The organism is Acinetobacter sp. WU_MDCI_Abxc222 (assembly GCF_025514755.1).
GTDB classification, from domain to species: Bacteria; Pseudomonadota; Gammaproteobacteria; order Pseudomonadales; family Moraxellaceae; genus Acinetobacter; species Acinetobacter geminorum.
Genome location: NZ_JAHPVG010000001.1, coordinates 461,373 through 692,058 on the forward strand (window position 1 = coordinate 461,373; position 230,686 = coordinate 692,058).

A 230,686-nucleotide genomic window follows, 5' to 3' on the forward strand; every position below is an offset into this window, starting at 1 on the left:
ATTAAAATCGCTTTTTTTGAAAGTGCTTCGGCAGGTTATTTAGCTTACCGCTTTTCTTTGAGTCCCTATTCAGGTGATATTCTTATTGGGAGCTTAGTCAGTTACGACTTACGTGTTAAAGAAAATACACTTCATATTTCACCTGAACTCATTGAAAAATATACACCTGAGTCGATGCAAGTCACTGTAGAAATGATCAAAAAAGGTAAAGAACTCCTGAATGCCGATCTTTATATTGCGTGTACAGGATTATTAAAAAAAGGAGGTTCTGAAAATAAAGAAAAACCTGTAGGCACCTTTTTTTATTGTATTTATTATAAAAATAATTTTTATAATTTTAGACGTATATTTAAAGGATTACCCTATCTTAAACTTAGACAACTGCTCTATTACATTACTCAAGATATAGAATATATAATATTAGATAATAAAAAATAGCTTTCCTTCATAAAAGATAACAAATACATATTTAGAAATGATCATAGCTTTTATTTAACCTCTGTGTACCCAAATGTAATTTTAACTATATTCATATTAATTATGTTTAATCATTAAAATTACATTTTATAGAAATCAAGGTTTTATTTAATTTTTAAATTTACATTTAAATATAGGGTAACACCCCAAAGCTACACATTAAAAAAATTCATGTTTAAATAAACCTATCTGAAGCTCTCAGATAAAACACACATCATAAATGATATGAGGTAACTAAAGATGAGCACTACTAATAATCAAAGCAATCAACGCGATAATCAACAGCAACAACAACAGCAAAACGACAACCGCAACAACCAACAGCAGCAAGGCAATCAACAGCAACAGAACAATCAGCAACAACAGCAAAATGACAACCGCCGCCAACAACAAGGCTCTAATCAAAAAGATTCAGGCCAACAAAACTCAAATAACAATAATCAGCAACGTTAATCCGTTGCTGACTTAAATGTCATTTGATGCGGTCATTCATTTTATTTAGGAAGGTGCTCTCACCTTCCTAAATTTAACACAAGCATAAAATTAAATAAGAGAAGAGGAAAAACTGATGACAGATCAAAATACAGACCATACTCGACTAGTAGCTGGCGACCATAATTATTCTGACTCTCGCTGGCGAGAAAGTTATCTTACTCGACCTTATTATCAAGAAGCTCAATTAACTACGCCAGATCTGGATTATGATCGTGACTTTTCTGCAGCTTATGAACTAGGTCACCGTGCCCGTTCAGAATCTAAAGAAGGAACTCAGTTTGAAGATATGGAAGGTAGCTTGCAACAAAAGTGGGAAGAACTCAAAGCTGAATCCCGATTAAAATGGGAACATGCAAAACAAGCCATTAAAGATGCATGGGATGACATGTGACATCCTTAATTGCTCCAAAGCATATAGCTTATTTCCTATTGGCCCTGGGAAATAAGCTTTTTTTTATGGATGTGTGTATTAAACAATACTAACCAATTGATTAATTTTATATTTTAATTTTTTATTATGTTACATACTTTATAGAAAAAAGTTAAGGAAACCCAAATAACTATGAGTTTCCTTAAATAAAAAATTATGAATTTTTATCTATTTGTTGAGAAGTGGTTGGATCATTAGAGCCATGTGTTCCATCATCATCTGTTGAATTTCGATCTTGGCAAGCGCTCATACCCATGGCGATTGCAACAACCATACTCACTGCACAAAAAATTCTTAACATTGAGGCCACCCTTATAAATCTTAAGATGTAGGCTTATGAATAACATTATCTTATGTTGGCCTACTGCTGTGGTTCTCTTAAGTTTTGTAGATTGTGCAAGCTTTTGTAAAAACTTGAATAAAATAAATGATAAAAAATTACTCTTCTTGCAATTGATATTTTATTTAAAATTTGGCAATAGCTATTTATTTAATTACGCCATATTCATAAAATTAAATTTGGTTACTCTTTTTTGCTTTATGTTTAGTCAAGTCATTGAACACGAACACTATATAAATAAACAATTAATAAATATTTGATATATAAACATTAAAAATTATTTTTATAATCATATTGAACCATTATTCAATAATTCCAATTGTAAATAACTCATTATTTTATTAATGAAAATTTAAAAATATTAATATTTGTTTATATAAACCAATCTTTTATTTTTGCAATTGACCCGCTTTAAGGCTCAGCTTATGATGCTCCGGCTGACCTATTTTGTCAGTCGGTTTTAGCAGACCGTCTACCTAAGCGCACTAAAAACGAGTTTTTTGGTGTGTAGCCCCTCGTGCCTTTGACGGAGGAACGGGAGTGGGACACCTTCGGGTGTGCTGGTTTCTTAGGTATCAGTCTGCTAACCCTCTTTCGTTTCACCACCATAATTAATAGCAGTGATTGGGCGCAACTTCTTTTATCAAGGAGTCTCTAATGACTATTATTTTATATCGTGTTATTTCATCTACTCTTCATTACGTTATCGATTTAGCTGAAACTATTTTCAAGAAAAAGCTCTATTTTTTTATGTTTCTGCTTTCTTCTTTGTTCAGAGTAAATATTTCCATATTTAAAGCTGGATAAAGACTAGAAAATTTCTATAAACAAGACTTAACGATAACAACAACCAATGAAGAGCAATAATGATGTTTTTTTTATATCGTATTGTTTTAGTGTGCACCCTATTAATAAGTTCTATAAATTTATTAGGTTGCAGATCTATTAGTAAAAATGAATTTAATACACATTGTGTTTGGGCTGGTCGTGCACTTTCACAATGCAACTGTATTTATAACTCTTTAGAAAAACATTATTCGCCACAATTTGTTGAGAACTTACCTAAAGTAAGCTTACAAAATATTGATGCGGATATGCACTTTGTGGAAACAATGAATGAAACAATGCACCAATGTCAGTTAAGTGCCAGAAAAAGTTTAATTAACTAATATTCGCATGCTCTACTAAGAAATCCAGAAAGGCCCTTACACGCTTAGGGACATATTTATCATGTCCTATCCAAACAGCATGGAATTCTTCCGAAGCATTGATATTCCAATCTTCAAGGATTCTAACCAACTGTTTTTGTTCTAAAGCTTTTTGGACTTGGAATTCATTAAGCTGTGCAATACCAACTCCTGCAAGCGCTAATTGTAAGATTGCCTCTCCATGATTTACTTTTAAAACTCTGGTGGGTGTAAGTGTGATTTCTTGAACATCTTTTTTAAAGAGCCACGTTTTGTTTTGGCGTTGATAACTCACATCTAAAAGCTGATGTTCGTATAACTCTTCTGGATGCTGCGGACAACCATTCTTTTCAATATATGTAGGTGAACATAAATAATGTTTCTGAGTGCTTCCGAGTGAACGAGCAACCAAATTTGAGCTTTTCAAAGGCCCTGTTCGAATTGCGACATCAATTCTTTGCTCAACTAAATTAATGACTTCATCACTCAAATGAGCCTCTAATTCAATTTGTGGATAGCACTCGTTAAATAGAGAAATACAAGGCAATAAAAAGTGCGTCCAATATGAAAAACTGGTATGGATTCTAATTCGCCCTTTTGGCATGTGATTTGCCGTAACTGATTGTTCTAGTTCATCTAAATTGTTGAGTATTTGAATGCCTTGCTCATAAAACTGACAACCTTCACTGGTAAGTTGAAATTGGCGTGTTGAACGGTTCAGTAGCCTAACTCCAAGCCTTTTTTCTAAACGAGAAACTAACTTACTCACAGCAGACGGCGTCATGTCACAAGCTCTTGCGACTGCTGAAAAGCTTCCTAATTCGACTACTCGAATAAAAATTGCCAACTCACCAGAGCGATTAACATCAAAATATGACATAACGAAATCTATTTATGAATTTATTTCACAAATCTTATTCCGCTTATCTCGCTATAACAAGCCAGCAATTTGTTTCAAGATAACTTTAATTCGTTTTTAAAGAGTTCAAGAGATGAAACTTTATCAATCTGCCCTATTCTCTCTCGTTTTATTTACGAGCTTTGCACAAGCAGAAGTACAAAAGAGCGAATGGATTACCACTTGGGCAGCTAGTCCACAAAAAGTCTGGAATAAAGATTTCGTTTTTCCAACCCTAATCCCAGAGCAAATATCTAATCAGACTATCAAACAAATCAGTCAAATTAGTTTAGGTGGTGAAGCGGTTAGGCTTGTTTTTACAAATCAATATGGGGATCAACCGCTTTATATTGATAAAACTACTGTGGGGTTAGTCAAAGGACAAAGTCTTAAATCAAAAAGTGCTTATCCAGTTTATTTCTCTGGAAAGCTTAAAGCACAAATTTTACCAGGCAAACAACTGATAAGTGATCCAATCCAGCTCCCTGTTCCCGATCATGCGCAGTTAATGGTAAATACCTTTATTCAAAGGCCAACTACATTTAAAACTTTTCATTGGGATGCGAAACAAACCAGTTGGCTCATTACAGGCAACCAGACTGCGAACTTAAATACGCCTAGTAGTGCCAAAACTACAACTGCGCGATTATTATTGTCGGCTGTAGAAGTAAAACCAAAGCGTAAAGCCCATGTTGTTGCTGTCATTGGAGACTCAATTACCGATGGAGCAACTGCAACTTTAGATGCAAATACTCGATGGACCGACTTTTTAGCTAAGCGCTTATCGCCACATCAAGTCGCGGTCATTAATAGTGGAATTTCAGGAAATCGACTACTCACAGACGGTATGGGTGACAGTGCTTTAGATCGTTTGAAAAAAGAAGTATTTCAATATTCAGGTGTGAAAACATTAATTGTTCTGGTTGGTATTAATGATATTTCATGGCCTGGTACTGCTTTTGCACCTAAACAACAAATACCGACTTTTGAAGCACTCACTCAAGGTTATAAACGTGTTGTAGATGAAGCACATCGCCAAGGTATTCAAGTGATTGGGGCAACTTTACTTCCATTTTCAGGTGCCTTACCCAATACACCGTTAGATAATTATTACCAACCGAATAAAGACCAATTACGTCAGCGCATTAATCACTGGATCAGAACCAGTCATACATTTGATGGGGTTCTTGATCTTGAGCAAGGCTTAAAAGACCCTAAACATCCCGATCGATTAAATCCAATTTATGATTCGGGTGATCATTTACATCCGAATGACCGTGGTAATCAACAAATGGCAAATCTGGTTGATGTAAACCAGTTACTCCATAATTAATGTCTAGATACAGGTAGGAATTTGCTTCCTACCTGTATCAATATGAATTAATTCCCCTCTAACTCGACATTAAGTTTTGGTGTAATAGGCTGTTTTTCAGCTGTATATCGTCTTAAAACCATGACGGCGAAAAGCGCTAAAATTGCAGGAATTGCGATCATCACAAAATTCATCTTATGTGGTAATTCCAACCCCAATAACAGGCCTGTTAAGATAGGTCCAACAATAGCCCCAATTCGACCTACACCAGAGGCACAGCCAATCCCAGTAGAACGCACACTTAGTGGATAATATTGTGCAACGTAACTATAAAGAAGAATTGAAGTACCAATCGTTGCTGCTCCTGCAACAGTCACTAAACCATATAAAACATAGGCTGGTGAGTTAAAGCCTAAACCGACTAAAGCGACAACACCTGCCAGTAGCATTCCCATAATTACAGGTTTTAAATGGAATTTATCAGACAAAATACCCCCACCGATTGAACCGATCATTGCGCCAACATTTAGGGCAAGCAAAAATAAAATACTTTTGCCCAATGAATACCCTGCTGCCAGCATGAGTTTTGGTAACCAGCTACTTAAGGCATACACCATGAGTAAGCACATAAAGAATACGAGCCAAAACATGAGTGTATTGAAAGCACGGCCTTGCTGAAATAATCCCTTTACAGAACTACCTGTTGGAACATTATCTTCATTAAGCACTAAGTGCGTAGTGATCGTTAGGTTTTGTTCAGGTGAAATCTTTTGAATAATGCGCTGGGCTTGCTCAGTCTTACCCGTCTTAACTAAAAAGGTTAAAGACTCAGGTAAAAACTTCCAAATGACAGGTAATAAAAATAGTGGGATACCGGCAATTAAAAACATAATTTGCCATCCTTGACTTTCAACCAGATAACTACCGATTAATGCTGAAAGAATCCCGCCAATTGCATAACCACTAAACATACTCCCCACCAGCGTACTTCTTATACGTTTAGGTGCATATTCTGATGTAAGTGCAACTAAATTTGGCATGACCCCACCAATACCTAATCCCGCCAAGAACCGAAGTACCCCAAACTCAAATGGGCTTGATGCAAAAGCACCTAAAAAGGTAAAACCACTAAAAAAAGTCACACAGATTAAAATTACCTTTTTACGGCCTATTTTGTCTGCCAGTGTTCCAAAGAACATCGCCCCAAACATCATTCCGCATAGTGCCGTACTTGCTAACATCCCCGCCTGTACAGCTGTTAACGACCACTCTTGCATTAGCAAAGGCAATACAACGCCATAAATCACCAGATCGTAACCATCAAAAATAATAATTAATAAACACCAAAGTAAAATACTCCAGTGAAAAGGGGTAAATCTGGCCTGATCAATAACTTCATTTACATTTAATTTAGATGTTGTCATTTACTCACCTCCTTTGTGAGATAAATTCATATTCAATTTTTTAAAACGACATACTGCACCCTAAAGAAAAAACAAATTATTCAAGGTTTTATTGAATAAATTAAAAGTCATAACTCGCCATCATATTGAAGCGGTTATCAATCCCGTTACGTCCATCAAAAGTTTCTCGTTCGCCATACACATATTCGACGCCCAAGGTAATTGGTTTGTATGGGTTATACAGTGCATTCACCCAGCTTTGCCAAAGCTCTTTGTTTGGAGTGGTGTTATTACGTTGCAATTCAGCAAAACGGTTATCATCTTTGGCTTTCATATAGCCGTAGCCTAAAGTCGAGCGAATTTGTGGTGTAAATTGATGAGTAATACCTAAAGAAACGGTATCAAATTCATTGCTATGAATATTGTTTTGATCATCTATTGCATAGCCGCTGTTACTCCATAGCAAGAAACGCCCATCTCCTTTGACATGGTAATAATCGGCTTTGAGTAATGTATCGGGCGTAATTTGGTATTTACCGCCCAAGCCTACGCCCCAAGCGACTTCCTCATCATGATTAGTTCTTTTTTCAGCAACAAAGCTACGTCCCGATAACATCGATCCATTAGTAAATTTATGATTTAAGCGCCCTACCAAGGCTGGTAAACGCATTTTATTATCTGGATCTGAGGTCGCAGTATATTTCGGATCTTCAACCGATATTGCAAAGCTTGTATTTGCCGTTAAGTTATCGCTATAGCGAACTAGCGGTGATCTTAATAATGCACTGCCTACAAATGTGCCCGCGTCAATCGTTTCCGGATAATATTCAGGTGCAATAAATGTTGACCACGTTTGGCCGATAAGCCATTTATCAAACGTTAAATAAGCATGGCGTATTCGAAACTGATCACGAGTGGCTGCCCCAAAGAAGTCCATTTCTAACTTTCCGCCCACCTCACCCGCGGCCGTCGGGGTTTTAAAATTCAGCCCGAAACGTGTCACATTAACGGTGCTGTGCAACTGGTCTTTTTGAGCAGATTCTTCTGGCGTATTTTCGAGTGGAACACCGCTAATATTGTTATACATCGTAGATGCCCCTTTCATTTGATAAGAAGCATCTGCCCGTATATAACCATATAAGTTAAATTCTGCACCAGACTTGGTTAAACCTTGCTGTATTGGTGGTACGGGTACGGCTTGAGGAGTCGCTGAATTTGCTAGTTCCACTCGTCCTTGCGATAAAGATTTTTGCGCCTGCATATTGGCTTGTAACATAGCCCGAAGCTCTTTCACTTCTTGGCGAAGTTGTGCTATTTCAGGATCTGTTTGACCTGCAAAAGCAGAAGACACGAACAGGGTCACAGAAACAGCCAACAGGCTTTTTTGAACCGTTGTATTTAAAGCATTTATCATAAAACTTTCCTTTTTTGATCTTTAATTCGACTTAAAGATCTCGACATCCTTTTTGTTATATACCTATCTAAAACAGGCTCTTAAACATCAGACTTTCTTCCTCTAGAAAGTCTTCCTCATATTTTTTAGACAAAACCTCCCTTAAGCAGCATTGAGGCCACTTTTTAATGTGTTATAGGTAAAGCTAGTTCTTCTAATTTTTTTCGTTTTTTATATTCTCATCCTCATTGAGAATATTTAGGTGTTAAGACAACATTCCTTTGTCTCTACTGACATTATTTTTTTGCAATAAAACCCTGATAAGTCAAAATCTGCGTATATGGCTGTACGCTCTCGAAACCAGTCTTTTGCAAAAGTTTGATATATCCTTCAGTGGTTAAGCTAAAAAAGTCTTGTGCCATACGCTCTAACATTTTCTGACATTGGTCTTCCGTTAAACATTGATCCAAGCATAAATAACGTAGTGCTTGAAGCTGCTGTGGGTTTACACACGTCATTAAATCGTAAGTAAGTAAAACCGCTTTTTCCTTTAAGCGATCATAAATATCTTTAAAAAAAACGGGTTTTATGTCATCTGCAATAAAATGAGCCACGAGAATAGAAAGTGCAGCATCAAAGCAATTTTCCAGAGGCAAAGCCGAAGTTTCACCGTGAACAAAGGTTACTTGTGAAGATTTATCTAAAAGTTCAACCTGTTCCTGAGCTTTTTGCAGCATGGTCAAAGATGGATCAACTGCTGTAAATTTCCAGTTCGGATGTCGTTTAAGTAAATATTCGAGTTCATACCCCGTGCCACAACCCACAATTAAAATATGAGCATTTGGTGATAACACTGATTGCAAAATGGCATCCACCTGTTGATGGATCACCTCATAACCCGGAATTAATTTACGAATATGTTCGTCATATCCTTCGACTACCTTTGGGCTATTAAAGTCTTTTGCCATTTTGCTTATCCTCTATTTAAGCTGCCTTTCAACTTATAGTTTGCTGCACTTTGACCAAACTTTTAACCTCTTTAGTCAAAGACATTTCCAGTTAAGTTAAGTTCAGCTCGCATAATTTCCTGCAATTTAAACTTCTGCGCTTTGCCTGAAGCTGTCATTGGAAACTCATTAAAGAATCGGACATAGCGCGGCACTTTATTATGAGAAATATGCTCTTTGCAGAATTGGCGAATGCTGTCTTCATCAATTTGATGATGCTCATGCAAAATAATACAAGCACAGAGTTCTTCGCCATATCTGGCATCTGGCAAGCCAATGACTTGGACATCGCTTACATCTGGATGAGTGTATAAGAAATCTTCAATTTCTTTTGGAAAGAGATTTTCCCCACCACGAATCACCACATCTTTAATACGGCCTTTAATTTTAATAAAACCGTCTTGATCCATTTCGGCAATATCACCTGTATGCATCCAGCCAGCTGAATCAATGACTTCTTTGGTCTTTTCTTCTTCGCCCCAATAGCCAGCCATCACTGAATAACCGCGAACGCATAGCTCACCCAAAGTTCCTTGCGGAACAATCTGCCCTTCTAAATCGACAATTTTAATTTCAACATGCGGATGGACATGCCCAACTGTGCTTACTCGTTTATCAATCGAATCATTTACCGAACTTTGTACACTCACTGGCGAGGTTTCAGTCATACCATAACAAATGGTGATTTCAGACATGTGCATGCGGTCTATAACCCGCTGCATAATTTCTCTTGGACAAGGACTACCTGCCATAATGCCCGTTCTTAAACTCGACAGGTCAAACTCATTAAACTGTTCATGTTCTAAGGTTGCAATGAACATGGTGGGCACGCCATAAGCTGCCGTACAACGCTCTTGATGAATCGCTTTTAAAGTTTCTAAAGGATTAAATACCGCCGATGGATAGACCATGGTTGAACCATGCGTAACGCAGGCTAAATTCCCCATCACCATGCCAAAACAATGAAACAATGGCACAGAAATACACACTTTATCTTGAGGGGTTAAACGAATGCCTTCACCGACAAAATAGCCATTATTTAAAATATTATGGTGGGTCAACATGGTCCCTTTAGGATTACCCGTTGTACCTGAAGTAAATTGAATATTAATGGTTTCATCAAACTGAAGTTGCTTGGTTAATAGTTTTAACTCTTCTAGCTGTTCAGAGGTTGGCGCAGTGACTAAATCACTAAAGCGATGAATACCCGTATGATGCTGATCATCAATTTTAATGACAAATTTTAAATGTGGTAGTCGCGCTGAACTCAGCACTTTATCTGGACTGATGGTTAACTCAGGGGCAATTTTTGTGAGTAGTTCTTGGTAATCCGTTGTTTTGAATTGAGAAGCAATAATCAATCCTTTACATGAGACTTTATTCAACACATATTCAAGTTCATGGCTTTTATAAGCTGTATTTAGATTGACTAAAATAATCCCTGCTTTAAAGGCTGCAAATTGGGTTACTGTCCATTCCACACAATTAGGCGACCAGATGGCTAATCGATCACCTTTTTTTAATCCCAATTTTAAAAGGCTACAAGCAAAAGCATTTACTTCATCCTGTAAAGCTTTATAGGTTAGTCGTCTGTTTTGATGAAAACTAACGATTGCTTCCTTTTCAGCATATTGCCGACAGGCTTGATCAAATTGTTCACCAATGGTCATACCCAATAAGGGCTGTGTGCTTGGTCCCGAGGCGTAGCTTAACCGTTCTTGTTGCATTGAATCATTCTCCTTGATTCTTCTAATTCTCTTCTTACCTGATCTAATTGTTGTTACTGCAACTATTTTTCTAAACTGCCTTCTTTGTGTTGTTTTATCCTTTATATGCCCTATTTCCTCTGCACAGCATCTACACAAAAGTCAGCAATCTGTTTTGAAAAATAGTCTTTATGCGCATGATCAAACTTTGTATTTTGAGCTGGGTCTAGGGGTTCAACCACCACATAGGTCATGGCACCGACAACACAAAGTGCTGCTGTATTTAAATCATCCAAGACAAACTCACCACTTGCATTTCCATCCGCAAGTATTTTTTTAATACTTTGTTTAATCAATTGCTTCACACGAAAACGCTCATGTTCAACCGTTGAATCGACAGGTTCAAACATGAGTGAATATGCAAGCTGAGGACTATTGAGTGCCCGTTTTACAAAGGTTGCCACAGCCTTATGTAATTTCTGCTTTGCCGATAACTCACTTTCGGTAATCGAATCAATCACCAATAGTTCCGTATTAATGGCTTCGGACAAAACCTCAATCAGCACTTGGCTTTTATTATCAAAGTAGCGATAAACCAGACCACTTGATACGCCCGCTTGCTCTGCAATTGTTTGTATTTGTGCGTCTTTAAACCCTCCCTCTGAAATTAACTTTCTGGCTGAACTCAAAATCGACTTACGATTTTGCTCCATCCGCTCTTGCATTAAAGATGATCGTTTATAGCTCATAATTTATTCTCTAACAAATAAAATGAATTGTAAATCATTTTATGAATCAGTATTCACTTTTTTAAAAAATCATTGTATGGTAATTATCAAATACCCACAAAATATTTTATGGACAACAAATATAACCAATAGGATGAAGATATCATGAACCTACGCAGCTTGAATTTCGGTCTAGATGAAACTTTAATTGCGCTTCAAGATTCAGTGGCAGCATTTTGTGCAAAGGAAATTGCACCAATTGCCCAACAAGTTGATCAAGACAACAAATTCCCTGCACATCTCTGGAAAAAATTCGGAGATATGGGCCTTTTAGGCATGACGGTTTCTGAAGAATATGGCGGTGCCAATATGGGTTATTTAGCTCATATTATTGCTATGCAAGAAATTTCTCGTGCTTCGGCAGCCATTGGTCTTTCTTATGGTGCTCATTCTAATTTATGTGTAAACCAGATTAACCGTAACGGTAACGAGCAGCAAAAACAAAAGTATTTACCAAAATTGATTTCTGGTGAATATGTGGGTGCCCTTGCGATGTCTGAACCGAATGCGGGTTCTGATGTCGTCAGCATGAAATTACGTGCTGAACAAAAAGGTGATCACTTCGTTTTAAATGGTTCAAAAATGTGGATCACTAACGGCGGTGATGCAGATGTACTCGTGGTTTACGCTAAAACTGATCCACAAGCTGGCGCGAAAGGTATGACCGCTTTCTTAATTGAAAAAGGCATGAAAGGCTTTAGTCATGGCAACCACTTAGACAAACTCGGTATGCGTGGCTCTAACACTTACCCCCTGTTTTTTGACAATGTAGAAGTACCTGCTGAAAACGTACTCGGCGGTGTTGGTAACGGTACAAAAGTACTCATGAGTGGTTTGGATTATGAACGTGCAGTTTTAAGTGCCGGACCTTTAGGCATTATGGATGCTTGTCTAGATGTGGTAATTCCTTATTTACATCAACGTGAACAGTTTGGTCAGGCATTAGGTGAGTTCCAGCTTATGCAAGGCAAACTTGCCGATATGTATTCGACTTGGTTGGCATGTAAAGCCCTCGTCTACGCTGTTGGTGCTGCCTGTGACAAAGCTGACCATGACCGCAGTCTACGTAAAGATGCTGCAAGTGCCATTTTATATTCTGCCGAAAAAGCAACATGGATGGCTGGAGAAGCAATTCAAAGCTTAGGCGGCAACGGTTATATCAATGAATTCCCTGCTGGCCGTTTATGGCGCGATGCAAAACTTTATGAAATTGGTGCCGGAACTTCTGAAATTCGCCGCATGCTGATTGGTCGCGAACTCTTCAATGAAACCAAATAATAATTATAAATAAGGACGCATCTTATGAACCAATTACAAAGCAAGATTAATGTTCGAAGTGAAGACTTCAAAACAAACCAGCAAGCCATGCAAACATTGGTCACAGATCTCAAACAAGTTGCCCAGCGTATTGCGTTAGGTGGTGGTGAAAATGCCCGTCAAAAACATTTGGCTCGAGGTAAGCTTTTACCCCGCGAACGTATTGATCAACTGATTGATGTCGGCACGGCATTTTTAGAAATTGGTCAATTGGCAGCGTACAACGTTTATGAAGATGATGTACCTGCCGCGGGTGTAATTGCGGGTATTGGTCAAGTCAACGGCATCACTTGCATGATCGTTGCCAACGATGCAACGGTTAAAGGGGGAACGTATTATCCCCTTACGGTTAAAAAGCATTTACGCGCACAAGAAATTGCTGAACAAAACCACTTGCCTTGTATTTACTTGGTGGATTCAGGCGGTGCCTATTTACCAATGCAAGATGAAGTTTTCCCAGACCGTGATCACTTCGGGCGTATTTTCTATAATCAGGCACGCATGTCGAGCCTAGGGATTGCCCAAATTGCTGTGGTGATGGGTAGCTGTACCGCAGGTGGTGCATATGTACCTGCCATGTCTGATGAAACTATTATTGTCCGTAATCAAGGTACGATTTTCTTAGGCGGCCCTCCTCTGGTAAAAGCTGCAACGGGCGAAGTCGTGAGCAGCGAAGATTTAGGCGGTGGTGATGTGCATACACGTCTTTCAGGCGTGGCTGACCATTTAGCTGAAAATGATGAACATGCAATTGCCATTGCACGTAACATTGTTGCGAACTTAAATAAAAAGCCAAATGACTTAAATAAACAAGTTGATGAACCATTGTTTGATGCATCGGAACTCTATGGCGTAGTGCCAAGTGATGCGCGTAAACCTTTCGATGTACGTGAAGTGATTGCCCGTATTGTAGACGGCTCTCGTTTTGATGAATTTAAAGCACGATTTGGTTCAACACTGATTACCGGTTTTGCTTCTCTCTACGGCATGCCAGTCGGGATTATTGCCAATAACGGAATTTTATTTTCCGAGTCTGCACAAAAAGGTGCGCACTTCATTGAGCTATGCACACAGCGCAATATTCCATTGTTATTCCTACAAAACATTACGGGCTTCATGGTCGGTCGCCAGTATGAAAATGAAGGAATTGCAAAAAACGGTGCCAAATTGGTTATGGCAGTTGCCACAGCAAATGTACCAAAACTCACTCTAATTATTGGCGGCTCGTTTGGTGCGGGTAACTACGGTATGTGCGGACGTGCTTATTCACCACGCTTTTTATGGACATGGCCAAACTCTCGTATTTCAGTGATGGGCGGCGAACAAGCAGCAAGCGTACTCTCAACTTTAAAACGTGATCAAATTGAGCAAAAAGGTGCCGAGTGGTCAGCACAAGAAGAAGACGAATTTAAACAACCCATTCGTGAACAATACGAGCGTCAAGGTCATCCATATTATGCTTCTGCCCGACTTTGGGATGATGGTGTCATTGACCCAGCGCAAACTCGCCAAGTACTCGGTTTAAGTCTTGCTGCTGCTATGAATGCCCCAATCCAGCCAACCAAATTTGGCGTGTTCCGCATGTAAGAGGTGTATATGAGCTTTCAATTTTTACAACTCGAACAACAAGGTCAGGTTGCCTATGTTTGGCTGAATCGCCCTGAATTGCACAATGCCTTTAATACTACAGTCATTGAAGAATTGCATGCTTGCTTTAAACAAATCAATACACGTGATGATATACGTGTTGTGGTTCTAGCGGGTCGCGGCAAAAGCTTTTCGGCAGGTGCCGACCTCAACTGGATGAAACAGGCTGGTCAGGCATCTTCAGCAGAAAATGAAGCAGATGCATTAAAACTTGCGCAAATGCTTGATGCACTTGCAACACTTAAACAACCGACTATTGCCCGCGTGCATGGGATTGCCTTTGGCGGCGGTATGGGTTTAGCGTCGGCATGTGATATTTGTATTGCCAGCACGGATGCCAAGTTTGCAACCTCTGAGGTTCGTTTAGGGCTTGCCCCATCTACCATTAGTCCCTATGTGATCCGTGCGATTGGTGCAAGACAAGCTTCCCGTTACTTCTTAACTGCCGAGCGGATTTCAGCACGTGAAGCCAAACAAATTGGCTTGGCCCATGAAGTTGCAGATGCCGAAGACTTAGATAAAAAAGTTCAAGAAATTGTTGATGCTCTATTACTTGGTGGCCCGCATGCTCAAGCGGCCTCAAAACAACTCATTCAAATGGTCAGCAACCAGACCATGAGCAATGACTTGCTGCAACAGACAGCACATCATATTGCTCAAGTTCGTCAAGGCAGCGAGGCAAAAGAAGGTCTGAGTGCCTTTTTAAATAAACAGCAGCCTGCTTGGGTTTCTAACTCGAATAACAACAATTAAGGACGATCATCATGTTTGAAAAGATTTTAATTGCGAACCGTGGCGAGATTGCCTGCCGCGTAATTCGCACAGCTAAAAAATTAGGTATTAGAACGGTTGCCGTTTACTCAGATGCAGACGCAAATTCACAACACGTCAAACTTGCAGATGAAGCAGTTTATATTGGTCAGTCCCCTGCAACTCAAAGTTATTTACAAGCTGACCGCATTATTCAAGCTGCCATTGATACAGGTAGCCAAGCGGTTCATCCAGGTTACGGCTTCCTTTCGGAAAATGACCAGTTTGCACTCGCTTGCCAACAACACAACATTTGCTTTATTGGGCCACCAGTGGATGCCATTTTAGCGATGGGTTTAAAAGCCACCTCGAAAGCTTTAATGGAAAAAGCTGGTGTCCCTTTAACACCGGGTTATCACGGAACCAACCAAGATGCCGACTTTTTAAAACAACAGGCAGACCGAATTGGCTATCCTGTTTTAATTAAAGCCAGTGCTGGCGGTGGTGGTAAAGGCATGAGTCTGGTTGAACGCAGTGAAGATTTTCTGCATGCTTTAGCCTCTTGTAAACGTGAAGCCAAATCGAGCTTTGGTAATGATGATGTCTTGATTGAGCGTTATGTGATTCAGCCTCGCCATATTGAAGTGCAAGTGTTTGGTGATACACATGGCAACTATGTACATTTGTTTGAACGTGATTGTTCGGTACAACGCCGTCACCAAAAAGTGCTAGAAGAAGCTCCTGCTCCACAAATGCCAAGCGAAAAGCTAGATGCAATGCGCCAAGCGGCAATTGATGCTGCGCGTGCGGTAAATTATGTCGGTGCCGGTACAGTTGAGTTTATTGTGGAACAAGACGGTACAGCCTATTTCATGGAAATGAATACGCGCTTACAAGTCGAACACCCTGTCACCGAAATGATTACAGGTGAAGACTTAGTTGAATGGCAACTTCGTGTGGCTTATGGTGAACCTTTACCTAAACTACAAAACGAATTGCAGATTCATGGACATGCGCTTGAAGCGCGGATCTACGCTGAAGAACCAGAAAAAGGCTTTTTACCAGCAATTGGTAGAATTGACTATCTGCACTACCCAACGCAAAATCAATATGTGCGTGTAGACAGCGGTATTGTTGAAGGCGATGAAATCACGACCTATTACGATCCAATGATTGCCAAACTCATCGTATGGGGTAAAAACCGTGAAGCTGCGCTTATTCAAATGCAACATGCCTTAAGCCAATTCCATGTCGACGGCTTAGGTAACAACATTGCTTTTCTTGAGAAAATTGTTCGTAGCGAATCGTTTAAACAAGCCAAACTTGATACCAACCTGATCCAACGTGAACAAAACTTCTTGTTTAGCCCTGAAGAGATTAAACCAGAACTTGTTGTGGCCACAGCATTTATTGAGTTTTTAAGCCAACTTAATAATAACAGCTCAAGCCAAAAACAGCTTTGGCAAGCTCAGCCGCTTTGGCGTTTAAATATTGCCTATCAGTACAGTATTAAACTGAATTATTTAAACCAAAATATTCAAATCAAATTTGCCTCAAATGAACATGGCTTCACCGCAGAATATAATGGTCAAAGCTACCCGATTTCAGGTCAATTGCTTGATGCGCATATGGCATCTGTTCAAATTGGTGGGACTCAGAAAAAGCTATCTTTTAACCAAAGTCAGCAAGGCATTACCTTGTTCCAAAATGGACAAAGCTATAAATTTGCTTATATTCGCCAAGACTTTAATCAAGCAGATAGCCAAGCCGATGAAGGCCACCTAAAAGCACCAATGCCGGGTGTAGTCACTCAAGTTTTGGTAAGCGCAAATCATAGCGTTAAAAAAGATGATATTTTAATGACGCTTGAAGCCATGAAAATGGAATATACCATCCGCGCCCCTAAAGACGGCGTGATTGTAGACTCTTATTTCCAAGTCGGTGATCAGGTCAAAGCTGGCGATGAACTTGTGGAATTTCAGCCTGCTCAGGAGGAAGTTGCATGAGCGAGTTTGTCAAAATTGTGGAGGTCGGTCCCAGAGATGGCCTCCAAAATGAAAAGCAGGCTTTAACCGTTGAACAACGCTTAAACTTTATTAATGACCTAATCAGTGCAGGCCTAAAATCAATTGAAGTCGGTTCATGCGTTTCGGCAAAATGGGTGCCGCAAATGGCTCAAAGTAACGAGCTATTTAAGCAATTACCACAAACAAGCGATGTGCAATTTAGCCTGCTCACCCCCAATATCAAAGGTTTTGAAACTGCTCAAGCAGTAGGATGCAAAGAAGTTGCGGTATTTACCGCAGCTTCTGAAAGCTTTACACGTAAAAATATCAACTGCTCAATTGACGAAAGCTTTGAAAAATTTAGCGATGTTATGAGCGCGGCAAAAGCCCATAACATCCGTGTACGCGGTTATGTCTCTTGTATAGTCGATTGTCCCTATGAAGGCGCAATTGCACCTGAACAAGTGGTGAAAGTTGTGAAACGGCTCTATGACATGGGTTGTTATGAAGTGTCTTTAGGTGAAACTATTGGTACAGCAACACCAGATCGCGTTCAAAAGGTTTGGCAAGCCTGCCTTGCTGAACTCGACAGTAAAGTTTTAGCGGGGCATTTCCACAACACCTATGGCATGGCGATTGCCAATATTTATCAGTCTTTACAGCAAGGTATTCGTGTTTTTGACTCATCTCTTGCAGGACTCGGTGGTTGCCCTTATGCCAAAGGAGCTTCAGGTAATGTATCGACCGAAGATCTGTTTTATTTGCTGTCACACATGGGCTTTGAAACTGGCATTGACTTAAAAAAATTGATGCAAGCCAGCCAAAATATTAGCAACGTATTGAACCGAAAAAGCTTGTCGAATTATGCAAATGCGTATTGGCAAACCAAGTGTGCCTAATCATAAATTAAAATAGCTCAACATCTGGTATAAAGCTTAATATTAGGCGAAGTACCAGATCATCCTATCTAAGCTTTATCTCATTTCATTCAGGAATTGGGACTAATTCCCTCATACTATTTTTTTAAAATTTATCATTTATCTATGTATTAAATGCCTCTTTCACCAGAAGCATTCTCTACCCTATTTTTATTCTAATCCGTATTATTCTTCATCCTTTTTCCATTGTAGTTCTTAAAAAATTTATCTCATTATTTATAAAAATAAGATGCATCCATTTCAATTCTTGGGGAAATATATTCTTCCACCCAATCTAACCATGCACGTGTTTTGGCATCAATAAAATGTCGTGAAGGCAACAAGGTATAAACTCCGATATCGGGCGAACGCCACTCTGGCAAGATATGACATAATCTTCCATTTTGAACCGCATCTAAAGCCGAAAACATCGGCAATAACGCCACACCCATATCTTGTTGCACCACATCTAACAATAACTCAGGGTTATCTGCAATGAGTTGCCCGCCAGTATCAATTTGGTAAGACTCACCCTTTGCATTTAACAAGTGCCAATCTGGTGTAATAGATGGGTTTACTAAGCGTAAACAGGCGTGGTTTTTTAAGTCTTCAGGGGACTCAGGCACACCATGTTTTTCTAGATATGCTGGTGAAGCACATAAAACAGAAAAAATAGTGCCAATTCTGCGTGCAACAAACCGAGAATCTGTTAATGATTCAGTGAGATAAAGACTGACATCGACCCCTTTTGCCAATAGATCTGGAACGTACTGTGAGGTCGTATATTCCACAGTTAATTCAGGGTAATGCTTACAAAATTCGGCCATCACTGGAAAAACATAATGATGCCCAAAGCTTCCCATGCTTAATACACGTAAACGGCCTTTGGGTTTAGATGCTGTTCCTGTTACTTCCGACTCCGCTTCATCCACCATTGAAATGACTTGCCGACACCGCTCAGCATAAGTCGCACCAATATCGGTCAGTGCCTGCTGGCGCGTTGAGCGTTGTATTAATTTTGTACCTAAGCGTGTTTCTAGCTCGCTGATAAGACGTGAAACCTGTGCTGTGGTCAGATCCATCTGCTCAGCTGCTGCTGTGAAACTCCCGCTATCAATCACTTTCAGGAATGCATGCATTGCATGCAATAGTCCACCATCGAGATTTTTGCGCATAACGTAAATATGTTTTCCTAAATTACGGATTGTTGCACCAGTTTAGATCAACCACAATGACTAAATGTACATACATTGGCACTAATTCTTTTTAAGAAGAGGAACCGATCTTTTTTTATTTCGTATGTCACTTGCTCCAAATATTCAACTGGATGTTGAAAAAAGAAAGTAGTCCGAGCTACTAAAAATTCTAAGGAGATATAAATGAATATAGCTACAAAAGTCACTCCAAATATTATTGCAACAAAGGATGTGTCACTTGAAGATAAATATGTAAGTGATAACGGTACAGCATATATGACCGGCATTCAGGCACTTGTTCGGTTGCCTCTTGCCCAAACTCGCCGTGACGCGATGAATGGTTATCATACTGCTGGTTTTATTTCTGGTTATCGCGGTTCTCCTGTTGGTAACTATGATAGTTTCCTTTGGCAAGTTCAAGGATTACTTAAATCCCATAATGTTGTATTTCAACCTGGTGTAAATGAAGACTTGGCTGCTACCGCAATTTGGGGTACCCAACAAGTTAATCTTTCAGGCCAAGGCAAATATGATGGAGTGTCTTCATGGTGGTATGGTAAAGGCCCGGGTGTTGACCGTTCAGGCGATGTACTCCGCCATGCTAACTTAGCTGGTACCTCTGAACGTGGTGGTGTCGTTGCTTTATTTGGTGATGACCACTCATGTAAATCTTCTACAATCCCTCACCAGTCCGAACATGTCATGATTGGTTGTGGTATTCCAATTTTCTACCCAACATCCGTTCAACAAATTTTAGACTTTGGTGTTCACGCCATTGCTGTTTCACGTTTTTCTGGCCTTTGGTCTTCAATGAAGCTGGTGAGTGAAATTGTAGAGACTTCTGCTTCTGTTCATGTCGACCTAGACCGTGTTACTCCGGTTATACCAGAAGATGTTAATTTCCCAGAGGGCGGCGTCAATATTCGCTGGCCAGATCATGGCATTCAGCAAGAAGAACGTCTTTATAAATATCGCTTACCTGCTGTTTTGGCTTATGCCCGTGCCAACAAAATAAACACCGTTACATGGCCTTGTGAAAATGCCCGTATTGGTATTGCCGCAAGTGGTAAAGGTTATTTAGATACCATTGAAGCTTTACGCTTTTTGGGTATTGAAGATGAAAAAGCCCAACAGCTTGGGCTACGTGTTTATCAGGTTGGGATGATTTGGCCTTTAGAACCACAAGGTGTTCGTGAATTTGCCGAAGGTTTAGAAGAGCTAATCGTCATTGAAGAAAAACGTCCAATTATCGAAACACAAATTAAGGATGAGCTGTATTCACTGCCTGATGGCAAACGTCCTCGTGTCATTGGTAAAGCAACTGACGGCAAAGGTGAATGGAGTACCTCTATTGAAGAAGCACCGCTCATTGGTCACTATGAGTATCAGCCTGAACCTATTGCAAAAATGCTGGCTGCTCGCTTCTTAAAACTTGATATTCCAGAAAGCCTAAAAGTACAAATCCAAAGCAGAATCGACTTATTACTAAAAGCAGAGCAAGAATCAAAACGTGTTATTGATCTTGCTGAACGTAAACCATATTTCTGTAGTGGTTGCCCACATAACTCTTCAACCGTAGTTCCTGAAGGTAGTCGCGCGTTAGGCGGTATTGGTTGTCACTATATTGCAGTTTCACTTGACCGCGGTACCGAAACGTTCTCTCAAATGGGTGGTGAAGGTGTAAGTTGGGTGGGTGCATCACCATTTACCAATGAAAAACACATTTTTGCCAACCTTGGTGATGGAACTTACTTCCACTCAGGTTACTTGGCAATTCGTCAGTCTATCGCTGCAAAAACTAATATTACCTACAAAATTCTCTACAACGATGCGGTCGCTATGACAGGCGGTCAGCATGTAGATGGTCATTTGAGCGTTGCGCAGTTAACTCGTCAGCTTGCTGCCGAAGGTATTAAAAAACAAGTCATCGTAACTGATGAAGTTAAACTATTAAACGAAGAAGACGGCATTGCACCGGGTGTAGAAATTCGCCACCGTAATGAACTCGATGCAGTTCAACGTGAGCTTCGTGAAATTACAGGTGTCACCGCTTTAATCTATGTACAAACCTGTGCCAGCGAAAAACGCCGTCGTCGTAAACGTGATGCCTACCCTGATCCGGCTGAGCGTTTATACATTAATAGTGACATTTGCGAAGGTTGTGGCGACTGTTCGAAAAAATCAAACTGCTTATCTATTGAACCTGTAGAAACAGCTTTAGGGACTAAACGACAAATTAACCAAAGTAGCTGTAACAAAGACTTCACTTGTGCCGAAGGGTTCTGCCCTAGTTTCGTGACTGTTCATACACGTGATATGAAACGTCCAGCTAAATTTGAAGGTATTGGTGCAGGCTGGCCAACATCACCTGTTATTCCTCAGTTATATGACGTTCCAAGTCGTATTATGGTTGGCGGTATCGGTGGTACAGGTGTTGTAACTATTGGTGCACTTCTCGGTATGGCAGCTCACCTAGAAGGTAAAGCAACCCGTGTTATGGACATGGCAGGTCTTGCCCAAAAAGGTGGTACGGTTTATTCATATGTACAACTTGCAGCAAGTGATGAGCAAATTTCTTCTACAAAAATTCCCGCGGGCCAATGTGAATTATTGATTGGTGCAGATGCCGTAGTGGCTGGTGGTAGCGCTGCTCTATCTCGCTTAAAAGATGATGCTTTGGTTATTGTGAATGAAGACAGTACCCCTACTTCTGAATTTATCAAATCTCGTGACTGGTATGCACCTATTACTGATTTAATTGATCGTCTTCGTGGTCGTGTTCGTCAAGGTCAACTGGTTTCTCTGCCAGCGGCTCGAATTGCAACTCAGCTCTTAGGTGATTCAATCTATACCAACCAGTTATTACTCGGTATGGCATGGCAATCTGGTCGTATTCCATTACTGCGTGAAAGTATTGAAAAAGCAATTCGTTTAAATGGTACGGCTGTTGAAAAGAACCTCGAAGCTTTCCGTGTGGGTTGTCATCTTGCAAGTGACCCAACTTTAGCTGCTCGTTTACTTGCAGCAATGCCAAAAACCAAAACTCCGCAAACTTTGGCTGAACTTGTTGAAGACCGTTCTGCTCGTCTAACAGACTACTGGAATGAAGCTTATGCAGCTAAATACCGTACACTTGTAGAGCTAGCAGCTAAAAAGTTACCAGAAGAATTAACAGGTACGATTGCAACTCAGCTTTATAGAGTTATGGCGTATAAAGATGAATATGAAGTTGCACGTCTTTTAACAGGTAAAAGCTTCAAAGAATCAATTGAAACCCAGTTCGGTAAAGGCTTACGTTTAACGTATCACCTTGCCCCACCAGCGTTACTTGGTGGCCTGAAAAATGTCCGTAAACGTGCGTTTGGTTACTGGATGCGCTTCCCAATGATGATGCTTGCTCGCTTACAATGGCTTCGTGAAACTTTCCTTGATCCATTTGCACGTCAAGAAGAACGTCAACACGAACAAGCATGGCGTGATCGTTACATCGCATTTGTTGAAGCACTTGTTGAAGCACCAGACAATCATAACTTGGCAGTTGCTGAGCAAATTGCAAAATTACCAGCAGAAGTCCGCGGTTATGGTCATATCAAAATGAAAGCAATGGACGCTGCAAAACAACGTTGGGATGAACTTACTCCAACACTCATTAAAGTACGTAGCTAAGAAACTGCTTAAAATTTAAATCTGAAAATAAAAAAGTCATCCTTAGGGATGACTTTTTTATTGGCTCAAAAATTTATTTAGCCATTTTACGTAAAGTCAAAATCTGCTCGCTTCGTCCAAATGGACCATACACATCATGTAAAACTGCACTGGTTAAACCAATACCATCCGAACCATATTGCTGAACGGTTTCCAAACCTAGCCATTTCCCTTGCGGATAACGGTGCATGTGGATTTGCAAATCAAGATTTGGAAAGCCCCAAGTAAATTCTCCTTCTTGTCTTGGGACAATGCCGTTTGCCGCATCTACCATGCCAATTAAATGCGCAAAATCTGTGGTCGGCTGCCCTTCCACGATTTCTTTATCATTATTCAGCCAAACAATCCCTTTGCCCGCACGATGCTGATCATCCGTTTTAGTGACTAATGTCTGGATAAAACCACCTGGCCATCTTTTCATACCTGTCCACTCTGTAAAGGTATCTGCATGATGAACTGGCTGATCTTCAAGCCCCGCAATCTCGGAACTATCTTGAGTGCACATGCGCCATGCTCTAGCCACAATACAAGTTTTACCTTGTGCTTGCATTTCGGCTTCAATCAATTCAATGGTTTTACCGGCACGAATCACATGCGTCTTAATCGTAAACTCACCAAATGCAATCAATCCAAAAATATCAAAACTAATTCGACCAATTCGCATATCTTGTCGTGGTGAAAATTGCTCTAACTCAGCTGCGATTACGCCACTTGCAGGGGCCATATGCTGTTCATGAGGGTTCCAAGCCCCTTGTGCATGAACAGTTGAGCAATAATGAGCAATAACTTCACCTTGAGGACCAATTGTTCTATTCAGTAATTGATAATAAGCATTCATGATTTTCTTTCCGTAGTCCTTATCCAACATCTATATTTGATGAAAATTCACGTTTTAATGCTTATGTTAACCCTCTATTTATTTGGCTCAACTGGTTTTTCCTACCAAAAACTCATGAGTCTAAAATTACAAATTTAATCACTAGGTAAAATTTTGCATGTCAATTTCACCCAGTGATCTTAAAAATGCCTATTCACTAAAATGCAAAAGCATCTTGATCAAGTTCCATTACAGATTCAGCTCCAGACTCAATAGAAGCAGCGTGGCTCTGTGTACGATGCAAAAGCTTTTGATAGAAAAACTTAGCTGTCGTTAACTTTGCTTTATAAAAAGCTTCTTCTTGTGTACCCGATTCTAATTTTTCATGGGCAACTTGTGCCATTCGAGCCCATAAATAAGCGAACACGACGTAACTGGAAAAATAAAGATAATCCACCGAAGCTGCCCCTATTTCTTCAGGGTTGTGCTTCGCTTTGTCGGCAATAGTTTTGGTCAGTGACAGCCATTGCTGTTTAAGCTCAGCTAATTTTTCTAGATAAGGTTTCAGGGTTTCACTAGATTGCTGTTGACCAATAAATTGATCAATTAAATCAGTCATGTTCTTTAAAAGTTTGCCTTCCGACTTGAGGACTTTACGTGCAAGCAGATCTAAAGACTGAATTTCGGTCGTTCCTTCATACAATGTTGAGATACGCGCATCACGTACAATTTGCTCCATACCATGCTCAACAATAAAGCCATGACCGCCAAATACTTGAACGCCATGCTTGGCAGACTCATTACCTGACTCGGTTAAAAAAGCCTTAGCAATTGGCGTTAAAAAAGCCAGTAATTCATCGGAGTGTTTTTGCTGTTGCTGATCATTTGAGCTTTCCACAATATCGACATGCTGAGCCAAAAAATAAGCCAACGCACGGCCACCTTCAGAAAAAGCTTTTTGTGTCATTAACATCGAACGTACAGCAGGATGCACAATAATTGGATCGGCATTTTTCTCAGGATATTGAGGACCAGATAGCGATCGCATAGCAAGACGCTCTTTGGCATAACTTAATGCGCCTTGAAATGAAATTTCAGAAGCAGCAAGCCCTTGTACTGCCGTTCCAATGCGTGCAGTATTCATGAAGGTAAACATACAATTGAGCCCGCGATTTTCAGGACCAATCAAATAACCTTTAGCTCCATCAAAATTTAGTACACAGGTCGCATTGCCGTGAATCCCCATTTTATGTTCAATCGCACTACAAACAACTTTATTACGGTCCAACACCTGACCGTCATCACTCACATTAAATTTAGGCACAATAAATAAAGAAATACCTTTAGTCCCCGCGGGTGCCTGAGGTAAACGGGCTAAAACAATATGAATAATATTTTCTGAAAGATCGTGTTCACCCGCTGAAATAAAAATCTTTTCGCCTGTAATTGAGTAGCTACCGTCAGGATTTGGTTCTGCTTTAGTTCTAATTAACCCAAGGTCCGAGCCCGCATGTGATTCGGTTAAACACATCGTTCCGGTCCAAACACCACTAATGAGTTTAGTCAAAAACTTTTGTTTTTGTTGCTCGGTACCATGATGCTCAATGGTTCTCATTGCGCCATGAGACAAGCCGGGATACATCGCCCAAGCCCAATTAGAGCCACATAACATTTCAGAAATAGCGATCCGCAGCAATGTCGGCAAGCCTTGTCCACCATATTCCGGATCGGCGGTTAATGAAGTAAAACCTAGCTCGGCATATTTTTGGTAGGCTTCTTTAAAACCTTTCGGCGTTGTGACTACACCTTGATTTAAATGGCACCCTTCCTGATCACCATTTTGGTTAATCGGTGCCAACTCATTTTCACAAAAATCTGCGGCCGCCTCTAAATATTGATCAATTAATTCTCGATTTACGCTTTCCTGATAGTTGCTTAAACCTTGATAGTTCTGTTCTGTTTGAAGCATTTCATGCAGTACAAATTGCATATCGCGTAATGGAGCTTTGTATAAAGGCATAGTTTTTTCCTTTCACTTCACTGCCTGTGTCATGGGGCAGATATCGTTTTTTCCTTGATAGACTTTTATTGTTTCAATCACACCAAAATATCAAAAAATTTCTTATAGCAAAATACATTTTCACTAATTTAATAAAATTATCGTAACTCACAAATAGAGATAAAACACAAATACATGTTTTAAAATAAAAATATATAATAAAAAGTAATTAATATTGCTTAATCAGAATAAATTCATATTTTGTATTGCAAAATATTATTCCGTAAAAATTCAATTTATAGTATCGTGATTAGACTGCTTAATCATCCAAGGACGATTTATGGAAAGCCCGAAATACACAGGTCTTGAGTTTTTAACCGCTTTAAAAAATGGTGAAGTTTCTCCATCCCCTATGGCTCACACCATACCAATGGAACTCGTTGAAGTTTCCGAAGGTAAAGCAACTTATAAAGTTACCCCTCGCAAAGAACATAGAAATATACAAGGCGGTGTACACGGCGGCTTTTGCGCCACAGCTTTAGATACTGCGACAGGCAGCGCAGCTCATACCCTACTTGAACATGGCGTTGGTTATGGAACCATTGATTTAAATGTAAAAATGATTCGCCCTATGCAGGTTGATACGTCTTACTATGCGACAGCCGAGTTAATTAATGCGGGTCGCAATATTATTAGTACCGAAGGTAAAATCGTAGATGAAAACGGCAAAGTGTATGCTTTTGCCTCGGCAACCTTAATGATTATTCGCAAATAATAAAATTTTAAAGCTCCTGTTTATGGAGCTTTTTCTGGCTTTGCAATCTTATTCATTTCATAAAAATCTAAACGATCAATCGTAAAACTCACCAATGCCATCACTAAACCTAAGGCAGCACATGCTTCCCATCCCCAGTGTTTCCAAGCATACACCGCAATAAAAGAACCTAAGGCGGCTCCACCAAAATATAAAGTCATATAAATTGAATTAATACGGGAACGCGCCTCAGCCGAAATTCGATAGACCAAATTTTGGTTGAGTACATGAAATGCCGACAAACCAAAGTACGCCATAATTACACCAACAGCATAGGCAAGCAGAGACTGCTGGGCAAAAAATAGTGGTATCCATGCACTTATTAATAACCCCATGCAAATCACTGCAATTTTATTTTCAAGACCCGCTGCAATTTTCTTACCTGCCCAAGGAGTCGCAAATACACCTGCCAATCCAACAATCCCAAATAAACCAATCTGGAAATCGTTAAAGTGATAAGGCTCATTCGCCAAAATAAAAGTCATAGTGGTAAAAATCAGAGCTAAAATTCCAAAGCCAATTCCACCAGCAAAACCACGGCGTAATAAATGCGGCTGGTGAACAGCTAATGAAAATAGTGAACCATAAATCTGTAAGATATTGAGTTGGTGAGACTTACGCGCAACTGGCAATTTCACCCACATCACCCAAGCAAATACCAAAATGACAATTCCACTAATTAAATAAACCGCATGCCAAGACCAAACTGTAGAAAGTAAGCCTGCAATAGAGCGCGCCAATAATATTCCTAAGAACAAACCACTCATGAGAGTGCCTACAACTTGAGGGCTTTTTTTCGGGCTGGCTAAACCTGCGGCGAAAGGAACCAAAACTTGAGTTGCAATCGAAAAGAATGTAGCTAAAAAGGTAAAGCCATATAAAGCTGGCAAGGTTTGACTTAAAGATAGCCCTACTTGGGCAAGCCCCGTACAACACATGAGCAAGCAAATATAACTGCGCTTTTCAAAAAAGTCGCCTAAGGGAACCAATATAAAAAGGCCAACTGCATAGGACAGTTGGCTAATCACAATAGTTAAGGCGACTTGATCGGCATTGACTTTTAATGCTTCTGCAATGGAATAGATTAAGGGCTGGTTATAATAGTTTGAACCCGCACAAATGCCACATGTCATTGCCATGATAAAAATAAAGCTTTTTGACAGTATATTTTCTGCATTGGGCTCAACTATTTTTTCCATTTTTAACTACGTCCCATTTTAGAATTTATACATCGATACAAAGTTTAAGCGTGACACATCAGCGGTTCTGCCATCAAATACTTCTCGTTTGCCTTGATGATATTCCATACCAATATCCATTTGCTCAATTGGTGAATAGAAAACGTTAGCTGCGTAGTCCGTTAAGCGTTTATTAGCATCTGGGTTAAGTTTGGCATAAGCCGTGTCATCATCATAATCAAACATTGAAGCCGATAAGTTTGCACGCCATTGCTCATTAAATTTATATGAATAACCAATATTGATGCTATTCAACTTATTCATAACCAAATCTGTTTTGTCTTCGTTTAAAGAAAAATCACCCGCGGCATTTAAACTTGCTGAATTTGCCAACCCACTTTGGGTGGTGTATGGCATAAATTTTTGATCACCGACAATATATTGATAATTTGCTTGTACCGATTGTTGTGGCGTGAGTTGATATTTTAAGCCGCCTCCTGCCCCCCAGCTTACTTTCTTCACCGTGGCAGTTGCCACATCTGTAGACTTTTCATTAATAAAGCCTTGAGCAAGTGCCGTTAAAGGACCTTGTTTATAAGTATAGCGACCCGTTAAAGTCGGAAATGCCGAGACTCTCGAACCTGTATATTCCAAGGCTACTTTTAAATCATTATTGGCATCGATTTTCCAGTCATACCGGATTTGAGGAGTACGCGTATAGGAAGTTCCTACAAATTGCGTGTAATCCACAGCTTCTGTACGAGTTTCCATATTAGACATGAGTGACCATGTTTGACCAAAAGTCCAATCCTTATAAGTGAAAAATGCATGACGAATACGGAATTTACCATCTCCTGTGCCCATGTTAGAGCTATCAAAGAAATCAGCTTCAATATTTCCCGTCACAGCTTTATTTGGGCTATTAAAATAAACGCCCAATCGGCTTGCATTAATCATGGCATCGGAACGTGCATGGTTTGAACGTTTTTCACTTTCAAAAGGTGTTCGGTACAGACTGCTAGTTGTTCTACCGCCCGAGTCTGGTGATGATTTAAAATCAACCGCTGCATCAATACGAGCGATACCGTAAACCTTAACATTATCCGTCCAAGTGACCCACGAAGGAGCAACAGGCTTTTCTGTTACCGTTGCTTTAGTTTTTTCGATGTTCTCTTCAATCTTTACCTGTTTGACCTGTAAATTATTTTGAGTTTGTTTCTGAGCAGCAAGTTCTGCTTTTAATTTTTGCAGCTCGGTTTCTAGCAAATTAATTCTTTGTTCTGTGGTATCTGAAGAATTTGCAAAAATAGTCCCTGAGGCCGCAGCGCAAGCTGCAGCTAAAATTAATTTTTTCATCTTTTAATCCTTAAAGAAGCGTTTTTTCCGTGTGTAATTTAGGCTACACGTGCATCTATCAATTCACAGTCTGTGACAGCCTGTAATTCATCAAAAGTTAAGCCTTCGACTATTTCCGTGACATAAGCTTTTTGGTCTTTGAGTTCAATAATGCATAAATCTGTATAAATACGATCTACACACTGCTCACCCGTCATTGGATATGTAATTTCCTTTACAATTTTGGGCTCACCTTTTTTAGTGACATGCTCCATATAGACATAAATCGTTTTTGCGCCGACTGCCAAATCCATAGCACCGCCAACTGCGGGTACATCATCTGCTTTACCGGTATGCCAGTTTGCTAAGTCTCCATTTACCGCAACTTGGAATGCCCCAATTACGCAAATGTCCAGATGGCCGCCACGCATTATGTCAAACGAGTCACCATGATGCATAAAACATCCACCATCTAATAAAGTGACAAGTTCTTTTCCGGCATTTACTAAGTCTTCATCTTCCTCACCCGGTTGTGGTGGTGGCCCAAAAGCCAAAACCCCATTTTCCGAATGTAAAAAGATTTCTTTGTCTTTTGGCAAAAATTTAGCAACGTTGGTCGGTAAGCCAATTCCTAAATTGACATAAGAACCTTCCGGAATGTCATTGGCAATGAGCTTGGCAATATCTTCACGAGAACGCTTTTGAACTGACATTAGATATCTCCTACTTTTACAACGTGCTGAACAAAAATTCCCGGTGTAATAATGCACTCTGGGTCAAGCATTCCTAGTTCTACGGTGTCATTCACTTGAACAATCGTGGTCTTGGCGGCTTTTGCCATGATCGGCCCAAAATTGCGGGCTGCTTTGCGGTAAGTTAAATTGCCCCAGCGGTCGGCTTTATCGGCATAAATCAGTGCAAAATCAGCTTCAAGTGGATATTCAAGCACATAATTTTTACCGTTAATGGTTCGGGTCTCTTTACCCTCGGCAACTTTGGTGCCATAACCAGTCGGCGTAAAAATAGCCCCTAAACCAGCCCCTGCGGCCTGAATCCGACAAGCCAAATTACCTTGTGGAACTAGTTCTAACTCAATTTTTCCCGCTCTATATAAGTCTTGAAAAACGGTTGACCCAGCAGATTTCGGAAATGAACAAATCATTTTCTTTACACAGCCAGCAATAATGAGCTTGGTTAGGCCACGATCACCAGAAGCCGCATTGTTATTTACAACGGTGAGTTCTTTTTTTCCTAAATCTATTAAGGCTTCAATTAATTCAGCAGGTTGCCCCGTCACACCAAACCCGCCTGTCATGATGGTTGCACCATCAGGAATAGCTTTTAAAATCGGTTCAATGTCACTGGTGATTTTATTTATCATCTCACTTGTCCCTTTTCATCCTTAATTTAAGGTGACAGATTGATCTGTCACTCTGCCTTTTGCGGGTTAAATAGTCGGTCTTTAATAAATAACAATGGAATTACACCGCAGATAAAATAAGCCGCAGCCATCACCAAGAGTCCTAAACCAATAGAACCGTTTTGCGATAGAAAACCAATTGTTAATGGAGAGAAAATAGAAAGTACTTTACCAATGTTATAAGCACCGCCCACTGCCGAGCCTCGAATAGAAGTCGGGAAGCTTTCTGTCATATAGGTAGCATTAATTGCGTATGGAATACCGTAAAGGAAACCGAAGAACAGCATCATCCACAAAATATTGGTTGGTGTATTTAAATAGACAATCACTGGAATAAATAAGGCTGTGCCAATGGTTCCGAAAGCAAATACAGCGCGGCGTCCTAGTTTATCGGCAACGATCCCTGCAATCACTTTGGCAAACATCATAATCAGGAAAGTACCGACCATATACATCGCCATTTCTTTAAACTTGATGCCTAGATCAGACTCTAAATAAGCCGGTAACCAGTTACTTACGCCGTAATAACCAAACTGCAATGCACCCGTACTAATAATCCAAAGCACAAACATGGTGCCATGTTTTTTATCTCTTAAAATCTCAAGATATGGATTTTGACGTTTTTTAGGTTGGTTACTTTGAGCGACTTCTAGCGCTTTTAATTGACGGGCTTTTTTCCAAGACTCAGGTTCAGGTACACAAAAGTGCATTAAAACTGACAATACCACAGGCGCAATTGCAATCCAGTAAAGGAAACGCCAGCCATGTTCAGGAATAATATGTCCAGCTAATAATGTCGCGAGCAAAGAACCCAGTGTATAACCAGTCATGAGAGTAGCCAAAACAGTCGAGCGATGTTTGGTTGGCACCATTTCAGACATTAAAATATTACAAGCAATATAGAGCGCACCTAAACCCATCGCTCCAAAAGTTCTTAAAACTGCAAATTGCATATAAGAATCAGTAAAACCCAGTGCGCTGGTTAAAACTGAAGAATAAGCAATAAAAAACACAATAATGCGTACTCGCCCAAAACGGTCACAAGCCCATCCGCCAATCAGACCACCCACAGCCGATCCGAAAAGCGTTAAGCTGCCTAATGTTCCGGCTTGTACACCCGTTAAATGAAATTCTGTTTTAAGACTGGTCAGGCTCAATGCCAAAAAACCTAAGTCTGCCCCATCACACAACAATGTTAAAAAAGCGAATATAAATGCGGTAATCCAAATCTTTTTTGGTGTCTGGATAGCTTCACTGCTAGCCGTATTTTGGGTAACTGTTTCTGTTGTCATGTCCATATCCTCAGAAGGAACATGAGGCATCCAATGCCTCATGGCATTTGATTTTTTATTAGGCTGTAGCTTCCCTAATCATGTTTTTGGCAATAATAATTTGTTGAACTTGCGTGGTTCCTTCATATAAACGGAACAAACGCACATCGCGATAAAAACGCTCGATGGCATATTCACTGATATAGCCTGCACCACCGTGAATCTGTACACAGCGGTCAGCAACGCGTCCGCACATTTCAGTCGCAAACATTTTGGCGCATGATGCTTCTGTGCTAATGTTTTCGCCATTGTCACGACGGCGAGCTGCATCTAAAACCATACATTTAGCTGCATAAATCTCGGCTTTTGAGTCGGCAAGCATGGCTTGAATCAACTGGAAGTTCGCAATAGGTTGACCAAACTGTTTACGCTCAATCGCATAGTGCAATGCGTCGTTTAACATGCGTTCGGCAACACCCACGCTATAGGCACCAATGTGCAAACGACCTTTATCAAGCACTTTCATGGCCGTTTTAAAACCAACACCTTCTATCCCACCAATCAGTGCAGAAGCAGGTACACGGCAATTTTCAAAAATCACATCACAGGTGTGTGAGCCCTTTTGCCCCATTTTTTGGTCAATTTTGCCCAACGTAATGCCCGGCGTATTCGCCTCAACTAAAAAAGCTGAAATGCCACCAGATCCTTTAATTTCAGGATTGGTTCGCGCCATTACGGTAAAAGTTGCAGCATGGGGTGCATTGGTAATAAAGCGTTTAGTGCCGTTTAACACATAAAAGTCACCATCTTTAACTGCGCTGGTTTTTAAAGAGGCAGCATCAGAACCAGATTCAGGCTCGGTTAAACAAAATGAACCAATAATTTCGCCACTTGCGTAACGTGGTAAATATTTCTGCTTCTGCTCTTCTGTACCATCAATCAAAATTGCACTTGAGCCAATCCCGTTATTGGTACCAATTAAAGAACGAAAAGCCGGTGAAGTTTGTCCAAGTTCAAATGCAACTCTGACTTCTTCTTCCATGGTGATGCCTAAGCCACCATATTCTTCGGGAATTGTAAGACCGAACAAACCAAGCTCACGCATTTGCTGCACAATGTCATCTGGAATTTTGTCTTTCTCTACCACTTCGTTTTCACGAGGGATCAATTCATTTTTTACAAAATCTCGAATTGTTGAAAGTAACTGCTCCAACATCCCTTCATCACGGATCATCTGTGATCTCCCTTTTTATGTATTTCCATCGTACCCATCAGCCATCTCTAGCTAGTCTGGATACCATGTTTTAAATCTTGTTTACTGCGGATGTGTTTCATAGTACGAGAACGAAAATATAAATTTCAAGCTTTTTTGAAAATTAATTTCGTTTAACGAAATTTAAAAAATCACCATTATGCAATATCAATAACTTAGCTTATTTAATAAATCATAATTGCTCTAATGGACTAAATAAGACTTGAAATAAATTCCAAAATAAGCATCATAAAAGGAATATAGTTTTGATGTGCGAAACAAGGAATTCAAAAATGAGTGTATCAATAGGGAATAATTTCGTAGAAGTCGACTTTTCTATTCAAAAAATAGCGATTGTAAAAATAAACCGACCTGAAGCAAAAAATGCACTGAATACAGAGGTTCGCAAACAACTAGCACAAGCTTTTACCGAATTAAGTTTTAACGATGAGATCAATGCGGTTGTGCTCACAGGTGGTGAAGAAGTCTTTGCCGCAGGCGCAGATCTAAAAGAAATGGCAACCGCAACTTCAACTGAAATGTTATTGCGTCATACGGAACGTTACTGGAATGCGATTGCCCAGTGCCCTAAACCTGTGATTGCTGCTGTAAATGGCTATGCATTAGGTGGTGGCTGTGAACTTGCAATGCATGCTGACATTATTATTGCAGGTAAAGGCGCGACTTTTGGTCAACCAGAAATTAAAGTCGGTTTAATGCCGGGTGCTGGTGGTACACAACGTTTATTTCGTGCTGTCGGTAAATTCCATGCCATGCGCATGATTATGACGGGTGCCATGATCAAAGCCGAAGAAGCTTATACCATCGGTCTTGTTTCGCAAGTCACCGAAGATGACCAAACTATTCCAACTGCGATTCAAATGGCGCAAAGCCTCGCAAAAATGCCTCCTATTGCCCTGCAACAAATTAAAGAAGTTGCCTTAATGAGCGAAGATGTTCCATTAAATGTAGGCTTAACGCTAGAACGAAAAGCATTCCAGTTGTTGTTTTCTACCGAAGATAAAAATGAAGGCGTTCAAGCTTTTATCGAAAAGCGTAAACCATCTTATCAAGGTAAATAACTTAAAATCATAATAACAAAGGAATGAAAATGGCCAGAAAAGTATTGATTAGTGCAGGTGGCTCAGGGATTGGACGATGCATTGCTGAAGTCTTTTTAAACAATCAGGATGAGGTTTTCGTTTGTGATATTAATGCTAAAAGCCTAGAACAATTTCAAAAAGATTATCCAAAGCTGCACATATATACCTGTGATTTAGCTAATCATGAGCAAATTAAACTCATGTTTGGTCATGCAGTTCAGAAACTTGGCGGTATTGATATTTTAGTTAATAACACAGGCATTTCAGGCCCGACTGTTGCTGCAGATGAGCTAAGTTTTGGAGATTGGAATACAGTTATAAATTTAAACCTGAATAGCACTTTTTTAATTACCCAATTAACAATTCCCTATTTAAAGAAAGCAGAAGCAGGCGTGGTTATTAATATGTCATCTATTGCCGGACGCTTAGGCTATCCATACCGATTAGCTTACTCCACCTCAAAATGGGGGCTGATCGGTTTTACCAAAACCCTTTCTATGGAACTCGGTGCAGACAATATTCGAGTTAACGCTATTCTTCCGGGTGCAGTCGATGGTGATCGGGTTCAACGTGTATTACAGGCCCGCGCCGATGTAGCGCATACCTCACTTGAAGAAGTGACTCAAAATGCACTGAAAAATCAGTCACTCAAATATTTTGTCAATCCAAAACATATTGCAGATTTATGCCTATTTTTAGCGTCAGAAAGTGGTCGCTCAATTTCAGGTCAAATCTTACCCATTGATGGTGATAAACAATGCTTAAGCTAAATCACCCAACCCTATTTTTCCATTTAATTTCAAATATAGATCAATAATCAGGATGATCGACATGACTTATGATATTAAAAGCATGGCTGTGATTGGTGTAGGTGTCATGGGCAGTGGTATTGCTCAAATTGCTGCACAGTCAGGTCATACCACTTATTTATATGATGCCAAAGCAGGTGCAGCAGAACAGGCAAAAGAAAAACTGGCTGCTACATTTCAAAAGTTAGTCGACAAAAATAAAATTACATCTGAGCAAGCGACAGCGGCAAATAACCATTTAATTGTTGCTCATCAAATTGAAGATTTAAAAAATTGCGACCTGATTGTAGAAGCAATTGTTGAACGTCTTGATATCAAACAAAGCTTGATGCAACAACTTGAAGATATTGTTTCGGATAATACTATTTTAGCCTCAAACACCTCTTCTCTTTCTATTACAGCCATTGCGGCAAACTGCAAAAAACCTGAACGTGTGGTGGGCTATCACTTCTTTAACCCAGTTCCACTCATGAAAGTGGTCGAGGTGATTCGTGGTTTAAAAACAGATCCACTTATTATTGATGCCTTAAATGATCTGTCTCGTGCATTTGGTCATCGCCCTGTTGTAGCGAAGGACACCCCTGGATTTATTATTAATCACGCAGGCCGCGCTTATGGCACCGAAGCGCTCAAAATTTTAAATGAAAACGTCTGTGATATTAGTGAAATTGATCGAATTTTACGTGACGGCGTTGGTTTTAGAATGGGTCCTTTTGAATTACTCGATTTAACTGGCCTTGATGTTTCGCATCCAGTTATGGAGTCGATTTATCACCAATACTATGAAGAAGCACGCTACAAACCAAACCCGCTCACCAAACAAATGCTAGATGCCAAGCAACTAGGACGTAAGGTTAATCAAGGTTTTTATAATTATGAAACTGGTTCAAAAACAGGTGAACAACCTGCTCAGTTTGTAGAGCGTTTAGCGCAATATCCAAAAGTTTGGATTGCGGCAGATTTTTTAGACGATAAAAAACAGCTCGAAGATTATTTAACTCAGCAAAATATTACCTTAGACACCAATTCGGAACCACAAACAGATAGCTTATGTTTGCTCGCTTGTTACGGCGAAGACACAACCCAAGCGGCGACCCGCTTAGGAGTTAACCCCGAACAAGCTGTTGCTATAGACATGCTTTATGGCATTGCAAAGCACCGTACCTTAATGCCTTCACTTGTTACCAAACCTGAATACAGTCAGGCAGCTCACTCAATTTTCAATTTAGACGGAAATGTGGTGAGCATGATTGCTGAAAGTATTGGCTTTGTTGCGCAGCGTGTTTTAGCGATGGTCATTAATTTAGGCTGCGATATTGCACAGCAAAATGTTGCCACTGTAGATGACATTAATGCCGCGGTACGTCTTGGCTTAGGCTATCCATTTGGACCAATTGAATGGGGCGATCAAGTCGGTAGCGAAAAAATCTTACTCATTCTTAACCGTATAACAGCACTTACGCATGACCCACGTTACCGCCCTAGCCCGTGGTTACAGCGTCGTGTCGCACTTCGTTTACCTCTCACTTTTACTCACGAGTCTTGAAAAGGAATTTCTCAATGTTAAATGCATATATCTATGATGGTTTGCGTAGCCCATTTGGCCGCCATGCAGGTGAACTTGCCTCAATTCGCCCTGATGATTTAGCCGCAACTGTCATTCAAAAACTATTAGAAAAAACAGGTGTACCAGGCGCGGATATTGAAGATGTGATTTTAGGCGACACCAACCAAGCGGGTGAAGATAGCCGTAATGTGGCACGAAATGCATTATTACTCGCCGGTTTACCTGTTACTGTACCAGGCCAGACAGTAAACCGCCTATGTGCGAGTGGTTTAGGCGCTGTGATTGACTCGGCACGTGCCATTACTTGTGGTGAAGGCGAACTGTATATTGCAGGTGGTGTAGAAAGTATGTCACGTGCACCCTTTGTGATGGGTAAAGCAGAAAGTGCTTATAGCCGTGATGCAAAAATTTATGACACCACCATTGGCTCTCGCTTTCCAAATAAAAAAATTATTGCTCAGTACGGCGGTCATTCAATGCCTGAAACAGGCGATAACGTTGCAGCCGACTTTGGTATTAGCCGTGAGCAAGCTGATTTATTTGCAGCTCAATCACAAGCCAAATATCAAAAAGCCAAAGAAGAAGGTTTCTTTGCCGATGAAATTACTCCAATTGAGGTTTTCCAAGGCAAAAAATTACCGCCCAAACTCGTTTCAGAAGATGAACACCCTCGCCCAAGTTCAACTGTTGAAGCACTCACAAAGTTAAAACCACTCTTTGAAGGTGGCGTGGTTACAGCTGGTAATGCTTCAGGTATTAATGACGGTGCAGCAGCCCTGTTAATTGGTTCAGAAGCAGCAGGTCAAAAATATGACCTAAAACCAATGGCAAAAATTTTATCAGCGGCAGCTGCGGGTATTGAACCACGTATTATGGGTGCAGGCCCGATCGAAGCCATTAAAAAAGCAGTTACTCGTGCTGGCCTTACTTTAGATGACATGGATATTATTGAAATTAATGAAGCCTTTGCCTCACAGGTTTTATCTTGTTTAAAAGGTTTGAATGTTGATTTTAATGACCCACGTGTGAACCCGAACGGTGGTGCGATTGCAGTTGGTCATCCACTTGGTGCATCTGGCGCTCGTCTTGCGTTAACAGTAGCTCGTGAGCTAATACGCCGTAAGAAAAAATATGCCGTGGTGAGCCTATGTATTGGTGTAGGCCAAGGTCTTGCAATGGTGATTGAAAACGTTTCATAACCATTGAACCAGATATCCATTCATCACAACAGCGCAGTGATGAATGGATTTATTTTGCAGAGCGAAATATAATGGCAAAACTATTGCTTTAATTATATTTGAGGATCGAATGTCTCAAAACACGGAAACTGAAAAACCAATAAATTTTGATGAGATACGTTTAGATCCTATTTCGCATATACATCGGGAAAACAACCCGCAATTTATTGCTTCTTTAGCACGCGGTTTAGAACTTTTAAGATGCTTTTCTGCAAACAATCAGGTGCTTGGCAACCAAGAATTAGCAAAAATGACAGGTTTACCTAAACCGACCATTGCACGTATTACCAATACTCTTGTTTCATTAGGTTATTTAAAACAATTGCCTAACTCGACCAAGTACACATTAGATATTGGTGTCTTATCTTTAGGATACGCAGCTTTATCTAACATCTCGATTCGTAATATTGCTCATCAATATATGGAAGAGATGAGCCAGTATGTTCAAGCGCCTGTGGCGATGGCAACACGTGACCGCTTAAATATGGTGTATATCGATGTTGTGCAAATTGAAACAGCCTTATATATGCGCCGTCCAATTGGTTCGACTTTACCACTGCATAGCAGTTCTATGGGACGAGCATGCTTGGCTGCGACTCCTGAACGTGAGCGCAACTTTCTACTTGATGCGTTGAAACAAAAGAACCCCGAAAACTGGCCAGCCATAAAACGCTCATTAGAACGAGCTTTCCGTGATTACCAAGATTATGGATATTGTTTGTCTTTAGGTGAGTGGCATAAAGAAGTGAACTCAGTGGCTGTACCTTTGGTGAGTTCGAAACACGGTCTTTATGTTTTTAACTGTGGTGCGCCAAGTTTTCATTTAAATCCGGAAAAACTTGAAGGTGAAATTGGACCACGTTTAATCCACATGGTGCACAATATTCAAGATGCTTTGAATGAAACGCACTAACAGTCGTGCTTAAAACAGTCATGGTTGTGTTGATTAAAGTTCCACTTTCATTATGACTAAGGCATGATGAAAAACGCACTCTATACCCCAACCATTATTTTAATGGCAATTGCCGCAGGCATTTGTACAGGTGGAAATTATTTTAGTCAGCCACTTATTCATTCAATTAGTGTAAGCCTAGATTTAACTGAAACAACTACAGCGTGGGTGCCAACTCTAGCCCAAATCACCTACGCATGTGGCTTACTCTTTTTAATGCCGTTGGGTGACATATTAGAAAAGCGCAAGCTGCTATTTATCTTTATGTTATTGGCTTCAAGCGGATTAATTATTAGCGGGTTTTCGCACAATATTTATCTTTTACTGCTTGGTACTGTCATTACTGGCCTATTTTCTAGTGCAGCCCAACTGTTGTTACCGCTTGCTGCAAGTCTGGTTCCAATTCAACAAAGCGGCCGTGTCGTTGGCTTTCTACTGAGTGGACTGATGATGGGGGTTTTACTCGCCCGCTCCCTTTCTGGGCTGATGTCTACACTTTTTGCATGGAATATTATTTATCTGGTCAGTGGTTTTCTGTTACTCATCATTGCCATTATTTTGCATCGTAATATTGGGTTATTTCCACCGACTAAATCTGAAAACTATGCAAAAACTATTCGCTCTCTTCCACAGATTTTTATTCAAAATCGACGGTTAAGAACCAGAACTTATATTGGTGGTTTTACATTTGCTTGTGTAAGTTTAACCTTTACCACCATGTCTTTGCTTCTGGCTCCAGCACCCTATTTTTTTAGTGACTTTACCATTGGCCTTTTCGGTTTTGTTGGCGTGTTAGGAACTTTCGTTGCCAATTTTTCAGGCAAATTTATTGACCAAGGCTATGTCCATAAAATTTCAATTTATTGCGGCGTTGGCCTTATTTTAAGTTGGGTTCTATTTTCACTTTTACCCTACCATTTCGCTTTTTATATTATTGCCTTACTTATTCTCTACGCTTCTCTTTCTGCTGTGCATGTCACCAACCAAAGTATCGTATTTAAACTTAATCAAGAACTACGCTCACGTTTTAACGCAATTTATATGACGGGGTATTTTGCTGGCGGCGCTTTAGGCACAACGGCAGGAAGTTATGCTTGGAAACACTTCGGATGGACAGGTGTCTGTATTTTAGGTTTAATTTTTGCCGTGCTATGTCTTTATTATTGTGTGCGTGATGCAAAAAATCAGCACAATTAAAGCTTGTGCTGATGTATATAAATTAGGCTAATAATGAGTTATAGAAGCTAGGATAATTCTATAAAAGTCCTAATAAACGCCCACGAATAATATCTTCTGCATCTTTGACAATTCGAGTTACCAGTTCATCGCATGTCGGAATATCATGAATCAAGCTTGCGACTAAACCGCATGACCATGCACCTGCATTTACATCGCCATCAATCATGACTTTTGGATAAACACCAGCCACTTCTTCAATAATATCTTCAAATTTAATGTTATCGCCTAGCGCTTTTTCTTTTGCTACGATTTTTTCTACGGCCGCATTATTCATGACACGTTCTGTGTTTCGCAAAGCACGCATAATTAACCGCGTATCACGTTCGGTTGCATTCAAAATCGCCTGTTTCACATTTGCATGTACGGGAGCTTCCTGAGTCGCAATAAAACGCGTTCCCATGTTAATTCCATCGGCTCCCATCGCTAATGCAGCAGCAAGTGAGCGCCCATCTGCCATACCACCTGAAGCAACAAACGGAATTTCTAATACATCGGCTGCTAAAGGCAATAAAATCATATTTGGCACGTCATCCTCACCAGGATGCCCACCACACTCGAAACCATCTACAGAAACCGCATCACATCCAATTTGCTGAGCTTTTAAGCTATGTCGAACCGAAGTACATTTGTGAATTACTTTAATACCAGCAGCCTTTAAATATGGCATCACCTGTTCAGGATTACGCCCTGCTGTTTCTACAACCTTGACTCCCCCTTTAATAATTGCCTCTACAAAACCCGGATAATCAGGGGTATTCACCGTAGGCAAAAAGGTTAAATTTACCCCAAAAGGCTTGTCGGTCATTTCACGGCAACGTGCAATTTCTTTTGCTAGATTTTCAGGAGTACGTTGAGTTAGGCCAGTAATAATACCTAACCCGCCTGCGTTAGAAACCGCAGCAGCCAGCTCTGCAAAACCAACATAATGCATACCGCCTTGAATAATTGGATGCTCGATTTCAAATAGTTCTGTAATTTTGGTCTTCATATTCTTTCCACTCACTGTTCTATAGCTAGCTTCTCATTTCCTTAGCAGAGCTAGATGCTTATTTACTCATAAATCCTATCAGCATTTAAAGCAATTTAAGTTAAAAATTTCACAATACAAAATTTTATACCACAATATAAAACAAAATAATTGATAACGGAATTATTTTTCGATAGCATCATTTCAATCAGTTGAAATTTTAAACGGAAAGTTATTTAAAGGAATGAATTATGGAGCAGAACAACAAAACTCAAAACGAGCTTAAAACAGGCACAATTCATGAATCTTTTGATAGAAATATACTAACGCTCACCATGAGTAATCCAACTAAAAAGAATGCAATTAATTACGAAATGTATGCGACCCTAAGTCAGGCATTAGATGAGGCTGCAACTAATCAAGATGTTCATGTGGTTGTGCTTACTGGTGAAGACTCCGCATTTACCAGCGGCAATGATGTCAATGCATTTGAAAAACGCGATACCACCAGTTCAGAACCACCCGCTTCGATTGTTTTCTTAAAAAGCTTAGCAACGTTTCCAAAACCGATTATTGCTAAAGTAAATGGTGTGGCAATTGGTATTGGCAGCACCATGCTTCTACATTGCGACCTTGTATATGCAAGCAAAAACTCTATTTTCCAATTCCCCTTTGTGAATTTGGGACTTGTACCTGAAGCCGGTTCAAGTTACATCTTGCCAAGATTATTGGGTTTTGCTCGAGCTTCTGAGATTATTTTGTTGGGTGAAAAGTTTTCGGCAGACCAAGCAAAGAATTATGGTCTAGTAAACGAAATATTTGATGCAACTGGGCTGAATCAGGCAGTTGAAGAAGTAGCAGTTAAACTCGCTCACAAACCAAGCCAAGCCTTACAGCTCAGTAAAAAGTTACTAAGAGATATGCCAATTGATGATCTACTCAATCGTATTGATCATGAGTCGACTATTTTCTCGCGTTGTTTACAAGGTTCCGAGTTTAAAGAAGCATTAAATGCTTTCAAAGAAAAACGGAAACCGAACTTTCACAGCCAAACAACCTAAAACTCTCCCATTAAAAAGCCAGCCTTGAGAAACAAAGCTGGCTCTTATAAATAAATTAAATACGTTTAACTAATCTCAGTACGAATATTATTCACCATGTGTAAAAGACGCGGTGCAATATCTTCTTCGAGTTTTTCACGGTTCATAATAAAGCTTGGACCACCACAGTTAAATACCAACAAACCATGTTGTTCATGAATGAGTGGAACCGCAACCGAATTGACATCTTTATGCCATTCGCCGATTGAGAAACAATATCCAAAATCTTGGTAGTCTTTAAAAGCTTTGTCTAAATCACGGTTAATTTTGATCCAATCTTCTTTGTGCTTACTACGAATGGCATCAAGTAAAAACTCTCTTTCATCTTCAGGCATTGCGGCTAAACATGCACGTCCCATCGAACTTAGATGAATCGGTAAATAGGTTCCAACTTGACGGCGCATGGTCATATTGCCTTTGCCTTGCACCACATCAAGGTAAATCATATTGAGTCGATCACGTGTTGCCATGGCTACAGCAGCGCCAGCATAGTCTGCCAAATTTTTCATATATGGATGAGCAATAGAGCGAATCGACACGTTAGACAGCATGGAATAACCAAACGCAAGAACACCAACTGAAAGCTGGAATTTACTTGAGTTAGGTACTTGTTTGATATAACCCAAACGCGACAAGGTATGTGTGAGGCGAGTAATGGTTGGTTTTGGTAAACCTGTCATCTGCGCAAGCTCTTGGTTGCCCAAATGCTGATGCTTCGGTGTAAAACAACGTAATAGCTCTAAACCACGTGCTAATGCAGTAATAAATTGGCGATCATTTTCATCCTGCATGTCTTCAATCGGATGTAATAATTCATGCCTTAAAGGCGCTAATAATTTTTCTGTCTGTTCTGCATCTACTGCATCGTTCATTGTCATACCAATCCACATTTTGTTTCGCACTGCGAAAATTATAATCTATTTTTTCTATAAATAGCAAAAGAGCAAACATCCGAGTCTGCATCTAAAAGATAACTTCATTTAACTCATTAAAGCGAAAGATTAAATATTTTATTTTCTGATTTTAAATATAATTTTAACCTTCCGCTTTTAAATCAATTACCCAATTACGCCCTTTTCTTTGAGCTCAGCTAGTTTTTCAGGAGAAACTACTCGACCTAAAACCGCCTGCGTATGTTCACCCAACAGCGGCGGTGCTGTTTTGTATTCAACGGGTGTTCTAGAAAGTTTGATTGGCGAGCCAATTACCTTCAATTTTTTACGTTGAGGATGGTTCATCTCGACTAACATTTCTCGGGCAATGACCTGCGGCTCTTGAAAAGCTTGTTCCAAGTTATTAATCACACCGACGGGAACTTTAGCGGCATAAATTACATCTACCCATTCATCTGCTGTTTTTGTTAAAAAGTGAGTTTGTAAAATTCCGATAATTTCATCGCGATGCTTAATTCGGTCCGCATTTCGAGCAAAACGTGCATCATTTGGTAAATCGGGTAAACCAATACTACGACAGAGTTGAATAAACTGAGTGTCATTTCCACATGCAATAATAAAATCACGGTCAGAAGCTTTGAACACTTGATAAGGCACAATATTGGCGTGTGCATTGCCATAACGCTTAGGGATATTACCCGATGAAAGATAGTTCATTCCCTGATTTGCCATTGTGGCAATTTGAACATCAAGCAAAGCCATATCAATGTATTGGCCTAAACCTGTCACATGGCGGTTGAGTAAAGCAGCCTGTATGGCAATCGTAGAATAAAGACCAGTGGCTAAATCGGAAAATGCGACCCCTACTTTTTGTGGACCACCACCCGGCAAATCATCACGCTCACCTGTAACTGACATGAGTCCGCCCATGCCCTGAATAATAAAGTCATAACCGGGCTCTTCTGCTCTTGGGCCATTTTGACCAAAACCTGTTATCGAGCAATACACTAGTTTAGGGTTAATCTCAGATAAAGACTCATAGTCCAAACCGTACTTTTTCAAAGAACCCGCTTTGTAGTTTTCAATCACGACATCGGTGTCTTGAATGAGGGCTTTAATCAATTCTTGGCCATCAGGACTGGCAATGTCGATGGCAACAGATAGTTTATTACGGTTAGTGGACTGATAATAAGCAGCTTCTTGAGTGTCTTGGCCTGAGTCATCTTTCATCCAAGGTGGCCCCCAAGAACGGGTATCATCACCGACTTTCGGTCGTTCAATCTTGATTACTTCTGCGCCTAAATCGGCAAGAATCTGTCCACACCAAGGCCCAGCCAATACCCGACTTAAGTCAAGTACCCGAATTCCATTTAAAGCACCCATCTTCATCCCACTATATTTTGTGACTTATTTCCTATAGGAAAACTTATCCATTTAAAATTTCGCATAGCGATATATATTTTTAATATACACACCTCTTTTTAAAAATCAAACTTTAATTTTCCACTAAAAATAATGATTTTTTATAAGAAAATATAGCTTAAATAAATCAATAAATTAGCTAAAGATAAATCAACAACAAAGTACCGCATTGCGAAATTAATTTTCAAAATATATTGTTTTGCATTCATCCTTTGATTACTATCGCTTCAAATATTGGTGATTTTACGAACATCACATTGATGTATTTAGTATGTAGTAAAAGGACGAGACTATGATTCGAGATCAGGAAACCTTAAATCAACTTGTTGATATGATTCGACAATTTGTTGAAGGTGTATTAATTCCTCATGAGAATGAAGTCGCTGAAACGGATGAAATTCCTCAAGATATTGTTGAGCAAATGAAAGCTCTCGGCTTATTCGGTTTAACCATTCCTGAAGAGTACGAAGGTCTTGGACTAACAATGGAAGAAGAGGTCTACGTAGCTTTTGAATTGGGTCGTACCTCTCCTGCTTTTCGCTCTCTGATTGGAACCAATAATGGCATTGGCTCAAGTGGCCTGATTATTGATGGGACCGAAGCACAAAAATCATTTTTCTTGCCACGTTTAGCACGTGGTGAAGTGATTAGTTCTTTTTGCTTAACCGAACCAGATGCGGGTTCTGATGCCGCCTCTTTAAAAACCAGCGCAGTAAAAGACGGTGACTTTTATATTTTAAATGGCACCAAACGCTTTATTACCAATGCTCCTCACGCTGGTGTATTTACAGTGATGGCACGTACAAACCCTGATATTAAAGGCGCTGGTGGCATTTCTGCTTTTATTGTCGATAGCCAAACTCCGGGCATTTTTCTTGGCAAACGCGATAAAAAAATGGGACAAAAAGGTGCCCATACCTGTGACGTTATTTTTGAAAATTGTCTCATCCCTGCTTCAGCACTCATTGGTGGTGTTGAAGGTGTCGGTTTTAAAACGGCCATGAAAGTGCTGGATAAAGGCCGTTTGCATATTGCGGCCTTGAGTGTCGGCGCAGCAACACGAATGCTAGATGATTCTTTAATTTACGCCATCGAACGCAAGCAATTTGGACAACCGATTGCTGAATTCCAGCTCATTCAAGCCATGCTTGCCGACTCAAAAGCTGAAATTTATGCCGCTAAATGTATGGTCTTAGACGCTGCACGCCTACGCGATGCAGGACAAAACGTTAGCACTGAAGCCTCATGCGCAAAAATGTTTGCAACCGAAATGTGTGGCCGCGTTGCTGATCGCTGCGTACAAATTCACGGCGGTGCGGGTTACGTCAGTGAATATGCCATTGAACGTTTTTATCGAGATGTTCGTTTGTTCCGTCTCTATGAAGGGACCACTCAAATTCAACAAGTGATTATTGCCCGAAACATGATTCGCGCTGCGTCTTAATCAAATTTTAAGCGCTTCAAAACGACTTGAAGTGCTTTTTATCAAATGTAGGTAATGGATTATGGCTACAAATTACAAAGAAGGTCTTTCTCGTATACAGCCTCATACGTGGAAAATAGCTTTTACTTTTGCTTTTCTAGCACTGTTGGTAGATGGTGCAGATTTGATGATGCTGTCTTATAGCTTAAATAGTATTAAGGCAGATTTTGGATTAAGTTCAGTACAAGCAGGTATGCTTGGCAGTTTCACATTGGCAGGCATGGCTGTTGGTGGAATTTTTGGGGGATGGGCGTGCGATAAATTTGGTCGTGTGCGCATTGTGGTTATTTCTATTTTAACTTTCTCGCTCCTCACCTGTGGCTTAGGTTTCACTCAAAGCTTTCTTCAGTTTGGTATTTTAAGATTTTTTGCATCACTGGGTTTAGGTTCACTTTATATCGCCTGTAATACCCTCATGGCCGAATATGTCCCAACCCGTTATCGCACCACAGTACTGGGCACTTTACAAGCAGGTTGGACGGTTGGCTATATTGTTGCGACTTTGCTTGCAGGTTGGATTATTCCTGATTATGGCTGGCGCATGCTGTTTTATGTTGCGATTATTCCGGTCATTATTGCTGTTCTCATGCATGTGCTTGTACCGGAACCAGAAGCATGGCAAAAGTCTCGACTACAACAACCGGTTGTGCCTCAGAATGCTCAAAAAACTTCAGCATTTAAGCTTATTTTCCAAGATAAACGAAACCGCAATATGTTTATCTTATGGGCATTAACAGCGGGCTTTTTACAGTTTGGCTACTATGGTGTAAACAACTGGATGCCGTCATACCTTGAAAGTGAACTGGGTATGAAATTTAAGGAAATGACTGCCTATATGGTAGGTACATATACCGCCATGATTTTGGGTAAAGTTCTTGCGGGCATGATGGCCGATAAATTAGGACGTCGTTTTACCTATGCCTTTGGTGCAATCGGCACTGCTATTTTCCTACCTTTAATTGTCTTTTATAACTCGCCAAGCAACATTCTATATTTACTGGTGACCTTTGGTTTCCTCTACGGCATCCCGTATGGCGTAAATGCAACCTACATGACCGAAAGCTTTGCGACCGCTATTCGCGGTACAGCCATTGGCGGTGCTTATAACGTTGGACGTTTAGGTGCTGCTTTAGCCCCTGCAACTATTGGTTTCTTAGCCTCTGGCGGGTCAATTGGTTTAGGTTTTGTCGTGATGGGTGCTGCCTATCTGATTTGTGGCGTGATACCGGCCCTATTTATTAAAGAAAAATTATATGACCCTCAAAAGTCGTAAAAGATCCATCACAAAAAATCCTATAGGTCCTGTGTCTATAGGATTGATGGTACTAACGATCTAAACATGTGTTTTAGATGGTTAGCAGGAAATAAGGAATTTACCTCTTAAAGTTACTCCTTATTTCCACATATGTAGAGTGTATCTACTCTTCATTTTAATTTTTTAGGTAAGCTTAGCTCCCGAGGGAGCTAAGCTTAAAAAAGATATAGACCTAAACTTTGTTTAAGGTCGTTCACCCTGCCCCAAACGGCGTTCAATATCATCTAAAACATTTGGCAAATCAGCAACACTATCAATCACATAGTGCGCGCCAGACGCATTCATTTTTTGGTATGCCTTATCTTTTAGAATAATCTGTTCATCGGCCGATAGCGAACTCCACTCTTCATAGCTTAAACCGACTTCATTACCACTAATCGCAAGTCCTACTGTCCAGCACCCTGCGTTTAAACCTTCGTCAATACCCACCACGGTATCATCTACTTTTACAACAGTTTTAATATCAGACACATCGAGTTGAATTAAGTTTTTCCATAACATTTCAGGATATGGACGGCCATATTTCACGTCGCTGGCAGTAACAATACAATCCGGTCGGTAACCCTGATCGGCAGCATCTTTGACCAAGCGGCCAATCATCATGGATGCATAACCCGTGTTACTGCCGATTTTTGCACCACGTTTTTTAATATTTTCAAAAGTCGCCAGTGCACCCGGAATTAAAGCCGAGCATGTTGGAATCGAATCTAATTGATAAGGAATAAAGTCCTTATATAAACGGTCAATATCTGCTTCAGCTGCAGGCTTCCCATAAACTTCCTGCCATGCAGCCGCTACACGCGGCATTTTTAAAACTGCTGCAATATGGTCACGTTTTTCTAAACCCATTGGGGCACGCGCTTCTTCAACCGTAATTTCAACTTTATTGTCTTTAAATAAAGCCATAAAAGCCAAAATCGGTGCACGTGAGCCAAAATCTACAGTTGTGCCAGCCCAGTCAAAAACCACAGCCTGAATTTGTGTATTGTTGGTTGTCATGGTGTATTCCCTTTAATTCAAATGTTTTAATAAAAGTTATGCTGTTACAGCTTGATTGAGATGGCTTTCGCAGTAGCTGGCAATCGCAGCAAGAAGTCCGTCAATGTCATGAATATAAACTTCGCCAATATTGCCAATACGGAAGCAGTTGAGATCTGTGACTTTGCCCGGATAAATCACATAGCCTGATTTTTTCAGCGTTTCATAAAATGACTGGAAGCTAAATGACTTGGCTGTTGGGTAAAGAAAAGTGGTAATGATGGGTGATTGTGGGCACTCTTCACCGAGTACCAATTCAAAGCCCAGTTGTTGCATACCTTGCGATAAGGTTTGCTGGTTTTGTAAATAACGTTGATAACGTGCAGCAACACCGCCTTCTGCCTCAAGTTCAAGCAATGCTTGATAAAAAGCACGCACCACATGGGTTGGCGAGGTAAAACGCCATTTGCCGTTATGCTGTTCCATCGTGTTCCACTGATCATACAAATCGAGGCAGACCGAACGAGCTAAACCTTTACATGCTTCTAGGCAATCACGCTTTGCCAAAATAAAACCAAAGCCCGGAACACCTTGAATACATTTATTCGCGCTTGAAATCAGGAAATCAATTTCAAGCTCAGCCATATCCATGGGCACACCACCAAATGAACTCATGGCATCTACAACCCAGATTTTTCCTGCTGCTTTTACTAAACGACCAATGTCTTGAATCGGGTTTAAAATTCCTGTGGTGGTTTCACAGTGCACACAAGCAACATGGCTAATGGCTTTATCTTCTAAAACGCGTTCAATCTCTTGTAAATCTGGTGTCTGGGTTTCTAAATAGTTCAGTTCTACAACTTCAATATTTAAGCAACGCGCCATTTGCACCATACGTGCACCGTATGCACCGTTATTGATAATCAAGATTTTGCCATCACGTGGAATAGCTGAACCAAGCACAGACTCCACAGCAAAACTACCACTGCCTTGCATTAACACAGCCGTATATTTTTCAGATTGGCTGGTTGCTAAGTTGACTAGACGGGAACGGATATCTTGTACCAGCGAGTTGTATTCTTGGTCCCAAGTACACCAGTCTTTTTGCATGGCACGGCGTACTGTTGCCGATGTTGATAATGGTCCTGGTGTGAGAAGCAAATACTTGTTCTCTAAATCCATATCGAGTTGGGGTTGCATGTTCATAATGGTACTCATTTCTTTCACGTTCATTTCAATATACATCAATCTGGTTTAAACCAGATGACAAACTAGTAAATATTTTCTTCTAATATTTCTTTCATAAATCCGGCCCCTGTGGTCATACCTTTGCCAGCAATTGCACTCACCAGAAAGATATTTTTTTCAGCTTCAGTGACACAGGCCAACTCATCTTCATGAGTCAGGTAATAACCATTCCAACGTTTTTGAATTGGAGGTAAAGTCAGCCCTAATTTTTCGTAGCAGTAGGTTTGAATAAACTCATTAATCTCTTCACGCTGCTCAAACTGCGGCGCTTCATCAATTGAATGATATTCGTGGCTATCACCTACGATGAGTTCGCCAAATTCGTTTTGTTTAATCAGAATATGAATACCGTATTCTTTAATGAAACCTTGTTGTGACGCTTTAACCAACTCCGCATGACTTGGGCAAATTTCAAAAGCCGGATAACGTGAAATAGATAAGCCTGAATAAAGAGAAGCATTTAATTTTTGGTGAAACCGTTGAGTCAGGGCCATTTGTAAGCCACAACGTTTCAGATTCAAGCTTCGTAAGAGATCTGGGTATAAAATATCGATGATTTCACCGTGACAGATCAAAACTTTATTTGCCCGATATGCCTCGCCACTTGCCAAGCGAACCTGACAAATTTCATGTTGATATTGGGTTTGAACGACACAAGCATTGGTATAAATCTCTACACCGTTTCTTTCGGCATATGCCAATAGTCGCTGCCCAATCACATGCGGTTCGACCGAATAATCTTCTTCAAAAACCAAGCCGCCTTGAAAATGCTGCGAAGGATTTAAATAGGAAAATTGGGTGACCAGCTCATCATGACTTTGTAAATGCACAGGTATTTGATAGTTACTTGCACACTCGGCAAACTCATTTAAAACCTGCCATTCAAGTGCAGTGTTTGCCAGATAGACACCTTGGCGTTGAGCAAAGGAAATATCGGTTTCAGCTTGAATACGCTGATAAAAAGAACGCGTTTCAAGCGCGTACTTTCGCCACTGTTGCTCTGGATGGGTTAAGGTCGATGTTCCAACCATGCCGAAATTACGACGAGTTGCGCCCACAGGTTGAGCATTTTTCTCAAAGATACAGACTTTTAAGCCTTGCTCTTGCGCTTGTATGGCAGCGGACAAACCTAAAATACCGGCGCCGACAACAATTAAATCAAACTTTGCGTTATTCATAAGACTTCCAATTTTCGAAATTTAGGATGAATAAACCCTTGCCTTGTTGAACAAAGCATTTCGTTTCAGTCGGTTAAATAAAAATTGTGTTTAGCTAAAACTTAATGGGAGCTTTCGCGCCATTGCTGACTTCTTGCCATAATTTTTCGGGTAAATAACCAGTGAATGAGTTTTACAACACACGAGGTGGTTAAAATGAGAATGCTCATAGCAACAGCAGCAACCGTGTCTCCTGCATCATCCATATTTAAAACCGCCACCGCCGCTAAACTGGTGTCTGGTGAATAGAGGAAAATGGCAGCCGATACAGTGGTCATGGCATTCACAAAAACATAGACCGATACATCGCATAGCGCTGGAAAACACATGGGCAAATACACTTTCCAAAAGGTTTTGCACTTCGATGTTCCTAAAGTTTCTGCTGCCTGATCGAGCTGTAAAGGAATCTGTTTAATGGCATTGGTTAAAGTGAGGTGTGGCACAGTGTAATAATGCACAATGGTTGAAATCACCAAAATGGTCATGGTTCCATACAGCACATTTAAAGGGTTGCTTTGCTGGTTAAAAAACAAAATATAAGCAATACCTAGCACCAACCCTGGTACAGCAAGGGGTAATAAAACCAAAGCTTGCACATAGTTTTTAATGAGTGGGTCTGCCTTAAAACGTTCGGTTAATAGGGCCACCATAAAAATCAGTGCTGTTCCAAAAACCGTACTGAAGAGTGCCATACGAACCGAGTTAAAGTACGCTGCCCAACCGCCGCCATCGACATATTCAAAGCTGTAATGTGCTAAGGTTAAAGACAAATCATAAGGCCAAGACTGAATGAATGAAGCCAGTACTGCCGTAAAGATAATGAGTAAAATCGCACCTGAAACCAACCCACAAAATAAGCTCAGAACGACTTCAAGTTTTTTGTTCGATGTTGAGATATAAGGTTTAGCCTGAAAAGCTTGAAAACGTGCATGGCGTTTGCTTTGAATACGATCGAAAATGAATACAAAAACTGCTGGTAACAACAATAAGATGGAAATTACCGCACCCATGCTCATATTTTGCTGACCAATAATCTGTTTATAGACATCAAGTGCCATCATATTAAATGAACCGCCAATGACTTTCGGAATACCAAAATCGGTTATCACATAAATAAAAGCCACTAGACTTGCGCTAATGAGTCCATAGCGAATTGCAGGTAATGTGACGTGGTAATGCGTCTTCCAGATATTTTTGCCGAGCGACAAAGATGCCTCTATTAAACGCTGATCGACACTGCGAAAAGACACCATCATCAACATCAAAATTGCTGGAAATAGCCAAAAGCAATAACTGATTAAAATACCGATTGGACCATAAATTTGTATATCGCCCAGTAAAGGTTTAAACACACCTTGCTTACCAAACAAATAAACCAATGCCAAAGATGGTAAAAGTGACGGCGCTAAAATGGGTAAAAAAGCGACCACTTTAAAGAAGCCTTTGCCTTTTATATTCACATTGGTGAGTGCAAAAGCATAAATACTGGCAAGAAATACTGTAATGACAGTAGCAGCACAAGCAACCCACATCGAGTTAAATATAGAGCTGAGTAAAGCTGGACTTGCAAAATAATTATAAAAATTTTCAAAGCCAACAAGATTTTGATTTTCATCAAAAAAAGCTGTTTCAAACAGCATCATTAAAGGAGCAATAATCGCTAAAGTCAAAGCGATTGCGACGGCAGCTGAAGCAATATTTGATCTTAATGAATATTCAGTTTTTCGACGCGGCTGTGTTTTTAAAACCGCTGAAGCAGCTTCATTTAACATAGTGCGTACCCTTGTTCGTCAAAGACATGAATGAGCTGATTAGGCACTTTTATAAACATGAGTTCTTGCAAAGATTTGAACTTGGTATTTTCAATTTCAATTTGCAAAAGGTGCTTTGCCTGCTCAATTCCATCAATATGAATAGTGCAAAACAAACGGCGTTTTGCGCCTAAAAACTCAGTGCTTAATACTTTAACTGGTAAATACAACGATTCTTTATCACTACCAAAATCATCAACCAACTCGACAGCTTCCGGTCTAAAACCAATGTTGTAGTTTTGCCCTGCTTTAAGTTTTTGCTGGTCCAAATTTAGAAGAATAAAACCTAAAACCTCGAGCTGATTGGCGACTGAACAAGTGGCAGTTAAAAAGTTCATGGTGCCAATAAACTTTGCAACGAATTGGGTTTGTGGCTTGTAATAAATATTGTGCGGTGTATCAATTTGCTCAATGCCCCCATGATTCATGACTACAACACGGTCAGAAATGCTTAATGCTTCTTCTTGATCGTGTGTGACCATAATGGTTGGCAGATTAAGCTGCGATTGAATCGAACGGATCTTTTGTCTTAGGTTTAGACGTACCTGAGCATCGAGTGCAGACAATGGTTCATCTAACAGTAAAATATCAGGCTTCGGTGCAATTGCCCGAGCAAGCGCAACACGCTGCTGCTGCCCACCCGACAATTGATTTGGATATTTTTTAGCAATATCGGGTAATTCAATCAGTTCTAATAATTGCTGAACTCGTTGACTACGCTGTGCCTTATCACATTTCTTTTTGTCTAAGCCAAAAGCAATATTTTCTTCAACGTTTAAGTTTGGAAATAACGCATAGTTCTGAAACACAATGCCACAGTGACGCTTTTCAGCACTCAACAACGTAATGTCTGTGCCCTTTTTTATGACTTTTCCATAATCAGGTTTTTCTAGACCCGCAATTATGCGTAGCAATGTGGTTTTACCGCATCCAGAAGGTCCCAAAAAGCTCACGAACTCGCCAGATTTCAGGTCTAAATTAATATGCGTTAGGGCCTGAAAGTGTTGGAACTCTTTTTGAATATCCACCACTTCTAAAACCGACGGACCATGTTCAGGATATTTATAAGTCGTTAATGTCGACAATAAATGCCCTGCTAACTCGACCTTTTGATTTTGACCTAGCAGCGATGACTGCAATAACGAAGGTATTTGCATAATGAGGCCCTTATCCCAAAGATCACTTTTCAAAATGCTTTGACCATTCAGCCAAAATACGTTCACGCTGCTCGGCCGCCCAATAAAAATCATTTTTTACGAGCATTTGAGGAAGATTTTTCGGGAAGTCCATAGTGGTATTTTCAATGCCTTTGTAGGCCACCATTGAAAAGTTATGGGCATAGGCTTCATTTGCCGCTTTGCTTACCGACCAATTTATAAATTTCTGTGCGCTACTTAATTTCTTGGTTCCTTTCACAATTGCTGAGGCTTCCATTTCCCAGCCTAAACCTTCAGTTGGATAAACCACTTCTAAAGGTGCACCCTCTGCTTTTAATTTAAATGCCGGATAGCCGAAAGAAATTCCAATTGGAATTTCGCCTTGTGCAGCCATCTTGCAAGGTTTTGAGCCCGAATGAGGATATTGTGAAATGTTTTTATCTAAAGCCTGCATATAGTCCCATGCCTGCTTTTCGCCCCAAATTTGCATCCAAGCCGTGACATCTAAATAGCCTGTGCCACTCGAAGCTGGATTTGGCATCACAATCAGGTTTTTATAAATCGGGTTGGTTAAATCTTTCCAAGTTTTTGGAATTGGTAACTTACGTTTTTCTAATTCGACTTTATTTACACAAATTGCAGATTCCCATGCATCCATACCCGTCCAAGTCGGTACAGGTTTTTGACTTACAAATTCTGGTTTTAAATTTTGCACCCCTTCAGGTTTGAAAGGCTCAAGCATGTCTTTCTTTTCCATGACCAGTAAACTGGTTAAAGCCACACCAAAAACCACATCCGCTTGTGGGTTTTTCTGCTCTGCCAAAAGTTTAGCGGTGATCACACCTGTTGAATCACGTACCCATTTTACTTTGAGTTCAGGATAGGCTTTGTGTAATTCTTCTTGGTACTGTTTGAGCTGGTCGGCTTCCACTGCCGTATAGACTGTAATTTCTTCTGAGTTTTTTGATGTTGCTGATGAACATCCCATTTGAATAGCGACCACTACACCTAAAACTGATGCAGTGCCGAGTTTGATTGTCTGTTGAACATACTGTTTCATCTGCAAACCATCGAATGCAATTATTTGATTATCGTATTTCAACAGCTTTATATGACAGTTTAATTAATCTGGTTTAAACCAGATTGTATTTTTATGCTCGCGCTTCGAAATGTAAATCTAAAACATCATGTAGCCAATATTCTTGGTCGACATCAGTAATCACGCCTTGTTCATTTCTATTACTACGACGAATATATAAACCCAGTGCGCCCACATTGACATGCAGTGCTTTGGCCTGCTGTTCCGATAAAGCGGTTGGATACAGATTAATGTCGGCTCTAGTGATATGGCAGTCATATTGATTTGCCATCAGTAAAGTAATCGATTGCTTAAGATCATGAGTTAAAAACTCAGGGAAAAACTCGGCATTCACCCGTAAATGCTCAACCAAAACAGGTCGTCCATTAATACAACGACGTCGCCAAACTGAATAAATCGGATGCCCTTTTTCAACTTTTAAATGCTTGGCATCCCAAGAAGTAGCCTGAGTCAGCTCACTCGAAATCACTTCTGTCGAAGGTTCATAGCCTTGTTCAATCACAAACTGATTAAAGTTTTTGGTAGATTGCGGGTGATAAATAATACGAGGAGAACGGACATACCAACCACGGCGATCTAAGCGATAAATCAAACCATCAGTTTCCAAAGCCAACAAAGCTTCACGTGCAGCAACACGAGTGGTTTGGAATTGTTCAGAAAGCACCCTTTCCGAAGGGAGTTTTGCGTGGGCTTTTAATACGCCAGATTCAATATCGTGGGCAATTGCATCGCGGATAGGAATATATTTAGGTATGCGAGCTTGGTCCTGTTCCATACAAACTTAGAATTTATAAATAAAGAAATTAATAGCAATATACTGAAAAAATATGACAAAAGCTTTTATTAATGCTGATCTTTTAAGCAAAACGCGTCCTATTCCACGCTTTTTCCAATTCATTTTTTCATAAAAAAATCGAGTGTTCACGCCTACAATAGCTTCTGAAAATTTTCCTTAGCTCATTTGTTCATCAAGAAAAATCGGCATCGCATAGCCATTACATCATATTTAGTTAGACACTTTTTAAGATAAAAATTCATATTTCTATACGGACTCTTACACAGGAATTGATGGTTTGCACTAAAAATCAATATCAGCCCTCCTATATTATATCCTTGTAGAATTAGAATAATATGATCAAGAAAAAGCCAAACCATCCTAAGCAATAAAAAATACACTCATCATCTTATATTTATAAAGTCTTAATATAAAATTATTCATTTAATAAAAACTAAAATATTAAGAAAACTCCTTAACTTCAAAACAAACATAAAATTTTAATTTAACCAAAATATTAAACAATAAATCGAATTAAAAAAAGAATATAAGACACACCAGTTCATTTATTACACAAAACCAAAACCAAACACCTACGGCTAAATAACATCCAATTATTCAATCAATCTAATTAATATTTTATTTATAAAATTTAAATTAACTTATTAAAAACTATTAAATATGACATTAGACGCTTAAAAATTGACATGACATAATCCAAAATTTTAAAACAGCTTTAATAAATAATAAATAAGCTTATGAAAAATATAGTAATTTTATTTTTTTGCATTTTATTTAATAAAATTACGGTTCTTTATTTCACCAATTTTATATTTTTTACCAACTGGTAAAAAATATAACCCAATTTATTTAAAAAAATAAAAAAATCTTATGTAATAATAAAGTTAATTATTTACCAAATGTTATATTTTAAAAAATTTTATTAAAAACAGCACCAATAAATAGATTAAAAAAATAACATTCAAAAAATTATAATAATTTTTCTTCTTGTTTTTTTATGAATGTATATTTAGATTTAATTAAGATTAATTGAAATTATACTTGCATTTTTTCAATTCAGTTTAAGCAAAATTAAACTTTACTTAATAGCGACTATAATATTTTAAGGAGAAAGTATTATTAAGACCAAATCGTGTGACATTTTAAATCAATTACATTTCAGTACTTAACCATAAAAATCCACCCAGCATTAAATTATATTTAGCCAGGAAAGATTAAAAACTCATGAAACTTAAAACAAAATTTTCTCATCTCGCTTATAGCTGTGCATTAATATTATTCGGTTCGGTGCAATTTGCTCATGCAGCGCCTTTACTTACTCCCCATGTTACAAATGAAGTAAGCCCTGCACCTACAGCAAATGCATGGATAGAAATTGATACTCAAGCTTTTGAAGATAATATTAAAAGGACAAATCAGTTACTTAATGGCAAAACACAACTTTGTATAGTCATGAAAGCTAACGCATACGGCCATAGTATTGACCTACTTATGCCAAGTGTTATGAAGTTAAACGTATCTTGTATTGGAATTACCAGTAATGCTGAAGCGGCTATGGTGCGCAAGCATGGCTATAAAGGCAAAATTACACGTTTACGTACCGCCACAGATAGTGAAATTATCAATGCACAGGCGTTAAATATTGAAGAGCTTTTAGGTAACTATGACCAAGCTGCCCGTATGTCTAAATGGGCAGAAGCGAACAATACAACTGTTCATTACAGCTTGGCTTTGAATTCAGGCGGTATGGACCGTAATGGTCTTGAAATGGCTACGGCTCTAGGCAAAGAACAAGCTGTGGCGATCACCAAACTTCCCCATCTTAAAATTGACGGCATTATGACCCACTATGCCGTAGAAGATGAAAAATTTGTTCGTGAGCGTCTGGCGCAATTTAATGAACAAACTGCATGGTTGATTAAAAAAGCCAAACTTAATCGTAAAGAATTAACATTACATACCGCTAATTCATTTGCTACTGTAAACGTTCCTGAATCACATTTAGATATGGTTCGTGCAGGTGCAATTATATATGGTGATTTTCCTAATCACCCTGAATTTAAAGGCATGATGGCATTTAAAACACAAATTGCCGTGGTTAATAATTACCTGAAAGATTCAACTGTAGGTTATGACCAAACCTATACTTTGAAACGTGACTCTAGACTCGCAAACCTCCCTGTAGGTTATTCGGATGGCTACCGTCGTAGTTTTAGTAATAAAGCTTTTGTATTAATTAATGGACAAAAAGCGCCAGTAGTTGGTCGAGTATCAATGAATACTGTTATGGTTGATGTAACAGATATTCCAGAGGCAAAAGCAGGTGATGAAGTTGTATTATTTGGTCATCAAGGCAATGCAGAAGTTAAAACGAGTGATTTAACGAGTCTTACAGGCCACATTTTGACAGAAGCCTATATCCCTTGGAGTAACTCTAATCCACAAGTGGTTAAACCCCTTCAATCTCAGCAACAAGTGATATTAACCAATAATAAAGTTGCGGCAAAGGCCAACTAAACTTTAGGTGAATTGATAAGTAGCCCTATATTCTAAAAAGTATTGGGGCTACTTTTAGCTGAATCACATCTTTTAAGCGATTTCATTCCATCCAATTCTTATAAAAAAAAGAGCATTTGCATGCTCTTTTTATTTTTATCTAGCCTTTAGCTTGCGTGCTTAAAACTATCAATTTGCTTAATCTCATAAGGCAAACCGACATAGTTTTCGGCCAATGTGGTTTTACCTGCAATCGATCCAAGCACATAACTTAACTCGGCTTGTTTAATCTTATGATCAAACTCACTTTCAGTTTCAAAACGATGCAATAAATGAGTCATCCACCAAGAAAAACGCTCAGCTTTCCATACACGTTGTAGGCATTTTTCTGAGTATTCATTTATACCTTGCTCGGAACCTTCGACATAATATTCAACTAGCGCACTTGATAAATAAGCAATATCAGAAGCTGCGAGATTTAAGCCTTTTGCTCCTGTCGGTGGAACAATATGCGCAGCATCGCCAGCTAAAAATAGTTTTCCGAAACGCATTGGCTCGGTCACAAAGCTACGTAACGGCGCAATACTTTTTTCAATAGAAGGTCCTGTGACTAGCTTTTCACGGCTTTCAGGGTCTAGACGGTTTTTTAGCTCATCCCAGAACTTTTCATCTGACCAATCTTCGACGTGATCTGTTAAAGGAACTTGTAAATAATAACGGCTACGCGTTTCTGAACGCATACTACATAAAGCAAATCCACGCTCTGACTGTACATAAATGAGTTCATCGGCTACAGGTGGCACATCGGCCAATACCCCTAACCAGCCAAACGGATAAACTTTTTCAAAGGTCTTAATTTTATCTTCTGGCACGCTGGCACGGCAGACACCATGGTAGCCATCACACCCTGCTATAAAATCACACTGAATTTGAAAAGCTTTACCTTGATACTCAAACTCAACTTTTGGTGCCGTGTAAAAATCTTTGACTTGTACATTTTGAGCTTCATAAAATGAAGTGAGCTGCTCTGCTTCACGCGCAGTCATTAAATCTTTAGTCACTTCGGTCTGACCATATACGGTTACTTGTTTGCCACCCGTGAGTGCTGCCAAATCAACGCGATGCAATTCACCATTGGTTAAGATTTCGATGCCCGAATGTGGTAATCCTTTTTCTTTTAAGTTTTGGTCAACGCCTGCTTGTTTAAGTAAATCGACCGAAACTTGCTCTAAAATTCCTGCACGAATCCGTGAAGCCACATATTCAGCACTACGTTGCTCAACAATAATATGGTCGATGCCAGCTTTATATAGAAGTTGCCCAAGCAATAACCCTGCTGGTCCAGATCCAATAATTGCAACCTGTGTCTTTAAAATATCCATAACTTCATCCTTGTTTCATCCTGACTTTTAAATTACTGGCTTTAAGTTTTGTGCACTATGTATCCAAGACGAAAATAACCGTTTATCATTTAGTTTGTCCGAATAGCGGACAGAAACAACCAAAATAACAGGAATGAAAGGATGTCTTCTCTCGATGCTTTTTTAGAGCACCCGAACTCGCATGAGAAAATTCGTCAAGAAGATTACATTGCAGGGTTAGCAAAAGGCTTGGCTTTGCTGGAAGCTTTTGGAACAGATCGCCAGCGGCTCAATGTCACTCAAGTGGCTGAGCGAACCGGTATTAGCCGTACAGCGGCAAGGCGTTATCTAAAAACTTTAAAATACTTAGGCTATTTAGAAACCGATGAACATTACTTTTGGCTCACGCATCGCGTGCTGCGCTTTTCAAGTTCTTATTTAAGCTCTGCCCACCTGCCTAAAGTTGCTCAATCATTTTTAAACCTTTTGTGCGCGCAGACGTCTCTGACTTTCTCAATTGTGGTATTAGACGATAACGAAGTGGTGCCAATTGCGCGTAGCTATTTACCGCAGCAAGATAATTTACGTGTAAGCCCTTATGGCATGCATTTAGGAAACCGACTGCCTGCCCATGCCACGTCTACAGGTAAAGTATTGCTGGCTGCACTACCCGAAGAAGCTCAGCATACGTGGGTAAAAAATTATGGTTTAAAACGCTTAACCCCGTTTACCATAGTAGATGAGTCAAAGTTTTTTGAAGTGCTTAAGGGCATTTCCTTATCGGATTATTGTCTTTCTAAAGAAGAACATGAGCTTGGCGTAATTGCGATTGCAGTGCCTGTATTTAATGCGCAAGGTCAAGCGATAGCTGCGCTTAACTGTATGTCTCAAACCAACCGTGTACAAGAAGACTATTTGGTTCAGCAGATTTTGCCATTGCTACGTAACACGGCAAATGAACTTAGAAATGTAATTTAAATAGACTTAGAAACTCTTGTCATTAATTAGAGATACAAGAGTTTCAGCTCATGATTTTAAATGGCGAATTCTTTCACTTGCTGGTTTGCCAGATCTAATGCATTGCTGCTATAGGCCTGCATGTCTAAGCCTTCTGCATAGATAAATTCAACCTCATGAATACCCATTAGCCCTAACACCGCTTTGAGATAAGGCGTGACTGCCTCAGTTTCTTGGCCAACATGAATACCACCCCGACTACTTACCACCACCGCTTTTACCCCTTCCACCAAGCCTTGAGGATAAGTTTCGGTATAGCGGAATGTTTGTCTTGCGCGTGCTACTAAATCAAACCAGTTTTTAAGTTGAGTCGGAACATTTAAGTTGTACATGGGTGCGCCAATAATGAGTAAATCAGCACTTTTTAATTCGGCAATCAATTCATCAGACAAAGCAACAATTTGTTGAATGTCTTGATTTACATTTTCAGCCCCACGCAGTGCCTGAAAAATTGCCAGATCTAATACAGGCAGGTTCATTTCAGCTAAATTGCGTATGGTGATGTCATCTTGCAAACCTTGGTCTTTTCGATGTTCAAGCATTACATCAATTAGGCGATTGGTTTGTGAAATCTCACCCATAATGCTGGATTTTAATACCAATATTTTAGCCATGACCATCTCCACGTTTTTGATGAAGCCATATTAACTCCACAATAAATTCAACAGTGGTGATATTATTTCTTATCATTGGTTCCTTTTAGGCAACAATCATGCAACATGAACTCAGTGCAATTTCTATATTTGTGACTGTGGTTGAAGCTGGAAGTTTTGTAAAAGCTGCCGAGCAATTGCATTTAACTCGCTCAGCCATAAGTAAAAATATTGCTCGGCTTGAAGATCAGCTTGGCGTTGCTTTATTTAAAAGAACAACACGTTCACTCAGCATGACTGACGAAGGTGCTTTGTTTTATGAGCATAGCCGCCGAGCGTTAAGTGAAATACAAAATGCGGCGGCGTTATTAGACCAAGGGAAAATAAATGCAACAGGCCGTTTACGAATGTCTGTGCCAGTGCTTTTCGGTCAACTCTTTGCTGCCCCGCTCATGGTTAAATTTGCTCAACAGCATACCGACTTACAGCTAGAAATTTCATTTAATGATCGAAATGTAGACTTGGTTGAAGAAGGTTTTGATTTATGCATCCGCATCGGAGCGTTACCTGACACCACTCAGCTCGTTGCCAAACCGATTGGTGAACATCGAATGCTACTTTGTGCCTCACCTGACTATTTAAATGAAGCAGGTCCTCTAGAACATATTGAAGACTTAGACCACCACGCCACGATTGCCGATTCGCATTTTGGTCAAATGCAAAAATGGCGACTTCAAAAAGAAAATAGCCAGCCTTTCTTTATTAAGCCCAAAGCAAAACTTCTTTTAAATGACTTACAAGCCATTAAAAATGCAGCCCTTGCTGGAGCTGGTATCGCTTGGCTACCTGATTGGCTCATTCAAAATGAATTACAGGATGGTAAGCTCGTACAAGTGTTAGAAACCATGTCGAGCATTGCTTTTCCGATCCATTTGGTATGGCCTACACTGCCTTTTATGCCACTCAAAACCCGCCTTGCAATTGATTATTTAGCGCAGCATTTACCACCTGAACTGAACAAATAAGCTTAAAATAAAAAAGCCTCGTTCACTTGAACAAGGTTTTTTTAATTATTCAAAGGCAACGTTTATTGCTCAGATTCAAATTCTTTAATTGCCTCTTTAGCAATACGAAAGCTATCTACAGCAGCAGGCACGCCACAGTAAATTGCAACCTGTAAAAGCACTTCACGAATTTTCTCTTTAGGTACACCATTTCGAAGTGCACCTTTAACATGTAGTTTTAATTCATGCGGACGATTTAAAGCTGAAATCATTGCCAAATTAATTAAACTACGCTCAGGCTTACTTAATTCTTCACGCCCCCAAACAGCTCCCCAGCAATATTCAGTGACTAACTCTTGAAGAGGAAGATTAAATTCATCGGCATTGTTGATTGAATTATTTACATATTCTTCACCAAGAACTTGTTTGCGGATTGCTAAACCCTTTTCAAATTTTTCATTACTCATATATTCAATCCTCCAAACAAGGTGTATTTAATTTCCAGATAATCTTCAATACCGTATTTAGAACCTTCACGTCCCAAACCAGACTGTTTAATTCCACCAAAAGGCGCAACTTCATTTGAAATAAGGCCTTTATTAATTCCGACCATGCCATACTCAAGCTGTTCACTCATTCGCCAAGCACGGCCTAAATCTTTGGTATAACAATATGCGGCTAAACCAAATTCAGTTGCGTTGGCCATTTCAACAGCTTGTTGCTCGGTTTCAAATTTAAACACGGCTGCTAGTGGACCAAACGTTTCTTGAGTTGCCACATCCATATCAGCGGTAACATCTGCAATCAGTGTCGGTTCAAAAAACAATTCACCCGCTTTATGCTTTTTACCACCAACCACAAGACGACCATTTTTATCTAATGCATCTTGAATATGAGTTTCAACTTTTTTCACCGCATTGGCATTAATTAATGGCCCAATGTCATGCCCTGCTTCTAATCCATTACCAATATTAAAGTTTTGAATTTTTTGGCTTAAGGCAGCAATAAATTTTTCATAAATGCCTGCCTGCACTAAAAATCGATTGACGCACACACAGGTTTGCCCTGCATTTCTAAATTTAGCAATGAGTGCTCCCTCAATTGCTGCATCTAAATCGGCATCATCAAATACAATAAACGGCGCATTGCCACCCAACTCTAAGGAAACTTTTTTTAAGGTTTTTGCTGAACGCTCAAGCAGCATTTTGCCGACTGGTGTTGACCCAGTAAAAGTAAACTTGCGTACGACATCACTTTCAAAAATCGCATCACCAATATGAGCTGCATCGCCTGTAATCACACTAAAAATTTCAGCAGGTACACCCGCTTGCACAGCTAAGTCCACTAAAGCCAAAGCAGTAAAAGGTGTTTCAGGTGCCGGTTTTACAATACAAGGACAACCTGCCGCCAAGGCTGGAGCAACCTTACGCGTAATCATGGCAGCGGGAAAATTCCACGGCGTAATGGCTGCAACGACACCAATAGGCTGTTTATTTACGACAATACGAGCATCGGGATATGGACTCGGAATAATATCGCCATACACTCGTTTTGCTTCTTCGGCAAACCATTCAATAAAACTGGCAGCATATAAAATTTCACCTTTGGCTTCAGCTAAAGGCTTTCCTTGCTCACTCGTTAAAATAAAAGCCAAGTCATCTGCATTTGAAATGATTAAATCGAACCATTTTTTTAAAATAATTGATCGATCTTTTGCTGTTTTATTTTTCCATAGCGGCCAAGCTTCTTTTGCAGCTTCAATGGCACGTTCAGCTTCAGCTTTGCCCATATTAGGGACAGTACCAATAATCTCTAATGTCGCCGGATTTAAAATTTCGGATGTTTGTTGATGGTCTGCATCGCACCACTTTCCAGCAACAAAGGCTTGCTGATGAAATAAAGCGAGTTCATTAAGCTGCATGATCATTATCCTGTTGAGATCTTCTGCATTGATAGTGGAGCGATATATAAATTAAATTGCTCACCATCAACTTTGTATTATGGCATACCAAAAATTAATTTAAAAAAATTTTCGGTATGCCCGAATGCTTAAGTGTATTTAGAAATAATAAAACAGCGTTAAGTTAAGCAACTTATTCCACTGGTTATCATCCCCTTTTGCCAATGAATCTTGAGTTCCCCCAATGAATGGGTCATTTTTACTCATGATGTATTCAGCCACCAAAGATAGCTGTTTATCGTCAATAGACACACCAATAATATTACGGACCGAATCTTTCATATTGTCCTGATCTTTATCATACTGACTGTACATAAAGTACGGCGTAATGTTTCCGATCTGCTTAACATCTTTGAAAGAGTAGCCCACATCTGCCGTATAGAACGTTCCTTTATTCGCGACATAATATTCACTGTCGTAGGAACCCATAAGTGACTGATTAGGGTTGAGCTGATCCTGATTAGTTACGTCATTTTTACCACCTGTAAGGGTCACATTAAAATTGCCATAGTTGGCTTTACCAAAAAGTGCCCATGCATGACGGCGGCCATCACTCGAAGCGGCTTTATTTTCAATATCCGATGTCCAATATGAACCACCGAGCTGTGTGGTTAAACCATTAATTCCAAGATTTACATCTTGAGTCACTCGGCCTACCCACATGTTCTTTTCTTGCAAATCGGTTTTATTCGGATCATTTGAACTCACGTAGTTTGCTGTATAGCGACCTGAGTCTTGGGTAGAACCTCTGTAGTTTCCACCATCTACCGCAAAATAACCCACATCAAACTTGGTTGCTGACGGCAATTCAAAGTGATAACTCAAACCAAGATTATGAACATCTTCTAAACCTGCGGTTGTGCTGATACTTCCATATAGGCTATTGCCCCAAAAACGGCCCGGCCCAAATGGAATCGGCTGAACACCTGCCACCACCTGATCTGTTTTATTTAATTTGTATCCTACATAACCATCAACCAACGTAGAAAAATCACATAGACGGTCATATTGATAACAACGATATTCCGCGTGACCAAATAACGATCCACGCTCGTAGTCCAGTTTTAACTGCGCAGCATCAAAACGAATTTTTTGATCAGAAACTGACTCTCCATAGTGTTTATCTTGATAATTAGCGCGAACATAGCCCGATACGGTGAGCTTACCGTATTCACCATCGGTATCTCCAAAACTTACACCTGCGTAACTTGGATAGATTACGGCCATCAATGCTGTGCTTAGAGCCGCTTGTAAATAACTTTTTTTCATTGTGGGATTCCTTTCACTACAATGCTTATTGAGGTAATTTTGCGTTTAATGCCGGTGCTGAACATTTAATCTTTCCTAGATTAAAGACGTAATACACCGCCAGACTCACCACCAATCCAATAACCCATGAAATATCCGCATCCGGAATTACATCGGCCAATGCACCTGTGAAAAACGCATTTTTTAAGAATGGAATTTGTACCGCAATCCCAATGAAATAAGCTGTAAGCGCTTTTGCATTAAATTTGCCATAAATACCACCATCACGTGCAAAGATGGATTGAATGTCATAAGACTTTTTATTCACGACATAGAAATCTAGTAAATTAATAGACACCCATGGCACCAAAATAAATAACAGCGCAAAAATCACATTCAAGAAGAAACTAATAAAGTTACTTGATGCCCAAAGTGCCGTTAAAGTCGCTAGAACTAATACAATGATTGATAACACGACTCGGATATTTCGACTTGGCATCCATTGCCCTGCAAAAGTCTGAATTGAGGTAATACAAGACAGAACCGCACCGTATAGGTTCATGGCATTATGACCAATGATATTGCATAAGAACAAAATCATAAGAACATAACCGAATAGCCCAGTACCCGACTTTACCGCTTCCATGGCATCTGTGGTTGAGCCAATGCTGACCGCAATCGTACCAAATGCCATTGCAAAAATAGTTCCTAACGATGCGCCTAAATAGGTAAAGATAAATGGCTTATAAATACCAATCGACTTCGGTAAATATCGTGAATAGTCAGAGGTATAAGGTGAGAAACTAATTTGCCATACCGCACACAAACCAAACATGGCAAACCAGCCTTTCATATTGAAAGAGCCTTTAGCAAGTACATCTGCATTAATATGCGGCACCATAATCATGAGGCCGATGAGCAACGAACCACCCATAAACCAAGTTCCAATTTTATTGAACTTATGAATAAAGTGATAACCGATCACGCCTATGGTAGTTGCTGCAATTGCGCCAATCACGGTCGCGGTCGGCACAGGAATAGCAGGAACAACGGTATGAAGGGTTTTACCTGACAAAATAATGTTAGAGATGAAAAAACCTAAATAAATGAGGGTGGTAAACATTACAACCAGCAATGCCCCATAACGCCCGAACTGCGCACGGCTCTGAATCATTTGAGGAATGCCGACCTGGGGGCCTTGTGCAGAGGTTAAAGCTAAAATCGCTGCACCAAAAAAATGTCCGCAGCAGATCGCAAGCAATGCACTTACAATATTCAGGTTAAAGGTTAAAATTGACATTGCACCCGTAATCACGGCGAGCGGTGCAATATTGGTACAAAACCATAATGTGAATAGATCGCGAACTTTTCCATTACGTTCAGAGGGAGCAACATAATCAATGGAATGACTTTCGATGGCGAAAGCATTATTGCTATTTTCGTTTTGGCTCATATCCTTAATCTCTCTTTGAGGAATTCATTTCCTCAACATCAAAAAATCTGCCCAGCCAAAGTCATTTCAATATGACTCGGCTTCATTTTTTTATTTCCTTTTACAAACAGCTCATACCTCTGTTTGTGTTGTTTTAGCCAAGAAAAAGGTAAAGCCAGTCCAATCAATACTTGATTAAGCATCGATACATCTAGTTTTACGTTTTCAACTATTTAAAGCTTTAGGCGATTGCTAAGTTTGACTGATTCATTTTTTCATCCTTGAAATTAAAATCCCGTTATATTTTCATACCTCAAGTCATGACTTATCTCATGACAAATGGGTCATCAATTGGCTCATCTGAGGTACGTAACCAAACTGTTTTGGTGGTGGTGTAATCTAGAACCGCATTTGCGCCACCTTCCCTCCCATGTCCCGAAAGCCCATGTCCACCAAAAGGCGCAAGTGGAGAAACCGCTCGGTAAGTGTTTAACCAAACAATTCCCGACCCAATGACTTTTGTCATGCGGTGCGCACGGCTTAAATTGGTGGTAAAAACGCCTGCTGCCAGCCCGTAAGGCGTGCTATTGGCTTTTTGCACAGCTTCCGCTTCATCTTTGAAACTATCTACCGATAACACCGGACCAAATAATTCCGTGGTAATGCAATCTGCTTGAGGTGCATTGGTACAATCTAAAATGGTCGGTGGATAGTAATAACCTGCTCGCTCAAGGCTTTTACCACCAGTAAGAAGTTTTGCACCTTGCTGGATTGAGCTTGCAATGACTTGCTCAATTTTTTGGCGCTGGCGTAAGGTACAAAGTGGTCCAAACTCGGTTGCCATCTCATGAGGTAAACCAATTTTTATGGTTTGTACACGCTCAACCAAACGCTGAACAAATTCATCTTTAATGCTTTCTTCAACCAGTAAACGTGATCCTGCTACACAACTCTGCCCTGTGGCCGCAAAAATAGCAGCGACCTGAGCATTTACCGCACTTTGAATATCTGCATCAGCAAATACAATAAATGGTGATTTACCACCTAATTCGAGTGAAACTTTTGCAAGATTTTCAGCCGAGTTACGCACAATGTGCCGTGCCGTTTCTGGACCACCTGTAAACGCAACATGGGCAACATCAGGATGACTACTCAACACGGCGCCACATTCAGGCCCGAAACCGGTAATCACATTGACCACTCCTGCCGGGAAACCCGCTTCATGGACTAATTTGGCAAAGGCTAACAATGGTCCAGGGCCGTCTTCAGAAGCTTTTAGCACGACGGTACAACCTGCCGCTAAAGCAGGCCCTACCTTCACTGCCGATAGAAATAACTGACTGTTCCAAGGAACAATTGCAGCAACCACACCTACTGGTTCACGAACAATCCATGCTTGCATGTCTGCCTTATCAATTGGTAGAAAACTGCCCTCTAATTTGTCGGCAATACCTGCATAGTAGCGATAATATTCAGCGACATAGGCAATCTGGCTCGATGTTTCACGAATAATTTTGCCCGTGTCACTGGTTTCAATTTGAGCAAGTTGCGATGCAGCTTTTTCAATTAAATCAGCCAATTTATAGAGCAATTTACCGCGCTGGGAGGCCGTTAAACCTGCCCACTCCGGTGCTTTTAATGCCTGAGATGCCGCTTGAACTGCTCGGTTGACTTCATCGGTTCGAGCTTCCGGCATGTGTGCCCAAACTTCACCTGTTGCAGGATTAATACTTTCAAAAGTCGCTGCACCAGATTCAAACTGACCATTAATATAAAGCTGAAAATCTGCTGTCATGATATTCACCTCTATGCAAATGCCGGCATAACTTCATTGATCATACGTTCTAATGAGGCTTTTTTACGTTCAAAGCTCATGCCTGTATCAATCCAGAAAGAATATTCGTTATAGCCCATCGCTTCATAGGCTTTTAAGCGATCAATGACTTCTTGGGCTTGCCCAATCACGTTATTTTTGCGCATCGCCTCAGGTGTATAAAAAGGATGTGCAGCAATTTCTTCAGGGCTTAAAGGTGCAATTAAACCTTGATGAATTTCACGCTCATTTTTAAACCAAGCGCCGAAATAGTTATAGAAGGTATTGATTTCATCTGCTGCCAGTTGAGCATCTTCTTCACTATCTGCCACATAGGTATGGCGGAGCAACATAATTTCCGGACGCGGTACATCACTGAACTTTTCACAAGCTGCATTGAAATGCCCCATGAGCTTTTCAACTTCTTCGTCACCTAAATGCAAAGGCGTTACTTGTACATTACAGCCATTTTGCACAGCAAATTCATGGCTATTTGGATCACGAGCAGCAACCCAAATTGGTGGGTGCGGTTGTTGAAGCGGTTGAGGTGCCGAGGTGGTTTTTGGAAACTGCCAAAACTCACCGTTATGCTCATAATCGCCTTTCCAAAGGTTTTTAATCGCAGGAATCATTTCACGTAAACGCTGACCAGCACTCCATGCATCCATGCCCGGAACCATACGTTCATATTCAAACGAATAGGCACCGCGAGCAATACCAATATCTAAACGGCCATTGGTAATAATGTCGGTCATTGCAGCTTCACCTGCAAGTTTAATCGGATGCCAGAATGGCGCTACCACCGTGCCTGTACCTAAACGAACATTTTTGGTTTTATTAGCTAAATCGACCAGATTTAAAAATGGGTTTGGTGCAATGGTAAAGTTCATGGCATGGTGTTCGCCTGTCCAAACCGCATGCATACCGCCACGGTCTGCAATCTGACAAAGCTCAATCATTTCATCATAAAGCTGTTTCTGAGTTTGCTGATCAGAAACACGTTCCATATGCACAAATAATGAAAAACGCATGATTAAACTTCCTCTTTAACGATTTGACGAACTGTACCTGTTGTCTGATTTCCGTAATAAACACCATAAGTTTTCAAATGGTTTTCTTTGCGATAGCGCATCAACATACTTTCTAAAGCGCTGTCTACAAACTCTAGCTTTTCAAGATCATTTAAATCGACAAACTGACCTTTAGTGGCTTGAGCTACGGGTGTGTTGCATAAAAATGAAATATATTGCTGCTGGTTTTCAACGTTTTCATATACAGAATAAATGAAGTTGGCAGAAGCATCTGGCTGATATTGTGCAAAGATTTTCTCAAGCGCTTTATCAGCACCATCTTTATCTACCATGACATGTGGAATAGTCCATTTATGATCGGCAGTTTCTTCAAGCAAAATAGTATTTTCATGACCAATAATTGCACTCATCACCACTTTAGGACCAGAGATGACCTCGGCAGAAAGTTTAGCTGGTGTGAAATATCCACCACGATAATAACCAAGACCTGCAAAACCTGTCGAAGCAAAATCCTCAACTTTACCAATTAAAATGGCGTGGTCACCTGCATCGACAACTTGGTAGGTTGTACAGTCAAACCATGCACTGACATGATCGATCAGCGGATTTTGGCAAGTGCTTTTTGACCATGAAATATTTGCAAAACGGTCTTCGCTTGGACGAGCAAAAGTATTTGAAACATCCTTTTGCTCTTCTGCCAAAATATTGATTGCAAAATGAGTGGTATTTGCAAAGTTATGATAATTGCTTGATGTCTTGGCAATACTCACTAGAAGTAAAGCTGGGTCCAAAGACACCGAAGCAAAAGAGTTCGCTGTAAAGCCAAGTGGTGTTCCATCTTCTTTACAGGTTGTGACCACCGTAACGCCTGTCATAAATGACCCGAAAGCATCACGAAGTTCACGCATTTTATTGATAGTATCCATTTCACTCATTGTTATATTCCTTCAGCAATGTGTGGCAAATTAAACGCTGGTTTCCAACCACGCTTGCATTGCATTATTCACTTTGTCAGGTGCAGTTAAGTTCACCATGTGACGTTCATTTTCAATGACAATTGCAGTGCCATGCTTTGCCTGTTTTGCCATTTGCACAGCCATTTCTGCAGTTGAATTCGGATCATCCGTTCCGGTCAACACCAAAGCAGGACAAGTGATCTTTGACCAGTCATCTGCATAGGTTTCATCGCCTTGCGCAAAAGCAGAATATGCAGTGGTATAACCAGACAAGTCGACATTTTCGAGCCAAGTTTTTACTTTGGCTGCTGCTATACGCTCGACTTCGCTTTCGCCAAACCAGCGCTGTAGCGGAGTCTCGACATCAATACGGCCTGTTTTTAACTCTTCAGCTCTTTGGATGACTGCATTACGTGCCTGTGTTGTACGTTTATATACTCCATTGAGCACCGCCATTCGTTTAACCAAATCAGGTCGGGTAACGCTAACCCCTGTCGTAATCAGTGATCCCATTGAATGTCCTGCTAAATTTACAGGTCCTAGATTTAAGGCTGTAATAAATTCGATGGTCCATTCAACAAAATCTTGTAATTTTGCGTCTGCCGGTAATTTGGTACTTTGACCATGTCCCGGCATATCCACTGAAATTACATGATAATGTTTAGAAAAATATTCAATTTGTGGATACCATGCCGCAGCTTGCATTCCCACTCCATGGATCAGAACCAGAGGCTCTCCTTCGCCTTGCTCAAAATAGTGAGCTATACGGTTATTTGACAGCTGCAGGGTTTTTGACATCATGACCTAACTCTTCCAAATCTTTATAACGATCACCAATACGATGATGTGGTCGACCACCTGTTGCTGCACCAATCACAACAACCAGCTCATCGGCAGCAGGTGCATCTGGAATTGCAAATTGCAATGTTAAGTAATGAGAACGACGGCCTTCGTCATTTTTATCCATCATTGGAATTAAAATCGGCGCGTTTGCTGGGCCACGGGTATTGTTAAATGCCAAATAAGATTTCGCACCGACAGCACTACGGTAAGTATTACCAAAATGTAAGGTGTGAATTAAAGCTGATGCATGCTCAAGTTCACCATTTAAGCCCACCACTGCACTTTTGCCAAAAGCTTCAACGGCATCACCTGAACCCACTTCATCAAGAATAAGTTTGGTTAAATGCTCGCTTAAGATTGGCGCAATGCGGCGAATTTCCGGTGTTAGGTTTTCTACATAACCTTGCCCTGCCCACGGGTTTTTAATGACCGCTGCGGCTGCCACCATTTTTAAAGGCTTTGCGGCTTCTTTGCCGCCATCTACATAAGTGGTTTCTACGTGAAGCACTGTTTTACGTATGAGTTTCATTGCTCTTCCTTGCAAGTAAATTATCTTGTCATTCGTATTATGGTATACCATAATACATACTGAAAAAAAAGCAAGAGTTTGCTATGCTAATTTTTATTGAAAAACATGTGATGAAACTCAACATGTTAAAAAACAGGAAAATTTAATTATTTATGAATCTTAAAATTGAAAACCCGCCCGTAACTTTACGAGAGCTGTGTTTAGATAAAGTGCGTAATGCCATTATTACAGGCTATTTCCCTTCAGGAAAAAGACTGGTTGAAAGAACATTATGTGAAGAACTCGGCGTGAGCCGTTCTGTGGTTCGCGAAGTGATTCGTTATTTAGAAGCAGAAGGTTTAGTCGAGATTTTGCCAAATAAAGGCCCTATTGTTTCGCTACTTAACTGGGACATCGCTTCACAGATTTATGAAATTCGTCTCTTGTTAGAGCAAAGCGCTGTGGCTGACTGCACTAAAAACCTGGATGAGAAAACTGCTGAAAAATTAAAGCTTCTATTAGAAGATCTTAAAGCTGCTTTTGCTGCCGATGACATCAATCTGATTATTGAGACCTCAACCCAGCTTTATCAAACCATCTTTACTACAGCAAACCATCATATTGCTTGGGAAGTGGTACAACGCTTAAATGGCCGAATTAGCCGTCTTCGTGCCATGACCATGAAATCAACAAAGCGTGAAATTTCAGGTTATCAACGTATTAAAAATATGTGTGAAGCTATCTACCTTCACAAAGACCCTGAAAAGGCAAAACAAGCGGTTGCTGAACATATTGCCGAAGCTGCTGCTGTCGCAAAAAATATTTTAGATGCCTGAAATCACAAGTTTTAGGAAAAGGTAAATAAACCTTTATTGAATGAATTATAGGGAAATACGATATGTCTGCTTACTGGATTGCTCATGTCACCATTCATGATATGGAACAATATAAACAATATATGGCCACTGCTCCGCAAGCTTTTCAAAAGTACGGCGCCAAGTTTCTTGCGCGTGGTGGTGCCTCAGAAGTTTTAGAGGGACAAGAGTTTGAACGTCACGTGGTCATTGAATTTCCAGATATGGAAACTGCACGTGAATGTTATTTTTCACCTGAATATCAGCTTGCCAAAAGTAAGCGCCAAGGCTGCTGTGATGTTATGGTGAGTTTTGTTGAAGGGATCTAAATTGCTGAATTGATTTCTCTGCTTGAGAAATCAATTCTATTTTTAAGTGCTTAAGGCCATTTCGTTTTTAGGCATTGGTTTGGTGATGAAGATTTTGTTCTATAGACATGGCTTTTTGCCAGCTTTCTAGGTTTTCGAGACCTTTTACATATTGCTCAATATTGAGATATTTTGACCGAATATTTAAAGAATTAATTAGACCATAGACTACGAAACCAATCATAAAATCTGCACCCGTTAAGCTATTGCCTACTAAGAATTTTTTGCCTACTAATTGTTGATCTAAATATGAAAATACTTTATCCAACTCAACATGCGCATATTGGTCCAAGAACTTTAATTGAGTGCCATTTTTTAACTCAATCGAATTAAAAATATTTAATAAATATGGAACCATAGCCGAACTTTCTGAAAAATGAACCCATTGTAAATAATCAAAATAACTGTCTGAATCTTTCGCGGGCATCAGTTGAGGAGCAAACTTTTCAATCAAAATTTCTACAATTGCACCTGATTCTACAATTACTTTTCCATCGAGTTCAATCACTGGTGATTTTCCTAAAGGATGAATATTTTTTAATTCTTGAGGTGCAAGATTTGTAGTTTTATCTCGAAAATAATTTTTTAATTCATAAGGTTGATTAATTTCTTCAAGTAACCACAGAATGCGAAATGAGCGTGAAGCATTTAAATGATGAAGAATAATAGACATTAATTTTCTCTTTTAAACTAGAAGGCCAACAAAGTAAGGCCTCACTATATAGATTAGTAGACGACCGGTCTAATATTTTTTGTTATCAGCCCAGCATTTTACATCACCTACCTAAACTGCATAAAAAAACAATCCAACACCTTTTCCCGATCAATTGCCCCATCTGAACTAAAAAGCTGAATGATTGCGCCTTCGATCATATATAAAAATAGTTTGGCGTCTTGAAAAGTTGCATCGGTTTTTAGTTTTATAAGCTGGCTATAGATTTCATTCAGCAGCCATGTGCGATATCTCACTGCGGTGATATAGGCTTTTGGATAGGTCAGTTTCGTTTCGAACATGGCTTTAAATAATAGGTAGTACATCCCCTCTACATCGGTATGTAAGAAATAAAGCTGTTTGAGTTTATCGGTCGCGCTTGTGCCTTGGGCATACTCAACAATTGAGACCACTTTTTCTTTTAATCGTTCTTTCTGGACGATCAAACAGATTTCAATAAACCGCTCTTTTGAATGAAAAAAGTTATAAAAAGTCGCTTTGGTAATTTCACATTCTTTGACGATTCGATCTACCCCAACGGTATGAAAGCCACGATGTTGAAATAAATCAATCGACTTGTTGATGACTTGTATGGCACGGGAAGAAAGCACTAACTTTGGCATAGTTTTACCGTTATAAATTCTTGTTGTTTCTAAATGAGATAAAAAAGCCTGTGCCCTTTTTGGGAGAAAAAAGGCACAGCAAAGTCCATAAGACTGTGCTTGGCACATCTCAAGTTTTGTTTTGCTAAGTTTTAAGTAAAAAAGACTTTAAGCCTGAAAGCCTTAGGGCGTTCAAGCTGCTTTAATTTTTAAGCTGTGTCGTTATAGCTTTTGGCACTCGGTGCCAAGAAATAATGGATGTGCAAAGCCAACTCCTTTTTATTGGGAGTTCTGCCAGACATTGAAATTATGGTGGCAGAACGAGAAAGGGTTCGCGGACTGGTGAAAGATATAACCAGCACACCCGAAGGTGTCCCTCTCCCGTCCTACCGCTACGGGAGGAGACTGGGAGTTCACGCATAAGACTATCCCTCAGACGGAATAACTCTGATGCGATCTTTCATCACGGTCCGCGACGACCGTCTGGCAATGTGGCCAGCAGGCAAAGAATAGTGCCCAACCCTATTGCAGTCAAGCACACAAAATGCCATTTGTTTTAAATTAAATCATTAGAAAAGTAAGGCTAAATAATGGGTGGGTTATTGTTAAGTGGGGGTTGTAGCGGGGGATTTTCTAGGCTTAATGCGGTGCTAATTTTGCAATGTAAGTGGGGAATTAGAGATTAATTGTCATTTTATTCGTTTCGTATTTCGATTCTTTTGCATTTTTTATTAAGTGGGATTTTTACTAACTTTTCTTTAAACCAATTTAAAAGAAAGTTGAATTGACTTTTAAAGGAGCATCATAGCAATGGTTTAGCTGATAACTTAGATCTAACAATTATTTAGGGAAAATATAATTATATTAACCTTATGCTTTGTCAGCATAAGGTTATCACTACTGTACCATTCTGATATTTTTAATATATTAAAACATTGATTGAACTAAATACTACATAACATCAAAAGCAATTAATTCGCTCTTGTAAATCTTTACTAATTCCCTCTAATCCCGGGTAGATAAAACTATGTGTCACCCCAAAAAGAGCAAGTTCACGCTTTATTTCCATTCTAACTGAAAATGGGATGTGGTACTTTGTTATACGCCCCCATCTTAGCGGAATGTGTGGATCTTGCTGAATTGAAAAGAGTCCAGCTTGTGAAGTAATTCGAGGGCTGACATGATTTGAAAAGAACAAACCATCACTAGCAAATGGATCACAAGTGTTAATGTCTAGAGGTGGATGCTTTACGCGCATAACATAAAATGCAGCATCCCCAAGAAAATCGGGTGTATCGATCTGCTCTTTCAATAACCAAGTATCATTTACAAATTCAAATACTGCAAAATATAGAGCAACAAGTGGATTTGTTGTCCAGTCTAAAAGACGAGTTGGTAATCCATAATGCTGCGCGAGAGCTAGCCAATCCCAATCATTTACTGGCGGTGATTCAAGATATGGACCAGCAGCATTCTTGAAGCGTTTAAAAGCTTCACGTTCATTGATAATACTGACTGGATATCTGAGATCAAAATATATTTTTCCGTTTTCGTACTGCTGAGGTTTACTTGTTATTCGACCAATTTTAGGAATTAATGAATAATCGCTACGCCGCTCACCACGGAAGTAATGCCCATCATCGAGAGATACATTCCTTAAAATATTATGAATATCCTCAAAAGAACTAATTTTTTCTTCATCTATCATTAAAATCACATCTCCCCAAAGTAACTTCTCTTATCATTAAATTTTATGATAAATTAATCTCATCCTATTTTTCTAATAAAAGATATATCATTTTTAAAATATATTCTATTAATTATTTTATTAAGCTTAGAGAGTTAGAAAAACTTTGTGCATAATTATTCCATATCAGTAAATTATAAATACTAGGCTAAAAATATGGCTAGTTTTATTTAAACTAAAACTAGCCATATTAATTTAAAAAAATTAATTCTATTTTCTTCCCGCATCTAATGTAGCTTATTCTATCCAATTAGGGAGATCCATTACCTATTCCCAAACAATTTAGGCAATATTTTGATTAGCTTTACTCTCTTTCAGGGCTTTTATTAATTTAGTTAAGTTCTACTCTGGATCTAACGACCTCACAACCACACATCACGGCGCAAGCCTGAAACACGTAGATGTAAACAAAGCGACTCTATTATTCAAACCGTCTATTATCACAACTTCATAATGCTAAATTCTTACAAAAGCTTGGGTAAATGCTTACTGGGAAAAAATGGATTATCAGCACACAGATGCAGATTTGTGTGAACACCTATATAAGCGAGTTCAAGCTTTGCATAAGAAATTAAAGATATTGGCTGAAACTAATGTTCAAAAGAATTTGGCTGTGCTTAGCCACAGAATTAGAAATTTAATAAAAATTTAAAATGTTTTACAGGTTATCGGTTTCACTTATTTTTAGGATACTTTTTTCTAAAAACGATAATTTGAATATTGATTAAGACAATAGATTTTCTACTGGGTTTAACGAAAATATATCGTTTGCTCAACACCCTCTTAAATTTTAACATCATCTCAAAATTTGTTAAATATTTCATATTTTTAATTAAATTAAGAGGTGAAAATTATGTCTGAGAAAGTTGCTATTATTACAGCTGCTGGGAGTGGTATGGGCGCAGCTATTGCAAAAAAATTAGCAGCAGATGGATTTAATGTTGCGATTCTTTCTTCATCAGGAAAAGGTGAAGCTCTCGCAAACCAACTGAATGGTCTAGGTATTACTGGATCAAATCAATCAATAGACGATGTTCAACGCCTTATTGATGAAACTCTTTCTCGTTGGGGACGAATAGATGTTTTGGTTAACAGTGCAGGACATGGTCCCCGCAAGGAAATTTTAGAATTAACAGACCAAGATTGGCATGATGGTATAGACACTTACTTTCTTAATGCTGTACGACCTATACGTTTAGTTATTCCTGTAATGCAAAAACAAAAGCAAGGTGTAATTATCAATATTTCTAGTGCATGGACATTTGAACCTAGCTCACTATTTCCAACTTCTGCAGTTGCTCGTTCTGGATTGGCAGCATTTACCAAAATTTGTGCAGATACATATGCGATTGATAATATCCGTATTAATAATGTCTTACCTGGATGGATTGATACTCAGCCAGAAACAGATGAACGCATTAACAATGTTCCAATGAAGCGTTATGGTTCAAAAGAAGAGATAGCAGATACAGTTGCTTTCCTTGCATCTTATAGTGCTGCTTATATTACAGGGCAGAATATTCGAGTAGATGGTGGCTTAACTCGCTCGGTATAATGAATCTTAATAAAAATTTGCAGGGATAAATTGCTAAACCATTATCCCTTCAAGATTGGAGTTAAACTCATCACAGCAATAAAACTCTCTTTTTATGGTTGCTCTGTACCTAAATATTCAATACACCATTTCCAAATTTGATTTACTTTGTCATTCGGATGTAGAACTTTTTTTCTGACAAGAAAATAACTTGGCTCAACAATTTTAGTTTCGGAAATAACTTGTACTAGTTTTCCTGACTTAATATCTGCTTCAACAAACGCACGACATGCTAAAGCTATTCCTTGCCCTGACACAGCAGCGTCCAACGCCAGAGTGGTTTGATTAAATATAGGCCCTGACAACTTGGTGAATGTATTTAGAAATTTTGGCCATTGATCGTGTGCGTCGTGCAGAAGTGGCATTGATAATAACTGTTCACGTTTTAATGGCAACGTTAAATCTTTGACAAAATAAGGACTTGCGACAGCTACGAGTTCCTGATGAAACAATAATTGTGTTTCTAAATTCTCTGGAAATGATTTTGTGGTTAGCCTGATAGCAATATCAACCTGATCCCGATCAAAGTCAGATACTGCTTCAGTAGCTAATGTATGTAAGTTAATGTCAGGTAATAAAGTATGTAAATCGCCTAACCGAGGAATTAAGAGTTTGGCAGCAACAGTTGGTGTGACACTTATAGTAACGCTATCAGGCTGATCTAAAAGTAATTCTGTCGAATCAGTAAGAATATCGAAAGCACGAGTGATATTGACCAGATACTTTGCTCCTTCAGGAGTCAAAGAGAGTCCTCGTGGAAGCCGTTGAAATAAAGTAACGTTTAAATGATCTTCTAATGCACGAACTTGTTGGGCAATAGCACCTTGTGTAACACCTAATTCATCAGCAGCAGCGCGAAAACTTAACTTCCTGCCCGCTGTTTCAAAAGCACGCAAAGCATTTAAAGACGGAAGTTTTCGACGAGATAACATGAAAAATAAAGAAGTAGTTTTTCTACACTCTAGTTTGTTTGCTAACTGTATGCAAGCCATTCACGGCGCGAGTCTGTAACACGTAGATGTAAACAAAGCGACTCTATTATTTAAACCGTCTGTTATCAACACTTCATAATGGGCAAATTTTTTACTACTTCCGACCTTGGTTGCCGTTGCAAATAACACCTTATCTTTAGCACCACTCATATAGCGAATATCCGCCTGTAGGCCAGTGTATGGCGCATCCCCTGCATTACAAGCCATCGCAAAAGCAATATCGGCTAAAGAAAATATCACGCCACCATGCACACCGCCCAAGGCATTCATGTGCTCGTCTTTCACATTAAGCTGACAACGCGCTTCATCAAAACTGCGATGCAGCACTTGAACACCCAATAGCTCTGCGAATTGATCAACCGCAGTGGCTTCCATTTTTTGCACAAACGTCTCCCTACTCGTGCGAGTATTCCTTAAGTGTTATAAACCTATCTGTATTGAAATCGACTGATTAAAAGCCGTTAAACGCTATCTTGTTTAATCTGATAGTTTGAAGAACTAAAGTCCTTATAGGTCAGGCGGTCATCCAACTCTGAGCTTAAAGGCTGAACTTCTTGCATTGAGTTTAAGCAGCGCTGTGCAAGCTCCATGTATTCTTGCGTGCCTCTGGTTTTCCACTTTTTTTCTTGTTCTGATAAATCACGTGCAACCTTGGCAGGACTACCCATTGCCAATACATTTGCCGGAATAATATCTTTGGTTTTGACCAAGCTATTTGCACCAATAATGGTGTTTTCACCAATTTCAGCATAGTCCAAAATTACGCTGTTCATGCCGACCAAAACATTTTTACCAATGCGGCAGCCATGTAAAGTTGTGCCATGCCCAATGTGGCCCATTTCCTCAACTAAAGTCACGCTTTGCGGAAAACCATGTACGGTGCAGCTATCTTGTATATTGGCATTTTGCTTAATGTGAATACGACCAAAATCGGCACGCAATGACGCAAATGGTCCTACATATACGCCCGCTTCAATAATCACATCACCAATTAAAACAGCGGTTGGGTGTACAAAAGCATCTGGGCTAACGACGGGAATAACACCGTCAATACTATAACAAGGCATGACTTAACCTCTCATTTGTTGCCACCAAACCTCCGAAACGGCGCCAATAATGTGCTGTAGCATTTGGCATAGGTCCTTCTGCTGTTGCGGCAACAGACAAGAAGTATTCATCGGCAGGTTCAAATACTTTTTTATAAATATTCATTGATAACGTTCGTGCACTAATCGCGGGCCAGTCAGTTGGCAACAATTCAAGCGGTAATGCAGGGTCTTTCAATAAAATCCGTCGATAATAATGAATCAGCAAAGTTCTAATTTGAAAGGCCTGAACGGGTTCGAGTTGTTCGTTTTCCTGCATGAGTAACACGCCAATTTCTCTAAAAATATCGAGAAACTGTAGGTATCTTTGGCGCAATTCATCGATGGGCCAGTTGGTTCTGAGCATACGACCAATGGTATCGACCGAATTATTAAAGAGTTGCAAGGTTTCGGCTTTAAACACCACCACTTGCTCACTCATATTTAAGTCAACCAACAAGCGTTGCAGTTCAATACGATTACAACCCGGATAAGCCATTAAGTTTGTAGAAATATTGGCAAATCCTAACCATTCGAGTTCTTTCTTTAGCAACGCTTTATTTTCAGTGTCGAGACTAGACATCAGAATAAGATCCCAATAATGGTCCCACTCTTTCATCTGGTCGTTATAAATGCGTTGCTCGGCCTGCAAATAAGTCGAACGGCTTGAATCGGTAATTCGATAAAAACTGGTTCTGCCGATTTTGTCTGAGCATAACCAATCATTTTTAACTAAACGAAAAACAGAGGTTCTTACAGCGCGGTCATTAAAACCAAATAGCTCTAATAACTGAATCAGGCTTGCAAGACTAATGTTTCCACCCCGATGAAGTACTGAATCTCCAAAAATTGTCGAAATAAGCGAAGTTCCACTTAAGGTTTCATTCTTTACAACAGAATCAATTATTTGCTGTATTTTTGCACTCATACTCATGTCTTGGCGTTTAGTTTCAGGGTATAGATTCTATACCCTGAATGATCTTGATGTTAAGCAATCTGACGCATATCGATTACCCGCTTTGCCTTACCTTCCGAACGAGGTAAGGTCGCTTCTGTCACAACTTCTACAGTAACGCTAATTCCAATCATGGTTTTAATGCGTTTCATCAACTCCTGAGCAAGTTGATTGGCCTGTATAGTACAGTTATGACACATCTCTGTACGAATATGCAAAGTATCCATATGGCCTTTTTTAGTCACCAAAATTTCATAATTTGGAACTAAATGCGGAACTTGCAAAATTTGCTCTTCAATTTGAGTCGGGAAAACGTTCACACCGCGAATAATCAGCATGTCGTCGCTACGGCCCACAATTTTATCCATTTTACGCATCGCCAGATTTTCACCCGGTAGTAAGCGGGTCAAATCACGAGTACGGTAACGAATAATCGGTAAGCCTTCTTTGGTAATGGTGGTAAAGACTAGCTCGCCAAGTTCACCATCTTTACAGACTTCACCTGTTTCAGGGTTAATAATTTCTGGGTAGAAATGATCTTCCCAAATGGTTAATCCCTCTCCCTCACCTAAGCACTGCATCGCAACACCCGGCCCCATCACCTCAGATAAGCCATAAATATCGAGCGCTTTAATATTGAGGCGTTCTTCAATTTCACGGCGCAGTTCGTTGGTCCACGGCTCGGCACCAAAAATACCGACTTTTAAAGACGTATTACGTGCAGTACCAAATTGTTGCTCGAGCTTTTCAATAATGCTCACGCAATACGATGGCGTAACCATAATTGCAGTCGGTTTAAAGTCTTGAATGAGCTGAACTTGCTTTTCAGTTTGCCCGCCAGACATAGGAATAACCGTTGCACCTAAGCGCTCGGCACCATAATGTGCGCCTAGTCCACCTGTAAATAGTCCATAGCCATAAGCCACCTGAACCATATCTTTCGCGGTTAAACCTGCCATGCGTAAGCAACGTGCAACAATGTCCGACCAAGTATTAATATCTTTTTGGGTATAGCCCACCACCGTCGGTTTGCCCGTTGTGCCTGATGATGCATGTAAACGCACAATTTGCTCTTGCGGTACGGCAAACATCCCAAACGGATAGTTGTCTCTTAAATCCTGTTTGGTGGTAAATGGAAACTTCGCCAGATCGTCTAAAGTCACGAAGTCATTAGGATGTACACCTGCTTCATCGAACTTTTTCTTATAGACCGGACTATTTTCATATACAAAAGTCAGGGTTTGTTTTAACCGTTTCGTTTGCAGCTCTCTAAGCTCTGCAAGTGTTAATTGCTCAACATTATCCATTGTAAGGCTGTCCATCGCCTCTCTCCTCATTATGTAATTTTAAAAACCGTCTGAATTAATTTAAGTTTTCCAAAATCAGTGCGACGCCTTGTCCAACACCTACACACATCGTGCAAAGTGCATAGCGTCCACCGCGTTTTTTTAGCTCACGTGTTGCCGTAATCACTAAACGTGTACCGCTCATGCCTAACGGATGGCCTAACGCAATTGCACCACCATTTGGATTAACGCGTTCATCGTCATCTTTTAGACCGAGTTCACGCATACAAGCCAAAGATTGGGCTGCGAATGCTTCATTCAGCTCAATCACATCCATCTGATCTAGCGTTAAACCTGTTTGCTTTAAAATTTTCTGCACAGCCGGAACAGGACCTATACCCATATATTTGGGTTCAACACCCGCACTTGCAATGCCAATCACACGTGCTAAAGGTTTTAAACCATGTGTATCTGCAAATTCACGGTTGGTAATTAACACACACGCAGCGCCATCATTTACACCAGAGGCATTTCCAGCAGTCACCGAGCCACCTTCTTTTTTAAATGGGGCTTTTAGTTTTGCGAGTGCTTCAAGTGTCGTTTCACGCGGATGTTCATCACGGTTCACCACAACTACATTTTTCTTACGGTCTACAATCTCGACAGGCAAAATCTCGTCGTTAAAGAAACCATTTTGTTGTGCCGCAGCGGTTTTTTGCTGACTACGCAATGCAAACGCATCTTGGTCTTCACGGCTAATCTGATATTTTTCAGCTACATTTTCGGCTGTTTCGGGCATGCTGTCGGTGCCGTATTGCGCTTTAAGTTGCTTATTTACAAAGCGCCAGCCAATCGTTGTGTCATAAATTTCAGGGGTGCGGCTAAATGCTTCTGTTGGTTTAGCTTGTACAAATGGCGCACGGCTCATCGACTCAACACCACCTGCCAACACAAACTGCGCTTCGCCTGCTTTAATTGAGCGTGCAGCAAGCCCTACTGCATCTAGACCTGAAGCACACAAGCGATTGACGGTCATGGCTGGCACTGTATCAGGTAAGCCTGCCAAGAGTGTTGCCATACGTGCAACGTTACGGTTGTCTTCACCTGCTTGGTTAGCACATCCTAAAAACACTTCGTCTACCGTATTCCACGGCAAGTTCGGGTGCTTATCTTTTAAATATTTGATGGGCAATGCAGCTAAATCATCTGCACGTACAGCACTTAGGGCACCTGCATATCGTCCAATTGGGGTACGAATAAAATCGCAAATTAAAACGTCTTCCATGTTGACTCCTGATTATGCAAATTCGGTCATATCACGTGAATATTGGGTAGCAATGTTTTGGGTTTTCGCTACATATTGCTTGAGGTAGATACTCGCGCGATATTTTTCCTCTCCATACAGTGCATATAAGTTATTTAAGGTTTGGAGCACATAAGCACCGCCCATTTGTGTCAACCACTGGTAAGGACCCTTAGGATAATTCACTCCATATTTCATGGCATTATCAATATCTTCCAGACTCGCAACACCATGTAAACTTGCTTCACAGGCTTCATTAATGAGTAAAGCGATGGTGCGTAAGGTTAACAGTGCCGGATGGTCTTTAATCCACATCACGCTCATACCAAACTGTGCAAAGTAAGCCTCAACTTTAGCCAGATCACTTGCTTCACAAAGCTCGTTATGACTGAGTACTAAAGCTTCCGCTTGCTCAAAATCATGGTGCCAATCCATTAAAACCACTTTACGGGTTAAGTAATGAATATTGGCAGACTCACCTTGGCTTAAGCGTAAGTCGATATCATCAATTTGAAGGATATTGTCGTCGCTCGCAGATCCACTTTTTAAACCCAAACGCGTTAAAAAAGCAGGTAGCTGAGACCAAGTCCCTTTTAGCTGAATATGAGCATCAACTGGCGTAGCAACCACAGCTTGAGGCTGAAATGTCTCGTACTGATTTTTTTCGTTATAGCGATAAAAACCCTGTTTTGACTTACGGCCCCAAGCTCCTGCATCGACCAATTCTTTTTGAATGAGACTTGGACGGTAGCGTGGTTCGTAAAAAAACTCTTGGTAAACGCTTTGGGTTACCGAAAAGTTAACATCTTGCCCAATGAGGTCGGTGAGTTCACACGGTCCCATCGCAAAACCGCCGCATTGCTTTAAGGCATAGTCGAGTTGGTCATAGCTGGTGACTTGTTCTTGCAACGCTCTAAAGCCTTCTGCATAAAACGGACGAGCAATTCGGTTAACAATAAAACCAGGAGTCGACTTGGTGAGTACCGGAATTTTTTTCCAGCCCAACATCAAGTTTTTTAAAGCCAAACATAAGCTGTTGGGGGTTTTTAAGCCTTGTACAATTTCAACCAATTTCATGACTGGCGCAGGATTAAAAAAATGTAAACCCACTACGCGCTCTGGGTGAGCAATGCCTGCCGAAATTGCAGTTACTGAAATTGAAGATGTGTTACTTGCAAAAATGGTTTGCGCACTACAAATTTCAGCAAGTTGCTTAAATAAAGACTGTTTAACTTCTTTTTTCTCAACGACCGCTTCAATAACTAAGTCAGCATCACGCAGCGCTTCAACTTGATTGACCACAGTTAAACGTGCTAAAGCTTCATCCGCTTGCTGCTGTGTGAGCTTGCTCTTTTCAACCAGCTTTTTAAACGTTTGCCCCAAGCCGTAAACAGCTTGTTGCGCTTTTTGAGCGTCCAGATCATATAAAATGGTCGAGTGCCCATTAACGATGGCTAACTGAGCAATGCCAATGCCCATGGTGCCAGAACCAATGACGGCAATTCGGGCACGAGATAAATCTAAATCTGTCATGCTTAGCGCCCTTTAAAATTTGGTTCACGTTTATTCATAAAGGCTTGTACCCCTTCACGATAATCTTCTGAACGACCTGCTATACGTTGTAAGTCACGTTCTAAAAGCATTTGCTCTTCAAAAGTGTTATTACTTGATTGATGAATGGCTTTTTTAATAAGAGATAAACCAAAAGTAGGTTGTTTCGCTAAACGTTCAGCGAGTTCAGTGACTTTTGTTTTAAGTTCAGCATCTTCAACCACATCCCAAATCATGCCCCATTCTTTTGCGGTTTCTGCTGGGAGCTTGTCACCTAGCAAAGCCAATCCCATAGCGCGAGCATGGCCTACAGCACGTGGTAAAAACCATGTACCAGCCGAGTCTGGAACCAGTCCTAAGCGGCAAAAGGCTTGTACAAAGTTTGCCGATTTAGCTGCAATCACCAAGTCACACGCCAGTGCAATATTTGCCCCTGCACCTGCTGCCACGCCATTTACGGCACAAATCACAGGCTTTGGCATATTTACAATCGTTTTAATGAGCGGGTTATAGTAAGTTTCAATGGAATATCCTAAATCTGGAGCTTCAGCGTTTGGGTCAACTACACGGTCCCCTAAGTCTTGCCCTGCACAAAAGCCACGGCCTTCACCACTAATCACCACACAGCGAACATCTGGATTTTTAGTCCACAAGTTTAAAACCTCGGCCACTTCACGGTGCATATCAACGTTAAAGCTATTCAGTGCTTTTGGGCGGTTAAATGTCAGGTAGCCAACACCATTTTTTTCTTCAGCAATAATATTTTGATAGTCCATCACTCACCTCTAAACACTGGCTTTCTTTTCTCAAAGAAAGCATTAATCCCTTCGTTTCGATCTTTTGTAGCCGCCAGCCAGACAAAGTTTTGACGTTCAAACTTGAGTCCCTGACTTAACGTTGTTTCATGAATACTTTTAATTGATTGTTTAATCACACGAATCGCTAAAGGCGCTTGTTTGGCAATTTTGGCTGCAAGTTGAACTGCATATTCGACGGTTAATTCGGTCGGCACCACTTGGCTGCAAATGCCGTGTTGCTCTGCCTGTTTTGCCGAAATCATCTCACCTGTCATGGCCCAGCGCATGGTGAGTTGTTGCCCAACCAAGCGTGCTAAACGCTGTGTTCCGCCTGCACCCGGCAACATGCCAAGGCCAATTTCAGGTAATGCAAAACGGGCATTTTCACCGCAAATCACCATATCTGAGTGCAAAACCAGCTCAAACCCAGCGCCTAAGGCATAACCATTGACTGCACTAATCAGTGGCTTACTAAACGCATCAATTTTTTGCCAAAGCTTCGGGCGAATATCGAGTTGCAAAGACACGGCGTCCATTGCAGCCAATTCGCCAAGATCTGCTCCAGCCGCAAAACACTGAGCGTTACCTGTTAAAACCACTGCTTTGACTTGAGCATTATGTTCAGCTTTTTCGAGCAACTCACATAAACACTGCAAGGTTGCATTGTTTAAAGCATTTCTTTTTTCTGGACGGTTTAGGGTTAATAACAAAACACCGTCAGTTGCTGTTCTGGCTTTGATCAACTCTTGCATGACAGCCTCTATTCATCAAAACTCAAACGAACATTTGAGCCTTTTGGTAAAGTCTGACAGCTCAGCACGTAGCCCTTTTCAACTTCGTCTTCTTCAAGACTATAGTTAAGGAACATGTCAACTTCCCCAGAAAGCACCTTACAACGACAGGTTGCACACACCCCACCTTTACATGCATACGGTAAGTCGGCACCCGCACGTAAAGCCGCATCAAGAATACTTTCATCATCTTGAGCCACAGAAACAATCAGTTCACGACCATCTAAAATGATGTTGACCTTTTCTTCTTTACGATTTGCATCCGCTTCAACACTACGTTTACGTGCTTGTCCTGTATGGAAACGTTCAGTGTGAATGCGCTCTTTGGCAATACCAAAGTTCGGTAAAGTATTTTCTACGGCATTCATCATTTCGTCTGGGCCGCAGGCAAAAACATGGTCAAAATTTGTTTCAAGCACTTCAAAATCAAAAAGTTGCTTAAGCTTTTCTGCATTAATACGACCGTTCATCAGCTCACTGTCATTAAACTCACGAGAAAAAATATTGATGAGTTGAAAGCGTTCTTTAAACTGATCTTTCAAATCCATAATTTGCTCGGCAAACATGGTTTGTTTCCATGAGCGATTGCCATAGAGTAAGGTAAATTTAGCTTCAAGTTGTTCAAACAAAACTTGCTTAACAATCGATAAAATCGGAGTAATACCACTCCCCGCAGCAACACCTAAATAGTTTTGTCCGCCAATCTTGGCTGCTTTTTGAAAAAACACACCTTGTGGTGGCATGACTTCAAGCACATCGCCCACTTTCAAATGGTCATTTGCCCAGTTTGAAAATTGACCTTGATCAATTTTTTTAACCGCAATGCTGATGTCTTCTTTACCCGCATAGCTACAAATTGAATAACAACGGCGGATTTCACCCGCTTCGGTTAAATGGCGAATGGTTAAATGTTGCCCCGGTTGAAATTGGAATTGTTCTTGTTGTTCAGGTACAACGTCAAATGCAATACAAATTGCCTGATCGGTTTGAGGCGTAATACTTTTTACTTTTAATGGTACAAATTGGCTCATGGCTGATTTCCTTATCTAAAGACTTAAATACATTTGAAGTAATCAAAAGGCTCAAGACAGTCCTGACATTTATAAAGTGCTTTACAGGCGGTAGAACTAAACTCTGTTAACAGTCGGGTGTGTCGGCTTTTACAACGTGGACACTCAACACCATCATTTAAATGAACGTGAGTACCACACTGATGCGCCAATCCTTCAGGTGGCGCAATGCCATAAACTTGCAGTTTCTTTTTCCCTGCTTCAGACATCCAGTCCGTGGTCCATGCTTCTGATAAATCGACCATGACTTTGACCGGTGTCAAAGCTTCTGCGGTAAATGCCTCAACAATTTGTGCTTTGAGCATATCTGTTGCTGGGCAACCGCTATATGTTGGAGTTAGACGAACAATAATTTCTTGTTGATCGTTAATCTCTAAACCGCGAATCATGCCTAAATCCACAACAGATAAAACCGGAATTTCAGGGTCACTTACCGTTTGTAGAACATCCCAACATTGGTCGATGCAATGACGAATCATTTGCATGGCTCACCTCCTTGTCTTACCAGGTCATGCCCGGATAAGTTCTTTGAATACATTGCATTTCAGCCAACAAATAACCCAAATGCTCGGTATGCAATCCTTGTTTCGCACCACGGCGATAAGCACCGTTCACAGCAACGTTTAATTCAAAACGCTTAAGCTCATCTGCAATGGTTTGGTTCCATTGTTCTTTTTCATTTGAAAAATCTGGAATCACGCCTTGTGCAACTAATGCTTGTTCGTCTGCACTCAGTTCAAATAACTCAGCGGTAAAGCGCCATAAATTATTTAATCCATCTTGTACACGTTGATGCGCTTCATCTGTGCTTAAACTTAAACGCTCCATCCAGCTTGTCGAAAAGCGGATGTGATACTTCACTTCTTTTAAAGATTTCACAGCAAGCGCACTTAATTCAGGAAGTGAGCTTTGCGCTAAAGCAGTAAATAAATGAAGATGGTAATGGTCCATCAACCACTGGCGTACAATCGTTTGTGCAAAATCACCATTCGGTTGTTCACACAACAATAGGTTTAAAAACTCACGCTCAGTACGGAAATACGCAAGTTGGTCTTCATCACGCTTAGCTTCATCATATTGACCAGCCAAAGTCAGAAAGTTTCTTGCTTGACCTAACAAGTCCAAGCCGATATTTGCTAAGGCAATATCAATTTCTAGCTCAGGTGCATGCCCGCACCATTCAGCTAAACGCTGAGATAAAACCAGTTGACTGTCGCCAATATGTAATAAGAATTTAGATAAAACTGAATGATTCATTTGCCATTCCCCTTACATGTGCTCAATGCCATCTGGGATATGGTAAAAAGTCGGATGACGATAAACCTTGTCTAAAGAAGGATCAAAAAATTCAGCTTTTTCATCTGGCTGTGATGACTTAATCAGTTCTGAACGAACTACCCAAATGCTAATTCCTTCATTACGGCGCGTGTAAACATCACGAGCATGTTGCAGTGCAATTTCATCATCAGGTGCTCTTAAGCTGCCTACATGACGGTGGCTTAAGCCTTGTTTACTACGTACAAATACTTCGTAGAGCGACCAGTTGTTTTTATCTTCCATTTTGATTTCCTCAAATTTTTCCATAAATCTTGTTAAGCCACTTTGTTCGCTTCAAGCTGCTGTTTTTTCGCGTAGACTACTGCTGCATCACGAACCCATTTGCCGTTTTCCCATGCTTTACGGCGTGCTTCGATACGCTCGTGATTACATGGTCCACGTCCGGCAATCACTTCATTAAATTCGTGCCAGTCAATCTCGCCAAACTCATAGTGACCTGTTTCTTCATTGAACTTTAAATCTAGGTCCGGTACTTCCAAGCCAAGTTGCAACACTTGTGGTACGGTGTTATCGACGAACTTTTGTCGTAATTCATCGTTACTAAAGCGTTTGATTTTCCACGCCATGCTTTGCGCGCTGTTTGGAGAATGCTCATCACTTGGACCAAACATCATCAGTGCTGGCCACCAATAGCGATTTACCGCATCTTGTGCCATCTGTTTTTGTTCTGGCGTACCGTTTGCCAAAGCCATCATGGCTTCAAAACCTTGGCGTTGGTGGAAACTTTCTTCTTTACAAATACGTACCATCGCACGTGCATATGGCCCATATGAAGTACGGCAAAGCGCAACTTGGTTCACAATGGCTGCCCCATCGACAAGCCAACCAATTGCAGCGACATCTGCCCAAGTCAAAGTTGGATAGTTAAAGATTGATGAGTATTTCATTTTCCCATTAATCAACTTTTCCATCATGTCATCACGGTCAGCACCTAAGGTTTCTGCTGCGCTATATAGATATAAACCATGACCCGCTTCATCTTGTACTTTCGCGAGCAAAACCGCTTTACGTTTTAAAGTTGGCGCACGAGTAATCCAGTTTCCTTCAGGCAACATACCTACAATTTCAGAATGGCCATGTTGCCCGATTTGACGAATCAATGTTTTGCGGTAGGCATCGGGCATTTGATCCTTAGCCTCGATCGTAATTTCATTGGCAATATTTTGTTCAAATTTCTGGTAATTGTTTTCCATTCTTTCATTCCCTGTAGGCATCACCCTTAAATCTATTTTTCGATACACTAAAAACAAAGTCAATCACTTTTTTAGTATCAAATTAAATCCAACAAATAAATAAGAATTAAATATTTGAATTTAATAAATATTAATTAAAAATAAAAAATCTTTTTACGTTTTCAAATCAAAATAAAGTTGACTTTTAGACAAATTAATCTGAAATTATGAATCATATTTTTGCAATTTTTATAATTGATGTATCAAATAAAAAAGGAGTTTGGTCATGCTTGAACAAGCACACCTAGAAGGAACCTCAACTGACACAGATTTTCAGCAGTCTGAGCATCAACTGCCTCATCTTGCTTCTTATGTCTATGGAACATGGCATTCGACCAGTGAAGAACTGCGCCCTATTTATCATGCTATTACAGGTGAAGCGATTTATGCCGTAAGTAGTCATGGCATAGATATGAAACGTGTTGTTCAATATGCCAAACAAAATGGTTCAGAACTGGCTAACTGGACGTTTCATCAACGCGCTAATGCTTTAAAACAAATTGCCCAATATTTACTTGAACGTAAGGAAGAGTTTTACAAACTTGCTTATGCAACAGGTGCAACTCGTAAAGATGCATGGATTGATATTGAAGGCGGTATCCAGACATTATTTGCTTATTCAAGTTTGGTTCGCCGTGAACTTAATGACGAAAAAATTATTACCGAAGATAGCTGGATTCAATTATCTAAAAATGGAACTTTCGGTGCTAAGCACATTTTAAGTCCTAAAGCAGGTGTTGCCGTTCACATCAACGCATTTAACTTCCCAATTTGGGGAATGCTTGAAAAGATTGCACCGACGTTACTTGCTGGTGTGCCATGTATTGTTAAGCCTGCAACCGACGGTGCCCAATTAACTCAAGTAGTTGTAAAAGCCATTGAAGAAGCACACGTGCTACCGAAAGGTTCGCTACAACTCATTTGCGGTCAGACTTATGACCTGTTAGAACAGTTAGGCCCACAAGACTGCGTGACTTTTACAGGTTCTGCTTACACAGGCCAAAAATTACGTAATCACCCTCACCTCAATAAATATTCGATTCCATTTAGCATGGAAGCCGACTCGGTAAACAGTGCAATTTTAAGCCCTGAGGCAAATGAAGAAACTGTCGATTTATTTGTGCGTGAAGTCTTCCGTGAAATGACCACCAAAGCAGGCCAAAAATGTACTGCAATTCGTCGTGCATTTGTTCCTGAAAATTTGTTAGCGACTGTGCAAGAAAAGCTAACAGCCAAACTTGCTAAAGTTGTGGTGGGTGACCCTCAAAAAGAAGAAACTACCATGGGTGCGTTAGCGAGCATTAAACAAAAACATGACGTTGCAGAAAAAGTTGCTGAACTCAGCAAAGATGCAAAAATTGTTTTTGGTGGCAACGATAACTTTACATTTAATGCAGATCATCCTGAAAAAGGTGCTTTTTTCGCTCCAACTTTATTGCTTTGCGAACAGCCTTTACAAGCGATGAATGTTCATACTACGGAAGCGTTCGGTCCTGTATGTACACTCATGCCATATCAAAACATTGAAGAACTAGCTGACCTTGTTTCACGTGGTGAAGGTAGCCTAGTGGCTTCAGTCGTTAAAAATAACGATGAGAATATTGAGCAGATTATTCAAAAAATTGCGCCTTGGCATGGCCGTGTGCATGTACTCGATTCAGAGTCAGCAAAAGAAAGTACAGGTCATGGTTCACCACTACCACATTTAGTACACGGCGGCCCTGGTCGTGCAGGTGGCGGTGAAGAGTTAGGTGGTATTCGCGCGGTTAAACACTACATGCAGCGTACTGCAATTCAAGGCTCTCCAAACAGTTTGACGCAAATTACTCACTCATGGACTGCTGGCTCTAAAGTTAATGAGGACCGCGTACATCCATTTAAAAAGTCTTTTGATGAGTTAGTGATTGGTGAACGCCTATTAACAGCGCGTCGTACAGTCACCGAAGCAGATATTGTCAATTTCGCGTGTTTAAGCGGTGACTATTTCTATGCACATACCGACAAAATCGCAGCGGCCGAGTCTTTCTTTGGTGAGCGTGTGGCACATGGTTACTTCATTGTATCTGCCGCAGCAGGTCTATTTGTCGATGCAGCACAAGGCCCTGTGATTGCCAATTATGGTATGGACAACTTACGCTTTGTTGAACCGGTTAAAATTGGTGACTCGATTCAGGTTGAACTCACCTGTAAACAGAAAACCCCTAAACCACAAAAAGACCCGTCTCAGCCAGCGCATGGCGTTGTGGTATGGGATATTAAAGTCAAAAATCAACGAGGTGAACTTGTCGCAACCTACGACATTTTAACTTTAGTTGCTCGCGAGGCTTAATGGTTAAGATGAGATGGGGTCACCTCGTCCCCATCTCATCTTTTTTAACACTCAATAGCGTTAACAGCGAGACCACCTTTTGAAGTTTCTTTATATTTCTCAGACATATCTTTGCCTGTTTCCTTCATAGTCTGAATCACTTTATCTAGCGTGACAAAGTGTTCATCGTCATCATGAAGTGCCATTTGGGCTGCATTAATGGCTTTTACGGCTGCAATTGCATTTCGTTCAATACAAGGCACCTGAACCAAACCACCAATCGGGTCACACGTTAAACCCAAATTATGTTCAAGCCCAATTTCAGCCGCATGTTCCACTTGCTCAGGTGATGCTCCTAAAATTTCGGCTAAACCCGCCGAAGCCATCGCACATGCCGAACCGACTTCGCCCTGACACCCTACTTCTGCACCAGAAATAGAAGCATTGAGTTTACATAAAATGCCAACGGCTGCTGCACTTAAAAAGAAACGAGCCACTTTATCTTCGGAAAAGTCTTTAGAAAAAGTCACGTAGTAATATAAAACTGCCGGAATAATTCCTGCTGCCCCATTTGTGGGTGCCGTCACTACTCGACCGCCAGCGGCATTTTCTTCATTTACCGCTAAGGCAAATAAATTGACCCATTCCATCGCATGAAAAGTCGTCACAATTAGGTTTGAGTTTTTCTTATTTAATAACTTATCATGAATTTTTTTAGCCCGACGTTTTACGTTTAAACCGCCCGGTAATATTCCTTCATTAATTAATCCGTTATGAATACATTGCTGCATCACTTTCCAGATTTCCATAATCTTGCTGCGAATCTCAGCTTCACTACGCCAGCTTTTTTCATTTTCAAGCATTAACTCGCTCACTGATAAATGATGAGTCTTACATAAGCTTAAAAGTTCAGCCGCACTGTGAAATGGATATGGAACCTTAATGTCGTTTGTTTCAGTTTGAGTTGTTGCTAATTGCCTTTGGCTAACAATAAAACCCCCACCAACCGAATAGTAAGTTTCCGCATATAAAACTTCTTGAGCATCATTGTATGCAATCAATTCCATTGCATTGGGGTGATAAGGCAAAGATTCATCTAAAAAAAGCACATCATGCTTATAATCAAAAGAAATAGTCTTTTGCTGATTAAGCTGGATTGCTTTATTTTCAAGAACATCTTCAATCAAGCTTGTACTTACTTGAGTATCAATATGTTCAGGGTCAAAGCCCATTAAACCTAACAGAACAGCCTTGTCTGTCGCATGACCGACACCGGTTGCCGACAGCGAACCGTATAACTTCACCTGAACTCTAACCGTTGCTTGTAAATCGTTTTGCTTCAATAAATCTTCCACAAAACTGTATGCCGCACGCATTGGTCCAACTGTATGGGAGCTAGATGGGCCGATGCCAATTTTAAAAAGATCAAATACACTAATAAACACGTGGTCCTACCTTCGATTCATTATTATTCGTATGTTCGTCATTATTGTGTCCTTTCGGATAGCTCTAAAATTATCATTAAGCCATCTATAAAGCACGAATAACACTTGAGTAGTAGCACAAAAAGACAACGGTTGAACAATCACTATAAAAGCCCCCCCTTTATTAAAACAGCTACACGAAGTTGTACAAATAAAATACTACAAATATTAGCCATTAGTCGCACCTCCCTATTTTTATTCATTTTTGCTGGTAAAGTGCTTTACATGGTTTGATACAACCTACTTAACTCAGATGCATAATTCACCTGTTCTTGCATCTGATGTTTTTCTGCCTCTAGTCCGCTAGGGGCTTTTTTTTATTATTGATTTAAATACTGATATATTAAATTTCTAGACATAATTAAAGACAAGAAAAATGGATCGAGTTTTCAAATTAAGTGTTTTAAGTTGTCCGGTTTTATTATTAAGTGGTTGTATTGGTTGTTATAACCCGACAGGCTGTAACCGTGATGATTCGCCTTATTTCTATACAACACAAATAACTCAAGTCAAAGGTGTAACAGTTCCTGTTGGAACAAAACTGGTTTATAAATCTCAAAAGTCCAAACAGAAAGATGAGCAAACTGCACCACTTAAAGAAGAACATATAACAGGAATAAAACTACCAAAAGATACCGCTATACTTTGGGGAGGAATGCCTACCAATCATCTCCTTCAGTTTGCTAATCCCGAAATGCAAGGATTTACAGCCTACCGAGCACAAGAAACTCCAGCTGTATATTCCAATCAATTTTTAAAACTCTGGAAAGAATGCGATAGTGATTTAGATATCTCGATCAAGAATAAAAATGATTGGAGCTTTAATCCTGCAAATATGAAAATTATTGGATGTGGAATTAACTATCAAGAAAGAGCTTCATACAACACCAACAATCCAAGCCAAGACAAAGTAGACCTTTTTCTCATCAAAATTAATCAAGCTTTACAGCAGCTGCCACAACAAAAAGAGTATCCCGTTATCCATTATTCCGAAAATTAAAGTAAAAAAAGCCTGCATTTCCGCAGGCTTTTTTCTTTAAAATTTGATTTAGCAAACTTTAATTAAGCATATTAACCACAGGTTGCTTGAGTAATTTTCTTAGAAGCAGGATCAATAGTAACTGTAACTCGGTTTGTACGATAATCCATAGTCATTGGTTGACCTGGAGCCACTTTACGCACAATTTCTGATTTAGTTTTTTGTTTAATTTGATCATCAGTAAGACCAGATTGACCGACTAATTTTTGAGCTTCTTCTGCTACACAGTTTGCTTGATTATCACGGAATAATTTCCATTCTTCGACGACTTGGCCATTTGGTAAATGACAATACCCAACCTGACCATTTGCTTCATTTCTGATTTCTAATTTCCCACCTTGTTCAACACAATATTGACTAGCTGGGTTTGGTGAACCAATTTTTGGTGGAGTTAGATCTTTATGTTGTACAGATGAACAAGCCGTTAACGAAACAAGCGCTAAACCAAGAAAGATAATTTTTTTCATAAATTTTTTGCTTCTTAATAAAAAAACTAAAGATATCAAAAAAAGTTATCTTCGATGTGACTTGTTTACAATAAAAAACTCACTTAGAAGTTCTATTAACCATATATTTAATTTATTGGAATTTAAGATTTTCCCTCCTAAAAATAATTATTGAAATATTGCAATTAAGGCCTTTCCAAAATTCGTGGTCCAGACCCCTCTTGCCCCAAAACATCTTCTGGATTTCTTAAAGGGCATTGCTCTAGTGATAAGCAACCACAACCAATACACCAGTCCATTTCATCACGGAGTCTGGTTAATTTTTGAATACGATCATCGAGATCTTTTCGCCAATGGCTTGATAACTCTTTCCACTGTTTAGCTGTTAATTTGCTTCCCATAGGATAGGCGCTAAGAGCCTCTTTAATTTCATTTAAAGGAATTCCTACTCTTTGAGCAACTTTAATAATCGCAATATATCTTAAAACGATTAAGGGAAAACGGCGTTGATTACCATTGGTTCTTATACTTTTTATAAGCCCTTTAGCTTCATAAAAATGCAAGGTGGAGACAGAAACTCCACTTCTTTTGGCGACTTCTCCTACAGTCAAAACTCGACTAGATTCGGCTTTTTTATTCTCAATCATCATCATTGCCCCCAACTTTACTCGAGGTTTATAAGAGAGCATCTTTGTTTTGTCAAACAAATAAACAGAACGCTTAAACCTTCATAAGGTATTTTTCTAAGCTTATAAGTCTTATCTAATCTTTTCTTTGAATCTTAAAAGATAAATTTAATGTGATTATTAATTCAGTTAAATCTATAAATACCTTGCTGACAGTTAAAGTTAAGGAATTAACTTTGTAGAGTACATGGACATCCACAAATCCAAAACATGTTATAAACAAAAGGCATTGGTGCTCCTAATGGATAGACCTTAGCTTGTTCGATCTTATAAGTTTTTTTACGTGACTCAATGTGAAGTATATTATCGTAGCGAGCAACTACAATTCCCTTTTTATATAATTTTTTCCGTTCATTCTTTGCATCAAATTTATATACCAAAAAGTAAACTTTTTCTCCTACGCTGATCTTTGAATGATTAACCATAATGTAACCATTACAATACTTACATTGCCAATCTTTCATATCTCAAATAATCACACACTTAAATTTAAAAACACATCAAGTTTTATAGTATAGATTTATTAAAGCTACAAATCTAAAGAAATATTTTAATTGAAAAAATAAGGTTTATCTGTGACACACATCACAATAAAAACACAAAAAATTTCAAATTATATTTAGAAACATCAATCACTTACCTAGCTATCTTTTAATATTATTATTTTAAAAAATATTAAATTTATCTATATTTTATATTACTATATAGTATTTCGGTTAATAAATTTAAAAGCGCCGATATAAATAATTTTAATATTTAATAATCTAATTATTTCATTATATTCAACTAAACCACAAATAAAGTAATAAATAAATTTTAAAATATTAAATAAATTTCATGTTTAATTGAAAATAATTCAGTTCACATTATACAAAATAAAAATATATAATTATTAGAATTGCAATTTATTTTTTTATTATGTCAACCCAACGTTTAAAATTAGAACTCCCATCTGGACATGATCAATTATTACTTCATTCTTGCTGTGCTCCTTGTTCAGGAGAAGTTATGGAAGCATTAATTGATTCTAGAATTAAATTTTCGATATTTTTTTATAATCCTAATATTCATCCGGTAAAAGAATATCTCATCCGTAAGGAAGAAAATATTCGTTTTGCAGAAAAGCATAATATTCCATTTATCGATGCAGATTATGATACGGATAATTGGTTTGCTCGAGCTAAAGGTATGGAAGATGAACCAGAACGCGGTATTCGTTGTACCATGTGTTTCGATATGCGTTTTGAACGAACTGCCCTTTATGCACATGAACACGGCTTTAGTCTCATCAGTAGTTCGTTAGGAATTTCTCGTTGGAAAAATATGGCTCAAATTAATGATTGCGGAATTCGAGCAGCATCCAATTATCCAGATATTCAATATTGGGATTATAACTGGCGAAAAAATGGTGGCTCTAGTCGAATGATTGAAATCAGTAAGCGAGAGGAATTTTACCAACAGGAATATTGCGGTTGTGTATATTCTTTACGTGACACCAACCGTTGGCGTATGAGTAATGGTCGAGACCGAATTAAACTAGGTGTTAAGTTTTATAGTAATGCCATGGAAGAAGATTAAATCCTATTCTCCTTAAAAAATTAATTCATTCTAAGCTGTATTTATTCCTAATAAAAAAAGGCCACATCTGGAGAATGTGGCCAAAAGGTGTACTGTACTGAGCTTTGATATTATTAAAATAATGAAGTTAGCTTAAAATAAGATTAATAAATCTTTTAAATTTAAATTTTTTAAAATTTCATCAAAATATTAAAATCGAATAAATATTTTGCCCTTCTCATTAAAAATAAAATCACTCTAAAATCCTGATATAATTTTGAAAAGTTTAGCTATTTTACTTTTTGATACTGATGGCTAGTCTCTTAATATTTTCCACCATTTCCTCAGGTTGATGTGCAGCATAGCCCAACAGAACTGCTGCTTTTTTCGACTCAAGTTGACAATATCTTGATAGAGGTTGAATCTCCAAATCCAATGCCGAGCAATGAGAAATAAACTCCTGCTCAGTCCATGATGCTTTTAACCAACATATAAGATGAATGCCTGAATCTGTTGGCTGAACCTCGAGTACATCTGAAAGGTATTCATTAATAGCGTTAATCAATACTTGTTGACGCTCATAGCATGCTTTTCGAACTTTACGTACATGTCGAGCATAGTGGCCTTGTTGAATGAATAGAGCTAAAGCGACCTGCTCTAAATATGAACTTCGCACGTCAGTATAATATTTAGCTGCACTAAAGGTTTCAATTAATGCTTCAGGTACAACCATGAACCCTAAACGAAACTCTGGAAACATCATCTTGGTAAAAGTGCCAGAATAAATGACTCTTTGCTGCTGATCTAAACCTTGTAGAGCTTGAATTGGGTGAGTGCCATAGCGAAACTCACTATTATAATCGTCTTCAAAAATCCATTTTTCTTGTTTGTTTGCCCAATCTAATAAAGCAAAACGGCGAGCTAAACTTAAAGTTCCTCCTAAAGGAAATTGATGTGAAGGTGCTGTATATACCAGTTTGCTTTTGAAGTAATGATTTGTAATGTCAGAGATTTGCATTCCCTCCTCATCACTCTCGATCAAATTTACCTGTGCACCAAAACTTCGAAAAATCTTAAAAGCTGCATCATATCCCGGCTCATCCAAACACACTTCATCATTTGCTTGAAGTAATGCATAGGCTGTTAAATGAATAGCTTGCTGCGTTCCGTTTACGATAATAATTTGCTCTTCGTTGCAGTTCAGCCCTCGGGTGGAGCGAACATATTCACAAATTGCCTGACGCAAAGGTAGATAGCCACGTGGGTCGTAAAATTGACCAAGCTGATAATACGACTGCCGCCAAGCTTGTGTTAATAGCTTGCCCCACAGTTGATGAGGAAATAAATCAATACAACCTACCCCTACATGAAACATCTTTTTCTTTTTACTTAACCATGACTGCTTGCGCCATGAATCCAATAAAGTTTCAAGATTTGGATTAATATTTAAGGAACGATGAGTATTTTTAGACGTTTCTTTTGAATTTTTTTGAACATGTATTAACTGATCTGGCACAACCTCAGCAACATAGGTACCCGAACTTGGTTTGGTAAATAAATATCCCTCATCCAGTAATCGTTCAAGAGCCGCCAATACAGAATTTCTTGAAATTGACATCATCTCTGCCAAAGCACGACTTGAGGGTAATTTTATTCCGGCAGTCAGTCTTCCATCTAAAATGGCATCACGCAAAGCCGTATATAGTCCATCTTTAATCTGGCCTTTTGGCAAAATTAAATGTGGAAAAGATGCAGAAATCGGAGCTGCCATATTAAAACTGGTACTGTGAAAAATATCAAAAGTGTATCTTATAAAAATACCACTATCAAAACTACACTCTAGTTGTCGATTTTTTATTACTTTAAAACAGAGTGTAATTATTATGCAAAATCAAGGTCTTCAAATCGTTCCTGTTCAGCAGCAAGATTATTCACAATGGGAAAAATATTGGCTTGCTTACCAAAATTTTTATCAAGTGAATTTACCCCTTCATGTCACAAAAGTAACATGGGAACGTTTCTTCGATGAAAATGAACCTGTGTACTGTGCCGTTGCTAAACAAGGTGAGCAGGTTTTAGGAATTGTGCACTATGTTATTCATCGTTCAACATGGGCAGAAAATAATTACTGTTATCTAGAAGACCTGTATGTTTCACCTGAAGTTCGTGGGCAACACATTGGTAAGCAACTCATTGAATATGTGCAGAAGCAAGCAATCAAACACAACTGTGACCGTTTATATTGGCATACTCAAGAAACCAATCTACCAGCGCAAAAGCTTTATGACTGGATTGCACAAAAACCAGGAATTATTGAATATCGTATGCCTTTAAACTAAAAAGTGAAAACACCAAAAGCTGGAGTGCTTTGGGTGTCTAAATTTTAGTACGAATACGCTTAATCACTTTGTCATTAATAGTTGAGCATTGATTAAACGCAGCAAAACGCTTGAGCTCTTGTTCCAGTTCGAAGAAGAAGAGCTCCTTATTTTTTACTGTTTTTTCCAGATGTAGGCTAATCACTTCTAATTCTTTGATAGAACGATGCGCTTTACAATCTACTCGGCCTACTAACTCGTCTTGATATAGGATCGGCAAGCAAAAATAACCATATACTCGTTTAGCCGCTGGTACATAGCATTCAATGCGGTAATCAAATTCAAATAAGGAAGCTAGACGGTCACGATGAATAAGAGAATTATCAAAAGGCGATAGTATTTTTAAACCAAAATCAGTACTAACCTTTTGTTCCATTGCAGCAACATCAACATATAAAGTTTGACCATTCTCAAGTTTAATTGCTGATACAACACCTGCATCAATATGTTCTTTCAGAACGACACGCATAGTTTCTTTTAAATCATTTTTCTTTAGATGAACTAATTGTTTCCATGTAAATGCACCATGTGCTCGAAGCGTATTATTAAATAAATACTGCGCATATTCATAAAGTGTAGGCATACTTAAATCAATATTTTCTGGCAAGTAGCGCTCGGTCAAATCAAAGACCTTTTCTATTCCGTTACGTTCACAGATCATCAGGTCACCCTGCATATATAACTGCTCAAAAGCACGGCGGCCTGGTCCGGTATTCCACCAGTTTCCCAAACTCTTTTTATTATTTTTATCAATATCACGTAGACGAATTTTTCCTTCAGCACGAACACGTGCCAAAATTTCATTCATAAGGTGTTGATCACCTCTATTGAAATAACGGCTTTCTCCGTTTCTGACAGACATCATGGCAGGCAATGCATAGCGATAATCTTTCATAGGAAGATAAGACGCGGCATGATACCAATATTCAAAAATCTGCCGCTCACCAACCAAACTATTAAGATGACTTAGCTCATAATCAGGCACTCGGCTCCACAATATATGGTGATGAGCTCGCTCTATAACCGATATGGTATCAATCTGCACATATCCTAAATGCTCAATAGCCTGTAAAGTTCCATCCATGCCTTTTGCAAATCGACTGGTTTTTCCTAAGCCTTGATTAAATAAAGTGAGCTGTTTCAAAGAAGAAGTCATAGAAATCAAATATTGTTGTATTCATTTAGAAGCGGAAATTTTCAGTTCTATCGTATCACTATTTCCTCATTTGCTTGTGATTATAGGAGTAGCAATTTTTAAAAAAGAATCTTGGCTAACTCAACTTTTTACAGACTTACTTTGAAATAACTTTTGGGATTCAATCTAATTACTAAAATAATGACTAATATCACACTGACTAAATGAAAAAGCCATCCTGCTTTGTAAGCCCCGGTAAAATCATGCAAAATTGCAATAATCCACGGCGGGATTGCTGCCAGTAAAAAACCTCCCCCCTGCATCATTGCAGATAAAGCGCCTGCATGAATGGGTTCATCAAAATGGTCTAATGCAACGATAAGCGTTAACGCAAAACATCCACCCAAACCCACGCCCAAACAAATTGCCCAAAGCATAGAGGCAAAATCAGGGATAAAAGCCATTCCGGAGAAACCGACTAGCTGCATTGCTAACGTAAACCATAACCATGGACGTCGATCTTTATATTTCCTAGCTAAAACAGGCAAAATGAGCGCTGAAGCTGCTTGGCTCAAGGCCAGCAAAGCGAGTAATTTTCCACTTTGTGCTGCACTCCAACCCTGATCTTGAAAAGAAGGTGCCAACCACGCTACTACTGACGAGTAGCCACCATTTACAAGTCCAAAGCACATCATTAATAACCATGTTCGAGGTTGATTTAACAACTTGCGTACAGGCGCATGATGAATGGATGAACTAACTTTTATAGGTAAAAAGACAAGCGCCAATATAAATGCAAATAAAGCTGGAATGGTAAAAAAAGCTAGGCCAATCGACCAGACACCCGTTATATTTGAAATTATGGGAGCTAACCATGCACCTAGTGCTCCTCCTCCCATGAGCATAGCCGAATAAAGCCCCATCATCGGCCCAATATATTGGCTAAATTCTCGTTTAATCATGCCGGGAAAAGCCGCTTGTATCATCGCAACTCCGAATCCAATTAATATTGCACTAAGAATTAATCCTTCGGATGTAGGCAATAAAAATCGGACAGCACATCCTCCACAAATGGCCAGCAATGCACCAAGAATAGCTTTTCGTTCGCCGATATAGTTCTGCAATATTGGGCCAACAAATGCAACAATCCCCATAAGCATCATCGGTAGCAAAGTAAGTAGTGCTATCCCTTGTAAGCTTAAACCAGTAGCTGTTCGAATATTGGCAATCAATGGTCCAATACTTGTTATAAATGGTCTTAAATTAAGGCCAACTAAAGCCACAGTTACAATGAGCATCGGCTGGGTCAAAAAAGCTCCAGACTGCTTCATTATTTTGAGCCTGAATGATTGGCTTGATAATTCTTCCAATGCGCATAAAGATCAGTGCGGTTTTCAACTCTGATCGGTATATATTGAATTTTCATTGACTGCTCAGCAAAGGGCTTGGCAAGCTCAATATATATTTCAGCTGTAGACAAACCAAATGGTGTTCCATCTTCATTAGAATAAGCATAGCTCACCGACTTTATACCGGCCAAACGCATTGCAGCCATACACATTGGGCATGGATGTCCACTTGCATACACAGAACAGCCTTCTAGGTTGGCAGATCCTAAAACTTGACTAGCTGCACGAATCGCCAGTAATTCAGCATGTGCGGTTGGATCATTCGTTACCAGAATCTGATTTACGCCTGAAGCAATAATTTCTCCATCCTTTACAACCACAGCACCAAATGGCCTGCCACCTTTTTCAATATTGTTATAGGCAAGCTCAATCGCCTTACGTAAAAACTGTTCACCTTTTTCCATCACATACTCTCACTTTCTATTTTGCACCAGCTGCAAGAAGTCTTTTTTCAATTTCGCGGTATCCTCGTGACCGCGCATGGTGTAAGGGAGTTATGCCGTTTTTATCAGCCAAGTTCGGATCAGCACCTGCCTTTAATAAAAGCTCTACAATGTGTTGATATTTGGGTTCTCCATCACCCAAAATGATGGCCTCAAGTAATGCCGTCCATCCCAAATTATTCACATGATTAACATCTACACCGGCCGCAATTAATGTACGAACTGTTTCAACATGGCCTCGTTCCGCTGCAGGAATGAGCGCAGTCCCACCGTAACGGTTAATACTTTTTAAATCGGCACCATGCATGAGTGTCATTCTTAGAATTTTTAAATATCCCTGTGCACCAGCATATAAATATGGACTGTCTTGAATATTGTCTTTTGCATTTACATCCGCACCAGCCTCTATCAGCATATGAGCAGCATGTACATTATTTGCTCTTGTAGCGACCATCAAAGCAGTCGAACCAGTTTCATCTCGCTCATCAATTAAAGCTTTTTGAGATAAAATTTGTTTGATAGATTGTGTGTCATTATTTATCACTGCCTGATGTAAAGGATACTCACCCATTGCATTCGTCATATTTGTAAAACCCGAAGTCCCTAATGCGACAATCAGATTCATCCATATTAGTGACTTACGCATGGTGGCCTCCCAATAGAAATTTTTGGCTAAACATTTTATAAATAGAATAAAGATCACCAAAAGTATTTGGAAATTAAATTATTTAATCGATAGTATTAAGATTATAAATACTTATCTTGTTGGCTTTTTAGTGTGGCGGTACCTAATATGTTTGATCCTCGCCTTTTACGTGCTTTCGTCACTATTTTTGAAACTGGCGGTTTTACCGCAGCTGCCGAACGATTACACCTGACTCAATCAACAGTTAGTCAGCAGTTAGCACGACTTGAAGAATCTGTCGGTCATGCCCTTATAGATCGGACAGCAAGACCTTTCAAATTGACAGCATCTGGAGAATATCTAATTGGTTATGCGCAAAGGATTTTGACCCTTCAACAAGAAGCTGAAGCACTACTTAAAGATCCAGCAGGAAGTATTTCCATTCGTATTGGTTTACCAGAAGATATGATGAGTCAAGCAATGGCCGAAGTTTTTGGTATATTTGCCAAAGAGCATCGTTCCATTCGTTTAGACGTAACCTCTGGCTTGAGTCGCAACTTAACAGAACGTTATCGGAATGGTGAGTTCGATATTATTATTGTCAAAGAACCTGCGGCCAGTGCTGATCACCACGCTACATTCCCAGAAGAAATGGCATGGTTTGAAAGTGAGAATTCAACAACTGGATGGTCTGATCCCATAAGTTTAGTGACCTTTCCTCAAGGCGGACTTTATCGGGACGAAATGTTCACAACGTTAGAGCGCGAACGGCGACGTTGGTATATTGCTTTTACGGGTAGTAGTCTAGAAAGCGTGTTAGTCAGTGTTGAAACAGGATTAGGATTATCTTTATTGCCTGTAGCTACGACCAACGGACGTAGAGTACGTCGATATGATTCATTAGGAGCTGTGCCTCCTATGGCCGTTTCAATTTACACATGGGAAAAAGCTGGGATAATTTCCCAGCTTGTAGATAAAATGACAACTGTTTTACAAGAACGTTTTCAATCCTCAATCAATATTTAACTTATATCATTCGAACTTTCAGCAATCAGTTTTTCTGCCATTTCTTGAGTTTTTCTTAAGCCCGGCATACGGAACTCGGTATGCCCATAATCTTGGATAGATTTCCAACGTCCACCCCAAGTTAAACCAACCGATTCAGCGACTTGCCCATATAACCGATAGCCTTGCATTGCCCACGGATCTCGCTCAGAAATAACCACTTTTCCATTTCGTTTAAATGCTACATCAGCAGCTAAACCAAATTGGTGATAGCTTTGATAACCTCTCGCTCTAGTCGTGTTAGGATTGCCCGCCAACATATTCTGACGTGCTGGGCTACGATAGCCTTCCAATAGAACCAACTCATAACCGTACTGCTCTTTCATGATTTTAAAGACCATGAGTAAACGCTGTTTATATCGTGGGTTCATTTTGTCCCATTTACGATCAACTAAATTTGTATCCAAAATAGCTCGACCATCGAAACTGGTGTTATCAATCGGTGAAGAATTAATAGCTCCACTATTTTGAGACGAATATTGCTGCTCTAACTGCGTGGCCTCAACAATTGCGGCTTCAATTAAGCTTTCATCTACTTCTGGTGGTGGTGACAATATTTCACCATTTAAAAGTGCATAAATTTGAGGGTCTGTTTTTTTCAGATATTCAGCTTCAATTCGGGTTGAACTAATCGGACGAGTAAAAGCAAAAACTAATATACTGGCAAACAAAAAAAAGCCTGCAATTACAATCCACCATTGCTGTAAATGCCAATGAGATTGTAATTTTTCAGGAGCAGCTGCCTGATTCATGGTTTGAGCAAATTGTTTAACCTGATTAAGCTGTTTACGCCCTTGGGGCAGTAATGACAAAACAAAATCTTTGCTTCTACTCCTTAGTTCATAAGACATTAAAAACGCTAAACCAATTGCCAAACATGTAAAGCAAAAGAAAATGAGAAAGATCATCATCAGTTCATTAATTCACGGCAAAAGGACTTCGTGTAATTTTAATATCTACCGATGCCTTAGGTGGCTCAACCTCAGGTTCTGGTTCGGCTGGAGCTTTACTCTCAACTACGGGTTTAGCCTGCACCACTTGTTGCTGCTGCGGCTTACTTACAGGCTTTTGCTGAGCTGGCTGTATTTTAGGTTGAACCGCTTTAGCTGCACTCGTCTGTAGTTGAGGCACAACCTGAACTTTCTTTTCACCTGTTAGCTGTTCATCAAATGGTGAAACTCGTTGTTCATTCGTAGCAATAGGTTTATGTGGAACAGGTTTAAAAATATTGCTTAACTCATTATCTTTTGGCTGTTCAAAGCCATCACGACTCATTGAGTCCGTCTCGTTGTCTTGACTTACAGCAACCTGATTTTGTTCATCTGAAGAATGTACAACATCTTGATTTAAAACTTGCTCTTCCGTTGATTTACTCTCAATTGCTGTTGATTCTGGCGAATTCGGTTGAGACAAGAACAGGAATAGCGAGATGCTGACAAACACCCCTGCAATCACACCAATCACAATATAAAGTACTGGTGATTTCGGCTTTTTTTTATTCGATTGTAAAACTCGAATAGAAGTTGGTTTTTCCTGAGCCATTTCGTTCCATCATCAAGGTAAATAAATTGTAATATGTGCTTGCTCTTGAGGAGCAGAAATCACATTTTGATAGTTAGATAATGCTTTATCATTTTGATTGTTGAGCATAAATCTTAAGCCTGCAAAGGTAAGTAATGCAAAAATCAATAAAAAGATCAAAATCCAAAAGAAAGGTACTTCGCGATGAATAATATTTCGTATTTGATCGGGAATTGCCGAGAACGGCGAAAATGCAACTTTTTTCCCTTTTAAATAGTCAATTTCATCACCCACTCTTGATACGAGGTGATTGAGACTTTCAATAGATTCAATTCGGTACTTACCCTGAAAACCGAGCAAAAGGCAGTAATGAAATACTTCTAAAGCAGCTAGACGTTCTTTTCCACGACTTCGCAATTGCTCTAAAATTTCAAAGAAACGATACCCTGCTAACTGAGAACCAAACAAGCTCAATTGTAATGGGCTAATTAACCAAGCATTTTGCAAATTAAAATAGCTTGGGTCTTGTTGCGTTACGATAGTTTCATCAATCAAAGCACAAAATGCATATTTCGCATCATGAATATCATCAGCTGAAAATTGCAACTTTTTAGCTTGTTGCTCAAATTGATTGAGTAAATTTAAGATTTTTTCACGAAACTGCTGAGCGTCTGCCGGCACATACTGATTTCGAATCAAAAAAACCAAATAAAAGCCATCATGCAATAAATCAATCAGATTGATTGCCTGTAGTTTTGCTTGAGACTGGCTATTATTATTTCCACCCGTTCCAATTTGCCCATCGTCAAATAAAGAAGGAGCGCCTGTAGATTGTGACATTTTTCTCTCCTTTACCGTTAAGCGTTCATGACCGCAATCAATTCAATACTGATATCTTGGAAACCAGCTGGAACATAAATGCAGATCGTCTCTGAATCTAACATGCGCTGATATAGCTCGTGATGCGGTTCAATTTCAAAATAACTCACACCAGAACGTACAGGTATTGCAGTTGGAACCTGAATCAAATGATGTAATGGAATTGCAGGCAATGCAGCAACTACACGTTGCTCTACATCCAAAGTGCTACCAATCTTGAATCGTAAAGGTACGATCTGGATCAACTCATGGGTCTGCATAGCACTACTTGATACGGCAATATAAAGTCGAGTGTCTCGAGTAATCTTATCGGTCTCAAGACTTCCCACCCAATATGAAGGTCTGATCTCTTTAAGCGCAATACTGATATAACGACTTGAAATAATCGTATCGAGTAAATCACGTAGAATCGTGTCTAGCTGAGTAAAACTTTCTTGTAAATTATGATGTTTATAAGCAGGCAACTGATCGACATCATAGGCTGTCGAGAAAGTTAATAATGAACCTGCTAAACGCAATAATTCGAAAAACAACCGTTCTGGATGAATTTGTGGATATTGCACAAAGTGATTTAAACCAGCATGAGCCGTATTTAGGGCATTCACTAACCAGAAAGAAACAATATCACCTGAACGGAATTCAATTAATTTCTGTTCATTTTCTCGGTTATTGGTCTGAATCGTCTTAATTTTTGCCTTAATAACGTTCAGAGTTCTTTTTAAGTTTGAAATGAGTGTTTCAGAGGCATCCACATGCAAAATTGGTGGAATAAACTTTCGGTCAATTTCAAAAGCACCAGAGCTTTGACGCTTAATTTTTCCAATCGGCAGATATAAGAAACCATCTAAATTATGGTCTGGATTACTATGAATATCTAATAATTTAAAAACAGCACGGCGGCGTAGCAAACTAATATCTGCTTCAGTAGCATTAGTAAACAAATCATGCGTTTCAACAAGGTGTGATTGATATCTACCCTTTTGCGCTTGATTTTGATCAATTAGATTTTGCTTATTTGCTTGTAAAAGTGGCAATGCTAAATAGATTAGCATCTCACCACGTAAATTAAGATCGTCTAATAAAATTGGTTCAGGCAATAGATCATATGCAGGTGCCTGATAAATTTCACCGTCTTGCCAAATCATCTCTACAGACTCAAGAGCAAGAATATGCGTACTCAACTGAGCTTCATCGAAACTTAACTTTTGAATGCCATACGAAAAAGGCACAACTGCGCGAACCGTATGATTTAGGCGTTGTTCATGATACGTATCTTGAATTTGGAAATGTTGAGGTCTTAAAAATAAACCTTCGCCCCACAGGACTTTTTCAGCTTTAAACATATGTCTTTACCAATCTTTATTCATATTCATTTTTAGGCTGCACACCTAACATTTCCTGAACCATTTGTAATGGATGCTCATCTTTGATGACTTGCGCTAACCATTCATGTAATGGCATTTGACTCCATTTAATCGTTTTTTGAAGCATATAGCTCACAGGGCTATGCGGTTCATTTGCTTGGAAGTAATCGGCAATCTCTTGCAGCACTTTCATTGCTTGTTCACGGTTCGCCAAGTGCGTTTGTGCTTGAGGCTGAAAAGCTGGCTGATCCGAAACAACTTGTACAGGCACTTGATTTTCCATAGATGAACTCGTGATAACAGTAGCCTGTTCTTGGATTGGCGCAAGCCCAGTACCAAAAGCTTCTGCTTTATAAATCTTACGTAATGTGCTGTGAATGGTCTCAAATGCCGAATCAATAGCAGCAAAACTCGGCGAATCTAATCCCATTAAATGATCAAGAGTCTGTTTTAAAACATCCCACTCGGTTAAGACCGAACTAAAATCTTGATAATTAGAGTATTGAAAAGTTTTAGAAGTATTAAAAATGGCTTGGTCGAATTGTTCTAATTCAGATGGTCCTGACTGGCTGTCATACTCTTCAGTTTGTTTACGGCGAACATTTTCATGATATAGAAAATTATCGTAATCAAGCAAATTATAATAAGGAGCTGTATTGGTTAAAGAAACTTTCTTCAACAAGCCAGGCAACTGATTAATTAAACCCTGTAGTAAACCAATGCGTTGATCTAAGTCATCATCTTCAATAACAGGGTGAATTTCCTGCCAGTATTGATTCAGCATGGTATGGCTTAAAGTTAAACCTTTAGCCATACCTTCAAAACCATAAAGATGAGTCCAAGCCTCTAAGAGCCAAGTTAATAGACGGATATCTTTTGTTTTATCTTTTAGCAAAACACTTGTGTTCTTTGCTACAAAGTCCCAATCGGCTTGTTTGCGCTCAGCAACCCAATCACCTTGATCTAGCAATAGATCATCTTGTGTCTTCGCTTTTTTTATTTCATGAAATTCATTAGAAAACGAAAAGTCATCACCACAAGGCAAACTATCACTAATGGGTTCGAGTAGTTCAGAAATATCAATATTCATCTAATTTTAGCTCTATTCAATTTTAAACTTCTGACTTCAATTTTTTACTAGTCCTTTTTTTAGCAGCTTTTACAACTGGGTCTAGTACATATTGAATTTCATCATCTTTAGCATCAATCATGATAATTTTTGGTAGTTTTTGCTCTGCTAAAGCCACCAAAATTTCTGTAGCTAATGCAGGTAATACCGTAGAATTTAAAATATTATCAACGTTACGCGCACCGCTATCGACTTCTGTACAACGGCTTAAGAGCAGCTCTACCAAATCATCAGAATACTGGACTTGTGTTCCGTATTGTTTCTCAATTCTTGCTGTGATTTTGCCTAGCTTATGTTTAATAATTCGTACAAGTAGATCATCATGCAGTGGGAAATAAGGAACAACTCTCATTCGGCCTAAAAATGCAGGCTTGAATTGTTTATATAAACTTGGTTTTAAGTGCTCGATCAACTCTTCAGCTGTAGGCCATTCTTCTACAGGTCTATTTAAGCAAGCCTGCATAATGGCACTTGAACCAGCATTTGAAGTTAACAAAATAGTCGTGTTTTTAAAGTCAATTACTCGACCTTCACCATCTTCTAAAGTACCTTTATCGAATACTTGATAGAACAGTTCCTGAACATCGCTATGAGCTTTTTCAATTTCATCAAGCAACACAACACTGTACGGGTTACGGCGAACAGCTTCTGTTAAAACTCCGCCTTGGCCATATCCGACATATCCTGGAGGTGCACCTTTTAGCGAAGATACCGTATGAGCTTCTTGATATTCAGACATGTTAATTGTGATTAAATGCTGTTCACCACCATATAACTCATTTGCCAAAGTTAATGCAGTTTCAGTTTTACCTACACCACTTGGTCCGACCAGAAGAAATACACCTTGTGGCTTATTAGGATCTTCAAGTTTTGCTTTTGAAGTTTTAATCCCTTGAACTAATTGTGTGAGTGCATAATCTTGCCCCATTACACGCTCGCCCAATTTATCCTCAAGCGTTAATATCTGTTTAATTTCATCATTGACCATTTTTCCAACAGGAATACCTGTCCAATCAGAAATAATTTCATTAATGATTTGAGAATTTACTCTTTCAAATACTAATGGTTGCTGGCCCTGAATATCAGCAAGATCTTTACGCAGTAGATTAATCTGATCGAAAGCTTCAGACTCATTAGCATGATTCTGTGCTTCTAACTCTTGAATTTTATGAACAAGTTCTAATTCTTTTTGCCACTGCTCTTCGGTTTCATGGATCTCTTTTTGCAAAGATTCTAAATTAGCTTTTAAAGCTTCCAATCGTTCATGATGTATTGGAATTTGACGATGCTCATTTTCTAAAATTTGCTGCTCAAGCTTTAAGTTATGCTCTTGGGCCTTTAACTGATCAAGCTTTACAGGTTGAGCATTTTGAGTCAAAGCAACACGTGCTGCAGCCGTATCAAGCACACTAATTGCTTTATCCGGAAGTTGGCGACCACTAATATATCGATGTGAAGAATGAACCGCAGTAACGATCGCCTCATCATCAATTTGCAATTTAAAATGCTGCTGCATGACTGGAATCATCGCCCGCAACATATCTACTGCAACGTCTTCGGTTGGCTCTTCTACTTTTACTACCTGAAAACGTCGGCTCAATGCAGCATCTTTTTCAAAATATTGTTTATATTCTGCCCAAGTTGTCGCAGCAATCGTACGTAACTCACCACGTGCAAGAGCTGGTTTTAAAAGATTTGCAGCATCATTTTGCCCTGCTTGTCCACCTGCACCAATTAAAGTATGCGCTTCATCAATAAATAAAATAATAGGATGAGTAGAAGCTTGAACTTCTTGAATAACCTGTTTTAAACGATTTTCAAACTCGCCTTTAACACTTGCACCTGCCTGCAATAACCCCATATCCAGCACATGTAAATGTACATTTTTTAGGGCGTTTGGTACTAAACCTTGAGCAATTTTTAAAGCCAAACCTTCCACTACAGCTGTTTTACCAACACCTGGCTCTCCGGTTAAGATCGGATTGTTTTGGCGTCTACGCATTAAAATATCGAGCATTAAGCGAATTTCATATTCACGCCCAATAACTGGATCTATACCTCCTTTTTTCGCTTTTTCAGTGAGATTAATCGTATATTGATCAAGAGCAGGTGTTTTAGCTACTTTGGTATTTGCTACAGTCGCCTCTGTTGAGTCAGCTTCATCAGAAGGTGTTTTTGTTTCATCTTGTTGTTCAACACTCTTCTCACAAATTTCAAGAAACTTATGTTTCATTGAATCAATTGGTAAAAGGTCAAATAAACTCGAAGCTCTTGTTGCAATTTGATATAAATCAGGCGCAGTTAATAACGCAACTAATAAATGACCACTACGAATAACTGGATTTTGTTCAGCCGAAGCTAATAACCAAGCTTGTTCAAACAAACGAACAATAGATTTAGCAAAAATAGGAGTTCGAGTATTACCTTTTGGTAATTGAGAAATTGTTTCTTTTAAATCATCAGCTAAAGCTTCAGATGAAATTTTATATTTCTTTAATAAAATTTTTAAATCATTCTCTAAAGATTGATTAAGTAATTCTAAAAATAAATGCTCAATTTCAATTTCATAATTTTGTTGAATAACACAAGCATTAGCCGATTTTTCTAAAGCAGTTCGTGCAACTGTAGAAAGTTTTGTAATTAAAATTTTTAAATTACTCATCATTACTCTCAATATTTTTAAATAATTTAATGCTTAAAATCATAATGCCTGTATATTAACAAAATTCAGCTTTATCAGACAAACTACTCATCATTTCAAGCATTAATATGTTTTAGTAGATATTTATATCTATATAAAAATATCTCTACCCTTATCCTTGATTAACTAAACTCTGTTTTGGCAATAATTTACAGCCACAGGATAATGAATCATTTACACGCGCTGCGGATTTTCCCATGACAAGCATATTTGGATCGCCCGATACAATCGTAGATACCGTTAGATGAGCAGGACAAGTAGCCTTATCCCCTACACAGGCAATTGCAATTCCATCAATTAAAAATGTACTGTTTCCTGAAATCACTTGCCCTCCACCAGTTGTTGGGCATCCAATCGTAATGTAAGGGCTAGCCATGTTCTTCTCCTTATATTTATAGAACAGTAAACTCAATCCGACGGTTTTTCTTTCTTCCTTCCGGAGAAGTGTTATCTGCAACTGGCTTAGATGAACCTAAACCTTCTGTAGATAAATGGTCGGCAGGAATACTCTTACTAATCAAATAGTTTTTAACTGCTAACGCACGATCTTGGCTAAGTTTCAAGTTTTTAGTCGCATCACCAGAACTATCAGTGTGACCAATAATTTTGACTTTCTTGCCACCAACTTTGTTTAAAGCAACCGCCATCTCATCTAGAATTTTTTGACCAGCATCAGTTAAAACTGCGCTACCAGATTCAAACTCAATAATTCGATTTTTAAGTGCATCATCAATAATTTTCTGCTCAGCCTGATTGACTGATAATTGTGAATATAGTTGATACGGCGGTTGCACTAATCCTTGAAAAGATTGAATTGTAGGCTGGATATCTGCTGGGTTCAGCATTTTCCCACTCAACTCAAAACGTGTGCCGTTTACGCTTAATTTGCCTTGTGAAACCTTTTTAAGATCAGGGGTAATCACTCGAGTTACTGAATCACTCCACCCATTTGGAGCAGCTACAGGTCTCACTTGTATTTTATCTACAACCTGATCAGCACCATAAACAGACTGCATTTTTAATAAGATAGCCTGTTTACTCGCCTCATTAGGAACGACTCCTTCTACGACAATAGGCTGAGCTAAAGCATAGTTAGCGATTGCATAGATAAAACAGCCTTTTATGAGCTGCAAAAGTTTACTTTGATATCGTTGATTCATTATTATTCACCCAAAAAAGTCTGTCTAAATAGTTTTAAACCTTGATTTAAGCTTAATTGGCGTTGGCATAATGATTGTTCTAGCGTAGCTAAACCAGCGTTCTGCTCCAAATAAGTATCAATCCATTGTGCTTCTATTAAAGAAACCCAGTGTTTACTATCCATATTCTGAGTAAAAATATCGCTCAAGGCTAAAATATCAGCCCCTTGAAAACCGAAGAATAATACAGGCTGCTCTCGATGTAACAAACCTATCAGCACTTCAGTATTATGTTCTTTTAAAAAGCGACAAATAATACTGACCCAAAATGCTGCTATTTCATAACTGTAAGCGGGATTATTAATAGGCAAAATTAAAACTTTATTTAATCGACTGGTTCCATTTTGTAAAATTGGCTGTAGCAATAATCCCAGCCCAATCATACTTTGCGCTAACTCATAAATACTTAGCTTCATTAACTGAGCGAATGAGTGCATCGTATGATTTTCATAGAAACCCACACATTCACGTTCAGTTAAAACCTGAATTTGATTTTGTAAGTGACCTAATTTTCCAAGTAACAGATCTGAATCTTTAATTCCTTTTAAAGCGCGATTGTTTTGAAATAAATCAACTAATACATGTTTATAGCTGTAGGGCGCATACAGCAAATTATCATACGGTAAATCAATTTCTAATAAATGGCTCAGTACCATTGGAAAAGATCGCCCCGAACTATCTTCACTTGCAAGAAGGTTCGCCGCTAAAAACATATTTTCTTTCGGATTCGCAATAAAGAAATCCAGCGAAGGCAACGTGTTATAAGCTTCTTTAAAGCTGCCTGATTGCATTGCATATTCCAATGCTTCAGTAATCCACTGATCAAGCAACTGTATTAGAGCATTCTGACCTTTTGTTTTTAAAAAGTCGCCTCGTGCAGGACTTTTGCCGTAATACAAAGGAGTTGTTTTTAATGTTTGCATTATTGCTCCTCCTTTCGCATAGAGGTTATTTTCCATGTCATGGTTTAACTCCCGCAGAAGGCTGAGCAAGTGCAGAAACAGGATTTTCAGTTCTTGCTGGAGCAGCTTGAGCTGGTGCTTGCTGAGCAGACACCACACGAGCAGCTTTATCAGCAGTGACTTTATCAACCAATTGCATACCTGCATAACCACGGCTTGAACCGATACTGCCTGAATTACTGCTAATTAGACGGAAATTCATTTTTACAAATAATGATGGATCAGTTTTACTACGCCAAAGCATTTCAAATCCGCCATTTTGTTCCTTACGTTGAGCGCTATCAATTAAACGGTTAATACCGTACTCACCTGGCTCATCAAAAATCGTGTGGGTTTGGCCTTGTAAATCTACAGCGGTAATACGAGCACCAGGAATACTGCCTTGGTTTGGCCAAATGAAGTTAACCCACTGCTGAACACCGTTTTCATAAGTCATACGCTGACCATCAATATCAACGGTATATGAAAGCAATTGTGGGTTTGGAATTGGGTAGAACTGGAAGTTAGATTGGTTAGTCGCTGGAGCAGCTGGTGCTTGAGCATTCAACTCACCAGTTGCCATACCATTGGCTGGTGCCACATATCTTTGGAAATTCATAACGAATTGAGGATTTAAACTAATGCCTAAATCTTTCCAAGTTTTAGACGTTAAGGTATAGCCACGACGAATCACAAATGGATCCAGACTTTCTTTCACAAAGCGAGAAATACTACCGTTCTCACCCAAGATTTGACCAATTTCACTACTTGTTGCCTGTAAAGAAGCTGATGAGTTAAATGGATATTTCTTAGCAAGATTTGCTGTAAATGGCTGATAAGCTTGCATTACCCATAATTTATTAATTTCGTCTTGTGTCGGTGTAATTAAGCTCTCAAAGGCCTGAGTAAGTGGGCTAACTACTAATTTTTGCAGTAAACGCTGGTCAATTTCATTGAAACCAACCGCCATCTTTTCATCTACAATTTTTTGAGTTTGGTTAAATACAGACGTTTGCTCATTTAGGGTCTGTTTAACTAATGTCATTGCATTAGGCCCAATTTCGCCCGCATTTTTAAGCTCGTTAAACTTACTACGAACGAGTGCTAAATTTGTCATATATTCATCAAGCAATGACTTACCTTGTTGATCATCACGCTTGCGAACCAACTGGTAGAACATTTGGTATTCTTGAGAAATAGCGCCTTGAGCATTGTTTGCCACTTGATTAGCAACTTGCTTGTCATCATGATTTAGAACTTTACGTTTAAACCATGCAATGAATCCTTTTTGTGGAGCTGCAAGCTCAGCTTGAACAACCGGATTATCCCAGTTTGTTTCGACTGCAACCCTTTCAATTAATGTTCTAATTGGAGAATTTTGTGGTTCACCTAAAACATCAATATTTTTTACTTGCTGAGCAAATTGGCCGGCTTTAGCATAATGAATACCACTTAAGAATTTTCTCCATTCCGCAATGTATTCTTGCTTATAAAGCGCTGTTAGCTGCTTTCTAATTTGCTCTGGACTGCCTGAGAAAGTTAAATCATCAGATTGACGACTATTTAATACCCAGTCTTTACTGTCTGTTGGCTTATCTGCAGCTTCTTCAATTGCCTTTTCTACATAGTCATTCCAAGCTTTTTGGGTAAATACGCCTGGTAATGCATAACTACCCAATACAATATTTTTATTTGCCTCACCCACAATCTGACTTACAGTCAGTGCTGGGAAACGTACCGCAGCACGCATTTTTATTTCATTATAAACACGATCACGCGCTGGCATCCCTCGAACAACAGAGAGTAATACTTGACGAGTTTGATCAACAATTTGCGAATCTGCTTCTAAAACTGGGAATTGTTTATCATTTGCTAAGGTCATTGCATACGACAAGATCTGTTCAGCTTCTTGAATCATATCTGCACGCGGCATTTGACCTTTATTTGCATCTAACCAAGAGCGCCAGAAACGCGTAACCTGATCGCTTAGATGACTAGCATCCATATATTGCGGATTGCTCATCATTAAATAAGCTTTTAAAGCATTATAAGCATCTTGAGGATTGGTATCTGAAGGTTCCAAATATTGTTGAGATTGAGCAGTTTGCTTGATCTCAACATTCGTGTGGTTCGCTTTTAATGTTGCTTCATTATTTTTTACACGTTGCAAATATTGAGCAATATTTTGCTGTGTTGGTGTTAACACAATCTGCTTAACACCTTTTAAATATTCAGCTTTTAGCTTTTCACGAAGCTCATTGCCCTGATATAAACCAAAACTAAACTTAAGTGGTCTATTTTCATCAAACTCATCTAACTGCTGTAGACGTCTTTGAAGAATCAGCAAAGCTTCTAATTGGGTAGACAGTTGCTGACCAGAGGCTCTTTCTAATTGAACGACCTTATTTAAATCTGCTTGAACTTCACCAATTAATTGCTGGTTATTACGATAAGACCAAACCCATACACCCAAAATAATTGAAACACCCGCTAAAGCACCAATAAATGCAATGTAACGTTGACGTTTTCTGCCCGTATTTACATGCTGCTTAACGAGATCTTTATCTTTTAAAATAACATCTGAAAATAGACCATTTAAGAAATAGCCATGGTTAGGAGTAATTTTTGTATGGTCTTTTAAATCATTTTGAGCAATTTGAGTCAGCTGGAATTCTTGTGCAATTTGCTCAGTCATTGGACTTTCAATTACACCTTCCTGCAAAGCACTGGTGAAGTAAAACCCACGGAAAACTGGTTGAAATTGATATGGGTTATCTTCAAAAAGTGTACCAATAAAGCTTTTTAAAGCTGGTTTTAATGTTTTAAATTCTAATGGGAAAGTCATTACGCTTGGTGAGATATTCTGCGAATGACGGCGACTTAAATGAGTCGAACTCACGCCTTTTAGACCATCGTAAAGAATAGTGTAATGTTTTTCGAACAAATCTACCGCGTTATGAGAAGAGTTTTGCTCATATGGAAGCGTTGCTCCCCAAGCTTGGTTATATTCTTGAGCTTCATAAAATTCAAAAAACTCAGTAAAACCTGCAATCAAATCCATTTTTGAAAAGACTAAGTAAACAGGTACTACCACTTCTAAACGTTCAGTTAGATCTTGAATACGAGCACGTAAATTTTTAGCAAGCTTTAATGAATTTTCAGGACTTTGACTAATTAGCTCAGCAATACTAACAATTAGAATCAAACCGTTAACTGGTGCTTTAGAGCGGTTCTTTTTTAAAATATTTAAGAAACCTAACCACTCGGAATGATCTTCGCTATAAACAGAATAACGGCCCGCTGTATCGAGCAAAATACCTTCTGTAGAGAAGAACCAGTCACAATTTCGAGTACCACTTAAGCCAGCAGATACCATTTTCTGATGTGTTTCTTCAAAAGGGAACTTTAAACCAGAGTTATAGATAGCTGAACTTTTACCGGCGGCTGGGTTACCAATAACCATATACCAAGGAAGTTCATATAATGCAGCATTCCCTTTTTTATCACCCAACTTAGATTTACGAATCAGTTGAATTGATTCTTTCATTTGTTGACTAACTAGCTGAAGCTCTTCTTTATCTTTATTTTTGCCATATTCAGCTTGGTTATCTTTTTCGATTGCCTCAGCTAACTCTTCACCTTGAGCAGCATGCTTTCTTCGTTGAATAAGCCAATAGATACCATAAACAATAAGACCCAAAGCATAGGCAGTTGCTAAAGCCCAGAATATATGACGAGGAATTGAAGTATATGAAGACATCAATGCCACGAACAATGACAAGGCGATAATTGCTTTAGGATTCGTGATGTACTGCCACAAGTAGCCTAAAATTGTATGCATTCTATTCTCGTTCTAAGTCCAAAGTTTAAATTAGTTATTCAACACCATCGCATCATCTTCTGAGTTTTCAGTGATACTCTGCACAAACGTATGTGCTGACACCGTATTTTCTCCAAAGACAAAAGGAATGATATGTTCAGGGAAATGCATGCTCAGCATAAAGCCATAAATATCAGCTAAATTTTGGGTATGCCCTAATGAAGATTTCACATAAATATAGTGATGCGGTTCTACAGGCGTTTGAAGAAAGTGTTGTTGCAATTTCTTCGAAACTTTTATATCGGTCTGATCTGACAAAATCAGTACATAAGGCTCATCACCTTCATGCTGAGGTAAATCATTAAATTCAAAATTATTAAAAAGCTTCGCTGTATCTTGTTGACCCACTACCACTTTCAGTGCTTTAGTCGGTTCTAATTCCTGAATTTTTACTAAAGGATCTGCGAGTAAACAGCTTGCTGCAAATTCAGCAGGAATATAATCTTTAATCATCCAAGTTTTTTCATCAATTAGATCTTGATCAATTTCCGAATCGGCCACGACCAAAAAGAACATCTCATGCTCTCTTTTATGAATACCCTTTAATAAATGCATTAACTCTTGGTAAGCCAGTTGCTCTCCAAAAAAATGATATTCAATATGGATTTTTTGAGCAGGAATACCAATCTCAGTAAAAAACTCTAAAATTAATTCATTACTGTGGTCATCATTCCAGATATGTAATAAATCCTCCGAAAGAAGGATGTGTAGATTTAAGCGATTTAAGCGATAAACTTCTACGATCGGCATTTCAACATCGTCATATTCAGACTCGGGATTTACCCATGCCGGATGCATATGATATTCAAGGGCTTGCTGCGACTCATAAAATAAAGTTGAACGCTTTAAATGCTCAGCTAGAAGATATAAATTTTCTATATTTTGATCGAGTTGCTGTCTTATTAATGACATCATACGAACTTGTCGTGGAGATGAGTAATCACTCTCCTCATGATTCTCTTCATCCAAATCTTTAATACGGTAAGATAAAAGAGGTAATCCGTAAGAATTTAACAGTTGATCATCCAGCTCTGGACTTCTAAAATTTTGTAGCTGCTCAATAATGCTTTCATTCTCACCAAAAGCATGTAAAGCAAAACCAGAATAAATATTAAAATCTAGCTGTTCTAATGGTTGATCAGTTACCGCAGTTTGTTTTGAATTAACGTCATCTTTATCTTGATTTATAGCTTGCTCTTTTTTGTCTTTATACGTTGTATAAGCGCTACAAATTAACCATGGCGATAAAATCACCAATGTAATTATTGCTGGTAAAACTAAGAAATAAAGGAAAAAATCTCCTTTATCAGGGTTATATTGAACATCGCGCCAGTAGAAAATAATTATTCCACTAACCACTGAAAAAATAGCAATGAATGAGAGTAATATTTTTTTAATCATATTGTCTCTCCAATAAGGCTATAGCAGGTTTCATGACTATGTACTTTTGGTTGTCGTGATATGAGAAAAGAACCCTGCCCTAACCCACTCTGATTCTTATGAGTGAGACAAATAGGTTGTATTTCTGATTCATCCAAGATAAGCCGTAAATCTATTGATAAAGTTGGACTACACCACGTTTCTACAAGTTTTTTAAGCTTTAAGCTTAACTCTTGATTTGGTAAGAAACTGAGATATTGATGACGTTTTAATGGTCCAATTTGAATTTCAATTTTTCCGTCAATTTGCTGAATGGTTTCCCCACAAAAAGTATTAACACCAAGTAGGCTCGGCTGACTTCCACCTAAAGTTGTTAACTGATCACTCGCTAACTTAAATGATTCTTGTACAAATTCTTTAATCGTAATTTCATGTTTAAAAATACACGACAGCATCGTTTTTAATGCATGAACTGTATTATTTTGCCCCTGCATTAATCCAGAGAATTCTGCAAAATATTCATCAAGATCAGCTTGTTGATGCTGTGAACGTACATAACCATTCAAAGCATGCAGAATATCTAAATAGTCATTTTTATGTTCTATCTCATATCTAATCGGCAGATTATAAGTAATACTAGACTCTACATATTGAGCAGTAAGCTTATGATTAAATAAGCTTAAAAACTCTTTGGTCTCAGCTCGTTGCTGACGCGGAGCTTGCTTAATCTTATTCGTATACGTATAAGGTAAAGCACCTTGTATACCCGTAAGACCAACGATTAAATTCGTGATATAAATCCGGTCGTCCGTTAGTTCTAAATTTTCAATCTCTGTAGCAGGAAAATTTAAATTAAAGGATGTCTCAAACTTAAAATGATCACTCCAAAATGAACTAACTGTACGACTTGAATCGTGTCTTAATAGCCGTGTTGCTTGGATAAACTCAAAAGACTTTGGCTTTGTAAAGAGCTCAGCTGTTACAGAAGAGTCTTGCCACCAACGTTCTGACTGCATTGGTATAACTCCTGCTGAGATGAATAATCCTTAACAACCAAATCAACAAAACTATTAATTTGAACCTTTAAATTAAAAACACGACTTAATAACTGACTAAAAATGTATAGGCTATGACCTCTAAATACCGATGAATCAATTTGTAACTCTGCCTTTACTCCTCTTACAAACATTGGGAATGGCTTTCCATCTACAAGTTTGTGAGTAAGTGAAAATTCAAGATGTTTGATTGACTCAATAATTAGATAATTTTCTTTTGATAAAGGTAAGTTATATAAAGCAAGTAATTCTTTAATATGAGATACCGCATCACCTTTCATTAACGCTAAACTATTTAATGAAAGGTGTGAAATAACACGCCACTGCTCACTCTGGCTTTGACCAAATTGATAAGGCTTCGTAGGTCTTTTTAAAACAATGGCACGACGAGCCAGACTACTATCATTAAGGTTTAATATATTATTGGATTGCCCTAATGCTTCATGCGGCAAGTCACGATTTGAGCATAATAGTTTTGTACTAATAAAATCCGAACGTGTTGACGAAGGATTTAAATTTTTAGAAATAATTGAATAACCCATTTCGACAAAATTGGGTTGTAGCTTTTGATAGTTCACTGAATAGAAAAAACGCGCCGTGTCAGCATGATAATGACTCATGGCAAAAAAAGGCAGCACCGGAACATAGCTTTCTTCTTGACTCGTTTTTTCACGAACCATATTCATGTCAAGTATTGAATACACCTGATAAAACTCAGGATGATGAGCATCTGTAATCAGCGGATATTCTAATTGCTTATGTACAATTTTTTGTGGTTCAGCATATTTTTCAAATAAATTAATAACCGGGGTAGTAAACAATTTAAAATTAGCGACATTTAATTCAGAATAATTTCGCACTACAGCTTGATCATTTAAATTTAGTTTAAAATGTATAAGCAGTTCAAAATTACTATTTTCTAGAGATAAGCGCTTTAAAAAACCTAAATCGAGTTTTAAATAATTAAATTTTTCAGGAAAACAGAAATACTCCATCAGCAAACGATAAGCATGATGAGTATGCTGATCGAGTGGCAATAGACTTTCTTGCTCGGAAAAACCTGTTAACTCAAATGGATTTTTATCCAGTTCAACAATTTTCTGCCCTATTTTAATGGCAAAAGTTGTTCCCTTCTTAAAAATACTGTCTAGTATTTGAAGTGGAAAATTAGAAATTGCATCTAAATAAATAGGTAGTTTTTCATTTATTAAACATATATGAGCATGATTAAAAATTTCAAATTTAAAAGTTAAAGTCGCATTTTGACTTAAATGCATATGGGCACTAGGTGTACTTTTGAACTCTAGCGCTTGCAAGCTTATCGGGAGTAATTTGACTTCTTGCGTGGTATTAAACTCACACTGAACGCCTTTAAAACTGCGAGACTTCAAAACTGTGTGTGCAGGAACAATATGCACTTCTGTGAGCTGCTTTATTTTATTTATATCTTCAAAACTTATTACTGAACAAGCCGGAAAATGACGTAAATATTGAGGGAACATCACCTCAAATAAAGAACGGGTAAACACGTCATAACTATCAGCAAGCTTTTTATCAATACGAGCCGAAATTAATGAAAAAGCCTGTATAAGACGTTCAATATGTGGATCATCAATCTGCTCTTGATTTAAAGATAAACGCTGAGCGATTTTCGGATATTTTTGAGCAAATTCACGAGATTGCTGACCAAATTCCTGTAGTTGTTTTTCGTAAAAAGGTAAAAGCTCTTCTATCACAACACACCCACTATGCCTAGGTTCTCGCTGAAATTACATATTGCTGCGTTGTCGGTTTTAGCAATGCATCAAAAACGACAGGTTCATACAGTGGATGAATATTTAGATACGCCTGAATGCTTAAACACAATGCCCCCATATTGTGCCCATCCAACAACATCTCTACCCGTATTTGTCTTAAACGAGGTTCATGAGCTGCAATTGACTGTTCAATAGATTGGCAAATCTTGTCACGATCTAGCGGATTGGCTGTAGAAAGCCCCACAAAATCAATAATACCGAACTGAAGTATAGATTTTTTAACTAGCGGGTAATCATCAACTACATGATCTAACTTAGCGACCCGACTATTAAGCAAGTCTTCTAAATCTTTTGCTACTGATTCTCTTAATTGCTGAATAGAAAGACCTTTTGCATAATCTTCACTTTCAGGAATTAAGCGGTCAAACAAAGTTGAACGAAATCCATATGGATAAAGCCGATCTAAATTCATTCGAGTTCACAACAAGCATGCTTAAAGACAGCAGAGGCTAACTTTAAGTCAGCCTCCACCAAATATCCACTTAAACAATTACGCTGCGTAAGAAGCCGTATTGTTAGAAAGTGACCATTTCTTAGTAACAGCACCTTTAGCAGTACCGTTAATATCTTGTTGATTGTAAGTCCATTCAACAGCTGCGTATTTCAAACCAAACGCTTCTGTTGGAACACCTTCTTCATTAACTGTTGGAGTTACACTAGAAACTAGAACATGTTTCAATTTGATTTGTAAGTACTTGATGCGCTTATCACCATTTGCACGGTAGAAGTCGATTTGTACTTCATCAAATGTATAACCAGCTGAACATGCTTCCCATAATTTCGGGCTAGTTGCATCTAAATCTTTAACAAAAACCATATCTGAATGTTCAACACGTTCAGCAGTATGACCACCAACGCTACTTGAAGTAGCAGATTTAGGTTGACGAATGTTATGAGACCAAGAGTTAACTTCTAACCAGCCTTTGTGCTCAGCATCACGAGACTCTCCATCAACTTTGTATTTACCGCGAAACTCAACGTATATATCTTTCATTTAGAACTTTCCTATTTGTAATTTAAAGTTATTCTTTCGCTGACCTTTATTAATTTGAGGACTGAGGTAACTCAGTGACAAGTCGTAAAGAAACTGACAACTCGTCCAGCTGGAAGTGTGGTCGCAAGAAAACCACAGATTTGTAGTGACCTGGTTGAGCAGGATCTTCTACAACTTTTACAGACGCTTCACGTAGAGGATATTGAGCTTTTGCTTCTTGAGAAGCGCCATCGTCAAGCAATACATACTGTGACAACCACTCATTTAAGAATGCTTCAACATTTCCAGCAGAAGCAAAGCTACCCACTTTATCTCTCATCATTGCTTTTAAATAATGAGCAATGCGTGAAACGGCCATGATGTACTGAATTTGACTCGATAAAGCAGAGTTAGCATTTGCTGTATCATTGTCATATTTTTTAGGTTTTTGAGTTGATTGCGCGCCAAAGAAAGCAGCGTAATCAGTATTTTTACAATGCACTAAAGGAATAAAGCCTAAATCGCTTAATTCTTTTTCACGGCGGTCAGTGATTGCAATTTCGGTTGGGCATTTGAATACCACTTCGCCATCTTGTGTTTTAAAAGTGTGTACAGGCAAGCCTTCGACTAAACCACCACCTTCAACCCCACGAATTGCAGCACACCAACCATGCATATCAAATGCATTTGTTAAACGAGTACCGAAAGCATAAGCAGCATTCATCCACAAATATTCATTGTGGTTTGCACCAGAAACATCTTCAGCAAAGTTAAAACCTTCAGTAGCTGTTCCTTCTTTTGGATGATAAGGAAGACGACCAAGCACATGTGGCAATGTTAAAGCGACATAACGAGCATCTTCACTGTCACGGAATGAACGCCATTGTACATATTCAGCTGTTTCAAAGATTTTTGAAACATCTCTAGGACGGTCAATATCAGTAAATGACTCTAGACCAAGAATGCTTGGGCTAGCGGCCGAAATAAATGGCGCATGGGCTGCTGCTGCCACATGAGAAATTTGCTCAAGCAAATACATATCAGAAGGTGTACGGTCAAATTCAAAATCACCAATGAGCGCAGAGTATGGTGCACCACCAAAAGATCCGTATTCTTCCTCATAGATTTTTTTGAATAAGGTACTTTGATCGAAATCTGTAGCGCCTTGGAAATCTTTTACCAACTCTTTCTTAGTCGTATTCAACATACGAATTTTAATAAGAGGGTTAGATGGTGTCTCTTGACAGAAATAATAGAGACCACGCCAAGTCGACTCAATTTTTTGAAATTGCTCATTGTGCATGATCTGACTTAATTGACTTGAAATCAGAGCATCAATTTCTGCAATACGCTTATCAATCGATAAAGTCATATTTTCAGAAACGGTAATTGTTCCTGCCATTACTTCTTTAGCAAGTTCACCGATTAAGCTTTTTGCACGCGAATGTTCTTCCTCATTTCGGGCAATACGACTTTCTTCAACGATCGAATCTAAGAGATTAACCTGTTCATTTTCAACAAGAGGCATAGCTGCTGATTGAGTATTATTCATGATCAGCCTCCGCACTTAATTTACGAATCTGATCTGTATTTTTAAGAACTTCATCAAGTAAATCTTCTAAACGTTCACTGTTAGAAATTTTGTTTCTTAAATCAGTTAAACGCTCACGTGCCTCCACAAGTTTCTTTAATGGATCAACCTGTTGAACCACATTTTCTGGACGAAAATCTTCCATTGATTTAAATGTTAAATCAACAGCGATCTTACCACCCTCTTCTGTTAACGTATTATCTACTTGAAAAGCAGCTCTTGGAGACAAAGACTCCATAACTTCATCAATATTATCTAAATCAACATTAATGAATTTTTTATCTTTTAATTTTGTACGCTCAAGCTCAGATGCAGCTGAAAAATCACCCATCACACCTACAACGAATGGTAGCTCTTTCGCTTCTTTTGCATCACCAATTTCGACATCATATGTAAGCTGAACACGTGGAGGTCGAATTCGCTGAAGCTTCTTTTGTACGCTCTCTCTCTTAGCCATAAGATTCTATTCCGGATTATTTAATTAAAGGGTCAAAAGGCGAACTTTTTGATTTATTAACAGTGGCTGCAGGTGCAGTTTTAGGTTTTACTGTAGTCGTCTTTGCTGGGCTTGATACTCGTTTATTTGAAGTTCGAGAATTACTCGCTTTATTACGCGTTACATACTGTTTTTTATAACTTCTCTTTTCATTATCATCTGAGCTACTATCAGAACTCGCTTTAAAGCTCGATGGAGCTGGAGCAGGCATAGCAGTATGAATATTTTCAATTAACTGCTTTGCAGGAGGATAAGTCACATCATTGCTTAAATATCTCATTTCCTGAGTACGCATTTGCTGCAAAGAATTATTTGCAATACTCACACCAGATAAAAATAAAACATCTGTTATTAATGAACCGCGTATATTTTGACTTTGCAGTTGACTTGCTAAATTCAATGCTTTAACTGGTTGATTGGTCTGATAAAACCGCATAGCAGCTTTAGCTAATAAATCATTTTTTTGAGTTATATTATCGCTATCACAAACTTGTTTAAAAATATTCAATAGCTCAGGATCATTTTGGCCTTCTGCTAAAGGGTTCTTCTTAATACAACTTTTTTTAAGTTTTACAGGCTCTAGTTCTGCTGCTTGAGCATATGATAGACCGATAATGTTTCCAGTCAAAAAAAGTATCAAAATACTTCGTTTCAACACAACTTTCATTCCTCTGTTTTCTTATTTATTCAAGGCTTTACTGAAAAGTTAATATTCATAAAACATTAAAAAATCAGGCTAAAAACCTTATATTCAAAAAATTTAGACGCAGTTTATCATATAAACAAACATATTTTATATAAAAATCATATCAACTTAAACCAAAAGTAAATAGTTAAGATGCTTATAAAATATAGCTTAATAAAGTTATTCTTATAAAAATATAATATTGTTATTTTTTGTAATTAAGAATAAGTTGTTGAATTTTATTGATTAAATAAAAATTAAAACTAAACCTAAAATTATCATAAATATCACTTAGTTAAGATTTATGAAACATTTTCTTAAAAAGATTTTATTTAATTTAAAAGATAAACGAATTAAATGATTGTAAAAGATACATTTCGAATTTATGAAAGTAGAAACTCAACATTAATAAAAATAAAATTGTCAAGACTAATCGGTCTATTTAGTATATTTTTATTACACTTGCTAATGTGATCTCATAAAGTGAGCAGCCAAGTTCACACAGACCACAAATTTTTAAGAATTATATATTTCTGAATCTTCCCCTACATCACATTGGAAATTGATAAAATAATAAAATTAAAGATGAGTAAATGATTAAAAGGAACTTGCAGCAAGATGATAGTTTAAGTAAATATTTAATAAAAAAAATGTTAAGACAAAGAATTTATAGTTATATATTTGAACTTTTACTCTTTAGAAAAGCGAATTATTTCTACATCCAAATAACAAAACCGCTCTTTATATCTTTTACATCTCTTATTAAAATAGTTTTATCAATATTCAACCTAATGATTTCCAACAAAATGATGAAACAGAATATAGCTATTGTTTTATTTTCAAGCCTTGCTTTAAGTGCGTGTGCTAAATCATCAAATAATACGCAGCAAATCCCCCCGCCAACAACCAACCAAAATCTCTCATCCGAACAACAAAAGAAGTTGCAACAACTACTCGATAAAACAAAAAAGAATCTTGTGGAAATTAAAGGTGGTACTTTTATGATGGGGGATTTTGGTGAGCAAAAAAGCCCAGATAAATTACCATATGATAGTGATGTAAATAGCAAACCTTTACACAAAGTCACTTTAGATAACTATGCATTAAGTGCTACAAAAGCGACGTATGCTGATTTCGATATATATACCGATGTTACTGGACAGCAAAAAATTGGAAAGTTTGATAAGTTCTCAATAAATGAGCGAGTTCCCACTTCGGCGGCTGGTATCAATTGGCAACAAGCCCAAAATTATTGCCAATGGCTAGGAAAACAACTTAATTTAAAAATGGATTTACCTACTGAAGCACAATGGGAATATGCAGCAAGAAATCGTGGACAATACATTCTTTACCCTACAGACAACGGTAAAATCGATATTGGTAGAAATGTTTGGAGTTTCAAACAAAGACAAGAACTAATAACAAAATATAAAGCTGATGAGAAAATACCAGAATTGCAACAATTTCCAGCTACCCCTTTAGGGCTATATGACATGATTACCGATAATTATGAGTGGATGCTTGATTGGTATGACCCACAGTATTATAGTAAATCTCCCGAAAAAAATCCGAAAGGGCCTGCAAAAGGAACTCTTAAAGTTGTACGAAGTGCGGAACCATCTGATGGACAGAATTTACAAATGTTTGGCGGTTTTACCTTTAGTCGCCATGCGATTCATCCTATAGAAGATCCTAAACTATCTAATGATCCTGATATTAAAAAATATAACATAGACTTAAATCGATTTAACTCTGTTCGATGTGCGGTTAATTATTAGAAATTTGATCAAGCAAATATATAATTAAACTTTATATATTTGCTTATTCATTATTCTATTATCTTGATCAAACGGCGCCAAAATATTCAAGTTACTCGCTATTAGAGCAACCTCTTCTGAATCACTGCTAATTGCTTGTTGTATCTGGAGCTGTTTAAAACGCATATCATCCTGATTTTTTACCAACATATAATTCAAAGAACCTGCTATTTTTTTTGCTCCTTTACGATATTTTAAATAATCCTGAAGCCATGCATTAATTTGGGTACCTTGATATTCGATACCAGAATTTAGACAACGGATTATATCTTCAGCATACTTTTCATCACTTCCATAATTAAGAAAGCGAATAATATCCCCCTCTACCTTACCTAATTGACTTTCTGTAAGTTTTTTACCTTGTGGATGGATATGTTGAATCGTATTCTCCCATTCTTCAGTAGAAATACATGTCTTTAAGATATTAATCACTGCTGTTTTTCGTGTTGGAAAAAACTCAACTTTCATATCCATAAAAGCAATATTAAGATCAAAAATAGGAGTGGTTAGATCAGTCCAATGTGATACTGCGTACAGGAGAATTCCTTTAGTTTCAGGAGTGGCATAAAGTAATTCTTTTTTTCCAGCACTCGAGTTAAGATTTTTAGCAGTATTTAAACGACCTTGATCAATATCAATTCTATTAATCCATTGGTTATAAATTAGAGATAATTCTTTTACACTTTTGGTTAAGGCATGATTATCTCCAATACACAGTGCAAGGATGCGAGAAGCTAACAAAAATGCCGTTTCATTTATATATAAAAGTGTTTTAAAGCCGGCATGAGCAACTTGTGATTTTATAAAACCAAGATAACTTAAAAAATGTTCTGTTCCTACAACAAATGAAGCAACCCCTTTTGCTCCCACACCCCAACATAAATGAGCTGCTACCAATATTTTAAAATTACCTGAACGTGGATCATAACCAATTTGAAATTGACCTTGCGCACCTGCCCCCATACTAACTCCCCCCCCAGCTGCAGCTGAAGCGATTGCCACAAACTCACCTTCACCACTACCATCACCTTTAGGCTTAAACCACTCTATAGCGCCTTTAAGTAAACCTTGTATTTGAGCTCCAGCAAATGCATTAATACCAATATTACCTTGATTCTGCGCATTTTCCTGATTATCACCAATTATTTTCAGACTTCCTTGTGCAGGTTGAAACATAGGCTTTTTATTACGATCTACCATCTGACTCATTGATCTTTCTGGTGGTCTTACCGCAGCCTTTATGACCTGAGTTGTGCCTTGATAAGAAATATCAACGGATAGATTACCAGCGATCCCTAAATTTGCTCCTGAAAAACCAGATATCTCAGCACCAATTAAAAAACGGATTGTTCCTAAATCATAGTTATCATATTCAAGTTTCCAGCCTGTTTCACAAGGATAAAATTTACGCCACTCTTTCACTCCTTCAAATAGTGTCCATTTAGTCGACATATCTCCAGAAGCCTTAATGCTTACCCCTTTAGGTGCAGCACTTATTGAGCCTTCACCGCTTGCTCCAGCGACCATGCGCATCCATTGTGCTTCTTGGGTAACCGTAATATCTCTACTATTTTTGTATTCTTCTGCAATTTCCCCTCCCAAACCTCCTATTAGGTTATAAACAGCCTTCTCATCACTTCCAACATTCCCCTTTGCTGTCAAAAGTTGCTGTGAAAGTTTTTCGAAACTACTACGGATTTGTGCAGGTTGTTGTACTGTATATTGATTCGCGGTTACGTCCACATTTGTCTGAGGGTTCCTGCGCTTTGCTTTTAATTCCTCATATTCAGTAACTTTTAAATAACGTCGTTTTAAATTATATTTAGATGCTTGTTCGTTTGTTTTACCTGTGCTCTCAACTACCCATACTTCTCTTAAATCAGCTCTTTGCTTAAATTCACCATTAATCTTTTCAATCGCCTTTTCCTGATTTATATTTAAACGCTTTTCCAATTCTTTAATTTCTTCCAAATTACGACTTTGGATTGCTTGCGTTAGATCTTTATTAGACTTGTGAACTTCCTTTACTGCATCAGATAATATCTTAGTTTTTTTATCAAATTCAGCATAGACTGCAGGCGGCAAAACAAGCACTTCATTAGTACACGGGTTAATCACAATAGGTGGCTTTTGTCTTGCACTCATATTTTCCTTATGATCAATATCCGGTTGAGTTACCGCTGTGGAAGTGGGAAAAATAATCTGATTAATAACTTGTTTGTCTACACAAGTTATTGGTTCATACCATTCACTATTTTTTTTACTAGTTCCTAAAGTATATGTAACTCTACTCTTCAAATGCGTATAAGCTAATTGAGTATAGCCTTTTTTATCAGGTGGGCCAGGTTTCAAATTAACCAAGGGCTTATCCTGACCTTGTCCAAAGATTTGATAATCTACAATTGGAATTCCATTCCCTGCGCTATCAATAAATCTATATAAAGCATAGTTTTTAAACTTAAGATATTTTGTTTTTTTTACAATATGAGTATTCTTTTTTTTATATTCCTCATAAGACATATTAATTCTTTCATTTAATTCTTCTGCTAAATCTAAAGGAAAAGTTGGTTGTATTTTTGACAAATTAAAAAAGTTTTTTTGTTTAACTGATTTAGCATTTTTTCTTAGCTCTTCCAAATCATTATTTGCTTTTCTCTGCTTAAGTTCATATTGAGCTTTTGTTAAGAAAAAAGCATTTTTCTTAAGGCTTATGGAGTTTACTTCAACTATATTGCTTCCTTCAGCCAAAATAGGCTTTATAGTCTTTTTAGGGCTAAAAACAGTTTCATGCCCCTCAACAAAAATATGCAATTTTCCATTTTGATTTAATGAAATTGGTTTTGTTTGTCCTTTTAGGTTTGTAGCACCCTTATAAGTCTCTTTCGTCCCATCTTCACAGAAAAAGATTATACTGTATTTTACATTTGGTAATTCTTTATTTCTTTGATTATAAAATACTATTGTATATTCAAACGTAGTATAAGGAGTCATTATATCTCTAACCTTTTGCCGCTAGTTTATATTTAGAAGCATTTTCATCACTAATATGAATAGAAATTTGTTCTGAGCCATCAGTTTCAAATCTTTGAGTTAAACCTTGGGCATTAGTTCGCCCCTTTTGCCGGCTACCATCCATTCTAAATGCAATATACTCTACATTTTTCGCTGGCTTTCCATCTAAATCAGTAATTTCAAAAGTCAAATAATAAGGCTTATTTTCCTGCTTTTTAGGAGGAGTAACTTCTTCTCCCCCCATAAACAAGTGCTGCCCAGCCTTCACCTCAAGCTTACCACCCGTGATAGGGAAAATGCCTGAACCATTCAGCTTAACTTGAGATCCGTTTGCTGTCAGATTAATTTCAGTTGGGCTAGTAATAAAGACCGTGTCTTCAGTTGAAATAATCTGTACACTTTTTCGAGCAATGACATCTAAGGCATCACCTTGTGCCTGAATTTCAACTTTACCTTGACCAGCAAAAAGCCGAGCACCCTCTTGCGCGGCAAACAGACTTATTTTTTGACTCGCATGACCCACTATATTTTTTTGTGTACTGAGATTAATACTGTCACCAGCACTTTGAGTGAGCTGTCCATTTGCACTAAGGTGTATATCTTCATTACTACTTACAGCAATACTTTTTGGAGATGCCAGCAGCATCACTGCTGATTGAAACTCAGCAGCTTTTTTAGGATCTTCTTGTTTGAGAACTTCTAAGAAAATCTGAATATTCTCAAGCATATCTAACGGGTCGGTTTGCTGATTTTTAGCAACTTTACTGAGTGCCTTGGCATTATTTAGGCTGCCCTCTATTTGTTGTTTTGCTTCATTTGCATCTAGGTGTACACCTTGAGCCTGATCCTGTTTGTGAGTACTAACGAGTAAGCCACTACCAGCTCGAACCGCGCCCCACTGATCTGTTCTAAGTTCAAACCCTTCTCCACGACCTTCACTCTCTGCCTTGTCTTTTGGATGGCTAAAGTTACCCAAGTTGAGTTGGCTGGCTGCATGGCTGCTTTGCAGCTGGGTACTGATTTGCCCTGTTGTGTCATCAAAACAGAGTTGGTTAAAGCCTTTACCATCAACCTCTTCGGAGCGGATGCCGCTTAGCTTTTTAGTGTCGGGTAATTGGCCTTTCTGATCGAACTGCGTTGGGTGACGCTCGGCTTCATGAATACGGCCCACCACAAATGGGCGGTCAACATTACCGTCAAAGAAATCAATGACTACAATTTCACCCACGCGAGGCAAAAAACGTGCTCCATAACCTGCGCCAGCCCATGGAGTCAGCACATCGACCCAAACCGAGTCGGTGTCATTGTCGTTACTTCCTGCTCCACCGTCATGCCTATGGTCATCAGTTCGGGTAAACAAGAAGCGAACTTTAATACGTCCCCACTGGTCGACATGAATGCTTTCACCTTCCAGCCCCACTACTCTAGCGCGCTGCGGGTAAGCTGCTGGTCGGTGCTCTAATGGGTTATACTCAGGAACAGTTTTAATATTTCTACGCGACAAGATGAGCTCATTACCCTGACGCTCGGTTTGGTCATTTGGCCCTGATTGATTGTTTTGCCATTGGCTTTGACTAAAAAGTTGATTGATTTGCTGTTGCAAATCTTTAGGCAAATTATTTTGTAAATAAAAGCTTTTACCAATAATCAGAAATTCTTTGTCCGATCCGCTATGCGTATCTATTTCTGGATGTTCATTCAGTTCAAACCAATAACCGACTTGCGCATCACGTACCGTGGTTTGTGCATGAAAGTATTTTGATTGAGACGCATAATAATCAGATAGATTTTGATTGAGTTTTTCTAGCTGCTGGTGACCCGATGCAGTGGCTTGGTCTTCCCCATTTAAATCTTGCATCCAAGCAGGGCTGACATGCCATGCATGTTCTAGACTTAAACTCGCATTATCCTGATCAGCACTATGACTATGCTTTGACTGAACACTGCCCATGCCTTCTTCTTGACTTAAAGCATCTGCCTGCCAGCGTTGTACATGCACGGCTGTAGGTTGCAAGCTTCGAGTTGGCACAAGACTCGTCATACTGTCTTGTTGTTCAACTGCGCTACTGCGGTGATAACGAATATTTCTTCGGTCTAATGCTAAATATGATTCATTATTATCAATTAAACGTAACTTTTGCGGTTGAATCTCAACTGAGCTATTAATGGCAAACAACTGAGCTTCATCAATTAACCAGTTAATGCCTTCACTACGCCAAAGTCGAGTTAAAAACTCATAATCCGTTTCATTACTTTGCATTATAAAAGGTCGAACATCGTAGTCTTCGGTTAGACCTTTTAAATCCAAAGTTAAACCAGAAGCAAACAACGGGCTTTTGTTCTGCCACTCAGTAAATAGAACTTCCGTAATGTCCCGTACACTTTTATTCATAAATACACGGCTATTTCGGCGTTTATGCCATAGCGCGGTCGGGTCTTGTAATCTCAGTTTATACAATGTTAATGAACCATCACTCTGCCCCTGACTGGCTTCTGTAATAATTCCTGTAGTTCTAAATAATTGCCCCTGATCAGTGACTTGATCGACTGCAACCTGACAACCAATAAATTGTTTTAATGAAATTTGGGCATTGATAGAAAGACAAAATAAATCGGCAGTCAGTCCTTTATTTAGCTGATGCTGCCCTTCAATACTTTGTAAAAAGACTTGAGTATTCAACGATGGATTAGAAAACTGAACATGAAGCACGCGTTTTTGCGAGCTGATACCCAAATCTTCTAGGATTCTATGTATATGAGATAACATCTTTTTTATGAAAACTTTGTCAGGATTTGCATTATTTTATAAAATACAGAAACATCTGTCTATTTTGTAAAGAAAAACTTAACCATATGAATACAAGAGTGAATGAAGATAATAAACGTAATAAAGATACAAAGTGAATTAAAAACTTACGCTATTAATTCACTTTTAAAAATTGTTAATATTTTAGTATTCTAAGAAATTCATTTTTAATTTAAATTTATTAATAGCATCCACAAATTTTTGACTTACTACATAGATATAAGGTTTATCCGTATCTCTAGCAATAAAAAAGTCATCTGTTACAAGATCTTTTTTTATGAAGTCATACTCATTTAATAAATTGTTTTTTCTCTTAATATACATAGCATAAATATCTACCTCTTCATTCCTCACAGAGCACTTATAGAAATCACAATCATCTTCAAGAGTTTCTTTCATTTCATTAAAAAATCTTTTTGAAAATAGTAAAATTCCAGAAGATGAATAATAAAAATCAGTTTCTAACATCTCATTTAATCGATCAGAAAAAATATTATCACAATCTAAACTTATTCTAGGATTTTTTAAAAACTTATCACTTAAATCAAATTTAAAATAATCAACAATAATTTCTTACTTCCCTTTCAAGTCAAAAGAAAAATATCTATCAATATATTCAGGCGGATAAATTGTATAAAAATTCACAGACCAACCTTTAAAACATCTTATTTCAAAGTAGTACTTCTAAACAAACATCTAGAAATACTACTTATTTTTGAATATTACTTACACTTTAACCATAAAAAAATTCTATAAAATACTCTACATCTAACAATACTTTTTCATTTATAAGAATTTTCTTTAACTCTTCTAAAAAACCTATTTTATACCCTCTATTTTCACCTCTAGGGTTAGAGTCATATAGGTCAATAATTAAATTCTGCACAATATTAATTTGTGAAAAAAAATCAAATAAATTTTTAGCAATGATATGTAATTCATCGCCTGAAATACATGCCCCTATCTCGCCACTATTATGATTTATGTATACGATATTTACATCATGTTGCGTTAAGAATACTGTAGCACTTTCCCCCTCGAATATATCTTCAAACATATATTGAATATTATCTAACGAATCTTTTCCTAAAAAATCATTTATATTCCCTCCTAAATCAATATTAAAATCATTTTCAGGAATACAACTTAAATAGCTTTTAAACAGATCATCATTAACAGAATTAACCTGATTAATAAGGAATCTTTCACCATAAATTATTTCATTACATTCATCAACTTTCTTTAATAAATCATTAAAATTCATGATACCTATCCTAATATTAGATACTACAACCTTTATTAAACTGATTAATCATTGCTTGTCTATCAATCAATCTTCCTCTGGAGACATTAGTCGTACTTCCTCGATGACCTTGCTTTGAATGAAAATGCTCATTATATGCATTAGGCATAGGACTACTATTTGGATGTTTAGGGTTTTCCAAGAAAACAATATTCCGCGGATCTCCTTTCCAACTTTCGCCTAATGCTCCATTATTTTTAACACTGTTAATGTGATGACCAGTATAGCCAAGATTTGACATAACAGATGAGAGCTGACCTTTACCACTACCACTTGGCGTTCTAAGAATCGTATCCAGTTCAGCTTGACTCCAATCCCTAGTACCTGTTCCAGTTGTTTGTATTAGCTGCTTCTCAAGAGACCAAGCTCTATCAATAGCATCTTGTCGACTTCCAGCTTGAGGTGTTACCTTATCTGGCTTATATCTAACTAGACTACATGGTGCTAATCCATATGGATCGATCCATTGTACGGGGTTCGCAGTATAAGCATAAACATTAAACCCACCCAATAATCCAATCGGGTCTTTACTAATAAATCGACCTACATACGGCGAATAATAACGATAACGGTTGTAATGAAGTCCTGTTTCCTCATCAAAATATTGACCTTGGAAACGGATATTATTGCTAATAATTTCTGACTTTTCAAAGAAATCTGAGTTAGCCTGTTCTAGCTTACATTCACCCCAAGCTTTATATTGAGCTTTCCAGATAATGGCGCCTGTCTGGTTACTCATTTCTTGCGGTGTGCCTAAATGGTCGCAGTGATAGAACCATACATCATCAAAACCTTGGCTTTGTTTTGCAGTATTCCAAAGAGGGTCTTTATAAATGCTATATGTTTTTTCTGTCCAGTCTTGGGTTTGATGTAGCTCAATGGGGTGATGATACACCGCTTGTAACAAAGGCACGAAACTATCTTTTTCGTAGAAATAGTGTTTTGTTAAATCAGCACTAGATTCATACGCTAAAGTATCACCATCCCACCCATAAATAGTGTTCTGCTCTTGACCTGTATGGTGATGCTTACTTCTTTTTTGAATACGTCGACCTAAAGCATCATAGCGATATTCTGCCGTATATTGATTATTTCGGCTACGGACAAGACGTCCCAATACATCCCACTCAAGATTTAAATCACCTTGTGATGACTTTTGTCGAATCAGCTGTCCAAAAGCATCATATTGATATTGTTGGTCAAGATATTCTTGTACGACGTTATTGACTAAGCGGTTATAGCTATAACCTTTTTCACTAGAAATGTGCTGTGCGGATTGCTCTTTGGTACTGTTATATCGATCTAAAATATTACTTGCCGGGTCAAAATTAAAAGTCTCTTTCCCAAGTTTACTAGTTGCCTCCAATAAACGCCCAACAGGATCATATTTATAATGAATAGCCCCACGACGAGTATCCTTAATGAGCGTTAACTCACCTGTTTTATCGTAGTGATATAAGCGTTCAATCAATTGGTTGGTATGCTGGATGGCATTATTTTTAGTTTGGGCCTGATAGCCTTTGTCATGCCCATTCAACATTAATTGCTGAGTTAAGCGCCCGACTTCATCATAACGTTGTTGTTGGCTAAGTCCATTTGCATAGTGGCGTAATGTCTCTCTATGTAAATCATCACGTTCAAAGCTAACAACATCTTCACCATTTAAAGCCACGCCATAGACATATCCACTCCCGTAAGTCAGCCAATCTACTTTCTGTCCATCTGGTCGGATGGTTGTAGTTCGATTATTTAATTCATCATAGACATGTTTCCAGATATAAAAAAGCCCATCAGTTAGATAGGCCCTATATTAAAAGATCAAAAAATAAAATATTATTAATTTTCTAGATCTAAATACCAAATGGTTTCGCCCCAAGAGTTATCTTTAATTTCTGGCATAATTTCGCCCTGATTAAAATTACGCTTTTGCATGTCATTCGCTGGGCTATACCATTCTCCAGACTGAGGACAAGGTTCACCAGCTTCACAACGTAAACGGTTAGCTTCTCCCTCTATATTTCCATGTTCATCTAGAACTGTATACTGGCTTCTAGCATAATCAACCAAGTCTTTTGGATAGTATGGTTTATCTCGATAACTACTATCATCTATTCGTAAAATAACTGTAATTGCTGCCGCCTCTAATGACCAGTAACCCGGAAACTGACTACTTTTATGACGGTCATGATAAGGTTCTCTTTTACTTGCACCATACCACTCATCCATATAAGCTGACATTAGAGCTGGACGGTCAGCTTCATCCGCCGTAAATACTTTTTCAAGCTTTCTATATGGAAGTTGTCTTAAATAGACTTCCGAGATTTCCCGATCTGGTAACCATGGAGAAACTAGTTTATCTAGTAAGGCATCTTGCTCATCATTTTCATAAGCCAAAATTTCCATAATTATTTTTAAATGCTCAGGTTGAGCAAATAAAATAGAGAAACAAACTAACTGTAAAGCTTCCCAATATTCATCAGTTACCAGTTCTAAATGTGGTACTAAATGCCCATCACATTCTGAACTTTGATGAAAATTGATATGATGCTTTGCATAAAGCTGCCAATATTCCACTACCTTTGGAAAAAAGTCAGCAAGTTCTTCTACTGTTAGACCAGCAGAATAACTAAAAAAAACACTTTTAAGGGATAGCTGAGCAATAGCATTTGAAGCATTCATTAACCCAACATAATAATCATCAGGTCCATGATCAAAATCATTCTCTAGATTATTTAAACCTATTTGAATATTTTTAAGATTAAAATCCAATCGCTTTTGATAATCTGAAAATTTTTGGTATGGTTCACGTTTAACTATATCCCATTCAGATTTATTCAAAACTTTTAACATATGCTGCAACCCTATTACTCAGGTAAAATATTATCAGGTAAAAAAATTAATGGCATCTGAATATTATGTAATTTTCCTTTTGAGCGGTCATGTTGTTCATATTGTTTTCCTGTAACCATATAAATTTCTCGATTATATATAGTTGGATTCTTCCTACCTACCCGTGCACTTTGAATAGAGTCCGTTAGATAGTCTTTGTGTGAAGCAGGGATAGTATTATCCGATTCTAATGATGAATATATCCATCGATGACTCATCTGACGACCTTTAGACTTAGTACCACTTAGCCCAGCTTTCCCTTGACTGCCAGTTAGAGCCCCTTCATTTTTTATAGAAGTTTCTGCACTAGTCGATCTTTTACCTAACCCTGACTGTTCATTGTACTCAGTCTTTCCATCAAAAATTTTACCAATCTCGCTCCGATTACCTTCAATAGCCTTAGCATCAGAATCTGCCATTCCCGCTAAAAAAGCAAAATGACCAAAAATGCTTCCCTTTGTTTCACCAACCAAATATTTACGACCTTTATGGCTTCCAAACCACAAATGATCTATACCAGTTTGGTTAATATCTTGTTTACGTATTCGGTCACCGGCTGCATTACGCTTTAAACGATCATGTTCTTCTATTAAACGTCCATTATCATTAATTTTACGTAAACCTTTTCGTCTTTCTTTTGAATAGTAATCCACAATATGCTCAGCAGGCACCCCCGTAGACCAACGCTTTTTTTTCGATTGTCTAATTTCTTGACTACGTTTTGTTTTATTAGCAGCAGAACTCTGAACAGTCGGAGCTTTGTCTTTTACTTGCTGCTGTGCTCCACCTCGTTGATGATTTGAAGGTTGTTGAGATGAGTTTTTTCCTTTCCCAGCAACTGTCGTCTGTCTAGGCGGAACTTGACGTGTGGTCTTAGCTGCTGCTGTACTCGGTAATGGGGGATGCATATTCAACATTTGATTAACTGTTTTTTGAATTTCTGCAAACGCAGAATTCATATATTTTGGAGCATCTTTTTTTACTTGTTGAAGCATACGAATTACTTCGTTTACTTTAGGTCTACCCATTACTTGTTTTGCCAACCAAGAATCCAGAACATCTACAAATTCATCAATCATTTTATTGAGTAAAGAAAGGCATTTGTTTTTAAGTTGATTCCAATCCATTTCTTTTAATGCTTTTTTAGGATCTATCTTGGCATATTTACGCATAGCATCAAATACACGCTCTGCATTTGCACCACTTCTTGCAAGCTTAAACCCTGCTTTGAATGCATCTCCAAATCCAGGAATACATCCAATTAAAGTTATGACTAAATCTACCCATCCCATTATATTAGCCGGATTTGTGGCTACTAAGATAATCCCCTTAATTAAATCACGTAAATCAAATAATTGTCCTACAACCGGAACACATCCTAAAATTGCTGTAACAATAATTTGACTAGGCCCCGTACCGCTCCCATCTAGTAAGCCTAAAAACCATTTCCCTACATCATCATCTGCTTTTTTTAACTGCTGAGGTGTTACTCTTTGTGTTACAGGTTGTTTAGTTGCTTTTGCTGGTACAGAAGGTAAAGTCGCCATTAAATATCACCTTCTTGATAACTACGCTCGGATTCAGCTTCATCACCTGTTAAATCTTGCGAATGCATTTCTTTATATGGTTTTGTCTCAGGTGTAATTTCATTTTCTAAAATATAATCATCATAGTAGTCATGTATAATTTCGCTGCTATTTTGCATTTCTTCAATTTCATCATCAAAAAAATTATCTTTTAGATAAGCATTGTATGTATCAGAAAATGTTGCCCTCGCAGATAACACATCTTCTTCAGTACGTATTTTTTGCTCAGCAATAGGATTTTCCAAAAGATCTATAAAATGTTCTGGTTTAACTCTAATATCTTCACCATATAAAACTTTAGCTTTCTTACCTAACTCGATATTGTCAATTTTAGCGTAACCATTTACATCCAACACACCTTTTTTACTGGTACCATCTTCAAATAAAAGTTCGTATGTTGCTTGTTTTACAGGAGATAAATCTTCATAAACATAATTAAGCTCTATTGAACCCGTATGTTTTCCTATTACTGGCAAAGCAGGTAAAGTATTGGAAGCACTTCCTCCTCCCATAAATAAATGCTGCCCAGCTTTTACCTCAAACTTGCCACCAGTGACAGGGAAAATTCCCGAGCCATTAATCTTGATTTGAGATCCACCCGCCGTGATAACGATTTCTTTAGAAGCACTAATTTCAATTTTGTCTTCTGTTGAAATAATCTGCACAGCTTTACGGGCAATCAAATCTGCTCCATCGCCTTGTGCTTGTATTTCGACTTTGCCTTTGCCTGCATAGAGTCTTGCGCCTGCTTGAGCCGCAAAAAGGCTGATTTTATTTTGGGCGTGTGCAATCAGGTTCTTTTGAGTGGTCAGGTTAATGCTATCACCAGCAGTTTGGCTTAACTGAGCATCTGCGCTGAGGTGAATGTCTTCATTACTGGCTAAAGCGATACTGTTAGGTGCAGTTAATATCATCAAGGCTTGCTTAAAAGCGGCAGCTTTGTCTTGATCTTTTTCTTCAATTTGTTCTATGAACGTTTTTAGGTTCTCAAGAACTTCCAATGGATCAGTTTGCTGGTTTTTAGCAACTTCACTGAGTGCCTTGGCATTGCTAAGGCCGCCTTCTATTTGTTGTTTGGCCTCATTTGCATCAAGATGTACACCTTGAGCTTGGTCCTGTTTATGGGTACTAACGAGTAAGCCGCTGCCTGCTCTGACTGCCCCCCACTGGTCTGTTCGTAGCTCAAAACCTTCACCACGACCATCACTTTCGGCTTTGTCTTTTGGATGGCTTAAGTTACCCAAGTTAAGCTGGCTGGCCGCATGACTACTTTGGAGCTGGGCACTGATCTGGCCTGTCGTGTCATCAAAGCGGAGTTGGTTAAAGCCTTTACCGTCGACTTCTTCTGAGCGGATACCGCTCAGTTTTTTAGTGTCAGGTAGTTGGCCTTTCTGGTCAAACTGGGTTGGGTGACGTTCGGCTTCATGAATGCGTCCCACCACAAACGGGCGGTCAATATTGCCGTCAAAGAAGTCGATCACCACGATCTCACCCACACGTGGTAAGAAGCGTGCGCCATAACCTGCCCCTGCCCAAGGAGTGAGTACATCGACCCAAGCCGAGTCGGTGTCATTATCGTTACTGCCTGCTCCACCGTCATGGCTATGGTCATCAGCTCGGGTAAACAGGAATCGGACTTTAATGCGTCCCCATTGGTCTACATGAATGCTTTCACCTTCCAGCCCCACCACTCTAGCGCGCTGCGGGTAAGCTGCTGGTCGGTGTTCTAGTGGGCTATATTCAGGGACAGCTTTAATGTTGCGACGAACCACGTTCAGCTCAGCAAAGTGACGCTGCTCAGGGTTTTGGCTGTCGAGTTGGGCGGCCATGAGCTTGTCTTTTGGTAATAAGCGCTCAAGTTGCTGTTGTAATTCTTTCGGTAAATTATTCTGGTTATAGTAGTGCTTACTTAAGATTAAGAATTCTTTATCGGCACTGTCATGTTGGTCGAGTTCAGGATGGTCATTCAGTTCAAACCAGTAACCGACCTGTGCATCACGGACGTTACCTGAAACCGTAAACTGTTTAGAATTCAGGTGATGATAAGCATTGATGTGCTGGTTAAGCTGTTCAATCTGGCTATTACCTGAAGCTGTGGCTTGGTCTTCACCGTTTAAGTCCTGCATCCAAGCGGGGCTAACGTGCCATGCATCTTCAAGGTTTAAGCTAGCGTTGTCATAGTGTTCGCTATGCTTTTGGGTGCCTTGTACGCTGCCACTGCCTTCTTCTTGTTGTAGGGCATCAGCTTGCCAGCGTTGCACATGAACCGAGGTTGGTTGTAAGCGACGCTCAGCTTTAACTTGGGTAATGGTATCGAACTGTTCTGTGGCACTGCTGCGTTGGTAGCGGAGGCTACGACGTTCAAGCGCCTGATAATTTTGGTTATCGTCAATCAAACGTAACACTTGTGGCTGAATGGAAGCATTCGGGTCATCGACCAAAAGTTGCGATTCATCGACTAACCAGTTAATGCCTTCGCTACGCCACAAACGGGTTAAAAAGTCATAATCGCTTTCGTTTGACTGCATCACAAATGGACGCACATCGTAGTCTTTGGTTAAGCCAGATGTATCAAGTGTTAAGCTTGAAGCAAACAGTGGGCTTTTGCCCTGCCATTCTTTAAACAGAATTTCGCTAATATCGCGCACGCTTTTGTTCATAAACACGCGGCTATTACGGCGTTTATGCCAGAGTGCAGTTGGGTCTTTTAAACTTAAATTATAAATGGTGAGTGAGCCATCACTTTGCCCTTGGCTGGCTTCGGTAATAATGCCCGTGGTTCTAAAGAACTGGCCTGTATCGGTGACTTGATCTACGGCAACCTGACAGCCAATAAATTGTTTTAATGCAATGTGCGCGTTTGTCGACAGACACAGTAACTCAGCAACGCTACCTTGGTTGAGGGTATGTTCGCCCTCAATGCGTTGTAAGAAGACTTGATTGTTTAATGATGCGTTGGAAAATTGCACATGAAGAACGCGGTTCTGTGCGACCAACCCTAAACTATCTAAAATTTGAAATATTTTATGGGACATCATTATTATAAAAACTGAGTCATAATCATCGATATTTTATAAAAAACAGACAGAATTGTCTATTTATATAAAATAGCTTATCTTCCATGACTTACATACTTTTTAGCTTATCTAAAAGAAAGACGGGCTACTAAAAAGTCTATAAATGCTCTCGTTTTGGCCGATAAATTAGAAGTATTAGGATAAAGTAATTGAATATTTTGTAGCGGTAATGAGAAATCGGGAAATAATCGAATTAACCGGTTTTGTTGAATATCTTCATCAACTAACCATGCTGGGCAAATCGCAATACCTAAAGATGAGAGAGCCATTTGATGAATGGCTGTTACCGAGTTTGATTCATACTGACTTCGAATAAAAGGTAATGAATATTGCTCACCTAAACTATTTTCCAAAATATATTGTGAATCTTGCCAGTTCAATAATGTGTGACCAATCCACGGAACATTTGCTAAATCAGATATATTTTCTACGGGATGGTTTTGTATAAATTGTGGAGTAGCAACAATATAAATTGGATATTCCCCAATTTTTCGAGTTTTTAGAGATGAGTTTTTTAAATTCCCTAGTCGAATAACCAGATCTAATTTTTCAGTCACTAAATCATCGAGAGATGAATTAAAAGAATACTGTAAACGTAAATGTGGATAAAGCCGACAAAACTCAGGAAGTAAAGGCAAAATGAAACGTTGGCCAAATTCATTGGTAGACGAAAACCGTAAAGTGCCTGTAATGCTTGTGCCTAAGTGTTGGCTTCGCTCAAATGCCTCATCAATCTGAAGTTGGATTTGTTTAAAATCTTCATAAAAATGCTGACCAATTTCAGTTAATGCAATATTACGGGTGTTACGAATTAATAGGCTTGTATTGAGCTGCTTTTCTAATTGTTTTATATCGATACTCACCATTGATCGGCTTAAGCCTAAAATTTCAGCAGCCTTGGTAAAAGAGCCAGAATCAACGACTTGTAAAAAACTGGTAATTTGCTTGAGGTTTTTTTGCACAATTAAGCCAATTGTTTAAAATTATCAAACAATGATTTTACTTCGCTTGAATCGACAATAAAAGAGCTAGATCTTACCCTGCCTGCACGGAGGTAGGTATGTCTTATCGATATAAAATAGCGACAGTGTTTTTAGTTGGGTTCTTTATTGATTGCATCAACATTTTTATGTCCGCAATTGCATTGCCTAATATTGCATCGTCATTTTCAGTTAGCCCATCCATGGTCGCTTGGGTAACAAATGCGTATATTCTCGGCCTCATTTTAATTATGCCCATGAGTTTATGGTTAGCCACCAAACTTGGGAACCAAAAGTTATTGTGTTATTCGATGCTTTTATTCTCGATAAGCATTTGCTTTATTGGCTTTAGTGAATCGATTTATAGCTTAATTTTTTGGCGATTTATTCAAGGCGTAGCTGGAGGTTTATTAATTCCAGTCGGGCAAGCACTCGTATATGCCTTATTCCCGAACCAAGAACGCCAACGTATTTCTACCATGATTATGGCAATTGCGCTTATTGCCCCTGCATTTTCACCTGCGATTGGCGGTGTGATTATTGATTCATTGAATTGGCGATGGGTATTCTTATCTAACCTTCCTTTTTCTTTACTTGCATCAGCCCTAGCATGGTTCTGGATTAAAAAAACAGAGAATGTGTCGAGTGAAAAACCAGACATAAAAGGGTTAGTTATTTTTAATATAAGTCTGTTATGTTTGTTACTCTCCTTTTCATTTTATAGTGATTACCATAACGCCTCATTCGCTATAACTAGTTTTCTAATTTCAGTCGGAATGCTTATTTTTTATATTCGACATGCGAAAAACATTTGCCATCCTGTTCTTAATCTTGAGTTATTAAAAAATAAAAATTTACGTAATGCATTTATTGTCTATTACGCCGTTCCGGGTATTTTTACAGGCGTTAATTTACTCAATATTTTTAATTTACAGCTTAATTTCGGCTTTAACGCAAAACAAACTGGTTTATTCATGTTGCTCTATGCAACTGGGGCACTCACTGCCATGATTAGTGGTGGTCTGCTCTATCAACGGTTAGGAAAAAAGTCTCTTCTTATTATTGGAATAACCCTACATAGCTTTGGCATATTTCTTTTGTTTTGTATTTCAAACACAAGCCCTGTAAGCTTTTTAGTGATTTCTTATTTATTGATGGGTATGGGAGGGGGCTTAAGTGCCAACATTGCCCAAATTAGCTCATTGATTGATTTTTCAGGCCAAGATTTATTACAAGGAAGTGTGCTGTGGAATATTAATCGACAAGTTTCATTTAGTGTCGGTACTGTTGTTCTCATTTCGATATATAACTTGATGTCTAGCTCAAGCGATTTGCTTCGTTATCAACATACTTTTTTAATTGCAGCTTTGCTCTGTTTACTTTCACTCATTCCCGTTTTAAAGGAGAAAACCCATGTCTAATCAAATGGATCAAGCCATTCAAAGTGTCATTGACCTACATATTTTAATAGAAAATGTATTTACAGGAAAAAATGCAGAGCAAAGTCTGAGCCCGCTTTTAGATAGCTTTGATCAAAATTTTAAGATGGTAACGGTTCAAGGTCAGAGTATTGGTTTAGCCGAAGTTAAAAGCTTATTTAGTCAAAATATTGGAAAGAAACCCTCTTTAAAAATCACCATTATTAAGAGTACAGCTTTATACGAATTTGAAAATTATTGTTGGGTGCAATATCAGGAACATCAGCAAACTGATGAAACCGAGACAGTGCGTACCTCTACGGCCTGCATTAAAATAGAAGATAAAAAATGTTATTGGGTGTATTTACATGAAACTTTTGTTCCCTCGTCTTAAGTCATGTAGAGCACCTTAAAGATGGCACCTATTTTGCTTAACAATATTACGTTTTATGAAAATCGTAATACTGATCAAAATGGGGAGCTCTCGATATGGGTTATGTTGCAAAGGAATTTACGCGAAAGAACAAGCTGATTCTCAGTATTTGTTCTTTCGTGATTCCAATATGTCTTTGGTGCGCAATCAGTTACTTACCTTTTGTTTGGCATCCTCAAGTACAAATCACGAGTTCGGGAAGTGTTTCTTACTTACAAGTAGGAAGTCGCATTGATAAAAATGTGTTCTATCTCGAAGCACAAAATGCAGTCAAGCGAAATTCTGCACCACCACAAGGTATTTTGGTTAATCCGATTTATTTACCCGCTCCCCATGAAGTCGCTAAGGCTTTGGTCACCGCATTTACAACACCACCAGAACAACCTGATTCACCATGGTTTCATCAAAGTTTATGGCACAGTATTAAACTGGTATTTTCAGCTTTTTTTATCTCTTCATTGATTGGGATTCCACTGGGTATTTTGTGTGGTTTTTCTAAGCGAATATCCCTGTTAACAGAACCGTTTGTCGAATTTTTCCGTTACTTACCCGCTCCCGCCTTTGGTGCACTTGCAGTAGCAATTTTAGGGATTAATGACGCACCTAAAATTGCCATTATTGTGATTGGTACTCTTTTTCAGCAAATTCTCATTATTGCCAATACCACCCGAATGGTAGATCGAAGCTTAATTGAAGCTGGCTATACGCTTGGTACCAATAAACTCAAAAGTTTATTTCATGTGGTGATTCCTGCGGCCTTACCTGATATTTACCGTGATTTACGTGTGTTACTGGGCTGGGCTTGGACCTACTTAATTGTTTCAGAGTTGATTGGTACAACCTCGGGTATTACGTGGTTCATTACTCAACAGGCTCGCTATCAGAACTTTGACAACGTCTATGCGGCTATTTTGATTATTGGTGTGATTGGTCTGGTTTGTGATTGGGTATTAATGAAGTTAGGTGAGCGGATGTTCACTTGGAAAGTAGGAGCAAAATAATGAACGATTCAACATTTAACGCGCATGAATACTTTCAAAAAATTTATGAACGTCCTGTGATTTTGGAAGCTAAACAACTGAGCCAAGTTTTTAAGCATGGTCAAAACGAACGCACTGTTTTAAATAAGCTCGATTTAAAAATTCATAAAAGAGAATTTATTTGTGTGATTGGCCCTTCTGGCTGCGGTAAGTCAACACTGAGCCGTGTTATCGCAGGTTTAGACCCATACCATAGTGGAGAAGTTTTAGTAGACGGCGAATGCATTACAGATCCATGCCCTGAACGCGGCATGGTATTTCAGGGTTATACCCTTTTCCCTTGGAAAACTGTAAAAGAAAATGTGATGTTTGGTCCGCAAATGCGTGGGGCTAGCCAAATGACAGCCGAAGCTCAAGCACGCGAATGGATCAATATTATTGGTTTAGAAAAATATGAAAATCAGTATCCACATCAACTTTCTGGCGGCATGAAACAGCGGGTTGCGATTGCTAGAGCCTTGGTTAATCAACCTAAAATTTTACTCATGGATGAACCTTTTGGTGCGCTCGACCCACACACCCGTCAAAAAATGCAAAAGCACTTGATGGATTTATGGCAAAACATTGATATCACCATTATTTTTGTGACCCATGACATGGATGAGGCTATTTTACTGGCAGACCGAATTGTGGCACTTAAAGCCAACCCCGGTGAAATTAAGGAAATTATTGAAGTTAATTTACCCCGCCCACGCTCACTCGATTTAATGAGTACACCTGAGTTCAAACAGCTCCGTTCACGAGTTGATTATCTGGTACATGCTGAAGAAGATGAGCTTGACCCTGCGTTGCAAGACTTACCAAAAATACCGCGTATGACTCAAGTCAGTACAGAAAAATAAATCAGACACAAAAAAGCCCAAGTTCAACTTGGGCTTTTTGCTTTATGGAGCTTATTTGAGTTGTTCTATGAGTGTCGGATAAATCAGCCCATCTACATTTTGTTCAGTTTTATAAATACCATTTTCGACATTAAATTTATTGACGTGATAGCTAGAGCCATAAATTGAGTCAAAGCCTTGAGATTTAGCAAATACTTTTTTATTGGCACTGATATCTAATAAATGCGTACCGCTGACCATCAACTCATATTGCTTTGGATCAACCCCTGAACGGTTTGCCATGATTTTAACCGCATCGGCATGAGTTGCAGGGTCATTAATATATTTAACGGTTTTATCCCACACTTGAATGATTTTTTTCCATTCCTCTTGATGAGCAGTTAAGTGGCTCATGTTGACTGTTAAGGTGTCGTAAATTAAACCCGGCTTGTCTTTAGAGGTATAGATAATTTTAGAGCCTGCCACTGCTTTTAACGCCTGACCTGCAACAGGTTGCCAAACAGCAATCGCAGAAATATCGGGGCTATTAAACACTTGAGGTAATTGGTTCGTCGCTGAATTTACCAACGTTACCTCATTCGCTTTAATGTTATGGTCAGTTAAAGCAGTTGCCAATAAAAGATGATCAACCAAGCCTTTTTCGACGCCGATTGATTTTCCTTTTAAGTCTTGAATGGTGTTAATACCCTCTTTTGCAATAATGACATCATTGCCCGCAGAATAATCTGTTGCCATGATCATCATGCCTTGAGTACCACCCGAAGCAGTTACCAAGTTATCGCCATTGGTGACCAACACAGCATCGAGCTGATTTGCCGAAAAAGCTGAAAGAGAAGCCGAATAATCAAACCATTTAAACTCTACATTTAGCCCTGCTTCTTTTAACCAGCCTTTCTCAATAGCCACTTGCCAAGCCACCCAGCCTGGCCAATCGCTATATCCAATGGTAATTGGTTTTGTATTTGTGGATGCCTGAGTGTCTTGTTTAGCCTCAGGCACTTTAGCGGTATTGTCACACCCACCCAATACAACTGCCGATAAAATAGATACGGATAACAACGCTTTTTTAATCATATAGAAACTTCCCCAACATTTTTACTAACAACACTTTGAGCGTTTTGATTGAGTGACTGTATATAAGCTCGCCAGCCTCCAAAATGGCTAATATCGGTTGCATCTTGAATGGCATACGCTTCGCAAATAAAGCCTTTGACCCATGTTCCATCTTTTAGTTTCAGGTTCCCAATACCAAGTGGTGCAGGCACTTCAGCCACAATAGCTCCAAAATTTGCTAAGGGAACATCCCACACTTCGACGTCAATTGACGTACCTGTCGCGTCGCATTGCAGCCCCGGTTTTGGTGGTGTGGTATTTTTTAAGGCAAAGAGTTTATAAGTCTCTGCGGTCTGGGTTTTCTTAAGCAAAGTGGCATTGCGACTAGTGAGCTGAAAATTAAGCGGCATGCCTGTTAAGTGCGCTCCCACCACAGCTAGTTGCACTGAATGATTCGACTGGATGTTTATACTTTTTTGATAATGTTGAGTTGATTTACCTAAACTCAGCGATGTTTCGGCTTGCCAAAGCTGCGCAAAATTGGCGAGTGCCTGATCGTGCCAAGCTGGTGCAATAAAGGTTACGCCGCTTGGTAGGCCATCTTCACGAAGTACATTTGGTAAAGCTAAAGCAGAAAGATCGGCAAAATTGACAAAGTTGGTATAAGCCCCCATATGCGCATTTTTAGTCAACGGGTCGGCTTCAACTTCGGCAATGGTGTAAATGGTTGGCGCTGTCGGAACCATCAAGGCATCAAAAGGTTGTAATGCCGAGTTAATTTTTCGAGCAAGCACGGCGCGGTTATATTCGGCTTGAAGTGCATCTGTTGCCTTGAATTTATCTGCCTGCGCAATAATCTGGGCAATGACTGGATGAGCCTTTTCACGTGTTGTCATGCGTTCAACAGCGACAGTTCTTTCTGCCACCCATGCATCGTTATACAGTGCGGCAGCAAGCTCATTAAACGCGCTGAAATCAATACTCTCAACTTCATAGCCCAGTTTTTTTACGCGCTCAATTGCCACCAAAAAGGCTTTTTCAGATTCAAGATCACCATAAAACTCAAGCTGAGCTGGAATAGCTATTTTTCGTTTAGAAAATTGAGTCGGTACATTAGCTGGATGTGCTCGTGAATATTCATCTGTTTCATCATAGCCCTGCATTAAATTCGCAATGGTCCACGCATCATCAATATGCAGCGCAAAAATAGAAATGACATCAATGGTTCGACATGCAGGAATTAAACCTGTGGTAGAAAACCAGCCCTTTGTCGGTTTAAGGCCCACAATATTGTTATGACCCGCAGGTACACGCCCTGACCCCGCCGTGTCTGTCCCCAAACTAAAAGGCACAATACCATTGGCAACCACTACTGAAGAACCAGAGCTTGACCCACCGCTAATATATTCAGGGTTAAAACTATTTTTTACTGCACCGTATGGAGAGCGAACACCAACCAGCCCCGTTGCAAACTGATCGAGGTTGGTTTTTCCAACCACAATCGCCCCTGCTTTTTTTAGCTTGGCAACTACGGCAGCGTCTTGCTTAGCTAAATATTGAATCTCTTTACAGGCAGCAGTCGTGTGAAAGCCAGCGACATCAATGTTGTCTTTAACTGCAAATGGCACACCATATAAAGGTAAGTCAGCAATATTCTGGTCTTTTAAAATATCAATTTGCGATTGAATCTGCTCGTTCGATGCAATTTCAATCCACGCATTATCATCATTTTTAATTTCTGCAACGTAGCCAATCAGATCTGCAAGATGGATTTGCCCGTTTTGATATGCTGTTTTCCAGTCTTGAATTGTCCATAAATTTTTCAACACGCTACTCCTCATTTAGTCATTTTGCTGTATAGGCGGCATGACGGCATCCATCAGTTCTAAATGCCCTTTAATCACCCCTTTCAACACAATAAATTGCTGGCTAATTTGTCTGAGTTCAGAACTTGCGCCCTGCATTAACATGACTTGCAATATCTTTTGTTGGTCGAGCTGGATATGAAGTGAACTAATCACCTGTGCTAAAAACTGTTGTTGTAAATCGACCAATTGATTACGCAAGGTCATTTGGCTAGCGTCATAAAGCAGCGTCAACGTGCCTACCATGACTTCATTAGCCTGTGCTTGCTCTGCAATCAGGTGTTTATTAATCATGTCGACTATGGCTTGCGAGCGACTTTCATAGTTCTGCTCGACAATTTTTTGATCGAGTGCGTTAAGTGTCGTTTCAGGTACGGTAATACTGATTCGAGCCAACTTTTGTTTTGCCACAGTCTTATCCTTTTGTTTTAGGCGGCTGATTGTTTTGCTTGATATATACGCCTGCACGTACGCTGAGCAATTCGACTAAAAAGGCTTTTAAAGTTGGCTTTGGTTGAACCACAGGTTTTACATCGTTCATATCGCACCTCTAGCTTGGTATTACCAAATTCAGTTTTTGTATTACTGATAAGAGATGCAGAAAATGTGCCAGTTTTTAAGCGTCGTTTTGATAGGCTTTATGGATATTTATGAGTGATTTTTGGGCAAAAAAAAGCCCCATGCACAGGGATGGGGCTATCTCTTTTAATCCTTAGTTATGTTTCAATAAATCATTCTGATTAAAAAGGAATCCATCTTTAGGAGCCTCTATCTTTATATTATTTATTAAACTTTTAAAATCATTAATCGCTTTATTTGTATCATTACCTTCGCCTTCATATGTCACTAAGATAACTCCAGCATTAGTACCTGATGAAGCACTGATAAGAAAACGTTTATCAAAGTTGGTTGTAAATACATTAGCTTGATAATTCATACCACTACTCAATGGAATATTAATATCCTCATTAACCAATGTTACCCCTTTCATTTTCACTAGTCCTTGTTTCGGAATTTGTAGCGAAGCAACCAGATATTGCATACCCTCTTCTATACCTTTGGGATAATATATCGAAATTATAACTGCCTGTTTACTCGCTTGTTTTATTGCAATTAGCTCTTCATTTTGACCTTTGCTAATATCCCACTGATCTTTTAGATTAACTACAATATTTTTATATTTTACTTCCTGAGCGTAAGCTGGCATAAGCAAATAAAAAAATAGAAATGATAGTAATAAAATTCTCTTCATAATAATTTCCTTTTTATTCTTGAAGTATAATATTGAATATAATTAATACAGTCTAATCTATTTAATAATTTAATTTTTAATCTTCAGATAGACTAATCAAACTATGAGCCCATACATATAAAGAATCTAAAACTGGCCTAAAAGTTTTTCCAAAATCTGTCATTTCATAGACAACTTTGATCGGTGCTTTTTCACCATAAACCGTTCTAGAGATTAAACCGCTTTGCTCTAACTGCTTGAGTTGAAGACTTAATGTCATTTCAGTAATTGTAGGAATGAGTTGCTTGATTTCATTAAAGCGTTTTGGCCCATCTTTTAAATAATACAAAATCACGCATTTCCATTTTCCACCCACCAAGTCCATCGCCATACTGATATGACATGGATAAGTTTTTCCATTTACTGTGACTTCACATGTATTTTCAGTATTTGACATTTTTAACGCTACCTATCAACTTTGATAGTTATTGTACGCCAATACTATAAAAATTATAGTGACTATTATTTTTATAGTTTAAAGGTACTCTCATGGCTTTACTTATTTTGGCCCATCCCTACTACGCTCAATCTATTGCAAATAAAACGATAGTGAATGAACTTATAAAAACCTATCCGGACCTTGAAGTACGAGATATTTTTCAACTTTATCCAGACTATCAAATTGACGTGAGTGCCGAACAAGAAGCCTTGTTACGCCATGACACGATCATCCTGCAATATCCAATGTTCTGGTTTAATATGCCGGCAATTTTGAAATTATGGTTTGATGAAGTTTTTACTTATCAGTTTGCCTATGGCTCTCAGGGCGATAAATTAAAAGACAAAAAAGTCATTATTAGTATGACGGTCGGCCAAACAGAAGCCAACATGGTGAACGACCAAGAAAACTTAATCGATAGCTTTTTAAAAGCGGTTCAATATTCAATTCAATATACGCAAATGCAGTTAAGCGCGACTTACTTGCTTTATGACGTTTCGCCTTTATCAGGTAACCCAGAGTCGAAAATTAAATTAGAAGCGGTTGAACATAGTCATAAAGTATTAAAGCATTTATCTGAAGCATAAGATTTAAAGAGAGCATCGATATTGATGCTCTCTTTTTAATTTAGGCCACAGGTGCCAAGGTAAATAGCACTTGTCCTGTTTTTACAGTTTGCCCTTTTTCAATAGTAATGGTTTCTACCTTCATCCGTTCGGGTGCAATAATTGGAATTTCAATTTTCATTGCCTCAATCACTGCAAGGGTTGCACCTTCTTCAACAATATCTCCCGATACACATTCGATTTTCCAGATTGAGCCCGGCATGTGTGATTCGATTGCACAGCCGCCTTCAGGAATAACCACGGTTTCGCCTTCATCAACAGCATCTAGACTTTCAGAAATATATTCTTGCAAGCCCGCTTCATGCCAACGGCGACGTTCAGCCTCAAAGTTAGCTTGCTGTGTGTCTTTAAAGGCTTGAATGCTGTCTTGATGTGTTTTTAAAAATTCGTTGTATTCTTTTAGGTTGAGTACACCATCTTCAATACGAAGTTGTAGCCGGCCTGCCTTAAAGTCTTCTCGCATTTGCAGAAGTTCAGCCTCAGAAACTTCATAAAACTTAACTTGGTCAAAAAAGCGTAATAACCACGGTTTGCCATCTTCGAAGTCGGCATTTTTACGATAACGACTCCACATTTGAGTGGTACGACCAACAAACTGGTAACCACCCGGCCCTTCCATACCGTACACACACATATACGCACCGCCAATGCCGACCGCATTTTCAGGTGTCCAAGTTCGCGCAGGGTTATATTTTGTGGTGACTAAACGTTGGCGTGGATCGAGCGGCGTCGCAACGGGTGCACCTAAATACACATCGCCTAAACCCATCACCAAATAGTTCGCACTATAGACCACATCTTTAACCGCTTGCTTAGAAGCTAAGCCATTAATACGGCGAATAAACTCGACGTTATCTGGGCACCACGGTGCATCTGGACGAACAATTTGTGTGTAGCGCTCGGTGGCAAGTTGAGTTTGTGAATCTTCCCAAGCCAAAGGCAAATAGACAGTCCGTGAAGGCACCTGCATATTTTGAATATCGGGTAACTCGGCTTCTGCTTGTTGAAGTTTCTGTAAAAGCTCCAGTTGATCGAGTTGAATTGAATCAAAATGAATTTGTAGTGAACGAATACCCGGTGTTAAATCGATAATACCCTGAATGTTTTGATCTTTGACCCATTGCATGAGCGCATGAATACGGAAGCGTAAATTTAAATCGAGTACTAACTCACCATATTCCACCAACAAATAGCTATTTCCTGCTGGTCGATAGGTCACGCTTGGTAAGTCAGCTTTACCGTCTAAAGTTGCCAAAACTGCATCTTTTAAAGTGTCGGGTTCTACTTGAATGGCTGGGTTAAAATCGATCTGAGTTGTATCAGCCGCAGTTAAGCTTTGATGATATTTTTGATCGAGTGCTTTTGCTTGCGCATAACTCACAGGCACAAATTTGACTTTATCGCCTGCTTTAAGCTGCCCGATTTTCCAAAGCTCGGAATGAATGACTACCGCAGGGCAAACAAAACCACCTAAGCTCGGACCATCTGGACCCAAAATAATCGGCATATCGCCCGTAAAATCAATTGCCCCAATCGCATAAGCATTATCATGAATATTGGATGGATGTAAGCCTGCCTCACCGCCGTCTTCACGTGCCCACTCAGGTTTTGGACCAATTAAGCGAATGCCTGTACGGCTTGAGTTATAGTGAATTTCAAACTCGTTGGAAAAGAAGGTATCAATATCTTGTTTGGTGAAAAAATCTGGTGCGCCATGTGGGCCATACATGACTGCAATTTCCCAGTTTTGGGTAAAGCTAGGAATTTGTGCTTGAGCTAAAGCTGTGGTCGATTGAGCGGAATATTCAGTAATCGGCAGCATATCGCCAATTAATAAATTACGGCCTGCGTGCCCACCAAACTGCCCCAAAGTAAAAGTTGCCTGTGACCCTAAGTAGTCAGGAACATCGAAACCACCTTTAACGCCTATATAGCTACGGCAACCTGAACGGATAATCCCACATTTTAAAACTTGCCCTTTTTTTACATTGATGGTTTGCCACATCGGCACAAGTTCACCATCAAGTTTTGACGGCATATCACCGCCTGTAATGACAATTTGGCTATCGCAGTGAAACTTTAAGGTCGGCCCTTGCAAGGTGCATTCAAGCCCTGCGGTATTTGGTTCATTGGCTAAAAGCTGGTTTGCCACAGTTAAACTGAGTGGGTCGATAGCACCTGATGGTGGCACACCAACATCCCAATAACCTAATCGGCCTGTTACATCTTGAATGGCAGTTTGAATACCTGCCTGCAACACCTCAATTTTTTGAGTTTTCCATTCAAACGTATTTAAAAATCGGGTGGTTTGAGTACCCAAAGCAAATACATCGCAAGCAATAATATTTTGCAAATATTCCAGATTGGTTTCAATCCCTGCGACTTGCGTGTTGGCAAGACTAGCACTCATTGCCTGTATGGCTTGCTCCCGTGTTGCAGCAGTCACAATGATTTTGGCAATCATTGGGTCATAAAAAGACGACACCGTTGAACCTGTTTCAACCCATGTTTCGACTCGGGCTTGCGGATCAAATTTAACATGCGTGAGTAAGCCCGCACTGGGTTGGAACTGTTTAATTGGGTCTTCGGCATAGAGACGAACTTGAATGGAATGTCCTGTTGGCTCTAACTGTTCAGTGGGTGCTGACCAGTCACCGCTTGCTAAAGTAACCATCCACTCGACTAAGTCGACACCAAACACTTGCTCAGTCACGCCGTGCTCGACTTGCAAACGCGTGTTGACCTCCAAGAAATAAAACTCTTGGGTTTCGGTGTCCATGACAAACTCAACCGTACCTGCCGAACGATAGTTCACCGACTGCATGAGTTGAATCGCAACTTTTTGAAGGTAGTCACGTTGCTGTTCATTTAAATGTGGTGCGGGTGTTTCTTCAATCACTTTCTGATTACGGCGTTGTACCGAACAATCACGCTCACCCAACGCTAAAACTTGCCCTTTCCCATCACCAAAAATTTGTACTTCGATATGGCGTGCATGTTGTACAAATTTTTCTAAATATAAACCTGCATCTTTAAAATTGACCTGCGCTAAATAAGATACGGTTTGATAAGCATCTTTTAACTCGGTTTCATTCCAGACCAGACGCATACCAATACCACCGCCACCCGCGGTACTTTTCAGCATAACCGGATAGCCAATACGAGCAGCTTCGGTCAAAGCCTTGGCTTCATCGGAAAGTAATGAGCTACCCGGAAGTAAAGGTACATTGCTTTTAATAGCCAGTTCACGTGCAGTATGTTTTAAACCAAAATCGAGCATTTGGCTTGAAGTTGGTCCAATAAAAGCGATACCTTGGCTTTCACACAAATCACAAAACTCGGCATTTTCAGACAAAAAACCATAACCGGGGTGAATGGCTTCTGCTCCCGACTGTTTTGCAACTTCAAGGATTTTTTCAATATTTAAATAACTTTGATGGGCAGGCGCAGGTCCAATCAAGAAAGCTTCATCGGCCAAAGTCACGTGTAACGAATCACGGTCGGCTTCGGAGTAAACAGCCACCGAAGCGATCCCGAGTTTCTTAAGGGTGCGAATTACGCGACAGGCAATTGCACCGCGGTTAGCAATCAGAACTTTTTTAAACATGCTTACACCCCTTCCGCTTCACGGACAACCAGTTGAATTTTGGTTGGGTTATAGGCATTACATGGATTATTCAGCTGAGGGCAATTAGAAATTAAAACAATCAAATCCATTTCTGCCCGAACTTCGACATATTTACCCGGGCCTGAAATTCCGTCATCAAATTTAAGCTGGCCGTCTGGTGTAACAGGCACATTCATAAAAAAGTTAATGTTTGGGCCAATATGACGGACATTTAAGCCATGCTTTTTTGCAATCGGGTGTTTTGCCAAGGCATACATAAAATTGTTACGGCAACTATGCATAGGGTACGTTTCATGTGCATAGCGAACTGTATTACTTTCACATGAACAGGCACCGCCAATGGTGTCATGGCGCCCGCAGTTATCATCATGAATAACCGCAATTGGACGGCCAAAGTTACTATAGAGCTTGGTGCCCTTTTCTAGATATATTTGTTGGTTGATGGCCAAAGTGTCCATTGCGCTATAACGCTCAGTCGGGTTTTCAGCACTCATAAACAAAGTATCGACCGCTTGGTTTCCCTCAAGGTCAATAATTCGAAAATATTGGCCCTTTTTAACCTCGCACATCCACGCTTCACCCGCAGGACAAACTTCATTTAAAACTGCTTTTTCAAATGATTGTAAAACTGTCATGATGCTTCTCCTGATTTAAATATTGCTAAGCGCGTAGTAGCGGGCTGTGTTTTGAAACGCACGCTGATTTTGCGAACACGCATCACGACAAATATCGCTGTCTGTTAGAGAGTTGGCTTTAAATAGACTGAGTTGAATATCAGCAGGTTGATAGATTGGGCTGGTGTCTAAACCATGCGGCGCGGCAGATAAAAATATCAAGCAGTCCATTTCAAAGCGCAATTCAATGCTTTGATTGGTGTTGTCAGAACTGACATAAGACAAAGCGCCGTTTTCATCTGGCACAACTTTAGAAAATAGGTTAACCGCAGCACTCAGGTCTTGGCTGGCAAGTCCGTATTTACACATTTCAATGAGTAAACTGTCTAAGCCGTTTTGGTACATATCATTGCGGGCATCTTGAAATGTACGCGCACCAAATTGCTTTTCAATTTGCTCAGGTCGGCTCGGGCCACAAAGTGCATCGTTCCAACCATGGTCATCATGAACAATGGAAGCCATCACACGGCCAAGGTCTGAATACAGCACATTGGAAGCTTTTAAATAGGCGGTGTGTTGCCCTTTTAAACTGTCGGGCATGTTAAAACGTTCAAGCACATCGGCAGCATTTACACAAAACAAAGAAACATTTGCCTGAGCGCCTAGCGATGTAAATCTAAGAATAGTTCCTTTTTGAATACGACCTGACCAATGATGTCCACCGGGTAAAAGTTCGGTCCAAATCGCCTGATGGTTATGATAACTTGCAGTGTTCATAGCTACTCCTGTCGGATAGTTTTAGACTTCCTCCCGGGCTTTTATCCCTCCGTGTAGTTCGCTAGGAACCGTGAACTCTCGGTCCAGACATACTGTAAGTATCGGAACCCTAGATCACTTTTGATTGCTTAAGACTATGCAAAGGACATGCCAGATTAGTATTACGTTTTTGGTTAAAAGTAATACTAAACTTGGGCAATTTGAGTGCGATTTAAAATACAAAATAAAAAGCTGCACTAAAAGTTGTGCATTTCATAGAAGTATAAGAAAGCTAATCCTCAACACAATTAGATAGCAGGACTATAAATTGTCTACTTAATCCAAATCTAATTTATGTCTGAGCTTTAAGATATCGACCAGACCTTTATCTCTGGTTTCATATAAATCGATATCTTTATATTGTGTTAATAGCTGGTTGGTTTGTGCTTCTAATAACTCTGTTGTCTCGTCTGAATGTTGAAATGCGTGCATATCATTCCACCATTCCGTCATTGGCGGGCCTAAATGATGAATTGCTTCTTTAAAGCCCTTTTGGTTGGCAAGCTGCATATTAATGTAAGGACCAAAGAGCGCCCATCTTAAACCCGGCCCACTGGTAATCGCGACATCGACATCTTCAGCAGAGCACACGCCTTGTTCAACTAGTGAAAAGGCTTCTCGCCATAGCGCAGCCTGTAAACGGTTTGCGACATGCCCTTTTACTTCTTTATTTAAAACAATTGGATTTTTGCCTAGTTGTTTATAGAACTCAGAAGCCTGTTTTAAAATTTGAGGATCAGTCAGATTACCACCAACGATCTCGACCAAAGGTAAGAGATGAGGCGGATTAAAAGGATGACCTAATAAAATACGTTCAGGATGCTGCGCCTCTTTTTGGAAATCAGACACTTTTAAACCCGATGAACTTGAAGCAATAATGGTATGTTCAGGACAATATGCTGTGATTTCTTGATATAGCTGTTGTTTTACATCCAGACGTTCTGGGGCATTTTCTTGAATAAAATCTACATCTGAAACCGCATCTTTTAAATTACTAAAAATTTCCAGATGAAGCAGTACATCTTGCTGAGAATATGTGTGTTCCGCGTTTTGGCCTAAAGCCAATAAATCATTTAAATTTGCAGAAATTCTTTTTTTAAAGACCGCTTCATCTATAGGATACGGGTCGTAAACCTTAACTTTAAATCCTTTATATAAAAATAAGGCAGTCCAACTTGCACCTATTACACCAGCTCCAACAACACCAACCGTTTTAATGACTTCCATATTTCCCTCGTATAAATGTTGTTTTATCCGAAATTTCTTTACTCAATTGAATGCTAAATAAACATAACAGATTTAACCAATCAATAAATTTAATTGTTTATATTTTATATAATTTGTCCTATATTCCTTAGCTTGAAAATTGATTCCTTTCATTAGTACAACCTCATCTTTTACCATTTTTTAACCGTTATTTATTGAATTTTATGTCAAAAAATCTAGCAACATTGATTGGTTTAAGCGCCATTCTCATGTGGGCATCTCTGGTCGGTCTGGTCAAGCAAGTCAGTGCCGCCATTGGGCCTGAGCTAGGTGTTACCTTTATTTATTCTTTAAGTGCGCTACTGTTGCTTGCCATTTTCAAAGTTCCAGATTTTAAGCAGATCTCTAAAAAATACTTAATATTTGGCACAATTCTGTTCGTGGCTTATGAGGTGTGCTTTTCATTTGCGATTGCTTATTCTCAGACAGCACGGCAAGCAATTGAAATCAGCATTGTTAACTATCTGTGGCCGAGTTTAACGGTTTTAGCTTTTGTTATTTTTAAGGAATTAAAGTTTAATTTCCTTATTATTTTAGGTCTAATGCTTTCAATTTTCGGCATTATTTTTATTCAAACTGGAAGCGGTGATTTTAGTCTAAATAGTCTTGTCGATAATTTTCATAGCAACCCACTGAGCTATATTTTAGCATTTGCAGGCGCCATCATTTGGGCTTTTTACTGTGTACTCACCAAAAAATTAAGTAATGGGCAAAATCCAATTTCCATTTTTTTTGTTGGTGTCGCGCTCACGCTATGGTTCAAGCTACTTGTATCGGGGCAATTCGCTATTCCGTCAATGGATATTCCAGCTCTCCTCACCCTTTTAGTAGCGTCTGCTGCCATGGGTTTTGGTTATGCCGCGTGGAATATTGGCATCATTCATGGAAACATTACCGTGCTTGTGGTGGCCTCTTATTTCACCCCGATTATTTCGTCTATTTTGGCAATGTTTGTTTTACAAACTCAATTATCGATGAGCTTTTGGCAAGGAACAGCAATGGTGACGGCTGGTTCCTTTATTTGCTGGGTTTCAACCAACTGGTCTGTGATTCAGCCCTTCTTTAAAAAATTAAGAAAAGGCTAAAAAGCATTGTAGATGTACCAAAGTGAATTTTTTAAGTATGCGATAACTCCGACGAAGAAGAATTCCCCCATTGCCCAAAGCGTGCTAACATCCAAATTCTGACAATTACCAATGTCAAAATAATTTCTAGAGGGAATAAGATGTTAAAAACTCAAAAAATCAACATCGTACAAGAATTTGATGCACCCGTAGACAAAGTCTTTGCAACCTTAAGTGAGCATGAAAACCTAAGTAAACTTTTCGCTCCTGCTAAAGTGACTCGCATTAGCAACGGAAAAGACGCTCGTAATGGTGTTGGCTCTGCGCGCAAAATGTCTATTCCATTGACCCCTTCATTTGTAGAAACCAATTTAGTCTACAAAGAGAATGAACTGATTGAATACGCAATTACGAGCGGGATTAGCCCAATTAAGGGTCACCGTGGTGTCATGAAATTTACTGACTTGGGAAATAATCGAACTCGTTTGGATTACACCATTAGCTTTAAAGGTCGCGTACCATTTATTGGCCCTATCATTAAAGCCGCTCTACAAAATGGTGTGAGTCGCGGACTTAAAAAACTTAAGTTTTAATCACCACACCTCAAAAAAAAAGCCCAATCACGGGCTTTTTGTTTTAAGGTTTAAGTTGAATGCTCAGATAGCATAAATAAAAAGTAATCTAATAATTTATCCCGTTCATCTACGCTATTGGCACTTAACAGCTGAACCATTGCCCCATCAATTGCAAATAGAAACATGTGGGCATCTTTTATTGAAGCGGTAGTTTTTACAGTAAGAAGCAGCTTATAAAGCTCATTTATAAACCAGTTTCTATAATCAACAACCACTCGATAAGCCGTTGCATAACACTTTTCAATTTCAAAAATTGCCTTAAAGAGCAAATAATAAAGGCCATTTAAATTGGTATGTAGAAGGTAAATCTGCTTAAGTTTATCGAGCACCATAAGTTCATTGTAAGAATAGAGAATCGAAATTACCTTGTCTTTGAGGGCATCTTTTTGAAAAATGAGACACCTCTCAATGAGTCTTTCTTTTGAGTGAAAAGCATTATAAAAAGTAGCTTTTGAGGTTTGAGCTTCTGCAATAATTTGGTCGACCCCGACCTTATGAAACCCATATTGTTTAAATAAATCTGTTGCCGTGTGAAGCGTTCGCAACACTCGAAAGGAAGATTCTAAATTTTTCATATATACCGCTTAAAATAATTTTTTGTTGTATGTAAAAAAGATAGAAATGCCGTCACTCTTAAATTGAGTGCTAAAAACAGGCATACAAAAGCGGCACGAAAAATGGTGTGCTCGCCTATCTCAGGTTTATTGTTGCTATGATTATGTAGTCGTAACGATTTAAGATCGTAGAAAACCTACAAACGGTTAAAGCGTTTTAAAGACCAGTTAGGCGGTATGGGCCGAGAGATTTTGGCAAAGGCCAAAAATTGAGAAGAATTAGTACGCATAGCGGACTCCTTTGGCTATAAAAGAAGTTTCACCGCATTACTGCTAAATAATGGTGGCGAAACGAAAGAGGGTTAGCAGACTGGAGCCAAAGAATCCAGCACACCCGAAGGTGTCCCCCTCCCGTTCCGCCGCAGAGGGGGCACGCAGGGATTTCCACAAAAAAAGTTGCTACTTTTTCGTGTACTTTGGCTGATGGTCTGCTAAAACCAACTGGCAATGTGGCCAGCACGCAAAGGATAGTATTCGCTATTGTTGGCGTCAAGCGTGTGAAATGACATTTGCTTTAAAATAGATCATTAAAAGTAAAGGGAATTAATTCAAACTTTTTTGTTAAAAATTGGTTTATAAAAAAACAAATCGATTATCGAAAATGGGCTTATATATTCATAAAAAAAGAATATAGCTTCCATGCTTTATTAATTTCATAGCTACATAGCAAACTATAGATTAACTTTAGAGATGAATTATGTATTGGCTTATTTTAAACATAAGTCTTTTTAACGTAACCAGAATAGTAAAAAGGGATATACTTAAAAAAAACTAGCCCTTATTAGAGCTAGTTTTTCAATCTTCACACAAATAAAAACTTATCAGCCTACCAGATCATTTACCCCTAGATGGGCAAATTTACCATTTATGGTACGACCATCATCTAACTGCACATTTTTAAATTCAATGGTTCCTTCTGATTCATTGACAGTTACACCAGTACAATGATCATTTGTCAATTTACAATTCCATTTCAAATGAATATTTACATTCAATTGATCCTTTTTAGGTCTTTGATACGCTACATTTGCTTTTTTAGTAATAGTATCGTATTTCACCGTAAACTCGAGATCAGACTTATGATCTCTACTCATAAAACGAAAATATTTACTTTCATTTTCTGCATATGCAGCTGCCGCAACTGTTTCATCAATTTTAAAAACTTCACTTCCTACTGTAACTTGCCCATAAGGAATTTTTTTCTCGAAACCGCCTGAGACATTTAATTCAGGAGATGCAACATATTCAATAGGGTTCGTAAATGAATTATTGATAAATTTAAAAGTGGTTAAACCATTTTCATAGTCCGTGTTTAATGTGAAATCCCGATTAAAATATCCTTTGTATATATAAACTTCTTTAGGCTGTTCATTACTAAAATAATTCCCCTCTGTTAATATGAACCTATCATGTTCAGGATCCAGAGGATTAGAAAAGTTAAAATAATATTCTTTATCTGTGTTAAAAGTTAAGACAGAACTGGTTGTCCAATTCATAAATCTTTGTATTGTCGCCAGCTTACCATTAACGACTAAATCTGATTTAGCTGGATATTCATTAAAACGTTTCGTGTTCCATACTGGCCAATCAGAATTTACTTCGAATTTAATAGAGCCGTTAATTTTGGCAGTCGAAGCAAAGCCAATATTATTTAAACGTCCTGATACAGCACCATTTGCGCTTATAATAAAGTAAGTTTTACCATCACTTTGTTTTTCGAACTTATAAGAGAATGTATCACTACATGAGTTTCGGCACTGGACAGCCAAATGCCCTTTATCATTCTCTGAATAGCTAAAAACTCCAACCTTATCACCTTTAGGATAAAAATAAAGACCAGCCAAATTGTTAATATGCGCAGATAAATCATTACTTGGAGTAAGAATCTCTAAATCCCACATACTATTATTTGAAGCGGATGCCTCAATTACACTGTTTGTATGAAATGGTGAGAACTTAATAGTTGAGTTATTAGTAACTCCTGAATTTTCAATTTCAAAATAGCCATGTGCCAAATCTGGGCTTAATACAGACGCTTCTACAATAGGCTTCGGTAAAGGTGTATCTGATGTCGCTGAATCATCCCCACCACCTCCACCACATGCAGCTAAAAGAAGAGAAAAAAGTGCTAGGGGTAATAGTTTTATGTGATTATAAAGCATAAAAAATATTCACTTTTATTAAAGATTTAAATTAAACTCAGAGAGTCTTTTGAACGATTCATTGAGCTTCTATAAAATTATGTTTTTGTTCGTATCTCCCAAAATTTATCGCCTTCAGAATTAACATAGTCCGTTATAAAATTTTCAAAGTTGGCTGAACAATACCAATCTGAGCGATTATCAAAAGGTAAAGCGATAAGTACAGCGCCATAATCCTTACTTTCAGGATCACACCTTAACAGTAACAAATCTGAATCACCATAAAACTCACCAATTATCAAATCCCCCTTAGTGAAGTCTTTAGGTCTTAACTCTCTATAATATTTATTAGATGACTGTAACTCATCAATACTAAATATTCTCGCTCCCCATTGCCCATATTCCTCATCCTTGAATAAATCAGCCCCATTACTAACTAAGAGGAACTCCTTAAACTCTGTTGGTAATTGCAAATCGATATCACCAAATCTATCTGGTGAAATACCATTATTCAAAATACAACGAAACTGAAAAAAAGTTTTTTCTCCTCTATGAACAGCATGCTTTGGCTCTTTACTCCAAAGAGTCTCTATTTTTCTTAATGCTTCATTTAACAGCTTCATTTACATATTTCTCCAAAAAGAATTAAACTCCTGTTGATGTGTTTTTCTTTGCACAGGTGTTAAATTCCAGAATTCATTTGTTCCACCAAACTCTCTAGGTTTAATATGATGAATATCATATTCAGACCAACCACCACGCGGAGTTTCATAACCTCGTTTATACCACTCCTGAATAAACTTACCACGTTCTTGCGCTCCCCAAGAAACACGACTTAATTCAGGTACTTTTTTTAAGTCACCAACTGGAAATGATATAGTTCTTCCTGTTCTTAAATCGGGTACATTCGGATAAAAATCACCTGCCTTATTTAAAATTTCACGATTTAGCCCAGCAGAATAATTTTTTCCAATTATATTCTTTTCGGATTTCAGAATATCAACATTCTTGCCTGCTTTTAAATCAATACCTATTAGCAAATCAATTGCTGCAAATGCTCTATCCCCAGGTGTGGATGTAGGGCTAATCAATGTTTTGATATTGTCCCCAATATCAATTACTCCCTGAACACCTTCTTCCTTAAAAATCTTAATAACATCGTCGGGTTTAAGATTTGCTCTTACTGAGGCTGGCATATCAGTAATTCTTTTAGCTACTCTATATGCCGCTTTTCCTGCGGTTGTTGCAAGCTTACCCAATGTGTTGTTTTCAACAGCTATATTCGCACTATTTGCCGCAGTATTAACATCGTATCCAGCAAAAGCAGCTGTCGTACCCGCAATAAGTTTACTTGTATCCTTAATTTTTGTTCTTTCGGCATCTGTTAGGTCGAGTGCAGTTTTACCCGCTGGAATCATAAGCTCTGCAACTATTTCACCAACCCCTGCTCCAATTGCACCCGCTTCACAACTCTGTTTTGTAGCTGCCGCCGTAGCACACCCCACAACAGCATGGGCAATTTTATGAATTGTATATTCAAATATGTTCGGATCGACTTTATCTAAACTCGTTCCAATCTGACTAGCCAACTCTCCTTGTAATGCCCCTGCTAGACCTGCAAGTAAGGCAACCTGTAAATTATCTCCCAGATCTCCACCATTAATTGCAGTTTGTACTAAAGTTGATCCTACTGAAGATGCAAAATTGTTTGCCAATCTGTCTGACAGAAGAGTACTGTCTGGTTTTAAATTTAGAGCAGTACCAACTTGACTTAATAAACCTGCTGTTACCACAGATGCAGCCAGATTTTTAATGGAGTCTTTACTTCCCATCTCTTTTAGGGTCTTACCAATATCCCCACCGTTATTAATCAGACCAATACTTGCCTGAGCAGCTAGACTCGTAACTGCTGCATTTGCCATTACCCCTAATGTTGATGGAACAATTGCTCCTGCTGCTGTGGTCGTCACTCCAGCAGTTCCAAGCATACTTGCACCCAGTCCTACAGTTGTACCACTTGCTGCGGTTCCCCCCGCTGCTCCAGCCGCTGCAGCAGTACCTGAACCCATCGTAGCAATTGTCACAATGATAACAATAATGGCAGCTCCAGCCGCTGTGAGACCTTGTGATTTATAATCCCAATCCTTTTGGGTTAATAAAACTGTTTGCCAATCTACATCTTTGCGGTTTACTAAATCTTTAAGATAGGCGCTTCCCGGTTGATTTGCTAATTTTAAAATTGCATCACGTAATTCGACTTTATTAACATCTTTTTCACTAATAGGAACTTGTACACTTAAACCACCTGCTGCATTAAAAACTGGGGGTTGTGGTCCATTAAAATTAGGGAGCTGCGCAGTTTCAGTAATTGATCCTTTGTCCTGCATAGACTGCCAGACAACAGAGTTCTTTTTTCTATTTAGGCTTTCTTCAACTAGATTCTTTGCAGGAACTAAAGTAATCGTTCCCCCTGCCTCAATTGTGGCACTTTTGAGATACGTAAACTCGGTCCCTTCAAGTCTTGTGTCATATCCTGATTTTGTACCAATATAATCAGCTTTTAATTTTGCAGGTATTTCTGTAGTTTGATTTCTGGTTGCATTGGTTTTTGATGTACCAAGATTAATCCCTAACCATGAAGATTTTTTAACCTGATTTACGTTTGAGTTATTCACAGCAGCTACAGTTAAAAAATTCAGGTCTCCGCCAGATCGAATTGAAATTTTTCCACCATTAGCATTAAATCGTGCAGAATAAATATCTACAGATGTATTCAGAGCAGGATCTCTTGTACCATCTGCTCGTAACGGGTTTTTAAATTGGCTGATAACGTTAATATTCTTACCATAAATATCAACAGAAGCAGGTGTTACAACATCTCCAATCGTTGTTGTGGTGGTAGTTTTTTTCTTACCATACCACGATCTTTTCGTTTCTGTTTTTGTACTACGGTCATATAAAGTTTCAAGTGCCGTATCAAACAATATACTTTTATCTGCTTCAATATTTACATCACCTTGAGCAGAATTAATCCCTACTCCTTGCAGTACTAAATTGTCATTAACAGTTTTCCCTATAGCACGTATGTTTACCCCTTTATTTCCATTTATATTTGTTGGGTTTACATACTCTCTATAACTATAATTCTGGTCAGTATCCTTACCTTTTTCATACACATCTAAATTACCATCAATAATGATACTTGCACTTATTTCTTTAGCAGCAGTACCTTCTTTTTTTGCAGTGGCTCGATATTTCCCATTTAAAACACCCTGAGCTTGAATATTGACTATCCCTTGTTTTGCATCAATATTTGCTCCGGTAATTGAAACTCCCTTTTTTGAAGAAATATTAATATTTCCAGCATTAGAGGATAACTCGCTATTGAAGTTTTCCACTCCAGTGATCGTATTCGCGATAAAATTCTTCTTTTCCTGATCATCCTGACTGTTGATTAAATCTTTCTTCTTGGATACGCCATTGACTTTATCAGCAATCCCATCAATCACAAGGTCTCCCTTTGTTGAAACGATATTGATATCTTTTTGAACATTTATTTTTGTTCCTTTAATATCGACGCTTGTACCTTCTAAGCTAAGACCACCTTTCCTAGAGATGATGCCAACAAAACCTGCTTCATTTAGATTAGGTGCAAAATTTTCACCCTCAATCCTTATGGCTCCTTGTTTAGACCGAACATCAATATCATTTTCTGCAACTAATGTGATTGTGTCATGCCCATGAGTTGGTTTAATGACAAAGTCTTTATCAAGCTGAATCGACAAGTTACCGTTTATATTTTTTAGTTTAGTATCTAATTGAAGTAACTCACTTCCAGTTGCTCTAAAATCTATTCCATTATTTGACAGTTGATTTGCCTCAACAATAACTGCTCCACCATACCCTTGCCCATCAATACTTCCGCTACTAATTGCAGATAAAACACCTTTAGCATCTAAAATATAATTTTGATAAGCATTGATATTCCCCTTCGAGCTTAGGGCAATATGTTGATTTGCTCTGGTATTTGTGCGTTCTAATATAAGATCTTTATCAGAGTTTATTTCAATATTTTTTGTGGAGTTTAAATCAATATCATGTACTTGAGCATTGTTTCCTGCCCGAATTGATATTCCACCATTCGATGCATTAATTACACCGCTGCTTATATCTAAAACTCCGGTTTTACTCCACAAAATTACGTCTTTTGCATTAATAAAACCTGATGCAACTGCAGCTTTCATACCCGTGGTATAGCCATTATTGCCATCTAGTGTTAGATCCCCGCCAGAAAGAAGTAATACATTTCCATCTGTAGACTTAAGATCCACCGTATTTATTTTTGTAATAGCATTTTCGCCTTTTGACCCTAGGACAATTCCATTTTTTGCATTTATTCTATTTTTTAGGGTATACCATCCATCATTTTGAGTCTCAAAATTTACATTCCCATTCCCCAAAATTGAAACTTTACCTTCAGATGAGCTTACATTGAGACTTTTTGCATACAGGTTCCCGATGTCAGTTTGCACATCAATATCTTTTTTTGTCAGTAAGCTTGTATCGGTGCGAAGGATAAGATTATTTTTTGCAGCTATATTTATCGTACCTTGTGTTTTTAAGCTCACAGGACTGACATCATTACCGATCTCAATATCATTATCAGCGTATAGATTTATATTATTAGAATTTTCCTGAACAATAGAGCTATTTAGTTTTATATTTTTTGCGCCCTTAATATTAAAATCTTTTCCAGCATAAAGCTTGGTATTATTAATACCTAACAAAGAACTTGCAGTATTACCCAAACTTATTAAATTTACATTTCCAGCTTTAGACTCAATGCTGGAGTTAGCAATATTTAAATTATTTTTTGATTGGATGCTAAGATCATTATTACTAGTGATCCCTTTTCCATTTTGTATATCAATATTATTGTTTGCTAATAGAGAAATATCACCTTGACTTAAGATGTTGCTGTCCTTTCCTAAGTTGAAATTCAATGAGTCACTATAGATGCCCCCTCCGACTCCAACATTTTGAACATTTACACCATTTTGTAAGCTAACATCTCCTTTAGCCGATAAGAAAATAGAGCTTATCGTTGTTCCTAATTTATCTATTTTCCCTCCATTCAATGCCAAGTTTCTATCTGAACTTATAAATATATTGCCATTTGATTGGATTGCCCCCGAAGAGGTAAAATCTCCATTATTTTGACTAGATAAATTTAATACAGAATTTTGGCTACCTGTAGTTTTGATGGTTCCGCTATTTTCAATTTTCCCTGCACTTGTAATTACCATATTGTTGACTGCCTGAATGGTCCCTGCGTTAGTCACGCCCAAACCTTTTTCAGTTCCCATCAAATAGATGTTGTTGGCATACATCCCACCCAGAGCTTTAACATCCACAGCCAATGTCGGTGCAGTTCCAGTACCTGTTTTAGAGGTAACATCCTGCAAATCTGCACTGACATTATTTGCCCCGGCAATCACCTGAATATCATTTTTGGCACGTAGTTCAGCACTAAGTTCTAATGCACGAGCATAGAGGTCCACATAGTTTGTATCATTATTATTTCCCCCTAATCCAAACTTAGAGTTAGGATTTGCTGAAACCGTAATTCTTCCTTGATCAACTGTGAACTGTTTGATACTGCCATCAGCATTTAATTGAGGTTTACCCGTAGTAAAAATTGCCTTATTGGCATTAATAAAGCCACCGCCTTTAATGTTAATACCAGACGGGTTGGCAATAATCACATCTGCCATTTGCCCTGCGACTTCTAAGTTACCTTCAAATCTTGAAGCAGCTGTTGAATTTACCTCATTTAAAATAACTCGCGCTTCACCAGTCGCTAAAAATGGGTTTGCCCCTACGGCCCCTACTGTTTTGGTGGTTGCTCCTGTTCGACTGTTATTTAAAACAGCACCTTCAGCCAATACATCAAACTGTTTATAGATATTGTGGGAAATACCATTTTTGGGAGTCTGAATGTTAACCACTGGAACTGTTGTACCTGCTGAGTTCTTACCAGCACCAATGACTGCTCTATTAGCAGCATTTGCTGCACTATCTGCGACAATAGCAGCATAGACAGGAGCAAATGGTACTAATAAGCTAATACTTGCTACTAATGCCTTGACATGCCACAGTTGATGAAATGATTTTTCTTGTCCTGATGATTGTCCCGAACGCTCTATTTCTGAGGAAGTAGATTGTCCTGCCGCCTTGCTCTGGCTTCTAACATTCTCCGCAACAGCCATAAACATGTTACGAGCTTTGTTAAAAACAATTCGATAAAGATTTTTATTCATAAGTCAGTTTTCTCTAATTAAAATTAATTTTGTTTCTTAAGGAAACTTAATAAAAAGCATTTAGGCTAAATCCAAATATCCAGTCTTTTTTTATACTCTGCGGAGCGATTAGGCCTCGCCCTGTAAAGGCATCAATATAAAAATGGTTCAGATAACTTCGTAGACCTACGACACTCCCCATTAGATGGCGCTGCCCAGCAATACTGTTCTTACCGTTAACCCAGCCCTGATCTACGGCAACATACATTTGTGTATTTGGAATTTTTGTATTTACGCTGATTTCCTGTTGTAAATACTGTCCGTTATCGCCTGATAGCATCAGTTCACCATCAAAACCTCGAACGCTATAACGACCACCGATATAAAAACGATCATTAGGTACTAAAACTCGTGGAGCATATTGTCCACGCCAGTTCAAACGGTATTGAGCAGGCGTATCTAAAAGCAAAAATGGCATTTGAAAACGTAAATCGGCACTCCATATCGGTGCACGGGAATACCCTTCTGACGGTAATGGATTTTTATCAATGTCCTTAATTTGTTCTTCTGGTGCTAACAACGCATCAAATGCGCCTGTGCCATGCCGATAATCCAAACCAGCATCTAATACAGCATCACCCAGATATTGGCGATGTTGTATCCCCGCATTCCAGCCTGAAGTTTTTCTACGTTGTACTTCGATTTCAATATCATCAATAAAGTTTGAATTTTGCTTATGGTAGAGCTTGCCATAGAGGCTGGTTTTATGTTGCCCACTTCGGCTAAGTACACGAGATACATTCAAATTACCCTGCTGACTTAAGCCGTGATAACGCAGTACACCATTTGCACCCAATACATTTTGTTCGTATTGATAACGGCTATAGCTAGTACTGAAATCATAATTTCCTAACGGAAGCTGATAACTTACAAAGTAGTTTTTATTTAAGTCTCGATGTAAGTTATCTAATGAATGACTAAAATTAAAAGAAAGAGAATCACTTAAATAGAATGGATTATTAATATTGAGTCCCAGACTACCTATATAACGACCTGTATCTTTACTCCCTGAATTATCCAGACCAAAATTTAAATTGATTTTTGATTGTGGCTGTAACTTAATAATCAGATCACTATACCCTTTAGCTTCCTGAACAGACTCATTTGACGGCACAATTTGTATATCTACCGTATAAGCTCGTTTTAAGTTTTCGAGACCCTGATCAAGTTGTTGTAGATTAAGGACATCGCCTTCTTTAAATGGTAAAGATGCTTTAAGTTGTAATAAAGAGAGTTGCTCACCTTCAACGATGATCTTACGTAAACGCCCAATCTGCACACCAAGTCGCAAAGAACCTTGCTGAATATCTTGAGGATCAACAGTAACCTGACTGGTAATAAAACCCTTTTTAATCAATTCATTTTGGGCGAAATTAACGAGGTTACGTAAGCTTTGCGTACCGATACACTTGCCAATAATCTTCTGCGGATGATTCCAGATTGCCCGAAGCATAAAGTGAAATTTATAGTGTTCAGGGTCCTGTAACGTCTTTCTATCAAAATCAATATTCTTGACCTTAACGCATGGCTCTTCCGAAACGACTATAGTTTTAAAATCCTGCAATTGGGTAGTGACAGGTTTAGGTGCAAGCTGAGTGATTTGCTCTTCTAATTGTTGATTAAGCTCTTTTAAACGTTGTTCCTGACGTATACGATCTGGTAAAGAAATATCATCGATAGCATAAGCATGTGTAGCTACCCCATACAAAAGAAAAAAAGCGTGAGTAAAAAAAATTTTGTTTTGCATAAAATGTTATTTTTAATTTACCAAATGGATAAAAAATCAAACAAAAATTACATGAATCATTCACAATCAACAATAAATGTCATAAAAAATTCATAATTGAAACATTTTGGAAATTTTTTAAATATTTTTTAATTTTTATTAATGTATATCTATAGTTTAAATATTTAGGAAACAATAGTTGTTCATTAAAATTAATTTCTATCTTCTTTTATAAAGATATAAATTCAATTCTTTTCATATTTTTAGAAGTATTTCATTTACTAGGCCAATTTTTATTATTAAAAAAAATTTAATAGGAGTTAAGCAACCTAAAACTACTCAACTCCTTAGAAAGGCTCACTCTAATCCATCAACTTTTTACGGCGATACAATCCACAATTCCCAGAAAACAATGCTGCCAATAAACACGTAATGATGGCATAAGTCGCAACATTCATTCCAAATAGTTCAACAGCTAAAATAATAGAGGTCAACGGTGCCTTACTTGCTCCAGAAAACAGACTTACCAAACCTAAGCCTGCAAGCAATGAAAGTGGTAAGTTTAAAACCGCCCCTAACGCATTACCTAATGTCGCACCTACATAAAACAACGGCGTAATTTCACCACCTTTAAAGCCTGAACCTAAAGTGATGGCAGTAAAAATAGTCTTGTTAAAAAAGTCGTAAAACTCAATCGGCACATAAAAAGATGAAATGATTTTATCTGTACCCAAACCGTTGTATTGCTGATGCGCAGTGAACAAAGTAAGTAGCATAATGACAATACCACCCACCATGGTTCTTAATGGCAAATAACGTACATATTTATAAAAGACGTCACTCGCAAAATGAATGGCAGCAATAAAGAAACGTGCGACTAAACCAAAGATCAGACCTGCCACAATTAAGTTCATGAGCGTGCCAAAATGAATGGCTGGAAACTCACTAATCACATAAAAAATATGCGGATGAACAATATCAAATAGCTCAGGGATGGCCGATGCAATCAGCGCCGACACAAAACATGGAAAAATAGCAGAGTATCTTAAATTACCTAAAGCAGTAATTTCTAAACCATAGATTGCACCCGCCAGAGGCAAGCCAAATACCCCTGCAAAGCCTGCACCAATACTGGCGATTAAACAGATTTTTCGGTTATCTTCCGAGACTTTTAATATATGGCTTAAGTGGTCAATTAAGGCACCTGAAAGCTGGACCGCTGGCGCTTCACGCCCTGCCGAACCACCAAACAGTTGCGTTAAAATTGAAGTAATAAAAATGATGGGGCTCATTCGTTTTGGAATAAACGACTTAGGCTGGTGAATTTCATCAATCAGTAAATGAGTTCCCCGTTCAATCGGTGATCCATATTTTTTAATGAGATAACCAATGCCAAAACCCACAAAAGGCAAAAAGTAGATGAGCCAGTGATGCAGACTTCTGACTTTGTTTGAAATATCAAAAGCCACAAAAATTAAAGTCGAGGCCAACCCCGCAACGACTCCAATCACAATCGAGATGACGAGCCAATAGACACTGTATTTTAGAATTTGATCATATTCAGATGAAGGTAGAATTTTCATTCGCTTTCTTCAATTCGCCTTTGAGTGAGTGCCAAATTCTCAAATTGTTTTTATGCTGCCAGCTCATTAAGTGAGAAATGCTTAAACTGGGCTAAAAATTAAAGCCCGCATAAGCGAGCTTTCAATACAGTGATTAATTTTCACATCACTAAACTGTGATAAATATCTCACAATTAGTGCTGATTTTCAAGCTGAAAATAGTTAACGAGTACTGTGAAAAATAACAAACTGAGTGAATAAATAAGCATTCGATTTGACCCAATTAAACTAATGCTTAAGTGAGCCAAATCATTTAATGAAGTCTTAATTAATACTCGCAATCACAGTTTCTGCATGGCAGGTCGCACCCTTCTCTGCGCCAATCTGAATAACACCACTACGATGTGCCAGTACCTGCACTTCCATTTTCATGGCTTCCATAATGGCAACCACTTGGCCTTCTGTCACTTGCTCACCATGTTTGACTTTCCAAGCGCTAATCACACCATTAATTGGAGCAAGTAAATGCTCGGCACTGACTTCTGGCTCGGCAGTTTGGGCTTGAACGGCGGTTGCTGGCCCTTGTGCAAACATGCCCGCAGGTAAACCTAGACGGTGTAACTTGCCATCAATTTCAATGTAGCTGAGCAGCATTGGTTGTTGATGGTTTGGAATGCCACGTTTAGTCGGCTTTAACTCTTGTTTAAAGTCATTTTCAATCCAACGCGTGTGTACATTAAACTCATCTGTAAAGTCAGGTTCATTAAGTACCGTGCGGTGGAAGTCTAAAACCGACGCCACACCTTCAATTTTAAATTGTTTCAAAGCACGTTTCGCACGGGCAATTGCAACTTCGCGGGTTGGACCAGTGATAATCAGTTTTGCCATGAGTGAGTCAAAGTGGCTAGATACTAATGAACCAGTTCGAACACCTGTGTCGACGCGTACACCGTTACCAAACGGCGCTTCAAACAAACTCAACACACCAAAGGCCGGGATAAAACCACGTGCTGGGTCTTCGGCATTAATACGAAACTCAATGGCATGACTTTGTGCTTTCGGTGTTTCTTTAATAGAAAGCTCATGGCCCTGTGCCACGCGAATTTGCTCAACGACCAAGTCGACTTTCGACGTTTCTTCAGTCACTGGATGCTCAACTTGCAAACGTGTGTTTACTTCCAAGAATGAAAGCTTGCCGTCACGACTCAGTAAATATTCAACTGTACCCGCACCCACATAGTTTGCAGCCTGACAAATGTTTTTTGCCGAGGTTAAAATTTGCTGATAAATCTCATCGCTAATAAATGGCGCTGGTGCTTCTTCAACTAACTTTTGGTTACGGCGTTGCAACGAGCAATCACGTGTACCAAGCACCACAATGTTTCCATGTTGGTCGGCTATTACTTGCGCTTCTACATGGCGCGGTTTATCTAAATATTGCTCGACAAAACATTCACCACGGCCAAAGGCAGCTTTTGCTTCACGTACTGCCGACTCATAAAGCTCTTTGACTTCTTCGAGTTTCCACGCGACTTTTAAGCCACGGCCACCGCCACCGAATGCGGCTTTAATGGCAATTGGTAAACCATATTGTTTGGCAAAGTCTAAAGCTTCCTCTGCATTATTAAGTGGGTCTTGCGTACCCTGAACTAACGGCGCACCCACTGAAGCGGCAATTTTACGTGCTTCGATTTTATCGCCTAGTTTTTCAATGGCACTTGGTGATGGCCCTACCCATTTCAAGCCCGCATCAATCACGGCTTGGGCAAATTCAGCACGTTCAGATAAAAAGCCATAACCAGGATGGACCATGGTTGCTTTCGATTTCTTTGCAACTTCGATAATGGCTGGAATATTTAGGTAAGTCTCGCTAGCAGTCGCACCCGCCAAACCCCATGCTTCATCTGCAAGTTCGACATGCATGCTGCCAATATCGTCATCTGCATATAACGCGACTGATGAAATTCCCATATCACGGCAAGCATGAATAATACGAACGGCAATTTCACCACGGTTAGCAATCAATAATTTTTCTGTATTCATCTTTCATTCTCAAAATCTGTAAATTCGGCAATTTTTTTAAATTTGATGCGGCAACCTGCTGGAATCTGTGCCACCAAGTCCCAATGGTGTTTAGCAACAGAGCCAATGACCGGATATCCGCCCGTTAAAGGGTGATCATTCATAAACAAAACGGGCTGACCACTCGGTGGAATCTGCAAAGCACCAATACATGTGCCTTCACTTTCCAGTTCATGGGTAATTTTGCGAGTTAAAGGCTGTGCACCTGAAAGTCTTAGCCCGACTCGGTTGCTTTCATTGGTCACGAGCCATTCTTGCTGACATAGCAGTTCAATACTGTCTTGTTCGAACCAATCGGTACGTGGGCCCATCACAATATCTAGCTCAACGACTTCGCCAGCTTGTGGCAAATCGTTTTTACCAACTTCATTTACGCTAATATTGGCTGCCTTTACTTGCCCTTGATAAATGGTATCTCCAAGTTTTAAAGGCTCTGGACCTAACACTGCCAAACTATCAAACGAAGCACTATTGAGTACTGGCTCAACGTCTATTCCACCGCGAACAGCCAAATAATTTCTTAAGCCTGCTGTTGGTGGCTGAATTTGAAATTCATCGCCTTCATCCAAATCAATCGGTTGATAGCTTGCAAAGTCTGCGGTTTGACCATCGGCAAATTTCACCCGAATGTTTGAGATAGCCCCAGCCACTGCAATAACGCCCGCATGCTGCATTTTGGCTTTTAGGCCGCCATTTAAAACTTCAATAACTGGTGTATCGGTTGGATTACCTACAATACGGTTAGCACTGTGCATGGCAGATAAGTCCATTGCACCAGCCACGCCAACCCCAATATTGGTCTGGTTTAATCGCCCTTCATCTTGAATAAGCATTTGTAAACTTGGTACAGTGATCTTAAACAGTGGCACCGATTGTTTCGGCTCAACCGTACGCGTGATTTGCTGCGGTACAGTCACTGTCGTTTGGTTATGCGTCACATCTTCAAAATGTACGGTCATGCCCGGTAACAGTAACGCAGGATTTTTACGCTCTAAATCCCACATTTTTTCTGATGTAGTACCAATCAGCTGCCAACCACCCGGACTGTCTTTTGGATAAATACCAGAGTATTTCCCAGCCAAGCCCAAAGAACCTGACGGTATTTTTTTACGCGGAACCGTTAAGCGCGGAATATCGGTAAAAGGCTTATCGGGACTGCTCATATACGCAAAGCCCGGCGCAAAACCAATAAAAGCCACATTCCACACACTTTGGTGATGTTTTCTAATCACATCTGCAACAGTCAGCCCTTGTAGCTCTGCAACTTGAGCAAGGTCTTCGCCGTTATAGCAAATCGGCACAATCACTTCTTGGCCGCTACGCTCAAATCCAGAATCAATTTTGAGACTCTGAATTGAAGCAACCAGCGTTTTAAAATTGGTTTCGATCTCATTAAAGAAAACCAAAATTGTTTTTGCAGCGGGGACTAAGTCTTTAATTCCATTCAATTGCGTATTTTGCAATTTATTGTACAACGCCAAAGTTTCCTCTAAGCTCGCAAGCTCAATCAGGAAACAGTCGGCGTTTACCGATAAAAAACGCATTTGTTTATCCTTTTTAATTCTTCTTTAGTCCAGTTAGCCAATCCAAGCACGGTCAGGAATGTCGGTAATAAACATGTGACCCGGTGCATGACTAATCGCAAAAGGAATTTTCGAGTTCATGACGGCAGCTTGCGGTGTTACGCCACAGGGCCAAAACACTGGAATTTCACCCGCTTCAATACGAGAAGCATCGCCAAAGTCTGGCTTATTTACATCCTTAATGCCTAAGCTTTCAGGGTGACCAATATGTACAGGTGCACCATGCACGCTTGGCATACGTGCTGTAATTTTTACCGCTTCACTAATTTGATGCGATGGAATTGGTCGCATGGAAACCACCATGTTTCCTGAAATACGCCCTGCTGGTTCGCACTTTATATTGCTCAGATACATCGGTACATTGGTATCGTCATGAATATGGCGAACTTCTATGCCCGCTTCTTGCAAAGCTGTTTCAAATGAAAAACTACAGCCAATTAAGAATGTCACCAAATCAGGATGAGCGTTGTAAATCTCGCTCGCATCGGTCACCTCATCGACCATTTCGCCATCTTTCCAAATGCGATAGCGCGGAAAGTCGGTTCGGATGTCTGAGTCTGCCGCAAGCTTAGTTGCATAAATGCCTTCTTCGAGCACATCAAGCACTGGGCAGCTTTGCGGATTACGGTGTGCATAGAGCAAAAAGTCATATGCCCACTCTTTTGGCACCGAAATCATGTTGACCTGCGTCATGCCCGCAGCCATGCCTGCTGTCGGTTTATCAAAACCAGCACGGATTTTTAAACGCGCATCTAATGCGGCTTCAAGCTGAGCTGGGTCGACTTTAATATCCTTATACATGGTGCTCATCCTTATGCTTTATTTACAAATGGGCGGATTTCAATATTGTTTTTTAAAAGCTCGGCTTTAATGGCAGCCGACATCTCTAGCGCACCATCAGTATCACCGTGTAAGCAAATGGTGTCGGCTTGAATTGGGGTAAATACGCCGTCAATTGACTCAACTCCACCATTTTTAAGCATAGACACCACACGGCTCGCAACAAATGCCGAGTCGTGTAAAACCGCACCTTCTAAACGGCGAGACACCAATGAGCCATCACTGTTATAAGCACGGTCTGCAAATGCTTCAGACACAACTTTTAAACCCGCAGATCGTGCCTGTTCGACTAAGTTAGAACCTGCCAAAGCCACTAAAACCAATTCGGGGTTATACATTTTAATGGCATCAATCACGGCTGCTGCCTGAGCTTGGTCATGTGCAATTGTGTTGTAGAGCGCACCATGTGGTTTAACGTATTGTACTTTTGAGCCTGCCACTTTAGCCAAGCCATCGAGTGCAGAAATTTGGTAAAGCACATCGGCAATCAATTCGTCACGTGACAAATCCATATTACGGCGGCCAAAGCCTACAAGGTCTGGGTAAGACACGTGGGCCCCCATAGTCACACCAAGCTCAACGGCTTTACGAACCGTTTTTAAAATGCCGAGTGGGTCGCCCGCATGAAAGCCACAAGCAATATTGGCACTGGTCACGACAGGTAAAATCTGGTCATCATTACCCATTTTCCATGAGCCAAAGCTTTCACCCAAATCACTATTTAAATCTACAAACATGGCATTATTCCTTTATTACTTAACAACGTCTGGCTTAAAGCTTGGTCAAATAGTTAAACACAGTCGTAAACGACATGTAGCCCATCCACCACGTTAACAGACATGTTAATCCACCCAAAATAAGCAACCATTTTGGATAGTTATAATTACCCATCAAATCTTTACGGCATGCGGCAACATACACAAAAATTGTAAGGCCAATTGGCAACACCAATCCGTTAAAACCACCTACGAAAATGAGTAGGCCTGCCGGAGTTGCACCCAATAACACATAAAGCAATAAAGCCAATGCGATAAAGGTAATGGTCGTATAGTTGGTTTGTTTTGGTGTTAAGTTCTTTTTAAAGGCAGTAAAGAATGACACTGAAGTATATGCTGCGCCAATGGTGCTACTAATCCCTGCTGCCCAGAAAATTAAACCAAATAATTTAAAACCAAATGTACCCGCTGCATATTGGAATGCTTGAGCTGCTGGATTGGCGTCATGGCTAGCTAAATCAATGGTTGCACCGCTCACCACCACACCTAAAAAAGCCAAGAACAACACATAGCGCATGATGCCGACCACAACAATGCCATTGGTCGCAGCTTTAGCAACTTCATCAATATTTTCAGGGCCAACAGCACCTTTATCGAGTAAACGATGTGCACCTGCATAGCAGATATAGCCACCAACCGTACCGCCAACAATGGTGGTAATAATGGCAAAGTCGATCTGATCTGGAGCAAAGGTTTGATGTACAGCTTGCCCGACAGGAGGCATCACAATGACAGCAACGATAATAATCAGGAGGATTTTAAGTAATCCCAACACGATCATGCTTTTATCCATGGCAAGCGTTGCTTTTCTTGAAGCAAAAATCAAAATGGCTAAAGCACCACTTAAAATACCGCCCCACTTTGTGTCGAGGCCAAAAAGCGCATTTAAACCTAAAGCTGCACCAGCAATGTTACCGACACTAAAGAAAAACCCGCCCAAAATCACTAGAAACGCCAGTAAATAACCACTACCCGGCAATGCTTTATTGGCAATGTCTGATGCACGCATTTGAGTAAGTGTGACCACTCGCCAAATATTTTGTTGAACCACATAATCAATCAAAATGGAAACTAAAATGGCAAAGCCAAATGCCGCGCCTAACTTGACTGTAAATACAGCAGTTTGGGTTAAAAATCCGGGCCCCATTGCAGAGGTCGCCATCATAAAGATCGAGGCCACAATGGCCCATTGGCGATCTGATAAAAAAGAAGATTTCAGTAAAGACATATTAATGCGTTCCTCATCCATTTGAGCTTAACAACGCTATTTTCAAGTTGAACCAAGAACACCATTTTTTTGTCCCAAACGATATTCTTTAATCCTTTAAAATGACAAAGATTCCCTGTTCCCCAATTAACACAATCGGTGATCAAATCTTGTGTCTAAAATAAAAACATAGCTAATCCCTACGGACAATAAGACTTTTTACATAAAATTAAAAATTCAAATATTTGATTTTTAATGCTTTATTAATTATTAAAAAATCAGGATAAGCTTTACTTATTGAAGTTAATAAGCTGCTTTTATGGTTTTACATACAAAACAGCTTTTTTAAATAAGAAAAAATAGGGATAAAAGACACACAAAAACAGCTTATTTTTTAATTTGCTCATTGAGTCTTTTCATAGCGCATTCAGAGACCTTAACCGCAACTTCGGTTAATTTCTCTTTTAAGGCAACATCGTTTCCCTGAATGTAGATCGAGGTGAAATGGAACGTTTTTAACTGAATAGGCGTATTTAATATTTCTAGTCGGCCATCAGTAATTTCTTTTAGTGCTGTTAAGGTCGGCACCACAGCAATACCCAAACCCTGCTCGGCTAAACGCAATAAAGTTGCCAATGAATAACTGGTAATTGAAAGTGGTTCATCAATCCCTTGCTCTTTCATTCGTGCTTTCAATTCTTTATAGGGATAGGTAATTTTTGGATAAGTTAAAATGGTATGCGACATTAATGTTTTAAAAGACATTTGAGCAACACCACCTTTAAATGAAGGTGAAGCCAAGAAACTTAGTTCAAAGTCACACAAAGCTTGTTCAATACACTCAAAAGCTAAAGTGGGCCCAAGTAAAAAAGCCATGTCTAAGTCACCTGTCCGAACACCTTCTTGTAAGTTTGGCGTAAGGTCTACCACAATTTCTACTGAAATTTTGGGGAACTCTTGCTGAACCTTTTCGATATATTCAACCAACCATGTATAAACAATAGTTTCGGAAACGCCTAAACGAATGGTGCCAGTCAGGTGCTGATTTTCGGTAAGCTCCGCAACCAGATCGGTCTCTAGTCGCATAAATTTTTCGGCGTACTTAAATAGAGTTAAGCCTTTGTGTGTTGGTTTAAGCTGCCGATAACTTCGATCTAAAACTTTAAAGCCTAATTCATTTTCAAGAGATGTGATTTTTTGAGAGACCGCAGGCTGGGTGGTTTGTAATTTAGTCGCGGCCTTATTGAAGCTCTTTAAAGTCACAACCCAATAAAATGCTTCAAGATTCTTTAAATTCACGTTTCATCCTGTCTTAAAAAACTCCTTTACTTTTATAGTATGGGAGTTGTTAGCGTGATTAGGCTAGCAATAAATAAATTTTTAAATAAAATTAGCCATCCAAATTTTTAAATGCTTTAGAAAGCTGACTAATTGTTTTGATCTGTTTTGAATAACGGCGGCATGAGCGGCACGCCAATAAATGCAGTTGTAAACCACTTTGCTCACGTAATAACAATGGTCTATCTTGCTTTTCAGACAACAGTTGAGTGGCTTGTCGACATGTCAGCATGAACAATCCTCCTTCAATAACCATTTATTTTCTAAACATTCACGTAGTCGGGTACGACTCCGATACATCAACACATTAAAGTTTGAGATAGACAATTCCAACTTGCTACAAATCTCATTAGAACTCAGCTCTATCACCTCTCTCATCATAAAAACTTGAGCATATTTGGCAGGTAAATGATTTAAACAAGCTTCAAAAATCATCCAAAAATCTGCCTGCTCCATCATTTCTTCAGGGCTTTGCCATGCTTGAGGCGCTTCATATTTATGCCAATGTCCAGAAGCATCAAACAGTGCATCAATACTCAGTTCACTTTCCTCATCTTTAAATAATTCAGTCATTGCGACCAAGCGTGACTTTTGCCGAATCACATCAATAATTTTATTTTTTAAAATCGCGAACACCCATGTTTTGAATGCAGCCCGCCCTTTAAATGAATCTAAATGCTGGAAAGCACTCGTTAATGCTTCTTGCACCACATCTTCAGCTTGAGGAAGCGAAGAAAGCTGTAAAAATGCAAATTTTATCATTTGCTGTCTTAAGTCTTCTAAAAAGGCTGGATTATGCAGCTGATTCCCTATTTCTTCATGATCTGATGCCACGGCTGAAGTCATCCTTATACCTCTTTAAAATCATGGGGAGTTTGAATCAATCGCATTAGAGTTAACAGTGCTTTTAGTTCTTGAATCTGCAGATAAATATCATGTTCAGACAAATCAGTGAGTACAGATTGAATCAGTGTATGAATATCTTGGTCAGTTAACTTTACATTTTGAGTCAACTGTTCAATCACCATAGCAAACAAAGGCGAAAGCTGTTCAATACATACTTTGTCTTGTTCATCTCGCCAGACCATAATTGCTCCAGGCATAGGCTCGACCTGTTCTGGAGTCATTAAAGTTGTCCACGTATAAACGGGATATTGATAAACCAATACCCATACCTTCGTGGTTAACTGCCAATCACAGTTTTCCTGCAAGACTATTTTTTCAATTTCAACAGTGTCTAAATACAACTCAAGCCATTCAAACTGCAACAACTCAGCCAACCAAGGATATTCTTGCAATATCGGGTGCTGCTGATCTGTCAAATACTCTCTAAACTCAAGAGAAATATCATTATACAAAGGTGATCGGCACTGGGCTTTTTGAAAAAATTCCGAGAGTAACTGTTGCCACTTTAACTCTGGCAACATCGCACGAGCCACAGGATAAACTAAATCAATAAATGAACAGACATTATTAAAAAGTAAGTCTCGATAAATATACATTCGTCCGGCAGGAAGAGCTTGAGGTAATTCCAAATCAGGATCTCTAATCCAGTCACAAAACTGTTGTTGCATGGTCTGAAAGGATATTTGATTTTCCTTCATAGCCACTCTCCTGTTGTTGAATTATTTTAATTTTGGCTAGCTCCTCTTCTAGCTCTCGCCATGATGGAATATTAAAGTCGCGTTCAAGTAAAGTTGCTTTCACACCACACACTTGATAGGTATATCTCAATAGTTCCCATACGCGATCACAAACTTCTGAGCCATGCGTATCAATTAATAAATTTTTCTGAACTTGTTCATGTCCAGCAATATGTAAATAACGTATTCTTTCTTTTGGCATGTCCCGAATAAATCCAAATGCATCACTGCCATGGTTAATACTGTTGACATAGACATTATTTACATCCAGAAGCAAATCACAGTCTGCATATTGAAGAACTTCACGGATAAACTCCGCTTCACTCATTTCAGCATTTGGCATTAAATAAGTAGAAACATTCTCTATGACTAATCGTCTTCCTAAAATATCTTGAACACGTAAAATACGTTCAGCGACATATTGAACAGCCGCTTCAGTCATGGGGATTGGCAACAAGTCATATAAATAGCCGCCATCATTTGTATAACTTAAATGTTCAGAATAAATCGAGACATCATATTGTTCTAAAAAGCTTTTTATTCTTTCGATAAATTCAAGATTGAGTGGATGAGGACCGCCAATAGACAATGACAAACCGTGACAAATTAATGGGGCTTTTTCAACACACTTTGCGAGTAATTTCGCATGTCGACCACCAAAACCTAGCCAGTTTTCAGGAGCAACTTCGATAAAATCGGGATATGTTTTTGCATCTAAAAACGAATCTATAAAATCACGCCTTAAACCCAGCCCTACGCCTGACAAATCCATCATGGTAATTTCTCCTTTTGGAAACGATGCCGACACTTACCAGAAGGTCGACATCATCCATGATCAGATTGTTTACTTAGCGCCGCACTTACCGTCAGCGACTTTTTTATCTGCACCGCACTTGCCGTCCGCTGCTTTTTTGGTTGCTCCACATTTACCATCAACTGCTTTTTTATCTGCACCACATTTTGCTTCGGCAGACTTTTCGTGGTTTTTCATTTTGCTAGCACCGCATTTTGCTTCACCGCATTTTCCATCTGCTGCTTTAGTTGCATGTGCTTCGGTTGTTGTATGGGTTGCTGCTACCGCCACTTGTGTAGCGCCAGCAACTGAAAGTGCTAATAATGCCGCCACTGAAGCCATTGAGTTGAGTTTGTTCATTTTAGTATTCCTTTAAAGATAAATTCTCGGTTTGTACATTTGTACGTATAGTTAGACGGACCAAATCCTTTTTTATTACACCGTAAATAAAAATTTTTTTTATGTAAGAAATACAGTCTTTATCCGACTAATTAATATTCAATCGCATCGGATGTGAAATTATCATGAAGAATTTTATTTATGGCTTATCTCAATATTATCAAAAACTGAGTAAAACTCTACAACATGCGGACGGCATCGCAGCTCTGGCTCTTCGATTATATTTAGTTCCTATATTTTGGATGGCAGGCACAAATAAATTAATGCACTTCAATGATATTGTAGAATGGTTTGGCAACTCAGATGGAGGTTTAGGACTTCCCTTTCCGTATGTAATGGCATTACTTGCAACAACGGCTGAGCTAGCAGGTGCAATACTATTAACATTTGGCCTCTTTACTCGCTTAATTAGCATCCCGCTCATGATTACCATGTTGGTTGCCATATTTACTGTCCATATACCAAATGGATGGCAAGCGATTGCTGATCCAAATGCACCCTTTGCAAACATGCAGGTCTTGGCCTCGGCTGAAAAGTTAGAGAAAGCTCGTGAAATATTACAAACCTACGGCAATTATGATTGGCTCACGTCTAGTGGTTCGTTTGTAATTTTAAATAATGGAATTGAGTTTGCCTCTACGTATTTAGTCATGCTTCTCGCACTGCTTGTTCTTGGAGGCGGTCGTTATTTCAGTTTAGATTATTGGATTAAAAAGAAGCTGCTCTAATTACTCATTACGCCAAGAATCCTACTGACAGCAACATAGGGCATCTTTTTCTTATTGTGTGCCATGTCTGGTTCATGACACACAATCAATATTGAGGCAATTTGGTCAAACCAGAAGCCTGTATGAAATTATCGAACTCTCACAAAAATAATATCTAGGTCTTTTTTGGGTACAAACTTAGTCTTGGTCATTTGAAATTGAGTTGGACTAATTTTTTTAACTGGCCCATCCCAACAAAATGAAACCAGTTCGTCTTTATCGCGCTCAATGGTGAGCTTAAAGTTTTCAATTGGTTTTGCCCAATTTGCACCCGTCGTCAAAATATAACCCAAAGCACTAAACGGCAAATTTTCTGCACTGGCTTTTTTTAAGCCCTGCTTAAATTGTTTATCCATACAAAATTGCTGGTTATATTCATCTGGATAGAGAGCTACAGAGCCACCGACCAAAGGTTTGTATTCATGATGAATATTAGTCAAACCATTGGCTTTAAAAGTCTGCTTCCAACTATAGATCACTTGAGATGACCACGGAATCACATCATCTTTTTTAAAATTGGCTAAAATTTTCTGTATTTGCGGCTTATTACATTGTTTTAGCTTATCTACATAATATTCATAATCATAGTTAGTACGAGTCCACGGATTTAGCATCTCTTTTTCACTAAAACCGCACTGTTTAAACTCATCCGTAGCATCAATCAGGGGAGATTTTTCATCTTTTTGAATAAAAGTTCTGACATGCATCTCCGGCTTTATATTTTTACCATCCACCACAATTTTAAAACTTTTTAAAAGCTGTTCGGTGTGAGCAAAATCAGACTCAAAAAAATTATCAATGCGCGGTAACGGAAATAAGATGGTTTCCGTTACGTCTTTATTACTTAAGTTTTTATAAAGATAGTCGACCTTAATCAGTTTTTTACTGATGAATAGATCTTCGCTTTGCATGGCAATCTGCGAGTTTTTGAGATATTGAATCCCACCCGTACCCACGTAACCCGTAGAGTCGTTGGCTAGACCATAGGTGGATAACGAAGCTAAAACAGCAAAGGTTAATGCAAACGTTTTCATTTTAAAGCGCTCTGTCATTTTCTAATTATAAAATATCGATCTGGAATAAAGCATAACTATTTAAGCATAGATACGATTAGTTTTTTAGTAATGACTCATATATCGCTTTAAATCTAAAAACTTTAATGAAAACTTAGTTTTTGTCTCGTCATCTTTTTAGGCACACTAATTTTTCCAATAAAGTTGGTTAGCCATAAAATGCATTCATCACGATGTTCAAAGTGAGGCATCAAACTAAGGTCAATTTTTATATCTCTATCTGCCAAAGGCAAACTCAAGCAATATTCAAAGTCAATCGACTTATATTTTAACTTCAGATCTTTTTCTTGGGCCTGTTTTTTGATTTCCGCCATGATACGGTTAAGGTTAACAATCAAATTATTGGAAACTTGATTATTTTCATAGACACGTTCATAGACGTTTTCAGCAACGTCAATGTATTTTATAAGCTCTGCATTTTCATTCATATCGTTCACTTTCTCTTTTTTTAAAGATTATGAACAGCTAAATGTTTAATTGCGTTACTTGGCACATTGGTTATGTGAAAAATGTATCTTTTCCTTTATTGCAATATAAACTTAAATCATTGTTATTTATTATAAAACATAAAAATCATGCATATTTACATACAATTAATCTTGTCTATGATCTGAGTTTAAACATAAGAAAAAATTGAGTTATCCATTATATTTAGTCAAAAAAAACCGCCCCAGAAGGCGGTCGCTGAGTTTAAACCAGCAGTATATAGAAGCAAGGTGGACATTCGCTTCTATATTCTTTTATGAAGGAGTTTTATTGGTTTTCATAAAATCCTCAGATTTAAAATAATTGATAATCATGTCTGCATGCTCTTCTTTTGGAGGAGCAACAGTTACAGGAAACGAATCTTTCGACATCTTAAAACCTGGTGGTAAAAAGTGCGAAATTGGTGGCAATTTAGGCTTTCCCCCTTCTGTGATTCGCTCAATAAGACCAGCTAACCAAAGAAGATATTCACCTTCGTTTGCAAACTTTGGCATGACACTCAAATCAATTTTAACTTTGCATTCACTTAATGGCTTCGTTAAGTTTTCTTCAAAGTCTATATAGTTGAACTTGAGCTTAAACTCAGTTCCCTTGATGGCTTTTCGGATCTGACTAATTAAACAGTTAAGGTTCTGAGTAATGTCATCAGTGAATAAGCCATCTTTTTTTATATTTTTATAAACCTTTTCGGCTACAGCTAGATACTTTGGCATTAACCTCTCTCCGTCCTATTGTTATAAAGTTCTGATCTATGAATGTCTTATGTATTTGATTATGCTTAAACGCGTGTAATTAAAGGTAACCTTATTAGACTTGTTTGTAAGTAATTGTCGCTTTATGTAAATCGCACCAATAAAATACCGAAAAAAATTATGGTTTTGATAACTCATCCGCAAAAATGCATGGTTGAATAGAGAAAGTTTGAAACATTTATTTTCATATTATTTTTACCATTTGGTAAAATTAATATGCTTTCATTTGCTTATCTCGTCTCACTAAACCCAGAACAGCTCGACGCACTCGTATTTCTTCTTCAGAAAAAGGTAAATGCTCGATGAGCTCGCAAATTGAGAGAGAATTATTTTCGATCAAAAAGCAGTCTTGCTCTGTTGTCCAATTAGTCGTAGCCGATTCAGTTTGTTTTAAATAGCGTTTCATATTTCCTAGCAGACTTGTTTACACATACAAAAAGCCTGCCTTTAGGCAAGCTTATATTTCAGATTTTGAATTGATCATTATTATAGCAGTCTATACATGATATGTTCAGTTAATATTGTAGCTGCCCTAACTAAACATTATAAAAAAGCCCACTTATTGTGGGCTTCTAAATGGTTATTGTGCGGCATTTACCCCAACAATAAACTGACTACAATTAGAACCTTCAGATGCATTACCTAATTGCTTTTCAGAAAATTTAAATTTAGAGGCAACTGACTCATAATCTTTTTTAAGGCTTTGTCCTGTTAGCTCACCAAGCTCTTTCACTTGTTCTGGTTTCAAGATGCCATGTTCAACTGCTTGGTTTACCATGACACATGCTGTCGTCATTGCGTCATAACGTGCAGCAGTTTTAGAGTAACCAAGAGCGCCTATTACACCACCAACAATTAAACCAATAATGACCGCTAAAGTTACGTGCATTTTATTCATTTTTTAAATACCTAAAAATCTAACGAAAAGACGAACACTTCAAAAGGATGTGCTCAAGTCCAATTAAGATAGCGGTATTTACACGATATAAAAAGTTAGATTCTGTCACATTTATTGATAGATTACGTGAAATGTGTTTAATCAGTTCAAAAGGAAAATATCAGACCTTCCTAGTTCTCTTTCGTTTTTTGCTTGGCACTTCTAAAGGAATATCCACCTTACCTGTACCTAACCCGCGAAAAAAATAATTAAAGATGTATAAGAATAAAAGACCAAAATAAAAAATAGGAAAAATACTAAAGGCAGTACTTATGATTTCCCAAAACATAACCCCGACTCTATAGTTATAACAGAATGATATGAGTCCACCTCTACGTCTAGGCCTTTGCTGAGTAATATCATCCTCAATAAAGTGAAAAATTCCCATAACAAAACAACCAGCAAATGTACTTGAGACTAAAGTCTTTTTAATTAGAGGCTTTTCTAACCAAGGGTATTTTTTTGAAGATTCAAACTCGGCTTTAAAAAATATTTTATAAATTTCCTCTTGATAAGCTTTATTAACCCCATATTTTTTAATAAAAAAATAACATATAACACAACCAACAAAGAACATGACTATGGTTATGTAAATGCTATAAAGAATCGTAAAAAACGGTAATGGGCCTTTCGTACCAACAGTCACATGCATAGTTTGTGTGATGTATTGATATAGCTCGTATTGCCATTCATTTTTAGGATAAGCAGGAAATACAAATAAAGGAATGATAAAAAGAATAGAACATAGAGCTATAGTTCCTTTGTTCTCTTTACTTTTCCGTGCAATCGTAGAAAGAAAATTTTTAGAAGACATATCTATATTTTACAATTTGGAATCATGTGCTTAGCTTTATAAAACTCATCAAAAGCCTTCATATCATTTAACCATGGAGAGATAGTTTCCAGATTACGTTTATTAATATTTTTTGATGCTAATAGCCTTGGTGAAGAATAATTTTTCTGCTGAATTTTTTGATTATATTGTTGTACAAACTTAAGCTTTAAGCATAATCCTCGAATGCCCTTATTACCAAAATATGAATACTCAGAATATTTATTTAAGACATCTTTCATTTCTTTATGTTCACCATTCCAAACATAAAATGAGCTTAATCCATTCAAATCGTTAATGTATATCTCATCATTAATGGAGTTTAACTCTAGCCCTTCTTTTAAAATAATACTGTTTATTTCCACTTCATCAGATAAGTCCATCCAAAAAAAAGAAGCCATGACTTCTTCTGAAAATCTTATTCTGGCTTGCTCTGTATCCTTAGGATATACAATAAAAAAATAATACAATCCTAGAAAAATAATAAAACCTAATATAATAGAAAGTAATCTCCAAAAATTAGTACCTTTTATAATATTCATAACAAGCCATTCATTTTATTTAATATCTTGTGAACGAACTTTACTCTATGTTTTAGATGAAATCAAAAGATGAGAGAAAGTTTCCTTATATGAAATATATACTTATTTTTACTGTGCTCTTTTATGTTTAAAAGAGCACTTTCTGAAGGAAACTTTGCGATATTTCTAAACCATCAAGGTAAAAATGGCTTTGTTAGAAACACAAATCCGACAGAGAAAAAAGCATTATCATGATGAGACATTTGGTTGCCATAACTTGCGTTTAATTGAACAAAATCTTTATAGACCATGTATCGAAAACCTGTTTGGTAAAAGGCATCTTTTCGGTCATTACCATATACTTCGGCAGTGAGCGTTAATGGATGAGTAAGTTGTGTTTCGGTTCCAATTCCCCACGTGGTTTGATTTTTATCTGTGGTATTTTCACGTAACCATCCCATATTGGCATGGATTAAAAATTTATCATCCAAAGTAGAAAGACTTAAAGGAACATTAAACGTCCAATCTTTCTTTGAAGAATCCTTAGTATTGATTTGAGTGCCAAAAGAAAAGCCGATTCCCCAATCATTCGTTTCTAAAGGCTTTAATAAGGTCTTACCTTGTAGAGTTGCATAACTGACATGCTCAGTATCATCATTTACTCTCCCCATCCCTACAGCAAATTCAAAATTGCCACCAAAATTACAGGCTGGTGTTGCCCAATATTCTTTGCTGTCAGAGTTATGCTGTGCCCATGTTTCTAGCTGACAAGTTTTTGGAGAAACAAGAGCGGCATCGTCAACAACCATAGGTCGTCCACTATAGCTTGCATTAGATAATGTGAATAAACAGAAACTAGAAATAAGTGAGCGTTTCTTTAAAGTAAATAACACTGGCATCACTCCCATAAGTCATGGAGCACATGCAAGTACTGCAACCCAACATGATTAGATCATGGGTTAATAATAGAAATGAAAAGATGAAAATAAAAAAACCTCTTCTTGCATCCACAAAAAGAGGTCTGTCAGGACTTCAGTGGATACTTAGACTATTACCGATCGACTATTGTCACTCGAGCAAGTACTCACATTGAAGCTCCTAAAAATTAGTTGGGCGGATTCTAAAATTACTATTGTTAAATATCAAGTTAAAATTTAGTAACAGATCTAGCCAATCTGAATGTAAGTATTAATATCTAAACATAAAGTACATTGTAGATATAAATACTTAAGGAGTAATAGTTGTTTCATTTAATTATATAATAATGAACGTTAGACACACCTAATATTTCAAATATGTATAATATCGTAAATTTCAACAATGAGATGGTTAGATGAGCGATATTATTGAACTATTAAAATTAGCCTTAGAACACCCTTCACCAGCATTTATTTTTACTCTGGTTATCTTATTTATTATTGTTAAATCAAAAAATATTTTATATAGTATCCTTGAATTTAAAGACCTTACTAAGAAAAGGCTCATACAAAAATATGAAGAGGCAGCTAACTTCAAGGATAAAAATTTTCTTACTAATGAATTAGAGAAATATTACCTACGTTTATGTGAGGAAACACAAATTAAGGCTTTAATAGGTTGCCGATTTTGCTCTAAAGAAATGGCTACATTTATTTTAAGCCGAAAAGATATTTTAAGTACTATCAGTCTTTATCATAGAATAAAAAGTGAAGTAAAAATTGAGGATGGACACGTAGTTCCAAAGATAAAAATGGGGAAATTAAGAATTAATTTCAATATTTTTTTTGGATTTATATTTTATATGGGAATAAGTATATTAGCTTTTTCACCATTATTACTTCCGATGTTCTCCCAGATAATTTTCAATCAACCAATGAAATTAAATCTGGATTGGAAAATTATATTAGCAGTAACCTTTATTATAATAAGTCTCTTCTCAGTAGCTTTATTTATTTTAAATGAGAGTTTAAAACCTAAATTTACAAAAGATTTTTGTGAACTTAGCTCAAATAAAGAACCTGAAGTTTATATAGATTTATAATTAAATTTTTTCGCAAAATTATCATGTTTAACCTTCTTCTATTTTTTAAAATAGAGGAAGGGCTTTAAAAGAAATGAATAAACGAATTATCTTCTCAAAAAACACTCAAGCACTCTCTCCCGCTCGATTGCCACATCCGAGCTTAAAAGCTGAATAATTGCACCTTCAATCATATATAAAAATAGCTTAGCGTCTTGAAAGGTAGCATCTGTTTTGAGTTTTATAAGCTGGCTATAAATTTCATTAAGCAGCCATGTTCTATATCTCACTGCCGTTATATAGGCTTTTGGATAGGCCAGTTTAGTTTCAAAAATTGCTTTAAATAATAGGTAATACATCCCCTCTAAATCGGTGTGTAGGTAATAAAGTTTCTTGAGTTTATCCTTCACGTTTGTACCTTGGTCGTACTGAGCTATTGAAACTACTTTTTCTTTTAAACGTTCTTTTTGTACGATCAAACAGATTTCAACAAATCGCTCTTTAGAGTGAAAATAATTATAAAAAGTGGCTTTCGGAATTTTTGACTCTTTCACGATTCGGTCGACTCCAACGGTATGAAAGCCGTGATGCTGAAATAAATCAATCGACTTATTGATGACTTGTATGGCACGGGAAGAAAGCACTAACTTTGGCATAGTTTTACCGTTATAAATTCTTGTTGTTACTAAATGAGATACTTTTTTGGGAGAAAAAAGGCACAGCAAAGCCCGTAAGACTGTGCTTGGCACATCTCAAGTTTTATTGTTGATTAAGTTTTAAGACGAAATAATTTAAAGCCTGAAAACCTTACGGCGATCAAATTGCTTTAAAAGTTTAAGCTGTGTCGTTATAGCTTTTGGCAAAGGCTGCCAAGAAATAATGGATGTGCAAAGCCAACTCCTTTTTATTGGGAGTTCTGCCAAAACATTATAAATTATGGTGGCAGAACGAAAGGGGTTCGCAGACTGGTCAAACGAGGCCAGCACACCCGAAGGTGTCCCCCTCCGTTCCGCCATAGAGGGGGCACGAGGGCTCAACACTAAAAGTATGAAACTTTTAATGCTCGTTTGATTCGGTCTGCGACAACCGACTGGCAATGTAGGCCAGCAGGCGAAGAATAATATTCAGACCTCTTTCAGTCAAGCACACAAAATGACATTTGTTTTAAAATAGATCATTAAAAAGTAAGGATAAATAATTAAAATTTATTGTTAAATTGGGGTTTATAAAACGTCTATCAATCAAAGCTCTAGCGAGGTCTTAAAAGAGAAAACTTGCAAAAAATCATCTATGATAATATTTTAGAGTAATTACTCTAAAATGAGATCTAATAATGAAAACTAAAAGAATTGGTTCGTATCACTGGATGCAAGCTACCAATGGTCAGCTCAGCTTCAAAGAGAAAATTAAGTTAATTCAAAAAATTATGCTGCCAAGTGTTATGGCCTCTATAAAAATAAGTTACTTTCGATTCAAAACTTCTCATGATTTTTATATCGATCAGATCGTAATACCAGATACTCAAATGGTTAAAGTCGCGCTTGATGAGCTCGAAACTAAAGCAAGTATATCTATCTACAATCATTCATGGCGAACCTATTTCTGGGGAGCTGCCCTAGGCTATATACAAAAACAGCAATTTGATGATGAATCACTTTTAATAGCCTCACTTTTTCATGATATTGGCTTAACTGAGCAACATATTCATAGTAAAGGTTGTAGCTGTTTTACCTATGAGAGTGCTAAACAATTTGAACTAAAGGCCAAAGAACATAGCTTTGATGAGAAGAAAAGTGAAGTCATTAAAGATGCTATCTGCTTACATATGAACGGCTATATAGATCATTCTGACCCTGCAGAAATTACGCTATTACAGCAAGGCGCATCCTGTGATGTAATTAGCGACGGTCTATATAGACTCCCCGTCTCTTTTAGAAATGAAATTTTAGAAAAATATCCTAGAAAACAATTTAATAAAGAATTTATTGAGCTTGTTAATTTAGAAAGTAAGAATGTACCAAATTCTCGGACTAGTCTATTAAGTAGTCTTGGTTTACCACTCATGATTAAGTCAAATTTATATGAAGAGTGAATTTTTATTAGTAATAATAATATTGATGGCTCAGAATAGCCTATTCGTTTAAAAATATTTATAAAAAATTATGATTTTTTAATCAATGAGGACATTCAATGAAGAATTTTCTAACCAAGAAAATGTATAAAACTAGAGCTTTATTTTTTGCTATAGGCGTCATGTCCATGAGTGTTTCTCCTATTATTATTCCTACTACTCACGCAGCTAAAGAACAAAAAATGGATAATTTATCTAATAAACTTTTACTCATTTTTGAAGATAAACCTATAGAACCCTCTTTATTCAACGCCGAATTTTTAGAAAAAGTTTCCATCGTACAAATTCAAAAAATCATTGATGATTTAAAAGTATCTTTGGGAACACTAAAAAGTATTAATATTTCTAATGGATCTGGGCTTATTTATTTCGAAAAAGCTGAATTACCAGTTTCAATTAGTTTAGACCAGCAAGGACAAATTAGTAGCCTTTGGTTTAGTGCTCCTCATTTTAAGACAGTTAGCCTAGATGAAATGGTTAAAGGCCTGCATGAGAATGCAATCGGTAAAACATCTCTTTTAATTATGGTAGATAACAAACCTATCGTTATTGAAAACGATAAAACTCCAATGGCTGTGGGTTCTACTTTTAAATTGCTCGTTTTAAAGGCTTATGAAGAAGCTATAAAAAAAGGTGAATTAAAAAGAGAAAATATTGTTTACCTTAAGAAAAAAAATCGCTCATTGCCCACAGGAGTTCTACAAACACTGCCTGCTAGCACGCCTGTAAATCTCGAAATTCTTGCTCAATTAATGATACAAACAAGTGATAATACAGCAACCGATAGCCTTATAGAGGTATTAAAAAAGCCCACTATAGAAGCTTTATCTCCAAGAAACTCACCGATACTGACGACAAGAGAGTTATTTCAACTCATTGATCCAGCCAATGAAAAATTAAGAAATAAATATAAAATTGGGACAAAATCTACCCGTTTAGAAGTACTCTCTGAACTAGACCACCTCCCACTACCGAGCGTTAATAATATTGGAAAATCGCCTACTTGGCAGGATATTGAATGGTATATGTCAGCCAATGAGATTTGCCCTCTTCTTGAAAATGTACAAGATGCCCCTGCTCTAAACAGTTCTTTAAATCCGCTCTTTAAGAATTTAAATTGGCAAAAAATTGGTTTTAAAGGTGGCTCCGAATATGGAGTAATCAATTTTTCTGTTATTGGGAAAACTCAAAAAGGTCATAAAGTTTGTGCAGTATTTACTGCAAATGGAAATGAACCACAGCCTGAATCAAAATTGGCAATATTGTTTACTGGAATACTTCAAGCAATTGACTCTATGAATAGTTAGATAAAAAATTTCTGAATCATTGATCGTAAAGACCTCTCAAGGCTTTGCTTGAAATTTCAGCTAACAACTGTTTAATAGTGCTTCGGCTGAGTATGTCTTAACATAGCTAAAAGATATAAGCTTGAAGGCATCTCTTGAAATGAATGACTCAGTTAAGTGGTTAGAAACTTTAAATAAAATTACTGGTATTGCTCAAACAGGTTTACATTATTCAAAAGATGTTTATGACAAAGAACGTTATGAACAACTCTTAGGGCACATTGAGTATTTATTAGAATTAAAAGAAATCAAAACAGAAAATTTTATTAATAACGTGCTCCAAGATGTAGGTTATGCCACTCCGAAATTAGATGTCAGAGCAGTTGTTTTTAAAGAAAATAAATTATTATTAGCAAAAGAAATCGGAGATGGGCGATGGTCTGTTCCGGGTGGATGGGCTGACGTAGGTTACTCAGCATCGGAAAATGCTGAAAAAGAAGTTATTGAAGAGACAGGTTTACGAGTTAAGGCGATTAAGTTATTGGCTTTAACAGATAGAACCAAGCACCCACACCCTCCGATGTTTTTACATGTGTATAAGGCTTTCTTCTGGTGTGAAATTATTGATGGTGAACTCACACCAAGTATTGAAACACCCGAAGTTGGATTCTTTGGTAGAGATGAGTTACCACCTATTTCTACAGCACGTGTAACAGAAGAACAAATACAGCAATTCTTTGATTATTTAGAGTCAGTACCAGACGTTACTAAGTTTGATTAATAAACTTAATGTAAGGCAGATCTCTTATATTTAGAATTCTGCTGTTAAATTAAGATTTTTAATTATCCTTTTGCCTATTTTTTGAAAAGGGATAACAGTTTTAAAAAGTCATTTAAAGGCATGGGGCAGCCCCACAAATAGCCTTGAAACTCAGTACATCCATTACTTTTAAAAGTACTAAATTGTTCATGAGTTTCGATGCCTTCTACTAACACGCGAAGGTTTAAATCCAGTCCAATTTTAATAATACCAGTGACGAGTTTATTACTACGTTTATCATCCAGTGCCGCCTGTACAAAACTACGATCAATTTTGATTTGGCTGATGGGCATTTTTTGTAGATAGCTTAAAGATGAATAACCTGTACCAAAATCATCAAGAGAAAGCTGAACTCCTTGTTTAGATAAGAACTGCATTTTTTCGATCATGCTTACACAATTCGTTAAAGCAATATTTTCAGTAATTTCTAATATGAGCCGAGATGGATTGACCTCATATTTTTGAATCAACCCAATCACAGTTTGCTCAAAGTTTGGTTGCATGAAGTGATCAGGACTAATGTTGATTGAAAGCGTAAGATCTTTAGTCTCGGCTTTTTTGCTCCAGTCATGTAAAACTTTACAGGCTTGAGCCAATACCCACTCCCCGATCTCTGGCATTAAGCCAAAACTTTGTGCCGACGGAATAAAATCTTTTGTAGGAATATATTCTGAAACAGGATGATGCCATCTTAATAAGGCTTCCGCGCCTATCAGTGTTTCAGAGGCATTGACTTGTGGTTGATAAAAAAGCTCAAACTGTTGTTTAGCAAGCGCTAAGCGTAAGTCTTTCACCATGCTGTTTTCTATTTGTATCTCTAATTGCATGGTATAAATTGAAATGCAAATCATGAGTGTCGCAACACAAGTTGCTATCCATCCCCCATGATCACGAATATCTTCAGATAGCGGTATAGCACTCTCAAGATTAAAAGAGCTGCCACTAAAAAATATAAAACACCCAATCGACAATAAAATTAAAATGAATTGTAAATAGCTTGGATTTCTACGGTAATTTAAATATCCCAATATCGCCCCAGCAGGTAAAAACAAATGAGCTACCTGTGGACGATCAACGGTAGCTATATCAAAAAATAGGCAAAAAACGACTGGAAAAACGAGAAGAACCGATTGTGAGAGGAGAATACCCGCTGAAATGCGGTTTATATAAATGAGAAAAAGGCTAAATATGGAGATCAGTGTAAAAAAGATGTCCATATAAACAATTAACCACATTCGTGAAAATGCGAAATATATGGTCCAAAACAAACAAAAAATAATACAAATAAAGATGTTTGCTTTTGCTGCGATTGTAAGCTGCTGATCTTTTACGGTACGGTAATTTTTTTTGCGTTTTTTAAAGTAAGACGAAGCTATCATAAATACATCAACCGTAAAATATTTCTTCATAAACCCCAAGCTTGATCAGTGATATATCCTGTCAATTTTCACCAATAAAACGTCATGTGTTATTTACTGTTCTAGGACTCATCTTGAGATCGATATTGTTTTAATTGTGGTGGCACATTCCAGCGCTTGAATTGAACAGACTTACTTTTCAAACACTCTATTATTTTAAAATATTGTTCCCTAACGATACATGCCTCTACTGGGCTACACAAGGTTTGAATACTAATAGCAATTAACTTATTTAATGAGAAATATCATTTAGCCACTATAGATAGCTCAGTGTATATTATGCGACTCGGCTTCTGGTTTATTTTAACTCTCCTATGAAGAACGCATTTTCTGACAGCAACCAAATTAGAAAAGTGTCTAGTTTCCCTGAACTTGTAAATACAAAGTTTCAAGGAGAGACAAATGCGATTTGCTGGCACAGAAATTTGGTAGGCGACTTTAAAGAAATTGTGAATAAACTTCAGTTAAAAGAAAACATTACAGAAGTTTCCATTGAAGACTTGTTAGACCTACAACTTTCAGAAAAAGGTAATCTAGCAAGGACAACTATTTTAGAAGATATCGACCTGTTAACTGATTTTGGTGCATCACCTATACTTAATTTGCTTAAGAACTATGAACGCGATGAAGAACTAGATTTCATTTCAACCGATGTATATTCATTCCATGTTGATCGCTCTCCCATTGAAACCGATACATTCTTATGTACCTATCACGGCGCTGCCAGTGATATTGTGCCCAATGATCAGGTTGAACAAAAAGTTTTAATTCCAGAAATTAGAGAAAAGCTCAAAGAATTACATGATGGCTCTGATGCTGAATTTGAAGCTTTTTTGGCAGAGTATTTTTTTGATTTGCATTATCAGCCTAAACCCAATGCTCAACCTGTAAATTTAGGTACGGGACATATTTGGCGTTTAGCAGTAGATCATCCCACTCAAAAGGTTTTACCTTGTGTTCACCGAGCACCTGTTGAAAAAGATGGTGAATATCGATTGCTGTTGATTTGTTAAATGTTTATTCCATATATCTTAATTGAATGTGGCCTCTATAAAATTTAAGCTTTAGTTTTACTCTTTTCTTAAATACTTTGATTTAACTCACTTTAAGTCAATCCCGTTATTTAAAACAGACTTTAGCCCTTTGAAACAGAATTTTTAATGCACACAAGAACTCAAAATAATTTTTATAATTTTTAAGCTCAACGAATCAGTTTATTTAAAAATTTATTAGTCATAAATTATCTATAAATATTCCATCAATACTAGCAATTATAGTAATATCACGCTCGATCAAATAGACACTTTAAATACTTCATTTTAAAATACTTTCTAAAAATGGAATCCACAACAAATGAGTAAATTTAATTTAAGATTAGGGGTTACCTTAATAGCGATCGCGCTTTTACAGGCATGTGCAACGACGCCACAACCGAAAATAACGAATAAACAAGCAAAAGGAGTGCTGGAAACTATAAAACCGGATGAAAAACTAAATCCTATTGTACTCAGTATTAGTTTTAATAGTGGAATAATTTATCCTTCTTTAAAAATAGAAAGCCTTACAGAAAAAACGGCAATACAGAAAAATAATAAAATTTATGAAATTAAAATAATAAATTCAGATGTCGCTCGATCTACATTTATTTATAGTGGACAACTACCTGCTGGTGAATATCGTATTGTTGAACTGAGCAACTATCAACCATCTCTAAACCCTTATCTTTCAGGTAAATTCCAATTTATTAATTTAAATGATAAAGATAAACCTCATCCGATGGGTACGTTTAAAGTACTAGAAAATACCACAACCGATTTAGGACGTATTAATTTAACCCATGCTAATGATGCTTACTTGATAGCAAGATCTGAAAAACATTCTTCTAATAAGGATTTAATTAATAAATTAAAAAACAATTATCTAGAAGCAATTTATAAAGATAAAATTTTGAATGGATGGACTCAACCAGTTTCAACTTTAGAAAAAAAGATAGGTGATGAAAGCAAGATACTTCCCTTTGGTATGCAATGTTTTAAAGAACTAAAAGATAATACTATTATAGCATCTAGCAAAATTGGCTCAGTTTTTTTCTTACCCTTACAAGACACTAATAAAAAAACTAAAATTTTTCAAAGTAATGATAACTTAGCTTTTGATTGTGTAACTATAAAAGAAAATTATAACTTTGATTTTCTAGCTTATGGTGAAATGAATACTCTCTATAAACATTTAAAAGGAAGTGATGTTCTTACACCAATTGACAGTGGTAATTTACCAATCGGCATAATTTCCTCTATCGTTGGTGATGATCAAAACGGATGGTTTCTATCTCATATAACGGGTCGTAAAGCTACAGTTTATAAGAGTAATCGCCTAGAAAATGGCAACTGGCAACCAATTGTACAAAAAGATATTCTTGATAATTTTTGGGGATTAAGTGGATTTTGGATGTGGGAGGATGAACAAGGATTTAGCTATGCAGATATGTATGGAAAAATTAATCATTATGATTATACAACAAAAAAATGGTCTGAAAATAAAGTACCCAACAATGAGAATATATCTCAACTAGTAGTTAACCCAGATAAATCAATTAGCGTAATCACGTCAAAGCGTGGTTTTGCAGGTATATTCTCAAATCTATTTAACTCTAATGATCATGGTGTAACATGGCAAAAAGTTAATAGCCCCTTTAAAGTAAACGTTTTTCCTGCCCAAGTTTCAAAACGGGGAGACCTGTATATATCAGGTGCACAATTTAATTGGGACAAATTAGCAATTTCAGAAGATGCAGGTAAGACTTGGCAAATGCATCAAATAATGGCTCCTAGTTCTATCGTTCCTTTAAATTCAGGAGCACTTCTTAATATTCTTTATTCTGGCCAATATGCCTTGGTTAAAATATCAAATGATAAAGGTCAAAGTTGGAAGACTCTTTATAGTACCTACTACAGAAATTTAAAAGACTTATCAAAATAGTACTATGTTTAATCTATAAACATAGCTATTACATTTATTAGTAAAAAATTAGTACTGTTTAGAGAAGTCTTTAAACAGTATTTCTTAATTTCCCTAGCTATTTAATAATGTAAAATTTCAGTTCATTCTACTATATAAATAATATTCGCTTAAAAGCTTCTTACTTGTCATACAAAAGAGCGATTCCCAGACCTACCAACATGAGCATACTAACTCGCTCAACTTGGAGAAAGACTTGTGATAGATCACTTAAAAGAAAAATGACTAATCGCAGTATTACAAGATTGGTGTCCACCACCTGTTGCCGTGACTTTACTTTATCCACATCAGCGTTTTCTTTCACCAGCAGTATGGATGTTTTCTGACTGAATAGCCGAGCTCATTAGGAATTATTAAACCAACTCACTTTAAAAGACTGCCTTTTAAGATCTCTCAATGAAACTCAGGTAATTATTCAAATAAAGAGATAAATTCGGATATCTACCAAAGCAAAAATAATGAAAAATATGATTTAAAGTAGTTGACCCTCACGTAACGTAAGCCCCTAGCATAAAACACGCCTAAGGAAGAAGGAGCTAAAAAGATGCTGTTAAAAGTTGGTGAATTGGCTAAGCAAACAGGACTTACTGTCCGTGCTCTTCATCACTATGACGATATCGGTTTACTTCAGCCTTCGGTCCGTTCCGATGCAGGTTATCGACTATACACCCGCAAAGACATTACTCGTTTGCATCAGATTCAAGCATTACGAGGACTGGGAATGTCGTTAGCCGAAATCCATACGGTTCTTGAAGACCCCAATCTTGCGCTTTTACCGATTATTGATCAGCAGATTCAAGCAATTGATCAAAGGCTGACAGAGCAAAAGAAATTGCGAAATCAGCTCAGCAAACTTAAATCTCAGATCATAAGGGGTGAAGAGCTTGGTTTGGAGGATTGGCTAAAAACACTGGAGCTTATCGCGATGTTTGACAAATACTTTACAAAAGAAGAGCTTGAAAAACTGACTTTCTTACAAGCAGGCACTAAAAGCCACCAAGAATGGCAAGAGTTAACTCAAGCAGCAAATGCACTATTTAATGCTGGTGAACCATCTAACAGTGAAGCAGCTCAAGACCTAGCTCGAAAGTGGATGAAAACTCTTGAGCACAATACGCGAGCTAACCCAGAATGGTTAGTTAAACTAAATGCCATAAACTCAGCCGAACCTGAATTTCAGGAAAAATTAGGCGTAAAGCCAGAAGTTGTTGAGTTTTTACTTAAAGCTTTTTCTGAGAGTAAGCTGAGTATTTTTGCCCGTTATTTATCTGACGATGAGTTTATTTTTCTAAAAGAGAATTATATTCGTGAGATGAAAAAATGGCCTCAATTATTGGTTGATATTGAAAAATTGATTGATGCCGAGGTCACACCAGATAGTGATGGAGCAAAGCGTTTGGCACAACAATGGCTCTCTATGCTACAAGGCTATGCTGGCAAAAACCCAAGTACTCAAGAGAAAATCCGTACAGCAATGCAAAGTGAACCAAGCCTTGCTGACGGTACTTGGCTCAAACCAGTGACTCTACAATTTCTGGAAAAAGCAGTAGCAGCATTAATGCGTGGTGCTTAGTTCTATCAAAACAACTGGCTACACCATATTTTGGTGTAGCTTTTTAAAATATTCTATTCTGCCCTAAAAACAGTTTTTTGATAAATTAGTTTTGATATTTATGATTATTTTTGTTTTCAAAATTAATATATAACATTCACACGAACCCAATCTTCATACTTGGTCGCCTGAACATTCGTAGTTGATATGATCGCTCCATGAATAGGAATATTTTCTTTCATTCCAGTCGCAATTCGTGAACGTATTTTATCCGCCATCCCTCCCCAAATTTGAGTGTGGCCCGCATCTTGATACAGTACATATGCAACAGATGCTGGGCTGTTAGCAGATTTAAGTTCAAAGTTATTGTCAGAGGTTACAGCCAATTGATAGGGTGTATTTTTGCTGCATTGCACAGTTACATCCGTTCTTGCAGTAGGAACTGGCTGAGCACGTTCAACTGAACCAAAATCTAAGTTTCCTTGTGTGGAAACTTCACAAGTTTCTAGAATGGTTAAACTGACCCTCAATGATGTAGATGCATTTCCAGCATCTGCACTATTTATTGTCAACATTCCCATCAGAGAAAATAAAGCATGTCTAATGACTTTCATTTCTTCTCTCCTTAACTTTTTGTTCTAATGTCTATTCATCTTTATATTGTGTTTTTCCTGTTCCTATTAAAGAAACAGCTTTCAGGATTGTTTAGTTATAAGACTTAATATTGCACAGTGTCAATCTATACTAATCACATGATTTGCATATTATTTTTATTATTTGTGATGAGTTACACGCAATCTAACTAATTTAAAAAGTAGTGGATGTTTTTTATTTCTCCTAAGCATAAAATTTGTCATTATTTATCAAACTGTATGTAGTTTAATCACCCTACTACTTCTAAAAATTATCAATAATTTATAATCTGCTTTTAAACCTTGCTTAATCATTCTGTCCATTCTCGCAATTGCATAAAAAAACCGATCAAAATAATATCCAAACAAATAGATTATAACTTTACATATTGTTTAGCTTATAGATTCAATACTAAGAAAATTGTGAAGTTAAATTTAAAATGAATAATTCTGGCCTTTAAAACCATTTATTTTTAATTCGAGAAACCATTGATATGAAAAAATATTTATTATTAATTTTATTCAGCTTTTATTCGGTTCATTCATTTGCATCGGACAAATTACATGGCAGTGTTTGGAAAACCATTGATGACGCAACCAATCAACCTCGAGCGCTGGTAAGATTTAGCCAAGATAAAAATGGCAACCTCTCTGCAAACATCGAAAAAATACTTGTTCCAAGTGAAGCCAACAAATGTACGATGTGCGAAGGTACTTATAAAAATAAATCTTTGATTGGTTTAACCATCGTCAAAAATTTAAAAAGTGTGGGTCAAAATAAATATGACAAAGGTTCTATTCTCGACCCACAGTCGGATAAAACCTATCGCTTTAGCTTAACAGTATCCCCAGATGGTGAAAAACTTACTGCACGTGGATACATTGGTATCTCTGCGATTGGTCGAAATCAAACGTGGTATCGAGTTAAATAGCTCATGAAGTAGCAGTAACCAACTCTTTGTAACTACTTACCGATCATAATTACAGTCAATATGTGCATGATGCATGTAATAGTTTTTATGATCGGTACTTAGCTTGAATCATCAGCATAATAATGACGAGTAGCGAAGGTATTGCAGCAATCACGAATAAATGGGTAATGACCAGAAATTGGGAAAGGTAGCCACCAAATAACGGCCCAATGACCGAACCCAAACGGGCAATTCCGATGCTCCAGCCCACCCCTGTAGTACGAAGTGAAACTGGGTAATAACTGGCAGACAGTGCATTAATGGCAGGTTGCCCACCAACAATGGCAAAGCCAGCAATAAAAATGATAATAAACAATAAAACAATATGGCTAACCGCATAGCCAATTAAAGCAACACTCATCACTGCAACCAAAAAAACAGGAATTAATACTTTATAAAATCCTGTCTTATCGATTTTAAGGCCCATCACCACACTACCAATCGTACCGCCTAATTGTAGAGTGGAACCGATCAACAATGCCTGATTTAGTGAGAGTCCTGACTCTTTGGCCAAAGTCGGTAACCAGTTTGCCAGAAAATATAAACTGATCATATTTAAGATACTGATAATCCAGATGGAATAGGTAAAAAATGCACGCTGATTTTTAAACAACTCAAGCGGCGACTTTTTAACCTCAACTTCAGTGTTATTAATAATTTTTATTTCTGAATTGAATGTTAATGCGGGATAAAACTTCTTTAACCAAAATAAAATCTTAGGATTATTTTTATGATCTTCACTCAAAAAATATAAAGATTCTGGCAGCTTAAAGTATGTGATAAAGAAAATAATTAAAGGAACAATACCGCCAAAATAGAAAATTGCCTGCCAGCCTCCCCAAGGAACTAATAAGGCGGATATACCGCCCCCTAACATTGCCCCTACCGTATAGCCACAAGAAATGACCATCATGGTAAAAATACGAGATTTGAATGGAACAATTTCGGAGCTATAAGCCATAACATTTGGCATGATCCCTCCTAAAAAAATTCCTGTAACAAAGCGGATTGCTGTCAATTGCTCAATATTGCCCACATGTGGTGTCACCAGCATCAATACCGAGAACATAAAAGTCGAGATCAGTAAGATGGGACGGCGGCCAAAACGATCAGAGAGTGAACTTAATAAAAATGATCCGACAAACAAACCAAATAAGCTGGCGCTAAACACAATTCCTAGCATGGATTTTTGAACACCCCATTCTTCTATAATCATTGGGGCCGCGTAAGCCATAGACTGAATGTCATAGCCATCCATAATCATCAGTAATAAACAGGTGGTCAGAATAAATTTTTGATAGCGTCCAACTTTCTGCTGATTGATCAGATCACTTAATGCAACTTCTTTCATGGTATTCCCTTCTCCATGACATGCTTTAAATTAATTCATTTTAATTATGCAATACGTAATCAATTTACGATTAACGTAAAATAAAATAGCAATAATATGCCAACAAAGTCAAAATATTATTTTTTTATAATATAAACAAAAAGTTAGATCTGGTGATTTGATTATGTCGAAGTAATGATCTCAACTTATTGCACAGGGGCTATGGTCTGCTCATCTAACAAAAAAACAAGCAAACCATACATCCTATTATTTAAATTATTTTTAGATTCAAACAGATGATTAAAAAAACAATCGAAAATCTTTTCCCTCTCGTCCGCCTAATCTGAGCTTAAGAGCTAAATCACTCCCCTCAATCAGCATTCTTCTTTTCAGCAGAAGACCTATTACTTGATGGTTTAGAAGAGCCCAAAGCCATACTTGAGAATACGCCATCGCGATAAATCCATGCATGTAATAACGCAGCAGACAGATGACCAATAACCACAGCAAATAGTAGCCAAGCCAAAACTCCGTGTAGAGTACGGAACCATGCATAGAGCGTCGAGTTGGTTGGAGCGATTGGTGGAAGATCCCAACCCGGAAATAGAGTTACAGGCCAATTACCTGCCGATAGCGTAGCCCATCCGAGCAATGGCAAACTAAACATCAAAAGATAGAGCAGCCAATGTGATGCATGGGCCATAAATGCCTGCCAGCGCGGTACAGTCGGTGGCAAAGGTGGAATTGGAAAATAGAGTCGATTTATTAATCTTATGATGACCAATAATAAGATTGCGATTCCTAAAGGACGATGGATATCGATTAACCACGGACGCCAAGTGATTGAGGTTGTCATTCCCACACCAATAAATAGCATCGCCAAAATCGCTACCGCTATAAGCCAATGTAGTATTCGAGCAGTCAAATTAAAATGACGTGGAGCATTATTGTTAGATTTGTTTTGCATGGCTGATCTCTCCTATTTGCCCACGGCATCCGTTGCTTTGCCAAATCCAATTTCACGTAAGCGAGCATTGTAAGACTGTGAATAGATGCCTGCTCGTGCGGCGAGTACTGGATCATCTGATAACTCAATTCCGGGTGGAACTAGTGTTGGATCAAAGTTAATGTCACGGCAAACGCCATTTACCTGTTCAGTTACATTTTTGACTTCCAATGTTCCTGCTATCACTTCTTTACGTTCTTTTGGCCAAGGTTGAGACGGGTCATTCACTGGGTCTCCCGGCTCGGCAAGTTGCAAAACCAAATCCCAATATAGCGGCCCTTCAGCCAAACGTTTTTTGATGTCTTTAAATAAGAAATCATGGCCAGCTTGATCACGTTGTTCTTTCGTCAAGCTAATAAATTTTGAATGAGGACGCATAGACCAACGAACTGGCTGTTCTTGTCCATTGGCAGCCCGCAATATAAAAGCATTTACGACATAAAATTCTGCGCCGCTGAAACTACCGGTTAATGGCATCTTCGCCTTTTGCTCAATAGACTTACGTGCTTCTGGATATTCTTTTAAGAAAGCCTCAACAAGGGCTGGATCGGGTTTGCCTGTAGCTGGAACTGGTTTAAATGCTTTTTGCTGTGCCAAAAAACCTTCTGCATTTCGTGTAGGGAAATAGGGAAAGTTGTTTAATTTCATGCGCCATTGTGAATGATCAGCTGCGGAAAGTAATAAAGCCATACTTACTGTTGCTGTAGAATTATCTGCCGCATGCGGGTTACCACTTCCAATAGAAAATCGGCCAATTGCTGGTATATCAGACTTGGCAAATACCGTGGCTTTAGAGAGTGTCGCCGCCGCACCATTACTGTGGTAAGTGCCATCAAAACAAATACCCTTACCGTGTGCACGTCTATATCCGGGATCAAAGTTATTTAATGAGTCTCCCAAAAAAGTTTTGCTTGTGGTGCGATGTCCAAATAGACCGGCGACCCAAGCAAATGCCAATACTAAGGAGCCCGCAATTACAGCAATACCCACGAATCGCAGCCAATACTTCTTTAGAGTCTTAAAATTCAAATTATTCATTCTTCATCCTGTGTAAATTGTATGGCTGCATCCCTAAAAAAGAGTTTGATCATGTCAAAAGAGACTTACTTACATTGACGGAATCACGTTCAAAATTAGCTCAGTAAATAAAATCCCGAAAGTTCTGGATCCAATAGAGATAAGCCTTAATATAATATTTATTTCCCGATCATATAAGGTACGCACCTCAGGGTTAGTATTAATCTTATTACATTTGAATGGAGATAAATAAAGCATGGGAACGAAGAATCTAGAAGCTCCCACATTGACCGAAAGAGTCCGAAGAGGTGATCTTTTTAAAAGCGAGCTCATAAACTAGTGATGATTGATCATAGAGATGAGAAAACAATCTAACACCCTTTCTCTCTCATCTTTCTGTTCTGAACTTAAAAGCTGAATAATTATGCCTTCAATCATATATAAAAATAGCTTGGCGTCCTGAAAAGTCGCATCTTTTTTGATTGCTCTAAGCTGGCTATAGATTTCATTGATGAGCCACGTTCTATATCTCATCGCTGTTTGATAGGCTTTTGGATAGGTCAGCTTTGTTTCAAACATGGCTTTAAACAATAAATAGTACAGTCCCTCTAAATCAGTATGTAAGAAATAAAGTTTCTTAAGTTTTTCCTTCACGCTTAAGCCTTGGTCGTACTCAACAATTGAAACCACTTTTTCTTTTAGACGTTCTTTTTGCACAATTAGGCAGATTTCAATAAACCGCTCTTTTGAATAAAAAAAGTTATAAAAGGTCGCTTTAGTAATTTTTGACTCTTTCACAATTCTGTCGACCCCAACCGTATGAAAGCCGTGATGCTGAAATAAATCAATCGACGTATTAATAACTTGAATAGCGCGTGTTGAGAGAACTAACTTTGGCATAGTTTTACCGTTATAAAAATTCTTGTTGTATATAAATGAGATAAAAAACCTTTGCCTTTTCTGGGAGAAAAAAGGCACAGCAAAGCCTATAAAGACTGTGCTTGGCACATCTCAAGTTTTATTGTTGAGTAAGTTTTTTGGTCGTGACGATTTAAAGCTTGAAAACCTTAGGGCAATCAAGCTGCTTTAGTTTTTTAAGCTGTGTCGTTATAGCTTTTGGCATTGAGAGCCAAGAAATAATGGATGTGCAAAGCCAACTCCTTTTTATTTAGAGTTCTGCCAGACATTAAATTTATGGTGGCAGAACGAGAAAGGGTTAGCAGACTGGTGAAAGATATAACCAGCACACCCGAAGGTGTCCCTCTCCCGTCCTACCGCTACGGGAGGGAACGAGGAGTTTACACATAAGAGTATCCCTCAGACGGAATAACTCTGATGCGATCTTTCATCTCGGTCTGCTAAAACCGACTGGCAATGTGGCCAGCAGGCAAAGGATAAGCTTCACATTTATTGCAGTCAAGCACACAAAATGACATTTGTTTTAAAATAGATCATTAAAAAACTAAGGCTAAATAATTAAAATTTATTGTTAAATTGGGATTGAAAATTAAAGTAAATATTTGAGCTTAGGCTTTAATAAATGACCGTTAGCTTCTCTTTTTATTAGAAGTTCTGCCAAAACATCAAAGTTATGGTGGCAAAACGGAAAAGGGTTGACAGACTAGTCACTCAACTAGCACACCATAGGTGTCCCTCTCCCGTCCTACCATTACGGAAAGAGACAAGGAGCTTATATATCTATGTTTACTTATTCAATGTTATTTAACTCCATTAAGGCCTATAGCAAACTTGCCACCCATTAATGTTATGTTATAACATAACATTAACATCACAATATAAGCCGCTAATAAATGAACCTTGTTCTCCCAGATATATCTGCCGAGCCAACTTTACCAAATGCTTATAGCCACCGCCTTGATTGGGTTGGCATGGAAAACATTGCATTACCCGTTCGAATTGAAAATACCTTATGCCCAAGCCACGTAAATGCTTATGTCAGTCTGGATGACCCTTTAGCAAAAGGCATTCATATGTCGCGTCTTTACACACGACTTTTAGAGTTAACATCACTCGAAAATATAAATATGCCTGATTTAAAATTAGTTTTAGAGGACTTTTTAGACAGCCATCAAGATTTATCGCAGCATGCCAAAATTGAAATTCACAGTAAACTTTATATCGAGCGATCAGCCTTAGTCAGCAAGCTTTCAGGGTGGAAAAGCTATCCTTTTGTTTTGTCAGGCCAACTTTCTAATGATCAATTTGAGGCAGAATTAAAAGTCGAGATCCCCTATTCTTCAACCTGCCCATGCTCTGCGGCACTTTCAAGAAATATTATTCAACAACGGTTTGAGTCGGCCTTACAAAATCAAGAAATTCGACTTAACCAACAAGACATTATGAACTGGTTAAATACCACAGATGCAATTGCAGCAACGCCCCATAGCCAAAGAAGTTTTGCCCTCCTTCAATTTAAATTAGATCAAAATCTTCAAAACATTCCACTCATCGAATTTATAAACCAAGCTGAACTGGCATTAATGACTCCTGTGCAAACTGCCGTGAAGCGTATTGATGAACAGGCATTTGCGGTTGCCAACGGTCAAAATCTAATGTTCTGCGAAGATGCATTAAGACGCCTTTATGGTTCGTTTATACATCACAAAAATATTCATGGTTTCAAATTTAAAGTGACTCATGCAGAAAGCCTACATGCGCATGATGCTGTGGCAAAAGGGTCATGGCAATGGTAGGATATTTTATATATATCTGAAACTGATCAAGATTTTTACAAAAATGACTGTTGTTTGTCACAAATTAAATAGTTTCAACTTACTACCCTCAATATCCCAACTTAAATAAACAGATTTAAACGGTAATCCAATGCTACGTAAAAATCCATCTGGCCATCTCCCTGTTATTGATCAATCAGCCTATGTCGATCAGACCGCTATTATTTGCGGCAAAGTCATTGTTCATGCCAATGTGTTTATTGGCCCTTATGCGGTGATTCGTGCAGATGAAACCGACGAAAATGGAGAGATGGAACCTATCATTATTGGTGCAAATTCCAACATTCAAGATGGTGTTGTGATTCACTCCAAAGCTGGTGCATCAGTTGTAATTGGTGAAAATACATCAATTGCTCATCGTTCAATTATTCATGGGCCTTGTGAAATTGGTCATCATGTTTTTGTCGGTTTCAACAGCGTCATATTTAACTCTAAGGTCGGTCATCACAGTGCTATTCGTCATAACGCAGTCGTCGATGGTCGTGATTTACCGAACCATTTTTATGTCCCTGCAATGAGCTACATCAACTCTAAAACCGACTTAAACCAATACCCTCCGGTTGATATCTCTATTAGTGAGTTTTCCGAGAGTGTTGTCTCAACAAATATTGAATTGGTCAAAGGCTATAAGGCATTACACAATGAGTTTTAAACCCTATTCTAAAATCATTATCCGAGATGCCAATTTAGTGAATGAGGGAAAACAGGAATTTGTAGATGTACTTATTCAAGATGGTCGAATCGAAAAAATTGCTCCATCAATTTCTCATGTTGTTAATGCTAAAACCATTCATGCGAACGGGAACTGGCTGATTCCAGGAATGATCGATGATCAAGTCCATTTTAGAGATCCAGGTTCACCACATAAAGGCAGTATTGCTTCGGAATCTATGGCAGCAGTCATTGGCGGAATTACCAGTTATATGGATATGCCAAACACCAATCCCCCAACAATATCTTTAGATGCCTTTATGCAAAAAAGACAAATTGCCGCCCAATATAGCATGGCAAATTATGCCTTTCATTTTGGAGTAAGCTCCCAAAATCTAGATATTATTGAGCAGCTTAACCCCAAGCTCGTCAGCGGTGTAAAAGTTTTTATGGGAGCCTCTACTGGCAATATGTTAGTTGATGACCCGCAAATTCTTGAACGATTGTTTGCCAATGTCCCTACCATTCTTTTAACGCATTGCGAATATACACCTCGCATTAAAGAAAGAGAAAATTTATATTTCGGGAAATATGGTGAATATATTCCAGCACATATGCACCCTAAAATTCGGGATAAACAAGCATGCTTTGAGAGTTCACGTTTAGCGGTGTCTTTAGCGGAAAAATATGGGACCCAACTGCATGTTTTACATATAAGTACAGCCAAAGAATTGTGTTTGTTTAAAGATTTACCTTTAAATCTAAAGCATATTTCTGCTGAAGTATGTATTCACCATCTTAGTTTTGATGAATCAGACTATGCTGCGCTTAGCCATTTAATAAAATGTAATCCAGCAATTAAAACTCAACAAGACAAAGATGCACTCATCACTGCGATTGCTCAGTCCAATCGCTTAGATATTATTGGTACAGATCACGCACCGCATACATGGGACGAAAAACAACAATCTTATTTAAAAGCACCCGCTGGCCTGCCTTTAGTTCAACATGCTGTTCCAGCACTCATGGAACTTGTGGCAGATAAAAAAATAAGTATAGAAACAATGGTTAAGAAAACATCACACCAAGTCGCTGATTTATTTAAACTCAAAAATCGTGGATATATCCGTGAAGGTTATTGGGCAGATTTGGTTCTACTTAAAGAAAATAAAGAGGCTATTGCAGTTAAAGATCAAAAAAACTATATGCGATGTAACTGGACGCCATTTCAAAATAAAACCTTCCGCTATGACGTCGATACAACTATTGTGTCAGGGCAATTGGCTTGGCATCAAAATCAGTTATTTTTAAGCTGTCGAGGCAAAGCATTAGACATAGACAGATAACACCGCCAAATTTTAGAGTAGAAAATATAATTAAAATTTATTGTTAAATTGCGATTTATAATGAGGCTTTTATCTGCTTAAAGTAGGAGGCAAAATCCATTAACGACTATATAGCGGATCTTCCTCAACAAAAAATACCTCACCCGATGAAGGTAAAATCCATTGATAAGTTCCTTCTATTTTCTGCATTTTTTCTTTAAACGTATTATATATTGCTACAAGGTTATGTTTTTCATCATATTCCCCTACATAGCCATGTTCCTTTTCTTCATGAAAATCTCTAAACATTTTATGCATTTTTACGGCTCTAAGTTCCATCTCTTTTGACCTTCTTATTATTAATATAATTATTATGATCTCTTTTTTTACTTTAAATATCAGAAAAATGTACCAAATTATATCCTATTGATATATCAAACAAAAAAAAGCACCTAAGATGCTTTTTTTATTTTTAAAATATTATTGGGCAATAATATTAGTAGCTGTAAGACCTTTTTGTCCTTGAGCTATATTAAAACTAACACGTTGACCTTCATATAAGGTTTTAAACCCAGAGCTACTGATTTCTTTAAAATGTGCAAAAACGTCTGGGCCTGTATCTTGTTGAATAAAACCAAAACCTTTAGTTTCATTAAACCATTTCACTGTACCGATTGCTGTATTAGACATAATATATCCTTTGATTTTTAATAATATAAAGCCATATTTCATGACTCATTAAACTTTGAAAAATAATAACGAATTGAGTTTAAGATCTTAAAAAAACGAAGGATTATGAATAAAACTACGATACTAAAAGAGGATTTACTAATAAGTCTTTTTTTCTAGTTAAATTGAGTATACGCCAAATAAATATTTATACAACACATTTAAAAAATATTTATTTTATTTACTATCACACCATAATTTAAAAATAATAACTCCTAGATACAGAAATACTTTTCACAAATCCCGCCAACCAAAGAATAAATTCATGTTCATTATCAAAATTAGGGAGAAGGCTTAAATCAATTTTAACAATACGCTCTTTCATTGGCCTATTTAAACAACTTTCAAAATCAATAACAGGATATTTTAATTGTAAATTGTTTATAGCTGCTTCTTTTTTAATTTCAATTAACAGTCTATTCAGACAGTCAATTAAATCCTTAGAGGACTGATTTTTAAAGTGAATATTATTGTAAACACTTTCAGCCACATCAAAATATTTTTTCATTTCATCATCCATATTTCCCTCATTTTTTAATTAATTTGATTGAGTATGCATGTAAAACTGTATCTTTATGTTGTATAAATATATTTACAGATCGAATCCCCCACTTTAATTAAAAATATTTCCTCCAATTAAGAAATTAAAATAATATATTTAAATAAATTATAATTATCAAAAAACCATTGAAAACAATAGCTCTCTAGCTATATGTTAACTCTTGTATTTGATTAAAATTTGCTTCCACTTATATATCAACAGTCTATTTGGTTCAAAGAAACATTATGTCGAGAATTAAGCACTTTCAGGCACATATCTCTACATAGAGTTCTCATAATCACCGCAATGTAAGCGAATTAAAGGCCTACGATGAAGCTTCCTTACTATTATTAAGAAGTTTAAAATGTCTGATTTCAAAGAATTTTCAAAAAAAACCACACAAAACCAAAATGATTCTAATGCGCAACCTGATGAGGATAAAACTGAAAAACCTGTACAATCGCCTGAAGAAGAAAATAATCCTAAAGAAAATAATAATGAAGAAAAAAAGGAATAAAATAATTGATAGCTCAAAAGCTCTATATTAAATAGAGCTTTTGTTTAACATCATATTAATTAAAACGTTTTATTCATTTTCCACATTGAATCTAAAAAAATATTAATACATATATTTATTTTAATTTAAACAAGTTCTAATCTTTTATTTAATATTAATTCAACTCTTCTTTGTGCATCACAAAAATCAATCTCTTCACTTATCCAAAATGTATGAAGCTGCCCATATAGATGAAAATGCTCTTTATTATATTCGGATCCATGATCAGAATAATGACTATCTACTCTGAAATGATTTTGATCGTCTTTTCTTTTTTTCCCATCAAGTATACCGCCAATACAGATATCCATTTTAATGCCAATAATTAATCGAAATTGACTATAACACATAGTGCACTGTGGCTTTAAAAAGAGTTGTTACTATTATCTTTACTGCACCATCAAAAAATTTATGTTTGCAGCATATCTCCTTAAATTTAAAGAGAATAAATATATATTTTGCATATCTAAAATACTTTGATATGTAATATAAATCTTGATTTATCTAAAATTTATAACATTTTCAAAATAATTCTTCTTACAGTAGATAAATCACTATATGCTGCATACACCTCTTACAGAAATTATTCTAATGTCACAGCAGACTCTGCTACAAGAACTGAACTCCAGAATCGACTATTACTCCACCAGAACAGACTACCCACTACGAAGAATTTTGATAGGTTACCGAGCATATGCAAAATTGATGTTATGTTCAGCTTTTTCAGATGAAGTTATAAATTCTGCAATTGATCCCAATAAACGGAAATATAAGAAGTTAAAAATTAAAGTCACCAAAGATGACGACCAACTCGACCTTGAATGAATCAATCTAAGTAATAAATGAATATTTCCTTGTGCTTATTTACCGCTTCAATGATCGCGAAATGACAATGACCAATGCCGGCAATATTGTTGTAAACATCTAGATAGTGATGCCCTACTGCTGCGGCTTTGAACCAAGAAAATAATTTGCTCTCAAACTTATTTTTTCACAGGAAGTAGTAAAACAGAGTCTTCAATGTTGTAACCAGTTTCTTCTGGAACTCCCAGATATTTAACGACAACCAACCTCTTATTGTGTTTAGGCACGCTATAATTTTGGGAAATTTTTATTGCTTTGGTGTAATGAACCGCAACATGGGGCTTACTTTGTAAGGATGGCGATTTTACAACATATTCTGTTTTATATTGCGTGATCTTTCCTGAAGGATCAAACCAAGACGATACTTGATTCTGATGAGTTTTTAACGTCTGAATTTTTACATTCTTACTGTTACTTACGATCAAAGGAGTTAAATTCTTTTTAATTTTATTTAGAGCTTTATCAAACGCTCTACTATCTTGATCATAATCAATCTTATGTGTTTTTGGATTGATATAGAGAGATTTAACTTCAATCAGTTTATCAGGTGATTTACTATTTAATAGATAATAATATAGTTGTGGTAGACGTCCTCGACCATCTTCATAGTGTCTTAATACATAAAGTTTCTTCTCTTTTTGCTGATAGCCCAATACTTCAATTTTTTGTCCACCGCCCACTGTCGCATAACTATGTGCGGATAAGGTAAGAATGGTGCTAAAAGTTAGAAATTTTAGAAATTTCATGAGTTCATATCCTTGTGATCTGGTAACTATATTGTATAAATATCAATCAGATTAAAATGATACTTGAGTAAGTGTTACTTACTGTTTTTATATTCTTTGTACAGAGGTATAAAACTTAAAAAAGAGGCCGAAGCCTCTTTTTTTATCGCAATCAAACTCAGTCATCAATCATGGCGAACTCTTGCTCAGGCGTGCCTTTCACTAAATGGTGACGGCTATATAATAAGTAATAGAGTATAAATCCGACATAAATCAGCGCGGCCAATAACCAAACTTTTGGATTTACCATTAAACCTGCAACTACAGCAACAGCAGCAAGAATCAAGGCAATACAAGACGTCCACATTCCACCAGGCGTTTTATACGGGCGTGGTAATTCAGGGCGAGATAAACGCAACTTGATATGTGAGAGCATCATCAATACATAAGAAATTGTTGCACCGAATACTGCCATTAAAATGAGTAAGTCGCCCTCACCTGTTAAAGAGAGTAAAAAACCAATAATGCCCGGAATGATAATGGCCCAATATGGCGCTTTATTTTCATTGGTAAGTGATAAGTTTTTTGGCAAATATCCCGCACGTGACAATGCAAAAATCTGACGTGAATATGCATAAATAATTGAGAAAAAACTTGCGACCAGACCAGCAAGACCTACAAAGTTAACAAAGCTTGCCAACCATGTGTGCTGACCATATACCGCAATGAGTGCGTCAACCAAAGGTGCCCCTGAATTTTTTAAAGCATTTGAACCCGCTGCACCTGCTCCCAAAAATAAGATTAAAAGTGCAAACGATGCCAATATCAACATTGAACCAATCAAACCTCGTGGCAATGAACGTACTGGATCTTTTGCTTCTTCGGCTGCTAGTGGTACCCCTTCAACTGCAAGAAAAAACCAGATGGCATAAGGTACTGCGGCCCATATTCCCATATAGCCAAACGGTAAAAAGCTACTTGCACCTGCATGAGAACTGACTGGAATATCAAATAAACGCGCACTGTCAAAATGTGGAAGCATCGCAACAATGAATACGACCAGTGCAATACAAGCAACGGCGGTAATTCCAAACATGATTTTAAGTGCTTCACCTGCACCTTTGAGATGAATGCCCATAAAAACTAAATAACAAATTAGATAAACAGCCCAGCCGCCAATTCCAAAGAGTGATTCGCAATATGAACCGATAAATACGGCAATGGCAGCAGGTGCAATTGCATATTCAATTAAAATCGCAGTCCCTGTGAGGTAGCCTCCAAAAGGACCAAATGCAACGCGGGCAAAACTATAGCCACCGCCAGCGGTAGGTAACATCGTTGACATCTCAGACATTACAAAGCTCATGCAGAGATACATAAACGCGACGATGACTGTTGCAATAAAGAGCCCACCCCAGCCGCCTTGTGCCAGCCCAAAATTCCAACCCGCAAAGTCACCCGAAATGACATAAGAAACACCTAGCCCCACTAAAAGTAACCAACCTACTGCCCCCTTTTTTAACTGACGTTTTGCAAAATACTCTGCGTCCTGTTGTAGAGCACCCACATCTACGCTTAATTCTGACTCTTTCATTGTCGTATTGCCTTATCGACTAAATTTACACCACCAATAGTTGCGCAAAAGATATTCATAAAACTTGACAGCAAAACATCTCCCCGACCACTTGAAGTCAAGTTGATTCATTTTTTCTTTTATAAGATCGACGGCATCTCAACACAGAACGTGTTTAAAAATTAAATTGAGGAGTTGGGTTATGTCTGTAGAACAAAATGAATTTTTAAGCCAAGTTCAATTACAAATACTGGCAGAACAAGCAATTAAGCAATATCCCTCGGAATATCAAGGAAAGGTCAAACTGCTGTGTCAGTCTGAAAATGCAACCTTTCAGATTTCAACTGGCTCTATCCGATATGCACTTCGAATTCACCGTCCCAACTACCACAGCAAACTCGATATACAAAGTGAGCTTGAATGGTTAGATGCTTTAAATGCGAGTGGTATTCAAGTTCCTGTTGCGATTGCAGATCAATCAGGTGAGCGCGTCATCACTTTAAAACTATCGAATGATATTTATCGTTATGCGGTACTTTTTAACTGGGTTGAGGGCGATATGCCAACTGTTGAAGTTGACCCCACTGCATTTGAGCAACTAGGACAAATTACCGCAAAGCTACATGTACATAGTAAGACATGGCAAGCGCCTGAAAACTTTCAACGTATTGTGTGGAATCATGAAACCATGATCGGTGCGGATGGACACTGGGGAAACTGGAAAAATGCACCTCATTTAAGACCTCAAGATCACGGCGTGATTGAAGAAGCCATTGCACAAATTTCGAAAGATTTAAATTTCTTTGGTAAAACCCAAGAACGCTATGGCCTAATTCATGCCGATTTGCGTTTAACCAATTTATTACTACAACAAGAACGTATCGGTGTGATCGATTTTGATGACTGCGGCATGAGCTGGTTTATGCATGATCTCGCCGCTGCGATTAGCTTCAATGAACATTATGCAAATGCACCTCATTGGGTTGATTACTGGTTAAAAGGCTACGAGCGCGTAGGTCATATTCAGTCTGAAGAATATGAAATGATCCCAACTTTTATAATGCAACGCCGCATTCAAATGATGGCTTGGAATGGTTCTCACGCACAAACAGAAATGGCTCAAAGTCTTGGAGACCAATGGTCCAATGAAACTGTGCGTCTTTGTAAAAAATATCTAAACGGTCAAATGCCTGTAGGAATTTGAAAAGTGATTTAGATCGCTTTTCTTCATTTTCAATTTTTAGTTTTTAAATTTTATAGAATTTAAAGGAAGGGTTTATGCAAGCTACCCATCAACTGAGCAAAGTTGCCAAAGCACTATTACTCACCAGTAGTCTGGCAAGTATGCTTGCTCTAAGCGCATGTAATTACAACCCTATACAAAGTACACCTCCCGCAGTCGCTATTCCCAAAAAGGAATATATACAAAAAGGTCAATGGGACACTTTTAACTTTGACCAACTTAACCAATTGATTGCTACTTATGGAAAAGATAGCCCTAACTATAATCCTGAAAAACGCCCATATATTGTCACTGACTTTGACAATACTTCGGTATTTTTAGACATCGAAGAAGCAACGTTAATTTATCAACTTGAACACTTAGCGTTTAATGTCACGCCAGAGCAGCTTAATCAGATTATTCGCAAAGGAATTAGCTCGCAAAATTTTGAAGCAGCCTACAATAACCAGCAAGGCCAAGCAGTCAATATTGATAAAATTGCCCCAGATATTATTGCCAGCTATACATGGCTTTATCACCACTATAGCGGTCTAAAAGGTAAGCAAAGTCTGGATCAAATTAAACAAGATCCGCATTATCTCGATTTCATTACTAAAATGAGATATCTATATGCGGCAATTGGAGACACGTTTGATCATGAAGTTGCATATCCGTGGGTCACTTATTTATTTACTGGGCTTACCGAACAACAAGTCCGTAATTTGGTGAAAGCAACGGTGGCTTGGCAAATGCAGCAACCGATTGGACCCGTGACATGGACCTCTCCCGCTGCACTTTCGGGTCAAGCAGGCGTTGTGAAAACCACTTGGGAAAATGGTTTAAGACCATACCGTGAAATGCAAAATCTATTTAAGGCCTTTCAGGATAATGGCATTGATGTCTATGTCTGTTCGGCATCTTTTATTGATGTGATTAAGGAAATTATTTCTAATCCAGAGATTGGCTATAACATTAATGAAAAAAATGCCTACGCCATGGAGTTAGAACGAGATGCACAAAATCGAATTTTACCCGAGTTTCGTCATGGCTATGCACAAACTCAAGGTAAAGGCAAAACTGCAACCATCCAGCGTTTTTTAGTCTCTAAATATGGTTACGGACCAATTTTTATCGCAGGTGACAGTGAGGGCGATCAAAATATGATGCAAGATTTTGCAACGACTCAGAAGGTTCTGATTATCAACCGATTGCGCAGCCCAAGCTCTGATATTGGAAAGTTTTCTCAGCAGGCTGTGCAGGGCTATGGTCAAGCCAATACTAAGTTTTTACTACAGGGCCGCGATGCCAATACAGGTCAATTTAGACCTTCAATGGCCAGTTTAAGTTATGGTGCGCAAACGGCAAAAACTACAAAAAATTAGTATTTCACTTATTTTCTCATGCCTACAATACATGTTGTATGCATGAGAAGCCGCTTAATTTCTTGTTTTAGTTCTGCCCTTTTTGCCTATCTCTAATGCATTTTCTGCCTTCTTTTAGTTCGCTACCCAACCTAAAGATATCTTCTTAAAGAATCAAACCTGAAACTTAAAACAGCAACATATAAACCATTATTTTATAAGTACTTTTAACAACACAAAATCATGGACGCAAGCAAAAACTGGTATGGCTTTTGCTTAATATAATAATAGTTAGGAATAAATATCATGAGACTTGACATGTTACATCTCAATCCAGCTCATCTTGTCGATTCAAATATGTGTAATCAAGGTGTATTGTCTGCAGCCGCCTCTGGATTAAGCGAGTTTATTCATCAAAAAGGTGCAGATGTTGATCGTGTTTTAGGAATTAGTGGTATTAATCCTGAACTTCTAATCAGCCCAACTTTGAGCTTACAACTACCCAATTATTGCAAGGTGTTAGAACAGGCAGCCTTGGTTTCAGGTTGTGATAATTTTGGTCTGCATTATGGTCAACAGTTTCAACCGAAATCATTAGGGCTTATTGGTTACATCGGTCTTTGCTCAAACACATTAGAGTCTGCACTCATGAACATGACCAATAACTTTTATTTGCATCAGAAAGATACCCTCAATCGAATGGTCGATTTAGGAGATAGCTGGCGCATAGATTATCAAGTCCAACACGGCGCGATTTTAACTCGTCGCCAAGATGCTGAACTGACCATGGGCATGTTTATGAATGTGATCCGTGAAGTGATGGGCCCTCATTATTCACCACGCGCCATTCACTTTGAGCATACTCGACCTGAATTCTGGCAAGAACACAGCAAATTATTTAACGCACCTGTTTATTTTGATCAGCCATTTAACTCCATCATCATTTCAAAAAAAGACGTCCAGCATACTATGCCGGGCCGTGATTCTATTTTATTAACAGTGATTCTAGATACATTGCACCTACTCAATCGCGCTTCACCAAGTCAATGTCTTGCAGATCAGGTTCGCTCTCACATACAACTTGAACTCAGTGAAGGTGAACCAAACCTTGAAAAAATCGCTCATGATATTGGTTTAAGTAGTTGCACCCTTACCCGCCGTTTAAAAAATGAAGGACTGACCTTCACCCATTTAGTCGATCAGGTTCGTTGTGAGTTGGCCGAGCATTATATTAAACAGAAAAATATTCCAATTTCAGAAATGGCATTCTTATTAGGTTATTCAGAAGTAAGTGCGTTATCTCGTGCATTTAAACGCTGGTTTGGTGTTACACCCCGTCAATTAAGACACTAAAACATCACAAATACAGGCCTTGAATAAAGGCCTTTTTATTATTTAAGTAATTCGAGATAACTTCTAACTACACATAAGATATGAACAATAAAATACCCCTCAAATTAGATTTAACATCCAACTTGAAGGGTATTTTTTATAGAAGGTCTTACTTTAATTTTGTTAAGGCTTGATCTAAAGCACCGACTAACCAATCGATATCTTTTGTTTGGAAAGCCAAAGGTGGGCGCAGTTTTAATACATTGCCATAAGGACCTGCAACTGAGGTTAAAACTCGATGAGTATTTCTGAGTTCTTCAATAAGGTTCAAAGCTAATGCTTTATTCGGTTCTTTTGTGGCTCTATCTTTAACCAGTTCAAATCCTATAAATAGACCAGCGCCACGGACATCGCCAACCACCTCATGTTTATCCATAAGTTTAGTGAGTTCTTTTAGAAGTAGCCCTCCCACATATTTACTATGGGTTTGCAATTCTTCTTCCTGAATGACTTTAAGTACAGCCTGTGCCGCTGCCATAGAAACAGGATTACCACCAAAGGTATTAAAATATGGAATTTTATCGCTAAAAGCAGCAAGGACTTCACTCTTAGCTAAAAGCCCTGACACAGGGACACCGTTACCCATTGGTTTACCAGTGGTAATGATATCAGGCACAACATTGTGACGGCCAAAGCCCCAGAAAGAATCGCCAGTGCGCGCGAAACCTGGCTGTACTTCATCGGCAATAAAGATACCGCCATTTGCATGGACAACATCAACCGCTTTTTGTAAGAACCCAACAGGATTAGGCATCACACCGTCAGAAGAAAATATGGAGTCCGCTAAAAAACCTGCAAACTTGATGCCTTTTGCGTTCATATCGTCAATTTGCTGTTGAATCTGCTGTGCGAACCATTCACCTAAATCATCAGTTTGAATCCGATAATAATCAGGTGCTGGAACTAAGCGGGTTGTATCATCTAAAGGTTGTTCAGTTCCAAGTGCTGGAGAACATCCTGATGTTAAACTACTGGTCCCATGATAGGCTTCTTGAGAAACAATAATTCCTGTACCGCCGCTATATTCACGGGCAATACGAATCGCCAAATCATTCGCTTCCGAACCTGTACACATATACATGGCACGGTCAATTTCATCGGGAGTGGTTTGTAAGAGTTCTTCGGTATAATCCAAAATATTTTCATGTAAATAACGCGTATGCGTATTGAGCATTTTCATTTGCTCATTCACCGCTTCAATGACCGCAGGATGGCAATGACCAATGCTGGCAACATTGTTGTAAACATCCAGATATTGATGACCTGCTGCATCCCATAAATATTGTCCCTGACCTTTCACCAGATGCACGGGATTACGATAAAACAAGCGATAGGACTCACCTAAAATTTTATTTCTTTTATCTGTCAGTTTTCGGGTAGCATGATCCAGCTCAGCAGCATGTTCTGGACGAAAGCTATTGGTATCCATAATGGTTGAACGCGTACCCATGAATGACTCCTCTATTTATATTCAGCATACTTTTGCACAAGACAATGACTGACGTAGGCAATTCATACTCTGATTCAACATATTTCAGTATTTGATTGAAGTTACGCAAACCATATTGCTTAAGTCTCTTTAAAAAAACTTGACCTCAGACCACTTAAGCCACAATTTGAAGTCAACTTATTGGTCTTATGCTTCAGGGTTCCACTACTCTTTTTTTCAATAACTCAAATTTGTTACCATTACACATCTGGAGTGACTCCAATTCGCTTTATACTATGGATGCCAATTTTCAAAGTTCATCCAGTTGTGTTCTTTTCTTGAATGACATTCATTTTTAAAAGACTTGAAATTGGTTAGATGACCAAACGTAAAATATTATTGATTTTTTAAGGGTTTAATACGCATGAATAGCGCTGAAATCATGGCTGACTTATCTTCTCACACACCTATGATGCAGCAATATCTCAAAGTTAAAACGGACTATCAACATGCGTTGCTGTTCTACCGTATGGGTGACTTTTATGAACTCTTCTTTGAAGATGCTCATTTAGCAGCCAAACTTTTAGGCATTACCTTAACCCATCGTGGCAAAGCCAGTGGCCGACCTATTCCAATGGCAGGTGTTCCCTATCATTCGGCAGAAGGTTATTTGGCGCGTCTTGTTAAAGCTGGGCGCACGGTAGCTATTTGCGAACAAGTTGGAGAAGTAACAGGCAAAGGCCCTGTTGAACGTAAAGTTGTTCGTATTCTGACCCCGGGTACATTAACTGATGATGCATTACTCAGCAGTTATCAATCATCTAATCTCGTTTCATTGTGCATTCATCAAAACCAGATCGGTTTTGCTTTACTCGACTTAAGTGCAGGCATTTTTAAAGTTCAACAACAAGATTACAAGCCAGAACAATTACCTATTGAACTTGCGCGTTTAATGCCAAGTGAGATCTTGATTGATGAAGATTTGGTCGACACCAATATTATCGAACAAATTAAAAAGCATTTAGATTGCCCTGTTACTAAACGTCCAAATGTAGACTTCAATCTAAATAATGCACAAAAAACCTTATGTGACCAGTTTACGGTATCAACCCTTTCAGGTTTTGGTTTAGACCCATTACCTTTAGCCAAAGCTGCTGCCGCTGCACTTATTCACTATGCAAAAGAAACCCAAAAAACTGCATTACCGCATATTCGTTCAATCCAACTTGAACAAAGTACCGACTTTATTGCGCTCGACCCAATTACACGTCGCAACTTAGAAATTATTGAACCATTATTTGAGCACGGAACATCATTATTTCAACTGGTAAATGATTGCCAAACTGCAATGGGTGGCCGTCTATTAAGCCGCACACTCATGCAACCTGTGCGTGATACTGCATTGCTTGATGCTCGTTTAGATGCGATTGAGCAACTCATTCAGGGGTATCACGAAAACCCAGTTCGTTTAGTGCTTAAAGAAATTGGTGATATTGAACGTGTGCTTAGCCGCGTTGCGCTAGGCAGTGCGCGACCACGTGATTTGGTACAACTTCGCCATGCATGTGCACAAATTCCAGCTTTAAGAACGGCGTTAACTCCAGTCATTCAAGCGAAGAAATCTAAGTTATTAGTTCAACTAGATGAAGAACTTGGAGACTTCAAAGCACTTCATCAACATTTAATGGCAGCAATTGTTGAAAACCCACCGGTATTACTTCGTGATGGCAATGTAATTGCAGAGAGATATGATGCTGAGCTTGATGAATTACGCCAAATTCGTGATCATGCAGGTCAATTCTTAATTGATCTAGAAATTAAAGAGCGTGAACGTACAGGGATTAATACCCTTAAAATCGGCTATAACCGTGTAAGCGGTTACTACATTGAACTCACTCGTGCTCAAGCAGAACAAGCGCCAGCCGAATATATTCGTCGTCAGACTTTAAAGAATGCTGAACGCTACATTACCCCTGAGCTTAAGAGTTTTGAAGATAAGGTCCTGTCGAGCGAGTCACGTGCACTGTCACGTGAAAAAGCATTATTCGAAGCTTTGCTTGAAAACCTCCGCGAAAATATCGCTCATCTACAAATGATGAGTTCAGCAATTGCTCAAATTGATGTCATTGCAAACTTTGCTCATCAAGCACGTTTAAACAATTGGGCGCGCCCTGAATTTACTCCGGAAACGGGCATTAAAATTCAGGCAGGTCGTCATCCTGTCGTTGAAGCATTAAATAAAGCACCATTTACCCCAAATGACACTTTCCTTGATGCTCAGCACCGCATGGCAATTATTACCGGTCCAAACATGGGCGGTAAATCAACCTTCATGCGCCAAACGGCATTAATCAGTTTACTTGCTTATTGCGGTAGCTATGTTCCGGCTAAAGCCGTCAAACTTGGTCCAATTGACCGAATTTTTACACGTATTGGTTCAGCCGACGATTTATCTACAGGCAAATCAACCTTTATGGTCGAGATGACTGAAACTTCGCAAATTCTGCATCATGCCACCAACCAGTCGTTGGTATTAATGGATGAGGTTGGCCGCGGAACCAGTACCTATGACGGTTTATCTTTAGCATGGGCATGTGTGGTCGATTTAACCAAGCGCGTAAAATGTTTATGTTTATTCGCGACTCATTATTTTGAGTTGACCGAACTTGGTAGTGAAGCAGGAATCGATAACTATCATGTCACGGCGCAAGAACTGAATGGCAATCTGATTTTATTGCATAAAGTTCAACAAGGCCCTGCAAGTCAAAGTCATGGTTTACAAGTTGCAAAATTAGCGGGTATTCCTGCCAATGTTATTAAAGAAGCGCAGAAGCGTTTACGCATTTTAGAAAAACAGCAGCAACAACATCTACAAACCAGTTTTCAAAATGATTTGTTTGCTCCACCAGATGCAAACTCTGGTTCACAAATCATAGAGAAAGTTGTCGAAATTGAAGTTTCATCCCCTGCTCTAGATTTACTTAAGCAAATTGAAGTCGATAACTTATCGCCTCGTCAGGCACTTGAACAACTCTACGAGTTAAAAGCTGCACTCAAATCTTAATAAAGCACTTCCGAATAAGCAGGCTTAGGTCTGCTTATTCATATCGGAGAATAATATTTATATGATCTTAAGATCTTTGCAAAGTTCAGAAATTGATCTTATTTGGCAGCACATTAGCCGCCGTGAATTAATCACTCAAAACTACATACAAAAACAGCAACATCTAGACTTAGTTGATTGTTTTTTTGATGTACAAAATTGGGATTCATATCATTTAGAAAATGACCCACCTAAACTCAAACAACTCTTTGCACAAGGTTCAATATTTGTCGGTGCATTTGATGCTTCTGCAAAGCTCGTTGGTATAAGCGTAGTCTCAAATCAACTTATAGCGGATTACCCCCAAGCAAAATTACTCCACTATTTCTATGTCGATGCAAACCAACAAGGTCAAGGCATTGGCGCTAAGCTTATGCAAGCCGCAAAAGAGTCAGCCAAGCAACTCGGTGCAGACCAACTGTATATTTCAGCAACCCCAAGTCGACGCACTGTGGACTTCTATATGAAACATGGCGCGCAACCGTTAAGTGCTCCAGATCAACAACTTTGGCAGCTCGAACCTGAAGATATCCATTTACTATGTAAGCTTTAGCTTTAAAAATTTAAGTTTTTTTAGGAAAAAACCGTAAATCAAAATTTGTAAAAGAAAAAATAAAAAGTTAAGGCGTTTAATAAAATAGATGCCTTGACTTAAATGACATCTAAATAATTAAATAAAATATTTTTTAAGTTATTGTTTTTATAAAATATATTATTATTTTGATTTTATAGATTACGCTCTATTCACCATAGAAGATCTGTTTGATTATCAACGTATTAACTTATCTTCATATGCATGAATAAAGAATATCAATAAAAGCAATTGTTTGTTTACCCCTTTTTTGCCTAAAATAAGCTATTCGAAATGAAACCATATTTTTTAGGTAGCTGTCGCCATGACCTTTGTTGTCACTGAAAATTGTATTAAATGTAAATACCAAGATTGCGTAGAAGTTTGTCCTGTAGACTGTTTTTACGAAGGTCCGAATTTCCTAGTGATTAATCCGGATGAATGTATTGACTGTGCATTATGTGAACCAGAGTGCCCGGCAAATGCAATTTTCTCTGAAGATGAGCTGCCTGAAGGTCAAGAAGTATTTATTGAATTAAATGCTGAACTTTCTCAAAAATGGCCTAACATTACTCAAATTGGCGATCAACCAGCTGACCGTGAAGAATGGAACGGCAAACCTGATAAATTACAATATCTTGAAAAGTAATTTCAAAAAGATCAGCAATCGCTGATCTTTTTTTATACCCTATTCAAACATTTCATTGCAAATTCCTCGTAATTTGTGCACTGTTTTGCATTAAAATACCCGCAATATTTATAAGTGCTTAATTTTTCTTATGCGGAAGTTTTTGCAGAGTCTGGTGCCCTTATGCATAATCCCAGCGGTTATGGTAGGTTGTGTCAGCTCTCCCCAACACACAACAACAGGCAAAACCTCTCCAAGTGGTAAACGAATCTTTATTCCACAAGAGCGCGTTATTATCGAGCGCCCAATTCCCCCTAAAGTTGAGCCTGCATCTTATCGAAATTGGTTAAGTTCTGGTGAAAATTACCAACGTGTTCGTGAATACGAAAAATTCTTAACCCGAAATAATGTTGCAGGCATTGTGCCAAGCTTTGAGTTATTACGTTCAGCACGTGATTGGCAAAAATGTGGCCGCTCTGAATATGCTGTACCTAATCGCGAATTATGGGGAAATTCTTTATCTACCCTACGCGTATTTAAATATTTAGTTGCAGCAAAAGTTCTTACCGACTTTGAAGTGACTTCGGTTTACCGAGATTTACCTTTAAATGAATGTGCAGGTGGCGCAAGCTCATCTAAACATTTATTTAACTCGGCAATCGATTTCCGTATTGGTCCTGAGTTCCCACAAGCTCAAGATTATGCATTTATCGAAAATACCAAGTTTAAACTTTGTCAGTTCTGGGCTCAGCATGGTCAAAGCTTAAACATGGGTATTGGTCTATATAGTTCCGGGCAAATTCATATTGATACTCAAGGCTATCGTACTTGGGGACCTGACCTCACCCGAAACAGTTCGATGTGTAATTTCTAATAAAAAAACTCCTTTCAACTGAAAGGAGTTTTTTTATTGTACATTTCCCAATCAACCAAAATTTCTTGAAACGAAGATTTTTGCACTCTATGCATAAACGTTTAAAATAGCCCGATCAACATATAGGTAAATTTGATTATGCAGCAGATGTGGACAGACATTGACCAATATATCGATTCACATTTAATTCCCGAAGACCCGCGACTCGAATATGCATTAAAGAATACCGACGAACACGGCTTTTCAAATCATCTTGCAGTAGCTCCTAACCAAGGTATGTTCTTGCAGATGCTTATTCAAATGAATAAATGCAAACGAGTTTTAGAAATCGGAACCTTTGCTGCATACAGTACCATCTGGTTAGGTCGTGCCTTACCTGAAGATGGTTATTTACTCACAATAGAAGGCCGTGCTACTCATGCAGAAATGGCACAAAAAAATATCGATCATGCCAATCTTCCTGTAAAAGTTGATCTTCGAGCTGGCCGTGCTGCAGATATCCTTTCTGCGATTGATCCTCAATCTATCGAGCCTTTTGATTTTATTTTCATTGATGCAGATAAACAGGGTTATCCTGAATATTTAGAATTGGGTCTGAAATTCTCAAGATCAGGTACGATTATCGTACTCGATAATGTAATTCGAGCAGGTGATATTTTAAATCCTGGCAATAAAAAACCGAGTATTGAAGGCATCCGTGAAATGTTTAAAGCCTTAGAAAATCATCCGCAAATATTGTCTTGTACAGCCTTACAAACAGTTGGCTCAAAAGGTCATGATGGCTTCGCAATTGCAATTGTGAAATAATGGTTAAAAAATCATCTTTTTTATTTTATTATTTATAATCAATTAATTACTTTTATTACTGTTGCTTTTCCATATAGTTATCCACAAGATTTGCGGATAACTATATGCAAATCTCATCATTTAGCCACAAGTAATGGAACAGTCGCGTTTCGGAATATGGTTGTCGCAATACTTCCCAAGAAGAATTGATGAATTTTGCTATGACTAAATGCCCCTAACACAATGATTTGAATACCGTGTTCTTGTTGGTACTCTAAAATATTTTGTGCAACATCACCATAACGGTAAACGGTGACCACATCTAGACCCGCTTGTTTAAGATAATGTTCTGGTTCATTTAATATTTCTGGATGATCACCTACATACACCAAATGACATTGCAGTGTTCGCAATAAGTCACTTTGGGCAATACGGCGCATCATTTTTTGACAAGTTGGCGAATATTCATAAGCAAAGATAAATCGTGTTGGCACTTTAAAGTTTTCACCAATGGTCAAAACAGTACAGTTCGCACCGCGGATGAAGTTCTCGACATTACTACCGATTGGTTTGTGTTTTTCGGCGGCTCTTTCCCCGACTCGACCTAAAATAACGATGTCATTTTCATGTAAGAGATTAAAACTTTGTTCTAAAAAATCACCTTTTTCTTGAATTTTTGAGCTGGTAATTCCGTGTTTTTCTTGAATAAGATCAGAAATATGGCGGAGTAAATTATTACTATAATCTAACGCGAGTTCACTTTGTTTTTGCTCTAGCTCAGCTAACTCTTTTAGCAGCATTGCATTGCTTTCAAAGCCGATTACCCCACTAATTTCACCAAGATGGTAACTGGCTGGGTAATAGTCCAGAATTTGTAATAATACAAGTTCCCGTCCGGTCGCTTTAGCAACCCATGCTGCTGCATCAGCAATAGCATTAATACACGGTGATGAGTCAATACACGCAATAACACGGTTCATGTTAGCCTCTCTTCTTCAGGTCTATTGCCTTGGAGATTATTATTAAAACTTAGCTTTAACTTAACATAGATAAAAATTGGTATGTTAAGGTTTATGTATAAAAATCAACTTTTTTGTTTAAAGATCAAACATTTTATTACATTCTTGAGACTGCATTATTCTCTTAAACGAATAAATTTTGCGGGGTTCCCACCGACAATATGGTACGGCTCAACATCTTTGGTCACCATACTATTCATCCCCACCACAGCATGTTTACCGATTTTTATACCGTCTTTAATCCCCACATGCGCACCCAACCAAACGTCTTGCTCAATTTCAATTCCCTTGGACGTAACTGGCTGCTGGTAAAGTGGACGGTCGAGTTGCATTCCATGGTCAAATGCATATAAATGGCAATACGCGGCAATACGGACTTGGTCATGCAACTTTATGCCCGTTCGTCCCCCATCTAAAATACAATGATGGTTAATCGCGACTTCATTGCCGATTTCCAGCGGTCCATGCAATGTGCAATCAGCCGCAATAAAACTATTATCCCCAATAATAATTTTGCGGCCTGGTTCAGCAAAAATATGTGCTAGCGGCGAAATAAAACAATTTTCACCAATCTCAACGGTTTCCATATCCATTAAATAAGCTTGATATTCTTTTTGCCACTCTTCAGCCCAAGCACGGTTTTTAGGTTTTAAAGTCCAATATAACCATGGCATATAGTTTAAGCGGTGCTTATGTTGCTCACGATATTTCAGTAAGGAATCAGTCATCTGTTAATTCCTCTTCAATTTTTAATTCTTCACGACCACGTGTTACGTCTCTGAGTTTTAAGGCAAGCGGTTCAATTTGATGTATCTGTAGTCTCGCTTCAATATCTACACCTGTTGCCGTGTAGGTTTCCTGATATTCAATCTGTTGTTGAGTCAGCTCATATTGAAATATGGCCCATTCATTAAAATGACACGAAAAGTGAATCGTCTTCTTTGCAATCAGTTCAATACGTTCAGCCAATAATAAACATTGTCCAGCACAGCCACCGTATGCTCTCACAAGGCCGCCCGTTCCAAGTTTTATACCGCCATACCAGCGGTTAACCATCACAATAATATTCGTCAGGTCATTCCCTTCAATAGTCGCCAAGATTGGACGGCCTGCTGTTCCTGACGGTTCACCATCATCGTTAAAGCGTACGTTATGCCCAATTTTCCAAGCCCAACATTGGTGAGTGGTCGAGATATCCTTGTTGTATTCTAAAAACTCTTTAACCTGCTGTTCATTTTCTACTGGCGCAGCAATGGCCTGAAATCTACTTTTTTTAATTTCTTCTTCAAATGTAATCTGTGATGCAATCGTAAAAGCCATAAATAAGATAAAGCACAATAAAAATCAAATTATAACGTGAATTTAATAGAATCAAACCTATAAAAAAAGCCCCGAATCTCGGGGCTTTTTTATTATCTTTCTCGTAACGCTTCTTTGGCTTTATTAAATGGTTTAAGTAAGTAATCGAGTACTGTTTTTTGACCAGTACGAATATCTACTGTTGCCACCATACCCGGTGTAATACCAAACGCTTTACCTTCTTTATTGTAAAGCTTGTCGGAATCAGTGCGGATATAAACACGATAATAGAATTGGTCCTGTTTTACTTCATCACGAATGGTATCTGGTGAAATAACCGTAACCTTACCTTTTAAACCACCATAAATTGAGTAGTCATAGGCCGTGATTTTAACCAGTGCTTCTTGTCCTGGACGAATAAAGGCAATGTCACGTGGCAAAATACGCGCTTCAATCAGCAATTGCTCATCAATCGGTACAATGGTCATCAATTTACCATTTTGTGGAATAACTCCACCATGGGTAGTTACTGCAATTTCTTTTACAACACCACGTACCGGTGCTCTGAACACTGCACGATCTAAACTGTCACTACGACCCAGTACGATTTGTTGTTGCGTTTCGCTATCGGTATTGGCTTTCGATAACTCTTCACGGGCTTTCACATAGTACTGGTTCTGTGCATCATTCATTTTATTTTGCAAATCATTTGCTTCACGACGTAAACGTAAAACCTCAACCTCACTAGCTGCACCTTTAGCAACTAGCGGCTCTGTCATTGCTAGTTCTTGTTGCACCAGTTGTAACGCCTGTCTTAAACCTGCAAGCGTTTGTTCAAGATCAGCACGTCGTGAACGATATAGTGCTGTTTCTTCTTGTACCAGCTTTGGTTCTTTCATCACAATTTCAGGAAAAACCAAAGGTGTGCCATTTACTTCCGCACGCAAACGCGCTGCTGTCGCTTGAGCAGAGATCAGTAAAGATCTTGATTCACC

204 protein-coding genes, 5 pseudogenes and 1 riboswitch (2 of these 210 only partly in view) are annotated in these 230,686 nt (G+C 38.4%); of the genes and pseudogenes, 64 read left to right on the top strand and 145 right to left on the bottom strand.

The window, feature by feature from the left end; translation table 11 throughout:
* The 3 genes from KTJ10_RS02230 to surA1 all read left to right on the top strand — a co-directional run.
* Positions 1-438, top strand: partial view of a CinA family protein gene (locus tag KTJ10_RS02230; protein ID WP_033850233.1) — the 3' portion only. 39 nt of this gene lie to the left of the window's left edge; the window shows 438 of its 477 coding nt (coding positions 40-477); its start codon lies off the left edge, out of view; its stop codon occupies positions 436-438.
* Between the two features lie 279 nt (positions 439-717).
* Complete coding sequence (locus KTJ10_RS02235) at positions 718-930, top strand: hypothetical protein (protein ID WP_033850235.1); 213 nt, start codon at positions 718-720, stop codon at positions 928-930.
* A gap of 115 nt (positions 931-1,045) precedes the next feature.
* Positions 1,046-1,363 carry a surface antigen protein 1 gene (gene surA1 / locus KTJ10_RS02240; RefSeq protein ID WP_033850237.1) on the top strand — a complete coding sequence of 106 codons (318 nt, stop codon included), beginning with the start codon at positions 1,046-1,048 and terminating at the stop codon, positions 1,361-1,363.
* Positions 1,364-1,556: 193 nt separating this feature from the next.
* Here the strand turns inward: surA1 and KTJ10_RS02245 are convergent, their stop codons facing one another.
* Positions 1,557-1,703: a hypothetical protein gene (locus KTJ10_RS02245; protein WP_171265353.1), complete on the bottom strand. Its 147-nt coding sequence runs from the start codon at positions 1,701-1,703 to the stop codon at positions 1,557-1,559.
* A 905-nt stretch (positions 1,704-2,608) separates the two neighbouring features.
* Between KTJ10_RS02245 and KTJ10_RS02250 the strand changes: the two genes are divergently transcribed.
* Positions 2,609-2,911 (top strand): hypothetical protein, encoded by a 303-nt coding sequence (locus KTJ10_RS02250; RefSeq protein ID WP_068972722.1) that lies wholly within the window; start codon positions 2,609-2,611, stop codon positions 2,909-2,911.
* Here KTJ10_RS02250 and KTJ10_RS02255 read toward each other — a convergent pair.
* Positions 2,904-3,809 (bottom strand): LysR family transcriptional regulator, encoded by a 906-nt coding sequence (locus tag KTJ10_RS02255; RefSeq protein ID WP_262441244.1) that lies wholly within the window; start codon positions 3,807-3,809, stop codon positions 2,904-2,906. The genes KTJ10_RS02250 and KTJ10_RS02255 overlap by 8 nt on opposite strands.
* Before the next feature lie 112 nt (positions 3,810-3,921).
* On the opposite strand from KTJ10_RS02255, the gene KTJ10_RS02260 reads away from it, so the two are divergent.
* A complete protein-coding gene (locus tag KTJ10_RS02260) occupies positions 3,922-5,160 on the top strand; it encodes an SGNH/GDSL hydrolase family protein (RefSeq protein WP_262441245.1) in 1,239 nt (412 codons plus the stop codon).
* 47 nt (positions 5,161-5,207) lie between these two features.
* Here KTJ10_RS02260 and KTJ10_RS02265 read toward each other — a convergent pair whose 3' ends face one another.
* From KTJ10_RS02265 to KTJ10_RS02285, 5 genes are all read right to left on the bottom strand, one after another.
* The gene (locus KTJ10_RS02265; protein WP_262441246.1) at positions 5,208-6,563 is read right to left on the bottom strand and encodes an MFS transporter; all 1,356 of its coding nucleotides are present in this window, start codon (positions 6,561-6,563) and stop codon (positions 5,208-5,210) included.
* A 100-nt stretch (positions 6,564-6,663) separates the two neighbouring features.
* Positions 6,664-7,953, bottom strand: coding sequence for a DcaP family trimeric outer membrane transporter (locus KTJ10_RS02270; RefSeq protein WP_262441421.1), 1,290 nt, complete (start codon positions 7,951-7,953; stop codon positions 6,664-6,666).
* Positions 7,954-8,231: 278 nt separating this feature from the next.
* Entirely contained in the window at positions 8,232-8,903 is a 672-nt protein-coding gene (locus KTJ10_RS02275; protein WP_262441247.1) for a class I SAM-dependent methyltransferase, read from the bottom strand.
* A gap of 71 nt (positions 8,904-8,974) precedes the next feature.
* Complete coding sequence (locus tag KTJ10_RS02280; RefSeq protein ID WP_262441248.1) at positions 8,975-10,669, bottom strand: AMP-binding protein; 1,695 nt, start codon at positions 10,667-10,669, stop codon at positions 8,975-8,977.
* Positions 10,670-10,779: 110 nt separating this feature from the next.
* Complete coding sequence (locus KTJ10_RS02285) at positions 10,780-11,397, bottom strand: TetR/AcrR family transcriptional regulator (protein WP_031969006.1); 618 nt, start codon at positions 11,395-11,397, stop codon at positions 10,780-10,782.
* 144 nt (positions 11,398-11,541) lie between these two features.
* On the opposite strand from KTJ10_RS02285, the gene KTJ10_RS02290 reads away from it, so the two are divergent.
* From KTJ10_RS02290 to KTJ10_RS02310, 5 genes are read left to right on the top strand one after another with little or no spacing between them, the layout of a single operon-like run.
* On the top strand, positions 11,542-12,714 hold the full coding sequence (locus KTJ10_RS02290) for an isovaleryl-CoA dehydrogenase (protein WP_029424157.1): 1,173 nt from the start codon (positions 11,542-11,544) through the stop codon (positions 12,712-12,714).
* Between the two features lie 24 nt (positions 12,715-12,738).
* Positions 12,739-14,340 carry a carboxyl transferase domain-containing protein gene (locus KTJ10_RS02295; protein WP_032052942.1) on the top strand — a complete coding sequence of 534 codons (1,602 nt, stop codon included), beginning with the start codon at positions 12,739-12,741 and terminating at the stop codon, positions 14,338-14,340.
* 9 nt (positions 14,341-14,349) lie between these two features.
* Complete coding sequence (locus tag KTJ10_RS02300) at positions 14,350-15,153, top strand: enoyl-CoA hydratase/isomerase family protein (protein ID WP_262441249.1); 804 nt, start codon at positions 14,350-14,352, stop codon at positions 15,151-15,153.
* An 11-nt stretch (positions 15,154-15,164) separates the two neighbouring features.
* Positions 15,165-17,156, top strand: coding sequence for an acetyl/propionyl/methylcrotonyl-CoA carboxylase subunit alpha (locus tag KTJ10_RS02305; protein ID WP_262441250.1), 1,992 nt, complete (start codon positions 15,165-15,167; stop codon positions 17,154-17,156).
* Positions 17,153-18,055 carry a hydroxymethylglutaryl-CoA lyase gene (locus KTJ10_RS02310; RefSeq protein WP_262441251.1) on the top strand — a complete coding sequence of 301 codons (903 nt, stop codon included), beginning with the start codon at positions 17,153-17,155 and terminating at the stop codon, positions 18,053-18,055. Before KTJ10_RS02305 ends, KTJ10_RS02310 begins: the two co-directional genes overlap by 4 nt.
* A gap of 251 nt (positions 18,056-18,306) precedes the next feature.
* Here KTJ10_RS02310 and KTJ10_RS02315 read toward each other — a convergent pair whose 3' ends face one another.
* Complete coding sequence (locus tag KTJ10_RS02315; RefSeq protein WP_004793070.1) at positions 18,307-19,248, bottom strand: LysR family transcriptional regulator; 942 nt, start codon at positions 19,246-19,248, stop codon at positions 18,307-18,309.
* 204 nt (positions 19,249-19,452) lie between these two features.
* Here KTJ10_RS02315 and KTJ10_RS02320 point away from each other — a divergent pair, with 204 nt between their 5' ends.
* Positions 19,453-22,935 (top strand): indolepyruvate ferredoxin oxidoreductase family protein, encoded by a 3,483-nt coding sequence (locus KTJ10_RS02320; protein ID WP_262441252.1) that lies wholly within the window; start codon positions 19,453-19,455, stop codon positions 22,933-22,935.
* Positions 22,936-23,008: 73 nt separating this feature from the next.
* On the opposite strand, the gene KTJ10_RS02325 is transcribed toward KTJ10_RS02320, so the two are convergent.
* Both KTJ10_RS02325 and KTJ10_RS02330 read right to left on the bottom strand, forming a co-directional pair.
* Positions 23,009-23,812 (bottom strand): thioesterase family protein, encoded by an 804-nt coding sequence (locus KTJ10_RS02325; RefSeq protein WP_262441253.1) that lies wholly within the window; start codon positions 23,810-23,812, stop codon positions 23,009-23,011.
* A 196-nt stretch (positions 23,813-24,008) separates the two neighbouring features.
* The gene (locus tag KTJ10_RS02330) at positions 24,009-25,811 is read right to left on the bottom strand and encodes an acyl-CoA dehydrogenase C-terminal domain-containing protein (protein WP_199976549.1); all 1,803 of its coding nucleotides are present in this window, start codon (positions 25,809-25,811) and stop codon (positions 24,009-24,011) included.
* 304 nt (positions 25,812-26,115) lie between these two features.
* On the opposite strand from KTJ10_RS02330, the gene KTJ10_RS02335 reads away from it, so the two are divergent.
* A complete protein-coding gene (locus tag KTJ10_RS02335; RefSeq protein ID WP_079284144.1) occupies positions 26,116-26,565 on the top strand; it encodes a PaaI family thioesterase in 450 nt (149 codons plus the stop codon).
* Positions 26,566-26,585: 20 nt separating this feature from the next.
* On the opposite strand, the gene KTJ10_RS02340 is transcribed toward KTJ10_RS02335, so the two are convergent.
* The 6 genes from KTJ10_RS02340 to KTJ10_RS02365 are packed head-to-tail and all read right to left on the bottom strand — an operon-like array spanning position 26,586 to position 33,042.
* Entirely contained in the window at positions 26,586-27,803 is a 1,218-nt protein-coding gene (locus tag KTJ10_RS02340) for an MFS transporter (protein ID WP_130118507.1), read from the bottom strand.
* 18 nt (positions 27,804-27,821) lie between these two features.
* Positions 27,822-29,138 carry an outer membrane trimeric porin-like protein DcaP gene (dcaP, locus tag KTJ10_RS02345; protein WP_199976548.1) on the bottom strand — a complete coding sequence of 439 codons (1,317 nt, stop codon included), beginning with the start codon at positions 29,136-29,138 and terminating at the stop codon, positions 27,822-27,824.
* A 38-nt stretch (positions 29,139-29,176) separates the two neighbouring features.
* On the bottom strand, positions 29,177-29,830 hold the full coding sequence (locus KTJ10_RS02350) for a 3-oxoacid CoA-transferase subunit B (protein WP_068565376.1): 654 nt from the start codon (positions 29,828-29,830) through the stop codon (positions 29,177-29,179).
* Positions 29,830-30,498 carry a 3-oxoacid CoA-transferase subunit A gene (locus KTJ10_RS02355; protein ID WP_199976547.1) on the bottom strand — a complete coding sequence of 223 codons (669 nt, stop codon included), beginning with the start codon at positions 30,496-30,498 and terminating at the stop codon, positions 29,830-29,832. Before KTJ10_RS02355 ends, KTJ10_RS02350 begins: the two co-directional genes overlap by 1 nt.
* 47 nt (positions 30,499-30,545) lie before the next feature.
* Complete coding sequence (locus tag KTJ10_RS02360; RefSeq protein WP_017481548.1) at positions 30,546-31,829, bottom strand: MFS transporter; 1,284 nt, start codon at positions 31,827-31,829, stop codon at positions 30,546-30,548.
* 58 nt (positions 31,830-31,887) lie between these two features.
* On the bottom strand, positions 31,888-33,042 hold the full coding sequence (locus tag KTJ10_RS02365; protein ID WP_104080563.1) for an acyl-CoA dehydrogenase family protein: 1,155 nt from the start codon (positions 33,040-33,042) through the stop codon (positions 31,888-31,890).
* 311 nt (positions 33,043-33,353) lie between these two features.
* Between KTJ10_RS02365 and KTJ10_RS02370 the strand changes: the two genes are divergently transcribed.
* The 6 genes from KTJ10_RS02370 (at position 33,354) to KTJ10_RS02395 (ending at position 39,926) form a co-directional block, all read left to right on the top strand.
* Entirely contained in the window at positions 33,354-34,142 is a 789-nt protein-coding gene (locus KTJ10_RS02370) for an enoyl-CoA hydratase (RefSeq protein ID WP_199992889.1), read from the top strand.
* Positions 34,143-34,171: 29 nt separating this feature from the next.
* Positions 34,172-34,933 carry an SDR family oxidoreductase gene (locus tag KTJ10_RS02375; RefSeq protein ID WP_262441254.1) on the top strand — a complete coding sequence of 254 codons (762 nt, stop codon included), beginning with the start codon at positions 34,172-34,174 and terminating at the stop codon, positions 34,931-34,933.
* Positions 34,934-34,994: 61 nt separating this feature from the next.
* Positions 34,995-36,518, top strand: a complete 1,524-nt coding sequence (locus tag KTJ10_RS02380) for a 3-hydroxyacyl-CoA dehydrogenase (RefSeq protein WP_262441255.1) — start codon at positions 34,995-34,997, stop codon at positions 36,516-36,518.
* A 14-nt stretch (positions 36,519-36,532) separates the two neighbouring features.
* Positions 36,533-37,738, top strand: a complete 1,206-nt coding sequence (locus KTJ10_RS02385) for a 3-oxoadipyl-CoA thiolase (protein WP_060465828.1) — start codon at positions 36,533-36,535, stop codon at positions 37,736-37,738.
* Positions 37,739-37,847: 109 nt separating this feature from the next.
* The gene (locus KTJ10_RS02390) at positions 37,848-38,690 is read left to right on the top strand and encodes an IclR family transcriptional regulator (RefSeq protein ID WP_262441256.1); all 843 of its coding nucleotides are present in this window, start codon (positions 37,848-37,850) and stop codon (positions 38,688-38,690) included.
* A 63-nt stretch (positions 38,691-38,753) separates the two neighbouring features.
* Positions 38,754-39,926: an MFS transporter gene (locus KTJ10_RS02395; protein WP_262441257.1), complete on the top strand. Its 1,173-nt coding sequence runs from the start codon at positions 38,754-38,756 to the stop codon at positions 39,924-39,926.
* 58 nt (positions 39,927-39,984) lie between these two features.
* Here the strand turns inward: KTJ10_RS02395 and KTJ10_RS02400 are convergent, their stop codons facing one another.
* Entirely contained in the window at positions 39,985-40,956 is a 972-nt protein-coding gene (locus tag KTJ10_RS02400) for an NAD(P)H-dependent flavin oxidoreductase (RefSeq protein ID WP_125518544.1), read from the bottom strand.
* 230 nt (positions 40,957-41,186) lie between these two features.
* Between KTJ10_RS02400 and KTJ10_RS02405 the strand changes: the two genes are divergently transcribed.
* Positions 41,187-41,996 (top strand): enoyl-CoA hydratase, encoded by an 810-nt coding sequence (locus tag KTJ10_RS02405; protein WP_262441259.1) that lies wholly within the window; start codon positions 41,187-41,189, stop codon positions 41,994-41,996.
* A 65-nt stretch (positions 41,997-42,061) separates the two neighbouring features.
* On the opposite strand, the gene KTJ10_RS02410 is transcribed toward KTJ10_RS02405, so the two are convergent.
* The gene (locus tag KTJ10_RS02410; RefSeq protein ID WP_000996082.1) at positions 42,062-42,907 is read right to left on the bottom strand and encodes an IclR family transcriptional regulator; all 846 of its coding nucleotides are present in this window, start codon (positions 42,905-42,907) and stop codon (positions 42,062-42,064) included.
* 186 nt (positions 42,908-43,093) lie between these two features.
* Entirely contained in the window at positions 43,094-44,311 is a 1,218-nt protein-coding gene (locus KTJ10_RS02415; protein ID WP_262441260.1) for a CaiB/BaiF CoA transferase family protein, read from the bottom strand.
* 331 nt (positions 44,312-44,642) lie between these two features.
* Here KTJ10_RS02415 and KTJ10_RS02420 point away from each other — a divergent pair, with 331 nt between their 5' ends.
* The gene (locus KTJ10_RS02420; RefSeq protein WP_262441261.1) at positions 44,643-45,794 is read left to right on the top strand and encodes an acyl-CoA dehydrogenase family protein; all 1,152 of its coding nucleotides are present in this window, start codon (positions 44,643-44,645) and stop codon (positions 45,792-45,794) included.
* Between the two features lie 61 nt (positions 45,795-45,855).
* A complete protein-coding gene (locus KTJ10_RS02425; protein WP_199992881.1) occupies positions 45,856-47,106 on the top strand; it encodes an MFS transporter in 1,251 nt (416 codons plus the stop codon).
* A 225-nt stretch (positions 47,107-47,331) separates the two neighbouring features.
* On the opposite strand, the gene phnX is transcribed toward KTJ10_RS02425, so the two are convergent.
* The 7 genes from phnX to KTJ10_RS02460 form a co-directional block, all read right to left on the bottom strand.
* A complete protein-coding gene (phnX, locus tag KTJ10_RS02430; RefSeq protein ID WP_262441262.1) occupies positions 47,332-48,147 on the bottom strand; it encodes a phosphonoacetaldehyde hydrolase in 816 nt (271 codons plus the stop codon).
* A gap of 36 nt (positions 48,148-48,183) precedes the next feature.
* On the bottom strand, positions 48,184-49,371 hold the full coding sequence (gene phnW, locus KTJ10_RS02435) for a 2-aminoethylphosphonate--pyruvate transaminase (RefSeq protein ID WP_262441422.1): 1,188 nt from the start codon (positions 49,369-49,371) through the stop codon (positions 48,184-48,186).
* A 26-nt stretch (positions 49,372-49,397) separates the two neighbouring features.
* A complete protein-coding gene (locus KTJ10_RS02440) occupies positions 49,398-50,552 on the bottom strand; it encodes a TIGR03364 family FAD-dependent oxidoreductase (RefSeq protein WP_262441263.1) in 1,155 nt (384 codons plus the stop codon).
* Between the two features lie 101 nt (positions 50,553-50,653).
* Positions 50,654-52,363, bottom strand: a complete 1,710-nt coding sequence (locus tag KTJ10_RS02445; RefSeq protein WP_262441264.1) for a putative 2-aminoethylphosphonate ABC transporter permease subunit — start codon at positions 52,361-52,363, stop codon at positions 50,654-50,656.
* On the bottom strand, positions 52,357-53,559 hold the full coding sequence (locus KTJ10_RS02450) for an ABC transporter ATP-binding protein (RefSeq protein WP_262441265.1): 1,203 nt from the start codon (positions 53,557-53,559) through the stop codon (positions 52,357-52,359). Before KTJ10_RS02450 ends, KTJ10_RS02445 begins: the two co-directional genes overlap by 7 nt.
* 22 nt (positions 53,560-53,581) lie before the next feature.
* A complete protein-coding gene (locus tag KTJ10_RS02455) occupies positions 53,582-54,619 on the bottom strand; it encodes a putative 2-aminoethylphosphonate ABC transporter substrate-binding protein (protein WP_262441266.1) in 1,038 nt (345 codons plus the stop codon).
* A 91-nt stretch (positions 54,620-54,710) separates the two neighbouring features.
* On the bottom strand, positions 54,711-55,433 hold the full coding sequence (locus KTJ10_RS02460; protein ID WP_032056467.1) for a UTRA domain-containing protein: 723 nt from the start codon (positions 55,431-55,433) through the stop codon (positions 54,711-54,713).
* 1,245 nt (positions 55,434-56,678) lie between these two features.
* Here KTJ10_RS02460 and alr point away from each other — a divergent pair.
* The gene (gene alr, locus KTJ10_RS02465; RefSeq protein ID WP_262441267.1) at positions 56,679-57,971 is read left to right on the top strand and encodes an alanine racemase; all 1,293 of its coding nucleotides are present in this window, start codon (positions 56,679-56,681) and stop codon (positions 57,969-57,971) included.
* A gap of 146 nt (positions 57,972-58,117) precedes the next feature.
* Here alr and pobA read toward each other — a convergent pair whose 3' ends face one another.
* Positions 58,118-59,332 carry a 4-hydroxybenzoate 3-monooxygenase gene (gene pobA / locus KTJ10_RS02470; protein WP_016144900.1) on the bottom strand — a complete coding sequence of 405 codons (1,215 nt, stop codon included), beginning with the start codon at positions 59,330-59,332 and terminating at the stop codon, positions 58,118-58,120.
* A gap of 141 nt (positions 59,333-59,473) precedes the next feature.
* Here pobA and pobR point away from each other — a divergent pair, with 141 nt between their 5' ends.
* On the top strand, positions 59,474-60,289 hold the full coding sequence (gene pobR / locus KTJ10_RS02475; RefSeq protein ID WP_017481527.1) for an IclR family transcriptional regulator PobR: 816 nt from the start codon (positions 59,474-59,476) through the stop codon (positions 60,287-60,289).
* Positions 60,290-60,345: 56 nt separating this feature from the next.
* On the opposite strand, the gene KTJ10_RS02480 is transcribed toward pobR, so the two are convergent.
* On the bottom strand, positions 60,346-60,942 hold the full coding sequence (locus KTJ10_RS02480; RefSeq protein ID WP_262441268.1) for an NAD(P)H-dependent oxidoreductase: 597 nt from the start codon (positions 60,940-60,942) through the stop codon (positions 60,346-60,348).
* 98 nt (positions 60,943-61,040) lie between these two features.
* On the opposite strand from KTJ10_RS02480, the gene KTJ10_RS02485 reads away from it, so the two are divergent.
* Positions 61,041-61,946 carry a LysR family transcriptional regulator gene (locus KTJ10_RS02485; RefSeq protein WP_262441269.1) on the top strand — a complete coding sequence of 302 codons (906 nt, stop codon included), beginning with the start codon at positions 61,041-61,043 and terminating at the stop codon, positions 61,944-61,946.
* Positions 61,947-62,008: 62 nt separating this feature from the next.
* Here the strand turns inward: KTJ10_RS02485 and KTJ10_RS02490 are convergent, their stop codons facing one another.
* The 10 genes from KTJ10_RS02490 to KTJ10_RS02535 form a co-directional block, all read right to left on the bottom strand.
* Positions 62,009-62,392 carry a carboxymuconolactone decarboxylase family protein gene (locus KTJ10_RS02490; RefSeq protein ID WP_000064100.1) on the bottom strand — a complete coding sequence of 128 codons (384 nt, stop codon included), beginning with the start codon at positions 62,390-62,392 and terminating at the stop codon, positions 62,009-62,011.
* On the bottom strand, positions 62,389-63,846 hold the full coding sequence (locus KTJ10_RS02495) for an NAD-dependent succinate-semialdehyde dehydrogenase (protein WP_057086187.1): 1,458 nt from the start codon (positions 63,844-63,846) through the stop codon (positions 62,389-62,391). Before KTJ10_RS02495 ends, KTJ10_RS02490 begins: the two co-directional genes overlap by 4 nt.
* 138 nt (positions 63,847-63,984) lie before the next feature.
* Positions 63,985-65,154, bottom strand: a complete 1,170-nt coding sequence (locus KTJ10_RS02500; RefSeq protein WP_262441270.1) for a hypothetical protein — start codon at positions 65,152-65,154, stop codon at positions 63,985-63,987.
* 25 nt (positions 65,155-65,179) lie between these two features.
* A complete protein-coding gene (locus tag KTJ10_RS02505; protein ID WP_161282015.1) occupies positions 65,180-66,586 on the bottom strand; it encodes a purine-cytosine permease family protein in 1,407 nt (468 codons plus the stop codon).
* A 38-nt stretch (positions 66,587-66,624) separates the two neighbouring features.
* Positions 66,625-66,768, bottom strand: coding sequence for a hypothetical protein (locus KTJ10_RS02510; RefSeq protein WP_000934372.1), 144 nt, complete (start codon positions 66,766-66,768; stop codon positions 66,625-66,627).
* 122 nt (positions 66,769-66,890) lie between these two features.
* Positions 66,891-68,360 carry a (Z)-2-((N-methylformamido)methylene)-5-hydroxybutyrolactone dehydrogenase gene (gene tgnC / locus KTJ10_RS02515; protein ID WP_262441271.1) on the bottom strand — a complete coding sequence of 490 codons (1,470 nt, stop codon included), beginning with the start codon at positions 68,358-68,360 and terminating at the stop codon, positions 66,891-66,893.
* Positions 68,361-68,371: 11 nt separating this feature from the next.
* Complete coding sequence (gene tgnB / locus KTJ10_RS02520; protein ID WP_001212562.1) at positions 68,372-69,409, bottom strand: flavin-dependent trigonelline monooxygenase oxygenase component; 1,038 nt, start codon at positions 69,407-69,409, stop codon at positions 68,372-68,374.
* Positions 69,410-69,411: 2 nt separating this feature from the next.
* Positions 69,412-70,344 (bottom strand): flavin-dependent trigonelline monooxygenase reductase component, encoded by a 933-nt coding sequence (gene tgnA / locus KTJ10_RS02525; RefSeq protein WP_002157209.1) that lies wholly within the window; start codon positions 70,342-70,344, stop codon positions 69,412-69,414.
* Positions 70,345-70,374: 30 nt separating this feature from the next.
* A complete protein-coding gene (locus KTJ10_RS02530) occupies positions 70,375-71,166 on the bottom strand; it encodes an alpha/beta fold hydrolase (protein WP_086355181.1) in 792 nt (263 codons plus the stop codon).
* The gene (locus KTJ10_RS02535; protein ID WP_262441272.1) at positions 71,135-71,737 is read right to left on the bottom strand and encodes an amino acid synthesis family protein; all 603 of its coding nucleotides are present in this window, start codon (positions 71,735-71,737) and stop codon (positions 71,135-71,137) included. The genes KTJ10_RS02530 and KTJ10_RS02535 overlap by 32 nt, the downstream gene beginning before the upstream one ends.
* A gap of 152 nt (positions 71,738-71,889) precedes the next feature.
* Between KTJ10_RS02535 and KTJ10_RS02540 the strand changes: the two genes are divergently transcribed.
* Complete coding sequence (locus KTJ10_RS02540) at positions 71,890-72,552, top strand: GntR family transcriptional regulator (RefSeq protein WP_005076670.1); 663 nt, start codon at positions 71,890-71,892, stop codon at positions 72,550-72,552.
* Positions 72,553-72,614: 62 nt separating this feature from the next.
* Complete coding sequence (locus KTJ10_RS02545) at positions 72,615-72,899, top strand: DUF1330 domain-containing protein (protein WP_001277471.1); 285 nt, start codon at positions 72,615-72,617, stop codon at positions 72,897-72,899.
* A gap of 67 nt (positions 72,900-72,966) precedes the next feature.
* Here the strand turns inward: KTJ10_RS02545 and KTJ10_RS02550 are convergent, their stop codons facing one another.
* The 4 genes and pseudogenes from KTJ10_RS02550 to KTJ10_RS02565 form a co-directional block, all read right to left on the bottom strand.
* A complete protein-coding gene (locus tag KTJ10_RS02550; RefSeq protein ID WP_262441273.1) occupies positions 72,967-73,611 on the bottom strand; it encodes a glutathione S-transferase family protein in 645 nt (214 codons plus the stop codon).
* A 107-nt stretch (positions 73,612-73,718) separates the two neighbouring features.
* On the bottom strand, positions 73,719-74,273 hold the full coding sequence (locus tag KTJ10_RS02555) for a TetR/AcrR family transcriptional regulator (protein WP_262441274.1): 555 nt from the start codon (positions 74,271-74,273) through the stop codon (positions 73,719-73,721).
* Positions 74,274-75,213: 940 nt separating this feature from the next.
* Entirely contained in the window at positions 75,214-75,960 is a 747-nt protein-coding gene (locus KTJ10_RS02560; protein WP_050680443.1) for an FRG domain-containing protein, read from the bottom strand.
* Positions 75,961-76,374: 414 nt separating this feature from the next.
* Positions 76,375-76,455: pseudogene (locus tag KTJ10_RS02565) on the bottom strand (phenylacetic acid degradation protein); the annotation flags it as partial.
* A gap of 397 nt (positions 76,456-76,852) precedes the next feature.
* Between KTJ10_RS02565 and KTJ10_RS02570 the strand changes: the two are divergent.
* The gene (locus tag KTJ10_RS02570; protein ID WP_002114397.1) at positions 76,853-77,554 is read left to right on the top strand and encodes an SDR family oxidoreductase; all 702 of its coding nucleotides are present in this window, start codon (positions 76,853-76,855) and stop codon (positions 77,552-77,554) included.
* A gap of 92 nt (positions 77,555-77,646) precedes the next feature.
* Here KTJ10_RS02570 and KTJ10_RS02575 read toward each other — a convergent pair whose 3' ends face one another.
* The 14 genes from KTJ10_RS02575 to paaA all read right to left on the bottom strand — a co-directional run bounded on the left by KTJ10_RS02575 (position 77,647) and on the right by paaA (position 89,954).
* Complete coding sequence (locus KTJ10_RS02575; RefSeq protein WP_032063506.1) at positions 77,647-78,525, bottom strand: LysR substrate-binding domain-containing protein; 879 nt, start codon at positions 78,523-78,525, stop codon at positions 77,647-77,649.
* Between the two features lie 60 nt (positions 78,526-78,585).
* Entirely contained in the window at positions 78,586-78,969 is a 384-nt protein-coding gene (locus tag KTJ10_RS02580) for a PaaI family thioesterase (protein ID WP_262441275.1), read from the bottom strand.
* A gap of 77 nt (positions 78,970-79,046) precedes the next feature.
* The gene (locus KTJ10_RS02585) at positions 79,047-79,652 is read right to left on the bottom strand and encodes a DapH/DapD/GlmU-related protein (RefSeq protein ID WP_086376746.1); all 606 of its coding nucleotides are present in this window, start codon (positions 79,650-79,652) and stop codon (positions 79,047-79,049) included.
* Positions 79,639-80,604, bottom strand: coding sequence for a phenylacetic acid degradation operon negative regulatory protein PaaX (paaX, locus tag KTJ10_RS02590; RefSeq protein WP_081318642.1), 966 nt, complete (start codon positions 80,602-80,604; stop codon positions 79,639-79,641). The genes KTJ10_RS02585 and paaX overlap by 14 nt, the downstream gene beginning before the upstream one ends.
* A gap of 53 nt (positions 80,605-80,657) precedes the next feature.
* Positions 80,658-81,947 carry a phenylacetate--CoA ligase PaaK gene (paaK, locus tag KTJ10_RS02595; RefSeq protein ID WP_039765522.1) on the bottom strand — a complete coding sequence of 430 codons (1,290 nt, stop codon included), beginning with the start codon at positions 81,945-81,947 and terminating at the stop codon, positions 80,658-80,660.
* Positions 81,948-81,987: 40 nt separating this feature from the next.
* Complete coding sequence (gene pcaF, locus KTJ10_RS02600; RefSeq protein WP_000390396.1) at positions 81,988-83,196, bottom strand: 3-oxoadipyl-CoA thiolase; 1,209 nt, start codon at positions 83,194-83,196, stop codon at positions 81,988-81,990.
* 12 nt (positions 83,197-83,208) lie between these two features.
* Entirely contained in the window at positions 83,209-84,747 is a 1,539-nt protein-coding gene (locus KTJ10_RS02605) for a 3-hydroxyacyl-CoA dehydrogenase (protein WP_262441277.1), read from the bottom strand.
* A 2-nt stretch (positions 84,748-84,749) separates the two neighbouring features.
* Positions 84,750-85,541, bottom strand: a complete 792-nt coding sequence (paaG, locus tag KTJ10_RS02610) for a 2-(1,2-epoxy-1,2-dihydrophenyl)acetyl-CoA isomerase PaaG (protein WP_000386292.1) — start codon at positions 85,539-85,541, stop codon at positions 84,750-84,752.
* Entirely contained in the window at positions 85,541-86,314 is a 774-nt protein-coding gene (locus tag KTJ10_RS02615) for an enoyl-CoA hydratase-related protein (RefSeq protein ID WP_262441278.1), read from the bottom strand. Before KTJ10_RS02615 ends, paaG begins: the two co-directional genes overlap by 1 nt.
* 8 nt (positions 86,315-86,322) lie before the next feature.
* On the bottom strand, positions 86,323-87,384 hold the full coding sequence (gene paaE / locus KTJ10_RS02620; protein ID WP_262441279.1) for a 1,2-phenylacetyl-CoA epoxidase subunit PaaE: 1,062 nt from the start codon (positions 87,382-87,384) through the stop codon (positions 86,323-86,325).
* Between the two features lie 23 nt (positions 87,385-87,407).
* Positions 87,408-87,908: a 1,2-phenylacetyl-CoA epoxidase subunit PaaD gene (paaD, locus tag KTJ10_RS02625; RefSeq protein ID WP_262441280.1), complete on the bottom strand. Its 501-nt coding sequence runs from the start codon at positions 87,906-87,908 to the stop codon at positions 87,408-87,410.
* Positions 87,909-87,924: 16 nt separating this feature from the next.
* Positions 87,925-88,680 carry a 1,2-phenylacetyl-CoA epoxidase subunit PaaC gene (paaC, locus tag KTJ10_RS02630; RefSeq protein ID WP_262441281.1) on the bottom strand — a complete coding sequence of 252 codons (756 nt, stop codon included), beginning with the start codon at positions 88,678-88,680 and terminating at the stop codon, positions 87,925-87,927.
* A 12-nt stretch (positions 88,681-88,692) separates the two neighbouring features.
* Complete coding sequence (paaB, locus tag KTJ10_RS02635) at positions 88,693-88,983, bottom strand: 1,2-phenylacetyl-CoA epoxidase subunit PaaB (protein WP_000389648.1); 291 nt, start codon at positions 88,981-88,983, stop codon at positions 88,693-88,695.
* A gap of 32 nt (positions 88,984-89,015) precedes the next feature.
* On the bottom strand, positions 89,016-89,954 hold the full coding sequence (gene paaA, locus KTJ10_RS02640) for a 1,2-phenylacetyl-CoA epoxidase subunit PaaA (protein ID WP_316249911.1): 939 nt from the start codon (positions 89,952-89,954) through the stop codon (positions 89,016-89,018).
* 265 nt (positions 89,955-90,219) lie between these two features.
* Between paaA and paaZ the strand changes: the two genes are divergently transcribed.
* Positions 90,220-92,322, top strand: coding sequence for a phenylacetic acid degradation bifunctional protein PaaZ (gene paaZ / locus KTJ10_RS02645; protein ID WP_262441283.1), 2,103 nt, complete (start codon positions 90,220-90,222; stop codon positions 92,320-92,322).
* A gap of 44 nt (positions 92,323-92,366) precedes the next feature.
* Here the strand turns inward: paaZ and KTJ10_RS02650 are convergent, their stop codons facing one another.
* Positions 92,367-93,746: an L-serine ammonia-lyase gene (locus KTJ10_RS02650; protein WP_262441284.1), complete on the bottom strand. Its 1,380-nt coding sequence runs from the start codon at positions 93,744-93,746 to the stop codon at positions 92,367-92,369.
* Between the two features lie 415 nt (positions 93,747-94,161).
* On the opposite strand from KTJ10_RS02650, the gene KTJ10_RS02655 reads away from it, so the two are divergent.
* Positions 94,162-94,785, top strand: coding sequence for a hypothetical protein (locus KTJ10_RS02655; protein ID WP_262441285.1), 624 nt, complete (start codon positions 94,162-94,164; stop codon positions 94,783-94,785).
* A gap of 71 nt (positions 94,786-94,856) precedes the next feature.
* Here KTJ10_RS02655 and KTJ10_RS02660 read toward each other — a convergent pair whose 3' ends face one another.
* The 3 genes from KTJ10_RS02660 to KTJ10_RS02670 form a co-directional block, all read right to left on the bottom strand.
* Positions 94,857-95,291 carry an I78 family peptidase inhibitor gene (locus KTJ10_RS02660; RefSeq protein ID WP_262441286.1) on the bottom strand — a complete coding sequence of 145 codons (435 nt, stop codon included), beginning with the start codon at positions 95,289-95,291 and terminating at the stop codon, positions 94,857-94,859.
* 164 nt (positions 95,292-95,455) lie between these two features.
* Positions 95,456-95,920: a redox-sensitive transcriptional activator SoxR gene (soxR, locus tag KTJ10_RS02665; RefSeq protein ID WP_199976466.1), complete on the bottom strand. Its 465-nt coding sequence runs from the start codon at positions 95,918-95,920 to the stop codon at positions 95,456-95,458.
* Positions 95,921-96,126: 206 nt separating this feature from the next.
* The gene (locus KTJ10_RS02670) at positions 96,127-96,420 is read right to left on the bottom strand and encodes a hypothetical protein (protein WP_213688474.1); all 294 of its coding nucleotides are present in this window, start codon (positions 96,418-96,420) and stop codon (positions 96,127-96,129) included.
* Between the two features lie 454 nt (positions 96,421-96,874).
* Here KTJ10_RS02670 and KTJ10_RS02675 point away from each other — a divergent pair, with 454 nt between their 5' ends.
* Positions 96,875-97,534, top strand: coding sequence for an epoxyqueuosine reductase QueH (locus tag KTJ10_RS02675; RefSeq protein ID WP_068972723.1), 660 nt, complete (start codon positions 96,875-96,877; stop codon positions 97,532-97,534).
* Between the two features lie 274 nt (positions 97,535-97,808).
* Here the strand turns inward: KTJ10_RS02675 and KTJ10_RS02680 are convergent, their stop codons facing one another.
* Positions 97,809-99,284 carry a PLP-dependent aminotransferase family protein gene (locus tag KTJ10_RS02680; protein WP_262441288.1) on the bottom strand — a complete coding sequence of 492 codons (1,476 nt, stop codon included), beginning with the start codon at positions 99,282-99,284 and terminating at the stop codon, positions 97,809-97,811.
* Positions 99,285-99,396: 112 nt separating this feature from the next.
* On the opposite strand from KTJ10_RS02680, the gene KTJ10_RS02685 reads away from it, so the two are divergent.
* Positions 99,397-99,852, top strand: coding sequence for a GNAT family N-acetyltransferase (locus KTJ10_RS02685; RefSeq protein ID WP_262441289.1), 456 nt, complete (start codon positions 99,397-99,399; stop codon positions 99,850-99,852).
* A 37-nt stretch (positions 99,853-99,889) separates the two neighbouring features.
* Here KTJ10_RS02685 and KTJ10_RS02690 read toward each other — a convergent pair whose 3' ends face one another.
* The 4 genes from KTJ10_RS02690 to KTJ10_RS02705 all read right to left on the bottom strand — a co-directional run bounded on the left by KTJ10_RS02690 (position 99,890) and on the right by KTJ10_RS02705 (position 103,524).
* Positions 99,890-101,047 carry a winged helix-turn-helix domain-containing protein gene (locus KTJ10_RS02690; protein WP_262441290.1) on the bottom strand — a complete coding sequence of 386 codons (1,158 nt, stop codon included), beginning with the start codon at positions 101,045-101,047 and terminating at the stop codon, positions 99,890-99,892.
* A 128-nt stretch (positions 101,048-101,175) separates the two neighbouring features.
* Positions 101,176-102,357: a cyanate transporter gene (locus KTJ10_RS02695; RefSeq protein WP_262441291.1), complete on the bottom strand. Its 1,182-nt coding sequence runs from the start codon at positions 102,355-102,357 to the stop codon at positions 101,176-101,178.
* On the bottom strand, positions 102,357-102,839 hold the full coding sequence (locus KTJ10_RS02700; protein ID WP_262441292.1) for a nucleoside deaminase: 483 nt from the start codon (positions 102,837-102,839) through the stop codon (positions 102,357-102,359). Before KTJ10_RS02700 ends, KTJ10_RS02695 begins: the two co-directional genes overlap by 1 nt.
* Positions 102,840-102,855: 16 nt before the next feature.
* Positions 102,856-103,524 carry an ankyrin repeat domain-containing protein gene (locus KTJ10_RS02705; protein WP_262441293.1) on the bottom strand — a complete coding sequence of 223 codons (669 nt, stop codon included), beginning with the start codon at positions 103,522-103,524 and terminating at the stop codon, positions 102,856-102,858.
* Between the two features lie 147 nt (positions 103,525-103,671).
* Between KTJ10_RS02705 and KTJ10_RS02710 the strand changes: the two genes are divergently transcribed.
* Positions 103,672-104,529, top strand: a complete 858-nt coding sequence (locus KTJ10_RS02710) for a LysR family transcriptional regulator (RefSeq protein WP_262441294.1) — start codon at positions 103,672-103,674, stop codon at positions 104,527-104,529.
* On the opposite strand, the gene KTJ10_RS02715 is transcribed toward KTJ10_RS02710, so the two are convergent.
* The 18 genes from KTJ10_RS02715 to KTJ10_RS02805 form a co-directional block, all read right to left on the bottom strand.
* Positions 104,526-105,479 (bottom strand): M15 family metallopeptidase, encoded by a 954-nt coding sequence (locus KTJ10_RS02715; protein ID WP_057086159.1) that lies wholly within the window; start codon positions 105,477-105,479, stop codon positions 104,526-104,528. The two genes, KTJ10_RS02710 and KTJ10_RS02715, sit on opposite strands and share 4 nt — an antisense overlap.
* Before the next feature lie 7 nt (positions 105,480-105,486).
* Positions 105,487-106,110, bottom strand: coding sequence for a hypothetical protein (locus tag KTJ10_RS02720; protein WP_262441295.1), 624 nt, complete (start codon positions 106,108-106,110; stop codon positions 105,487-105,489).
* Positions 106,111-106,122: 12 nt separating this feature from the next.
* On the bottom strand, positions 106,123-106,929 hold the full coding sequence (gene icmH, locus KTJ10_RS02725) for a type IVB secretion system protein IcmH/DotU (protein ID WP_002114531.1): 807 nt from the start codon (positions 106,927-106,929) through the stop codon (positions 106,123-106,125).
* 17 nt (positions 106,930-106,946) lie between these two features.
* Positions 106,947-108,311, bottom strand: coding sequence for a type VI secretion system baseplate subunit TssK (gene tssK / locus KTJ10_RS02730; RefSeq protein ID WP_016141459.1), 1,365 nt, complete (start codon positions 108,309-108,311; stop codon positions 106,947-106,949).
* A gap of 16 nt (positions 108,312-108,327) precedes the next feature.
* A complete protein-coding gene (gene tssA / locus KTJ10_RS02735; RefSeq protein ID WP_033850363.1) occupies positions 108,328-109,422 on the bottom strand; it encodes a type VI secretion system protein TssA in 1,095 nt (364 codons plus the stop codon).
* A 22-nt stretch (positions 109,423-109,444) separates the two neighbouring features.
* On the bottom strand, positions 109,445-112,126 hold the full coding sequence (gene tssH, locus KTJ10_RS02740) for a type VI secretion system ATPase TssH (protein WP_262441296.1): 2,682 nt from the start codon (positions 112,124-112,126) through the stop codon (positions 109,445-109,447).
* A 148-nt stretch (positions 112,127-112,274) separates the two neighbouring features.
* Positions 112,275-112,538, bottom strand: a complete 264-nt coding sequence (locus tag KTJ10_RS02745) for a PAAR domain-containing protein (RefSeq protein WP_108011985.1) — start codon at positions 112,536-112,538, stop codon at positions 112,275-112,277.
* A gap of 16 nt (positions 112,539-112,554) precedes the next feature.
* On the bottom strand, positions 112,555-113,322 hold the full coding sequence (locus KTJ10_RS02755; protein WP_262441297.1) for an OmpA family protein: 768 nt from the start codon (positions 113,320-113,322) through the stop codon (positions 112,555-112,557).
* Between the two features lie 2 nt (positions 113,323-113,324).
* Positions 113,325-114,284 (bottom strand): type VI secretion system-associated protein TagF, encoded by a 960-nt coding sequence (tagF, locus tag KTJ10_RS02760; RefSeq protein WP_014206363.1) that lies wholly within the window; start codon positions 114,282-114,284, stop codon positions 113,325-113,327.
* Positions 114,285-114,321: 37 nt separating this feature from the next.
* Positions 114,322-118,143 (bottom strand): type VI secretion system membrane subunit TssM, encoded by a 3,822-nt coding sequence (gene tssM, locus KTJ10_RS02765; protein ID WP_202744309.1) that lies wholly within the window; start codon positions 118,141-118,143, stop codon positions 114,322-114,324.
* Between the two features lie 30 nt (positions 118,144-118,173).
* On the bottom strand, positions 118,174-119,583 hold the full coding sequence (locus KTJ10_RS02770) for a hypothetical protein (protein WP_262441298.1): 1,410 nt from the start codon (positions 119,581-119,583) through the stop codon (positions 118,174-118,176).
* Positions 119,580-120,578 (bottom strand): type VI secretion system baseplate subunit TssG, encoded by a 999-nt coding sequence (gene tssG / locus KTJ10_RS02775; RefSeq protein WP_213688485.1) that lies wholly within the window; start codon positions 120,576-120,578, stop codon positions 119,580-119,582. The genes KTJ10_RS02770 and tssG overlap by 4 nt, the downstream gene beginning before the upstream one ends.
* Positions 120,542-122,353, bottom strand: a complete 1,812-nt coding sequence (tssF, locus tag KTJ10_RS02780) for a type VI secretion system baseplate subunit TssF (RefSeq protein ID WP_262441299.1) — start codon at positions 122,351-122,353, stop codon at positions 120,542-120,544. Before tssF ends, tssG begins: the two co-directional genes overlap by 37 nt.
* 16 nt (positions 122,354-122,369) lie before the next feature.
* Positions 122,370-122,846, bottom strand: coding sequence for a type VI secretion system baseplate subunit TssE (gene tssE / locus KTJ10_RS02785; RefSeq protein WP_002048404.1), 477 nt, complete (start codon positions 122,844-122,846; stop codon positions 122,370-122,372).
* Between the two features lie 78 nt (positions 122,847-122,924).
* The gene (locus KTJ10_RS02790) at positions 122,925-123,428 is read right to left on the bottom strand and encodes an Hcp family type VI secretion system effector (protein WP_016141469.1); all 504 of its coding nucleotides are present in this window, start codon (positions 123,426-123,428) and stop codon (positions 122,925-122,927) included.
* Between the two features lie 49 nt (positions 123,429-123,477).
* Positions 123,478-124,959 (bottom strand): type VI secretion system contractile sheath large subunit, encoded by a 1,482-nt coding sequence (gene tssC, locus KTJ10_RS02795; protein ID WP_032003316.1) that lies wholly within the window; start codon positions 124,957-124,959, stop codon positions 123,478-123,480.
* Complete coding sequence (gene tssB / locus KTJ10_RS02800; protein WP_005041656.1) at positions 124,952-125,455, bottom strand: type VI secretion system contractile sheath small subunit; 504 nt, start codon at positions 125,453-125,455, stop codon at positions 124,952-124,954. Before tssB ends, tssC begins: the two co-directional genes overlap by 8 nt.
* 16 nt (positions 125,456-125,471) lie before the next feature.
* Positions 125,472-126,161, bottom strand: a complete 690-nt coding sequence (locus KTJ10_RS02805) for a hypothetical protein (RefSeq protein WP_199976421.1) — start codon at positions 126,159-126,161, stop codon at positions 125,472-125,474.
* A gap of 809 nt (positions 126,162-126,970) precedes the next feature.
* Here KTJ10_RS02805 and KTJ10_RS02810 point away from each other — a divergent pair.
* Positions 126,971-127,957: a formylglycine-generating enzyme family protein gene (locus KTJ10_RS02810; RefSeq protein WP_199976649.1), complete on the top strand. Its 987-nt coding sequence runs from the start codon at positions 126,971-126,973 to the stop codon at positions 127,955-127,957.
* 24 nt (positions 127,958-127,981) lie between these two features.
* Here the strand turns inward: KTJ10_RS02810 and KTJ10_RS02815 are convergent, their stop codons facing one another.
* The 9 genes and pseudogenes from KTJ10_RS02815 to KTJ10_RS02855 all read right to left on the bottom strand — a co-directional run bounded on the left by KTJ10_RS02815 (position 127,982) and on the right by KTJ10_RS02855 (position 143,631).
* Positions 127,982-130,987 (bottom strand): hypothetical protein, encoded by a 3,006-nt coding sequence (locus tag KTJ10_RS02815; protein WP_262441300.1) that lies wholly within the window; start codon positions 130,985-130,987, stop codon positions 127,982-127,984.
* A 7-nt stretch (positions 130,988-130,994) separates the two neighbouring features.
* Positions 130,995-133,775 carry a DUF2345 domain-containing protein gene (locus tag KTJ10_RS02820; RefSeq protein ID WP_262441301.1) on the bottom strand — a complete coding sequence of 927 codons (2,781 nt, stop codon included), beginning with the start codon at positions 133,773-133,775 and terminating at the stop codon, positions 130,995-130,997.
* A 345-nt stretch (positions 133,776-134,120) separates the two neighbouring features.
* Positions 134,121-134,459 (bottom strand): annotated as a pseudogene (locus KTJ10_RS02825) (hypothetical protein); the annotation flags it as partial.
* Between the two features lie 88 nt (positions 134,460-134,547).
* Complete coding sequence (locus KTJ10_RS02830; protein WP_262441302.1) at positions 134,548-135,078, bottom strand: hypothetical protein; 531 nt, start codon at positions 135,076-135,078, stop codon at positions 134,548-134,550.
* Between the two features lie 16 nt (positions 135,079-135,094).
* Positions 135,095-136,894, bottom strand: a pseudogene (locus tag KTJ10_RS02835) (RHS repeat-associated core domain-containing protein); the annotation flags it as partial.
* A gap of 59 nt (positions 136,895-136,953) precedes the next feature.
* Positions 136,954-137,967, bottom strand: coding sequence for a PoNe immunity protein domain-containing protein (locus KTJ10_RS02840; protein WP_199976408.1), 1,014 nt, complete (start codon positions 137,965-137,967; stop codon positions 136,954-136,956).
* 14 nt (positions 137,968-137,981) lie between these two features.
* Positions 137,982-139,553 (bottom strand): hypothetical protein, encoded by a 1,572-nt coding sequence (locus KTJ10_RS02845; RefSeq protein WP_199976407.1) that lies wholly within the window; start codon positions 139,551-139,553, stop codon positions 137,982-137,984.
* Positions 139,553-142,630 carry a DUF2345 domain-containing protein gene (locus tag KTJ10_RS02850; RefSeq protein ID WP_262441303.1) on the bottom strand — a complete coding sequence of 1,026 codons (3,078 nt, stop codon included), beginning with the start codon at positions 142,628-142,630 and terminating at the stop codon, positions 139,553-139,555. The genes KTJ10_RS02845 and KTJ10_RS02850 overlap by 1 nt, the downstream gene beginning before the upstream one ends.
* Positions 142,631-142,734: 104 nt before the next feature.
* The gene (locus KTJ10_RS02855; RefSeq protein WP_064479709.1) at positions 142,735-143,631 is read right to left on the bottom strand and encodes a LysR family transcriptional regulator; all 897 of its coding nucleotides are present in this window, start codon (positions 143,629-143,631) and stop codon (positions 142,735-142,737) included.
* Positions 143,632-143,729: 98 nt separating this feature from the next.
* On the opposite strand from KTJ10_RS02855, the gene KTJ10_RS02860 reads away from it, so the two are divergent.
* The 4 genes from KTJ10_RS02860 to KTJ10_RS02875 all read left to right on the top strand — a co-directional run bounded on the left by KTJ10_RS02860 (position 143,730) and on the right by KTJ10_RS02875 (position 147,382).
* Positions 143,730-145,070 carry an MFS transporter gene (locus KTJ10_RS02860; RefSeq protein ID WP_262441304.1) on the top strand — a complete coding sequence of 447 codons (1,341 nt, stop codon included), beginning with the start codon at positions 143,730-143,732 and terminating at the stop codon, positions 145,068-145,070.
* Positions 145,063-145,461 (top strand): hypothetical protein, encoded by a 399-nt coding sequence (locus KTJ10_RS02865; RefSeq protein WP_262441305.1) that lies wholly within the window; start codon positions 145,063-145,065, stop codon positions 145,459-145,461. Before KTJ10_RS02860 ends, KTJ10_RS02865 begins: the two co-directional genes overlap by 8 nt.
* A 95-nt stretch (positions 145,462-145,556) precedes the next feature.
* The gene (locus tag KTJ10_RS02870; protein ID WP_075382684.1) at positions 145,557-146,501 is read left to right on the top strand and encodes an ABC transporter permease; all 945 of its coding nucleotides are present in this window, start codon (positions 145,557-145,559) and stop codon (positions 146,499-146,501) included.
* Positions 146,501-147,382 carry an ABC transporter ATP-binding protein gene (locus KTJ10_RS02875; protein ID WP_262441306.1) on the top strand — a complete coding sequence of 294 codons (882 nt, stop codon included), beginning with the start codon at positions 146,501-146,503 and terminating at the stop codon, positions 147,380-147,382. The genes KTJ10_RS02870 and KTJ10_RS02875 overlap by 1 nt, the downstream gene beginning before the upstream one ends.
* 51 nt (positions 147,383-147,433) lie before the next feature.
* Here KTJ10_RS02875 and KTJ10_RS02880 read toward each other — a convergent pair whose 3' ends face one another.
* The 6 genes from KTJ10_RS02880 to KTJ10_RS02905 form a co-directional block, all read right to left on the bottom strand.
* Complete coding sequence (locus tag KTJ10_RS02880; protein WP_262441307.1) at positions 147,434-148,456, bottom strand: ABC transporter substrate-binding protein; 1,023 nt, start codon at positions 148,454-148,456, stop codon at positions 147,434-147,436.
* Entirely contained in the window at positions 148,453-150,264 is a 1,812-nt protein-coding gene (gene atzF / locus KTJ10_RS02885; protein WP_262441308.1) for an allophanate hydrolase, read from the bottom strand. The genes KTJ10_RS02880 and atzF overlap by 4 nt, the downstream gene beginning before the upstream one ends.
* Before the next feature lie 12 nt (positions 150,265-150,276).
* Positions 150,277-150,711, bottom strand: a complete 435-nt coding sequence (locus tag KTJ10_RS02890; RefSeq protein WP_001118705.1) for a CopG family ribbon-helix-helix protein — start codon at positions 150,709-150,711, stop codon at positions 150,277-150,279.
* Positions 150,712-150,715: 4 nt separating this feature from the next.
* Positions 150,716-150,841, bottom strand: a complete 126-nt coding sequence (locus KTJ10_RS02895; RefSeq protein ID WP_001000625.1) for a hypothetical protein — start codon at positions 150,839-150,841, stop codon at positions 150,716-150,718.
* A gap of 171 nt (positions 150,842-151,012) precedes the next feature.
* Entirely contained in the window at positions 151,013-151,552 is a 540-nt protein-coding gene (locus KTJ10_RS02900) for a hypothetical protein (protein WP_199992824.1), read from the bottom strand.
* Between the two features lie 76 nt (positions 151,553-151,628).
* Positions 151,629-151,988, bottom strand: coding sequence for a winged helix-turn-helix transcriptional regulator (locus tag KTJ10_RS02905; protein WP_199992823.1), 360 nt, complete (start codon positions 151,986-151,988; stop codon positions 151,629-151,631).
* A 92-nt stretch (positions 151,989-152,080) separates the two neighbouring features.
* On the opposite strand from KTJ10_RS02905, the gene KTJ10_RS02910 reads away from it, so the two are divergent.
* Entirely contained in the window at positions 152,081-152,617 is a 537-nt protein-coding gene (locus tag KTJ10_RS02910; RefSeq protein ID WP_199992822.1) for an NAD(P)H-dependent oxidoreductase, read from the top strand.
* A gap of 40 nt (positions 152,618-152,657) precedes the next feature.
* Here the strand turns inward: KTJ10_RS02910 and uca are convergent, their stop codons facing one another.
* The 4 genes from uca to KTJ10_RS02930 all read right to left on the bottom strand — a co-directional run bounded on the left by uca (position 152,658) and on the right by KTJ10_RS02930 (position 158,941).
* Complete coding sequence (gene uca, locus KTJ10_RS02915) at positions 152,658-156,263, bottom strand: urea carboxylase (RefSeq protein WP_262441309.1); 3,606 nt, start codon at positions 156,261-156,263, stop codon at positions 152,658-152,660.
* Positions 156,264-156,265: 2 nt separating this feature from the next.
* A complete protein-coding gene (locus KTJ10_RS02920; RefSeq protein ID WP_000217380.1) occupies positions 156,266-156,919 on the bottom strand; it encodes an urea amidolyase associated protein UAAP2 in 654 nt (217 codons plus the stop codon).
* A gap of 15 nt (positions 156,920-156,934) precedes the next feature.
* On the bottom strand, positions 156,935-157,675 hold the full coding sequence (locus KTJ10_RS02925; RefSeq protein ID WP_199976385.1) for an urea amidolyase associated protein UAAP1: 741 nt from the start codon (positions 157,673-157,675) through the stop codon (positions 156,935-156,937).
* A gap of 28 nt (positions 157,676-157,703) precedes the next feature.
* Positions 157,704-157,799: riboswitch (guanidine-I (ykkC/yxkD leader) on the bottom strand.
* 191 nt (positions 157,800-157,990) lie between these two features.
* Complete coding sequence (locus tag KTJ10_RS02930; RefSeq protein ID WP_262441310.1) at positions 157,991-158,941, bottom strand: 3-hydroxyacyl-CoA dehydrogenase NAD-binding domain-containing protein; 951 nt, start codon at positions 158,939-158,941, stop codon at positions 157,991-157,993.
* Between the two features lie 203 nt (positions 158,942-159,144).
* Here KTJ10_RS02930 and yddG point away from each other — a divergent pair, with 203 nt between their 5' ends.
* A complete protein-coding gene (gene yddG, locus KTJ10_RS02935) occupies positions 159,145-160,065 on the top strand; it encodes an aromatic amino acid DMT transporter YddG (RefSeq protein WP_044101423.1) in 921 nt (306 codons plus the stop codon).
* Positions 160,066-160,205: 140 nt separating this feature from the next.
* Positions 160,206-160,637 carry an SRPBCC family protein gene (locus tag KTJ10_RS02940; protein WP_002114206.1) on the top strand — a complete coding sequence of 144 codons (432 nt, stop codon included), beginning with the start codon at positions 160,206-160,208 and terminating at the stop codon, positions 160,635-160,637.
* 50 nt (positions 160,638-160,687) lie between these two features.
* Here KTJ10_RS02940 and KTJ10_RS02945 read toward each other — a convergent pair whose 3' ends face one another.
* The 17 genes from KTJ10_RS02945 to KTJ10_RS03025 form a co-directional block, all read right to left on the bottom strand.
* Positions 160,688-161,254, bottom strand: coding sequence for a TetR/AcrR family transcriptional regulator (locus KTJ10_RS02945; RefSeq protein WP_044101422.1), 567 nt, complete (start codon positions 161,252-161,254; stop codon positions 160,688-160,690).
* Positions 161,255-162,114: 860 nt separating this feature from the next.
* The gene (locus KTJ10_RS02950; protein WP_032038298.1) at positions 162,115-163,455 is read right to left on the bottom strand and encodes a hypothetical protein; all 1,341 of its coding nucleotides are present in this window, start codon (positions 163,453-163,455) and stop codon (positions 162,115-162,117) included.
* Between the two features lie 77 nt (positions 163,456-163,532).
* Complete coding sequence (locus KTJ10_RS02955; RefSeq protein WP_032038301.1) at positions 163,533-164,057, bottom strand: SMI1/KNR4 family protein; 525 nt, start codon at positions 164,055-164,057, stop codon at positions 163,533-163,535.
* Positions 164,058-169,754 (bottom strand): DUF637 domain-containing protein, encoded by a 5,697-nt coding sequence (locus KTJ10_RS02960; RefSeq protein ID WP_262441311.1) that lies wholly within the window; start codon positions 169,752-169,754, stop codon positions 164,058-164,060.
* A 46-nt stretch (positions 169,755-169,800) separates the two neighbouring features.
* Positions 169,801-171,540 carry a ShlB/FhaC/HecB family hemolysin secretion/activation protein gene (locus tag KTJ10_RS02965; RefSeq protein WP_199976370.1) on the bottom strand — a complete coding sequence of 580 codons (1,740 nt, stop codon included), beginning with the start codon at positions 171,538-171,540 and terminating at the stop codon, positions 169,801-169,803.
* Positions 171,541-171,881: 341 nt separating this feature from the next.
* Positions 171,882-173,102 carry a chloride channel protein gene (locus KTJ10_RS02970; RefSeq protein ID WP_262441312.1) on the bottom strand — a complete coding sequence of 407 codons (1,221 nt, stop codon included), beginning with the start codon at positions 173,100-173,102 and terminating at the stop codon, positions 171,882-171,884.
* 303 nt (positions 173,103-173,405) lie between these two features.
* A complete protein-coding gene (locus KTJ10_RS02975; protein ID WP_262441313.1) occupies positions 173,406-175,124 on the bottom strand; it encodes an acetyl/propionyl/methylcrotonyl-CoA carboxylase subunit alpha in 1,719 nt (572 codons plus the stop codon).
* Positions 175,121-176,707 (bottom strand): urea amidolyase family protein, encoded by a 1,587-nt coding sequence (locus KTJ10_RS02980; protein ID WP_262441314.1) that lies wholly within the window; start codon positions 176,705-176,707, stop codon positions 175,121-175,123. The genes KTJ10_RS02975 and KTJ10_RS02980 overlap by 4 nt, the downstream gene beginning before the upstream one ends.
* A gap of 33 nt (positions 176,708-176,740) precedes the next feature.
* Positions 176,741-177,556 (bottom strand): putative hydro-lyase, encoded by an 816-nt coding sequence (locus KTJ10_RS02985; protein WP_262441315.1) that lies wholly within the window; start codon positions 177,554-177,556, stop codon positions 176,741-176,743.
* A gap of 2 nt (positions 177,557-177,558) precedes the next feature.
* Entirely contained in the window at positions 177,559-178,323 is a 765-nt protein-coding gene (locus KTJ10_RS02990; RefSeq protein ID WP_262441316.1) for a LamB/YcsF family protein, read from the bottom strand.
* A 34-nt stretch (positions 178,324-178,357) separates the two neighbouring features.
* Complete coding sequence (locus KTJ10_RS02995) at positions 178,358-179,611, bottom strand: NRAMP family divalent metal transporter (protein ID WP_262441317.1); 1,254 nt, start codon at positions 179,609-179,611, stop codon at positions 178,358-178,360.
* A 345-nt stretch (positions 179,612-179,956) separates the two neighbouring features.
* Positions 179,957-180,868 (bottom strand): LysR family transcriptional regulator MumR, encoded by a 912-nt coding sequence (gene mumR, locus KTJ10_RS03000; RefSeq protein ID WP_014206319.1) that lies wholly within the window; start codon positions 180,866-180,868, stop codon positions 179,957-179,959.
* Positions 180,869-180,959: 91 nt separating this feature from the next.
* Entirely contained in the window at positions 180,960-181,139 is a 180-nt protein-coding gene (locus KTJ10_RS03005) for a zf-HC2 domain-containing protein (protein ID WP_017400102.1), read from the bottom strand.
* Complete coding sequence (locus KTJ10_RS03010; RefSeq protein ID WP_262441318.1) at positions 181,133-181,753, bottom strand: RNA polymerase factor sigma-70; 621 nt, start codon at positions 181,751-181,753, stop codon at positions 181,133-181,135. Before KTJ10_RS03010 ends, KTJ10_RS03005 begins: the two co-directional genes overlap by 7 nt.
* 2 nt (positions 181,754-181,755) lie before the next feature.
* Positions 181,756-182,511 (bottom strand): DUF2063 domain-containing protein, encoded by a 756-nt coding sequence (locus tag KTJ10_RS03015; protein WP_262441319.1) that lies wholly within the window; start codon positions 182,509-182,511, stop codon positions 181,756-181,758.
* The gene (locus KTJ10_RS03020; protein WP_262441320.1) at positions 182,462-183,325 is read right to left on the bottom strand and encodes a DUF692 domain-containing protein; all 864 of its coding nucleotides are present in this window, start codon (positions 183,323-183,325) and stop codon (positions 182,462-182,464) included. The genes KTJ10_RS03015 and KTJ10_RS03020 overlap by 50 nt, the downstream gene beginning before the upstream one ends.
* Positions 183,326-183,394: 69 nt before the next feature.
* Entirely contained in the window at positions 183,395-183,703 is a 309-nt protein-coding gene (locus tag KTJ10_RS03025) for a hypothetical protein (RefSeq protein WP_262441321.1), read from the bottom strand.
* Between the two features lie 164 nt (positions 183,704-183,867).
* Here KTJ10_RS03025 and KTJ10_RS03030 point away from each other — a divergent pair, with 164 nt between their 5' ends.
* Positions 183,868-184,470, top strand: a complete 603-nt coding sequence (locus KTJ10_RS03030; protein WP_262441322.1) for a DoxX family protein — start codon at positions 183,868-183,870, stop codon at positions 184,468-184,470.
* A 128-nt stretch (positions 184,471-184,598) separates the two neighbouring features.
* Here the strand turns inward: KTJ10_RS03030 and KTJ10_RS03035 are convergent, their stop codons facing one another.
* The 8 genes from KTJ10_RS03035 to KTJ10_RS03070 form a co-directional block, all read right to left on the bottom strand.
* Positions 184,599-185,543 (bottom strand): DUF4424 domain-containing protein, encoded by a 945-nt coding sequence (locus tag KTJ10_RS03035; protein WP_262441323.1) that lies wholly within the window; start codon positions 185,541-185,543, stop codon positions 184,599-184,601.
* Between the two features lie 122 nt (positions 185,544-185,665).
* The gene (locus KTJ10_RS03040) at positions 185,666-186,010 is read right to left on the bottom strand and encodes a hypothetical protein (RefSeq protein ID WP_019767862.1); all 345 of its coding nucleotides are present in this window, start codon (positions 186,008-186,010) and stop codon (positions 185,666-185,668) included.
* A 312-nt stretch (positions 186,011-186,322) separates the two neighbouring features.
* Complete coding sequence (locus tag KTJ10_RS03045; RefSeq protein WP_032063571.1) at positions 186,323-186,781, bottom strand: hypothetical protein; 459 nt, start codon at positions 186,779-186,781, stop codon at positions 186,323-186,325.
* A gap of 250 nt (positions 186,782-187,031) precedes the next feature.
* Positions 187,032-187,226 (bottom strand): hypothetical protein, encoded by a 195-nt coding sequence (locus KTJ10_RS03050; RefSeq protein ID WP_005070097.1) that lies wholly within the window; start codon positions 187,224-187,226, stop codon positions 187,032-187,034.
* 174 nt (positions 187,227-187,400) lie between these two features.
* Complete coding sequence (locus tag KTJ10_RS03055) at positions 187,401-187,718, bottom strand: hypothetical protein (protein WP_005070099.1); 318 nt, start codon at positions 187,716-187,718, stop codon at positions 187,401-187,403.
* A 160-nt stretch (positions 187,719-187,878) separates the two neighbouring features.
* A complete protein-coding gene (locus KTJ10_RS03060) occupies positions 187,879-188,571 on the bottom strand; it encodes a hypothetical protein (protein WP_262441324.1) in 693 nt (230 codons plus the stop codon).
* A gap of 2 nt (positions 188,572-188,573) precedes the next feature.
* Entirely contained in the window at positions 188,574-189,131 is a 558-nt protein-coding gene (locus tag KTJ10_RS03065; protein WP_262441325.1) for a hypothetical protein, read from the bottom strand.
* Between the two features lie 173 nt (positions 189,132-189,304).
* On the bottom strand, positions 189,305-190,009 hold the full coding sequence (locus tag KTJ10_RS03070; protein WP_262441326.1) for a hypothetical protein: 705 nt from the start codon (positions 190,007-190,009) through the stop codon (positions 189,305-189,307).
* Between the two features lie 434 nt (positions 190,010-190,443).
* Between KTJ10_RS03070 and KTJ10_RS03075 the strand changes: the two genes are divergently transcribed.
* Positions 190,444-191,130, top strand: a complete 687-nt coding sequence (locus KTJ10_RS03075; RefSeq protein WP_262441327.1) for a hypothetical protein — start codon at positions 190,444-190,446, stop codon at positions 191,128-191,130.
* Between the two features lie 86 nt (positions 191,131-191,216).
* On the opposite strand, the gene KTJ10_RS03080 is transcribed toward KTJ10_RS03075, so the two are convergent.
* Positions 191,217-191,765 (bottom strand): TetR/AcrR family transcriptional regulator, encoded by a 549-nt coding sequence (locus KTJ10_RS03080; protein ID WP_262441328.1) that lies wholly within the window; start codon positions 191,763-191,765, stop codon positions 191,217-191,219.
* Between the two features lie 677 nt (positions 191,766-192,442).
* On the opposite strand from KTJ10_RS03080, the gene KTJ10_RS03085 reads away from it, so the two are divergent.
* From KTJ10_RS03085 to KTJ10_RS03095, 3 genes are all read left to right on the top strand, one after another.
* Entirely contained in the window at positions 192,443-193,201 is a 759-nt protein-coding gene (locus KTJ10_RS03085) for an HD domain-containing protein (protein WP_262441329.1), read from the top strand.
* Between the two features lie 98 nt (positions 193,202-193,299).
* Entirely contained in the window at positions 193,300-194,547 is a 1,248-nt protein-coding gene (locus KTJ10_RS03090; protein WP_057085936.1) for a serine hydrolase, read from the top strand.
* Between the two features lie 139 nt (positions 194,548-194,686).
* On the top strand, positions 194,687-195,307 hold the full coding sequence (locus KTJ10_RS03095; protein WP_151302657.1) for an NUDIX hydrolase: 621 nt from the start codon (positions 194,687-194,689) through the stop codon (positions 195,305-195,307).
* A 74-nt stretch (positions 195,308-195,381) separates the two neighbouring features.
* On the opposite strand, the gene KTJ10_RS03100 is transcribed toward KTJ10_RS03095, so the two are convergent.
* Complete coding sequence (locus KTJ10_RS03100) at positions 195,382-196,755, bottom strand: EAL domain-containing protein (RefSeq protein ID WP_262441330.1); 1,374 nt, start codon at positions 196,753-196,755, stop codon at positions 195,382-195,384.
* Between the two features lie 323 nt (positions 196,756-197,078).
* Between KTJ10_RS03100 and KTJ10_RS03105 the strand changes: the two genes are divergently transcribed.
* From KTJ10_RS03105 to KTJ10_RS03120, 4 genes and pseudogenes are all read left to right on the top strand, one after another.
* On the top strand, positions 197,079-197,777 hold the full coding sequence (locus KTJ10_RS03105; protein WP_262441331.1) for a DUF1826 domain-containing protein: 699 nt from the start codon (positions 197,079-197,081) through the stop codon (positions 197,775-197,777).
* A 340-nt stretch (positions 197,778-198,117) separates the two neighbouring features.
* A complete protein-coding gene (locus tag KTJ10_RS03110) occupies positions 198,118-199,743 on the top strand; it encodes a WD40/YVTN/BNR-like repeat-containing protein (protein ID WP_262441332.1) in 1,626 nt (541 codons plus the stop codon).
* Between the two features lie 213 nt (positions 199,744-199,956).
* Positions 199,957-200,112: pseudogene (locus KTJ10_RS03115) on the top strand (LysR family transcriptional regulator); the annotation flags it as partial.
* Positions 200,113-200,326: 214 nt separating this feature from the next.
* Positions 200,327-201,355, top strand: a complete 1,029-nt coding sequence (locus KTJ10_RS03120; protein WP_262441333.1) for a MerR family transcriptional regulator — start codon at positions 200,327-200,329, stop codon at positions 201,353-201,355.
* A 122-nt stretch (positions 201,356-201,477) separates the two neighbouring features.
* Here the strand turns inward: KTJ10_RS03120 and KTJ10_RS03125 are convergent, their stop codons facing one another.
* Positions 201,478-201,948 carry a spore coat U domain-containing protein gene (locus KTJ10_RS03125; RefSeq protein WP_262441334.1) on the bottom strand — a complete coding sequence of 157 codons (471 nt, stop codon included), beginning with the start codon at positions 201,946-201,948 and terminating at the stop codon, positions 201,478-201,480.
* Positions 201,949-202,460: 512 nt separating this feature from the next.
* Between KTJ10_RS03125 and KTJ10_RS03130 the strand changes: the two genes are divergently transcribed.
* Positions 202,461-202,898, top strand: coding sequence for a DUF2147 domain-containing protein (locus KTJ10_RS03130; RefSeq protein ID WP_017403077.1), 438 nt, complete (start codon positions 202,461-202,463; stop codon positions 202,896-202,898).
* A gap of 85 nt (positions 202,899-202,983) precedes the next feature.
* Here KTJ10_RS03130 and KTJ10_RS03135 read toward each other — a convergent pair whose 3' ends face one another.
* From KTJ10_RS03135 to KTJ10_RS03155, 4 genes are all read right to left on the bottom strand, one after another.
* A complete protein-coding gene (locus KTJ10_RS03135; RefSeq protein WP_262441335.1) occupies positions 202,984-204,288 on the bottom strand; it encodes an MFS transporter in 1,305 nt (434 codons plus the stop codon).
* 349 nt (positions 204,289-204,637) lie between these two features.
* Complete coding sequence (locus KTJ10_RS03145; protein WP_262441336.1) at positions 204,638-205,234, bottom strand: cytochrome b; 597 nt, start codon at positions 205,232-205,234, stop codon at positions 204,638-204,640.
* Positions 205,235-205,246: 12 nt separating this feature from the next.
* On the bottom strand, positions 205,247-206,311 hold the full coding sequence (locus tag KTJ10_RS03150) for a catalase family peroxidase (protein WP_262441337.1): 1,065 nt from the start codon (positions 206,309-206,311) through the stop codon (positions 205,247-205,249).
* A 315-nt stretch (positions 206,312-206,626) separates the two neighbouring features.
* On the bottom strand, positions 206,627-207,190 hold the full coding sequence (locus KTJ10_RS03155) for a TetR/AcrR family transcriptional regulator (RefSeq protein WP_262441338.1): 564 nt from the start codon (positions 207,188-207,190) through the stop codon (positions 206,627-206,629).
* Between the two features lie 911 nt (positions 207,191-208,101).
* Here KTJ10_RS03155 and folE2 point away from each other — a divergent pair.
* The 3 genes from folE2 (at position 208,102) to KTJ10_RS03175 (ending at position 211,040) form a co-directional block, all read left to right on the top strand.
* The gene (folE2, locus tag KTJ10_RS03165) at positions 208,102-209,004 is read left to right on the top strand and encodes a GTP cyclohydrolase FolE2 (RefSeq protein WP_032007517.1); all 903 of its coding nucleotides are present in this window, start codon (positions 208,102-208,104) and stop codon (positions 209,002-209,004) included.
* A gap of 130 nt (positions 209,005-209,134) precedes the next feature.
* Positions 209,135-209,695 carry a carbonate dehydratase gene (locus tag KTJ10_RS03170; protein WP_032007519.1) on the top strand — a complete coding sequence of 187 codons (561 nt, stop codon included), beginning with the start codon at positions 209,135-209,137 and terminating at the stop codon, positions 209,693-209,695.
* On the top strand, positions 209,685-211,040 hold the full coding sequence (locus tag KTJ10_RS03175) for a dihydroorotase (protein ID WP_032053074.1): 1,356 nt from the start codon (positions 209,685-209,687) through the stop codon (positions 211,038-211,040). Before KTJ10_RS03170 ends, KTJ10_RS03175 begins: the two co-directional genes overlap by 11 nt.
* Positions 211,041-211,139: 99 nt before the next feature.
* Here KTJ10_RS03175 and KTJ10_RS03180 read toward each other — a convergent pair whose 3' ends face one another.
* The 3 genes from KTJ10_RS03180 to KTJ10_RS03190 form a co-directional block, all read right to left on the bottom strand.
* The gene (locus tag KTJ10_RS03180; RefSeq protein ID WP_081311961.1) at positions 211,140-211,328 is read right to left on the bottom strand and encodes a hypothetical protein; all 189 of its coding nucleotides are present in this window, start codon (positions 211,326-211,328) and stop codon (positions 211,140-211,142) included.
* A gap of 171 nt (positions 211,329-211,499) precedes the next feature.
* Entirely contained in the window at positions 211,500-211,709 is a 210-nt protein-coding gene (locus KTJ10_RS03185; protein WP_014206275.1) for a cold-shock protein, read from the bottom strand.
* A 238-nt stretch (positions 211,710-211,947) separates the two neighbouring features.
* On the bottom strand, positions 211,948-212,268 hold the full coding sequence (locus KTJ10_RS03190) for a hypothetical protein (protein ID WP_032038393.1): 321 nt from the start codon (positions 212,266-212,268) through the stop codon (positions 211,948-211,950).
* 385 nt (positions 212,269-212,653) lie between these two features.
* Here KTJ10_RS03190 and KTJ10_RS03195 point away from each other — a divergent pair, with 385 nt between their 5' ends.
* The 3 genes from KTJ10_RS03195 (at position 212,654) to KTJ10_RS03205 (ending at position 213,670) form a co-directional block, all read left to right on the top strand.
* Positions 212,654-212,806: a hypothetical protein gene (locus KTJ10_RS03195; protein ID WP_199996992.1), complete on the top strand. Its 153-nt coding sequence runs from the start codon at positions 212,654-212,656 to the stop codon at positions 212,804-212,806.
* Between the two features lie 172 nt (positions 212,807-212,978).
* The gene (locus tag KTJ10_RS03200) at positions 212,979-213,095 is read left to right on the top strand and encodes a hypothetical protein (protein ID WP_262441339.1); all 117 of its coding nucleotides are present in this window, start codon (positions 212,979-212,981) and stop codon (positions 213,093-213,095) included.
* 341 nt (positions 213,096-213,436) lie between these two features.
* Positions 213,437-213,670 carry a hypothetical protein gene (locus tag KTJ10_RS03205; RefSeq protein ID WP_024436173.1) on the top strand — a complete coding sequence of 78 codons (234 nt, stop codon included), beginning with the start codon at positions 213,437-213,439 and terminating at the stop codon, positions 213,668-213,670.
* Positions 213,671-213,692: 22 nt separating this feature from the next.
* Here the strand turns inward: KTJ10_RS03205 and KTJ10_RS17990 are convergent.
* The 3 genes and pseudogenes from KTJ10_RS17990 to eat all read right to left on the bottom strand — a co-directional run.
* Positions 213,693-213,791 (bottom strand): annotated as a pseudogene (locus KTJ10_RS17990) (aminotransferase); the annotation flags it as partial.
* Between the two features lie 37 nt (positions 213,792-213,828).
* Entirely contained in the window at positions 213,829-214,455 is a 627-nt protein-coding gene (locus KTJ10_RS03210; RefSeq protein ID WP_262441340.1) for a hypothetical protein, read from the bottom strand.
* Positions 214,456-214,612: 157 nt separating this feature from the next.
* Positions 214,613-216,028: an ethanolamine permease gene (gene eat, locus KTJ10_RS03215; protein ID WP_032056555.1), complete on the bottom strand. Its 1,416-nt coding sequence runs from the start codon at positions 216,026-216,028 to the stop codon at positions 214,613-214,615.
* 181 nt (positions 216,029-216,209) lie between these two features.
* Here eat and KTJ10_RS03220 point away from each other — a divergent pair, with 181 nt between their 5' ends.
* From KTJ10_RS03220 to KTJ10_RS03230, 3 genes are all read left to right on the top strand, one after another.
* Positions 216,210-217,211, top strand: a complete 1,002-nt coding sequence (locus tag KTJ10_RS03220; RefSeq protein WP_262441341.1) for a phosphotransferase enzyme family protein — start codon at positions 216,210-216,212, stop codon at positions 217,209-217,211.
* A gap of 74 nt (positions 217,212-217,285) precedes the next feature.
* Positions 217,286-218,611, top strand: a complete 1,326-nt coding sequence (locus tag KTJ10_RS03225) for a haloacid dehalogenase-like hydrolase (protein ID WP_262441342.1) — start codon at positions 217,286-217,288, stop codon at positions 218,609-218,611.
* Between the two features lie 297 nt (positions 218,612-218,908).
* Positions 218,909-219,943: an AraC family transcriptional regulator gene (locus KTJ10_RS03230; protein ID WP_057077495.1), complete on the top strand. Its 1,035-nt coding sequence runs from the start codon at positions 218,909-218,911 to the stop codon at positions 219,941-219,943.
* Positions 219,944-220,091: 148 nt separating this feature from the next.
* On the opposite strand, the gene KTJ10_RS03235 is transcribed toward KTJ10_RS03230, so the two are convergent.
* Positions 220,092-221,432, bottom strand: coding sequence for an aspartate aminotransferase family protein (locus tag KTJ10_RS03235; protein ID WP_057085860.1), 1,341 nt, complete (start codon positions 221,430-221,432; stop codon positions 220,092-220,094).
* A gap of 403 nt (positions 221,433-221,835) precedes the next feature.
* Between KTJ10_RS03235 and mutS the strand changes: the two genes are divergently transcribed.
* The 5 genes from mutS to KTJ10_RS03260 all read left to right on the top strand — a co-directional run bounded on the left by mutS (position 221,836) and on the right by KTJ10_RS03260 (position 227,394).
* Positions 221,836-224,475, top strand: coding sequence for a DNA mismatch repair protein MutS (mutS, locus tag KTJ10_RS03240; protein ID WP_262441343.1), 2,640 nt, complete (start codon positions 221,836-221,838; stop codon positions 224,473-224,475).
* Positions 224,476-224,536: 61 nt separating this feature from the next.
* On the top strand, positions 224,537-225,067 hold the full coding sequence (locus KTJ10_RS03245; RefSeq protein WP_262441344.1) for a GNAT family N-acetyltransferase: 531 nt from the start codon (positions 224,537-224,539) through the stop codon (positions 225,065-225,067).
* Positions 225,068-225,410: 343 nt separating this feature from the next.
* Positions 225,411-225,734: a ferredoxin FdxA gene (gene fdxA / locus KTJ10_RS03250; protein ID WP_002051033.1), complete on the top strand. Its 324-nt coding sequence runs from the start codon at positions 225,411-225,413 to the stop codon at positions 225,732-225,734.
* Positions 225,735-225,864: 130 nt separating this feature from the next.
* Positions 225,865-226,587, top strand: coding sequence for a D-Ala-D-Ala carboxypeptidase family metallohydrolase (locus tag KTJ10_RS03255; protein WP_262441345.1), 723 nt, complete (start codon positions 225,865-225,867; stop codon positions 226,585-226,587).
* Positions 226,588-226,725: 138 nt separating this feature from the next.
* A complete protein-coding gene (locus KTJ10_RS03260; RefSeq protein WP_262441346.1) occupies positions 226,726-227,394 on the top strand; it encodes an O-methyltransferase in 669 nt (222 codons plus the stop codon).
* A gap of 116 nt (positions 227,395-227,510) precedes the next feature.
* On the opposite strand, the gene KTJ10_RS03265 is transcribed toward KTJ10_RS03260, so the two are convergent.
* From KTJ10_RS03265 to KTJ10_RS03280, 4 genes are all read right to left on the bottom strand, one after another.
* A complete protein-coding gene (locus KTJ10_RS03265) occupies positions 227,511-228,353 on the bottom strand; it encodes a universal stress protein (RefSeq protein WP_002115820.1) in 843 nt (280 codons plus the stop codon).
* Positions 228,354-228,508: 155 nt separating this feature from the next.
* Entirely contained in the window at positions 228,509-229,120 is a 612-nt protein-coding gene (locus tag KTJ10_RS03270; protein WP_002115833.1) for a chloramphenicol acetyltransferase CAT, read from the bottom strand.
* A complete protein-coding gene (locus KTJ10_RS03275; RefSeq protein ID WP_032038417.1) occupies positions 229,113-229,712 on the bottom strand; it encodes an IMPACT family protein in 600 nt (199 codons plus the stop codon). Before KTJ10_RS03275 ends, KTJ10_RS03270 begins: the two co-directional genes overlap by 8 nt.
* A gap of 92 nt (positions 229,713-229,804) precedes the next feature.
* Positions 229,805-230,686 carry the 3' portion of an HlyD family efflux transporter periplasmic adaptor subunit gene (locus tag KTJ10_RS03280; RefSeq protein ID WP_032042581.1) on the bottom strand. The gene runs 315 nt beyond the window's last position, so only the last 882 of its 1,197 coding nucleotides appear in the window; the start codon falls outside the window, past its right edge — the gene reads right to left on this strand; its stop codon occupies positions 229,805-229,807.

Excerpts from the sequence above, each read along its gene's own strand:
- KTJ10_RS02235 (WP_033850235.1), top strand. The coding sequence starts at position 718 with ATGAGCACTACTAATAATCAAAGCAATCAACGCGATAATCAACAGCAA.
- surA1 (WP_033850237.1), top strand. The coding sequence starts at position 1,046 with ATGACAGATCAAAATACAGACCATACTCGACTAGTAGCTGGCGACCAT.
- KTJ10_RS02245 (WP_171265353.1), bottom strand. The coding sequence starts at position 1,703 with ATGTTAAGAATTTTTTGTGCAGTGAGTATGGTTGTTGCAATCGCCATG.
- KTJ10_RS02250 (WP_068972722.1), top strand. The coding sequence starts at position 2,609 with ATGATGTTTTTTTTATATCGTATTGTTTTAGTGTGCACCCTATTAATA.
- KTJ10_RS02255 (WP_262441244.1), bottom strand. The coding sequence starts at position 3,809 with ATGTCATATTTTGATGTTAATCGCTCTGGTGAGTTGGCAATTTTTATT.
- KTJ10_RS02260 (WP_262441245.1), top strand. The coding sequence starts at position 3,922 with ATGAAACTTTATCAATCTGCCCTATTCTCTCTCGTTTTATTTACGAGC.
- KTJ10_RS02265 (WP_262441246.1), bottom strand. The coding sequence starts at position 6,563 with ATGACAACATCTAAATTAAATGTAAATGAAGTTATTGATCAGGCCAGA.
- KTJ10_RS02275 (WP_262441247.1), bottom strand. The coding sequence starts at position 8,903 with ATGGCAAAAGACTTTAATAGCCCAAAGGTAGTCGAAGGATATGACGAA.
- KTJ10_RS02280 (WP_262441248.1), bottom strand. The coding sequence starts at position 10,669 with ATGCAACAAGAACGGTTAAGCTACGCCTCGGGACCAAGCACACAGCCC.
- KTJ10_RS02285 (WP_031969006.1), bottom strand. The coding sequence starts at position 11,397 with ATGAGCTATAAACGATCATCTTTAATGCAAGAGCGGATGGAGCAAAAT.
- KTJ10_RS02290 (WP_029424157.1), top strand. The coding sequence starts at position 11,542 with ATGAACCTACGCAGCTTGAATTTCGGTCTAGATGAAACTTTAATTGCG.
- KTJ10_RS02295 (WP_032052942.1), top strand. The coding sequence starts at position 12,739 with ATGAACCAATTACAAAGCAAGATTAATGTTCGAAGTGAAGACTTCAAA.
- KTJ10_RS02300 (WP_262441249.1), top strand. The coding sequence starts at position 14,350 with ATGAGCTTTCAATTTTTACAACTCGAACAACAAGGTCAGGTTGCCTAT.
- KTJ10_RS02305 (WP_262441250.1), top strand. The coding sequence starts at position 15,165 with ATGTTTGAAAAGATTTTAATTGCGAACCGTGGCGAGATTGCCTGCCGC.
- KTJ10_RS02310 (WP_262441251.1), top strand. The coding sequence starts at position 17,153 with ATGAGCGAGTTTGTCAAAATTGTGGAGGTCGGTCCCAGAGATGGCCTC.
- KTJ10_RS02315 (WP_004793070.1), bottom strand. The coding sequence starts at position 19,248 with ATGCGCAAAAATCTCGATGGTGGACTATTGCATGCAATGCATGCATTC.
- KTJ10_RS02320 (WP_262441252.1), top strand. The coding sequence starts at position 19,453 with ATGAATATAGCTACAAAAGTCACTCCAAATATTATTGCAACAAAGGAT.
- KTJ10_RS02325 (WP_262441253.1), bottom strand. The coding sequence starts at position 23,812 with ATGAATGCTTATTATCAATTACTGAATAGAACAATTGGTCCTCAAGGT.
- KTJ10_RS02330 (WP_199976549.1), bottom strand. The coding sequence starts at position 25,811 with ATGCCTTTATACAAAGCTCCATTACGCGATATGCAATTTGTACTGCAT.
- KTJ10_RS02340 (WP_130118507.1), bottom strand. The coding sequence starts at position 27,803 with ATGGAAAAAATAGTTGAGCCCAATGCAGAAAATATACTGTCAAAAAGC.
- dcaP (WP_199976548.1), bottom strand. The coding sequence starts at position 29,138 with ATGAAAAAATTAATTTTAGCTGCAGCTTGCGCTGCGGCCTCAGGGACT.
- KTJ10_RS02350 (WP_068565376.1), bottom strand. The coding sequence starts at position 29,830 with ATGTCAGTTCAAAAGCGTTCTCGTGAAGATATTGCCAAGCTCATTGCC.
- KTJ10_RS02355 (WP_199976547.1), bottom strand. The coding sequence starts at position 30,498 with ATGATAAATAAAATCACCAGTGACATTGAACCGATTTTAAAAGCTATT.
- KTJ10_RS02360 (WP_017481548.1), bottom strand. The coding sequence starts at position 31,829 with ATGACAACAGAAACAGTTACCCAAAATACGGCTAGCAGTGAAGCTATC.
- KTJ10_RS02365 (WP_104080563.1), bottom strand. The coding sequence starts at position 33,042 with ATGATCCGTGATGAAGGGATGTTGGAGCAGTTACTTTCAACAATTCGA.
- KTJ10_RS02370 (WP_199992889.1), top strand. The coding sequence starts at position 33,354 with ATGAGTGTATCAATAGGGAATAATTTCGTAGAAGTCGACTTTTCTATT.
- KTJ10_RS02375 (WP_262441254.1), top strand. The coding sequence starts at position 34,172 with ATGGCCAGAAAAGTATTGATTAGTGCAGGTGGCTCAGGGATTGGACGA.
- KTJ10_RS02380 (WP_262441255.1), top strand. The coding sequence starts at position 34,995 with ATGACTTATGATATTAAAAGCATGGCTGTGATTGGTGTAGGTGTCATG.
- KTJ10_RS02385 (WP_060465828.1), top strand. The coding sequence starts at position 36,533 with ATGTTAAATGCATATATCTATGATGGTTTGCGTAGCCCATTTGGCCGC.
- KTJ10_RS02390 (WP_262441256.1), top strand. The coding sequence starts at position 37,848 with ATGTCTCAAAACACGGAAACTGAAAAACCAATAAATTTTGATGAGATA.
- KTJ10_RS02395 (WP_262441257.1), top strand. The coding sequence starts at position 38,754 with ATGATGAAAAACGCACTCTATACCCCAACCATTATTTTAATGGCAATT.
- KTJ10_RS02400 (WP_125518544.1), bottom strand. The coding sequence starts at position 40,956 with ATGAAGACCAAAATTACAGAACTATTTGAAATCGAGCATCCAATTATT.
- KTJ10_RS02405 (WP_262441259.1), top strand. The coding sequence starts at position 41,187 with ATGGAGCAGAACAACAAAACTCAAAACGAGCTTAAAACAGGCACAATT.
- KTJ10_RS02410 (WP_000996082.1), bottom strand. The coding sequence starts at position 42,907 with ATGAACGATGCAGTAGATGCAGAACAGACAGAAAAATTATTAGCGCCT.
- KTJ10_RS02415 (WP_262441260.1), bottom strand. The coding sequence starts at position 44,311 with ATGGGTGCTTTAAATGGAATTCGGGTACTTGACTTAAGTCGGGTATTG.
- KTJ10_RS02420 (WP_262441261.1), top strand. The coding sequence starts at position 44,643 with ATGATTCGAGATCAGGAAACCTTAAATCAACTTGTTGATATGATTCGA.
- KTJ10_RS02425 (WP_199992881.1), top strand. The coding sequence starts at position 45,856 with ATGGCTACAAATTACAAAGAAGGTCTTTCTCGTATACAGCCTCATACG.
- phnX (WP_262441262.1), bottom strand. The coding sequence starts at position 48,147 with ATGACAACCAACAATACACAAATTCAGGCTGTGGTTTTTGACTGGGCT.
- phnW (WP_262441422.1), bottom strand. The coding sequence starts at position 49,371 with ATGTATATTGAAATGAACGTGAAAGAAATGAGTACCATTATGAACATG.
- KTJ10_RS02440 (WP_262441263.1), bottom strand. The coding sequence starts at position 50,552 with ATGAATAACGCAAAGTTTGATTTAATTGTTGTCGGCGCCGGTATTTTA.
- KTJ10_RS02445 (WP_262441264.1), bottom strand. The coding sequence starts at position 52,363 with ATGTTAAATGAAGCTGCTTCAGCGGTTTTAAAAACACAGCCGCGTCGA.
- KTJ10_RS02450 (WP_262441265.1), bottom strand. The coding sequence starts at position 53,559 with ATGCAAATACCTTCGTTATTGCAGTCATCGCTGCTAGGTCAAAATCAA.
- KTJ10_RS02455 (WP_262441266.1), bottom strand. The coding sequence starts at position 54,619 with ATGAAACAGTATGTTCAACAGACAATCAAACTCGGCACTGCATCAGTT.
- KTJ10_RS02460 (WP_032056467.1), bottom strand. The coding sequence starts at position 55,433 with ATGGAACAGGACCAAGCTCGCATACCTAAATATATTCCTATCCGCGAT.
- alr (WP_262441267.1), top strand. The coding sequence starts at position 56,679 with ATGAAACTTAAAACAAAATTTTCTCATCTCGCTTATAGCTGTGCATTA.
- pobA (WP_016144900.1), bottom strand. The coding sequence starts at position 59,332 with ATGGATATTTTAAAGACACAGGTTGCAATTATTGGATCTGGACCAGCA.
- pobR (WP_017481527.1), top strand. The coding sequence starts at position 59,474 with ATGTCTTCTCTCGATGCTTTTTTAGAGCACCCGAACTCGCATGAGAAA.
- KTJ10_RS02480 (WP_262441268.1), bottom strand. The coding sequence starts at position 60,942 with ATGGCTAAAATATTGGTATTAAAATCCAGCATTATGGGTGAGATTTCA.
- KTJ10_RS02485 (WP_262441269.1), top strand. The coding sequence starts at position 61,041 with ATGCAACATGAACTCAGTGCAATTTCTATATTTGTGACTGTGGTTGAA.
- KTJ10_RS02490 (WP_000064100.1), bottom strand. The coding sequence starts at position 62,392 with ATGAGTAATGAAAAATTTGAAAAGGGTTTAGCAATCCGCAAACAAGTT.
- KTJ10_RS02495 (WP_057086187.1), bottom strand. The coding sequence starts at position 63,846 with ATGCAGCTTAATGAACTCGCTTTATTTCATCAGCAAGCCTTTGTTGCT.
- KTJ10_RS02500 (WP_262441270.1), bottom strand. The coding sequence starts at position 65,154 with ATGAAAAAAAGTTATTTACAAGCGGCTCTAAGCACAGCATTGATGGCC.
- KTJ10_RS02505 (WP_161282015.1), bottom strand. The coding sequence starts at position 66,586 with ATGAGCCAAAACGAAAATAGCAATAATGCTTTCGCCATCGAAAGTCAT.
- KTJ10_RS02510 (WP_000934372.1), bottom strand. The coding sequence starts at position 66,768 with ATGCTTAATCAAGTATTGATTGGACTGGCTTTACCTTTTTCTTGGCTA.
- tgnC (WP_262441271.1), bottom strand. The coding sequence starts at position 68,360 with ATGACAGCAGATTTTCAGCTTTATATTAATGGTCAGTTTGAATCTGGT.
- tgnB (WP_001212562.1), bottom strand. The coding sequence starts at position 69,409 with ATGCGTTTTTCATTATTTGTGCATATGGAACGTGTTTCTGATCAGCAA.
- tgnA (WP_002157209.1), bottom strand. The coding sequence starts at position 70,344 with ATGAGTGAAATGGATACTATCAATAAAATGCGTGAACTTCGTGATGCT.
- KTJ10_RS02530 (WP_086355181.1), bottom strand. The coding sequence starts at position 71,166 with ATGATGTCAAAAACCCTGCAGCTGTCAAATAACCGTATAGCTCACTAT.
- KTJ10_RS02535 (WP_262441272.1), bottom strand. The coding sequence starts at position 71,737 with ATGAAACTCATACGTAAAACAGTGCTTCACGTAGAAACCACTTATGTA.
- KTJ10_RS02540 (WP_005076670.1), top strand. The coding sequence starts at position 71,890 with ATGAATCTTAAAATTGAAAACCCGCCCGTAACTTTACGAGAGCTGTGT.
- KTJ10_RS02545 (WP_001277471.1), top strand. The coding sequence starts at position 72,615 with ATGTCTGCTTACTGGATTGCTCATGTCACCATTCATGATATGGAACAA.
- KTJ10_RS02550 (WP_262441273.1), bottom strand. The coding sequence starts at position 73,611 with ATGTCTATTATTCTTCATCATTTAAATGCTTCACGCTCATTTCGCATT.
- KTJ10_RS02555 (WP_262441274.1), bottom strand. The coding sequence starts at position 74,273 with ATGCCAAAGTTAGTGCTTTCTTCCCGTGCCATACAAGTCATCAACAAG.
- KTJ10_RS02560 (WP_050680443.1), bottom strand. The coding sequence starts at position 75,960 with ATGATAGATGAAGAAAAAATTAGTTCTTTTGAGGATATTCATAATATT.
- KTJ10_RS02570 (WP_002114397.1), top strand. The coding sequence starts at position 76,853 with ATGTCTGAGAAAGTTGCTATTATTACAGCTGCTGGGAGTGGTATGGGC.
- KTJ10_RS02575 (WP_032063506.1), bottom strand. The coding sequence starts at position 78,525 with ATGTTATCTCGTCGAAAACTTCCGTCTTTAAATGCTTTGCGTGCTTTT.
- KTJ10_RS02585 (WP_086376746.1), bottom strand. The coding sequence starts at position 79,652 with ATGCCTTGTTATAGTATTGACGGTGTTATTCCCGTCGTTAGCCCAGAT.
- paaX (WP_081318642.1), bottom strand. The coding sequence starts at position 80,604 with ATGAGTATGAGTGCAAAAATACAGCAAATAATTGATTCTGTTGTAAAG.
- paaK (WP_039765522.1), bottom strand. The coding sequence starts at position 81,947 with ATGGACAGCCTTACAATGGATAATGTTGAGCAATTAACACTTGCAGAG.
- pcaF (WP_000390396.1), bottom strand. The coding sequence starts at position 83,196 with ATGGAAGACGTTTTAATTTGCGATTTTATTCGTACCCCAATTGGACGA.
- KTJ10_RS02605 (WP_262441277.1), bottom strand. The coding sequence starts at position 84,747 with ATGACAGATTTAGATTTATCTCGTGCCCGAATTGCCGTCATTGGTTCT.
- paaG (WP_000386292.1), bottom strand. The coding sequence starts at position 85,541 with ATGGACTATCAAAATATTATTGCTGAAGAAAAAAATGGTGTTGGCTAC.
- KTJ10_RS02615 (WP_262441278.1), bottom strand. The coding sequence starts at position 86,314 with ATGCAAGAGTTGATCAAAGCCAGAACAGCAACTGACGGTGTTTTGTTA.
- paaE (WP_262441279.1), bottom strand. The coding sequence starts at position 87,384 with ATGAGCCAATTTGTACCATTAAAAGTAAAAAGTATTACGCCTCAAACC.
- paaD (WP_262441280.1), bottom strand. The coding sequence starts at position 87,908 with ATGCAAATGATTCGTCATTGCATCGACCAATGTTGGGATGTTCTACAA.
- paaC (WP_262441281.1), bottom strand. The coding sequence starts at position 88,680 with ATGAATCATTCAGTTTTATCTAAATTCTTATTACATATTGGCGACAGT.
- paaB (WP_000389648.1), bottom strand. The coding sequence starts at position 88,983 with ATGGAAGATAAAAACAACTGGTCGCTCTACGAAGTATTTGTACGTAGT.
- paaA (WP_316249911.1), bottom strand. The coding sequence starts at position 89,954 with ATGGAAAACAATTACCAGAAATTTGAACAAAATATTGCCAATGAAATT.
- paaZ (WP_262441283.1), top strand. The coding sequence starts at position 90,220 with ATGCTTGAACAAGCACACCTAGAAGGAACCTCAACTGACACAGATTTT.
- KTJ10_RS02655 (WP_262441285.1), top strand. The coding sequence starts at position 94,162 with ATGGATCGAGTTTTCAAATTAAGTGTTTTAAGTTGTCCGGTTTTATTA.
- KTJ10_RS02660 (WP_262441286.1), bottom strand. The coding sequence starts at position 95,291 with ATGAAAAAAATTATCTTTCTTGGTTTAGCGCTTGTTTCGTTAACGGCT.
- soxR (WP_199976466.1), bottom strand. The coding sequence starts at position 95,920 with ATGATGATTGAGAATAAAAAAGCCGAATCTAGTCGAGTTTTGACTGTA.
- KTJ10_RS02670 (WP_213688474.1), bottom strand. The coding sequence starts at position 96,420 with ATGAAAGATTGGCAATGTAAGTATTGTAATGGTTACATTATGGTTAAT.
- KTJ10_RS02675 (WP_068972723.1), top strand. The coding sequence starts at position 96,875 with ATGTCAACCCAACGTTTAAAATTAGAACTCCCATCTGGACATGATCAA.
- KTJ10_RS02680 (WP_262441288.1), bottom strand. The coding sequence starts at position 99,284 with ATGGCAGCTCCGATTTCTGCATCTTTTCCACATTTAATTTTGCCAAAA.
- KTJ10_RS02685 (WP_262441289.1), top strand. The coding sequence starts at position 99,397 with ATGCAAAATCAAGGTCTTCAAATCGTTCCTGTTCAGCAGCAAGATTAT.
- KTJ10_RS02690 (WP_262441290.1), bottom strand. The coding sequence starts at position 101,047 with ATGACTTCTTCTTTGAAACAGCTCACTTTATTTAATCAAGGCTTAGGA.
- KTJ10_RS02695 (WP_262441291.1), bottom strand. The coding sequence starts at position 102,357 with ATGAAGCAGTCTGGAGCTTTTTTGACCCAGCCGATGCTCATTGTAACT.
- KTJ10_RS02700 (WP_262441292.1), bottom strand. The coding sequence starts at position 102,839 with ATGGAAAAAGGTGAACAGTTTTTACGTAAGGCGATTGAGCTTGCCTAT.
- KTJ10_RS02705 (WP_262441293.1), bottom strand. The coding sequence starts at position 103,524 with ATGCGTAAGTCACTAATATGGATGAATCTGATTGTCGCATTAGGGACT.
- KTJ10_RS02710 (WP_262441294.1), top strand. The coding sequence starts at position 103,672 with ATGTTTGATCCTCGCCTTTTACGTGCTTTCGTCACTATTTTTGAAACT.
- KTJ10_RS02715 (WP_057086159.1), bottom strand. The coding sequence starts at position 105,479 with ATGATGATCTTTCTCATTTTCTTTTGCTTTACATGTTTGGCAATTGGT.
- KTJ10_RS02720 (WP_262441295.1), bottom strand. The coding sequence starts at position 106,110 with ATGGCTCAGGAAAAACCAACTTCTATTCGAGTTTTACAATCGAATAAA.
- icmH (WP_002114531.1), bottom strand. The coding sequence starts at position 106,929 with ATGTCACAATCTACAGGCGCTCCTTCTTTATTTGACGATGGGCAAATT.
- tssK (WP_016141459.1), bottom strand. The coding sequence starts at position 108,311 with ATGTTTAAAGCTGAAAAAGTCCTGTGGGGCGAAGGTTTATTTTTAAGA.
- tssA (WP_033850363.1), bottom strand. The coding sequence starts at position 109,422 with ATGAATATTGATATTTCTGAACTACTCGAACCCATTAGTGATAGTTTG.
- tssH (WP_262441296.1), bottom strand. The coding sequence starts at position 112,126 with ATGATGAGTAATTTAAAAATTTTAATTACAAAACTTTCTACAGTTGCA.
- KTJ10_RS02745 (WP_108011985.1), bottom strand. The coding sequence starts at position 112,538 with ATGGCTAGCCCTTACATTACGATTGGATGCCCAACAACTGGTGGAGGG.
- KTJ10_RS02755 (WP_262441297.1), bottom strand. The coding sequence starts at position 113,322 with ATGAATCAACGATATCAAAGTAAACTTTTGCAGCTCATAAAAGGCTGT.
- tagF (WP_014206363.1), bottom strand. The coding sequence starts at position 114,284 with ATGCAAACATTAAAAACAACTCCTTTGTATTACGGCAAAAGTCCTGCA.
- tssM (WP_202744309.1), bottom strand. The coding sequence starts at position 118,143 with ATGCATACAATTTTAGGCTACTTGTGGCAGTACATCACGAATCCTAAA.
- KTJ10_RS02770 (WP_262441298.1), bottom strand. The coding sequence starts at position 119,583 with ATGATTAAAAAAATATTACTCTCATTCATTGCTATTTTTTCAGTGGTT.
- tssG (WP_213688485.1), bottom strand. The coding sequence starts at position 120,578 with ATGCAGTCAGAACGTTGGTGGCAAGACTCTTCTGTAACAGCTGAGCTC.
- tssE (WP_002048404.1), bottom strand. The coding sequence starts at position 122,846 with ATGAATTTAGATCGGCTTTATCCATATGGATTTCGTTCAACTTTGTTT.
- KTJ10_RS02790 (WP_016141469.1), bottom strand. The coding sequence starts at position 123,428 with ATGAAAGATATATACGTTGAGTTTCGCGGTAAATACAAAGTTGATGGA.
- tssC (WP_032003316.1), bottom strand. The coding sequence starts at position 124,959 with ATGAATAATACTCAATCAGCAGCTATGCCTCTTGTTGAAAATGAACAG.
- tssB (WP_005041656.1), bottom strand. The coding sequence starts at position 125,455 with ATGGCTAAGAGAGAGAGCGTACAAAAGAAGCTTCAGCGAATTCGACCT.
- KTJ10_RS02805 (WP_199976421.1), bottom strand. The coding sequence starts at position 126,161 with ATGAAAGTTGTGTTGAAACGAAGTATTTTGATACTTTTTTTGACTGGA.
- KTJ10_RS02810 (WP_199976649.1), top strand. The coding sequence starts at position 126,971 with ATGATTTCCAACAAAATGATGAAACAGAATATAGCTATTGTTTTATTT.
- KTJ10_RS02815 (WP_262441300.1), bottom strand. The coding sequence starts at position 130,987 with ATGACTCCTTATACTACGTTTGAATATACAATAGTATTTTATAATCAA.
- KTJ10_RS02820 (WP_262441301.1), bottom strand. The coding sequence starts at position 133,775 with ATGTTATCTCATATACATAGAATCCTAGAAGATTTGGGTATCAGCTCG.
- KTJ10_RS02830 (WP_262441302.1), bottom strand. The coding sequence starts at position 135,078 with ATGAATTTTAATGATTTATTAAAGAAAGTTGATGAATGTAATGAAATA.
- KTJ10_RS02840 (WP_199976408.1), bottom strand. The coding sequence starts at position 137,967 with ATGTTAAAAGTTTTGAATAAATCTGAATGGGATATAGTTAAACGTGAA.
- KTJ10_RS02845 (WP_199976407.1), bottom strand. The coding sequence starts at position 139,553 with ATGGCGACTTTACCTTCTGTACCAGCAAAAGCAACTAAACAACCTGTA.
- KTJ10_RS02850 (WP_262441303.1), bottom strand. The coding sequence starts at position 142,630 with ATGATGTCCCATAAAATATTTCAAATTTTAGATAGTTTAGGGTTGGTC.
- KTJ10_RS02860 (WP_262441304.1), top strand. The coding sequence starts at position 143,730 with ATGTCTTATCGATATAAAATAGCGACAGTGTTTTTAGTTGGGTTCTTT.
- KTJ10_RS02865 (WP_262441305.1), top strand. The coding sequence starts at position 145,063 with ATGTCTAATCAAATGGATCAAGCCATTCAAAGTGTCATTGACCTACAT.
- KTJ10_RS02870 (WP_075382684.1), top strand. The coding sequence starts at position 145,557 with ATGGGTTATGTTGCAAAGGAATTTACGCGAAAGAACAAGCTGATTCTC.
- KTJ10_RS02875 (WP_262441306.1), top strand. The coding sequence starts at position 146,501 with ATGAACGATTCAACATTTAACGCGCATGAATACTTTCAAAAAATTTAT.
- KTJ10_RS02880 (WP_262441307.1), bottom strand. The coding sequence starts at position 148,456 with ATGATTAAAAAAGCGTTGTTATCCGTATCTATTTTATCGGCAGTTGTA.
- KTJ10_RS02895 (WP_001000625.1), bottom strand. The coding sequence starts at position 150,841 with ATGAACGATGTAAAACCTGTGGTTCAACCAAAGCCAACTTTAAAAGCC.
- KTJ10_RS02900 (WP_199992824.1), bottom strand. The coding sequence starts at position 151,552 with ATGAAGAGAATTTTATTACTATCATTTCTATTTTTTTATTTGCTTATG.
- KTJ10_RS02905 (WP_199992823.1), bottom strand. The coding sequence starts at position 151,988 with ATGTCAAATACTGAAAATACATGTGAAGTCACAGTAAATGGAAAAACT.
- KTJ10_RS02910 (WP_199992822.1), top strand. The coding sequence starts at position 152,081 with ATGGCTTTACTTATTTTGGCCCATCCCTACTACGCTCAATCTATTGCA.
- uca (WP_262441309.1), bottom strand. The coding sequence starts at position 156,263 with ATGTTTAAAAAAGTTCTGATTGCTAACCGCGGTGCAATTGCCTGTCGC.
- KTJ10_RS02920 (WP_000217380.1), bottom strand. The coding sequence starts at position 156,919 with ATGACAGTTTTACAATCATTTGAAAAAGCAGTTTTAAATGAAGTTTGT.
- KTJ10_RS02925 (WP_199976385.1), bottom strand. The coding sequence starts at position 157,675 with ATGAACACTGCAAGTTATCATAACCATCAGGCGATTTGGACCGAACTT.
- KTJ10_RS02930 (WP_262441310.1), bottom strand. The coding sequence starts at position 158,941 with ATGGAAGTCATTAAAACGGTTGGTGTTGTTGGAGCTGGTGTAATAGGT.
- yddG (WP_044101423.1), top strand. The coding sequence starts at position 159,145 with ATGTCAAAAAATCTAGCAACATTGATTGGTTTAAGCGCCATTCTCATG.
- KTJ10_RS02940 (WP_002114206.1), top strand. The coding sequence starts at position 160,206 with ATGTTAAAAACTCAAAAAATCAACATCGTACAAGAATTTGATGCACCC.
- KTJ10_RS02945 (WP_044101422.1), bottom strand. The coding sequence starts at position 161,254 with ATGAAAAATTTAGAATCTTCCTTTCGAGTGTTGCGAACGCTTCACACG.
- KTJ10_RS02950 (WP_032038298.1), bottom strand. The coding sequence starts at position 163,455 with ATGCTTTATAATCACATAAAACTATTACCCCTAGCACTTTTTTCTCTT.
- KTJ10_RS02955 (WP_032038301.1), bottom strand. The coding sequence starts at position 164,057 with ATGAAGCTGTTAAATGAAGCATTAAGAAAAATAGAGACTCTTTGGAGT.
- KTJ10_RS02960 (WP_262441311.1), bottom strand. The coding sequence starts at position 169,754 with ATGAATAAAAATCTTTATCGAATTGTTTTTAACAAAGCTCGTAACATG.
- KTJ10_RS02965 (WP_199976370.1), bottom strand. The coding sequence starts at position 171,540 with ATGCAAAACAAAATTTTTTTTACTCACGCTTTTTTTCTTTTGTATGGG.
- KTJ10_RS02970 (WP_262441312.1), bottom strand. The coding sequence starts at position 173,102 with ATGAAAATTCTACCTTCATCTGAATATGATCAAATTCTAAAATACAGT.
- KTJ10_RS02975 (WP_262441313.1), bottom strand. The coding sequence starts at position 175,124 with ATGAATACAGAAAAATTATTGATTGCTAACCGTGGTGAAATTGCCGTT.
- KTJ10_RS02980 (WP_262441314.1), bottom strand. The coding sequence starts at position 176,707 with ATGCGTTTTTTATCGGTAAACGCCGACTGTTTCCTGATTGAGCTTGCG.
- KTJ10_RS02985 (WP_262441315.1), bottom strand. The coding sequence starts at position 177,556 with ATGAGCACCATGTATAAGGATATTAAAGTCGACCCAGCTCAGCTTGAA.
- KTJ10_RS02990 (WP_262441316.1), bottom strand. The coding sequence starts at position 178,323 with ATGTTTGTAGATTTAAATAGTGATTTGGGTGAAAGCTTTGGCTCATGG.
- KTJ10_RS02995 (WP_262441317.1), bottom strand. The coding sequence starts at position 179,611 with ATGGATGAGGAACGCATTAATATGTCTTTACTGAAATCTTCTTTTTTA.
- KTJ10_RS03005 (WP_017400102.1), bottom strand. The coding sequence starts at position 181,139 with ATGCTGACATGTCGACAAGCCACTCAACTGTTGTCTGAAAAGCAAGAT.
- KTJ10_RS03010 (WP_262441318.1), bottom strand. The coding sequence starts at position 181,753 with ATGACTTCAGCCGTGGCATCAGATCATGAAGAAATAGGGAATCAGCTG.
- KTJ10_RS03015 (WP_262441319.1), bottom strand. The coding sequence starts at position 182,511 with ATGAAGGAAAATCAAATATCCTTTCAGACCATGCAACAACAGTTTTGT.
- KTJ10_RS03020 (WP_262441320.1), bottom strand. The coding sequence starts at position 183,325 with ATGATGGATTTGTCAGGCGTAGGGCTGGGTTTAAGGCGTGATTTTATA.
- KTJ10_RS03025 (WP_262441321.1), bottom strand. The coding sequence starts at position 183,703 with ATGAACAAACTCAACTCAATGGCTTCAGTGGCGGCATTATTAGCACTT.
- KTJ10_RS03030 (WP_262441322.1), top strand. The coding sequence starts at position 183,868 with ATGAAGAATTTTATTTATGGCTTATCTCAATATTATCAAAAACTGAGT.
- KTJ10_RS03035 (WP_262441323.1), bottom strand. The coding sequence starts at position 185,543 with ATGAAAACGTTTGCATTAACCTTTGCTGTTTTAGCTTCGTTATCCACC.
- KTJ10_RS03040 (WP_019767862.1), bottom strand. The coding sequence starts at position 186,010 with ATGAATGAAAATGCAGAGCTTATAAAATACATTGACGTTGCTGAAAAC.
- KTJ10_RS03045 (WP_032063571.1), bottom strand. The coding sequence starts at position 186,781 with ATGCCAAAGTATCTAGCTGTAGCCGAAAAGGTTTATAAAAATATAAAA.
- KTJ10_RS03050 (WP_005070097.1), bottom strand. The coding sequence starts at position 187,226 with ATGAAACGCTATTTAAAACAAACTGAATCGGCTACGACTAATTGGACA.
- KTJ10_RS03055 (WP_005070099.1), bottom strand. The coding sequence starts at position 187,718 with ATGAATAAAATGCACGTAACTTTAGCGGTCATTATTGGTTTAATTGTT.
- KTJ10_RS03060 (WP_262441324.1), bottom strand. The coding sequence starts at position 188,571 with ATGTCTTCTAAAAATTTTCTTTCTACGATTGCACGGAAAAGTAAAGAG.
- KTJ10_RS03065 (WP_262441325.1), bottom strand. The coding sequence starts at position 189,131 with ATGAATATTATAAAAGGTACTAATTTTTGGAGATTACTTTCTATTATA.
- KTJ10_RS03070 (WP_262441326.1), bottom strand. The coding sequence starts at position 190,009 with ATGCCAGTGTTATTTACTTTAAAGAAACGCTCACTTATTTCTAGTTTC.
- KTJ10_RS03075 (WP_262441327.1), top strand. The coding sequence starts at position 190,444 with ATGAGCGATATTATTGAACTATTAAAATTAGCCTTAGAACACCCTTCA.
- KTJ10_RS03080 (WP_262441328.1), bottom strand. The coding sequence starts at position 191,765 with ATGCCAAAGTTAGTGCTTTCTTCCCGTGCCATACAAGTCATCAATAAG.
- KTJ10_RS03085 (WP_262441329.1), top strand. The coding sequence starts at position 192,443 with ATGAAAACTAAAAGAATTGGTTCGTATCACTGGATGCAAGCTACCAAT.
- KTJ10_RS03090 (WP_057085936.1), top strand. The coding sequence starts at position 193,300 with ATGAAGAATTTTCTAACCAAGAAAATGTATAAAACTAGAGCTTTATTT.
- KTJ10_RS03095 (WP_151302657.1), top strand. The coding sequence starts at position 194,687 with ATGAATGACTCAGTTAAGTGGTTAGAAACTTTAAATAAAATTACTGGT.
- KTJ10_RS03100 (WP_262441330.1), bottom strand. The coding sequence starts at position 196,755 with ATGAAGAAATATTTTACGGTTGATGTATTTATGATAGCTTCGTCTTAC.
- KTJ10_RS03105 (WP_262441331.1), top strand. The coding sequence starts at position 197,079 with ATGAAGAACGCATTTTCTGACAGCAACCAAATTAGAAAAGTGTCTAGT.
- KTJ10_RS03110 (WP_262441332.1), top strand. The coding sequence starts at position 198,118 with ATGAGTAAATTTAATTTAAGATTAGGGGTTACCTTAATAGCGATCGCG.
- KTJ10_RS03120 (WP_262441333.1), top strand. The coding sequence starts at position 200,327 with ATGCTGTTAAAAGTTGGTGAATTGGCTAAGCAAACAGGACTTACTGTC.
- KTJ10_RS03125 (WP_262441334.1), bottom strand. The coding sequence starts at position 201,948 with ATGAAAGTCATTAGACATGCTTTATTTTCTCTGATGGGAATGTTGACA.
- KTJ10_RS03130 (WP_017403077.1), top strand. The coding sequence starts at position 202,461 with ATGAAAAAATATTTATTATTAATTTTATTCAGCTTTTATTCGGTTCAT.
- KTJ10_RS03135 (WP_262441335.1), bottom strand. The coding sequence starts at position 204,288 with ATGAAAGAAGTTGCATTAAGTGATCTGATCAATCAGCAGAAAGTTGGA.
- KTJ10_RS03145 (WP_262441336.1), bottom strand. The coding sequence starts at position 205,234 with ATGCAAAACAAATCTAACAATAATGCTCCACGTCATTTTAATTTGACT.
- KTJ10_RS03150 (WP_262441337.1), bottom strand. The coding sequence starts at position 206,311 with ATGAATAATTTGAATTTTAAGACTCTAAAGAAGTATTGGCTGCGATTC.
- KTJ10_RS03155 (WP_262441338.1), bottom strand. The coding sequence starts at position 207,190 with ATGCCAAAGTTAGTTCTCTCAACACGCGCTATTCAAGTTATTAATACG.
- folE2 (WP_032007517.1), top strand. The coding sequence starts at position 208,102 with ATGAACCTTGTTCTCCCAGATATATCTGCCGAGCCAACTTTACCAAAT.
- KTJ10_RS03170 (WP_032007519.1), top strand. The coding sequence starts at position 209,135 with ATGCTACGTAAAAATCCATCTGGCCATCTCCCTGTTATTGATCAATCA.
- KTJ10_RS03175 (WP_032053074.1), top strand. The coding sequence starts at position 209,685 with ATGAGTTTTAAACCCTATTCTAAAATCATTATCCGAGATGCCAATTTA.
- KTJ10_RS03180 (WP_081311961.1), bottom strand. The coding sequence starts at position 211,328 with ATGTTTAGAGATTTTCATGAAGAAAAGGAACATGGCTATGTAGGGGAA.
- KTJ10_RS03185 (WP_014206275.1), bottom strand. The coding sequence starts at position 211,709 with ATGTCTAATACAGCAATCGGTACAGTGAAATGGTTTAATGAAACTAAA.
- KTJ10_RS03190 (WP_032038393.1), bottom strand. The coding sequence starts at position 212,268 with ATGGATGATGAAATGAAAAAATATTTTGATGTGGCTGAAAGTGTTTAC.
- KTJ10_RS03195 (WP_199996992.1), top strand. The coding sequence starts at position 212,654 with ATGTCTGATTTCAAAGAATTTTCAAAAAAAACCACACAAAACCAAAAT.
- KTJ10_RS03205 (WP_024436173.1), top strand. The coding sequence starts at position 213,437 with ATGTCACAGCAGACTCTGCTACAAGAACTGAACTCCAGAATCGACTAT.
- KTJ10_RS03210 (WP_262441340.1), bottom strand. The coding sequence starts at position 214,455 with ATGAAATTTCTAAAATTTCTAACTTTTAGCACCATTCTTACCTTATCC.
- eat (WP_032056555.1), bottom strand. The coding sequence starts at position 216,028 with ATGAAAGAGTCAGAATTAAGCGTAGATGTGGGTGCTCTACAACAGGAC.
- KTJ10_RS03220 (WP_262441341.1), top strand. The coding sequence starts at position 216,210 with ATGTCTGTAGAACAAAATGAATTTTTAAGCCAAGTTCAATTACAAATA.
- KTJ10_RS03225 (WP_262441342.1), top strand. The coding sequence starts at position 217,286 with ATGCAAGCTACCCATCAACTGAGCAAAGTTGCCAAAGCACTATTACTC.
- KTJ10_RS03230 (WP_057077495.1), top strand. The coding sequence starts at position 218,909 with ATGTTACATCTCAATCCAGCTCATCTTGTCGATTCAAATATGTGTAAT.
- KTJ10_RS03235 (WP_057085860.1), bottom strand. The coding sequence starts at position 221,432 with ATGGGTACGCGTTCAACCATTATGGATACCAATAGCTTTCGTCCAGAA.
- mutS (WP_262441343.1), top strand. The coding sequence starts at position 221,836 with ATGAATAGCGCTGAAATCATGGCTGACTTATCTTCTCACACACCTATG.
- KTJ10_RS03245 (WP_262441344.1), top strand. The coding sequence starts at position 224,537 with ATGATCTTAAGATCTTTGCAAAGTTCAGAAATTGATCTTATTTGGCAG.
- fdxA (WP_002051033.1), top strand. The coding sequence starts at position 225,411 with ATGACCTTTGTTGTCACTGAAAATTGTATTAAATGTAAATACCAAGAT.
- KTJ10_RS03255 (WP_262441345.1), top strand. The coding sequence starts at position 225,865 with ATGCGGAAGTTTTTGCAGAGTCTGGTGCCCTTATGCATAATCCCAGCG.
- KTJ10_RS03260 (WP_262441346.1), top strand. The coding sequence starts at position 226,726 with ATGCAGCAGATGTGGACAGACATTGACCAATATATCGATTCACATTTA.
- KTJ10_RS03265 (WP_002115820.1), bottom strand. The coding sequence starts at position 228,353 with ATGAACCGTGTTATTGCGTGTATTGACTCATCACCGTGTATTAATGCT.
- KTJ10_RS03270 (WP_002115833.1), bottom strand. The coding sequence starts at position 229,120 with ATGACTGATTCCTTACTGAAATATCGTGAGCAACATAAGCACCGCTTA.
- KTJ10_RS03275 (WP_032038417.1), bottom strand. The coding sequence starts at position 229,712 with ATGGCTTTTACGATTGCATCACAGATTACATTTGAAGAAGAAATTAAA.